Source organism: Pseudoxanthomonas sp. PXM01, assembly GCF_014851815.1.
Classification (GTDB): domain Bacteria; phylum Pseudomonadota; class Gammaproteobacteria; order Xanthomonadales; family Xanthomonadaceae; genus Pseudoxanthomonas_A.
On sequence record NZ_JACVAJ010000001.1, the window covers coordinates 1,367,014 to 1,591,891 of the forward strand.

Sequence of the window (224,878 nt, forward strand, 5' to 3'; positions counted from 1 at the left end):
CCGAGTACGCCCGCAGTGAACCGGTCTACCGCATCGACAACGACATCCTGCAGCGGCTGCCGGCCAGCAAGCGGATCGGCAGCACGCAGATCGAGAACGGCCGCGTGGTCATCCACCTGCAATGAGGACGACGATGATGAAGACACTGCTCGCCCGCGTCGCCCTGCTCGCAACGTTGGCGGTGCCACCCGTTGCGATGGCGGAAAGGGGCAACCTGCTCCGCCCCGTGGAGGACAGCGGCAACGTGCTTCGCCTCAACGCCGCCCAGCTGCAGACTGCGGCACGCAGTGGTTTTCCGGTGGAGCATGCGCTGCTGGAAGGTTTCGCCGCGCTGACCCTGACCGATCCGCAGGTGCGCATTCCCGCACCGGGCGAACGGCTGCAGCTGCAGATGAACTACGACATCGTGCTGACCACCGGCGACAGGCTCGAGAACGGCAACGTGGTGGTCAGCAGCGGCCTGCGCTATGACCCCGGCACGCGCGGGTTGCACCTGGTGGACCCGGTGCTGGAACACATCGGCACGGGCGCCGCCGGACGCGGCTTGCCGGGCGGTTCGCGCGAGGTGCTGCAGGACCTGATCCGCGAGTACGCCAACACCCGTCCGCTCTACCAGCTGACCGACGACGACCTCGCCCAGGTGCCGGGCACGCTGACAGCCGAATCGCTGCGCATCCACGATGGCCAGGTGGAACTCACCCTGGGCGCGGCCGCCACGCCCTGAGTCCGCCGCCTCGGGACTGCGAACGCCTCAAAGTTCGAAGCGGTAGCTCAACTTGACCACCAGCTGCTCGTCATTGCGCAGACTGAAAGTGTCGCGCACCGCGTCGTCGACACCCTCCGTGCCGGCCAGCTGCTCGTAGCCGCCGCGGGCGTAGACCACGTACAGGTAGGACAGCGGCGCCAGCTCGTAGCGATAGCGCACCTGGAAGCCCAGGTTGTGCACGCGGAAGTCGTCGATCGGCTCGGCGGTGGCAATGGCATGGCCGGACGGATCGAAGCGCCACGCATTGCGGGCGCGTGCGCTGATGCCGATGGCCTCCATCTTCACGCGCAGTTCCTGACGGTCGTTGATGTTCCAGTCCAGGCCAGCGCGCAGCTTGGTTTCGCGCCCCTCGAACGCGCCGACCAGATCGCCCTGCGCCGCCCCCTGCCAGATCAGCCAGTCCGGCCGGTGTACGGCCAGCAGGCCGGCATTGAGGCTGAACGCATCGCTGATGAAGTAGGTGGTGCCGTACCACACTGCCGTGCCGATCTTGCGGTTGCCGGCCAGCCCGCCGCCGAACGTTTCCAGCTCGAACGTATGGCCCCAGTTGCCCTTGCGCGGGCGCTCGTACTCGAAATAGGTGTTGAAGTTGGCCGGCATCCGCACGATGCCGTTGCCGCGCAGCAGCGTGTCGTTGATCCCCGCGCTGTTGACGTTGATCTGCGCGTACTCGTAGCTGCCGTTGCGCAGCTGGCCTTCGCGACTCATGCGGAACTGGTCGTTGAGCTTTTCGCCATGGTTGTTGTGGCTGCTGCTGACGCGCCAGCGCCAGTCCTTGGAGGAATAGCGCGAATCCTCTGCCAGCCCAGTGAACCGCTTGCGCGCCTCCCAGTGCAGGTAGTTGCTGCTGTTGCGCGACAGGTAGCCGAAATCGTTGAGCTGCAGGTCGTTGCCGAAATGCATGGCGATCCATTGCTGGCGCCAGCCGTGGTCCATCTCGTAGTCGGCCCACACGGTCGCGCCGACATCGTCGGTCTCGGTGCCGCCCTGGTCGATGCGGCTGCCCAGCAGGCGGGTGCGGATGTTCCAGCGCGCGGTCGGCCGCCAGTTGTGGTCCACGCCCAGTACGGTGGCCTCGCGGTCGCGCCAGGGGTCGTCGACGCGGGTCAGCATCGCACCGAGGTTCTGCGTGTCGAAATCGCGCACCAGACGCAGTGCGTGATAGCTGCGCCCGGTGGCGCCGTCCTCGTCGGCGGAGAACAGGCCGTAGTTCACCTTGCCCAGGCTGCCGTTCAACTTCACCGCGGCGGTGATGTCGCCGGTGCTGCCCACGCGTCGCGTATACAGCTGCTGGCTGTCGTCCGAGGGCGTGGTCAGTTCGAAGATGCCCTGGTTCTCGGTGAAGAAGGGCCGCTTGTCGCTGATGAAGGTCTCGGTGGCGCTGAAGTTGACCACCAGGTCATCGGCCTCGACCTGGCCGAAATCCGGATTGACGGTGGCGGTCAGCTGAAAGCGGCCGTTCGGCTTCCAGAACAGGTCGGCGCCGCCGTTGAAGTCGCTGCGTCCGCCGACGTTGTCGTACAGGCCCGACACGTACGGCGTGATGGCCAGCAAGGACTGGTCGTACTGGGCGACGGTGACCGGCGCGAAGTCGGACAGGAAACGCGGCCGTTCGAAGCTGGCCGACGGCCACGCCATGCGCTCGCCGGTCGCGCCGATCACGCGCGCCAGAAACACCTTCAACGTGCGCTGGCCGTCGGTGCCATCGCGCATCGGCGCGGTATGCCAGGGAATCAGCAGTTCGACCGACCAGCCCTCCTCGTCCTCGGTCACGGCATGGCGCCACTGGCCATCCCAGTCGTCGCTGAACTGGTTTTCGTTGGTGATGATCTCGTCGGCGATGCCGCCGGTGGAGCTGACCGTGAAGGCGTAACCGGTGCGACCGTCGCCATCGAAATCGATGAAGGCGTTGACGCGATCGACCTGTGCGTCGAAATCGCGCTGCACCTTCTGACGCGTACGCGGCACGCTGGCCGGATGGGTGGCGCGGAAGGCGATGGCCAGGCCGTCCGGCGTGGCCAGGATCCAGGCTTCGGTGGGCAGCGAGCCGGGCTCGCCGGTCAGCGGCTGGGTCTTGCGGAAGTCGGTAACGTGGCGCGCGTCCTGCCATTCGGCGGGATCGATGCGGCCATCGATCTCGACGGCCTGGGCCAAGGTGCAGGGCAGCAGCAGCGCGAGCGCGCCGGCAATACGGAGGAGAGTCATGGCAGTCGGGTGGTGGTCCGGTGCGCGCAAGGTAGCGACGGGAAAGACGGACCACACCTGCCTTCGGTCATTTCAACCTTCGGGCTTCCTGCGGCATCCGTGCCTGGAAGGGGCCGTCCGGATCAGCGGCCCTTCTTGGGTTGCAGCATCGTACCCGTGCACTTCTTGCTGCCGCAACGGCAGGCCCAGATCTTCTTCAGGCGGGCGGTGTGCGGCTCGGCAAGGGTGATGCCGTAGTTGTAGGTCAGCTCCTCGCCGGGCTTGATCGCGCGGATCGCCTCGATGAACACCTTGTCCTTCTTGCGGTTCTTGCCGTCGTGTTCCTCGATGACGGCTTCGCAGTTCGGATCGCAGCTGTGGTTGATCCAGCGCGCCTTGTTGCCCTTGTGGTTCGCGTCGATGACGTACTCGTCGTTGAGCGTGAACAGGAAGGTATGGCCCGAATCGACGTCACCGGTGTCGTCTTCGTCCACTTCATCGTGCGTGCGGCGCTTGCCCTTGTACTCCACCACCCGCTCGCCCTTCTCGATGGAGGCGATGGCGAACACGCCGTTACCGTGGATGTCGGATTGGCGGGCTTCGATCTTGCGGGGCATGCGGTATCCAGTGGGGACGATGGGTGCGAAAGGGGGATTCTCGCCCATGCCCGCGGGATTCCCAAGTCGGGGGCGGTGTTCGCAGGCTGAATCGCGCCGTGGATCAATGTGGCCGGTCCTGCAGGGACGGCGCGTTGGAAGCCGCATTCCCCCTGCAGAGCCTTCGCCATGCGCACCCTCCGCTTCCTGCCCCTGCCCGTGTTGCTGATGGCGATGGTCGCCTGCCAGCCCGAGGCGCCACGTGCAATGGCGTCATTGCCGGCGCAGGCGCCATCCGAGGCCGATCTGCTCGCCCGCGGCGAATACCTGGTGCGCATCGCCGGCTGCAACGACTGCCACACGCCGGGCTATGCCCAGGCGGGTGGCGAGGTCGCCAAGGACGCCTGGCTGGTGGGGTCGCCGATGGGGTTCAACGGTCCATGGGGCACCACCTACGCCACCAACCTGCGACTGCGGATGCAGGAGCTCAGCGAGGCGCAGTGGATGGAATACAGCGCCAATCTCCGCACGCGACCGATGATGCCCGACTTCGCCGTCCGCGCCATGACGGAGGACGACCGTCGCGCGATCTACCGGTTCGTGCACGCACTGGGCACGGCCGGCCAGCCCGCGCCTGAAGCCCTGCCGCCGGGGACGCCGCCGCCTGCGCCCTACTTCGGCATGGTGCTGCCGACCGGCCCGGAAGCGCCGGCCACGAAGTAGGCAGCCGGCCCCGCCTCAGCCCCACGGGAGCAGGCGGCCGTTGAACATCCAGACCAGGCCCATCGCCAGGCCGAACACCGTCCAGAACAGCTGGCCCATGCCGCGGAACAGTTTCACCGCCAGGTAGATACCGCCGATGGCCAGCAGCACGCGCCACAGGAAGTGCTGGTCGAAGCCACCCGCGGACGGGGCGGAGTAGGAAGGAGCGTGGGTCGTGTTCATGGCGGGCATCCTGGTGTCGGGGCTGTCCGGAAGTGGACAGGGCCCATGTTCCCCATCCGGTGTGCGCACCATCAGTCGCAGCCGTCAGCCATCGCGGGTGACATTCGTCAGCCGGCCCCCTGACTGAATGGGGAAAATTCAGGGGTTTGAGCCTGGCGGGCTTAAAGCGTACAATTTCGGTACGTTTTCTGGACCTCCCCCCTCCCGATGCTCCGTGTCACCAAGCTCACCGACTACGCCACCGTGGTCCTGACCGTGCTCGCCGCGCGTCCGGGCGAGGTGTTAAGCGCGTCCGACCTGGCCGAACACTCCGGCCTGGAGACGCCCACCGTCAGCAAGGTACTCAAGCCGCTGGCCCAGGCCGGGCTGGTCGAAGGCCTGCGTGGCGCGCATGGCGGCTACCGGCTGAGCCGGGACGCCTCCGACATCAACCTGGTCGAGATCGTCGAGGCGATGGAAGGCCCGCTGGCGATGACCGAGTGCAGCCAGAGCGAGAGCCAGTGCGGCATCGCCCACCAATGCGGCGCCCGCGCCAACTGGCGGCTGATCAACGACGTGGTGGCCGACGCGCTGCGCGGCTTCACCCTCGCCCAGATGATCAGCCCTCCCCCCTCCTCTTCCGACGACGTGCGCAGGCGACCCATCGCCGTGCAGGTCGCGACCCGTTGAACCGTAGGCAGCCCGATGGCCACCGAGAACGCTGAAATCCTGGAACAGCTGGGACGTCGCTACGACGCCGGCTTCATCACCGACATCGAATCCGACTCGCTGCCGCCCGGCCTCGACGAGGACGTGGTGCGCGCCCTGTCCGCCAAGAAGGACGAGCCGGAGTGGATGACCGAATGGCGCCTGGCGGCCTACCGCCACTGGCTGACGATGCCGGTGCCGCACTGGGCCAAGCTGAAGATCGCACCGATCGACTTCCAGGCCGTCAGCTATTACTCCGCGCCGAAGGCCAAGTACGCCTCGCTCGATGAAGTGCCGCAGGAACTGCTGGACACCTACGACAAGCTGGGCGTGCCGCTGCACGAGCGCGCCAAGCTGGCTGGCGTGGCCGTCGATGCGGTGTTCGACTCGGTGTCCGTCGGCACCACATTCCGCAAGGAACTGGCCGAGAAGGGCGTGATCTTCTGCTCGATGAGCGAGGCCATCAAGGAGTATCCGGAACTGGTGAAACAGTATCTGGGCAGCGTGGTGCCGGTCGGCGACAACTACTTCGCCGCCCTGAACTCGGCGGTGTTCTCCGACGGCAGCTTCGTGTTCATCCCCAAGGGCGTGCGCTGCCCGATGGAGCTGAGCACCTACTTCCGCATCAACGCCGGCCACACCGGCCAGTTCGAGCGCACGCTGATCATCTGCGAGGACAAGGCCTACGTCTCGTACCTGGAAGGCTGCACCGCGCCGATGCGCGACGAGAACCAGCTGCACGCGGCCGTCGTCGAACTGGTCGCGCTGGAAGATGCCGAGATCAAGTACAGCACGGTGCAGAACTGGTATCCGGGTGACGAGGAAGGCCGCGGTGGCATCTACAACTTCGTCACCAAGCGTGCCGAATGCCGGGGCGCGCGCAGCAAGGTGACGTGGACGCAGGTGGAAACCGGCTCGGCGATTACCTGGAAGTACCCGTCGTGCGTGCTGCTCGGCGACGACTCGGTGGGCGAGTTCCATTCGGTCGCGCTGACGCACCACCGCCAGCAGGCCGACACCGGCACCAAGATGATCCACGTCGGCAAGCGCACCAAGAGCAAGATCGTCAGCAAGGGCATCAGCGCCGGCCGTGGCCAGAACACCTACCGCGGCCTGGTGAAGGTGGACCGCAATGCGGATGGCGCGCGCAACCACACGCAGTGCGACAGCCTGCTGATCGGCAAGAAATGCGGCGCCCACACCTTCCCCTACATCGAGGTAAAGAATCCGACGGCGACGCTTGAGCACGAGGCCACCACCTCGAAGATCAGCGACGACCAGATGTTCTATTGCCGCGCGCGTGGCATCAGTCAGGAAGATGCGGTCTCGATGATCGTCGACGGCTTCTGCAAGCAGGTCTTCCGCGAGCTTCCGATGGAGTTTGCGGTCGAGGCGAAGAAGCTGCTGGAAGTGTCGCTGGAAGGCAGCGTGGGATGAGGGGGCTCATCCTCCTCCCGCTCCTGATTGCCGGCGTACTCGCGCCCAGGGCCGCAAGTTCGGCTGAGATCGCGTGTTCGAAAGGTGATCTGGAAGGTCTTCAGGCATTTCGCATCCCGCCGGACACTTATCTGCGCGACAAGAGCGCCGAGGTCACGCTGACGATTGATGTCGGCAACGATGGCGCTTACGAGAGAGTCCATGTCTCGGCCTCATCTCGACTCCGTGAGATTGATCGCGCTGCAATCGAGTCGATAAAGAAGACCAGGTTGACCGGCTCCTGTTTGCGAGCGTCCTCCGGACCGCTGCACGTGCACTACAACGTCAGCCTTACCCCGAATGGCGTGGGCCCAGATGGCATTACCCGCCTCTGGCGCACCACATCCGAATAAAAATAGGTAAAAGCATCATGTTGAAGATCGACAACCTCCACGCCAGCGTCGCCGGCAAGGACATCCTCAAGGGCCTTTCGCTGGAAGTGAAGCCCGGCGAGGTGCACGCCATCATGGGGCCCAACGGCGCCGGCAAGTCCACGCTGGGCAATATCCTGGCCGGGCGCGATGGCTACGAAGTCACCGCCGGCAGCATCGAATTCGACGGCAAGCCGTTGCTGGAACTGGAACCGGAAGAGCGCGCTGCCGCCGGCATGTTCCTGGCGTTCCAGTACCCGGTCGAGATCCCGGGCGTGAACAACACCTACTTCCTGCGCGCGGCGCTCAACGCGCAGCGCAAGTCGCGCGGCGAGGCGGAGCTGGACTCGATGCAGTTCCTCAAGCTGGTGCGCGACAAGCTGGCCGTGCTGCACCTGAAGGACGAGCTGCTGCATCGCGGCGTCAACGAAGGCTTCAGCGGCGGCGAGAAGAAGCGCAACGAGATCTTCCAGCTGGCCGTGCTGGAACCGAAGCTGGCGATCCTGGACGAGACCGACAGCGGCCTGGACATCGACGCGCTGAAGAACGTCGCCGACGGTGTCAACGCGCTGCGTTCGCCGGACCGTGCCTTCCTGGTCATCACCCACTACCAGCGCCTGCTCGACTACATCAAGCCGGACGTGGTGCACGTGCTGGCCGACGGCCGCATCGTCGAGACCGGCGGCCCCGAGCTGGCGCTGGAACTGGAACAGCATGGCTATGCGTGGATCAAGGATCGCGTGGCGCCGGAGCAGGCAGCCTGATGAGCGCGTTGCTGGATTCCCTGTCGGCAGGCTTCAGCGGCGACGCCGCACGCCGTGCCGTGCTGGACGAGGCGCTGCGCGACGGCCTGCCGGGCCCGCGTACCGAAGCCTGGAAGTACACCTCGCTGCGTCAGCTGGAGCGCCGCAGCTTCGCGGCAGTCGAGGCGTTGCCGGCGCTGGATCCGATGCTGCTGGCCGACATCCCGGCGCCGCGCGCGGTGTTCGTCAATGGTCGCTACTCGGTGGCGCTGTCGCTGACCACCGACTTGCCGGACGGTGTCAGCCTGCAACTGCTGTCCGAGGCGCTGGCCGAAGGCGGCGATGCCGCGCGCTTCCTGCAGCGCCGGTTCGAGCGCAGCGATGAAATCTTCGCGCGCCTCAACGCCGCGCTGGCGACCGAAGGCGTGCTGCTGCGCGCCGAGCCCGACACCCGCAGCGAGCAACCGCTGCACCTGGTCTTCATCGGCACCGCCGACGGCGCGGATCGCGCCTGGCACCTGCGCAACCTGATCGAGCTGCGTGCCGGCGCCGCGTTGACGGTGGTCGAGCACCATATTGCCGTCGACGCTCATGCGCATTTCATCAATGCGCTGACCCACGTGCACCTGGCCAAGGACGCACGCCTGACGCACGCCCGCATCGAGTCCGACAGCGATCGCGCCACCACCCTGCTCCGCACCGACGCCGTCATCGCCCGCGATGCCGAGTACCGTCGCGTGGACCTGGAACTGGGCGGCGCCTTGTCGCGACACGAACTGAATGTCCGCCTGGAAGGCGACAACGCGCGCCTGGTCGCCAACGGCGTCCTGCTCGCGCACGGTCGCCGCCATGTCGACACGCGGCTGGGCATCGACCACATCGGTCGCGACACGGCCTGCGAGCTGACCTGGCGCGGACTGGGCGCGGATCGTGGCCGTGCCGTCTTCCACGGCGGCATCTTGATCCGCGAAGGCGCCGACGGTACCGACGCCGCGCTGTCGAACAAGAACCTGCTGCTGTCGGCCAATGCCGAAATCGACACCCAGCCGGTGCTCGAGATCCATGCGGACGAGGTGAAGGCCGCGCACGGCGCCACCGTCGGCCAGCTCGACGCAACGGCGATGTTCTACCTGCGCTCGCGTGGCCTGCCGCAGGCGGAAGCACAGCAGCTGCTGACCGCCGCGTTCTGCCGCGAGCCGCTGTCGGCGATCGAAGCACCGCAACTGCGCGACCTGCTGGTATCCCGCGTCGATGCCGCGCTGGCGTCACTGGGCGCGGCATGAACCACGAGGCCGCCCCAGCGCCTGCCGGAAACGCCATCGATTGGGCGCGCGTCCGCGCCGATTTCCCGCTGCTGACGCGCCAAGTCAACGGCAAGCCGCTGGTGTATCTGGACAGCGCCAATACCGGGCAGAAGCCGGCGTCGGTCATCCAGACAGTCGATGACTTCTATCGCCAGCACAACGCCAACGTCAGCCGTGCCGTGCACACGCTGGGCACCGAGGCGACCGAGGCCTACGAAGGCGCGCGCAGGACGCTGGCCCGCTTCCTCAACGTGCGGCCCGACGAACTGGTGCTGTGCAGCGGCACGACCTTCGCGATCAACCTGGTGGCGTACTCGTGGGCGCTGCCGCGCCTGAAGGCCGGCGACACGATCCTCGTCTCGCGGATGGAGCACCACGCCAACATCGTGCCGTGGCAGCTCGTCGCGCAGCGTACGGGCGCCACCATCAAGGTCGCCGAGATCCATCAGGATGGCTCGCTGGACCTTGAGGCGCTGTACGCCGCGATGACCGGCGACGTGAAGCTGTTGGCCGTCACCCATACCTCGAACGTGCTGGGCACGGTGAATCCGGTCCGCGAGATCTGCCGCGAGGCCCGCAAGCGTGGCATCGTCACCGTGGTGGACGGCTCGCAGGCCGTACCGCACCGCGCGGTCGACGTTGCGGCGATCGGTTGCGATTTCTATGCGCTGACCGGCCACAAGATGTGCGGTCCCACGGGGACCGGCGCGCTGTGGGCGCGCAAGGAACACCTGCAGGCGATGCCGCCGTTCATCGGTGGCGGCGAGATGATCAAGGAAGTCAGCTTCGACGGCACCGTGTTCAACGACGCGCCGCACAAGTTCGAGGCCGGCACGCCGAACATCGCCGGCTTCATCGGGCTGGGTGCAGCCGTCGACTACCTGGACGCACTGGGCATGGCGAACGTGGAATCGCGCGAAGCCGAACTACTGGCGCATGCCACCGAGGAACTGGACCGGATTGAGGGCGTGCGCATCTTCGGCCGGGCGCCCGAGAAGGCGGCGGTGATCTCGTTCCTGGTGGAGGGCGCACACGCGCACGACCTGGCCACCCTGCTAGACCTGGATGGCGTCGCCGTCCGTTCCGGCCAGCATTGCGCCCACCCCCTGCTGCAGTTCTACGGCGTGGCCGCCACGCTGCGCGCCTCGTTCGCGTTCTACAACACGCACGAGGAAGTCGAGCACTTCATCGCCGCGCTGAAGAAGGCACGCAGCCTGCTGGCCTGACGCTGCGGTGGAACGGTCCGCCGCCCTACAATGGGCGGCATGGAAACCCTGACCTTTCGCCCCGCTGCCCACACCGATATCCCGGCCCTCGTCGCCCTGGTCACGTCCGCTTATCGCGGCGACGTGAGCAAGCAGGGCTGGACCACCGAGGCCGACATGCTGGACGGCCAGCGCATCGATCCCGAGGTGCTTCGCCGGGATATCGAGCGGCCACACAGCCGGATCATCATCGCCGAGCGGGACGGCCTGTTGCTGGCGTGCGCGCATGTGGCGGAGGAGGATGGCGCGGGTTACTTCGGCATGTTCTCGGTCCGCCCCACTCTGCAGGGCGGCGGCGTGGGCAAAGCGCTGCTGGCGGAAGCCGAGCGCGTCGCCCGTGAGGAATGGAAGCTGCCGGCCATGCGGATGACCGTGATCGATATCCGCGACGAGCTGATCGCGTTCTACGAGCGCCGCGGCTACGTGCGCACCGGCATCAAGAAGCCGTTCCCCTACGGCGATGAGCGCTACGGCATCCCCAAACGCGACGACCTGCGCTTCGAGGTGCTGGAGAAGCCCTTCGTGGGAGTGCCTGCATGAGCGAGACATGGACGTTCGTCTGCGCCACAGGCGAGCTGCTGCCCGGGGAAATGAAGACCGTCTTCGACGAGGTTACCGGTACGCCCATCGTCGTCGTCAACCACGACGGCGAGGTGTATGCGCTGGAAGACAAATGCAGCCACGAAGACTTTGAGCTTTCCTCCGGCAGCTACGACCCGGCGGAAGCCAGCATCGAGTGCGTGCTGCATGGGGCTCGCTTCGATGTCCGTGACGGCCGGGCCCTGTGTGCGCCGGCCTATTCCCCGGTGGTGAAGTTCCCGACAAAGCTGGAACACGGCGGGATCTGGACCCGCGACGACCGGGATTGAGTATCCGGTTACTGGTTGCCCGCGACTTGTAAAAATTCTGTTGTAATCGCGAATAATTCTCATTATTCTGGCGCGCCCCGCCTGCGACCGGCCGTCGCAGCCCTGCGCCCGAACCCACTTGTCTCATCAGCCTGCCGCTGCCGCCCGGATCGTCACCCGCCTACTGCTGGGCTGGGTGCTGCTGGTCATGGCCAGCATGGCGATAGCCGCAGGCAAGGCGCCGCCCACGGCGCGGCACGCGACACTGCCTGCCGCGCCACTGCTGGTGCTCGCCGAGTCCGGCCATGCCGATCGCGATGATGCGTCCTGCCTGAGGGCCCCGCTGGTCCTGCAGGCCCTCGAATCCGACATCGCGAAGAGCGAGTCAGAACCCGACCTCTCCTTCGACAGCGCTCGTGCACAGCGGTCCCGCCTGACGCCCTGCCGTCCCAGGAACCTGCGCGACGCGTCCTGCGTCCTGCGTCGCCACACGCCCTTGGGACGCGGCCCCCCAGCGCTGTCCTGACGCTCTACGCGCGCCGCCGGCGTGCGCTTCCGCTCCCGCGTTTCTCCTGATCCATCTTGCGCTTGCCGAGGTCGCTGTCCGACCGCGGCCGCGATGTCTCTTTTCCCCCGCCAGCCTTCGCCACCGGGTGCTTCCATCACCTTGAGGATGCTCATGAACCTTCGTCACTCCCCCCTTGCCGCCGCCCTGCTGCTGGCGATCACCACCCCGGCCCTGGCCGCCCCCACCGGCGACACCCCAGCCGATGCCTCCGGTCAGGCCAAAGAGCTCGACACGGTAGAGGTCCATGGCGAGCGCGTCCGCAAGGCCAGCTCACCGAAGTACACCGAAGAACTGGTCGATACGCCGCAAACCATCACCGTGGTCACCAGCGAAGTCATGGCGCAGCAGAACCTGCTGGGCCTGCGCGATGTGCTGAGTACCCTGCCGGGCATCACCTTCGGCGCCGGCGAAGGGGGCGGCGGCTACGGCGACAGCATCAACTTGCGTGGCTTCAACGCCACCACCGACATCACGGTCGACGGCGTGCGCGACAGCGCGCAGTACACCCGGACCGACAATTTCAATCTCGAGTCCATCGAACTCATCAATGGTGCCAACTCCGCGATGTCCGGCGCCGGGTCGGTAGGCGGCAACATCAACCTCGTGAGCAAGACGGCTCGCGAAGGCAACTTCAGCACGTTTACCCTGGGCGCGGGCACCGACAGCTTCGGGCGCGCCACCGTAGACAGCAATCACGACTTCGGCACCGGCCAGGCACTGCGCGTCAACGCCATGGTCCATCGCAACGACGTCGCGGACCGTGATGTGGAGGAGTACAAGCGCTGGGGCATTGCGCCTTCGTTCGCGATCGGCCTGGGTTCCGACACCCGCTTCACGCTGAGCTACCTGCACCAGCACGACGAGAACATCCCGGAATACGGCCTCCCCTATTTCGCGGCCTACGGCGGCCTGTTGCCTGGCATCAGCCGCGACGCCTACTTCGGCTACCGCAACATGGACAAGCAGGAGATCGATGTCGACGTACTGACGGGTGTGTTCGAACACGACTTCAACGAGCAGGTCTCCCTGCGCAGCCTCGCTCGTTACCAGAAGGTCGATCAGTATGTGCTCGTGAACCCTACCCAGGGCACGTGGTGCCTCGACAACGGCATCAACCCGGCCACCGGCGCGGGATGTACGGGCAATATGCTGCCGGGCACCTACCAGCCGTCCGGTCCCCGTGGCACGACACGCGATACCACCAACGGCCTGGCGCTCAGCCAGACGGACGTAACGGCGCGCTTCAATACCGGCAGTGTGGAACATGCACTCGTCGCGGGCGTCTCGTTCATGCATGAAACCTACGAGCTGGACAACGGCAACACCCAGCGCAACGCGGACGGCACCGCTCCCGTGTACCCGGTGATGGGCATCCACAACCCGAACAACGTGTATGCGGGGCCGGTCAACTACATTCGGGCCGGCCACACCGACGGCACGCTGGACAACCAGGCCGTTTACGCCTTCGACACACTGAAGTTCAACCCGCAATGGGAACTGGCGCTCGGTGCGCGCTACGAACACAACGAGGGCGACACCCGAGCAATCACCTATGCCACGCCCGCCGCGGGGGGCGCCGTGACCGTCGGCAAGACCTTCCGCAATGAGGACGACCTGTTCTCGTATCGCGCAGGCCTTCTGTTCAAGCCCGCCGAGAATGGCAGCATCTACCTGTCCTACGCCAACTCGAAGACCCCTTCCAAGGGCTCGGTCAATGGCGCCTGTACAGACCAGACCTGCGAAGTCGACCCGGAGACGGCCGTCAACATCGAACTGGGCACAAAGTGGAACTTGCTGGATGAACGACTGGCGGTGACTGCCGCGCTGTTCCGCAACGAACGCCAGAACTACAAGGTCGCTGACCCCAACAATCCCGACAATCCCTCCGGCACGCAGCAGCTGGACGGCAAGGCCCGCGTGGACGGCATCGCCTTGGGCGTGGCCGGCAACATCACGCGTGCGTGGTCCATCTTCGCCAACTACACGTATCTGGACAGCGAAGTCCTGCAGAGCGTGTCGGACCGCGTTCGCGAGACCACAGGTATCGATGCCCAGGCCGGCAACCCGTTGCCCAACACGCCGGAGCATTCGGCCAGCGCCTGGACGACCTACGCATTGCGTGGTTGGACCCTCGGGTATGGCGTCACCTACCAGGGCGACTTCTACACGGCCAGCGCCGCGAATGCTCCTCGGGTGAAGAGCTACACCATGCATCGTGCCATGGCGGGCTATCAGTTCAGTGAGCGCTTCGGCCTGCAGTTGAACATCGATAACTTGTTCGACAAGCAGTACTTCACCCGCGTGCGCAACAACGGCTGGGCGACGCCCGGTGCGGCACGCTCGGCCGTGCTGACCGCAACCTTCAAATTCTGATCCGCATGATGCTGTAGTCCCTATCCGCCCCGCCCATGCACAATGGGCGGGGCGTTTTCTTGAGGTGAACCGACATGTTGTTGGCGATTCCCGATGTCCTGACTCCCACGCAGGTCGCACAGGCACGAGCCAAGCTCGACGCGTCGGATTGGGCCGACGGCCGCATCACGGCCGGCTACCAGTCGGCGAAGGCCAAGGACAACGCGCAGTTGCCGGAAGATGCCCCGGCGGCGCGCGAGATCGGTGCGCTGATCCTCGATGCCCTGTCCCGCAACAGCACCTTCTTCTCGGCCGCGTTGCCGAGGCGCATCTATCCACCCCTGTTCAACCGGTACGGTGGCGGCCAGTCGTTCGGCTACCACGTCGACAATGCCATCCGTTACGACCGCAGCCGCGGGGGAGTCGATCCGGTGCGCACGGATCTCTCGGCCACGCTGTTCCTCAGCGCCCCCGACGAGTACGACGGCGGTGAACTGGTCATCGAGGACACGTTCGGCACCCAGAGCGTGAAGCTGCCGGCCGGCCACATGGTGCTCTACCCCGGCACCAGCCTGCACAGGGTCACGCCGGTCACGCGCGGGGCACGCGTTGCTTCATTCTTCTGGCTGCAGAGCATGGTGCGCGATGACGGCCACCGCCGACTGATGTTCGAGCTGGATGTCTCGATCCGAAGGCTGACCCAGGATGTGCCGGAGCATCCCGCGTTGGTCCAGCTCACGGGCGTGTACCACAACCTCCTGAGGCAATGGACCGAGGTCTAGACTTTGGGCGAATGGGATTCATCCTTGTTTGCATTTGATAAGTATTCTCAATTACTATAGTCCCGTTCAGCTTGCCGCCAAGGCAGGCTCCGGGGACCCGCTTGATCCATCTGCTGTCCAGTTCCAGCCATCCTGAGCGCGCGCCATCGCAGCGCGGGCGCTTTGCGTGGCGTCCGACGGCCAAGTGGGTACTCACCATGTTCGTGCTGGCCGTGGTGGCGTCGTTGGCGTCCGCACCTCGTCGTGACAGCAGCGAGCGCCAATCGACCGCAACGTTTGCCGAGCCCAGCTTCGTCCATCACGAACTGAGTGAAGACGACCCTCCGCGGGAACCGAAGCATCAGGAGTCGCCGGCCAAGAAGCCTCGCCTGAAGGCCTTGCTGGTGCAGACGCCGCCGGCCACGGATCCCAAGCAGGCGCTGGCTTTCTATCTGTGCTCCGGCGACGCGGTTCCGACGCAACGTCCCGCTCTGCTGCACACCGAACCCGAACCGCGTTCGCGCCGCGAAGATCCCGTCCTTCGCCTGCATCCCGGCCAGGCGCCTCCTCACCGCGTCGCCTGACGCGCGTGCCGGCGCCATGCCGGCCACCCTCCTTCAGAACCTCCTCGCAAGCGCTGACACCAGCGCCCTGCCTTTCGTTTCCCTACCTCTGTGAATGCCATGAACCACACCCGTCTCACCGGGCGCGCCCGCTTGCGCCGCCATCGCCTCGCCGTTGCCCTGCTCGCCGTCACCTCGGCACCCGTCCTCGCACAAGTCGCCCCCAACGGCGCCGCCGACGCCACCGATTTCGACACCGTCGTCGTCACGGCGGCCGGCTTCGAACAGAAGATCACCGACGCTCCCGCCAGCATCAGCGTGATCACCCGCGAGGACCTGGCCCAGCGGCCCTATATGACGCTGCTGGACGCCGTGCGCGACATCGAGGGCGTCGACGTGGGCGAAACCCGCGACAAGACGGGCCAGGGCACGATCTCCATGCGCGGCATGGGCTCCGATTACACGCTGATCCTGGTCAACGGCAAGCGCCAGAACAACCACGGCGACATCTATCCGAACAACTTCGGTGGCAACCAGTTCAACCACATCCCGCCGCTGGACGCGATCGAGCGTATCGAGGTCATCCGCGGCCCCGCATCCACGCTCTACGGCGCCGACGCCATGGGCGGCGTGATCAACATCATCACCAAGCGTTCGCTGGACAGCTGGCATGGTTCGGCCAGCGTGGCGCGCACGTTCGAAGCCAGCGAGTTCGGCGACGACACCACGTTCGACTTCTTCGTCACCGGCCCGCTGGTCGCCGGCAAGCTCGACCTCAGCGCGCGCGGCAGCTGGTATGACCGCAAGGCGTCCAACCCGACCTACGAAACACTGACGGATCCGAGCGGCCGGGAGCATCCGCGCCCGCTGGGCTTCGGTGGCGGCGGCAAGACCGTCGACAACACCAACAAGGCCGGCGGCATCAGCCTGACGTGGACGCCGACCGACGCGCAGACGGTGACCCTAGATTACGACACGTCCCGTCAGGAGTACGACAACGCGATCAAGACCAACGATTCCGGCGGTCAGGAGTATCCGGTCGGCACGGTCGACAACATCAATTCGATCTGGCGTACCGCCAACGTCAATGGCGTCACGCGCGTGGCGCCGCAGGTCGGCTACAACCCCACCCAGGAGTTCACCCGCGACGCCTGGTCGCTGACGCATGAAGGCAAGTGGGGGTTCGGCAACAGTTTCGTCTCGCTGTCGCACGTGGCCACCAACAACGACGGCCGCACCCTCCCCTTCACCGTCGCCGAGCGCAACCACCTGCAGCAGATGTGGGATGGCACCGGTCCCTATGCAGGCCTGACCACCGCCCAGCGCCGCGATATCGCTGCGCAGACCTTCCTGCCGCGCCCGAAGCGCACGCTGGAGAGCGCGCAGTACACGCTGGATGCGAAGCTGGACATTCCGTACGAACTGGCCGGAGACCACACCGCCGTGATCGGCGCACAGGTCATCCGGGGTGAACTGACCGATGGCGTGTTCGGCATGGAAAGCGGTACCCCCAGCGCCGTGCAGAAGCACGACATGTACTCGCTGTTCGCCGAGGACACCTGGTATGTCATCAAGCCCCTGGCCATCACGGCCGGCCTGCGCTACGACGACCACAAGGTGTTCGGCAACGAAGTCAGCCCGCGCCTCTACGGCGTGTACACCATCAACGAGCAGTGGACGGTCAAGGGCGGCGTGAGCACGGGCTTCAAAACCCCGAAGACCACCCAGCTGTACGACGGTGTCACCGGCTTCGGCGGCCAAGGCGTGTCGCCGATGTTCGGCAACCCCGACCTGCAGCCGGAAACCAGCACCAGCAACGAGCTGGCGGTGTACTGGCAGCATCCGGCGGGGCATGGCTTCAACGCCACCCTGTTCCACAACACGTTCGACGACAAGATCGCCAGTCAGCCTTGCGGTCCGGGCACGACACTCGAGTGCTCGAGCACCGGTGATTATGCTGACCTCGGCTACGCGACCAGCAGCAAGACGGTCAACATCGATGAGGTGGTGATCAAGGGTGCCGAACTGGCCGGGCGCTGGAAGATCTCATCAGCCTTCGGTTTCCGCGCCAACTACACGTTTACCGACAGCGAGCAGAAGAGCGGCTCCGAGGCAGGGTTGCCGCTGGGCAACAGCGCACGCCACATGGCCAACGCCACGCTGGACTGGCAGGCGGCAGAACGGTTCAACGTGTTCCTGTCGGTCGAAGCACGCTCCAAGCGCTACCGCGGCCTGCATGCCATCACCCGCGAACAGCTCTACTACAAGGACTACGAGGTCCTGCACCTCGGCGCCTCGTTCAAGGCAACCGACTGGCTGACCATCAACGCACGCATCAACAACCTGCTCGATCGCGACTTCACCACCTACGACGCCGAGTTCCGTGATCTCAACGGAGACGGCGACTACATCGATACCAACATCGGGGGCAGTGGTCGCAACGAGGCGTTGTTCTTCGATCACTACAACAACAAGGACAAGGCGCGCAGCCTCTGGGTGAGCTTCAACGTCAACTTCTGAGCCTCACAGGCGTTCCCACCCCGCACTGGGGTGGGAACGCCCCTTAATTGAGAGCCATTCTCATCTGTGATGTAATGGCGAACCGCTCCGAGCCGCGTCGAGACCGCCGTTGTCCCCTTCTGCCTCCCCTGCCCTCCAGCAACAGCGCCGCGGCTTCTGGCTGCGCACGCTGCATCAGTGGCACTGGATCAGTTCGGCCGTCTGCCTGATCGGAATGTTGCTGTTCGCCGTCACGGGAATCACGCTGAACCACGCCTCGAAGATCGAGGCCACACCCGACGTCACCAACCTCACCGCAACGGTCCCGGCCCCCGTACTCGCAGCGTTAGGCGACAGGCAAGAAGGTAACGCCCCGCTGCCCGCCACCGTTGTCGACTGGCTGGAACAGGAGTTGTCGGTGTCGATCGGCACGCGGCAGGCGGAATGGTCTGACGTGGAGCTCTACCTTTCGATGCCAAGCCCGGGCGCGGATGCCTGGTTGAGCATCGACCGGGAAACCGGTGCCGTGGAGTACGAACGGACCAACCGCGGCTGGGTCTCCTACTTCAACGATCTGCACAAGGGCCGCAACGCCGGCCCGGCGTGGGGATGGTTCCTCGACATCTTCGCCGTGGCCTGCCTGGTGTTCTGCATCACCGGTCTGTTCCTGCTCTATCTGCATGGGCGTCAGCGCCGCATGACCTGGCCGATGGTCGGCCTGGGCCTGCTGGTACCGCTGTTGATCGCCCTGCTCTTCATCCACTGATTCCCCCCACGAACCGCGAGTGACCGCATGTCGAAGATCGCCGTCCACACCACGCTGACCATTGCGCTCAGCGGCCTGCTGGCCACCCCGGCCTACGCCGCCACGCTGGACGTCAACGTCGAGATCCCCAAGCTCAACGTCGCCGAGTACCACCGTCCCTACGTTGCGGTCTGGATCGAGGGTGCCGACCAGAAGGTCGCCGCCAACCTCTCCGTCTGGTACCAGCAGACCAGCAACTCGGAAGGCCACGGCACCAAGTGGCTGCCCGACATGCGCCAGTGGTGGCGCAAGTCCGGACGCTCGCTGCAGGTGCCGGTGGATGGCGTGACCGGTCCCACCAAGCCGGTCGGCAAGCACGCGCTGAGCTTCAGCGACAAGCAGCATCTGGCGAAGCTGGCTCCTGGCCAGTACACGCTGGTCGTCGAAGCCGCACGCGAAGTCGGTGGCCGCGAACTGCTGAAGATCCCCTTCACCTGGCCCGCCAAGGGCGCGTCGCAATCGGGGAAGGCGCAAGGCACCTCCGAACTCGGCGCCGTCACGCTGACCCTCAAGCCCTGATCCCTTTCCACGCATCCCGATGGAGATTCCGATGAAGCGTTCCCTTGCCGTGGCCATCGCCCTGGCGTCCGTCATTCCGGCCACCGCCCTCGCACACAAGGCCTGGCTGCAGCCGTCGCAGACCGTCATCGCCGGCACCAATCCGTGGATCACGGTGGATGCTGCGGTATCCAACGACCTGTTCTACTTCAACCACGTGCCGCTGCGCACCGAAGGCCTGGTCATCACCGCGCCGGATGGCAGCACCGCGGAAGCGCAGAACCTGGCAACGGGCAAGTACCGCACGGTGTTCGACGTCGAACTGAAGCAGCAGGGCACGTACCGCATCGCCACGGTCAACAAGAACCTGATGGTTCGCTGGGAAGGTGCCGACGGCAAGCCGGGCGGCCTGCGCGGCGCCAAGCCGGAAGACCTGGCGACCAAGGTGCCGAAGGATGCGAAGAACCTGCAGGTGTCGCAGTCGATCGGCCGTATCGAAACCTTCGTGACCAACGGTTCGCCGAACGACACCGCCCTGAAGGCGACGGGCGAAGGCATCGAACTGCTGCCGGTCACGCACCCGAACGATCTGTTCGCAGGCGAAGCCGCCACGTTCAAGCTGCTGGTCGACGGCAAGCCGGCCGCCGGTCTCGAGTTCGAGATCACTCGCGGCGGCACGCGCTATCGCAACGCGCAGGAAGAGATCAAGGTCACCACCGATGCCAACGGCCAGTTCAGCGTGACGTGGCCGGAAGCCGGCATGTACTGGCTGGAAACCGGTACGCAGGACGACAAGACCACGATTCCGCAGGCCAAGCAGCGTCGCCTGAGCTACGTCGCCACGCTGGAAGTGCTGCCGCAGTAAGGCCACACCGCGCCGCCGGACGCACTTCCGGCGGCGCACGCAGGAATGAACATCTCCCTCCCCCCCGCCTCCGCGCCTGCGGCGCCCGTGCATGCCCTGCGTGGGCAGACCATGGGCACCACCTGGTCCGTGCACTGCGTCAGCGCATCGCGCGTCGACCTGCATGCCCTGCATGACGCCATCCAGGCACGCCTCGACCGGGTGGTCGCACAGATGAGCACATGGGAAGCGGACGCGGACATCATGCGTTTCAACCGCATGTCCGGAGGGGAATGGTTCGCCCTGCAGGATGATTTCCTGCGGGTGCTGGGAACCGCCCTCGACATCGCGGCTACCAGCGACGGTGCCTTCGATCCCACCATCTCCCCGCTGGTCGGCGCCTGGGGTTTCGGCGCCCATGCCGGTGCACTGGGCAGGCCCGCCGAAGCGGATCTTGTGATCGCGCGCGCGCGCGTTGGCTGGCAGCAACTGCGGTTCGATCCCGACCAGCGCCGCGTCAGCCAGCCGGGCGGCGTGATGCTCGATCTGTCGGCCATTGCCAAGGGCTACGGTGTGGATGTCGTCGCCAGCCTGCTGCGCGGACGAGGCTTCGATGCAGCACTGATCGAGGTCGGCGGCGAGCTGTACGGCTACGGCCGCAAAGCGGACGGCACGCCCTGGCGGGTGCTGGTGGAATCCTCGCCCGACGAGGAAGCCGACGCGGAGGGACTTGCGCCGCGCGTGCTGGCACTCGACGGCCTGGCCGTCGCCACCTCCGGTGACCGCTGGCACGCCTATTCGCAGGACGGCAGGTGCTACTCGCATACGATCGATCCCCGTAGCGGTGAACCGGTGACCGATGCCGCGGCGGCCGTCACCGTGGTCGCGACGGATGCGATGCATGCCGATGCCTGGGCCACCGCCCTGACCGTGATGGGTGCCACCGAGGGATACGCGTTCGCCCGTGGCCACGGCCTGGCCGCACGCTTCCTGCAACGCACCGCCGATGGGCTGCGGGAAACGATGACACCCGACTTCGAGCGCCATCTCGCTGCATGAGCATGCCCACCGCCACCGCATCACGTGGATTCGCCGCAATCGTCGGCAACACACTGGTCATGCTGTTGCTGGCCGCGTGCGCCTGGCTGCTCGCAAGCCTGCATGAGGGCGACTGGTGGCAAGCGGTGCCTTCGGCGACACGCAGCTATGCTGCGGCGGGTTCCGTACTGGCTTACGCCGGCCTGGTCGCGTGGTTCCTGTATCGCGCGCATGCACGTGATCGGGCCACCCAGCCAACGGCCGTCGCCACGCAGGACGCCGTATGGGTGGTGCATGCCAGCCAGACCGGCTTTGCCATGGAACTGGCCGACATGACGGCCGCTTCGCTGCGCCACGGAGGCGTGACAGTGCAGCGCGCGGGACTCGAGCATCTGGACGCGGTGCGTCTGCAAGGCATCACGAAGGCTATCTTCGTGGTCAGCACTACCGGCGAAGGCGATCCGCCGGATCCTGCACTGGGCTTCGTTCGCGGGATCATGTCGCAATCGCTCGGGCTGCATGGACTGCAGTACGCCGTACTCGCCTTGGGCGACCGCGAGTACGAGCAGTTCTGCGCCTTCGGCCATCAGCTGGACGACTGGCTGCGGCGCCAGCACGCGCAGCCGCTGTTCGACCTGGTCGAGGTCGACAACGCCGACGACAGCGCGCTGCGTCACTGGCAGCACCACATCGGCCAGCTCGGCAATGGCGACGAGGCGCCGGACTGGGCATCACCCCGTTACGAGTCGTGGCGACTGCGCGAACGCATCGAACTCAATCCCGGCAGCCTGGGTGGGCCCGCCTTCCATCTCGCACTTGCACCGGACGCCGGTGCGCTGCCGGACTGGACGGCCGGCGATATCGCCGAGATCGGACCCCGGCACGCCGCCGAGGAAGTCGAGGCCTTCCTGCAGCGCCTCGACATGGCCGGCGACATCCAGGTGCGCTGGCAGGATGAACCGCAACCGCTTGCGGCCGTGTTGGCACGCAGCCATTGGCCCGACCGGGCGTCGACCCTGGCATCCCGGGATGCGCAAACATTGGCGGATGGCTGCACGCCCCTCCCCCACCGCGAGTACTCGATCGCATCGGTACCCGCCGACGGCGCCATGCACCTGCTCGTACGCCTGATGCAGCGCGCGGATGGAACGCCGGGTTTGGGCAGTGGCTGGCTATGCCGGCACGCGCGTGCCGGCGACGTCATCGCACTGCGGGTCCGGCGCAATCCGAACTTCCACCCTCCCGCGACCCAGGTACCGATGATCCTGATCGGGAACGGCACGGGTCTTGCGGGACTGCGCGCCCATCTGAAAGCGCGCATCCAGTCGGGCGCGACACGCAACTGGCTGCTGTTCGGTGAGCGCCAGCGTACGCATGACTTCTTCCATGCCGATGAACTGCTTGCATGGCAGTCGCAGGGACAGCTCGAACACCTCGATCTGGCGTTCTCCCGCGACGGTGGCGAACACCGCTATGTCCAGCACGCGTTGCGCGCGCATGGCGACCGTTTGCGGCAGTGGATCGACGAGGGCGCCACGGTGTACGTCTGCGGCAGTCTGGCCGGCATGGCCCCCGAAGTGGATGCGGCGCTGCGCAGCATGCTCGGTGACGAGCGGATCGAAGAGCTTCGCGGCGCCGGCCGCTATCGCCGGGACGTCTACTGAGCGGCCTGCTTCGTCAGCCGTCGATGTCTTCGATACGGATGGCCAGAAGCTCGCCTCCTCCCTGTAACGCATGGCGCGTCCGCTCCTTGCCTGGCATCAGGATCGCGGTATCACCACTCCAGAGATGATCGAGGCCGCTATCGGCGTCGAACATCGCCTGTCCCGCGATCAGATGGATGATCCAGTGCACGCCCGGCTCGGTGAAGAACAGCATCGGCCCCACCAGTGGGCGATGCAGCAGCTCGGTGCGCACACGGCCACGGCGCCACATCAGGTTGAAGTCGTGCGTCGTGCCGTCTATCAGCTCGCCCACGACCACGTCTTCGCCAGCGAAGCGCAGGCGCTCATGCGGCGGCATTAGATCGACTGCGCGCCCATCATCGAACCTCAGGCGAAGCCCGTTGCCGCGAAGCAGCACCAGTTCGCGGTCAACGCCCGGAAACGAGGAGAACGCCGCGTCGCGCTCGATCTCGGCAATCGATAGTCGCCAGTCCCACGCATCGCTGTCCGGCATCCGCACGATCTCGCGCGTCCAGCCCAGGCCGTTCTTCCAGCGCTCCCGCCGGTATTCGTTTGCAGGGATGAGGCGTGGCGATGTCGGCATGGTGTCTCCGCGTCGGGGCGCGGCGCGATTCTAGCCCGTCCATTCGTCGGTGATGCGAAGCGCCTGAGACGGAAACGACATCGCCCGGACGCGCATCCTGCGCGCCCGGGCGATGTCCACCTCCGTGTCGGCATCCTGCCAGTATCAGGCTCCTGCCTGCTCCTGACCCTTGCGCGTCCAGCGCGGTATGGATACGTCCTTGTCGGCGTCCTGCCTGTCTCCCCCTGGCATCCTGCCCCTGCGCCCGGCGTTCCACCTCCTGTGGAGACGCCCGGCGCGGGATTCGATCAGCGGCGCGCCACCGGTTTGTTGGTGGGCTTCGCCGCGGCAGCGGCCGGCTTGCTTGCCGGCGCCGTGCCGGTGCGCAGTTCGATGCGGTCGCGGTTCTGTTCGATGGTGCTCAGGCCGATGCCCTTCACCATCGCCAGTTCCTCGGCGCTCTTGAACGGTCCATTGGCCTTCCGGTACTCGATGATGGCGGCGGCCTTGGCCGGCCCCACGCCGATCAGCACGCGATCCAGTGCGGCCGCATCGGCGGTATTGATGTTGACCTTCTCCGCAGCAAACGCCTGCACGGCGAACAGCAACGACAGGGCAGCGGCAAAGACGATGTGGATGAACGACTTCATGACGACTCTCCTTGTGGCGTTGGACTCTCCTTGCATGACGGATGCGTCGCGGCATCCGCCATGTTTCCGCCTATGGGCCATTGGCCTTGGCGGTAGGGAAAGTGTCCAACTCCGACGGGAGCCAAGGTATCGCCCTTGCGCGGTGGAATCTGCCCGTAAACGCCGCGGCCCGATGTAGGAAAAGTCCTACCCCTGGCCAGGGCGTAGAATGGCACCCAGCCTTTCAGTGCCCGGAGTAGCCATGGATACCGCCAAAGTCGACCGTTACGTTGCCGAGAAATGGGATGACGACATCGTCCCGCAGCTGGTCGAGTACATCCGCATCCCCAACAAGTCGCCGATGTTCGACAAGGACTGGGTGGCCAACGGCTACATGGAGCAAGCCGTACAGCTGATGGAACGCTGGGCGAAGGCGCAGTCGGTGCCCGGCATGCAGGTGGAGGTGGTGCGCCTTGAGGGCCGCACCCCGCTGATCCTCATCGAGATTCCCGCCAGCGGTCCGGAAACCGGGGCCGATACCGTGCTGCTGTATGGCCATCTGGACAAACAGCCGGAAATGACCGGCTGGGACGACGATCTCGGCCCCTGGGTTCCGGTCATCAAGGGCGACAAGCTGTATGGTCGCGGCGGCGCTGACGACGGCTATGCGATCTTCGGGTCGCTGGCCGCGATCCAGGCGTTGCAGCAGCAGGGCGTGCCGCATGCGCGCTGCGTGGTGCTGATCGAAGCCTGCGAGGAATCCGGCAGCTACGACCTGCCCGCCTACGTGGACCACCTGGCCGACCGCATCGGCAAGCCGTCGCTGGTCGTCTGCCTGGATTCGGGCTGCGGCAACTACGAGCAACTGTGGTGCACCACCTCGCTGCGTGGCCTGGCCGGCGGCAACTTCACCGTCAAGGTGCTGGAGGAAGGCGTGCACTCCGGTGATGCGTCGGGTGTCGTGCCTTCCAGCTTCCGCCTGCTGCGTCAGTTGCTGTCGCGGCTGGAGGACGAACAGACTGGCCGCATCCTGCCGGAGGGCCTGCAGGTCGAGATTCCGGACGCCCGCCTGGCCCAGGCGCAGGAAGCGGCGCGCGTGCTGGATACGGCGGTGTTCGACAAGTTTCCGTTCCTGCCCGGCATGACGCCGATGGCGGAAGACCTGGCGGAGTTGGTCCTCAACCGCACCTGGCGCCCCGCGCTGTCGGTTACCGGTGTGGACGGCATGCCGCCGCTGTCGTCGGCGGGCAACGTGCTGCGTCCCCACACCTCGGTGAAGCTGTCGCTGCGCCTGCCGCCAACACTGGACGGCAAGCAGGCCGGCCAGTTGTTGAAGGACCTGCTGGAAAAGGATCCGCCGAACGGCGCGCAGGTCAGCCTGGAACTGGAAAAGGCCAGCACCGGCTGGAATGCCCCGGCAATGTCGCCGTGGCTGGAGAAGGCCATCGACGCGTCCAGCCGCGAGTTCTTCGGCAAGCCCGCGATGTACATGGGCGAAGGCGGCACCATTCCTTTCATGGGCATGCTGGGCGAGAAATTCCCCGGTGCGCAGTTCATGATCACCGGCGTGCTGGGGCCGCACTCCAACGCGCATGGCCCGAACGAGTTCCTGCACATCCCGATGGGCAAGAAGGTCACCGCCTGCGTGGCGCGGGTCATCGCCGAGCACCATGCCGCCAGCGTGCGTGGCGAGACCACGGGCGTCGCCGCGGTAGCGGGTGGCGAACAGCACGGCGACCACGGCTGCTGCTGATCCGCAGCCACGGGTCGAAGGGAACGCCGGGGAAACCCGGCGTTTTCTTCTCCGGTGCCGGGGATGGCTGTCCGGGCCTCTGCCCTGCTAGGCTCGCAACGCCCCACACCTTCCCAACCGGAGTGTTTCGATGGAACAGATCTTTGGTGGCGGTATTCTCTGGACCCTGCTGATCGGCTTTCTCGCCGGCCTGCTCGCACGGGCGCTCAAGCCCGGCAACGACAAGCTCGGCTTCTTCATGACCATCGTGCTGGGCATCCTCGGCGCGCTGCTCGCCCGCTTCATCGGGGGTGCGCTCGGCTGGTACGCGCCTGGCGAGCCGACCGGCTTCATCGCCTCCGTGATCGGCGCCATCGTGCTGCTGGTCATCTACGCGATGGTGAAGAAGAAGCGCTGACCATCGCGCGCGCTACGATCGAATGCTCCCGCCCGGGAGCATTCTTTTTTTCCCGGCTGCCCAGGAGCTCCGATGCGCAAGATCCTGCCGATCCTGTTCCACCTGATCGCGGCGACAGCCTGCCTGTCCTCCGGCACCGCGCTCGCCGCCTCACCCCTCGACGGCGCGTGGCAATTGGAGTCCGGCAGCTACCTCGACAACGAAGGCCGGGAGCAGGACTACGGCAGCCTGAAGCTGCGCGGCACCAAGCTGCTGGCCGATGGCCATTTTTCTTTCACCACCGCGCAGGACGGTCGCTTCTGGGCGGGCGGCTCCGGCTCATTCACCGCCGATGCCGAAACCTATGTGGAGACGCCACGCATGGCGTCCTACCCGGTGGTAGACGGCGGCAGCTACCGTTTCAGCTACACGCTTGAAGGCGACACCTGGACACTGGAGCGCTTCGAGGATGGCAAGCGCGTCGAACGCGAGGTCTGGCGACGCGCAACCTCAAGGCCCTGACCGCAACCGGCTTACTGGCTGCGACCGTAAACGTCCTCGAAACGGACAATGTCGTCTTCGCCCAGGTAGCTGCCGGACTGCACTTCGATCAGTTCCAGCGGCACCTTGCCGGGATTCTCCAGGCGATGCTTCACGCCCAGCGGGATGTAGGTGCTCTCGTTCTCCGACAGCAGCAGTGTCTCCTCGCCACGCGTCACCTTCGCGGTGCCGCTGACCACGATCCAGTGCTCGGCGCGGTGATGGTGCATCTGCAGGCTGAGTGAAGCGCCGGGTTTGACCTTGATCCGCTTCACCTGGTGGCGTCCGCCGTTGTCGACGGAGTCGTAGCTGCCCCACGGACGGTGCACTTCGCGATGCAGCACGGCCTGGCTGCGCTGCTCCTTCTTCAGCTGCGCAACGACCTGTTTGACCTCCTGCACGCGGTCCTTGCGGGCGACCAGCACGGCGTCGTCGGTTTCGACCACCACGATGTCGTCGACACCCACCAACGCGACCAGCCGTTGCGCGTAGGCATAGCTGTTACGGCTGTCCACGGCGATCACGTCGCCGTGGTGCGCATTGCCGTCGGCATCACGCTCGGCGACGTCCCACAGCGCCGACCAGCTGCCGACATCGTTCCAGCCGATGTCGACCGGCAGCACCATCGCATGGTCCGTCTTCTCGAACACCGCGTAGTCGATGGAATCGGACGGGCAGGCCGCAAAGGCGTCCTTGTCCAGGCGGACGAAGTCGCCGTCGTGCCGCGCGGCCGCATGCGCCGCGCGCGTAGCCTCGACGATGTCCGCACGGAAGCGCGCAAGTTCTTCCAGGTAGCGGCTGGCGCGAAACAGGAACATGCCGCTGTTCCAGTAGTAACCACCGGCATCGAGATACGACTGGGCGGTGGCGGCATCCGGCTTCTCGACGAAACGCGACACATTGCGTAGTCCGTCGCCAGCTTCTGCGTGGATATAGCCGAATCCGGTTTCCGGCGCGTCGGGCACGATGCCGAACGTCACCAGTGCACCGGCGTCCGCCGCGGCGGACGCGTCGCGCACGGCGCGCTGGAAACCGGGCACGTCGCGGACCACGTGATCCGACGGCAGCACCAGCAGCAGCGGGTCCGCGCCACCTGCCATCGCCTGCAGTGCCGCTGCGGCGATCGCGGGCGCGGTGTTGCGGCCGACGGGCTCCAGCAGGATCGCCGGCACCGGCGCGCCGATCTGGCGCAACTGCTCGGCGACCAGGAACCGGTGCTCCTCATTCGCCACCACGATGGGCGCGAGTTCGGCGATGGCTTCCACGCGCCGCCACGTCGCCTGCACCATGGTGTCATCGCCGGCCAGCGGCAGGAACTGCTTGGGGTAAGTCTCTCGCGAGAGCGGCCACAGACGCGTCCCGGAGCCGCCGGACAGCAGCACAGGTTGGATTTTGGCCATGCAAGCCTCGCAAGTCGGTAGGGCGCCAGTTTACCCTGTGGCCCTGACTGTCTTTGCTCGGCCGCGACCGCATGAACCCAACGATTCAGGACCCTTCCGGGCGGGGAGCCCAACGTCTGGAATGGGCGCGCGGCGCGCTCGGCGACCCGTATGCGCAGCTTGAACGCGCCTCGATGGATGCCGGGTTCCGCAGTTACTGGCGCTCCCTGGGCGATGGTCCGGGACGCATCGTGATGGATTCCCCGCCCGGCCTGGAAGACGTACGTCCGTGGCTGGCGATGCGCGAACTGCTGGCGGGCGGTGACGTGCGCGTTCCGGACGTGCTGGCCATCGATACCGACCTCGGCTTCCTGCTGCTCGAAGACCTCGGCGGCCCCACGCTGGCGCACGTGATCAGCGACGACAACGCCGACACTTGGTTCGATGCCGCCATCGAACAGCTGCTGCGCCTGCAGGCCATCGCGCCACCGGACGGCATGGGCGAGTTCGGCGAAGCGCTGCTGCAGCGCGATGCCGGGCTGTTCGACGAATGGTTCCTGCGCCGCCACCTGGGCCTGACGCTGGACTGCGGCGAATCCGAAGGATTGGAGCTGGCGCAGCGCCGCCTGATGGACAACGCGCTGAACCAGGCGCGCGTACTGACCCACCGCGATTTCATGCCGCGCAACCTGATGCCGATCACGCCCGGTCCCGCGGTGCTGGACTTCCAGGATTGCGTGCGCGGACCGGTGGCCTACGACGCAATGAGCCTGTTCAAGGATGCGTTCCTGAGCTGGCCGATCGAACGCGTCGATGGCTGGCTCGCGCGCTACCACGCCCGTGCGAGCCGTGCCGGCGTGCCGGTGCCCGAACTCAAGGTCTTCCTGCGCGACGCGGACTGGATGGGCATCCAACGGCACCTGAAGATCCTGGGCATCTTCTCGCGCCTGCATTACCGTGATGGAAAGACCCGCTACCTGCCCGACGTGCCGCGCTTCATCCGCTATCTGGACGACGTGCTGCCGCGCTATCCCGAACTGGCCGGACTGCGAACCCTGGTCGATGGACGTATCAAGCCCGTGCTGATCGCCCGCGGGGAAATCGCATGAAGGCGCTGGTTTTCGCGGCAGGCCTCGGCGAGCGCATGCGCCCGCTGACCGACCATACGCCCAAGCCGCTGATCGAAGCCGGTGGCAAGCCGCTGATCGTCTGGCACCTGGAAAAACTCGCGGCGATGGGCGTGGAGGACGTGGTGGTCAACACCAGTTGGCTGGCCGACCGCTTCCCGTCCGTGCTGGGCGACGGTGCGCGCTGGGGCCTGCGGCTGCATTACCTGCACGAAGGCGACACGCCGCTGGAGACCGGCGGCGGCATGCTCAATGCGCGTCCCCTGCTGGGTGAAGCACCGTTCCTGCTGGTGAATGGCGACATCTGGACCGACTTCGACTTCGCCCGCCTCCCACGCGAGCCGGACGGGTTGGCGCATCTCGTGATGATAGATCCGCCCGGTTACGCCACACACGGCGACTTCGCGCTGGATGAAGCAGGTTACGTCCGTGAAGACGGAGAAAGCCGCCTTACCTACGCTGGCATCGGCATCTATCGGGCGGCTTTGCTCGACGATTGGCAACGCCATGTCGACGAGCACGCCAGCACTGCCGCCAACGGCAAGCCGCGGTTCCGCTTGGCTCCGATCCTGCGCGCCCACATGGACAAGGACAACATCTGTGGCGAACGTCACGCGGGCCGATGGACCGATGTAGGCACTCCCGACCGCCTTGCGGAACTGGAACGGGCGCTCGCTGAGCGCTGATCCCTCAGAGCACCTGCCGCAGGAACGGCACGGTGATCCGGCGCTGCGCGGCGAGCGAAGCGCGATCCAGCTTGTCCAGCAAGGCGACCAGCGCGCCAAGATCGCGGTCCGTGCGCGTGAGCAGCCAGTCGAGCGCGGCATCTTCGAGCACCAGTCCGCGTCGCTGCGCACGATCACGCAGCACTTCGCGACGATCTTCATCACTGAGCGGATCCAGCATCACGCGCAGGCATTGCTGCAGGCGTGAGCGCAGGTCCGGCAACACCAGTCCGATGTCACCCGGGATACCGCGCGCGGTGTACAGCACGTTCACGCCTGAGGCGCGCGCGCGATTATGGAAATCGAACAGCGCGACTTCGTCTTCGCGCGTACCCGCAATGGCGTCCAGCCCGTCCAGCGCCATGACGTCGTTGCCCTCGAGCGCATCAAGCGCATCGCGCAGGCGTCCCGCAGCGGCGGCCAGCGGGAGATACACCGCCCGCCGTCCCGATTGTTCGGCCGCCGCACAGACCGCCAACGCCAGATGGGTCTTGCCGGTCCTCGACGCGCCGGCCAGGTACACCCAGTCTGCATCGGCTGCCGTTGCCAGCGCAGCAAGCGCGGGGATGACGCCCTCTGGGGGGGCGATGAAACTATCGAAACGCTGGTCCGGGGGATAACGCAGCGCCAGCGGGAGCTGCGGCCCGAGGTTTTCGCCCTGCACGTCCCGGCTCACGGCTTGTCGGCGTCGCCGCGGCCTGCCGCCTGTTCCACGCTGCCGGTGTCGATATAGGAATCCAGCAGGATGGACGGCCGGTCGCCGGCATACAGGCGGCTCTGCGTGTAGCGCTCGTGCGCAAAGCGCAGCAGCACGTTGGCGATCGCGGCGATCGGCAACGCCAGCAGCATGCCGAGGAAACCGAACAGCTGGCCGCCGGCCATGATCGCGAAGATCACCGCCACCGGATGCAGGCCGATCCGATCGCCGACGATGCGCGGCGTCAGCACGTAGCCTTCCAGCATCTGGCCGGCCACGAACACGCCCATCACCATCGCCACCAGCGACCAGTCGCCACCCGACTGCACGAGTGCCGCGATCACGCCGAGCACGATGCCCGTCGCCGTACCCAAGTACGGCACGAAGCTGATCAGGCCCGCGATGATGCCGACCAGCAGGCCGACCTTCAGCCCGACGACCGACAGGCCGATCGCGTAGATCGCGCCCAGCGCCAGCATCACCAGGAACTGCCCACGCAGGAACGCGCCCAGCACCTCGTTCGACTCCAGCGCCAGTCGCGTCACAGTCGCGATGTGATCACGCGGCACCAGTGCCGCGATGCGTTCGACCAGCGTGTCCCAGTCGCGCAGGAAGTAGAACGTCAGGATCGGCAGCAGCACCAGGTTGGCGACCCACGCCATCACCGCGAAACCGGAACGGGAGAAATAGCCGAACAGCGTGGCCGCGACGCCACCCGCCTGCTGCCAGTGGCCACGGATCCATTCGGTCACGCGATCCGGATCGAGCCAGGCCACCAGTTCCAGCCCGGTGCGGCGTTCGACCCACGGCAACGCCGTCTGCACGAACCAGTCGCGATACGCCGGCAGCGACTCGATCACCGTCACCACCTGGCGCTCGATCATCGGCACGAGCAGCACCAGCGCGAGCGTCAGCAACAGCAGCATCAGCGTGAACACCAGCACCACCGCCGTGGTGCGTGAGCGACCGCTGCGTTCCAGCCGGTCCACCCACGGATCGCCCAGCCAGCCGAGCAACGCGGCGCACACGAACGGCGTGAGCACCGGCGCCAGCAGCCAGATCAGCCAGCCGACGATCAGGGCGATCAGCAGCCATTGCCAGCGACGGGCCAGCGTACCGGCCGGCGTGGTGGAAAGATCCATGCAGCGTCCTTGTGTCAGCGCATCTGGTAGGCGGGCGGTTCACCTTCGCCGCCGGTGAAGGGAGCCTCGTCGCCCATGGTGCGGCGGAAGCCGGCCAGGCCCGAGACCAGTTCCAGGTCGAGCTCCAGCACGTCGCCGCTGGCACGCACCGGGGTGATGCGGCGGACCACGGCCATCTTCTGCAGGTGACCGGTCAGGCGCAGGTAGTCGTCGGTGGTGCGGATGCCGGTGAAGATCACCCGGTAGGTACCGGCGGGTCCCGCACTGCCACGCTTGCCGTAGCGCTTCACCAGCGCATCGGCGGTACCGTCGGCACCGGAGGCCATCGCGCGGCGCGCATCGGCGTCGGTTACCGACCAGTTCGCCAGCACCTTGCCCGCGTCGACGAACACCCAGTCGGCCGTCCAGCCGCCCTTGGCGTTGCGGTAGAGCTTGCCGATCAGCTGCATCGGCGGGCTGTAGCGTGCCGATGCACGGGCGACAGCGGCCGTGTCCTGACGCCAGATCGCGCCGACCAGTGCCTGCTCCGCCGCACCACCGGCCGGCAGGCCGAGGCCGTAACCGCGCTCGATCGCCCGGTTGAGCAGCGGTCGTGCGGCATTGGATTGCGGCAGGCCGACCAGCCGCGGACCGCTGCCGTCGTTGATCGCCAGCCAGACCACCGGCTTCGGCCGCGGCTGCGGCCATACCGGCAGGCCGAGCGCGCCGGCGAGGCCGTTCACCTTGTCTTCGTCGAAACGCACCACCAGCGTAGTGCGGAAGGTCGGCGCACCGGTCGCCGAGGTGCCCTGGTCCTGACGATAGTCGTAGCCGTCCACATAGTCCTTGGCGTTGCGCAGTTCCGCACCGACGCCTGGGCGCGACATCGCCCCGCGGTCACCCGACAGCTTGGACAGCACGCTGCCGAGCGCGCGCGCGAAGCCGCCCTGGCGCTCCGCCTCGCCCTGCCCGCTGACCGGTACTTCCGCCTGGTAGAGCCCGCGCGCGGAGACCGCATCGCCTTCCGTGCGCAGGCCGGACTGGGCCTGCACGGCGGGCGTCGTGGTCAGTGCCGCCACCAGCAATGCCGTGGCGAGTGCGATACCTGGGATCCGGCGCATCGAGCGTCCTTGAGCTCTACAGACCCGGCGAATTGTTGCCCGAATGACCCGATACCGCCAACGGCACCCGTTCAGGACGGCCGCTTGGACCACCGATTCCTTTAAAATCGCGCTTCTTGCCCCACCGACGACCGCCCGTGACCCAGCCGACGCCTTCCGCCCCCACCCCGATGACCTATCGCGACGCGGGTGTCGACATCGACGCCGGCAACGAGCTGGTCGAACGCATCAAACCGCTGGTCAAGCGCAGCTTCCGGCCGGAAGTGATGGGCGGACTGGGCGGCTTCGGCGCGCTGTTCGACCTGTCCGGCAAGTACCGCGAGCCTGTGCTCGTCTCCGGCACCGATGGCGTGGGCACCAAGCTGAAACTGGCCCAGCAGCTGGGCCGCCACGACACCATCGGCATCGACCTGGTCGCCATGTGCGTCAACGACGTGCTGGTACAGGGGGCCGAACCGCTGTTCTTCCTCGACTACTTCGCCACCGGCAAGCTCGACGTCGACACCACCGTCGCCGTGGTCGGCGGCATCGCCAAGGGTTGCGAGCTGTCCGGCTGCGCGCTGATCGGTGGCGAGACCGCCGAGATGCCCGACATGTACGGCCCGGGCGAGTACGACCTGGCCGGCTTCTGCGTGGCGGCGGTCGAGAAGTCGCGCCTGTTGGACGGCAATAAGGTCCGCGCCGGCGACGTGCTGGTCGGTATCGCGTCCAGCGGGCCGCACTCCAACGGCTACTCGCTGGTCCGTCGCATCTATGACCGTGCCGGCCGTCCGGCCGACCTCGACGTGGGGGGCGTGCCGCTGGCCGACGCGCTGATGGCGCCGACCACGCTGTACGTGAAGCCGATCCTGGAACTGCTGCAGGCGCACGACCTGCATGGCATGGCGCATATCACCGGCGGCGGCCTGACCGAGAACATCATCCGCGTGATCCCCGACGGCCTGGGCCTGCAGATCGACGCCAGCGCCTGGGCGCTGCCGCCGGTGTTCGACTGGCTGCAGCGCGAAGGCGCGGTCGAGAACAGCGAGATGTGGCGCACCTTCAACTGCGGCATCGGCTTCGTGCTGGTGGTGGCGCCGGACCAGCTCGCCGCCGTGCAGGCCGACCTCGCCCGCCTGCGCCTGACCCACTGGCAGATCGGTGAAGTCGTCACCGCCAGCGGCGGCGAACGCGTCCGCATCGGCTGAGCGCGGCATGCCGCGCAGCAAGGCGACCGCTCTCGGGCTGACGCTGGCGGTGTTCGCCGCCAGCTGGATCGCGCCGCGCTGGCCGGTCGAACAGGCCATGCACAGCAGCCTGACCGTGCTCGGGCTGGCTTGGCTGTGGCGGCATGACCGCCGCTGGCCGCTGCGGCCGGCGCACTTCGCACTGATCTGCGCCTTCATCGTGGCGCACTGCGTTGGTGCGCGCTGGCTGTATTCCTACGTGCCCTACGACGCCTGGCTGCAGGCCGCGACGGGCTGGTCGCCGGCGGAGGCCTTCGGCTGGCAGCGCAACCACTTCGACCGCTTCATCCACCTGATGTACGGGGTGTGCTTCACGCCCGCCGTCTGGCATTGGCTGCGCCAGCGCTGGCCGGCGCTGTCCATCGTGCAAGCCTTCACGCTGGCGGTGATGCTGATCATGTGCACCAGCCTGGTCTATGAGTGGCTGGAATGGGGCATCGCGCTGACGATGTCGCCCGAAGCCGCCGAGTCCTACAACGGCCAGCAGGGCGACATGTGGGACGCCCATGCCGACATGCTGCTGGCCACCCTCGGCGCCTTGCTTGTCTGGCCGCTGGCGCGCGCCGAACGCACGGGAGCCGCGGCGTGACGACCCGCATCGCCGTGCTCGCCTCCGGTCGTGGCAGCAACCTGCAGGCCATCCTGCAGGCCATTGCCGACGGCTCGCTGGATGCCGAGGTCGTCGGGGTCTTTTCCGACAAGCCCAACGCACCTGCGCTTCAGCAGGTCGCGCCCGAGCGTCGCTGGAGCGCACGTCCCTCCGCATTTCCGGATCGCGCGGCCTACGAAACCGTCCTGTCGGACGCGATCGCCGCCGCCAGTCCGGACTGGATCGTCTGCGCCGGCTACATGCGCATCCTGGGCGACGCCTTCATCGCCCGCTTCCGCGGGCGGCTGCTGAACATCCACCCCTCGCTGCTGCCGAAGTACCGCGGCCTGCATACCCATGCCCGCGCCCTCGAGGCCGGCGACCCCGAACATGGCGCCAGCGTCCACTTCGTCATTCCTGAACTGGATGCCGGCAGCGTGATCGCCCAGGTCCGGGTACCGACCCTTCCCGGCGACACTCCGGAGACGCTGGCCGCGCGGCTGCTGCCGCGGGAGCACGCCCTGCTGCTGGCGGTATTGCGGCTGGCGACAGCGGGCCAGTTAGCTGAACAGGGAGACGTCACGCGCTGTCACGGTCAGCCGTTATTAAATCCCCTCTCCCTAGATTCAGCCGACCGTTTGGTTTCCTGACGCCGCTCTCCGCCCGATGACCCTCCTGTTCCGCTCCCTGCTGCTGGGCCTGATATTGGCCGGATCGGCGGCGCCCGCCCTGGCGCTGGAGCCGTTCGTGGCCAGCTATCAGGCGTACAACGAGGGCAAGCTGGCCGGCAGCGCGAGCATGAAAGTGGCGCCCAAGGCCGGCAGCCAATGGCAGATCGACCTCAACGTGAAGGGAACGCGGGGTTTCGCGCGCCTGGCGGGCTTGAACATCGAACAGAGCACCGTCTTCGACGTCGCCGGCGACCAGTTCCGCCCGCTGAGTCAGGCCACCGTGCGCCACGCCCTGTTCATGGGCAAGAAGATGGTCGGCACCTATGACTGGGAGGCCCGCACTGCCCAGTGGCAAGGCGACATCAAGAAGAACCGGCGTGCACCGCTGCCCCTGCACCCCGGCGACATGAGTGCCCTGCTGATGAACCTGGCGGTGATCCGCGATGCCGCGCCGGGCAAACAGCTCGACTACCGTGTGGTGGACAACGGACGTATCCGCGAGTACCAGTACGTGGTATCGCCCGAGCCGGAAACCGTGACCGTCGAAGACCTGAGCTACAGCGCCCTGCGCGTGAGCCGGGCCAACGGCGGCAACGACGAAACCATCTTCTGGGTCGCCGATGGCGTGCCCACACCCGTGCGCATCCTGCAGCGGGAGAACGGTCAGGACGGCGTGGACCTCCGCCTGGTCGAATACCAAGGAGCCCCTTGAACATGATGAAGACCCCTCTCGCTCCCTCGCGCATCCTGCTCGCCGCTTCGCTGCTGGTCGGCGCCATCGCACCTGCGCTGGCGGTCGAGGCCTTCACGGCGCAGTACAACGCCAGCGCGCTGGGCATGGTCGGCGAAGGCCAGATGTCGGTGGCGCCGCAGGCGGGCAACCGCTGGCAGTATTCGCTGAGCGTGCGCAACCAGGCCGTGGACCTGAGCCAGAAGACCGTCTTCGATGTGCAGGACGGTCGCATGCGCCCGCTCAGCAGCAGCGACAGCTCGCGCCTGCTGATCAAGCGGAAGAACGTCGACACCGTCTACGACTGGTCGAAGGCACAGGCCACGTGGAGCGGCGACGTGAAGCCCGACCGCGCCGGCCCGGTGAAGCTGGTGGCGGGCGACATGGATGCGCTGCTGGTCAACCTGGCCATCGTGCGCGACGTCGCCGCCGGCAAACCGTTGACCTACCGCATGGTGGAGAACGGTCGCGCCAAGGCGATGACCTACCAGGTCGCTGGCAAGGAGCGCATCACCATCGGCGGCAAGCCGCAGGAGGCCACCAAGGTCGTGCGCACCGATGGCGACAAGCAGACCATCGTCTGGATCGTCGCCGACGCGCCGGTGCCGGCGCGCATCCTGCAGCGCGAGAAGGGCCAGGACACCATTGACCTGATCCTCAAGTCGTGGCGCTGACGGCCCCCTTGGAGAAACTGCCATGACAAGGATGTCCGCCCTTCTGGCGATCACCTCTGCCCTGCTGGCGATGACCGCCGCTCCGGCACATGCGTTGAAGCCCTTCACGGCCCAGTACGACGCGTCCTTCAAGGGCATCTCGGCGGGCGGCTCGATGTCTCTGACCCAGCAAGGCACGCGCTGGACCTACTCGATGGGTATCCGAAACGCGATGGCCAACCTGAGTCAGGCTACCGTGTTTGAAGACGCGGCCGGCCGCTACCGGCCTTTGGGCGGCAGCGACCGCTCGACCTATCTGATGAAGACGCGGTCGGTCATCACGCACTACAACTGGAAAGGCATGCAGGCGCGCTGGACCGGCGACGTGAAACCACAGCGGGCAGGTCCGGTGGCGATGCAGATCGGCGACATGGATGCGCTGCTGGTGAACCTGGCGCTCGTCCGTGATGTCGGCTTCGGCCGCACATCGATGAGCTATCGCCTGCTGGAGAACGGCAAGGCCAAACCGATGGCCTACCGCGTCGCCGGCCGCGAAAAAATCACTGTGGGCGGGCGTGCGCTCGACACGACCAAAGTGGTGCAGAGCGCAGGCGGCAAGCAGACCACCGCGTGGATCGCGGCCGGCGTGCCTGCACCGGTGCGGATCGTGCAACGCGAGGATGGCAGCGAGGTATTCCGTCTGCAGCTGACCTCCTGGCGCTAAGCCATGATCGAACGGAAAAGCCCGGCGGATGCCGGGCTTTTTTCATTCCGCGTCGGGTTGGAAGATCGTCTTGCAGTCCATGCGGATGGTGCCGGCTCCGCTTCGCCACGCAAAGGCATTGCAATGCCGGTTGCCTTCCTGCTTCTGCTCGACGACCACCGAGAACACCGCCTGCGCGATCTCCCCCTGCGTCACCGTGCCATCGCCGTTCCAGTCCATGTCTTCGGTGGTGATGCCGTGGGTGGCGGCGGAACCCGTGTAATGCAGCCAGGCCACCAGCGCCAGCAGTGCCACCACGACACCCAGCAGGATCTTCCGGCGCAGCGGGAAGCGCGGGCGGATCCCGGAGAGCTTGGGATCGTGCCGGCTCACGATACGCGCCTGATCTTCGCGCCCAGCCCGCCCAGCTTCTCCTCGATGTTCTCGTAGCCGCGGTCGAGATGGTAGATGCGGTCGATGGTGGTTTCCTCATTCGCCACCAGGCCGGCCAGGATAAGCGAGGCCGACGCGCGCAGGTCGGTCGCCATCACCGGCGCACCGCCCAGGGTCTCCACGCCGCGCACGATGGCGGTGTGTCCTTCGACGCGGATGTCCGCGCCGAGTCGCAGCAGTTCGTTGACGTGCATGAAGCGGTTTTCGAAGATCGTCTCGTTGATCACGCCCACGCCGTCGGCCACACAGTTCAGCGCCATGAACTGCGCCTGCATGTCGGTGGGGAAGGCCGGGTACGGCGCGGTGGTCAGGCTCACGGCCTTCGGGCGCTTGCCCTGCATGTCCAGGGTGATGCTGTCGGTGGTGGTCTCGATCCTCGCGCCGGCTTCGGTGAGCTTGTCGAGCACGGCTTCCAGCGTGTCGGGGCGGGCGTTGCGCGCGGTGACCTTGCCGCCGGTCATCGCCGCCGCGACCAGGAAGGTGCCCGTCTCGATGCGGTCCGGCACCACCGAGTGGCGGCCGCCGCCCAGGCGTTCGACGCCATGGATGACGATGCGCGACGTGCCCGCGCCTTCGATCTTCGCGCCCAGCGCATTGAGGCATTCGGCCAGGTCGGTGACCTCCGGCTCCATCGCGGCGTTCTCCAGCACCGTGGTGCCCTCGGCCAGCGTCGCCGCCGCCATGACGTTCTCGGTGCCGGTCACGGTAACCATGTCGAACACGAAGCGCGCGCCTTTCAGTCGCGCCGCACGCGCCTTGATGTAGCCGTTCTCGACGGTGATTTCCGCACCCAGCGCCTGCAGGCCCTTGATGTGCTGGTCGACCGGGCGAGAACCGATCGCGCAGCCACCGGGCAGCGAGACCACGGCGGCGCCGTGGCGCGCGACCAGTGGGCCGAGCACGAGGATCGAGGCGCGCATGGTCTTCACCAGCTCATACGGCGCCACGAAGCGGCTGACGGTGGTGGGATCGACGGTGATGCCGCGCCCCTTCGCCAGCGTGCCCTCGTCGATGGTGATGCCGGCGCCCAGTTCGCCCAGCAGCTTCACCGTGGTGACCACGTCATGCAGGTGCGGCACGTTGGTGATCTCCACCGGCGCGTCGGCCAGCAGGGTCGCGCACAGGATGGGAAGCACGGCGTTCTTGGCGCCCGAGATGGTGACTTCGCCGTTGAGCGTGTTGCCACCGGTGACGATGATCTTCTGCATGGAAATCCGGGATGGGGATGCGGGTGGAGGGCGGTACCGCGCCGCGGGTCAGCGCGCGGTGCCGGCTTCGTCAGGGGTGATGGTCTTGAGCTGCAACGCATGGATCGCGCCCCCCATCAGCTCGCCCAGCGTGGCGTAGACCATGCGATGGCGGGCCAGCGGAAGTTTGCCGCGGAAGGCGTCCGACACCACGGTCGCCTCGAAATGGACGCCATCGTCGCCCTGCACGTCGGCACGGGCGCCCGGCAGGCCGGATTCGATCAGTTTACGGATGGTTTCAGCGTCCAACGGGCTTTCCTAATAAAATACCCGGCCATTCTACCTGCCGGCGCCCCGTCCGCATGTCCCAGCCGCACCCCCTGACCCCGTCCGTCTCGCCTGCCAGCCTGGCGGCCAGCGGCCGTCGGGTCATCGAGATCGAGGCGCGGGCACTGGATGCACTGGCCGCCCGCATCGACGCCACCTTCGCCGCCGCCTGCCAGGCCATCCTGGCCGGCAACGGCCGCGTGGTGTGCACCGGCATGGGCAAGTCGGGGCATGTGGCCCGCAAGATCGCCGCGACGCTGGCGTCCACCGGCACGCCGGCGTTCTACGTGCACCCGGGCGAAGCCGGCCATGGCGACCTGGGCATGATCACCGATGCCGACGTGGTACTGGCGCTGTCGTACTCGGGCGAGTCCGACGAAGTGCTGATGCTGTTGCCGGTGCTCAAGCGCCAGGGCAATACCGTCATCGGCATGACGGGCCGGCCTCAGTCGACGCTGGCACGCGAGAGCGATATCCACCTCGACGTCAGCGTCCCGGCCGAAGCCTGCCCGCTGGACCTGGCGCCGACCAGCAGCACCACCGCCTCGCTGGCGATGGGCGACGCGCTGGCCGTGGCATTGCTGGACGCGCGCGGCTTCACCGCCGACGATTTCGCCCGCTCCCATCCTGCCGGCAGCCTGGGCCGTCGCCTGCTGCTGCACATCACCGACGTGATGCATGCGGGCGACGACGTGCCGCGCGTAGATGTGGGCGCAACGCTGAGCGAAGCGCTGGTGGAGATGAGCCGCAAGCGCCTGGGCATGACCGCCGTGGTGGCACCCGATGGTCGCCTGGCCGGCCTGTTCACCGACGGCGACCTGCGCAGGACCCTGGACAATCCCGCGCTGGACGTCCGCACCGCCCGCATCGCCGAAGTGATGACGCATGCACCCAAGACCATCGGTGCCGACCAGTTGGCGGTGGAAGCGGCGCGCCTGATGGAAACTCACAAGATCAGCGGCCTGATCGTGGTGGATGCGGAACGGCGCCCGGTCGGCGCGCTCAACATTCACGACCTGTTGCGTGCCCGCGTGGTGTAAACCCCGGAGCGTTTCTCATCCCTTCCCTTTCCCTACCGCCCCTCTTGACCATGCCCCTGCGCCATCTCCATGACCTGACCGAAGACGTGCTGGCCCGCGCCGCGCGCATCCGTCTGGCGTGCTTCGACGTGGACGGCACCCTGACCGATGGCCGCCTGTTCCTCGACGGCGAAGGGCGCGAACAGAAGGCGTTCCATGTGCAGGATGGGCAGGGCCTGGTGCTGCTGAAGCGCGCCGGCATCGAGGTGGCCTTCATCACCGCGCGGGGCGGCACCGTCGCCGTGGCGCGGGGCCGGGAACTGGGCGTGCAGGTCTTCACCGGCGTCAAGGACAAGCTGGCCAAGGTGCAGGAACTCGCAGCCGGCCTGGGCATCGGGCAGGACGAGGTCGCCTTCATGGGCGACGATCTGCCGGACGTGCCTCCGTTCCTTGCCGTGGGCCTGGCGATCGCCCCGGCCGACGCGCACCCGTGGACCGCGCAACATGCGCACTGGCGTACGCGTCGTGCGGGTGGCCAGGGCGCAGCACGCGAAGCCTGTGACCTGTTGCTCGGCACGCAGGGCCACGCCCCCACGTTCGAAGGCGGCACGGCATGAGCTGGCGTACCACGCTGGGACTGGTCCTTCTGCTGGCGGCCATCGTCAGCGGGTGGTCGGCCTGGAAGAACCGCGACATTCCCGCGCCCAATCAGGTGCTCGCCGACCGGTCGGATTACGTGATGCGCGACTTCGAGATGATCGCGTTGAACGGAGAGGGCCACGAAGCCGTGGCGGTACGTGCTCCCGAGATGGCGCGCAATCCGCAGGACGAGACCTACACCATCACCACACCGCTGTTCCTGCTCCCGGAGGAGGAAGGGCGCTCGTGGGAGCTGCGTGCGAAGACCGGCTGGCTCAGCGCAAAGGGCGAGGAGTTGCGCCTGAAAGGCGACGTGCATGGCACGTCTCCGGCCGGCAGCGCCCGCCAGGCGGAGTTCCGTTCCGAGACGCTCAACGTGTTCCCGGACCGCGACCTCGCCCAGACCGACGACGAGGTGACGGTGACCCAGCCCGGCTCTAGACTGAGCGGACGCGGTTTTGAGACCAACCTCAAGACCAAGGAATACACATTCAAATCCCAGGTGAGATCGATCTATGAACCGCGTTCTGCTCGCTAGCGCTGCGCTGGTGCTCCTGCTGCCCGCCGCAGGCGCGGTAGCGAAGACCACCGACCGCAACCAGGCCATGACGATCGATTCCGGCAGCCAGTCCGGCAACATGGAAGGCAACGGCAAGACCACCCTGGGCGGCGGCGTGGTAGTCACCCAGGGCTCGCTGGAGATCAGGTCGTCCGCGGCCGAGATCTACATGGCCGACGGCGAGATCTCGCGCTCCATCTTCACCGGCAAGCAGGTGAAGATGAAGCAGCAGATGGACGACGGCACCTGGATGGACGCACAGGCCGACCGCGTCGAGTACGACATGAAGACCGAGACCATCACCTTCATCGGCAACTACACGGTGAAGTCCGACCGCGGCTCCAACAGCGGCCAGCGCATGGTCTACAACACCAAGAGCGGCAACATGCAGAGCGGCGGCGACGGCACCCGGGTCCGCACGGTGATCCAGCCCAAGTCCGCCACGCCGGCACAGGGCAAGAACTGATGCTGACCGCGAAGGGACTGCGCAAGCGCTACAAGCAGCGCGAAGTCGTCGCCGACTTCGGCCTGACCCTGCAGCCGGGCGAAGTCGTCGGCCTGCTGGGCCCGAACGGCGCCGGCAAGACCACCTGCTTCTACATGATCGTCGGCCTGGTGGCCGCCGATGCCGGCAGCATCGAACTGGACGGCCAGGACATCACCGCCCAGCCGATGTACCAGCGTGCCAAGCTCGGCGTGGGCTACCTGCCGCAGGAACCTTCGGTGTTCCGCAAGCTCAGCGTGGCCGACAACATCCGCCTGGTGCTGGAACTGCGCGACGACCTGGACAGCGCCGGCATCGAGCGTGAACTGAATTCGCTGCTGGACGAATTGCAGGTCACCCACGTGGCCGACCAGTTGGGCGCCAGCCTGTCCGGCGGCGAGCGCCGGCGCGTGGAGATCGCGCGCGCCCTCGCCGCTCGCCCGCGCCTGATGCTGCTGGACGAACCCTTCGCCGGCGTCGATCCGATCTCCGTGGGCGAGATCCAGCGCATCGTGAAACACCTCAAGGATCGCGGCATCGGCGTGCTGATCACCGACCATAACGTGCGCGAAACCTTGGGAATCTGCGACCGGGCGTATATCCTCAATGCCGGTAGCGTTCTGGCGCAGGGGGCCCCGGACGCGTTGCTGGCCAATCCGGACGTACGCCGGGTCTATCTGGGCGAAGCTTTCCGCCTGTGATCCCCGTCGGCGGCCCAGGCCGCCACACGGGTTTCCAAGGTCGGGAATGAAGCCACGCCTGCAGACATCGCTGGGACAACAGTTGGTCATGACGCCGCAGTTGCGTCAGGCCATCCGGCTGCTGCAGATGTCCACCGCCGAGCTCGAGATCGAGCTGACCGAAGCGGTTGAGACGAATCCCCTGCTCGACTGGAGCGAGCCCGAGGAAGAGCAGGCGCAGGTCCGTGGCAGCGAGGACGACCAGCCCCCCGCCGAACCCGTGCAGGAGATCGCGCGCGATACCGATGACGACCGCGACGACTGGTCGCCGGACGAAGGCCCGTGGACGACCTCCGGCAGCGGTGGCTCCTTCGACGATGACGAGAACGGCAGTCCCGCCGAGCGCGTGGCGGAAGCCGACACGCTGCACGGCCATCTGCTGTGGCAGCTCCACCTCTCGCATCTGTCCGCGCGCGACCGGCGCATCGGCGCTACGCTGATCGATGCGCTGGAAGACGATGGCTATCTGCGCGAACCCCTGTCGGGCATCGTGCAGGCGTTGCGCCCGGACATCGAAGCACGCGAGGACGAGGTACTGGTCGTGCTGCGGCAGGTCCAGCGCTTCGATCCGGTCGGGGTCGCCGCGCGTACGCTCGGCGAATGCCTGCACCTGCAACTGGCGGTGCTGAGCGACGACACGCCGGGCAAGACGCTGGCGCTGCAGATTGCCGATACCGCATTGGAGCGCCTCCCGCGCAGTGGCGTGGCAGGACTGGCGCAGGAAATGAAGCGCCCGCTGGCCGAGATGGAGGAAGCCGTGCAGTTGCTGCGCACGCTCGATCCCAAACCCGGCGCGCAGGTCGGCGATCTCTCGCACGACACCTACGTGGTGCCCGACTGCGTGGTCTGGCGCCAGCGTGGCGTCTGGCGCGCCGCGCTGTCGGGCAACACCTTGCCGCGCATCAGCATCCATCGCGGCTACGAACAGATGATCCGGCAGTGCGGCGACAGCGATGCCGGCTACCTGAAGGCGCAACTGCAGGAAGCACGCTGGCTGCTGAAGAGCGTGGAGGCCCGCGGCGACACGCTGTTGAAGGTCATGCGCTGCCTGCTGCACCAGCAGGCCGGGTTTCTCGAGTTCGGCGAACAGGCGCTGCGGCCACTGACCCTGCGTGACGTCGCCGAAGAGGTGGGGCTGCACGAGTCGACCGTGTCGCGCGCGATCGCCCGCAAATACGTGAGGACACCACGCGGCACGCTGCCGATGCGTGCCTTCTTCGCCTCCGGCATCGATACCGAAGGCGGCGGCGAAGCCTCCAGCACGGCGATCCAGGCCATGATCCGCCGGCTGGTCGACGGCGAGAATCCGCGCAAGCCGCTGTCCGACGCCAAGCTGGCCGACCTGCTCAAGTCTTCTGGCATCCCGGTGGCGCGCCGCACCGTCGCCAAGTACCGCGAAGCCCTCAACATCCTGTCGTCCCACGAGCGCGTGCGCATCGGCTGAACGCCCTCCGCGTCGCACCGGTTCCGTGACTCCGTTCCGCACTCGCGAAACGCTTTTCTAACACTGCGCCGCGTCACGAAAATTTCCGCGCCACAACAGTTGATAGTTGTCGCTGACGGGTCCATCTTGTCCTCGAAGGCTTCGTCCTTCCCTTGCCACCACATAGGAGATCACCGGAACCCAGACCCCTGCCGCGTTGTCACATGACACGCTCTCCGCGCCACGCGCGCGGTTCTACCGACCAGAAGGAGGCACACATGCGTATCGAGACTTACGGCCATGAAATCGAAGTCACTCCCGCCTTGCGCGAATACGTTGAAACCAAACTGAAGCGGTTGGAGCGCCACTTCGAGCAACCCTGCGAAGTCCGTACGCAACTGGGAACCCGCAAGCCCGATTATCTCGCCGAGGCCACGGTCAACGTGTCCGGGCGCACCCTGCATGCCGATGCCGGCGCGCAGACGATGTATGCGGCCATCGACATCCTGGCCGACAAGCTCGACCGCCTGCTGGTCAAGCACAAGGAAAAGCGCACCGACGTCCAGCGCCACAGCATGCGCGGCGAACTGATCGGCTGACGCATCGCCTCACGGGCCGCTTCGCGCCGCGGAGCGGCCCTCGCGCTGCACGAGTCTCCACGCGCCCAGCCTCCTCGCTGCGCATTCGTGGTCGCACGCTCCCGGAAGGGACATTACACTGGTCCTCACTGCGCTCCGGGCGGATAGTGCCGACACCGTGTCGTCGATCCGCGCACTGTCCGGAGAAGCACCCCCTTCCCTCCGGCTGCCTTCGCATGATGAATACCAGCATCACCGCCCGTGAACTGTTCGATCAGCAGAAGGACAAGCTGGCCCTGCGCTGGCTGGCCGGGCAGAAGGGCGAGAAGCGCGTGCTGGAATCCGGTGACACCGTGTCCCGGCGCCCGTCGCTGGCCGGGTACCTCAATGCGGTCTACCCCAACAAGGTGCAGATCCTCGGCACCGAGGAGCTGACCTGGCTGGATTCGCTCGACTCGCGCCAGCGCTGGGAGACCATCGAGAAGATCGTGCAGGCCAGGCCGTTGGCGCTGGTGATCAGCAAGAGCCAGTCCTGTCCGGAAGACCTGCGCGAAGCGGCCAACGAAAACGACACACCATTGTGGGTGTCGCCCAAGCGCGGGCATGAACTGCTCAACCACATTTCCTACCACCTCGCACGCACGCTGGCGCCACGGGTCACGCTGCACGGCGTCTTCATGGAGATCTACTCCATCGGCGTGCTGATCACCGGTGAGGCCGGGTCCGGCAAGAGCGAGCTGGCGCTGGAACTGCTGAGCCGCGGCCATCGCCTGGTCGCCGACGACGCGCCGGAGTTCACCCAGATCGCACCCGACGTGCTGGATGGCACCTGCCCGGAGCTGCTGCAGGACCTGCTGGAGGTCCGTGGGCTGGGCGTGCTAAACGTCCGCGAGATGTTCGGCGATACCGCGGTCAAGAAGAACAAGTACCTGCGCCTGATCGTGCACCTCACCCGTCCCATGACCGAGCCCAACCCCCACGGCTACGAACGGCTGACCGGCGATTCGGGTACGCGCCACGTGCTGGATCTGGACGTTCCCCTGATCACCCTGCCCGTGATGCCCGGCCGCAACCTGGCCGTGCTGACCGAAGCCGCCACGCGCCTGCACATCCTGCGCACCAAGGGCATCGACCCCGCGGCGATGTTCATCGCCCGCCACAGCAACCTGCTCGAGCGCAGCACGCCATGATCCAGGCAGGCGACGACTCCGCGTCCATGCACGAAGAAGCCCCACCCGGCGCGACACCCACGGTGGTGATCGTCAGCGGGCTGTCCGGCTCGGGCAAGTCGGTGGCGCTGAAGACCTTCGAAGACCTGGACTACTACTGCGTCGACAATCTGCCGGTGGACCTGCTGCCGTCGTTCGTGCGCAGCCTGATGCGCGAGGACGAACTGCCGCCCAAGATCGCGGTGGGCATCGACGTCCGCAGCCGCCACAGTGACCTGTCGAAACTCGCCCAGTGGCGCGCCGCGCTGGCGCAACTGGGACTGGAAGGCCGCCTGGTGTTCTTCGACGCCGGCGACGACGTGCTGTTGCGCCGTTATTCCGACACGCGCCGCCGCCATCCGCTGGGCCATGGTGGCCTGTCGCTGCAGGAGGCGATCCGCCAGGAGCGCGGGATCGTCCAGCCGCTGCGCGACGAAGCTGACGTGGTCATCGACACCAGCCAGCTCAACGTGCACCAGCTGCGCCGCCGGATCATCGCCGAGTTCGCCCTCAGCCGGGGAACGCAGCTCTCGCTGCTGTTCGAGTCCTTCGCCTACAAGCGCGGCGTGCCGGCCGACGCGGACTTCGTGTTCGATGCCCGGGTGCTGCCCAATCCGCACTGGAATCCGGAACTTCGCCCCTATGCCGGCCGCGACCCCAAGGTCAGGGCGTTCCTCGACTCGCAGCCCGACGTGGCCGAGTACGTCGGCCAGGTCAGCGGATTCCTCGACACCTGGCTGCCCCGCCTGCGCGGCGAGACCCGCAGCTACGTGACCATCGCCTTCGGCTGCACCGGCGGCAAGCACCGCTCCGTGTACCTGGCGGAAACCCTGGCCCGGCATGCCCGCGAGCAGGGCTGGGAGGAAGTCGCCACGTTCCACCGCGAGCTGGACTGATCGGGGTCGCCACCGTCGCAACGTGAGCTGAGGGCCGCCGTCGGATCAATCCATCGAACGACGTCCGCTCCGTTCCACTCGCGCCGCTTCCAGCGCGTCATGCCCGTCTGTTAACGTTCCGGCATGGCCTGTGGCATTCTTCTTGTGACTCATCCTGGCGTGGGCGCGGCGATCCTGACGGTCGCCACCGCGCTGCTGCGACAGCTGCCCCTGAAGGCGGAAGCCTTCGAGGTGCCGCTGGACGCCGACCTCGATGCCCTGCTCCCGCAGGCATCGGCTGCGTTGCGGCGCGTCGACGGCGGCGAAGGCGTGCTGGTGCTGACCGACCTGTACGGGGCCAGCCCCAGCAACCTGGCCGGCAAGCTGGCCCGCCTGGGCACACCGGTGCGCCGCGTGTCGGCGCTCAGTCTGCCCATGCTGCTGAGGGTGATGAATTATCCGGAACAGGGACTGGACGACCTGCCTGCCACGGCCGCGGCAGGCGCACGCAATGGAGTCATTCACGACGATGCTTGAACGCGAACTCATCATTTCCAACCGCCTCGGGCTGCATGCGCGCGCCACCGCCAAGCTGGTGCAGACGCTGTCCGGTTTCCGCTGCAACGCCACGCTGGCGGCCAAGGGCCGCGAGGTGAACGCCAAGAGCATCATGGGTGTCATGCTGCTGGCGGCCGGCCAGGGCACCCCCGTGACTATCCGCATCGAAGGCGAGGACGAAGCCGCCGCCATGCAGGAAGTCGTCTCGCTGTTCGAGCGACGATTCGACGAGGAATCCTGACGTGAGGGCACTGCTGCCGGGCCATGGGGCTTCGCGCGGCAGTGCGCTGGGACGCGCCCGGGTCCGGCTGCCCCATGTGCTGGAGGTCGCCGAGCAGCACATCCGCGCCGACCAGATCGATGACGAGGTCGCCCGGCTGCACGAGGCGGTCGACGCCACCCGTCGCGAGATGCACAGCCTGCGCACCCGGCTGCATGGCGCGCTGGCCAAGGAGGTCGGCGAGTTCCTCGACCTCCATGCCCTGCTGCTGGACGATCCCGAACTGCTGCATGGCCTGGACGAACTGATCCGTACCGGCCGTTACACCGCCGACTACGCCCTGCGCCTGCAGCGCGACCGGCTGGCCGCCGTGTTCGACGGCATGGACGACGCCTACCTCAAGAGCCGCATGGACGATCTCGACCATGTGATCGGCCGCATCCACGCGCACCTGCACCAGCGCGCGCCCGATGCGCCGGCGGTGGCCGGCGAGATCCTGGTCAGCGACAACGTGGCGCCGTCCGAGCTGGCGCAATTGCAGTCGCAGGGCGTCGTCGCCGTGGTGACCGCTGCCGGCAGCACGCTTTCGCACAGCGCCATCCTCGCGCGCAGCCTGCATCTGCCGCTGGTGGTGGGCAATGCGCAGGCGCTGCAGAAGATCAACGATGGCGATGTACTGCTGGTCGACGGCGCCACCGGCGAAGTGGTGGTCGATCCCGACCCGGAAGACCTGCGCCGCTATCGCGAGCGCCTGCGCGAGGCCGCGCGGGAAGCACGCGAACTCGGCCGCCTGCGCTCCAAACCCAGCCGCACCCGCGACGGTATCGACATCGCCCTGTGGGCAAATGCCGAATCGCTGGAGGACGTGGCCAAGGCGCACACGCTCGGCGCGGCAGGCGTTGGCCTGTACCGCACCGAATTCCTGTTCCTGCAGCAGCGCGAACTGCCCAGCGAAGAGCAGCAGTTCCAGGTCTACCGCGACCTCGTGCTCGGCATGGGCGGCCGTCCGGTGACCATCCGCACCCTCGACCTGGGCGCCGACAAGGCGGACCGCGCCGGCCTGGTCGCCGGCGACGAAGAGAACCCCGCCCTCGGGGTGCGCGGCGTGCGCCTGTCGCTGGCGCATCCGGGCGTGTTCGACACCCAGCTGCGCGCCATCCTGCGTGCGTCGAACTACGGACCGGTCCGCGTGCTGGTGCCGATGGTCAGCGGCCGCGAGGAAATGCTGGAAGTCCGCCGTCGCCTGCAGCGCGCGGCGCTGCAACTGCGCAAGCAGGGCCACGAAATCGCGGTCCAGCTCGAGTTGGGCGCCATGATCGAAGTGCCCGCTGCCGCCATCGCGCTGCACGGCTTCGCCGACGTTGTCGACTTCGTTTCGATCGGCACCAACGACCTGGTGCAGTACCTGCTTGCGGCGGATCGCAACAACGACGCCTTGGGCGAACTGTATTCACCCCTGCATCCCGGCGTGCTGCGCCTGCTGCGCCACGTGATCCGCACCGGCGCCGAACACGACATCCCGGTGGCGATGTGCGGCGAGATCGCCGGCGACGCTACGCTGGCGCCGATGCTGCTGGCGCTGGGCCTGCGCGAATTCAGCCTGCACCCGGCCACCCTGCTGGAAGTGCGCCGCGCGATCCGCGACGCCGACCTCGGCGACCTGCAGGCGCGCACCGAGAAGCTGCTGCAGGCGCGCGACCGCGCCGGCATCGAGCGTTGGTTGAAGGCGGCGACCTCTGTCTGAAGTCCCATAGATGTTGTGGGAGCGACGTCAGTCGCGATGGGCCAGCGGGAACGCTTCATCGCGACTGACGTCGCTCCCACCCCCCCCTTTTACCGCGTCCCCAAAGGGTGTCCATAACTCGCAGGCCGGGCGATAATGGCGGAATGAACGCTTGATGCCCCGGTCGCATCCGCCTGACGGATCGGCCCCATTCCGGAGTACCGAATGGTCGAGACCATCCGCCACGACAAGACCGCACGCCAGTTGCGCCTGCTCTCCGACGCGCTCGACAGCGGTCGGCTGGGTCCCGTGCGCCGGCTGGTCAATACCTTGTCGCCTGCGGAAATCGGCAACCTGCTGGAATCGCTGCCGCCCGGCAAGCGCGAAGTCGTGTGGGGCCTGGTCGATCCCGAGGACGACGGCGAAGTGCTGGTGCACGTCGGCGACGAGGTGCGCGAGAGCCTGCTGGCGGACATGGACACCGACGAGATCGTCGCCGCGGTCGAGGACCTCGACATCGACGACCTCGCCGACCTGGTCGAAGACCTGCCCGACACCGTCATCGACGAAGTCCTCAAGTCGATGGATCGCGAGAACCGCGAGCGCCTGGAACAGGTGCTGTCGTACGCCGAGGACACCGCCGGCCGCCTGATGAACCCCGACGTGGTCACCGTGCGCGCCGACGTGAATGTCGACGTGGTGCTGCGCTATCTGCGCCTGCGCGGCGAACTGCCCGACCACACAGACCATCTGTACGTGGTCAGCCGCCGCCACCAGTACCTCGGCCGTGTTCCGCTGGCCGCGCTGGTGACGCACGAAGACACCACGCCGATCAACCGCCTGATCGACGACGAGCAGCCCGCCATCGACGTCGGCGAGAGCGCGCAGGAAGTCGCGCGCCAGTTCTCCGACCATGACTGGGTGTCGGCACCGGTCGTGGACGACAACAACATCCTGCTTGGCCGCATCACCATCGACGACGTGGTCGACATCATCCGCGAGCAGGCCGAGCACCAGGCGCTGGGCGCCGCCGGTCTGGACGAGGACGAAGACCTGTTCTCGCCGGTCAAGCGCGCCGTGCGCGGCCGCGTGGTGTGGCTGGGCATCAACCTGTTCACCGCGTTCATGGCGGCGACGGTGATCAAGGAGTTCGACGCGACGCTGGAGAAGATCGTCGCGCTGGCGGTGCTGATGCCGATCGTCGCCGGTATCGGCGGCAATGCAGCCGTGCAGGTACTGACGCTCATGGTGCGTGGCCTGGCACTGGGCCAGGTGGGCTCCAGCAACGCCGGCATCCTGTGGTGGAAGGAACTGCGCGTCGCCCTTATCAACGGCCTGCTGATCGGCGGCATCGTCGGGTTGATCGCGTTCCTGTGGTTCCGCAGCCCGATGCTGTCGCTGGTCATCGCGCTGGCATTGATCATCAACTTCTGTGCCGCGGCCACCGCCGGCGTGCTGTTACCCCTGCTGCTCAAGCGCATGAACATCGATCCCGCCGTCGCCGGCACGGTCGTCGTCACCGCGGTCACCGACGTGATGGGCTTCTTCTGCTTCCTCGGCCTGGCCACGCTGATCCTGCTGCATTGAGGTATTTCCGTCGATGGAACGACTCGGCAAGGTCAGCGAATGGAACGACGACCGCGGCTTCGGCTTCATCGCCCCGATCGACGGCGAACCCGTCCGTGTGTTTTTCCATATCCGTGACTACCGGCTGGACAGCCGTCGGCCTGAAGTCGGCGAGTTGGTGAAGTTCAAGGCGCAGCGCCAGCCCGATGGCAAGTGGCGGGCGCAGGCCGTGCACCGGACGGCCCCTGCAGTGCGTCGCGCCAGTCCTGCGACGTCTGCACGCGGGCCATCACGGCCGTCATCGGTCATCCCGGGCGCGGTGGCCGTCCTCGCGTACGCGCTGCTGATCGCGTGGGCGATCCGCGGGGGCCGACTGCCGTTCGAGGCGATGTTCCTGCCGATGATCCTGTCGGCGATCACCTACGTGGTCTATGCGCTGGACAAGCATGCCGCGCAAACGGGCCGCTGGCGCACACAGGAAACCACGCTGCACCTGCTGGAACTGCTGGGCGGCTGGCCTGGCGCGTGGATCGCGCAGCACACGCTGCGGCACAAGTCGCGCAAGCCCGGCTACCGCATCGTGTTCTGGACGATGGTGGTGCTTCATGTCGCCACCGTCGGCGCGTGGTTGTGGACGCGGGCGTAAGCAGCGCGTCGTCACGGCCCTTGCAGGATCTTTGAGCGCCGCCCCGGGTCGGGCACTTCCTACGCACGGCGGCGGCATGTGCCGATCCCCACGCTGGATCGGACGCGCGACGCTGACGTCCCCTCGGCCCGGTTCGCCGCCATGCGCCTGCTGCTCTCCGCCCTGCTGTGCCTGCTGACCTGGTCCGCGCTGGCTGCGCCATCTCCCGAACCGATGCTGGCGACGACATACCGCGGCGGGGTGGCGCCCCCCGATTTCCTGGTCAGCGAGAAACTGGATGGCGTACGCGCCCGCTGGGACGGCCACGCCCTGTGGACGCGCGGCGGCGCGCGGATCGCAGCACCGCCCACGTTCACGCGTGGCTGGCCCATCGAGCCCATGGACGGCGAACTGTGGATCGCGCGCGGCCGCTTCGATGAGATCAGCGCCCTGGTCCGCCGCGCCGGATCCGATCCCCAGGCCTGGCGGCACGTGCGTTTCATGGCCTTCGATCTGCCCGCCCATCCCGGTCCGTTCACTGACCGGGTCGTGCGCATGCGCACCCTGATCGCGACGGCGAGCAGCACGCACCTGGCGATGATTCCGCAGCGACGCTTCGATACGCGCACCGCGCTGGATGAGGAGCTGGCGCGCGTGGTCGCTGCCGGTGGCGAGGGTCTGATGCTGCATCGACGCAACGCTTTCTATCGTGCCGGGCGCAGCGAGGACTTGCTCAAGTACAAGCCGCACGAGGACGCCGAGGCCCAGGTGATCGCGCACCTGCCCGGCAAGGGCAAGTACGCCGGCATGATGGGCGCACTGCAGGTGCGCACACCCGAAGGTCGCAACTTCCGTATCGGTACCGGCTTCACCGATGCCCAGCGTTCCGCGCCACCCCCGATCGGCACGTGGCTGACGTATCGTTACAACGGCCTCACCTCCACCGGACTGCCACGCTTCGCCCGCTTCGTGCGTGTACGCGAAGACCGGCCTCCGCCAGACCCGAAGCGCTGACGTGGGCGCTACGCCTCGCACCACGGGGTATGCTGCCGCCCGTTACCCTTGGACCGCGACCGCCATGCGCTCTCTCGCCACTGCCTGCCTGGGCCTGCTGCTGATCCTGATGACCGCCTGCACCACCACTGCCCCCATGAATCCCACCGGCGAGTTCGTCGCGCGCGAGGTCGCCGTCGACGGCAAGACCTACCGCTACCAGGTGTTCGTTCCCGCCGCTCGCTTCCGCAGCGGCAAGCCGCCGGTGGTGCTGTTCCTCAACGGCTCGGGCGAGCGCGGCAGCGATGGGGTGAAGCAGACGATGGCCGGCCTGGGGCCGTACCTGCGCCAGCATGCCGATACGTTCCCTGCCGTGGTGGTGTTTCCGCAGGCACCGGACGAGACGGAATGGACCGAGGTCGCCGGTCCCATCGCCTTCGCCACGCTCGATGCAGCGTTGAAGGAGTTCAATGGCGATCCTGACCGCGTCTCGCTGACCGGCATGTCGATGGGCGGCTACGGCACCTGGGAACTGGCGATGCAGCAGCCCGCCCGCTTTGCCGCGCTGGTCCCGGTCTGCGGCGGCATCACCGTCGACTGGACCGATGCGCGTCCCGGCCTGCGTGCGCACAGCGTGGGCAACGCCGCCGACCCGTTCGCCGCCGCTGCGCAGCGCCTGAAGGACATTCCGGTGTGGATCTTCCACGGCGGCCAGGACAACGTGGTGCCGCCGTCGCAGTCGCGCCGCATGGAGGCTGCGCTGAAGGCCGCGGGTGCGCGCGACGCGCGCTACACCGAATTCCCGGACGCCAACCACAACAGTTGGGATGCCACCTACGCGTATGCCCCGATGTGGGACTGGCTGTTCGCCCAGCGTCGTGGACGCTGAGCGATGGCCGAGCTCGTCCCCGACTACTTCACCGCCGGCTGGCGCGAGCGTGCACTGGCATGCCCTTGCAGCTGGCAGGGCGACAGCCGCGCGATGGCGATGGAGTTGCACGACGCCGTCACCGATTACGCCTGCCCGGCGTGCGGCAACCTGCTGCTGATCGTGTCGCATCCCTCGCTGGACCAGGTGCGCGCCGCCGCCACGGCAGGCAACGGGGAAGCCCTGGCCCAGCTGGCCATCATCGAGGAAGTCCTGGCCCGCTTCCCCCCGGGCGCCGACTGACCCGGCGCCGCCGCGTCCTGCATCACGCTTCCGGTGTCGTCGCCGGACGCCGGGCCACCTGCCCCTCAACCTGTGCCCAACGCTGCCGATAACCCGGCATCCCCTGGTGGCTGACGGGCACCCGCCCATGGCCGTGAGAGCGACCCGAATGGCTGACGTGGCCGACGACAACTCCGGTGTTACTGGCGGCTTCCGCCGGCTGTGGTCGCGTCGCCGCGAGGCCGGCGCGTCCGCCTCGCGCGAGCTCGCCACGACCCGCGCGGCCGGCCCGCATCCGGCGATCAGCAGCGCACAGCTGCAGGCGTTGTTCGCGCACGCCGAAGAGCCCGGCGCCCTGTTGTCCGCGTTCGCCGACGGCGTCGCTGGCCTGCCTGGCGAACTGCACGGCATGGGTGAGCGCCTGCAGTCCGCACACGCCGACAGCGACTGGCCGCGTTACGGACGCGCGCTGCGCCAACTGGTCGACAAGTACATCCGCACGATCCAGGACGAGCCGCTGGCCGGCGAAGCCGAACAGTTGCGCGATCTGCTGCACCACCTGCTCGTCGGTGGCATGGAACAGCTGCTGCGCGACGATGGCGCCTTGCTGCCGCAGGCGCACGCGTTGGCGGACCGCGTGCGGCAGTGGCAGGCCAACCAGCCCATCGGCGAACTCGGCACCGACCTGCGCGACCTCTGCCAGCAGGTCGGGCAACGCACGCACGAGGTGAACGACGCGCAGGAACTGATGCGCAGCCTGTTCGACCTGCTGCTGGAGAACGTCGGCGAACTGATCGAGGACGGCAGCTGGCTGCAGGACCAGATCGGCGCCGTGCGCCAGTTGCTCGCCGGCCCGCTCGACCGCACCGCGCTGGAACAGACCCGCGCCGGCCTGCGCGAGGTCATCTACAAGCAGGGCCTGCTGAAGCAGGGGCTGGCCGAATCCAAGGATTCGATGAAGGACATGATGGTGACCTTCGTCGAACGGCTGGACGGCATGGCCAGCAGTACCGGCGAGTACCACGATCGCATCAGCTTCCACGCGCAGGCCGTGCGCGACAGCCGCAGCATCGCCGAGCTGGGCAAGCGGATGGAAGACATCCTGGAAGATACCGCGCAGGTGCAGGCGCAGGCGCTGCGCGCGCGCGACAGCCTGCTGGAGGCGCGACGCGAGGTGGAAGAAGCCGAGCGCCGCGTGATGAACCTGGAGCAGGAACTGCAGTCCGTCTCAGAACTGGTGCGCGTGGACCAGCTGACCGAAGCGCTGAACCGCCGTGGCTTCGACGAGCTGTTCAAGCGCGAATCCGTCCGCGCCCTGCGCAGCGGCCAGACCCTGACGCTGGCACTCCTGGACCTCGACGATTTCCGCCACATCAACGCGGCGCACGGCCACCTCGGCGGCGACGCTGCACTGTGCCATGTGGTGACCCTGGCGCGCGCCACGCTGCGCGCCAGCGATGCCGTCGCGCGCTTCGGCGGCGAGGAGTTCGTGCTGCTGCTGCCCGAGACCAGCTTCCTGGAAGCGATGGGCACGCTGGAACGCCTGCGCGACAGGCTGGCGCACAAGCCGCTGGTCTACGAAGGACGCGGCGTCCTGGTGACCTTCAGCGCCGGCGTGGCGCGCTGGCAGCCGGGCGAATCGCAGGACGAACTGCTGGCCCGCGCCGACCGCGCCATGTACCAGGCCAAGCAGGCCGGCAAGAACCGCGTGGTCGCCGCGCCGGAGTGAGCGCGGCGCAGGGTTGCTGCATTCGTCGTGTCCGGTGTCGTCGCCCCGGCTTGGGCCGGAAGGGTGGCATCCGGACGCGCTTCCTGTACCGGCAGCCCGCGCTTGCGCGACGCGCGACGGCACCTCACCCCAGCAGCATCTCCAGCACTGCCATGCGGATGGCGACGCCGTTGCTGACCTGGCGCAGCACCAGCGACTGCGGACCGTCCGCGACTTCGTCGGTGATTTCCACGCCGCGATTGATCGGGCCGGGGTGCAGCACCACCGCATCCTTCGCCGCGCGTTTCAGGCGCGTCGTAGTCAGGCCGTAATCGCGGTGGTAGTCCTCGAGCGAGGACACCAGGCCTTCTTCCATGCGTTCGCGCTGCAGGCGCAGCATCATCACCACGTCGACGCCATCGAGCATCGCATCGAAATCCTGCCCGGTTTCGCAGCCGGCCAGCGTGCCGTCGTCCGGCAGCAGCGACTGCGGGCCGCACACGCGGATCTCACCCGCGCCGAGCGTACGCAGCGCATGCAGGTCCGAGCGCGCCACGCGCGAGTGGTTCACGTCGCCGACCATCAGGATCTTCAGTCGCGAGAAGTCGGCGCCCTTGGCCTGGCGGATCGTCAGCACGTCCAGCAGGCCCTGGGTAGGATGCGCACTGCGGCCGTCGCCGGCGTTGATCAGCGCGGTGCCCTCGCCCGCCTCGGCGGCCAGCGCGGCGACCGCGCCGTCTTCGGCATGGCGGACGATGAAGCCACGCACGCCCATCGCTTCTAGGTTGCGCAGCGTGTCGCGGGCGGTCTCGCCCTTGCGGGTCGACGAGGTGGATGCATCGAAGTTCAGCACGTCCGCGCCCAGCCGCTGCGCGGCGATGTGGAACGAACTGCGCGTGCGCGTCGAAGGCTCGAAGAACAGCGTACAGATGGTGGTGCCGTCGAGCGCCTGCCGGCGCGGCGTGCGGCCGAGCGCGGCGTCGCGGATCTGGCCGGCGCGGTCGATCAGGCGGCACAGGGTGTCGCGGGGCAGGCCGTCGAGGGTGAGCAGGTGGCGCAGGCGTCCGTCGGAATCGAGTTGTAGGGTCATGGGGCGTGGTCGTGGAGGGTCAGGTCAGCTGGGTCGCGTCCTGGGGCGCGGCCAGCCAGCGTTCGATGATGACGGCGGCGGCAACGGCGTCGAGCGCGGCGGCATCGCGGCGGCGCTTGCGGCCCTCGGCGCGGTCCAGCGCGAAGCGCTCCGCGGCCTCGACCGAGCTGGTGCGTTCGTCCACCAGCACCACCGGCAACTGGTAGCGCGTACGCAGTTCGCGGGCGAAGGCATGGGCGCGCTTGCGGATCGGCTGGTCGCCGCCTTCCAGCGTCATCGGGTCGCCCACCACCATGCCGTCGGGCTTCCACTCGGCGTGCAGCCTGTCGATCGCCGGCCAGTCGGGCCCGTGGCCATGCACGTCGATGACCGCCAGCGCACGGGCGCCGGTACCGAAGGCGCTGCCCACGGCCACGCCGATGCGGCGCGAGCCCACGTCGAATCCCAGTACGGTGCCATCCAGCTTCATGCCCAGTGCCTCCGTTCGATACGGTCTGCGCCATCCTGCAGCGGCGTGCGTGGACACGACGTCGGCACGCGCGGGTTCATGCGTGGCCGCTGTAGTCCGTCAGGCGGGTCATGTCCACGCCGATCCGCTGGCCCGCCGCCTGCCAGCGCTGCTCCAGCGGCACGGCGAACAGCAGTTCGGCGTCGGCGGGCGCAGTCAGCCAGCTGTTCTCGCCCAATTCGTATTCCAGTTGCCCCGCGCCCCACCCTGCGCAGCCCAGCGCCACCACGGCATGCGCCGGCCCCTCGCCTTCCGCCATCGCTTCGAGGATGTCGCGCGAGGTGGTCAGGTACAGGCCGCTGGCGACTTCCAGCGTCGATTCCCAGGCGCGCGCACCGTCGTGCAGCACGAAGCCACGCTCGGGATGCACAGGACCGCCGGCCAGTACGATCTGCTCGTCCAGGCGGGGATCGTGCGAGGCGAGGTTCATCTGTCGCAGTACTTCGCCCAGCGTGTATTCCGAAGGGCGGTTGACGACCACGCCCATGGCACCGTCGTCGTCGTGCTGGCAGATCAGGGTGACGGCGCGCGCGAAATTCGGATCGGACAGCGCCGGTGAGGCGATCAGCAGCTGGTTGGCCAGGGGCGTGGCGGCGTCTTGCATGGCGACCATTCTAGCCCGCCGCCGCGCCCACCGCGCCTGCGCGGACACGGACTGTCCGCAACACGCCCTAGAATCGTCCGTCCCTTTCCAGGCGCGTGCTCATGTCAGGCTATTGCGACATCGCCCCCGGCCATCCGCTGCATGGCCCCTATCACGACCGTGAATACGGCTTTCCGCAGCGCGAGGAAGCGGTACTGTTCGAGCGCCTGCTGCTGGAGATCAACCAGGCCGGCCTCAGCTGGGAGACCATGCTGAGGAAGCGCGACGGCTTCCGGGCCGCCTACAGCGGCTTCGACGTGGACAAGGTGGCGCGCTACGGCGACAAGGATCGTGCCCGCCTGCTGGCCGACCCCGGCATCATCCGCAACCGCCTGAAGGTCGATGCCGCCATCCACAACGCGCAGGTGATCCAGCGCCTGAGGAAGAGCCATGGCAGCTTCGCCGCCTGGCTGGATACGCACCACCCGCTGCCGAAAGCCGAGTGGATCAAGCTGTTCAAGAAGACCTTCCGCTTCACCGGCGGCGAGATCACCAACGAGTTCCTGATGAGCCTGGGCTATCTGCCCGGCGCGCACCGCGAGGACTGCCCTGCCTTCCGCCGCGCCGCGAAGCAGCGGCCTCCCTGGATGACCGCAGCGGGGCATTGATCCGGCGCAACCCGCCTACGCGCCGATGGTCGTATCCTGCGACTGCACGCCCCCGCGCGATAATCGCAGTTTCGCCCGCCGATGACCCCTCCGATGCACGAAGACCGTATCCGCCACGCCGGCCTGCGCGACCGCGTGATCAGCGCCGAGCACGCCGCCAGCCTCATCCAGCCCGGCGAGACCGTCGCCATGAGCGGCTTCACCGGCTCCGGCTATCCCAAGGCGGTACCGCTGGCGCTGGCCATGCGCATCGAACAGGCCCACGCGGCCGGCATGCCGTTCCAGATCAAGCTGATGACCGGTGCGTCGACCGCGCCGGAACTGGATGGCGCCCTCGCCAAAGCCGACGCCATCGCCCTGCGCATGCCGTTCCAGAGCGATCCGGACGCGCGCAAGCGCATCAACGAGGGCACGCTGGACTACATCGACATCCACCTCAGTCACGTCGCACAGCACGTGTGGTTCGGCTTCTACGGCCCCATCGACACTGCCGTCATCGAGGTGTCAGCGATCCGCGAAGACGGCACGCTGGTGCCCTCCACCTCGGTCGGCAACAACAAGACCTGGCTGGACCTGGCGAAGAAGGTCATCGTCGAGGTCAACGACTGGCAGCCCGCCGACGTCGAGGGCATGCACGACATCTACTACGGCACTGCGCTGCCACCGCATCGTAAGCCGATCCCGCTGGAACACGTGCACGACCGCATCGGCGACACCGCCCTGCACTGCGACCCCGCCAAGATCGTCGCGGTGGTGCGGACGAACGGCCCCGACCGCAACAGCCCGTTTACCCCGATCGACAGCACCAGCGAACGCATCGCCGAACACCTGATCGACTTCCTGAAACACGAAGTCGCGTTGGGCCGCCTGCCTGCCAACCTGCTGCCGCTGCAGTCGGGCGTCGGCAACATTCCCAATGCCGTACTCGCCGGCCTGGCGAAGAGCGGCTTCCGCGGCCTGACCGCGTTCACCGAGGTCATCCAGGACGGCATGCTCGACCTGCTGCGCGAAGGCGTGCTGGACGTCGCCTCGTGCACTGGTTTCGCGCTCAGCCCGGAGGCGAACGAAGCGTTCAAGCGCGACATCGCGTTCTACCGCGAGCGCATCATCATGCGCACGCAGGAAATGTCGAACCATCCGGAGCTGGTGCGCCGCCTGGGCTGCATCGGCATGAACGGGATGATCGAGGCCGACCTCTACGGCAACGTCAATTCCACCCACGTGATGGGCAGCCGCATCCAGAACGGCATCGGCGGCTCGGGCGACTTCGCCCGCAACGGTTTCATGTCGGTATTCCTGAGCCCCAGCACCGCCAAGGGCGGCAGCATCTCGGCGCTGGTGCCGATGGTCAGCCATGTGGACCACACCGAGCACGATGTCTCCGTCATCGTCACCGAACAGGGACTGGCCGACCTGCGCGGCCTCACGCCCAAGCAGCGTGCCCGCCTGCTGATCGACCGCTGCGCGCATCCGGACTACCGCGACGCGCTGCAGGACTACTTCGACCGCGCCCTGCACCACAGCTACGGCAAGCACACCCCGCACCTGCTGCCTGAAGCGCTGTCGTGGCACCAGCGCTGGCTGGATACGGGCAGCATGAAGTCCTGATCGCTTTTGTAGGATGGGTGGAGCCGAAGGCGATACCCATCATCAAGGTGTCTGCGATATGGCGATGATGGGTATCGCCTTCGGCTCCACCCATCCTACGGTTTACACACGAGCGGCCACGGTCTCGCCCTGCTCATCATCGGGGGACGACATCATCGTCCGCAGCACCCGCACGGCGCGCGCCATGAACATGCCGCTGAAGAATCCGTACACGCCGCAGACCGCGGCCATGGCCGTGCCGGACTCCAGCACGGAGGGGACGATGGCGTGCACGACGGCTACCGCGTACTTCGCGAAGAAGATGCCCATCATCAGCGCCAGCGGCACCCAGCTGCCCGTTACCGTGAACCGCTTCGATACCGGCGAGTAGGACGCGCCGCGCGACGGTCCGCGAGCGAGACTGATGCCCACGACCGCCAGCCACGCGCCCGCCCACGCGACAAGTGCGATGGGGTGAGCCCCGAACGCCGACCAGACAGCGAACAGCGACCAGCCCGTCATCGCGACCGGCAGCACGATCAGCCGATGACGCGAGACGAGCCGTGTCCTGCTCTGCAGATAACCCAGATAGACCAGACCGAAGAACAGGCCGAAGACCCAGAGGGGGGTGTGCGTGAGAATCTGCGTGATCACGGAGTGAGGTTCCTGGCTTCCCGGCACCGCGCCGGGTCAGGCACATCATCGGATCCGCACGCGGGCGAATGAGGTGCTGGAAGTCACTTGTTCCGGGTGCCGGAGGTCGTGCGGCCGCTGCCTGCGCGCTCCGCCTCACACGCCCATGTAACGGCCGGGGCGATGGTTGAAGTACAGCACCAGGTTGAGCACCAGCGCACCCAGCGCCGACCACGCGACCTTCGACGGCTCCAGCACGCTCAGGGCGGCCAGCATGATGCACGTATCGAACGCCATCTGGACCTTGCCCGCGCTCCATCCCCTGCGCTGTTGCAGGTAGACCGCCAGGATGCCCAGCCCGCCGAGGCTGGCGCGATGGCGGATGAAGGACAGGATGCCCATGCCGACCAGCGCGCCACCGAACACGGCCGAATAGACCGGGGTAATGAAGGCGAACTCCGCCAGCCGCGGCAGCATGTCCGCGACGAAGCCGGTGATGCCGACGGCAATGAAGGTCTTGAGCGTGAACTCCCATCCCATCCTGCGCATCGACAGCAGGTAGAACGGCAGGTTGACCAGCACGAACAGCACACCGAACGGCCAGCCCGTGGCGTAGTGCAACAGCAACGACACGCCGGCCATGCCACCCAGCATCATCCCGCCCGCGGCGAAGATGCTCATGCCCAACGCACTGACCGCCGCCGCAATCGTCAGGCCCTGGATATCTTCGGCCAGGCTGTGGCGCGGACGCCGGATGACGGCACGGTCACCGTCGCGCGGCGACATCACTTCCGGTTCGGAACGGGAGGGGCTTTGTGGGGGCACGGCAGAGTCCACACCCGGACAGGACCGGGGACGCCAGGATTTTCCCATGAAGGCCGCGCCAGCTGGCATGGACGAAGTGTCCATGCATTTAGCCCGGCGCCGGGGCTGCTACTCACCAGGCGGGCTGCGGCCGCAAAAACGCAGCGGTGCAAACAGAGAAAAGGACGCGGAGCGACCCGCTCAGGCGGCCGTCGCCGCGCTGTAGTGCGCCCATGCCGGACCGATCACGACGATCCACGTGACGACCAGCAGTGCGAGCGTCGTGATCAGCAGGACAAGTGCGAGTGCCCACTCCTTGCGGGAGGCGGGCGCCGGCGCATCCCCATGGCGGTTGGACGCGCGCGTGCCCGGCAGTACCAGCAGGACGAGGCTGACGAGCGGCAATCCAAGCAGCAGTGCGAACCAGCTCGACAGGCCCAGGTCGCGGACCCGGCGGACCGTCGCTACCGCATAGCACCCGAGCCCCCCCAGGAGGGAGGCTATCCACAGCGGCCACACGACGCTCATCACCTGGATGACCAGGTAGATGGCGCAGAGCCAGATCAGGTAACGCAGCCGTCCGATCCTTCCATACGACGGACGGGTGGCCGTCGCGTCATGGCGCGTTGGCGCCGCCTCCTCGGAAATCCGTGTCATGGCTCCCCATCCGGCTCTACCGGCGTCCACGCCGCTGGCAAGGATGGTAGCGCAGCCCCGGCCGGTTCCGTGCTGGATCAGGCCTCCGGAGCGACTTGTGCGCCGGTTGCCGGATCAATCCCGGGTCTGGAAGTGGTACGCCACGACATCGGGCGTCGGCCGCATGCTGACCTCCCCGTCCACTTCAACGACAGGCAGCGCATAGCCGCGAGGACCCGCCAGCCCCGTGCCGTCGAACCGCTCATGGAACGCGCTGCTTGCACGGGGAAGATCGAGATCGACGTAAGTGACCGGGATGTTGCGGCTCTGCAGGGAGGCGAGCATCTGCCGGGTGTAGCCACAGCCGTCGCGACCGTAGACCAGGACCGAGTTGCGGGAGGATTCGACGATCGCGGCATCCATCATCGATGCCTCAAGGTGCGCCTTGATGCGCTTCCAGGCGTGATGCCCGGCACCCAGGGCCACCAGGATGGAAACCAGGATCAGGAAAGTACGCGACATGCTTCCTCCGTGAAGTGTTGCTGCATCCGGCCCACGCCTTGGGCACGCGGTTAACTACTTAAAGAAAAGGGGCGATCGCTCGCCCCTTCGAGTCTTCGAATCCCACGGCCGGATCAGCGGACTTCCGCGATCTCCACGCCGTCCAGACCCTGCGCCAGCGTGCGGGCGTCGCCGCCCTGGGCCAGTTTGATGCGCAGGCGCACTTCGTTCTGCGAGTCGGCGAAGCGCAGCGCGTCCTCGTAGCTGATCTCGCCGGCCTGATACAGCTCGAACAGAGCCTGGTCGAAGGTCTTCATGCCGAGGTTGGTCGACTCCTTCATGATCTCCTTCAGCTTGTGCACCTCGCCATCGCGGATGTAGTCCTGCACCAGCGGCGTACCCAGCAGGATTTCCATCGCCACGCGGCGGCCCTTGCCGTCCGGCGTCGGGATCAGCTGTTGCGCGACGACGCCCTTGAGATTCAGCGACAGGTCCATCAGCAGCTGCTGGCGGCGGTCTTCCGGGAAGAAGTTGATGATGCGGTCCATCGCCTGGTTGGCGTTGTTGGCATGCAGCGTACACAGCACCAGGTGGCCGGTTTCGGCGAAGGCGATGGCGTGGTCCATGCCCTCGCGGGTACGCACCTCGCCGATCATGATCACGTCCGGCGCCTGGCGCAGCGTGTTCTTCAGTGCGGCCTCCCAGCTGTCGGTGTCGATGCCGACCTCGCGCTGGGTGATGATGCAGCCCTCGTGCTTGTGCACGAACTCGATCGGGTCCTCGATCGTGATGATGTGGCCGGTCGAATTCTGGTTGCGGTAACCGATCATCGCCGCCAGCGAAGTGGACTTGCCGGTGCCGGTCGCGCCGACGAACAGGATGATGCCGCGCTTGGTCATCGCCAGCGTCTTGATGACCGGCGGCAGATTCAGCTCTTCGATGGTCGGGATGCGCGTCTCGATGCGACGCAGCACCATGCCGACCTGGTTGCGCTGATAGAAGCAGCTGACGCGGAAGCGTCCCACGCCGGCCACGCCGATGGCGAAGTTGCACTCGTGGGTCTTCTCGAACTCCTCGCGCTGCGCCGGCGTCATCACGTTCAGCACCAGGTCGCGCGACTGCTGCGAGGTCAGCGGCGTCTGCGTGATCGGCGAGATCTTGCCGTGCACCTTGATGGACGGCGGCATGCCGGACGTGATGAACAGGTCCGACGCCTTCTGGTGCGCCATCAGCTTGAGGAAGGAGGTGAAGTCGATGGTGCTCATGGCGATGCTCCGTGAGACGGAAGAAGCCGCGGGACGGCGGCCGCCGGTGGCGGCGCCGCACGGCCGTTACTCGAACAGGCGCTTTTCTTTCGCGTATTCCTTGGCCTGCTGGCGCGTGATCAGGCTGCGCTTCACCAGGTCCTGCAGATGCTGGTCCAGCGTCATCATCCCGTAGTTCTGGCCGGTCTGGATGGCCGAGTACATCTGCGCCACCTTGTCCTCGCGGATCAGGTTGCGGATGGCCGGGGTGCCCACCATGATTTCCCAGGCCGCGGTACGGCCGCCGCCGATCTTCTTCAGCAGCGCCTGCGAGATGACCGCGCGCAGGGACTCGGACAACATCGAACGCACCATCGGCTTCTCGCCGGCGGGGAACACGTCGATGATGCGGTCGATGGTCTTGGCCGCCGAGCTGGTGTGCAGAGTGGCGAACACCAGGTGGCCGGTTTCCGCGGCGGTCAGCGCCAGGCGGATGGTTTCCAGGTCGCGCAACTCGCCGACCAGGATGTAGTCGGGATCCTCACGGAGCGCCGAACGCAGCGCTTCGTTGAAGCCGTGCGTGTCGCGGTGCACTTCGCGCTGGTTGATCAGGCACTTCTGCGAGGTGTGCACGAATTCGATCGGATCCTCGACGCTGAGGATGTGGCCGTACTCGTTCTTGTTGATGTGGTCGATCATCGCCGCCAGCGTGGTCGACTTGCCCGAGCCGGTCGGACCGGTCACCAGGATCAGGCCCTGCGGCTGCTGGATCAGTTCGCGGAACAGCGGCGGGCAGCCGAGGTCTTCCAGCGTCAGCACTTCCGAGGGAATGGTACGGAACACCGCACCGGCGCCACGGTTCTGGTTGAACGCGTTAACGCGGAAGCGCGCCAGCGAGGGAATCTCGAACGAGAAGTCGACCTCGAGGAATTCTTCGAAGTCGCGGCGCTGCTTGTCCGACATGATGTCGTAGACCAGCGCGTGCACCTGCTTGTGGTCGAGCGCCGGGATATTGATGCGGCGTACGTCGCCATCCACGCGGATCATCGGCGGCAGGCCGGCCGAGAGGTGGAGGTCGGATGCTTTGTTCTTTACCGAAAACGCCAAGAGCTCGGCGATATCCATGACGCTGCTTCCCCAAGTTGCTGCGAACTGGAACCTTGATTCCCCGGAGGGCAGTATAGCGCCCTCGCCGTCCCCGCCAATGGTTGGACCAACATGCTCGCCGACACCCTCAGCGAGACCCTGCAACGTCTTGAAAACGTAGCCAAAGACGCGCATCGGCCACGGCCCGCGCTGCTGGCCGTGTCCAAGCTGAAACCGGCCTCCGCCGTCGCCGAACTGGCCCATGCCGGACAGCGTGCCTTCGGCGAGAACTACGTGCAGGAGGCGCAGGGCAAGATCGCCGAACTGGCGGACATGGACCTGGAATGGCACCTCATCGGCCATCTGCAGTCCAACAAGGCGGACGTTGCCGCGCGCGTGTTCGACTGGGTGCAAACGGTAGACCGTCACAAATTGATCGGCGCCCTGTCACGGAATCGCCCCACGGACCGGCCGCCACTGAACGTGCTGATCCAGGTGAACATCGACGACGAGGCCAGCAAGCATGGCTGTCGGCCGGACGAGATCGACGCGCTGGCCGACGCCATCGCCGCGGAGCCGGCGCTGCGCCTGCGCGGGCTGATGGCGATCCCCGCCCCGCATGCCGACCCCGCCCTGCGCGTGGCGGCGTTCGTCCGCATGCAGGCGCTCTACACCGCACTGGCCGCACGCCACACGGACGTGGATACCTTGTCGATGGGAATGAGCGACGACTTCGCCCAGGCCATCGCATATGGCGCCACGATGGTCCGCATCGGTACCGCGCTGTTCGGCGCGCGGCCGGCGAAGTAGCGTATGGACCCCGTCCTGGACCGCATCCATTTTTCCGGCAACCCGTGGCCCGAAGGCCACGCGGTGACGGAGTTCGCCTGGACGGTACGCGTGCTCGACAGCGTGGTGTGGTGCGACCTGCATCTTCGCAGCGCGGACTACTACGCCGAGCGCGACATCGAGGACGAAGAGGACGGCGAGACCATCGACGACGAGCGCACCGACTGGGAATCCCCGATCGTCTGGGGCAACTACCATCGCTGCACGCTGTCGTCGACGTACTGGGACAACGACCGCGGCTTCCCCCTCTGCGCGACCGGCGACTTCACCCCCGACTGGTTGGACGGCCGGACGTTCGAGGTCGATGCGATCGCCGGTGGCACGCTGGCCGGCGTCGAACTGGACGATCTCTCGTTCCATATCTACCTGCTCGGCCACGACAGCGTGGCCAATCACCGCATCGCCTTCCAGCGCGTCGGCGACAGCGACCGCTTCGACATCACCTGGACCGGCGACATCGCCCTGACCTATGCCGGCGACGACGACCTCGCCCACCGGTTCGAGGCACGCATCCACGCCGTGCCGCTCCCCCAGCTTTCAGCCTGAGCCTGACGCCATGACCGCCTCGCATTCCTCGCTCCTGACGCACCCCTTGGCCTTCATCGGCGGCGGCAACATGGCGCGCAGCCTGATTGGTGGCCTGCTCAAGCGCGGCGCCGATCCTTCGCGCATCCGCGTGGCCGAGCCGGCGGAACCGCTGCGTGCCGCGCTGGCCGCGGATTTCGGCGTGCAGGTCTTCTCCGAGGCTGGTGAAGCGGTCTACGGCGCTGACACCTGGCTGTTCGCGGTGAAGCCACAGGTGATGCGCACGGTGTGCGAAAGCCTCGCACCACGCGCACAGGCGCAGCGTCCGCTGACGGTGTCCATCGCCGCGGGCATCACCGGCGCGCAGATGCAGCGCTGGCTGGGCGGCGGCGTGCCGGTGGTGCGCAGCATGCCGAACACGCCGGCCATGCTGGGCGCCGGCGTCACTGGCCTGCACGCCAGCGACGAGGTCGACGACGCCGGCCGCCAGCGCGCGGAACTGCTGCTGTCGGCCGCAGGCCCGACGGTGTGGATCGACAGCGAGGCGAAGATGGATGCCGTGACCGGCGTCTCCGGTAGCGGTCCCGCCTACGTGTTCCTGCTGGCCGAGGCGATGGAAGCGGCCGCCGTCTCGGAAGGCCTGTCCCCGGAAGCGTCGCGCACGCTGGTGTTGCAGACCGTACTCGGCGCCGCGCGCATGCTGACCGAGAGCGGCGAGACCCCAGCGGAACTGCGCCGCCGCGTCACCTCGCCGAACGGCACCACCCAGGCGGCCATCGAGACGTTCCAGAGGGGCGGCTTCGAAGCCCTGGTGGCGAAGGCCGTGCATGCGGCGACCGTGCGTGGCGCCGAGCTGTCGGCGGCGAACGACGGATAAGCCGCGTGCACGGGCCTCCGCGAGCAACGCCCCTGATACTGGCTGGCCTCTTCGTACTGGCGATCTGTGCCTGCAAGCGCGAGCCCGAAGTGAAGGATCTTGCCGAATCGGGCTGGACGCTCGCCGTTGAAACGCCCCCGCCTGCGGCAGCGTCCCTGGACAGACTGCCCGACCTCGCGGCGGCCGGCTGGACCATCACACCAAGCTCGTTGTCGGAAGCCGAGCAGGTTCTAGGGCCCGACGACCAGGAATGGATCCGGTTCAAGTCGACGTTCGAACAAGGCGATCGCGTGGTGAGACTGGTCGCACCCGGTCACCAGTGGGCCAACTCCGCCGGCTGGGACGGTTACGCTATTGTTCGCGACGACAAGGTGATCGCGGAGTTGGCCGTAGTGTTGAGCTAGGCGTCGTTCGACGCCGTCCGAGATCCGACGACCACCGTGCGCGTCTCTCCTTCGCAACTGGAGCTCCCGCCATGCTTCGCTCGCGCCTGCTGATACTGCTCACTCTTCCGACCCTGCTGTCCGCCTGCTCCGGCGGCGAAGCGCCGCGCTCCGCGGAGTTCGTGCAGGCCGCACCGGCCGAAGCCGACTTCGGCGACCTGCGCGTGCGCTACAACGCCTTGCCCACCCTGTCGCTGAGTGAAGCGGTCGCCAAGCAGTACGGCGTTCCCCGCGACGCGGCGACCGCACTGGTGCTGGTCGCCCTGCGCAAGGTAGCCGGCGGCGAAGAGGTCGATGCAGACGGCGATGTCAGTGTCATCGCACATGACCTGTCCGGCGCACGCCAAACCATCACGCTGCGCAAGGTGGATGCCGGGGGCTACCTGGACCACATCGGTACCGCGCGCATCTCACCACGCGATTCCTACCGCTTCGAAGTGGTGGTGACGTCGGGCGGACGCAGCGAGACGGTGAAGTTCCAACGGAACTTCTGAGGCGAAACAGGCACTGTCCGCGGGGATAACCCACCGGAGAGGTCCTTCCTGTGGGAGCGACGTAAGTCGCGATGAAGCACCGCGGTGGCTCATCGCGACTTACGTCGCTCCCACGCCCACCATCCCGTACCCTACAGAAGCGCCGCCGATTCAGGCGTGCCGCTCCGACCACCGCCGGATGATCGCCGCGATCGCCTGCACCCCATCGGTCAGCGCAGCCGGGCCCGGTTGCAGGATCAGCGGCGACTTGATTTCGTGCAGCTCACCGTCACGCACTGCGGGGATGGCGTCCCAGCCCGGCCGCGCGGCGACGCGGTCGGGGCGGAATTTCTTGCCGCACCACGAACCCAGGATGATGTCCGGCGCGCGGCGCACGACCTCGCTGCCGTCAGCGAGAATGCGGTGCCTGGCCAGCGATTCCTTCGCCATCTCCGGAAAGACGTCGTCTCCTCCGGCGATGCCGATCAGTTCCGATACCCAGCGGATGCCGGTGATCTGCGGCTCGTCCCATTCCTCGAAGTAGACCGTCGGCCGGCGCGGCAGGCGCGCCGCCTGCGTACGCACCTCGTCAATCCCGTGCTGTAGCGTATCGGCGTAGGCGTTGGCCCGTTCGGCCGCACCGACCAGCGCGCCCAACCGCCGCACATAGTCGACGATGCCGTCCACGCTCCGATGGTTGCTGATCCACACTTCCACGCCCTGCCGGACCAGCTCCGCCGCGATGTCCGCCTGAATGTCGGAGAAGCCGATGGCCAGATCCGGCTTCAGCGCCAGGATCTCGCCGATCTTGGCACTGGTGAACGCGCTGACCTTCGGCTTCTCCTTGCGTGCCTGCGGCGGTCGCACGGTGAAGCCGCTGATGCCGACGATGCGGTCCTGTTCGCCGAGCGCGTACAGCGTCTCGGTCGGCTCCTCGGTCAGGCAGACGATGCGATGCGGGCCGATGCTCATGCGTCCAGCACCTTGCGGAAGTACACCACACGCTCGGTTTCCTCGAAGCCGCAGGCCGCATGCGCCGCATGACTGGCCGTGTTGTCGAGCAGGGCGTCGGACGCCAGCTCGTTGCAACCTCGCGCGCGTGTCCACGCTTCCACCGCAGCGATCAGTGCGCGACCGACGCCACACCCGCGATGGTCGGCATCGACGTACCAGGCCTCCAGGAAACCGACCGGCGAGTTGTCGGTGCCATTGACGTAATCGTGGCGCAGGCTGGCCTCCGCCATGCCGATGGCCTGGTGGTTGTCGTCGAAGGCGATGAGCGCGATGCCGTTGCCGCTGTCCCAGGCCAGCGCCTCGGTGCGGAGTTCACCGGGATCGGCATCGGGCCAGAGGGCTACGCGCATCGCGGCCCACGCATCGATGTCGGTCGCGGACGCAGCGCGCACACGAATGCTCAAGGGAACAGCATCCGCTTGCTCCAGGCACCCGCGGCATCGCGTTCGTAGCGCCAGCGCTCGTGCAGGCGGAACTGCGCGCCGTACCAGAACTCGATCGCCTCCGGTGCCACACGGTAACCGCTCCAGCCGTCCGGACGCGGCACGTCGGCGCCCGCGAAGCGTGCCTCGACCTCGTCCATGCGCGCATCGAACGCCTCGCGCGAATCCAGCGTCTCCGACTGGATCGACGCCCAGGCACCGAGCTGGCTCTGGCGCGGACGCGAGGCGAAGTACGCATCGGCCTCGGCATCGTCGACCGGGCTCACCGCCCCTTCCACGCGCACCTGGATGCCCGCATCGCGCAGGCTGCGCCACAGGAAGAGCAGCGCGGCATGCGGGTTGTCGTGCAGCTCGCGACCCTTCTGGCTGTGCGTATGCGTGTAGAAGACGAAGCCGCGCGCATCGAAGGCCTTGAGCAGCACCGTGCGTGCGGACGGACGACCGTCCGGCGTGGCGGTGGCGACGGTCATCGCGTTCGGCTCTACTTCGGTGCCCGCGGCCTTCGCTTCGCCGAACAGCGTGGCGAACGTGGACAGGGCTTCGGCGTACAGATCGGTCATGGCGTCGTCAGGCAGCGCCCGCGCATCGGGCATGCGCTATTGTCGCGCGATGACGCAGGCAACGCATCCCGACGGTTTTCCCGATGCCCTCGTGGCCGAGGCATTCGCCTCTGCCCGCGGCCTGGCGCCACGCACACCGGTCTTCGCCATCAGCGGGCTGCAGGGAAGCGGCAAATCGACGCTGGCGGGGCAGATCGCCACGCGCGCCGAGGCCGACGGCCTGCGCGTGGCCGTCCTGTCGCTGGACGACCTGTACCTGACCCGCGACCAGCGCCGGCAGCTGGCCCACGATGTCCATCCGCTGCTGGCCACGCGCGGACCGCCCGGCACGCACGATGTGGCCCTCGGCTGCCGCGTGCTGGACGCGCTGCGCGAAGGCGAGGACATCGCCCTGCCCCGCTTCGACAAGCTGGCCGACGATCGCGTGGCGGATGCTGCCTGGATACGCGTAGAGGGACGCGTCGATCTGGTCCTGTTCGAAGGCTGGTGCCTGGGCGCCGTCGCCGAGGATGAAGCGGCATTGGTCTCGCCCTGCAACGCATTGGAGCGCGACGAGGATGCCGACGGCCGCTGGCGACGCTATTGCAACGAGGCCCTGCGGCGCGACTATCCCGCGCTGTGGTCACGGATCGATGCCCTGTGGTTCCTGCAACCGCCCAGCTTCGACATCGTGCGTACGTGGCGCTGGCAGCAGGAACAGGCGATGGTGGCGCGCGATCCCGCGCGCGGGGGGATGGACCGCGCACGGCTGGACCGTTTCATCCAGCACTACGAACGTACCAGCCGCCATCTGCTGACGACGCTGCCGGTCACGGCGGATCGGGTTGTCCGGCTGGATGAGGATCGCAGGCCTCTGCTTCCCTTGTAGGAGCGACGTGAGTCGCGACCGCACGACACAACGGCCAATGAAACCCGATGGTGATCGGATGCTTCGCCCGTCGCCGACCTTCCGGCCGCACAGGGTCAGCGGTCGCGACTCACGTCGCTCCTACAGGGGAACACGTCCTCGCCTCACGTCACCACGAACGTGATGCGCAGGTTGACGCGCCACTCCTGCACGTTGCCGCCATCGTCGGTGACCACCTTGATCTCGTTGACCCAGGCGCCCTTGATGTTCTTTACCGTCTCGGAGGTCTTCTTCAGGCCGACCTTGACGGCATCTTCCATGCTGGTTTTCGACGAAGCGTTGACTTCGATGATCTTGGCGACGGACATGGCGCACTCCCGTTCGTTCACCCGGCACAGCGCCGGAGGGCCACCGTAGTCCCGCCGGTGTTAACGCCACGCCACGCGCGCGGGTGCGCGGTGCTAGCATCTGCCCATCATGAATCCGGCCCCCAACCTGATCCTGGTCGGCCCCACGGGGGCCGGCAAGACCTCCATCGGCAAGCGCGTGGCAGAGCGCTTCGGGCTGGTGTTCGTGGACGCGGACCAGGCCATCGTCGACCGCACTGGCGCCAGCATCGCCACGCTGTTCGAACACGTGGGCGAGGCCGGCTTCCGTGAGCGCGAGAAGGCCACCCTGCAGGAGCTGCTGGCCGGCCACGGCCAGCTCATCTCGACCGGCGGCGGTGCTGTGCTGGACGCCGACAATCGGATACAGATGAAACAACGCGGCTACGTGGTCTACCTGCAAGTCAGTGTGGACGCCCAGCTGAAGCGCCTCGGCCGCTGCACCAACCGTCCGCTGCTGCAGCGACCGGACCGCGAACAGGTGCTGCATGACATGGCGGTGGCGCGCGAGCCGCTCTACCGCGAGGTCGCCGACCTGACCCTGGATACCGACGGACTGACGCCCCCCGAGGCGACGGCCCGCCTGACCCAGTTGCTGGCGCACCGCTGGCAACCCATCGAAGAGAATGCATGAACCAGCTCCGCACCGTCGACGTCGGCGGCGAGATTCCCTACACCATCGCGATCGGCCCCGGCCTGCTGTCGGACGGCACCGCGCTGGCGCAGCACGTCCGCGGTCGCCACGTGCTGCTGGTCAGCGACTCCATCGTCGCGCCGCTGTATGCCGGCACCGTGCGCGAAGCGCTGCACGCCGCGCGACCGGATCTCGCCATCGGCACCTTCATCCTGCCGGCCGGTGAGGAATCGAAGACGCTGGCCCACTTCGGCCATGCCATCGACGCGCTGGCGACGCTCGGTGCCACCCGCGATGCCTGCGTGGTCGCGCTGGGCGGCGGCGTGGTCGGCGACCTGGCCGGGTTCGCGGCGGCATGCTGGATGCGCGGCGTGGACTGCGTGCAGGTGCCCACGACACTGCTGTCGATGGTGGACTCGTCGGTCGGCGGCAAAACCGCGGTCGACATCCCGCAGGGCAAGAACCTGGTCGGCGCGTTCCATCCGCCGCGCGCGGTGTTCGCCGACACCTCGGTACTGGCGACGCTGCCGCCACGCGAACTGCGTGCGGGGCTGGCCGAGGTGATCAAGTACGGCGCCATCCGCGACGCCCGCTTCTTCCAGTGGCTGGAACAGGAACGCGAAGCACTGCTGGCGATGGATGGCGAGGCGCTGGCGCTGGCCATCGCCGCCAGTTGCGAGCACAAGGCCGAGATCGTCGCCCGCGATCCGCTGGAGAAGGGCGAACGCGCGCTGCTCAACCTGGGCCACACCTTCGGCCATGCCATCGAGACCGAACAGGGTTACGGCGGCCTGGGCAACGACAACCTTAACCATGGCGAGGCCGTGGCGGTCGGCATGGTGCTGGCGGCACGCCTGTCCGCCGACCTGGGCATGGCTCCGGCCGGCGATGCCGACCGCCTGGAGACGCTGCTGACTGCGTACGGCCTGCCGACCCGTATTCCCGCAGGCCTGGCGCCCGAGGCCCTGCTGGCCCGCATGCGGCTGGACAAGAAGAACCTGGCCGGCCGCCTGCGCCTGGTGCTGTGGCGGGGGCTGGGACAGGCCGAGGTGGTGCCGGACGTGGACGAGACCCGCGTACTGGCCGTGCTGTCCGCCTGACAAGCCGTCCGGCTAAAATATCGCCATGCGCGTCTTCCTCCAGCAGCGCCCCGACGCGGGCGAAGCCCCCCGCTACGTCCAGCTGACCCTGCAGCCCGACCTGTTCGGCGGCTGGGAGCTGCTGCGCGAAACCGGACAGATCGGCGGCCGCGCGTCGCTGAAGCGCGAGCAGTACCTGCTGCAGGACGAGGCCAACGCCGCCTTCGAGAAGGCTCGCGACAGCCACCTCAAGCGCGGCTTCCAACTGATGTTCGCCCGCGGCGCCGACGCGCCCAAGTAACTTCCCCCCGGATCCCCCGATGACCGATTTGAAGAACGACCGCTTCCTGCGCGCCCTGCGCCGCGAACCCGTGGACCGCACGCCCGTGTGGCTGATGCGCCAGGCCGGCCGCTACCTGCCGGAGTACCGCGCCACGCGCAAGGAGGCCGGCAGCTTCCTCGGCATGGCCAAGAACCCGGACGTGGCCTGCGAAGTGACCCTGCAGCCGCTGCGCCGTTTCGACCTGGACGCGGCGATCCTGTTCTCCGACATCCTGACCATTCCCGACGCGATGGGCCTGGGCCTGTACTTCGTCGAAGGCGAAGGCCCGAAGTTCGAACGCACCGTGCGCAGCGCCGCCGACGCGGCGAAGCTCGGCGTGCCGGACATGGAGACCGAACTGCGCTACGTGATGGACGCCGTGCGCGTGATCCGCCGCGAACTGGACGGCAAGGTGCCGCTGATCGGCTTCTCCGGCAGCCCGTGGACGTTGGCCTGCTACATGGTGGAAGGCGGTGGCAGCAAGGACTTCGCCCGCATCAAGGCAATGGCGCTGAACGAACCCGCCGCGCTGCACCAGCTACTGTCGGTCAACACCGACGCGGTGATCGCCTACCTTGCTGCGCAGCGCGCGGCTGGCGCGCAGGCATTGCAGGTGTTCGACACCTGGGGCGGCGTGCTGAGCCCGGCGATGTACCGCGAATTCTCGCTACCGTACCTGCAGCGCATCGCGCAGGAACTCGACCGCGGCGAAGGCGCGGAGCGCGCCCCGCTGATCCTGTTCGGCAAGGGCACGGCCGCCTATCTGGAAGACCTGGCCGCGAGCGGCGCCGACGGCGTTGGCGTGGACTGGCTGGTCGAACTGGGCGAGGCCGCGCGCCGCACGCAGGGCAAGGTCGCGCTGCAGGGCAATCTGGATCCGGCCACGCTGTACGGCTCGCCCGACGCGATCCGCCGCGAGGTGCGCCGCGCACTGGACAGCTACCGCGACGGCAACGGTGGTTCGCGCGACGGCCACGTGTTCAACCTGGGCCACGGCATGTCGCCGGACATGAATCCCGACCACGTCGCCGTGCTGGTGGACGAAGTCCACGCCTACAGCGCACGCTGACCCAGCCGTTCCCCGCCGCCGGAGTGACGCAATGGAATGCCGCCACCTGCTTGCCCCCGCCGCTGCCGGCCTGTTGCTGGTGGCCGGCGCGCGCGTCCGTGCCGAGGAGGCCAGCCCCGCGCATGTCCTGCGGGTCGCCGGCGGCGATTTTCCCGCACTGGTGATGGTGGTGCCCGGCGAGCACGCCGCGCCCGGTCTGGATGCGACGCCCGGCTGCGACCGCATCCGTGCCCGCCGCCTGGACGAGCTGCCACCCGGGTGGCGCACGCGCGTGGCGCGCGTCGAACTGGATTGCGAAGACACCCTGGCCGACGACGACCAGCGGACCCTGACCGCGGTGACCGCGCGCGCGGTGCTGCATCCCGATCGCGTCCAGCTCGCCGGCCAGCCGGTGACCGAGGTGCGACTGATGGATTCGCAGCGCTGGGGCGACCACCAGTACGTGCTGGCCGTACCGTTCGCTGCCGCGGGCCCGAAGGTCCGGGACTTCATCGAAGACGCCTGCCTGGCACGGACGCTGGCGGAAGAATCTCCCGCTGCTGCCTGCCACATGCTGGCGACCGGCGACGGCTTCCACCTGCCGACCTCGGAAGCCGGCGGCATCTGGGTCCACCCCGATCCCGACGATGCCGCCCGCACGTTGTACGTCGAAGCCTGGGCGGACTGAGGCGATGCGCCTGCTCTGTCTGATAAGCCTGGTCGGTTTGTCCTCCAGCGCATTTGCCGGCGAACCGATGTCGTTCGCCGGCGAGTACGGCCACGGCGCGACCCATGACGCCGACGAGGTCGTATGGCGCGTGCAGGACGTGGGCACGGAATGGCGCCTCACCTCGACCGGCGACGGCGAGGTCGTCGAGGCGCACCGGTTGGGCGAGCAGGGGCGGGCGGCGTTCTGGGACCGCATGGGCTGGCCCGACGACAGCAGCCGCGACGCCGACTGCCTGACCTGGGGCAGGAAGCCGGCGTCGCTGGACGACCTGTTCGCGGACGCACCGCCTGCGCCTTCCCCGCCCGGTGACGACTACGGTGAAGGCGTGCTCTGCCACGTTCCAGCGACCGCGCGTGCGCGCATCGACTGGCTCGACGACAACGGCAGCGACTGGTTCTACTACGACCCCATCGCGGGCGTGATGGAAGCGCGCCGGCTGCGCTGAGCGCGTCAGCCCAGGCCCGAGCGCGGACTTCTCAGCCGCGGCACCGTACCGTCGCTGCCGCCTGCAGGCAGGCGATACTCGAACCGGATCTCGCGCATGCCATCGGGCACCAGGATCTCCATGGCTTCCGGCGATACGCAACGCCCGCGCAGCGCGTTGCGGATGGACTGGGCCTCGGCCTTCAGCCTGTCGGCCGTGGTGGCGTTCCCGATGATGGCCGGGCGCAGGTAGACCGCGTCGTCGGCGATCCACATCTCGTCGCCCTGCCCTTCGTTGGTGCTGGCCAGCACCGTGTCGGGACGCGCGCTGCCGACGGGCATCGGCCGCACCTGCAGTTCCTGCCGGCAGCTGCCGGTATTGAGCACCCGGATGTCCGCCGCGAAACCGGCGAGGAAGGTTTCCGCCTGGCGCTGCACGTCTTCGTCGGACACGCTGCCGGCCTCCACGCTGTAGCGCACCTTGATGAAGTAGAGATCACGCACGGTCATCGCGAGCACGGACAAGTAGCGCTTGTCGCGCATCGGCACTTCCATCGCGAAGGAACGCGCCTTCACCGCCAGGTCGCCGAGCATGCCTTCGCCCGCGGCCGGCGCCGTGGCGAACGTGCGTGCGTGGGCCAGGCGGACATCGCCCGCGTTACGGTCGCGCGCGATCTGCACGATCTCGTCGATGCTGTACTGGAACACGCGTTCGAAGGCCGGGTCGAACATCACGCCGGCCGGATACAGGTACAGGTCCATCCAGCGGTCCGGCTTGCGCGTGTCCTGGTAGCGCACCGACACGCCCAGTTCCTGCCGCTCGTAACGCTTCTCGCCCATCGCTTCCCAGTCGCCCACGCGCAACGGATACAGCGCGCGCGAGTCGGTGATGTAGTCGCCCAGCAACGGCGGTTCCGGCGTCTCGGCCGACCCCTCTGCCGCCACCGGGCCGACCATCGCCAGTGCGGCCGCGCAGAGCCAACGGGCCATCATCCTCAAGGCGTGTCCTCCTGTGCCGGCGCTGCGCCCCGCTCGATCTGTGTCGCGATCACCGCCGCCAGCATGTCGCCGGTGACCGGCTTGCGGATGAAGTCGTCGAACCCCGCCTGCCGCGCCAGCGGCTCGGCTTCGGCGTCGGTGCGCGCGGTCAGGGCGATCAACGGCGTGGTCACGCCATGCAAGCGCAACTGGCGCGCCAGCGCCATGCCGTCCAGGCCCGGAAGATCGAGATCGAGGAAAGCCATGTCGAACGCCGTCGTCACCACTTCGGTCAACGCCGCCAGTCCGTGAGGCGCGTGGGTCACGCGATGGCCGCGCGCGCGGAGCAGTCCGGCCACGACATCGGCGACCGTCGCATCGTCCTCGACCAGCAGGATGTGCAGCGGTCCGACAGGCGTCGCCTGCTCGGTGTCCGCCGCGGGCACCGGGTACTCGTCGCCTGCGGCCACGACCTGCAGGGACGGCAGGTCGACGGAAAAACGCGTGCCCTTGCCCGGTGCGCTGTCGACGTCGATCCGCCCGCCCATCGCCACCGCCAGTTCCTGGCAGATCGCCAGGCCCAGGCCGCTGCCGCCGTAGCGCGCCGTCGTCTGCGCGCCTTCGGCCTGCTCGAAGCGGCGGAACAGCCGGGCCTGCTGCTCGGCATTGATGCCGGGGCCGGTGTCGCCGACCACCAGCCGCACGCCTTGCGGCGCCAGCGGCAGCGCATGCAGCGACACATGGCCGGACTCGGTGAACTTGATCGCATTGCCCAGCAGGTTGAGCAGGATCTGACGCAACCGCAGCGGATCGCCGCGCACCACGCGCGGCACACCGGCGGCGATGCCATCCTGGAACGCGAGGCCACGTTTGCCCGCGACCGGTCCCATCAGCGCGACGACGTCCGAGACCAGCGCGTGCAGGTCGAACTCGACCTGCTGGAGTTCGAGCTTGCCCGCTTCGATCTTCGCCAGGTCCAGTGCATCGTTGACCAGCCTCAGCAGGTGCGTGCCGGCACGCTGGATGGCGTCGGTGTAGCCCGTCTGCCGCTCGTCCAACGTCGTGGCCTGCAGCAGTTCCGTCATGCCGAGCACGCCGGTCATCGGTGTGCGGATCTCGTGGCCGAGCGTGGCCAGGAAGCGGGTCTTCGCCAGCGATGCCTGTTCGGCCACTTCGCGCTTGTGTTCGGCCAGCTGCCACGCGCTCCTGCGGCGCACGCGCCGTCGGTACGCCGCGGCGGCGGCGAGCAGCAGCAGCACCCCCAGGACCGTGAACAGGGCCAGCCCCCATGCGCTCCGCCACCACGGCGGGAGCACGTGCACCGGCACCTGCAGTTCGCGCGAGGCATTGCCCGCAGCGTCGAAGGACTGCACCCGCAGCCGGTAACGGCCAGGGGTGAGCGCGGAGAACACACGCTCGCCGCTGGCGCCCTGGTCCACCCAACCGCTGTCGAACCCTTCCAGCAGCGAGCGGTAGCGATTGCCCAGCGGATTCTCGTAGCTCAGCAGGCGCGTGCCGACGAGCAGTTCGTGGTCCTCGGGCTGCAGGACGAGGGGCTGGTCGATCCGCAGCGCAAGCACGTCGTCGCCGCGGCTGACCTGGAGGCTGTCGAGCACCAGGTTCGGCGTCACCGGCCTGGGGTCCGGCAACTGCGTGTCCAGCAGCGCGACCGACCCGTCGGCAGCGGTCGACACCAGCAGGCCGTCCCGCGTCAGCAACAGCCCGCGATCGTTGAGCTCCTGGCTGAGCAGTCCCTCGCGCACGCCGAAGTTGCGCAGCAGGGCACGCGAGCCGTGCAGGTTGGGGTCGATGCGGAACAGGCCGCGGCGCGTGCCCAGCCAGACCCGTCGCTGCAGGTCGACCGTCAGGCCGGTCGACTCGACGGCAGGCAGTCCTTCCGCCGCACCGATCCTGCGTTCGCGCACCCAGCGGGTGCCGTCGCGGCGCCAGGCCTCCACGCCCGACATGCGATGCAGCCAGAGGCGGTCGGCATGCTCGAAGGCGAACGCATACACGCGCTCGCCGCCCATCGCGCCCACCGCGACGAAGCGGCCCGCCGCCTCGTCCCACACCATCATGCCGGCAGCGCCACCCAGCCAGGCGCGTCCGTCGGGCGCGACCGCCAGGCCCTCGATGTCGGGCAGGCCGCTGCCGTCCTCCTGCTTGACGATGGTGCGCAATACGCGTCCATCGGTGATGTCGCGCTGCTGCACGCTGCCCATCTGCGTGACCAGCCACAGCGTGTCGTCCTTCGCTTCGACCAGCCAGTCGATCGACGTGCCGTCCGGCACCGCGTCCTGGCCTTGCTGCGACCATTGCCGTAGTGCACCGGTCCGCGGGTCGACGCGGATCAGCCCGTTGCGGTGGCCGATCCACAGGTTGCCATGGCGATCCTGCCGCAACGATGTCAGCCGCAGTTCTCCGAGCAGGGCAGCGTGCTGCGGCAAGGGCGTGACATGACCGCTGCGCGTATCCAGACGTTCCACCTTGCCGGTACTGCTGGCGATCCAGACACCGCCGTCACCGGCCTGCGACAGCCCGCGATAGAGTCCGCCGCCGAGCCCCTGCGCCGGCGAGAACGCGGCGATGCGCCGCCAGTCCGACCGCAGGTAAGCCAGGCCCCGTGTCGGCACCGGCACCCACAGGCCACCGTCCGGCAACACAAGCACGGTCTGCAGCACGCGGCCGATGCCCACACTCTGCGCGTCGTAGTTCACTGGCGCCGGGGCGCGATCGCCCTCCGTGCGCCACAACCCGCCCTGGCTGGCCAGCCAGTACTCGCCCTCGCCATCGCTGGTCATCGCGATGAGTGCGTTGGGGCGCGCGAACATCGGCGACCACGGCGGCGACACCCATCCGCCCTCCTGCGACCAGCGATGCACGCCGTCCGACGCACCCACCCAGATCGCCTCGTTGTCGGCGGTCACCGAGTAGACGATCTGACCGTCTCCCGCAGGCAGTGCGAGACGCTCGACCCGCGTGCCGTCGAATCGCGCCAGGCCACCCATGGTGCCGATCCACAGCGCACCCTTCGTATCGAAGGCCAGCGACAGTACGTTGTCCGACGGCAGGCCTTCGCCACCGTCGGGTGACGCCGCGTAGCGGGTGATGCGGCCGTCCGCTGCCAGCTTGTGCAATCCGCCACCGAAGGTACCGAACCACACGTCGCCGCCACGGCTGGCGATGGCGAACACCTCGTCGCTGCCCATTTGCGGATGATCGGACTTGCGGTAGTGGCGGAAGCCGCGACGGTCCACGTCCATCACGCTGAGACCGCCGTTCTCGGTCGCTACCCACACGCGGTCCGCCGCATCGACGTGCAGCGCCTGCACGACGTTGCCGGGCAACGAGGCGGGATCGGCAGGATCGTGCCGCCAGACCTTGAAGCCGACGCCGTCGTAGCGGGCCAGGCCGTCCCAGGTCGCGATCCACAGGTGGCCGGCACGATCGCGCGCCAGCGCAGGAATCGTCGTGGAGGGCAGGCCGTCGCCGGCGCCCAGCAGGCGGAAGCGCGGAATCTCCGGCACCGTCGCGGGTGCAGGTGCGCACACCAGGCAGAACAGCAGCAACCACCACGCACGCATCACCATTCCTGACCGCCCCTCTTTCCCTGTCGTCCCCCGCCCGGCATCGTCGCAACGGACCGTTGCACGCGCAAGCGGGGTATCTTCATGGACCGGCCCCTAGAATCCGTCCCCATGCCCGGATCGACCGCCCGCCGCCTGCTGATGCGCAGCCTCTGCCTGCTGGCGCTGGTGCCTGCCGCGTCGTTCGCGCGCGACACGCTGGCGGGGTACACGTTGGACCCCGTACACACGCGCGTGATGTTCGCGATCTCGCATGCCGGTTTCTCCAACGCACTCGGCACCGTCTCGGGCAGCACCGGCACGCTGGTGTTCGATCCGGACGACTGGACGCGCGCACGCGTCGACGTCCGCGTGCCGGTCGCACGCATCGACCTGGGCGATGGCGACTGGAACAAGGCCACCCTGGCGAAGTCGCTGCTCGACGCCGAAGGACATCCGGAAGCGCGCTTCGTGTCCACGCGGGTGGAACCGGTCGATGCCACGCATGCCCGCGTGGTCGGCGACCTCAGCCTGCGCGGGGTGACGCGCGAAGTCGTCCTCGACGTGACCCTCAACGCCATCAAACGCCATCCCATGCCGCCGTTCCGGCGCACGGTGGGCTTCTCCGCCACCACCCAGCTCAGCCGCGCCGATTTCGGCATCACTGCGTGGAAATCGGTGATCGGCGACGAAGTGGAACTTCGCATCGAAGCGGAAGCCACCTACGACGGCAAGGCCGACGACGACACGACCATCCCGCCTTCCCCTTCCACTCAGGAGCCGACGCCATGACCCTGAAGAACACCGACGAGCGCTGGGGCGCCGTCAGCCAGCTGTTCCACTGGACCATCGTCGTGCTGATCCTGGTCATGGCCTACCTGGGCCTGACGATGGGCGACCTGCCCAACGGGCCGCGCAAGATCAACATCTACGCGCTGCACAAGTCGATCGGCCTGACCATCCTGGCGCTGGTCGTGCTGCGCGTGCTGTGGCGTGTCTATGCCGGGGCACCTGCACCGGTCGCCGGCACGCCGACCTGGCAACAGCGCATCGCCTCGGTGACGCACTTCTTCCTGTATGCGCTGTTGTTCGCCATTCCGCTGTCGGGCTGGGTGCTGAACTCGTCCGCGGGCTATCCGCTGCAGTGGTTCAAGCTGTTCAACCTGCCCGCCATCACCGGACGCAGCGACAGCGTGCATGAAGCCGCAGAAGGCGCGCACGAGTTGCTGTTCTGGGTGCTGGTGGTACTGGTGATGGCGCATGCCGGCGCCGCGCTGTACCACCATCTGTTCCAGGGCGACGCCACGCTGCGCCGCATGCTGCCGGGCCGGCGCACCGCCGTCGCCGCGCCGGCCGCCGCTTCGCCCCTTCCCTCTTCCCCCACCCCGCAGGATTCCCCCGATGAAAATCCGTGAATGCGCGCGCCTGGCGCTCGCCTCCCTGTTGCTGGCCGCCGTACCGGCCATGGCGGCCGACTACGTGCAGGCGCCCGGCTCCACGCTGGTGTTCGCCAGCAACTACCAGGGTGAAACCTTCACCGGCAAGTTCGGCGGCTTCGCCACCACGCTGAGCTTCGATCCGGCGCAGCTCGCGACCAGCAAGCTCGACGTCACCATCCAGCTGGCGGGCACGCAGACCGGCAACGGCGACCGCGACGGCACGCTGACGTCCAGCGACTTCTTCAACGTCGCCAAGTTCGCGCAGGCCCGTTACACCGCGACGAAGTTCCGTTCGCTGGGCGGCAACCAGTACGCGGCCGACGGCACGCTGTCGCTGCGCGGCGTCAGCAAGCCGGTCACGCTGACCTTCACCTGGACCCCGGGCGCGCAGCCGGTGCTCGCCGGCAAGGCGACGGTGAAGCGCCTGGACTTCGGCGTCGGCGGCGGCGACTGGGCCGACACCTCGACGATTCCGAATGACGTGGCGATCAGCACCAGGGTCTTGTTGAAGCCCGCCAAGTAAAAAAACCGATGCGCGGGCGACGCTTGCTGCTTCGTCTCGGCATCGCCACCGTGCTGCTGTGCGCGGCCGGTGCCGCCGGCCTGTGGTGGCTTGGCGGCACGCTCGTCGCACCGCGGCCCGCGGTGATCGGTCCGCCTCCCGCGGATCTCCACGCACGCGAGGTAGATATCGCCGTCCCGCAGGCGCCCCCTGTTGCGGGCTGGTGGATCGCCGGAGAACCAGGCCGTGCCAGCGTGCTGCTGTTGCATGGCATCCGTTCGGACCGTCGCGCGATGCTGGGGCGCGCCCGGCTGTTGTCGCGACATGGATACGCGGTGTTGCTGATCGACCTTCCAGCGCATGGCGAAAGTCCGGGCGACGCGATCACGCTCGGCTGGCGTGAAGCCGCCGCCGTGACAGCGGCGCGCGACTGGATGCACGAACAACGTCCCGGCGAGAAGCGTGCCGTGATCGGCGTGTCGCTGGGCGGGGCATCGGTGGTGCTGGGGCCACAGCCCAGCGGCTTTGACGCGGTGGTGCTGGAAGCCGTGTATTCCGATGCGCGCCAGGCCATCCGCAACCGCATCGCGATGCGGCTGGGCGACACCGCAGCCACGCTCTCGCCACTGCTGGCGATGCAGGCCGAGTGGCGGCTCGGCATTCCCGTTCGAGAACTTTCCCCCATCGACCGCATCGCAAACCTCGGCGCACCGGTGCTGGTGGTCGCGGGCGGACAGGACCGGCATACGCTGCCGGCCGAGTCGCGTGCGATGTACGGGCGCGCACGCGCGCCGAAATCATTCTGGTTGCTGCCCGACGCCGCCCACGTGGACTTCCTTGCGCACGATCCTGCCGGTTATACCGACCATGTGATCGGCTTCCTGGATCGGCAGCTGGACGATCCTGCGCGCTGCCTCCGTCAGCGCGACGACGCGACGAGCGCGGGCTCGCAGGAACGCCGCTCCGCTGCCTGCGCGGATATCGAGAAGCGTCCCAGTCCGTAAGCGAGGGCGCCCAGGACGTCGCCCTCGCGATGATCTTCGTGGCATGACAGACATGCCGGGCGCGCGCGGATCGCACCCATCGCGCGTTCGCCCCGCGGCGTGTCCTGCACGACCAGCTCCCTGCCCGACGCCAGCGCGGCCAGCGCCTCGCGCTCCCACGCGTGCAGGCCGCGCGTGGAGGCCGGTGGCGCACGCAGGCCGGAATCGCCATCGGGGTGCTGGAACCCCATGAAACTCGCGGCATGGACCACCGGCGGGTCGTGCCGAGCGACACCGACCAGTTCCACTTCGATCACGCAGCGCCCGTGCTCATCCACGGCCTCGAACCGGGCGTCGCGCATGCGCGCCATCATCGGCGTGACGCGCATCCTGCCGAAGCCCCGGCTATCCACGAAGGCATCGACGAACTCGCCGTGCATCCGGCGCAGTGCGGGATCGTCGTCGTGGACACCGCCGACGGTCGCGAGCGGCACGCAGGCACCTGCGACCACGAGCGTCAGCCACACTCCACGTATCGATGCCATGGGTAACCCCGCCTGGAGGGACCCACCTAGCGCGGCCGTCCCGTGCACTGGCGCACCGTCGTGCGTCCGTTCCGTCAACGGACAGCTTTACGGGTGCAGGAACGCCCCCACCGCACCGGCATCGAAGGGCCAGTCCAGTTCCGCACCGGTATCGCTGCGATGCAGCACAGGGACGCGGATGCCGTAACGCGCTTCCAAAGCGTCGTCTTCATCGATGAAAACGCTTTCGAACTCGGGAATGCGTGCGTGCGCGAGTATGTCGAGCGCCAGGTCGCACAGGTGGCAATCGTCGCGCTGGTAGAGGATCAGGGGCATCGCGGCTGAGGAGTGAAGGGCATGTGGCGTCTACGTGCTTAGAATAGCGGCCTTTTTTCGACGGCGGTTTTTGCAGCATGGCAGTCAGCACGTTCGACCTGTTCAAGATCGGCATCGGTCCGAGCTCCTCGCATACGGTGGGGCCGATGCGGGCGGCGGCGCGCTTCGTGGGCCGCTGGCTGGTCGATGCCGGGCGGCTGCAGGACGTGGCGCGCATCCGCGCCGAGGTGTTCGGCTCGCTGGCTCTGACCGGCCGCGGCCACGGCACCGACAAGGCCGTGCTGATGGGCCTGGAAGGCCACTACCCCAACGAGATCGACCCGGACATCATCCCGCCGGCGCTGGAACGCATCCGCACTGGCAAGCGCATCCTGCTCGGCGGCACGCATGAGCTCGCCTTCGACGAGAAGCGCGACCTGCTGATGAACAAGCGGCAGAAGCTGCCCTACCACACCAACGGCATGCGCTTTACCGCGTATGACGCCAGCGATGAGGTCATCGCCACCCGCGACTACTACTCCGTCGGCGGCGGCTTCGTGGTCAATCAGGACGATGCCGCTTCGGACCGCATCGTGGCCGACGAGACCCCGCTGCCGTATCCCTTCAAGAGCGGCGATGAGCTGCTGGCCCAGTGCCAGCGCAGCGGGCTGAGCATCGCGGCGCTGATGTTCGAGAACGAGAAGGCCTGGCGCAGCGAGGACGAGATCCGCGACAGCCTGCGCGCGATCTGGGGTGCCATGCAGTCGTGCATGGCCCGTGGCATCCGCGAGGAAGGCACCCTGCCCGGCGGCCTGCATGTCTCCCGCCGCGCACCGACCCTGCACCGGGAACTGTCCAGCAAGCCCGAAGCGGCGATGCGCGATCCGCTGACGGTGCTGGACTGGGTGAACCTGTACGCGCTGGCAGTGAATGAAGAGAACGCCGCCGGCGGACGCGTGGTCACCGCACCGACCAACGGCGCGGCCGGCATCATCCCGGCGGTGCTGCATTACTTCGACCGCTTCTGCCCGGGCAACAGCGAACAGCGGGTATTCGACTTCCTGCTGACGGCGGCGGCCATCGGCATCCTCTACAAGGAGAACGCCAGCATCAGCGGGGCCGAGGTCGGTTGCCAGGGCGAGGTCGGCGTGGCCTGTTCGATGGCCGCCGGCGGGCTGGTCGCCGCACTCGGCGGCAGTCCCAGCCAGGTGGAGAACGCGGCCGAGATCGGCATGGAGCACAACCTGGGCCTGACCTGCGATCCGATCGGCGGGCTGGTGCAGATCCCGTGCATCGAGCGCAACGCGATGGGCGCGGTGAAGGCGATCAACGCCAGCCGCATGGCCATGCGCGGCGACGGCAAGCACAAGGTCAGCCTGGACAAGGTGATCAAGACCATGCGCGACACCGGCCGCGACATGCAGGACAAGTACAAGGAAACCAGTCGCGGCGGGTTGGCCGTCAACGTCATCGAGTGTTGATGGCCATGGAAGAGCTACTCATCGGCCATGCCTCTGGCGATGAGGCAGAGCTTGTGTGCGCACATCTGAGGGCATTCAACGATGCGGCCATCGGTGAGATCAAGTTCTTACCCATCCAGCTGGTCGTCAGAGATGGTGCCGGCGGCTTGATGGCCGGCGTGGTCGCGGAGGTCGCACTGGGATGGCTGGAGGTTCACGTCCTCTGGGTCGATGAGTACGCGCGCAACAAGGATCTCGGATCCAGGTTGCTCATTGCGTGCGAACAGCAGGCAACCTTGCTTGGCGCGCATTCGGCGCGCCTGGACACTTTCGATTGGCAGGCGCTGGATTTCTACTCAAGGCACGGCTACATCGTGTTCGGCGAGCTGCCAGACTATCCGCACGGAAGGAAGCGGTACTTCATGTCGAAGAGTCTCCCCTTGCCGCCGGGCGACCAGTGAAAGGCAAATTCGTTTCGTGAGCAGGCTTGGTGCGGTGCGCGGCGACGGCAAGCGCATAGGTTGGGGTGAACGAAGTGAACCCCGACATCGGTATCCTCAAGCGTCAATGTGTTGGGGTTCGCAGGCTCATCCCAACCTATGCGCTGTCGTCAGCGAACGCTGATGGCCTCTGGATCCGTCAGCGGCAGCCGACAGCATCCTGTTCGCATGCAGCTTCCGCACGGTTGTCGCGCAGGGCGGCGTCCTTGCCGACCGTGTAGCCGAACCAGACCACGAACAGCACCAACAGCAGCCCCATCATCAGCCACGACGGCAGTTTCGACGTTGCCCCAGCCGTCGCCGGCCCGCCGCCGACCCCATCCGGGGGCGCATCACCGGCCAGTTCCCCTATTGCCACCTCCAACGCCGCCGCCAGCGCGAGGCAGGTCTCCTTGGATGCTGCCGCCCCCGCTTCGATCCGCTGCAGCGTCCGCGTGCTCACCCCGGCGACCGTCGCCAAGTGTTCCTGCGACCAGGCCCGCTGTTCCCTCAGGGTCCGGATCCGTTCGGCGTTCAGTTTCATGTCCATCGTTGTCGGTCTTGTCCCGGCCAGTGTACGTTCGGTCCCAGCCTCCCTCCGTACCGGCCGGATCGCCACGACAGGGACGCGACAGCAGCACGACACCGGCTCCGGCGCCCTTTAGGCACGAGCACCTGCGCCGATACCGTACTTTGGTAAACCGACTTACCGGAGACGCGTCCTGTCCCAGTCCGTGGACAAGATCCGCCGCGGCCGGCCGTCCTGGCGGCGCCGACTGGCGACCTGGTGCCTGCCCCTGCTGGGCGGGATGGCGACGCTTTGCCCGACCGCGCACGCGCTGGATCCCTCCAAGTCGTTCCACCACTACGTGCGCAACCACTGGAGCCTGGAACAGGGCCTGCCCCAGCTGAGCGTGCTCGCCATCGCCCAGGACCGGCCCGGCTACCTCTGGTTCGGCACGCAGGCTGGCCTGAGCCGCTTCGACGGCGTGCGCTTCACCAACTTCGACCTCGACAACACCCCGGAACTGCCCAGCACCTGGATCCAGGCCCTGCACACCGATCGCGAAGGCCGACTGTGGATCGGCACCCCGCAGGGACTGGCCGTCCGTGACGGCAACCGCATCAAGGCCATCCCGCTCGCCCCGGGCGAGGCCACCGGCGTCGTCGACGTGCGGGCGCTGACGCGCGACGTCCGCGGACGCCTGCTGGTGGCCACCCACCGCGGCGTCATGATGGTGGTGGCCGACCGCCTGCAGACGCTGCATCCGATCGACGACGGCGGCGCGCTGGCACTGCATGCCGACGACGACGGCACGCTCTGGGCCGGTGGCCGCGGGCGCGTGCACGCCTTCGACGGCACGGGCGAACGCGTCCTGAAACTGCCCGCCGGTGCATCGCTGGCGACGGTCACCTCGCTGGCGCGCCACGACGGCCGCCTCTGGGCCGGCTGCGATGCCGGCCTGTTCGTCCTCGACGGCCAGCATTGGCAGCGCGACCGCGACGTCGCCACTGTCAGCGGCGGCGTGCAGGCGCTGCATGAGGACCGCGACGGCATCCTGTGGGCAAGCACCCGCGACACCCTCTACCGTCTGCAGAACGGCCGCCTGCTGGAACGGATCTCTGCGGACGGACCGCTCGCGGAGATCCGCGCGTTCTACGAAGACCGCGAGTCGAACCTGTGGCTAGGAAGCAACAACGAAGGTGCCAGCCGCGCCTGGAACGGCTGGACGCGGCGCTACAGCCGCGCCGAAGGTCTGCACCAGCCCTTGCTGTGGTCGATCGCGCAGGCGCCCGACGGCCGCATGTGGGTCGGCAGCGACGACGGCGTCAGCGTGCTGGACGGCGGCCGGTTCCGCACCCTGGTCGCGGGACGCGATCTGCCGCATCCCGCCGCGTACAGCCTGCTGCCCGAGAACGGGCAGACCTGGATCGGCACGCGCGACGGCGCCGCCCTGTACCGCGATGGCCGCGTGCAACGGCCGCGCATGCTGGCGGCGCTGGATGCCGCACAGGTGAACGGCATCGTCCGCGATCGCCAGGGACGACTGTGGTTCGCCACCAGCAATGGCCTCTACCGTTGGCGGGAAGGCGACGCACACGCGCGCCACTACGGCGAACGGGAGGGCCTGCGCGACATCCGCGTGCGCGTGCTGATGGAGACGCGCGACGGACGGATGCTGGTGGGCACGCAGAGCGGCCTTTACGAATTCGTCGATGAGCATCTGGTCGCGCTTCCCCTGACCGGAACGGGCCTGGATGCGCCGCACATCGTCTCCCTGCACGAGCTGGCCGGCGGCCAGTGGCTGGCCGGCGCGCTGTCCGAAGAACTGATGCTGCTGTTCGACGGCCATCGCTGGACGCGGCTGGACAAGTCGCGCGGCGTCCCGGCGAACGCGCCGTTCTTCTTCGCCGAGGACGCCAGCGGTTTCCTCTGGGCGGGTGGCCTGCGCGGGATCTACCGGGTACCGGTGGCCGACCTGCTCGACGCCGCCGACGATCCGTCCCTGCGCGTCAACGCGCGGACCCTGCTCAATGAGCGCGGCGATCGTCATGGCGGCCAGAAGGGCGACTGCTGCAACGGCGCCGGCAACAGCCGTGGCTTCCTGGCCGACAACGCGCTGTGGCTGCCGACCCGCGATGGCGTCGTGGTCATGGCCACCGACCAGTCGCTGGCCAACGACTACCTGCCCGAATCGGTGGTCGAACGCGTCCAGGTGCAGGGCCAATGGCGGCCGGCCGAGCGCGCGACGGAATGGTCGCTGCCCAGCGCGGCGCGCGACCTGCGCTTCGAGTTCACCACGCTCAGCTTCCAGGCGTCCGACCATATCGACATCCGCTATCGCCTGCGCGGCTACGACGACGAGTGGAAACTGCTCGACGATCCCCATCAGCGCAGTGCCACGTACACCAACCTGCCGGCCGGGCGCTACGTGTTCGAGGTGCTCGGCACCAACAACAGCGGCGTCTCCGGACGCGCCGCCGCCACCCAGGCATTCGCCATCGCGCCGTACTTCTACGAGAGCCCGTGGTTCTACCTGCTGCTGGCGTTCGCGTTGGCGATCCTGGTGCTGCTGTCCAACCGGTGGGTGCTGCGCCGCCACCACAACCGTCGCGTCGCGCTGGAGCGGCTGGTGGAACAGCGCACGCGCGACCTGCAGCAGGCCAACCGGCAACTGGAGGCGATCAGCCTGACCGATCCGCTGACCGGCCTGCACAACCGCCGCTACCTGACCCGCCAGCTGCCCGCCGACATCGCCTACTACCAGCGCATGCCCGGCTTCGCCGCCGGCGTGGACGTGCTCGCATTCGCCCTGCTCGACATCGACCACTTCAAGTCGATCAACGACGGCCACGGGCACCAGGCGGGCGACCACGTGCTGCAGACCGTCGCGCATCGCCTGCGCACGCTGTCGCGCGACGGCGACTACGTGATCCGTTGGGGCGGCGAGGAATTCCTGATGGTGTTCCGGCCGATGCCGCGCCACGAGCTGCATGCGCTGGGACGCCGCATCTGCACGGCGATCTCCACGGAACCGGTGGACGTGGCCGGCACACGCCTGCAGGTGACGGCATCGCTGGGACTGATCGGCTATCCGCCCTTCCCCGCCGCGCCCGACCTGCTCGGCTGGGAGCAGCTGGTCTCCCTGGCCGACCGCGCGCTCTACGAGGTGAAGGCGCATGGCCGCAACGGCTGGGCGCTCTACGAAGCCACGCCGTTGCCGTTGCCCGCACTGGATGTGGACCATCTGCGACGCGATCCGGGTGAACTGGTCCGCAGCGGCCATCTGGTGTTGCGCGGGCCGCATCATCCGTCAGCCCCGACGCCCCCCTCCGCATCCGTGTCCGCACGCGCGGATTGACATCCCTGCAACGTGTCCGCGATACGCTCGCCTGCCACGTCGCCGAGATCCCCCATGAAGATTCCCGCTTCCGCGCTGGTCGCCCTGCTCGCCGTCCATGCCGTTGCGCAGGCCGAGCCCATGCCCCGCTACGGGCCGCGCCTCGAAGGCTTCGAGTACCCGCGACCGGTACAGACCTTCGCCTTCGCGTCGCAGTCGCAGTCGCTGGAGATGGCATATCTCGACGTCGCACCCGAGCGACCGAACGGCCGCACCGCCGTGCTCCTGCACGGCAAGAACTTCTGCGCCGCGACCTGGGTATCCACGATCGATGCACTCACTGCCGCCGGCTTCCGCGTGATCGCGCCGGACCAGGTCGGCTTCTGCAAATCGAGCAAGCCTTCCGGTTACCAGTATTCGTTCGGACAGTTGGCCGCCAACACGCATGCCCTGCTCGACACGCTGGGCATCGAGCGCGCGGTGATCGTCGGCCACTCCATGGGCGGCATGCTCGCCGCGCGCTATGCGCTGCAGTATCCGGAGGCGACCGAGCGGTTGGTACTGGTCAATCCGATCGGACTGGAGGACTGGAAGGCCGAGGGCGTGCCGTGGCGGAGCATCGATGCCTGGAACGAGCGCGAAATGAAGACCTCCTTCGACAGCATCCGCGACTACCAGCGCACCGTGTACTACAGCGGCGACTGGAAGCCGGCGTACGAACCCTGGGTGCGGATGCTGGGCGGCATGTACGCTGGCGATGGACGCAAGGCCGTCGCCTGGAGCCAGGCGCTGACGTCGGACATGGTGTTCAACCAGCCCGTCGTGTACGAGTTCCCCCGCATCGCGGCGCCGACCACGCTGTTCGTCGGCCTGAAGGACCGCACGGCCATCGGCAAGGATCTGGCGCCGCCGGAGGTGGCGAAACGGCTCGGCGATTACCCGGCGCTGGGCAGGCGCGCGGCCGCCGCGATTCCAGGCGCGACGCTCGTGGAGTTCGCCGAGTTGGGCCATTCGCCGCAGGTCGAGGACCCGGCGCGCTTCAACGCCGAACTGCTGAAGGCGGTCAGCGCGCCCTGACCGCCGGCGTCACGGGGCAGACGTGGTGGCGTCGAGGCGGGCCAGCACGACATCATCGACGTCTTCCGACACGACCGCATCCACCCTGCCGTCCGCACCACGGCGGAAGCGCAGCGGACCCAGGCCGCCCTCCATGGCGAACAGGGTGTCGTCCAGCGGGACGAGTTCGGCGGGCGGTTCGTCCGCCGACTCCGCGTGCAGGCGACCGTGCGCGAGCGTGATGCGCAGCGTCCAGTCGTAGCGTTCGACACGGTAGGTGCCGACATAGTCGCGCAGCGTCGCCTCCGGCACGGCGACGCCCTTCGGCTTCACCCGCTGGTTGATGTTGCCCAGGCCATGCGCCTGCCCGCAGACGGCACACATCGTCGGTGGTGCCAGGTTGCTGATGGCGTGCGCCACGGGATGCCGGGTCTGCAGGAACGCATGCAGTGCGTGGAGATCCTCGTCGGTCAGATGGCGGAAGGCGGCCCACGGCATCATCGGATGCGTCAGCCCTTGCTTGCCCGTGCGCATCAGCTGGACGAACGCGTCCGCGTCGTAGTCGATCCCGGTGGCATGCGGGGTGAGGTTGGTGCTGTAGATGTCCTTGCCATCGCGCGAGATGGCATTGCCCCCGGCGAACGCACCGGGCAGCCGCTTCGCTTCCCACAGCGTGTGGCACCCGCCGCAATCGCCGATCGCCGCCAGATAGCGCCCGCGCTCGAGCGGACTGTCGTCGGCGGGGCCGGACACCGGCGCGGTGATCGGCATGGGGCGACCGACGATGCGCTGCACCTGCTCCTCGGAGAGCTGCGTGCGTGGCAGCGGATTGCGGATGGCCGGCAGCGAACGCAGGTAGACGATGACCGAGGCGAGGTCTTCGTCCGACAGCTGCGAGAACGAGGGGTACCACATCTGCGGATGCAGCGGCCGCCCGTCATGGCTGATGCCCTCGCGGATCGCACGCGCCAGCATGTCGTCGCTCCAGCCGCCGACGCCGGTTTCGATGTCGGACGTCAGGTTCGGCGCGACCAGCCGTGTCGCGCCCTCGTCCTTCCACACATGGCCGGCCATCGTGCGGCTCTGCACCGGCGGCGCGCCCGGCTGTCCCCAGTCGCGGTCGGAATGGCACAGCGCGCACTGCAGGATGCCTTCAGCGAGATAGCGCCCGCGTTCGCGCCGCGCCTGGGTGCGCTCGAACGTGCGATCGGTCAGCGGACGGATACGCAGGCCGGGCAGCGGCGGTTGCTGGGCGATGGCCGTCAGCGCGGCCTTCGGGGGCACAGGCGCAGCACGCTCACCGCAAGCGGCGACCACGACCACGCAAGCCGCCAGCAACGCGGTCCGTACACGAAGAGCAAAGCGCATCGGACGGCTCCGTCGGTGGCGTGTCCGAACGAAGCCAACGCGGCGGGCGCCCAGACACGGACACCATCGGCGGACATCAGGCGGCGGCGATGGCCAGCACGTCGTCCAGCAACGCGGCGGCGGTCACCTCGGCCCCCGCGCCCGGTCCCTGCACGACCAGCGGCTGTTCCGGATAGCGGTCGCTGTAGATCGCCACGCGGTTGTCGGTGCCGCCTCCACCGCACAGCGGATGGTCCAGCGGCAACGCCTGCAGGCCGACACTGGCCCGCTCGTGGTCGAAGCGGCCGAGGAAGCGCAGCCGCGCGCCGTTGCGGTAGGCCTCCTTGAAGCGGGCCGCAAGTAGCGCGTCCAGGTGCGGCAGCGCGGCGTCGAAGGCGGGCAACGACAGCGCCGCAAGGTCCGCCGGAACCAGCGAGTCGACGCGCACGTCTTCCGCCTGCAGCGGCAAGCCGGCGGCACGCGCGAGGATCAGCAGCTTGCGGCGCACGTCCTCGCCGGACAGGTCCAGGCGCGGATCCGGTTCGGTATAGCCGGCCTGGCGCGCCTGCCGCACGAAGCCCGAGAACGGGCGCATGCCGTCGTAGTGGTTGAACAGCCACGCCAGCGAGCCGGACAGCACGCCTTCGACGCGGTGGATGCGGTCGCCACCGGCCACCAGCGCGCGCAGGCTGCGCAGCAGCGGCAGGCCTGCACCGACGGTGGCTGCATCGCCGTAGCGGGCGCCGGAATCCGCGCGTGCGCGGCCGATCGCCTGCGCACGCGGCAATGCACCGCCGATGCCGAGCTTGTTCGCCGTCACCACGTGCACGCCGCGCGACAGCCATTCCGCATGCCAGTCGGCCACGCTGTCGCTCGCGGTCGCATCGACCACGATATCGCCAGCCCGCAGCGCCTCGCCTTCCGCCCAGGGCGGCAGGTCGCCGTCGCGCGGCGACGCCTGGTTGGCGTCGTCCAGCGCCTGCTGCGCGGCATTCCCGCAGGCGTGCAGCGCGCGCGAGTTCGCGAGCCAGGCGAGCGTGGGCACGGGCAGGTCGCGTTCCTGCAGGCGCTGGTAGCGCGCGACGAAGGCGCTGCCCACCACGCCGGTACCCAGCAGCGCCAGCTTCGGCGCGGTACGCGGCGTGGTCGCCAGGCGGACGACGGTGCTCATGCGTCGGCGAGCTTGCGTTTGGATTCCGCGGCCACGGCCTCGGCGCGCGCCAGCGCGGCGGTGAGGTCGGCCAGCAGGTCGTCGGTGGCCTCGATGCCGACCGACAGGCGCAGCAGGCCGTCGGTGATGCCGGCCTTCGCACGCGCTTCCGGCGTCATCGCCGCATGCGTCATGGTGGCCGGATGCGCGACCAGGCTTTCCACGCCGCCCAGCGACTCGGCCAGGGTGAAGTAGCGCAGACCTTCGACGAAGGCGCGCACCGCTTCTTCACCACCGTCCAGCTCCACGCTCAGCATGGCGCCGAAACCCTTCTGCTGGCGCGCTGCCAGCGCGTGGCCCGGATGCGAGGCCAGGCCCGGGAAATAGACCTTCGACACCACCGGATGCGCATCCAGCAGTGCGGCGATGGCATTCGCGTTCTCCTGGTGCGCGCGCAGGCGCGCATCCAGCGTGCGCAGGCCGCGCAGGGTCAGGAAGCTGTCGAACGGCGAACCGGTCAGGCCCAGCGCGTTCGCCCACCACACCAGCTGCTGGTGGGTGTCGGCATCGCGCGCGATCACCGCACCACCGACCACGTCGCTGTGGCCGTTGATGTACTTGGTGGTCGAATGCAGCACGATGTCGGCGCCGAACGCGATCGGCGTCTGCAGCGCCGGCGACAGGAAGGTGTTGTCCACCACGGTGCGTGCGCCAGCCTTGTGCGCCGCCTCGATGACGAAGCGCAGGTCGGTGATGCGCAGCAGCGGGTTGGACGGCGTTTCGATCAGCACCAGCTTCGGCGACTGCGCCAGCGCATCGGCCAGCGAGCGCGGATCGGTCAGGTCGGCCGTGATCAGTTCGAAGTGACCCTTCTTCGCCAGCGCGTTGAACAGGCGCCAGCTGCCACCGTACGCATCGTGCGGCACCACCAGGCGGTCGCCCGGCTCCAGCAGCGCGTTCAGCACCAGCGTTATCGCGCCCATGCCGGTGGCGGTGATGACGGCGCCGGCGCCGACTTCCAATTCGGCCAATGCTTCAGCCAGCAGGTCGCGCGTGGGATTGCCGCTGCGGGTGTAGTCATATTCGCGCTTCTGCGCGAACCCGGCGAAGCTGAAGTTCGACGACAGCACGATTGGCGGCGTCACCGCGCCGTAGGCGGTGTCGCGATCGATGCCGGCGCGCACGGCGGCGGTGGCGGGACGACAGGGCGCGTCGGCGTCGGTGGGGATATAGCTGCTCATGCGAGGTCTCCGGCGGCGCGCAGGGCCGAGGTGAGGATGGAATCGATGCGGTCGGTTTCTTTCAGGAAGGCGTCGTGGCCGTAGGGCGAGCGCAGCACGCGCAGCTGGCCCAGCGTGGCGAGGCCTTCGACCAGTGAGACGGAATCGGACAGCGGCACCAGGCGATCGCCTTCCACGGCGACCACCAGCGTGGGCACGCGGACATCGGCGGGATCGACACGGTGCAGGTCGATGGATTCGGACAGCCGCACGTAGGCGGTGACCGGCGTGCGCGCGACGTACTGCGCACCGGCGGCGTCCAGGTAGTCCTCGGCAGCCACGCGCACGCGGCCGTTGACGATCTCCGGCGCGCTGTCGAAGCGCTCGCCGAACTCCTCCGGCGTACGGTAGCTGAGCATGGCGAACTGGCGGGCCAGCGACAGGCCCTGCGCATCGGCGCACTGCAGCTGGCCGAGCGTCACCGCACGGCGCTGCAGCGCGCGCCAGGCCGCGGCATAGGGATGCGCACGGTGGGCGCCACTGACCGCGACCAGCTTCTTCAGCCGCTCGGCATGGCGCACGGCGAACTGCAGGCCGACCAGCGCGCCATACGAATAGCCGACGAAGGCCTCCAGCCGCGCGATGCCCAGCGCCGACAGCAGTTTGGCGATGGCATCGGCCTGGTCGGCGGTGTCGATGGGGGCGTCGAGGCGGCCGTCGGCACCGACGAAGTCGAACGCAAGCAACTGGCGCTGCGCCGGGTCCAGTGCGCGACCGGCGCCGACCAGCTCGTTCAACCAGCCGCTTTCGGGAAACACGTCGCTCGCGGTCAGGTGGCGATGCGCGGAGATACCGCCGGCGACGAACACCACCGGCGCACCCGCCGGTCCCTGCAGCTCATAGCGCAGCGTCACCGCACGGGTGCCGGCGTGGCGCATCGCCAGTTCCACCACCACCTCGCCGCGCAGCGCGCGCGGACCGTCGTCCTGCGTGGACGACAACGGGAAACCCTCGGTCAACGACGGCTCGGGCAGGCGGTTCAGGGCGGGACTGGCGTAACTCATGGCGGCATCCGGTGGCGGTGTCCCTGACGGGACGGGGACTGCACCACCGAGCTTCGCGGAGCTCGCGTTCGCCGTGCCGAGGACACGGTACGAACCATCTTCCGGCAGACGCTGAGGTCCCCGCAGGATTTGGCACCACCACGGCGCTTGCGCGTCGCTGGCTGCCCCGGCTTCTTCGGGCCTGTCCCTCTGCCGGTCTCGATGGTGGACGTACTTTGCCCACCCCGGGGAACGTTGTCAATCGCTTTATTCGGATGAAGCGATGAAGTTTGACGCCGGTCGCCCTGCCGGCCAACCGGGTGGATGCCGCATAATTCATGACATGACCCGGAATCTCCTCCTGGGTGGCCTGTGCGCAGCCTTGCTGGCCGCCTGTTCCACCGCCCCGCTGCATACCTCCACGCCTCCCGCCCCGCCGCCGAAGACCGCGGCCGATGCCGTCATCGCCGAAACCTGGGTGTCCGCGCCGGTGGCAGGCGACGAACTGGACTCGCTGGTCGCCTGGCCGACCGAAGGTGGGCAGGTCTGGCTGATCGCTACGGCCAAGGCCACCCATCACCTGGCCGTCTACGACGCCGACAGTGGCGAACGGCTCCGCACGGTCGGTACCCCCGGCAGCGCAGTGGGCCAGTTCAACCGTCCCAACGGCATCGCCGTGTTCGGCGACCTGCTGTTCGTGGCCGAGCGCGACAACCACCGCGTGCAGGCGTTCCGGCTGCCGGAATTCGCCCCGCTGGGCGCGTTCGGCGCCGACGTGCTGCGCTCGCCGTACGGCCTGTGGGCGCACGAGACCGCCCCGGGCGAAGTGGAGCTGTTCGTCACCGACAGCTTCATGGCGGACTTCCGCACCATGACCTTGCCCCCGATGGCTGAACTGGATGGCCGCGTGAAGCGGTTCCAGGTGCGCGTCGAGGACGGCGGCAAGCTGGAGGCGAGGTTGCTGGGCCAGTTCGGCGACACCGGTGCCGCCGGCGCGCTGCGGATGGTCGAGTCCATCGCCGGCGATCCGGCACACGATCGCCTGCTGATCGCGGAGGAAGACCGTCGCGTGGGCTCCACGCTGCGCGATTACCGCCTGGCGACCGGCACCTACAACGGACACAGCCTGCCCACGTTCGACGCCGATGCCGAAGGCATCGCCCTGTGGTCGTGCAGCGCGGACAGCGGCTACTGGATCGCGGTGGACCAGCTGACACCGACCCGCTTCCGCCTGTTCGACCGCGCCACGCTGGCACCGGCCGGCGTGTTCTCGGGCAAAGTGACCTCCAATACCGACGGCGAGACGGTCTACGCGATGCCGACCAAGCGCTTCCCTTCCGGCGCGCTGTTCGCGCTGCACAACGATGAATCGCTGGCGGCATTCGACCTGCGCGACATCGCCCGTGCGCTCGACCTGCAAGGCGATTGTCCGCGGTGAACGCGCGCCTGCTGGCCCTGGCCTGCGGCGTCGCCGTGCTGGTCGGCAGCATCGGCGATGCGGGCGCGGCCCGCCTCTATCGCTGGAAGGACAAGCAGGGCTACACGCAGTACGGCGACCAGCCGCCTCCGCCCGAGCAACTGGCCGGCAGCGGCGTGGACGTCATGCGCTTCCGCAATCCGCCCAGCGCGCTGGTGCGGCTGCGGCTGGAAAAACAGGGCCTGCGCTACCAGGCCTGGGCCGACAACCTGATGCATGGGCCGGTGGAGGTGCAGCTCGGCTTCCGCCGCCAGCGCGACGTCCGCAGTGCCCCCGCCCTGCCTGCCCGCGCCGTGGTCCCCGCGCGCAGCAGCGTGCTGGTCGCCGACATCAACGTGACCGACCCGTTGCGGGGAGGCGATTTCGAACTGACCCTGGACGGCATGCCGGGCGATCCTGCCAGCCGGCCACAGGATTACGAGTACCGCCTGCCGTTCGACTACGGCCGCGTGCGCGTGGACCAGGGGCCAGGCGGGCGCTTCAGCCACAGTGATGCGCAGAACCTTCACGCCGTCGATTTCGCCGTCCCCGAAGGTACGCGGATCGTGGCGGCGCGCGAAGGCCTGGTGATGCAGGTCGAGTCGGACTTCGACAAGGCCGGGCTGAACCGCGAGAAGTACGGCGGCCGCGCCAACTTCATCCGCATCCTGCACAGCGACGGCACCATGGCCCTGTATGCGCACCTGAAGGCCGAGGGCGTGCAGGTGCGCGTCGGCCAGTACGTCAGCAAGGGCCAGTACATCGGCCTGTCGGGCAATACCGGCTTTTCGACCGCGCCGCACCTGCACTTCGTGGTGCAGGCCAATCGCGGCATGCGGCTGGAATCGGTGGCGTTCCGCATGTTCGGCCCGCTGGGCCAGCTGCAGTTCCCGTCGGGCCGCTGAGCCGGCGGGGCCCGGCCCCGTCGCGGCCGGTATAATCGCCGCCTTCCCGCTCCTTCAGCGCCCGCCCGGGCGCCCGCCCCATGTCCAATCCGACCAGCGCCGTGGCCAACGAAGCCACGCGCCGCCGCACCTTCGCCATCATTTCCCACCCCGACGCCGGCAAGACCACGCTGACGGAAAAGCTGCTGCTGTTCGGCGGCGCCATCCAGATGGCCGGCTCGGTGAAGGGCCGCAAGGCCGCGCGCCATGCGACGTCCGACTGGATGGCGCTGGAAAAAGAGCGCGGTATCTCGGTCACCTCGTCGGTGATGCAGTTCCCCTACGAAGGCAAGATCGTCAACCTGCTCGACACGCCGGGCCACGCCGACTTCGGCGAAGACACCTACCGCGTGCTCACCGCGGTGGACAGCGCGCTGATGGTCATCGACGTGGCCAAGGGCGTCGAGGAACGCACGATCAAGCTGATGGAAGTCTGCCGCCTGCGCGACACGCCCATCATGACCTTCATCAACAAGCTGGACCGCGAGGGCAAGGATCCGATCGACCTGCTGGATGAAGTCGAGAGCGTGCTGGGCATCCAGTGCGCGCCGGTGACCTGGCCGATCGGCATGGGCCAGCGCCTGAAGGGCGTGGTGCACCTGCTGACGGGCGAAGTGCACCTGTACGAACCCGGCCGCAACTTCACCCGTCAGGACTCGACGATCTTCCCCTCGCTGGATGCCCCCGGGCTGGCGGAAAAGATCGGCGAGGAAATGCTGGCCCAGCTGCGCGACGAACTGGAACTGGTGCAGGGCGCCAGCCATCCGTTCGACAAGCGGGCCTACCTGGACGGCAAGCAGACGCCGGTGTTCTTCGGCTCGGGCGTCAACAACTTCGGCGTGCAGCCGCTGCTGGACTTCTTCGTCGAGCATGCGCCGTCGCCGCAGGCGCGCGAGACCACCGGCCGCAAGGTGCAGCCGGACGAGAACAAGCTGACCGGCTTCGTCTTCAAGATCCAGGCCAACATGGATCCGCAGCACCGCGACCGCGTGGCGTTCATGCGCGTGTGCTCGGGCCGTTTCGAAGCGGGCATGAAGACCTTCCACGTGCGTAGCGGCAAGGAGATGAAGCTGGCCAACGCGCTGACCTTCATGGCCAGCGACCGCGAGATCGCCGCCGAAGCGTTCCCCGGCGACGTGATCGGCATCCACAACCACGGCACCATCTCGATCGGCGACACCTTCACCGAGGGCGAGGCGCTGTCGTTCACCGGCATCCCGAACTTCGCGCCTGAGCTGTTCCGCCGCGCGCGCCTGCGCGACCCGCTCAAGCTCAAGCAGTTGCAGAAGGGCCTGGCGCAGCTGTCCGAGGAAGGCGCCACCCAGTTCTTCCGGCCGCTGATGAGCAACGACCTGATCCTCGGCGCGGTCGGCGTGCTGCAGTTCGACGTGGTCGCCTACCGCCTGAAGGACGAGTACGGCGTGGACGCGTCGTTCGAGAACGTCAGCGTGGCCACCGCGCGCTGGATCCGCTGCGACAACGCCAAGAAGCTGGAAGAGTTCCGCGACAAGAACGCGATGAACCTGGCGCTGGACGCCGCCGGGCAGCTGGTCTACCTCGCCCCGACGCGGGTGAACCTGCAACTGGCGCAGGAACGCGCGCCGGACGTGCAGTTCCTCGCCACGCGCGAACACGCGCACAGCGTCGACCTGGGCTGAACGCGCGCGCGTCGGCCGACCATCGCCCCGTCGATGGTCGGCCCATGCAAGCCGTGCTGCATTGCGGTAACGTGACGTCATGAGCGAACCGACCTCCTTCCAGACCCTGCGCGCGCGCAAGCGGGCCGATCATCTGGTCGACCTGCGGGACGAGATCGCCAGCGCGCTGACGCACGGTCTGGGCGCCGTCCTCGCGCTGGCCGGCGGGGCGGTGCTGATCACCCTGGCCGCGGTCCACGGCGACGGCTGGCAACTCGGCGCGTCGATCGTGTTCGGCGTCACCCTGCTGCTGCTGTACACAGCGTCCACGCTGTACCACGCCATCCAGCACCCTGTGGCCAAGGGCCGGTTGAAGGTCTTCGACCACTGCGCGATCTACCTGCTGATCGCCGGCACCTATACGCCGTTCACCCTGATCGGCCTGCGTGGGCCCTGGGGCTGGGGACTGTTCATCGCGATCTGGACGATCGCCATCGCCGGCGTGATCTTCAAACTGTTCTACACCGGGCGCTTCAAGCTGCTGTCGACGCTGATCTACATCGCGATGGGGTGGCTGGTGGTCGTGGCGATCAAGCCGCTGCTGACCTCGGTGGATCCGTGGACGCTGGGCTGGCTGCTGGCCGGCGGCCTGTTCTACACGCTGGGCACCTTCTTCTACCACCGCGAATCGATCCGCTATTCGCATGCGATCTGGCACCTGTTCGTCATCGGCGGCAGCGTTTGTCATTTCGTCGCCGTCACCCAGCAGGTGTTGTTGCCCCGTCTGGCGTGAACCACGCATCGACGTTCGTGTCCCGCACATGAACCAGCACGCCGCGTTTCGCGGTACGTGAACACGCGGTCCCCAACCATGGGGCCATGAACGCTGCACGCTCCCCACGTCGTCGCTTCGCTCTGCGCCCGCTCTCGCGCACCGGTGCGATCGTCCTGGGCGTGCTGGCGGCGGTCATCGTGGTGGTGGCGATCCTGTTCGAATGGAACTGGTTGCGCCGGCCGATCGAGTGGGTCGTAGAGCGGCAGACCGGGCGCAGCTTCCATATCGCGGGCGATCTGGACGTCGATCTCGGCCGCGTGACCACCGCGCGCGCGGATGCACTCACGTTCGGCAACGCCACGTGGTCCAAGGTGCCGACGATGGCCGCGGCCGACCGCGCCGAGCTCAGCGTGGAAGTGTTCCCGCTGGTCTTCAAGCGCGAGACCCGTATCCCCCGCATCCATCTGACCAAGCCGCAACTGAGGTTGGAAACCGGACCCGACGGCACCGGCAACTGGGTGTTCGGCGATACCAGCGGCGAAAGCCGGACGACCTTCCGCGACCTGTGGATCGACGACGGCCGCCTGCTGTTCCTCGATCCGAAGACGAAGACCGATGTCGACATCGCGCTGGACAGCGTCAAGGCGTCCACACCGGACGAAGCATCGGCCGTCAACGTGGAGGGCAAGGGCCGCTGGGCCGGCAACCGCTTCACCCTGGCCGGCCAGGTCGCGTCGCCGCTCGCGTTGCGCGACACCGACAAGCCCTACCGCATCGATCTGCGCGCCACGGCTGGACCGACCCGTGCCCACGCACGCGGCACCCTGCTCGATCCGTTCCGCCTGCGCGACTTCGATCTGAAGCTGATGCTGGCCGGGCAGAACCTGGAAGACCTGTTCCCGCTGATCGGTGTCGCCACGCCGCCGACGCCGCCATACAAGCTCGATGGCCGCTTCACCCGCGATGGCAACACCTGGCACTACGACGACTTCGCCGGTGTGGTGGGCGACAGCGACCTCGGCGGATCGGCCGCGGTCACCGTCGGCCGCGAACGGCCGCTGCTGAAGGCGAACCTCGTCTCGAAGCGGCTCGACTTCGACGACCTCGCCGGCTTCGTCGGCGCTCCGCCACAAACGGGAGGCGACGAGGCCAGCAATGCCGAGCAGCGCGCCGAGGCGGCGGCGTTGGCGGCGGACGCGCGCCTGCTGCCGGATACGCCCTACGACCTCACCAAGCTGCGCGCGATGGACGCGGACGTACGCTGGAAGGCGCACCGCATCAATGCGCCGAGTCTCCCGATCGACGACATGGATGCGCACCTGCTGCTGGATGCCGGCCTGTTGCGCCTGGAACCGCTGAACTTCGGCGTCGCGCAGGGCGACATCCGTTCGCAGATCCGCATGGACGCGCGCAGCGACACCATCCGCACGGACGCAAAGATCGCCATCCGCAGGCTGGACCTGGGCGAGTTGTTCCCGCAGGCCGAACTGACGAAGAGCGCGATCGGCCGCATCGGCGGCGACATGGCGATCGCTGGCACCGGCAATTCGATCGCCGGTATCCTGGGCACGGCGGACGGCGACATCGCCGTGGGCATGGGCCGTGGCCAGATCAGCAACCTGCTGATGGAGCTCGCGGGCCTGGATATCGCCGAAGCGCTGAAGTTCCTCATCACCAAGGACAAGACCGTGCCCGTACGCTGCGCGTTCGGCGACTTCGCGGTGAAGGACGGCGTGATGCAGACGCGCACCCTCGCCTTCGACACAGCCGACACGATCATCGTCGGCAAGGGCCAGATCAGCCTGAAGGAGGAAACGCTGGACCTGGAGATGCGGCCGCGCCCGAAGGACCGCAGCATCCTGGCCTTGCGATCGCCGCTGGTGGTTGGCGGCACGTTCAAGGATCCCTCGTTCCGTCCCGACTTCAAACGGCTGGGTCTGCGTGGCGCGGTGGCCGTGGCGCTGGGCACCGTCACGCCGCCGGCCGCCCTGCTGGCCACGATCGAGGTCGGTCCCGGCGAGGACAGCGCCTGCGGCGGGCAGTACGCGAAGTGAGGCTCAGCTGGCGATGTAGCGCTGCAGCTGGTCCAGTTCGACCTTCTGGTCCTCGATGACCGCCTTGACCAGATCGCCGATGGAAATGACGCCGACGATGGCCTCGCCGTCGGCCACCGGCAGGTGACGGATGCGATGCTCGGTGACGACCTGCATGCAATGGTCGACGCTGTCGTCCGGGCGCACGGTCACCACCTTCGACGTCATGATGTCGCGCACCGGCGTGTTGGATGAAGAGCGGCCCTGCAACACGACCTTGCGTGCGTAATCGCGCTCGGACACGATGCCGCACAGTCGCGGCCCCTGCATCGCGAGCACCGCGCCGACGCCTTTCTCCGCCATCAGTCTGATGGCATCGAGCACCGAGGCATCGGGCGACACCGCGAAGACTTCAGGGGTCTTGGCCCCCAGCAACTGACGAACCGTGCGCATGGCGATCTCCTGGGTGGGGAGCGGGTCGATCTGGTCCGGCCAAGGATACTCCTGCCGACGCGGGTTGCCATGCGTCCACCAGGTAGAGCGGCCGCTGCTTGGATTCCTCGTACAGGCGCCCGAGGTATTCGCCGATCAGGCCCAATGCCACCAGTTGCACGCCGCCGAGGAACAGGATCACCGTCATCATCGTCGGCCAGCCCGCCACCGGATCGCCGAACAGCAGCGCCTTGCCGACGATGTAGATGGCGAACGAGAAGGCCAGCAACGCGGTCAACACCCCCAGATAGGTCGCCACACGCAAGGGCGCGGTGGTGAAGCTGGTGATGCCCTCGAGCGCGAAGTTCCAGAGTTTCCAGAACCCGAAACTGCTGCTGCCCGCCACCCGCGCTTCGCGGTGGTAAGGCACCGCCTTCTGGTTGAATCCCACCCAGCCGAACAGGCCCTTCATGAAACGGTGCCGCTCGCGCAACCCGCGCAACGCCGCCAGCGCGCGCGGCGACAGCAGGCGGAAGTCGCCGGTGTCGGCGGGGATCGGCGTCTTCGACAGGCGGCCGATCACGCGGTAGAACGCGTGCGCCGTAGCGCGCTTCAGCCAGCCTTCGCCATCGCGTTCGACGCGCGTGCCGTGGACATTATCGTAGCCCGCCTGCCATTCGCGCACGAATGCACCGATCAGTTCCGGCGGATCCTGGCCGTCGGCATCCAGGATCAACGCCGCGCCGGTATCGACATGGTCCAGGCCTGCGGTCAGCGCCGCTTCCTTGCCGAAGTTGCGCGAGAGCCGCAGCACCGACACGCGCGGATCGTCCGCCGCCAGCGAGCGCATCACCGGCCACGTGGCATCGAGGCTGCCGTCGTCGACGTACAGCACGCGGCCGTGGACGCCTTCGAGCGCATCCAGCGCGGCCATGACGCGCGGATGCAGCAGCGGCAGCGCTTGCGCCTCGTTGTAGGCTGCCACCACGACGGTGACCTGCCAGATGCCTTGGTGGCTCATTGCAGTGCCTCGAGATACGCGGTGCCGCCGATCTGCCGTACCTGCCGCTGGATGCCCGCGGCGCGGCGCTGCACGTAGGGTCCCGGGCGATGGGCGCTATAGCGGCGCGGCGACGGCAGCACCGCGGCCAGGCGTGCGCTCTCGTTCGCGGTCAGGCCGGACGCGTCCTTGCCCCAGTAGCGCCGCGCCGCCGCCTGCCCGCCGTACACGCCGTCACCGAATTCTGCGACGTTGGCGTAGACCTCCAGAATGCGCGTCTTCGGCCACAACGCCTCGATCAGCACGGTGTACCAGGCCTCCAGCCCCTTGCGCGCCCAGCGCGTGACGCGGTTGCTGCCCTGCCAGAGGAACAGGTTCTTCGCGACCTGCTGGCTGATGGTGCTGGCACCGCGAAGACGCGTCACCGGCCGGCCGCGCTTCTCGGCGCGCTCGACCATCTTGCGGTTGTGCACGCGCGCCTTCTCGATCGCGCCCAGGTCGAACCCATGATGGCTCGCGAAGTTCTGGTCCTCCGCGGCGACCATCGACAGCGGCAGGCTCGCCGCCATGCGGTCCAGGTCACGCCACTCATAAGCCACCCGGAAGCCGAACTCGCCCTTCCCCCACGCCTCGACCACGCGCGCCGCCATGAAGGCCGTAAACGGCGGATCCACGAAACGCAGCACGACCACCTGCAAGACACTGGCCGCCGCGAACAGGAAAGGCAGTGCGAGCAACCAGCGGAACCAGCGGCGTCCCCGTGACGCCTTTGCGACCGGCACTGCGCTCATCGGACCTGCCGGAGCTTGCGGATGGTATGGGTCGTCCCCATCGTGATGTTTCCCCCAGGACTGTCGGATCATCGGCATTATGCCGAGACGTCAGCCCACCCCGCATTCCCTGCCCGGATTTCCATGACTGCCGCCCCCACCATCGACGCCCTGACCCGCTTCCTGCTTCCCGCCGCCGGTGTCCGCGGCGTGGCCGTACGGCTGGAGGACGCGTGGCAGACAGTGGCGGGCCGCGCCGAGTATCCGCCGGCAGCACGCGAACTGCTGGGGGAAGCGAGCGTGGCAGCCGTGCTGTTCACCGGCCACACCAAGGTGGACGGCCGCCTGTCGATCCAGTTACGCAGCCAGGGAGGCCTGCGCAGCCTGTTCGCCGAGTGCACGGCGGCGGGCACCGTTCGCGGCATCGCGCAGGTAGCCCCGGACCAGGACGCGCCGCGCGACCTGCGCGACCTGGGCGACGGCGCCCTGCTGGCCATCACCATCGAGAACCCGGGCCTGGACCCGCGCGAGCCGCAGCGGTACCAGAGCCTGGTCGGCCTGGAAGCCAGCCGCCTGGCGGAGGCGTTCGAGGACTACTTCCGCCAGTCCGAGCAACTACCTACTCGCCTGCTGCTGGCAGCGGACGGCGACCGGGCCTGCGGCCTGATGCTCCAGAAGCTCCCGGGGGACGAGGGCGATGACGACGGCTGGAACCGCGCCGGTGCACTGTTCGACACCCTGGGCGAAACGGAACTGCTGGCCACTGGCATCCTCGACCTCCTGCACCGCCTGTTCCACGAAGAGTCGCTGCAAATCCTGACCCAGCGCCCAGTTCGCTTCGGCTGCTCTTGTTCACGTGAGCGGGTCGAGAGCATGCTTCAGTCGCTGGGAGAGGAAGAGGCGACGGCCGCGCTGGCCGACGGGGTGGCTGAAGTCCGTTGCGAGTTCTGTGGGCAGGAGTACCGGTTCTCCCCCGTGCAGATCGCGGAACTTTTCAGCCAGCTCAGGGTCGAGGTAGACGCGCCCAGCCGCCTGCAGTGATCCGGCGGTCGGTTGGCCGCCACGGGGACTTGTTAAAGAAACATAAACGGCATAGCATCGGTTCCCCTTCGGGAGGGGAACTCCGGGTAGACCCAGGAGTCTGAAGCGAGCCATGAATCTGCGTAGCCTTTCACTGTCGCTTGCCCTGTTGCTCGCCTCCGGCGCGGCGATGGACGCGCATGCGCAGAAGGCCACACGCAAGCCTGCCTCGGACCCCCGTCCCACTGCCCTGCCGATATGGAACAACGACGGCAAGGTCGAGGCAGTACTACTGCTCGAACCCACCGGCCAAGCTGAAGCCGGCGCCCGCTGGCGCCTGGGCCGCAACTCCCTCACCACCGCCTTCGGGCTTGAAAGCGGCGACGAACTGGGCCTGGTCTGCAACCGCAAGGCCGGCGTGGTTGGCAACATAGGCAATCTGGCCAGCCACTGCATGCTCGCGACGCTCGGCGACGACGATGACGCTACGACCAGTCAGCGTGTCAGCGCGTCTGCCGTCCTGAGCCGCCCGGGTGGCAAGCTCGGGCTCTCCGCCGGTACGGGCCGCGACACGCTGCCTGCTTGGCTGTCGTCCGGCCGTGGCACCGGTCGCGTTGAGCAGAACGACTTGACCGTGTTCGGCCAGAAGAACATCGGGCGCGAAGGTTTCGTATCGATCGGCGGCGCGGTGGCGAAGGCTACCTTGATACCCGCTTCGGACCTGCCCGCGCTCGCCGACCGCTGGAACAGCCGCAGTCTGTCCGTCGGTGGCGGCTACGGTCCTTTCAGCGCCAACATCATCGGACGCGTCATCGACGTACCCGGCCAGCCCGGCAAGTTCGAAGGCCTGGGCCTGGGTCTTACCTGGCGCACTCCGTGGAGCGGACAGCTCACCGTCGGCGCCGAGAACGTCATCACCCGTGGCAAGAACCCCTTCTCGTTGACCAACGAGAACGCCGACGAAGGCACCGTGCCTTACGTGCGGTACGAGCAGGACCTCTAGGTCTCCACTGCTCCCTGCTTGCAATACGCTCCCGCATTGCCGCGTCGCGACAATCGCGCAGCTTCGTCTCAGTCAAAAAACATCATCGGCATCGCGCTTTCGAATGCGCGCGATCAGGCGTCGCGTGCGCAACATCACAATTACGTAACTCGACTTACATCCAGCTCCCTTCGGTCTTCACGCGGGTTTAATTCTTGTTAAAAGCCGACTAGTATCCGGTCACCCCCTCGTTTCGTGGTCGCCCTTTTTGACCGCCTCGAGGGACACCTTGGTATACCCCCTTACGGGAGAGAGAGAGAATGAACTGCAAAACCACGAAGCTCCGTGACGCGATCTCGTTCGCGCTCGCGGTAGGCGCAGTGTCGGCGGTGGGCACCGGTACGGTGTTCGCGCAAGAGTCCGGCACGACTGAAACCACCACCTTGGACCGTATTGAAGTCACCGGCTCGCGCATCCGCCAGGTCGACGTCGAGAACGCCGCTCCCGTGCTGACCATCAGCCGCGCGGACATCGAAAAGCAGGGCTTCCAGTCGGTCGCCGACATCCTGCAGAACATCTCCGCCGTCGGTGCACCCGCCATCAGCCGCGCTCAGCCGCTGTCGGCCGGTGAGAACGTCGGTGGCCAGTTCATCAGCATGCGTAACCTGGGTGCCACCCGCACCCTGATCCTCGTCAACGGCAAGCGTCTGGGCATCAGCACCAGCGGCCTGCAGGACATCTCGCTGATCCCGACCGCCGCGGTCGAGCGCATCGAAGTACTGAAGGACGGCGCCTCGTCGATCTACGGTTCCGACGCCATCGCCGGCGTGGTGAACATCATCACCCGCTCGAACTTCGAAGGCGCCACCGCTCAGACCTACTACGGTCAGTACAGCGAAGGTGACGGCGAAACCACCCGTGCCGACTTCGTCATGGGCTTCACCGGCGACCGCGGCTCGCTGACGGCTGCTGTCGAGTACCGCAAGGAAGAGGAAGTGATGTCCGCCGATCGCGAGTACTCCGCGTACCCGCACGGCCAGTGGCATCCGACCCGCAACTGGACCACGGTCAGCCAGTGGGGCGTGATCAATCTGCCGGCCGCCGCTGGCGGCAACCGCGTGCTGAACACCGGCGCCGACTGGCGCAACATCAACAACTTCCACGCGCTCAACACCAACACCGGCAGCACCGCCGCCGATCCGAACGGTTCGACGGTCGACAAGAGCAACACCAACCTGCAGACGCACCTGCGGACCCCGCTGGAGAGCCGTTCGCTGTTCGTCGACGGCATCTTCGACATCAACGACTCGGTGCGCTTCCGCGGCAACATGATGTACAGCCAGCGCGATGCCGAGCGCCAGGTTGCCGGCTATCCGTTCCAGAGCGGCGCGTTCGCCGGCACCACCATGGCGATCAACAGCTACTACAACCCGGTCGGCACGCACCACGGCTACGCCACGCCGCAGGCCGTCAACTACTGGCGTCGTACGTGGGAAATCCCGCGCGTCGATCGCCCGACCACGACCAACTGGCGTTTCTCGGGTGGTCTGGAAGGCAGCTTCGACGTCGGCGATCGCATCTTCGACTGGGATGTCGGCTACCTGTACAACAACAACAAGGTCACCCAGGAGAACTACGGCAACCTGAACGTCGCACGCGTCGGTCAGGCCGTGGGTCCGTCCTTCCTCAACGCCCAGGGCGTCGTGCAGTGCGGTACCGCCGCTGCCCCGATCCCGCTGGCCAGCTGCGTGCCGTGGAATCCGTTCATCCCCTACGGTCGCGTGGGTGATGGCGGCCTGACCGGCAACCAGGCACTGATCGACTTCCTGTTCCAGACGCTGAACTCCTCGGGTGAGACCGAGACCGAAGTCTTCACCGCCAACATCGCAGGCTCGCTGTTCGCCCTGCCGGGCGGCGACCTGGGCTTCGCGGTCGGCGTGGAAAGCCGCAAGGAATCGGGCGAGTTCATCCCCGACGCCATGGCGGTCACCGGCAACTCGACCACCCTGTCGGCCGGTCCGACGGACGGCAGCTACAAGGTCGATGAAATCTACGCCGAGTTGGCGATCCCGCTGCTGTCGGACCTCCCGGGCGCGCAGGAGCTGAGCTTCAATATCGCTACGCGTTACTCGGACTACGACACCTTCGGCGACACGCTGAACAGCAAGTTCGGTTTCAAGTGGAAGCCGATCGACTCGCTGCTGTTCCGCGGCACCTACGCCGAGGGCTTCCGCGCCCCGACGATCGCCGACCTGTACGGCGGTGGTTCGCAGACGTTCTCGTTCTTCACCGATCCCTGCGACACCAACTTCGGCAGCTCGCGGACCAACACGACCACGCGTGCGAACTGCGTGGCCGCGATGGGCGCCCTCGCCAACACGTACCGCCAGCTGGGCCAGGGCCTGACGCCCGTGTCGTCGGGCAATGCGCAGACGCCGGTGGCGTTCTTCTCCGGCTCCAACGAGAACCTGATTCCGGAAACCTCGGAATCGAAGACCTTTGGCGTGGTGTGGAGCCCGGGCTTCGCAGAAGGCCTGAACATCAGCCTGGACTGGTGGAACATCCGCATCGACGACACGATCGTGGCCGACAGCCCCACCCAGATGCTCAACGACTGCTACATCCTGGGCGTGGCCGCGCGCTGCACGGACTTCACGCGTGACGCGACGCTGGGCTTCGTCAACAGCCTGACCTTCACCAGCATCAACGCCGGTTTCCGCGAAACCGAAGGCTTCGATCTGGACCTGAGCTATCGTCTGGCGACGGAAGGTTTCGGTACCTTCAACCTGAACTGGCAGACCACCTACACCAGCAAGGATGAAATCAAGACCGACACCAGCCCGACCACGCTGCCGCAGCAGCTGGTGGGTTACGCCACCTCGCCCGGCTTCACGGGCACGCACCGCATCCGCTCCAACGCGAACGTGACCTGGAACATGGGCAGCTTCGGTGCCACCTGGGGTGCGCGTTACTACTCGTCGCAGAAGGAAAGCTGCCTCTCGGCCGCGTTGTTCCCGGACGAGTGCACGGATCCGACGTTCGTCGCCGCCAACCCGGCACAGACGCGTGCGATCAACGAGATGGGTTCGATCACGTTCAACGACCTGGAGCTCCGTTGGAGCGCCCCGTGGAATGCGACCATTGCGATCGGTGCGAACAACGTGTTCGACCGCCAAGGCCCGCAGTTCTACAGCCAGCCCAGCGCCAACGTGTCCTACCACGGTCAGTACGACATCGGCCGTTTCATGTACATGAAGTACCAGCAGAAGTTCTGATCGCGGTTGATGCGATGAAGTACAGACACGGCCCCGAAAGGGGCCGTGTTTTTTTTTAACGGTGACGATCTGCCGAACAGTCAGAGCGCATGCCACCGGGGCCTGTGGCTGTGAGAACGCCGATTACCGGAAGCAAGAGTCGTCCCTCATCACGACCGGGGCGGTGTTCCCTAGGCCACAGGATGGCCTCGCACCACATGAGGGCGCCCGCCTGTTCAGGTTGCTGCCCCTTGCACCTGAAGGGGACTTTGCCTGTCCGGGCCTTGGGTTTTGCCGCATTTTGGCCGCTTAACAACACTTTAATTCTTCCCGGGGGCCGACTATGATCGGGCCACCCTCGCTTTTTGGCCGCCGCTTCTTGCCCGGCCGGCGGGGCTTCCCTAGGGCTTAAACGACCTCACTCGGAGAGAGAATGAACCACAAGACCACCAAGCTGCGCGAAGCCATCGGCTTTGCCCTGGCAGTGGGTGCGACCAGCGCCGCCGGCACCGGCTTCGCGTTCGCGCAGGAGTCCAACGAAGGCGCCAAGACCCTGGATGCAATCCAGGTGACGGGCTCCCGCGTGGCCCGCGTCGAAACCGAAACGGCCAGTCCCGTCGTCGTGATCGATCGCGCCGCCATCGAACAGACCGGCAAGCTGACCCTGGGCGACCTGATCCAGGAAATGCCGGCCATGTCGGGCGCCCCCACCAATCCGCAGGTCAACAACGGCGGCGGTGACGGCTCCTCCACCATCGACCTGCGCGGCCTGGGTTCGGCCCGCACCCTGCTGCTGGTCAACGGCCGCCGCGTCGTCAACAGCGACGTCAATTCCATCCCGGCCTCGGCCGTGGAGCGCATCGAAATCCTGACCAGCGGCGCTTCCGCCGTGTACGGTTCGGACGCCGTCGCCGGCGTGGTCAACTTCATCCTGCGCCGCGACTTCGACGGCATGACCGCCTCGGTCGACTTCGGTATCACCCCGAGCCACCAGGACGGCCAGCGCAGCGGCGGTTCGCTCACGTTCGGCCAGGTGGGCGACAAGGGCAACATCATCGCCGGACTGAACTACAACAAGTTCGAAGGCATCTCGTCCAACGACCGCGACTTCTCGAAGGACGCCACGTACCTGTACAGCGGCTACGTCACCGTCTTCGGTTCCAGCCGCAACCCGAATGGCCGCATCTACTTCGCTCCGGGCAGCCCGCTGCTGGCCCAGTACGGCTGTGCGTCCGACGCCACCGGCGTCACCCTGACGCCGGGTGCCAGCGGTGCCAACCTGACCGACTACCGTTGCTACAGCGGTGCACGCGACTCCTACAACTACCAGGCGACCAACCTGATCATGACGCCGCAGGAGCGCACCAACGCGTTCTTCCTGGCGAACTACCAGATCACGGACAACCTGAACGCCTTCGCCGAGGTCTACCACAACAAGACCTCGTCCAACTTCGCGATCGCGGCCCTGCCGTTCGACGCGATGAGCGATGGCGTGGTCATCTCGGCCGACAACTACTACAACCCCTTCGACCAGAACTTCGGTCCGGCGGCTGACGGCAGCGAGAACCAGTTCCTGACCCGCTGGACCTCGCTGGGCCAGCGTCGTTCCTACTACGACACCACCACCTCGCAGGTCGTCGCCGGCCTGGAAGGCTTCGTGGGCGAAAGCTGGAAGTGGGACGCCGCCTTCAACTACGGCCACTACTTCAGCGAGAACACCAGCTACGGCTACGTCGACTACGCCAGCCTGTCCGACGCGCTGGGACCGTCGTTCCTGGATGGCGATGGCGTGGTGAAGTGCGGTGCGCCGGGCGCCGTCATCGCCGGCTGTACGCCGCTGAACATCTTCAACATCTTCGACCCGACCTCGGTCGCCGTCATGCAGGCGGCTGAAGCGCGTCCGGTCTACTCGACCATGTACCAGACCCGCAGCTTCGAGGCCAATGCCTCGGGCGAACTGTTCAGCCTGCCGGCCGGTGCCGTGCAGCTGGCGTTCGGTGGCGCGTGGCGCGAGGAATACCAGCGCAGCGAAGTCGACTACATCGCCATCGCCGACGAGGCCGGCCGCTGCATGATCTCGCAGGAAGCCTGCTCCTCGGCGGTCAGCGGCAAGTACGACGTGACGGAAGTCTACGGCGAACTGTACGTGCCGATCCTGTCCGACCTGCCCTTCGCGCACCTGCTGTCGCTGACGCTGGGTAGCCGCTACTCCGACTACAGCACGTTCGGCGATACCACCAACAGCAAGCTGCAGGTGGAATGGCGTCCGATCGAGAACCTGCTGTTCCGCGGCACGGTGGCGGAAGTCTTCCGTGCGCCGACCATCGGCAACCTGTACGACGGCCCGCAGGGCAATGCCCCGCAGCTGCAGGACAAGTGCGTGGGTTACGGTGCGACGGGCACGCCGCGCAACCACGAGAACGCGTGCGGCGCCGGTGCCGGTGCCACCAACATCCCGACCGGTGGTATCGCCGCGCCGCCGACCAGCCAGTCCAACGGCGTGTGGTCGGGTGCCGCCGCCGCGGGCTTCGACCTGCAGCCGGAATCGGGCAAGTCGTTCTCCTACGGCGTGGTCTACGACCCGCAGTGGGCGCCCGGCCTGTCGGTCAGCCTGGACTACTGGCGTCTGTACCTGGACGACACGATCACCCGCGCCGACGCGCAGATCGTGGTCGACACCTGCTACGCCGATGACAGCCACCCGTTCTGCGACTTCATCAACCGTCGCGCGAATGGCCAGGTGGACTTCATCCGCGAGCCGATCGTCAACCTGGGTCGCCTGGACACGAACGGCTGGGATCTGGCCGTGCGTTACCGCCTGCCCGACACCGCGTGGGGCAACTGGGTGTTCGGCCTGGATGCGACGTACATCGACCGTTACGACAACGACACCAACCCGCTCAGCGAAGAAGATGCCGTCAGGCACATCGCCGGCACGTACAACCCGTCGTACGGCATGTACGCCCGTACCCGCGGCCGCCTGTTCGTCAACTGGAACAAGGGCGACCTGGGCCTGAGCTGGCGCGCGCGTTATGTCAGCGGCTTCGACATCGGCAGCAACGACCTGCGTCAGGGTACGAGCGCCGACGCCGGCTGCGTCTACGACGACCAGTACTGCTACTCGCGTCGCTTCGACGACTACCTGGTGCACAGCTTCAGCGCCGCGTACTCGCTGCCGTGGTTCAACTCGAAGATCGAGCTGGGCCTGGACAATGCGTTCGACAAGCAGCCGCAGACCCTGTTCCAGAACAACGTGCTGAATGCCAACACCGACGTGCAGACCTTCGATACGGTCGGCCGTTACCTGTGGGCGCGCTACACGATGAACTTCTAAGCAGGATGCGGTAAACGCTGTACCCCCGGGCCGCGCGGCGAAAGCCGCGCGGCCTTTTTGTTGCCACGCTAGAATCGAACGATGAACCCACCCCTGATCCAGCAGGCGGTCATGCTGCTGCAATCCGGCCGCTTCGAAGATGCGGCCACCCTGTGCAGACAGGCGCTCGCGCGCTCGCCCGGCGACGAGAGTTTCGCCACGTTGCTGGCGATGAGCCTGCAGAACCTGGGGCGCGACCAGGAGGCGGTGCCGGTGTACCGGCAACTGGCGCTTGCGAATCCCGGCATCGCGAGCCATTGGGCCAACCTGGGCCAGGTCACCCGTCGCCTGGGTGACTATGCAGAGTCGGAGCGGGCCTATCGCCACGCCTGGGAGCTGGAGCCGCAGAACACCGATTTCCTGATCGATTACGGCCTGTTGCTGATGGACATGGGCCGCATCGCCGATGCACGCCACCGCTTCCTCGATGCCGTCGAACTGAAGCCGGATATTGCCGAAGCGCGCATCTACGCCTCGCTGGCGTGCTTCGAATGTGGCGACGCGCAGCGCGCCGCGGCCCTCATCCCGGCAAGCGGCGCCTGGCCAGGCCTGCCGCCACACCTGCGGGAAGAGCTCGCCACCAGCCTGATGCAGGTGGGCAGAACCGAGGAAGCCGAAGCGCTCCTGCTCGATCCCGCCATGCAGCAGTCGCCGTCCGGCATCATCCGCCTGGCCCAACTCAACGAGCGCACCAACCGCATCCCGCAGGCCGAGTCATTGCTGGCGCGTGCACGCGCCGACCTGTCCCACGCGAACCGCCAGGAGCAGATCGACCTGCTGCATCTGGAATCCTCCCTGGCGATGCGCCGGAAGGACTACGACACCGCCCGCCAGGCGGCGTCGGACATCATCGCCCTGCAGCCCCATGTGCAGGCGGAGGCCAACGCGCACTTCACCCTTGCGGCCATCGCCGACAAGCGGAAGGATCCCGCGACCGCCATGGCGCACCTCGAGAAGGCGCATGCGATCCACTTCCGGCTCGCGGAAGACGTGGTGCCGGAAATCGCCCATTCCGACGCCGAACCGCTGAAGGTGGCCAGCAAGTGGCTCGCGGCGGACGAGTGCGGTTTCCGCCACGACCCTGGTGCGCCCGAAGAAAAGGCATCACCGGTCTTCATCGTCGGTTTTCCCCGTTCCGGCACCACGATGCTGGAACAGATGCTGGACGCGCACCCCGGCTACGCTTCGATGGACGAGCGCGCCACGCTGCAGCGCTGCATCGAGCAGCTGGAGAAGCGCGGCTTCGAGTATCCGCGCGATCTGGACCGGTTGGATGCCGCGGGTGCGGACGACCTTCGCCAGGTCTACTGGGCCGAGGTCGCCAAGGTCATCAGCCTCGCACCCGGCCAGCAACTGGTCGACAAGAACCCGCTCAACATGCTGCGACTGCCGATGATCGTGCGGCTGTTCCCCAACGCCAAGATCATCCTGGCGCTGCGCCATCCCTGCGACGTGCTGTTGAGCTGCTACATGCAGAACTTCCGCTCGCCGGCCTTCATGGTGCTGTGCTCCAGCCTGGAGCGGCTGGCGAAGAGCTACGTCAATGCGATGCGCTTCTGGATCCACCACCAGGCGCTGCTGTCGCCCGACACGCTGGTCCTGCGCTACGAAGACACTGTCGGCGACTTCCCGGCGCAGGTCGACCGCATCGGCGCGTTTCTCGGCATCGAGGACCGCGACTTCCTGGCGCAGTTCAGCCAGCATGCCGCGCGCAAGGGCTACATCAGCACGCCCAGCTACTCGCAGGTGGTGGAGCCGGTGAACACCCGCGCCGTCGGTCGCTGGCAACCGTATGCGCGCTGGCTGGCCCCCGCGCTGCCGATCCTGCAACCCGTGGCCGACCATTGGAACTACGACCTGACGGTACGATGATCCGATGAACCTCGCCGACTGCATCCGCACTTACGACGACGCCTTGCCGCCTGCGTTCTGCCGGCAGCTGATCGACAACTTCGAGGCATCGACGCAGTTCCAGATGCCGAACGGACGCGGCTACCGGCCTGCGCTGGATGACAGCCGCTGGACGGAAATGAATCTCACCCGGCTCGCGGACCCGGCTTTCGTGGGCTTCTTCATGACGCGCATCGAGGAGGCGCTGGCGCGTTACAACGCCGACCTGTCCCTCACGATCCCGGTGCCGCTGCGGCCACGCATCGACCGGCTGGTGATGAAGAAGTACCGCGCCAACACCGGCGACACGTTCCAGCCGCACTTCGATTCGGTCGATGAGGTCGCCGGCCGCTACATGGTGTTCCTGTGGTACCTCAACGACGTGCAGGACGGCGGTGCGACCCGCTTCACCGATCTCGATATCGCCGTGACGCCGCGCGCCGGCCGGCTGCTGATGTTCCCGCCCTACTGGATGTTCCAGCACGTGGGCGCGCCGCCGGTCTCCAACGACAAGTACATCCTGTCGACCTACCTGCTGTTCGACAAGCCGGGCGCGCCCGACCACACGCACGAGTAGGCGCGGTCACGCCACCCCGGCGCGGGTGTTGAACGCGCCGATCGTCTCCACCAGCCGCGTCAGCGCCTGCACTTCCACCGCGCGCAGGCGCGGATGCCAGGTGTCGAGGATCATCACCACGCGCAGGCGATCGCTGCGGTTCCAGGCGGCGTGCAGGAAGGAGTCGTCGAACGTCACGCAGCGGCCTTCTGTCCACGCATGCTCCACGCCGCCGACTTCAAGCGCGCAGTCCGGCGGCACGATCAGCGGCAGGTGTGTGACCACGCGGCTGTTGGTCACGCCGTGGTGCGGCTTGATCACCGTGCCGGGCGACAGCAGCGAGAACAGCACTTCCGGTGCATGCCCGTCGATGCGCGTCAGCGGAACCTGCGCCAGCGCCGCCGACGTCGCAGGACACGCGGCCAGGTGCTCTGCATAGGCCTCGCCGTGCCGGTAGAAGAAGTAGCCGTCCCACGCGGCGGCATCCAGGTCGCGCGCGTTGTCCAGGAAATCGCTCTTGCGCGCGCCACCGCTGAAATCGAGGAACGGCTGCAATCCCTCCCGCGCTGCAAGCACCCGCCGCAGGTCGGCGCGGATCGCGTCGGCGGCCTGCTCGAGCGCGGCGTACCACGGAAACAGCGCGCGATCGAAGTACGGCTCGGGCTGCAGGTCCGGTACGTAGAAGAACGTCGGCTTCTGGCGGGGATCGGGACTGCCTGCAGGCCGCAGGCCCAGGTAACCTTCCAGGGCCTGCACGACACGCCGAAGGTCGTCGGTGCCATGCTGTTCGACCAGCGGCGCGATCGCAGTGAAGAACAGGGCATGCCGGCCGGCATCGATGATCGCCATCGCCTGTCGCACGCGGTCGCGCAGATCCGGGGCGGTGGTCCGGTCGTTGAGCCAGCGGCCCTTCGCCTGCGCCGTGGTGACGGCACGGAAGAAATGGACCAGCGCCTCGTCGCTCCGTCCCAATACCTGCAGGCTTTCGGCGAGCTGCAGGCGGGCGATGAAGGAGTCCGGTGCGTGCTCGAGACCGCGTTCGAGTGCGGCCGCCGCGCCCGCCGTATCACCCAGATGCAGGCGGCAGGCACCCAGTCGCATCCAGGCTTCCCCGATGCCCGGGGACGCGACGGTCAGCGCCTCCAGCCTCCCGGCGGCCTCTGCGAAGCGCTCGAGTGCCATCAATCCTTGCGATGCGACCAGCTGCAGGGCGTCGTCATGCGGATGCGCCGCCAGTCCCTGCTCGGCATCCGCGAGCGCCTGCGCCACGTTGCCGGTCTCCAGATGATGACGTGCCTGCTGGACGTGGAATGCGGCGCTGGTCATACGGCGGAGCCTCGGTCGGAATCATCGCTAACGCGTCGATGATACGGGACATCGCGGCGCGGCCGAGGCGCTTACTCCACCCGCACTTCCGCACTGCCCGAGAACGTCTCCAGGCTCACCCGGCCACTACCGCTGCCGTAGGTGGTGGAGAAGCTGGCACCGGGGCCGCGGCGCTTCTCGATGGTCACGCCGGTGGCCTTGAGACCGCCGCTGAAGCTTTCGCCGGTGACCTGCGCGGAGACATCCTTCGGCAAGCGCAGCAGCAGGCTGCCGCTGACGGATTCCATGCTGATCTCGCCGGCCGGCGCCAGCGCCGTGCTCACTTCGGCACGACCACTGACGGTGGTGGCGCTGAGGTCGCGGATGCGTTCGCCGTTGACGGTCACCTCGATGCGGCCGGAGACGGTTTCGGCATCGATGTCGCCATTCAGGCGACCACGCAGCACGATGGAACCGCTGACCGTGCTGACATCCACGTCCTCGCTGTTGAGCGTGAGCGTGGCGCTGCCGCTCACCGTCTCCACGTCAGCCTTGCGCGGCGCGGCCGCGGCGACGACGCTACCGCTGACGCTGCTGATCGACAGCTCGCTGGGCGCCACGCCGCTGACATCCACGCTGGCGGCGACGGATTCGATATCCAGGTCCGCGCGCACCGGCACCATCACCACCAGGTGGGTGGGGCCGGCCTTGTTTCCGCCCCAGTTGCTCTTGGGATAGCGCACCTCGATGTTGAGCTGCTCGCGCGAGCCGTCGATATCCAGGCGCTCGACACCCTTGCCCAGCGTGCCGGTGATCTGTACTTCATTGCGCTCCCAGCCGCGCACCTCGATGCGACCACTGACGTTGCTGATGTCGACGCGGCCGCGCGCATCCAGCGGACGCGTCTCGTTGATCGCGGTCTGCGCCAGGACGGGCGGAGCCAGCAACGCGGCGGCCAGCAGCAGGGAGAAGGAATAGTAGGTACGCATGGGGATACTCCTCAGGTCATGACCGCGCGCTGGGTCAGAGCCAGGCGTCGGGCGTAGGTGCGGCGCAGCTGTTCCAGCAGGAAACGCGCCTGCGGATCGGTGGCGATGGCGTGGCGGATCTCTGCCGCGCTCTGGTCCAGCGCGTGCAGCGCCGGGGCGTAGTCGGGCGAGGCCTTGGCCTGCGTATCCATCTGCGCCAGGGCACCGGTGTAGTCGCGGGTCATCGCGGCAGCCTCGCGCTGGATCAGCGCATCGCCTTCGGGCGCACGCTGCAGCTGCCAGGTCACCGTGACCGCGAGCAGCACCGAGGCCGCCAGCGCGAACGGGGCCACGCGGCGGCGGCGTTGCTCCGTGGCCGCGACCGGCGCGGGCACTGCCGCCAGCTTCGCGGCGATGTCCGGCCACAGGTCACGCGAAAGCGGCACGTCCTGCTTCAGGGCACGCAGCTGCCAGCGCAGCGCGTCGTCGGACAACGGAGTGGGATCGTGGGGGGTCATGCGTGTGCTCCTAGACGCTCGCGCAGCAGGTGCCGCGCGCGGTGCAACTGGGCTTTCGAACTGCCGACCGCCATGCCCAGTTCGGCGGCGATCTCTTCATGCTTCCAGCCTTCGACGTCGTACAGCACCAGCACGGCGCGCGCACGCGGCGGCAGGGTGGCGACGGCGCGTTCCAGGTCCATCGACAGGGCCGTGCCCTGCCCCGCGCTGTCGGCCAGGCCCAGCCCGTCCAGCGCGTCCTCGTCGTCGTCGAGGCGCGGGCCAGTGCGACGGCTGCGCAGTTCCATCAGCGCGGTGTTCACCGCCAGCCGGTGCAGCCAGGTGCCGAAGGCGCTCTCGAAGCGGAACGCCGGCAACGCCTGCCAGGCCCGCACGAAGGCTTCCTGCGTCAGGTCCTCGGCCCGCACACCCTGCTGGCCGACCAGACGCTGGATGACGCCATGGATGCGGCCGGCGTGGCGCCGGTACAACGCCTCGAAGGCCCGCATGTCCCCGGTGGCGGCCGTGCGCGCCAGGGCGGTGTCCTGGGCAGCGGCGTCCTCGGGCGAGAGGCTGTCGGCAAAAGGTTCGATCACGGCATTCAGCATACTGACTACGATGCGGCCGGGTGGGCAAAGGTTTAGAGCGTCGGCGGTGTTTTTTAAAGCGGGCGCCCTGATCGCGCACCGACAAAGCCTCTCTCCCTGCGGGAGAGGGGCTTTGAAGCGCTCGACGCCCCTCCAAAGAAAAAGCCCCGCGGCCTCCGGGGTGGAGGCGGCGGGGCTTGCGCAGGAAAGGGATGCGCGAGGCGGGGAATCAGGGGGCCAGGCGGGCCGCGATGCGCTGCTGCTCGTCCTTCAGCGCCTGCGGGGTACGCGTGCCGAATTCCTGCAGGTACTCGCCGATGCTGGCGAACTCGGCCTGCCAGCCGGCGCGGTCGAAGCCGAACAGCAGCTCGTGCGCTTCATCGCTCAGCGCCACGCCGTCCAGGTTGAGGTCCTCGGCGCGCGGCAGGTGGCCGATCGGCGTTTCCATTGCATCGGCCTTGCCTTCGACGCGCTGGATCATCCACTCCAGCACGCGCAGGTTCTCGCCGAAGCCCGGCCACAGGAATTTCCCGTCGCCGCCCTTGCGGAACCAGTTCACGTGGAAGACCTTCGGCAGCTTCGCCTCGGCGCCATCGAACGACAGCCAGTGCGCGAAGTAGTCGGCGAAGTTGTAGCCGCAGAACGGCTTCATCGCCATCGGGTCGCGGCGCATCACACCGACCGCACCCGTCGCGGCAGCGGTGGTTTCCGAACCCATCGCCGCGCCGACCAGCACGCCGTGCGTCCAGTCGCGCGCTTCGAACACCAGCGGCACCAGCGAGGCGCGGCGGCCGCCGAAGACGATGGCACTGATCGGCACGCCCTGCGGATCCTCGGCCTTGGCCGAGTAGCTGGGGCACTGGCGCGCGGACACGGTGAAGCGCGAGTTGGGATGCGCGGCGGGGCCGTTGGCGGCGTCGAACGGACGGCCCTGCCAGTCCAGCGACGGCGTGCGCGAATCCAGACCTTCCCACCACGGTTCCTGCTCGTCGGTGACGGCGACGTTGGTGAAGATGGTGTGGTGGCTGATCGTCGCCAGTGCGTTCGGGTTGGAGCTGTCGGAGGTGCCGGGCGCCACGCCGAAGAAACCGGCTTCCGGATTGATCGCGTACAGGCGGCCGTCGGCACCGGGGCGCATCCAGCAGATGTCGTCGCCGACGGTCCACACCTTCCAGCCGGCCTGGCGGTAGCCTTCCGGCGGAATCAGCATGGCCAGGTTGGTCTTGCCGCAGGCGGACGGGAACGCGGCGGCGATGTAATGCGTCTCGCCCTGCGGGTTCTCGATGCCGACGATCAGCATGTGCTCGGCCAGCCAGCCTTCGCTGCGCGCCTGGTGCGAGGCGATGCGCAGGGCGTGGCACTTCTTGCCCAGCAGCGCGTTGCCGCCATAGCCGGAGCCGAAGCTCTTGATGGTCAGCTCGTCGGGGAAATGCATGATGAAGCGGCGGTCCGGATCCAGCTCGCCGGTGGAATGCAGCCCCTTCACGAAGCTGCCTTCACGCTCGATGCGCGCCAGCGCCGGCGCGCCCATGCGGGTCATGATCCGCATGTTCGCCACGACGTACGGCGAGTCGGTGATCTCCACGCCGCAACGGGACAGCGGCGAATCGATCGGCCCCATGCAGTAGGGGATCACGTAGAGCGTGCGCCCGCGCATGCAGCCGGCGAACAGCGCATCCATCTTCACGTGCGCCTCGGCCGGGGCCATCCAGTGGTTGTTGGGGCCGGCGTCTTCCTGCTGCGCGGTGCAGACGAAGGTCAGGTGCTCCACGCGCGCCACGTCGCTGGGGCTGGAACGGTGCAGCCAGCTGTGCGGGTGGGTTTCGGGGTTCAGCGGCAGCAGCGTGCCGTCGGCCAGCATCTGCCGGGTCAGCAGCGTGTTTTCGGCATCGCTGCCGTCGCACCAGTGGATGTGGTCGGGCTGGGTGAGCGCGGCGACCTCCGCAACCCAGGCATTCAACGCGTCCAGCGAACTGCCCGGAAAATCGTTGCGTTTGAAAACATCGACCGCTGCGTTCATGCGCCACCCTCGAAAAGTGAGACCAAAATGATACCAATGTCTTGTCCTTCAGACGAGGAGAACGCGCACGGGGTCGGCTGGCGGTCAGCCGGAAGGCGACGGACGGCGGGCGGGCCTGTTGGCGCGCGATGAGAGGGGCGGCGTCTCAAGACTGGGAGAGAAAGGCCGGGAGATCGCGCCCGGAAGGCCATGGATGGGCCTCTGAGCGCCATCGATCGGGCTCCGAAGGCCATCCATGGGGCTCTGAGCTCCAGGGATCGGGCCCGGAAAGCCATCGACGGGCCTTTGAGCGCCATGGCTAGGGCTCGGAGGGCCATCGATGGGGTCCAGAATGCCAACCGCCGGGGCTTTTCGTGCCATCGGTGGCTTTCCGGGCGCCATCGATCGAGCGCCGAGCCTCGTTGATCGGGCTTGGGAGGCCATCGATGGTGCTCGAAGGCCCATCAATGGGGCTCAAAGAGCCAGGAAGATGGGGCTCGGAGGGCGATCGATGGGGCCCGGAGCCCCATCGCTGGCATTCCCAGCGCCATCGATGGCATTACGGGCTCCGACGATGGCTTTCGGAGCGCCATCGTCGGCACTCCGGACTCGATCTCCGCCGTGGCCGCTACACCTCGCGCGAGCGCCGGTACGGATTGAACAGCTGCAGCAGCCACGGCTTCTGCGCCAGCACCAGGCTGACGCCCACGCGGTCTTCCGCCGGCAGTGTGGCGTCGCGGGCGAGCAGCGCGTCGAACTCGCGCGCGACTTCCTCCAGCCGCTGCCGCAGCTGCTTCACCCCGTCGATGCTCAGGCTGCCGCTGAGCAGCAGCAGCGCGTCCTGTTCGCCATCGAAGGGATCGGCGAAGTAGTCGGTCAGCAGGGTGTGGCGGAAATAGCGCTCCATCGGCCCGTCGGCGCGCCAGCGAAAATTGCGTGCTGTCAGCGCGCGGCCGCGGTTGCCCGGCATCAGCTCGATGATGCCCAGCCGGTCCAGCTTCACCAGCAGCCCGGTCCACTGCGCCGGGGTGAAGCCGAAGTGGCCCAGCACATCGTCCTGCCGCCAGCGGTTGAGGGTGAGGAACAGCGCCAGCAGCAGCGTGGGCTCGTCGACCAGCGCCTGTTCCTGCGCCTCACTGAGCAGCGCCATCGCCTTGCGCCCGCGCGAGGCCTCTGCACTGAGTTCGGCCAGGCCGACGTCGAGCACGTCGCAGATCTGTTCCAGCCGCTGCAGGCTCATGGCCCGGCGGGAGAACATGCGCTTCACCGCCGCCTCGCTCATGCGGATGCGCGCGGCGAGCTCACGGTAGGTCAGGTTCTGCGCGCGCAGGCAGCGCTTCAGGGCATCGACCAGGTCGACCGAGACGGCCATCGGTAGCGGATTCCTATACCGGTTGTTGCGCCGGAGCTTACCTCGTCGATGCGGGTTGAACACCGGTCGCCGCCGCGCCCATGGTCCGGCCCATGCCGGAGACACCTGCCATGACCCGCCTGATCGCCCGCTCGCTGACGCTTGCCCTGACCACCGCGCTGTCCGGCGGCCTCACCCTGCCCGCCCAGGCCGCACCGCAATCCGATGGCGCCAGCCGGATGTCGCAGGCCAGCCTGGAAGCCTCCATCGAGGTACCCGTCGCGGTAATCCACGCGCTGGGCCACGGCGCCTCGGCGGTGGTGACCGGCGTGGCGGTCGTCGCCGGCAGCGTGGCAGTGACGGTATCCGTCGCGGCGGCGGGCGTGGTGGCGGGTGCGTCGTTCGTGGTCTACCTGAGTGCGGAAGCGATCAAGCGCCTCGGCATCGCGGTGGGCACGGCGATCAGCGTGGCCGCGGTGTCGACGGGCTGGATCCTCAGCGCGGCCGGCGAGGCGCTGTGCTTCATCGCCAACGATGCCGCGCGCCCACACATCCACAGCCATCGCTACGGCGGGTGAGCGCGATGCGTACGCTCGCGGCGCTGTGTCTCGTCTTCGCCCTCGCGCTGCCAGGGACGGCACGCGGGGGCGATGCCTGCCGGCAGATGGAGATGCCGCCGTACAAGGTCGCCGAGGCCGCGCGCACCGCCCTGCTCGCCGCGCAGCAGCTCGACGAAGTGGATGCACCGGTCGCGCTGCTCGCCCGCGTCGGCACCGACCTGTCGAAGCAGGGACTGGTCTACAGCCACGCCGGCTTCGCGGTGCGCGACCACGCGCAGGGACGCTGGACGGTGGTGCACCTGCTCAACGAGTGCGGCAGCGATCGTTCGGGCCTGTATGCGCAGGGGCTGGTGAATTTCTTCGCCGACGACCTGGTGAACCAGGACCTGCGCATCGCGTGGTTCCCGCCGGACGTCGCCGACCGGCTGGCCGCGCGCCTGCAGCAGATGCCGCACCACAGCCTGCATCACCCGCGCTACAACCTGATCGCGCGTCCGGGCAGTGAGGACTACCAGAACTCCACCGCATGGCTGGTGGAAGTGATGGCCGCCGCCCTCGCCGACCGCGGCATCTACGACCGCCGCAGCGCGTATGCGTTCGCGCGCGGTGATGGCTTCGTGCCGGACACGGTGCATATCGCGTACTCCAAGCGTGTGCTCGGCGGCCTGTTCTCCGCCAACACCGACTTCACCGACCATTCCGTCGGCACGCGACTGTCCGGCGACTATCCGGTCGTCACCGTGCGCTCGATCTTCCGCTGGCTGGAGCGCAGCGGGTATGTGCGCGAGCAGCGGGAATGGCGGAGTGGTGTAAGGCAGCGGGCGATGGGGCCGGCGTGAGGGACGCCGCGCAAGCCGGTACGTCACAGGTGCCTGCCAGCGTGCGGGCTTTCCGCGTGCTCTCGCGGCTACTGGTCGCCTGCGTGCTGACGTCGATCCCGATGCATCTCGCGCTGCTCATGTCCGACAGCGCCATGTATCGCGGCTGGGTCTACCTGCAGATGGCGCTGCTGACGGCATCCGCCTGGCTGCTCTGGCGCGCACGCAAGCTCGATGGTCGTGCGGTTATCGCCCTCCCGCTGACGACGATCCCCGCGATCCACATCAACGCCACCTATCTGAACTACGGCAATGGCCCGCTTGCCTGGTCGCTGCCACTTGCACTCGGCCTTTGCTACGTCGCGCTCTACGTGACCGCCCGCGCTGGCACGACGCGACAACCCGGCGCGAGCGCCGCGGAATGACGTGCCGCGGCCAACGATGAGATCGGCGCACCCCGCTTCCCCGAGGAGATCGATATGTTCCTGACCCTGCTTGTCGTCACCTTGCTGCTTTCCGCCTCAGTAGCGTGGGGCGTGACCTGGATGTTCTCGAAACCGATCGAACGCATCCTCACCCGCATCATCGCCGACGACATCAGCAAGGCGCGGCTGCGCTACATGCAGTTCGCCGTCCTCGTGGTCGGCGTGTCGTCCGGCGTACGCATCCACGAACTGGAGCGCTACATCACCGCGCCGCAGTGGATGGAGAAAGACAAGGCGCAGATCATCGCGCTGACCACCGAGCGCTGGGTACTGGAGGTCTACCGCACTGTCATCGAGACATTGCAGGGCATCGCCTGGATGTTGCTGGCGTTCTTCGCCGCGGCGCTGCTGGCGTATGTGGTGGTGAGGTTGTCGGAGTTGAAGCGGGCGGCATCCGCGGCTCCGTAGGGCGGGCCTAGGCTCGCCATCGACATGTCAGGCCCGCATGGAGGGTTGTCTGTGACTTGGCGCAATGCAATAGCTTCGTTTTTGCTGATTCCAGTAGTTCTGGTTGCTGGATACATCTTTTTCCTGTGGGCAAGTTACACCAGCGAAACTACTAGCTCCGGTTCTGCCTATGGCTTCAGCATTGATAGTTCAAAGGCCGAGTCGGCCGCTGCTTTGGAAAATTTCCGCCAAACGCACCCCAAAGCCGTCGTGCATGTAAGGTCTGGGCATCGCGCCGGCGACCACTTCTCTGTCTCTGCCTCACAGGACCAGTTGCACCTGCTAAAACCGCATGATCAATGGGACATTCTGCTTAACGGCGCAGGAGAGTTCAGCAACTCGGTACGATTGACGTTCAAAGGCGACAGGCTCGTGGCCATCTACCGGCACAGACAGTACTTTGAGCTGCCGTAGCCGCAGGCTCGACCATTCATTTAAGCCGAACCCGCTTCGCGAATCGGCTTAGTTCAGGCGATGGATCGTGCGGGTGGGCCAAGGCCCACCCCACGACACTCAGGTCGGAATCAACGTCGAGATGACGTGCTCCAGATAGGTCTCGAACTCTTCCGAGGTCATGCGCGGCTGCTGCAACTGCAGCGACAACTGCAGGAAGCCGACATAGGCCGCGTAGGCCAGGCGCGCACGATGCGTGGCGTCGGTGCGCTGCAGGCCCGCCTGGCGGAACATCGCCACCAGATAATCGAGGCGGCGCTGGGAGATGCGGTCGATCACCGGCTGCACAGCGGGGTGGTCCAGCGCCTTCAGCAACTCGCTGTAGATGATGTGCGGTTTGACCTCATGGCCAACCAGCTGGAACAGCGCACGCAGGCGCTCGCGCGGATCGGCGACCTTCTCCAGGCTGCCGAAGATGTTTTCCTGCTCGCCGACTTCCCAGCGCTCCAGCGCCGCCTGCAACAGCGCGTCGCGTGACGGGAAGTGCCAGTAGAAGCTGCCCTTGGTGACACCCAGCCGGCGCGCCAGCGGTTCCACCGCCACCGCCGACACGCCCTGCTCCGCGATCAGGTCGAGGGCCGCCTGTGCCCAGTCGTCCGCACTCAGGCGGGCGTTGCGGGTGGGCGTGCTGGCGGGTGTTTCCGGGCTGGGTGTGCTCATGTTCCGCATTTAACCATACGCCGAGGTGTGTAGCGGTATGTATGTTGCGCCGCACAACAAATAAAGACAAATCAATCGGTTGCATGTGAAACGCGAATGCCCAAACCGATTGACTGCTCTAAATGCGACAACCCATACTAGCCCGTATGGTGACACGTACCTCTCCTGCCTTCACGCCCTCACCCAACGTCATCGGCGCGGGATCGGATCGTGCATTGAAGGGACAGGGAGACGTCGCGCTGGCGATCCGCCGCTTCGCGTCGCCAGGCGCCCTGCAGGGGCACCCCGCACTTATCTATGCGCATGGCTTCGGTCAGACCGGCGGCGCATGGAACCGCACCGGCGAGCTGATGGCCGCGCAGGGCTACACCGGCCTCGCCTACGACGCACGCGGCCATGGCGGGTCCGGTCGCAACGCCGCCGACCAGCCTTACACCGGTGACCAGTTCGCCGACGACCTGATCGTCGTGGCAGGCGAACAACCCGAGCCGCCCGTGCTGGTCGGCGCCTCGATGGGCGGACTGTTCGGCCTGATCGCCGAGTCGCGCTGGCCGGGCCTGTTCCGCGCGATGGTGCTGGTCGACATCACCCCGCGCTGGGAGCATGCCGGCCTGCAGCGCATCCTCGCCTTCATGACCGCGTTCCCGGACGGTTTCGACTCGCTCGAACACGCGGCCGACACCATCGCCGCGTACCAGCCGCAACGCCGCACCCGCAAATCCGCCGACGAGCTGCGCGAACTGCTGCGCGAAGGCGACGACGGGCGCTGGCGCTGGCACTGGGATCCGCGTCTGGTCGACGAATTGGCGCGCGACAGTGCGCAGCATCAGGACGCCATCGCCGACGCGGCGCGCCAGGTGCAGTGCCCGGTGCTGCTGATCAGCGGCGGCCGCAGCGACCTGGTCTCCGAGAAGACTGTGGAAGAGTTCAAGGCGCTGGTGCCGCATGCGCGCCACGTGCACCTGCCGCAGGCCACCCACATGGTGGCCGGCGACGACAACGACGCATTTACCGCCACCGTGCTGGAATACCTGGCGAGCCTGTCGGCCGCGCCGGGTAGTACCGAATCCGATGTAACCGAATCCGTGTCCGGAGCAACCCCATGAGCATTGCCATCCCCTTCCTCGCCTTCCTGCTGGCGGGCGCGTTCGCCGCCTACCACCGGCTGAGGCTCGCCTACTGGGCGGCGATCACCGCTAGCCTGCTGGTGGCGTGCTGGCTGCTGGGCGCCAACCCCACCGCGACCCTCGTCGCGGCGCTGGTTGTGGTGGCCATCGCGGTGCCGCTGCTGATTCCGGCGATCCGCAAGCCGCTGATCACCGCACCGGCGCTGGGCTTCCTGCGCCGCGCACTGCCGCCGCTGTCGCAGACCGAGCGCATCGCGCTGGAAACCGGCTCGGTGGGCTTCGAAGGCGACCTGTTCACCGGCGACCCGGACTGGAACAAGCTGCTGGCCTACCCCAAGCCGCAGCTCAGCGCCGAAGAGCAGGCCTTCCTCGACGGCCCGGTGGAAGAGCTGTGCAGGATGACCAACGACTGGGAGATCACCCACGTCCACGCCGACCTGCCGCCGGAGCTGTGGGACTACATCAAGAAGAACAAGTTCTTCGGCATGATCATCCCGAAGCAGTACGGTGGTCTCGGCTTCTCCGCGCTGGCGCACCACAAGGTGATCCAGAAGATCGCCTCGGTCAGCAGCGTGGTCAGCTCCACCGTCGGCGTGCCCAACTCGCTGGGCCCGGGTGAACTGCTCAACCACTACGGCACGCAGGAGCAGAAGGACTACTACCTGCCGCGCCTGGCGATCGGCCAGGAAGTGCCCTGCTTCGGCCTGACCGGCCCGTTCGCCGGCTCCGACGCCACCTCGATCCCGGACTACGGCATCGTCTGCAAGGGCGAATGGAACGGCGCGAACGTGCTGGGCATCCGCCTGACCTTCGACAAGCGCTACATCACGCTGGCGCCGGTCGCTACGATCATCGGCCTCGCCTTCCGCATGTACGACCCGGACGGCCTGATCGGCGACACGCGCGACATCGGCATCACCCTGGCGCTGCTGCCGCGCGACACCGACGGTGTCGAGGTCGGCCCGCGCCACTTCCCGCTCAACTCGCCGTTCCAGAACGGCCCGGTGCGCGGCAAGGACGTCTTCATCCCGCTCAGCCAGCTGATCGGTGGCGTGGAGATGGCCGGCAAGGGCTGGAACATGCTCAACGAATGCCTGGCCGTGGGCCGCTCGATCACCCTGCCCTCCACCGCCAGCGGCGGCGCCAAGGCCGGCGCGCGTGTCACCGGCGCCTATGCGCGCATCCGCAAGCAGTTCGGCCTGTCGGTCGGCCGCTTCGAAGGCGTGGAAGAAGCGCTGGCCCGCATCGGCGGCAAGGCGTACGCGATCAGCGCGCTGTCGCAGGCGACCGCCGCGGCCGTGGATCGCGGCGACGTGCCGTCGGTGCCGTCGGCGATCGCCAAGTACCACTGCACGAACATGGGCCGCGACGTCGCCAAGGACGTGATGGACATCGTCGGCGGCAAGGGCATCATCCTGGGCCCGCGCAACTTCGCCGGCCGCGCATGGCAGGCCTCGCCGATCGCCATCACGGTGGAAGGCGCGAACATCATGACGCGCAGCCTGCTGATCTTCGGCCAGGGCTCGATCCTGTGCCATCCGTACATCATGAAGGAGATGCGCGCGGCGACCGACCCGGACACCAAGGCCGGCGTCAACGCGCTCGACGCCGCGCTGTACCCGCACATCGGCGGCGCGATCTCCAACGCCGTGCGCTCGTTCTGGTTCGGCATCACCGGCTCGAAGATCGGCTCGGTGCCCGGCGACGCGTACACGAAGAAGTTCTTCCGCAAGCTCGACCGCTATGCGGCCAACCTGGCGCTGCTGACCGACATCTCGCTGGGTGCGCTGGGCGGCAAGCTGAAGTTCAAGGAATCGCTGTCCGGTCGCCTCGGCGACGTGCTGAGCCACCTGTACATGATGGGGGCGGTGCTGAAGCGCCATCACGACGAAGGCACACCGGAAGCCGACAAGCCGTTGCTGGCGTGGGCCTTCCACAACAGCGCCTACGAGATCGAACTGGCGTTGTCGCAGGCGCTGCGCAACTTCCCGATCAAGCCGCTGGGCTGGCTGCTGTGGCCGATCGTGTTCCCGTTCGGCCGTCGTGCCGTGGCCCCGGGCGACCGCCTGAGCCATCGCGTCGCCATGCTGCTGATGGCGCCGAACGAAGCGCGCGACCGTATCGGCCAGGGCGTGTTCCTCACCCCGTGCGAGAACAACCCCGGCGGCCGCATCGACAGCTACCTGGCCGCGGCCGTGGCGGCCGAGCCGGTGGAGCGCAAGTTCCTGAAGGCGCTGAAGACCAAGGACATCGAGGCGCTGGACTACAGCGCGCAGTTGGACGAGGGCGTGCGCGAAGGCTGGATCACCGCCGACGAGCGCAAGCAGCTGGAAGAGCTGCGCGCGATCACGCTGGACACGATCACCGTGGACGAGTTCGAAACCCACGAACTGCGCGCAGCCAGCTACTACGACCTGCCGCAGCACAAGCGCCAGCCACGCGAAGCGGCCTGACGCCCACCCTGGCAACGATCACGACGGCGGGCATGTCCCGCCGTCGTCGCGAGAGGAGTTCCGATGAGCGCCGATGTCCTGAAGATCTACCGCAGCCTGAGCCGCAAGCCGTTGGGGCACTGGCTGTTCTCGCGCCTGATCTGCTTCAAGGCGCCCTACTTCGGCAGCATCGGCCCGCGCATGCTGCGACTGGAACCGGGCCGCGGCGAGGCGACCATCCGGCATCGCCGGTCGGTCACCAATCACCTCGGCACCGTGCACGCGATCGCGCTGTGCAACCTGGCCGAGTTCGTCGGTGGACTGACCACCGACGTCAGCATCCCGCGGTCGATGCGCTGGATCCCCAAGGGCATGACGGTCGAGTACCTGAAGAAGGCGGTCGGCACGATGCACGCCGTCGCCACGCCGGCGTTCGAGCCGCGCGAATCGGCAGAGGGCTATGACCTGCCGATGGAGGTGGTGGTCAGCAACGCGCAGGGCGAACCGGTGTTTCGCGCCCGCATCGGCATGTGGGTGTCGCCGAAACCGGCGAAGGGTGGCTGACATGCTGCTCGCCGCCGCCGCGCTGATCTTCCTGGTGGGGCTGGCGCACTCGGTCCTGGGCGAGCGTTACATCCTTGTCCGCCTGTTCCGGCGACCCGACCTGCCGGCGCTGTTCGGCGGCACCTGGTTCACCGTGCGCACGCTGCGCTTCGCGTGGCACCTGACCACGGTGATCGCATGGGGCCTTGCCGTCGTGCTACTGCAGCTGGATGGTCTACCCGACGCGGCGGGCCGTGGTATCGCCATCACGCTCGCGATCACGCTGTTCCTGTCGGGCCTGCTGCCGTTGCTGTTCACCCGTGGCCGCCATCTGGCGTGGGTGGTGCTGTTTGCGGCAGGCGTGCTGGTGCTCAGTTGGGCGCTGCGCTGACGCAGCACCTCATTCCTGCGGGCATCAGCGCGAAATCGCGCCCATCATCGACACGAACAGCACCGCCGCCAGCGCGGCGATCGCCGGCAATCCCTGCACGAAGAAGATGCGCTTGTTGACGCTCCACGCGCCGTACAGCGCCGCCACGATCACGCACAGCAGGAAGAAGACGACCACGTTCCACTGCCCCGTGCAGAGGCCCCACAGCAGGCCGGCGGCGAGGAAACCGTTGTAGAGCCCCTGGTTGGCGGCCAGCACGCGCGTGGTCTCGGCCTTCTCGGGTGTGTTGCGGAAGGTCTTCAGGCCCAGTGGCCTGGTCCAGAGGAACATCTCAAGTACCAGGAAGTACACGTGCAGCAATGCCACCAGCACGACCAACACCGCTGCGATCACGTCCATTCCCGTCTCTCCCCTTGTCTGTGCGCAGCATAGCGGCGGCACGCGCCAGCGTCTGCCCCGGCCGGATCAGTCTTGCCTGACCGGGACATCCCCTGCGCCCGCGGACGGCAGCTTCTTCTCTTCGCGCAGCAAGCGCCATGCGCTGGCGGTCATCACACCGGCGATCAGCAGGCCGGCACCGAACACCACCTGCGAGCCGAAGGCCGACAGTGCCTTGTAGGTCCACGAGAACGTGATCTCGCCGCCACGGAAGAACGCCGTGTCGATCGCCGCGCCGGCCTTGTAGCGCCACTGCCGGTCGACGCGGGTATAGATGGTTTCGCGTCCCGGCTTCATCAGCGAGAACTCGTTGGAACGCGTGACCACCTGGACGATGCCGACCACGATCGGCAGCGGCGACGCGGTCAGCACCGCGAAGCCGAGCAGCAGCGCCGCCATCGGGATCAGCAGCACCGGCGCCAGCCCGAAACGCGACAGCAGCCAGCGGGTGGCGAACAGCTGCACGATCAGCGTCAGCACGTTCACCGCGATGTCGATGCCGGCGTAGTAGGCGGTGCGGGCCTCGGCGGTGGCGAAGGCCTCGCGCGCGATCGCCGCCTGCTGGTTGTAGAGCAACTGGCCGATGCCGACACCAAGGAACACCAGCGCCGCCAGCCAGCGCAGCAGCGGCTCCTTGGCGATCAGCTTCAGGCCGGCCAGCACATCGCCGCCCATCGCGCTTTCGTTGTCGCGACCCACCTTCGCCTCGCGCTGCAACGCCCAGCGACGCAGGCGCCAGATGCAGACGACGCACGCGGCCAGGAACGCGGCGGACACCAGCATCAGGTTGGCCAGGCCGACCTTCTCGGCCAGCGTACGGGTGATCAGTGGACCGGTGAACGCGCCGATGGTGCCGGCGGCGCCGATGTAGCCGTAATACTTCTTCGCCTCGTCGTGCGAGAACACGTCGGCCATGAAACTCCAGAACACGGCCACCGAGAACACGTTAAACACCGTGACCCACAGGAAGAACGCCAGCCCGCGCCCGGCGACCTGGCTGTCGAACAGCAGGTGGAAGCCGAGCAGGCACAGGATGAAGAAACCGAACAGCACCGGCAGGAACACGCGGCGCGGGAAGCGGCTGACCAGCGTGCCGTAGATTGGCTGCGCGATCAGGATCAGGACGAAGGAACAGGTGGACAGCACCTGCAGGATCAGCTCCTTCAGCGGAATGCCGTGCGCGGCGAAGAAGGCGATCATGTCCGGCGGGAACACGGCTTCGACGTCGCTCGATGCGCCCATCGCATCCCGCACCGGCCGCAGCACGTAGTAGCCGCTGAGCAGGCAGAAAAAATAGACGAAGGACCACAGCAGCGGCGGAGACTCGGACATCGCCGCGCGGAGTCGGCCGAACCGGGTGGTCGCGGGAGAAGACGGGTCCATGGGGCGCGGTCTGCGATCGCTTCATCGGCAGCGGACAAGGCCCGCCTGTGGCGCGCAAGGTATCCGATGCACTGCAACATCGCCAGCCTTTTCCCTGTCGCCAAGCCGCAGGAATCGCATGCATCCCGCGGATGCGGCATTCCGTCGCATCCGCAGAGCATTTGCTCTATCCCCCGCCGCTAGGTTCGGCCGGACTTCGCAACAGGGCAGCATGTGTACGACTACATCATCGTGGGCGCCGGTTCCGCCGGCTGCGTGCTGGCTCACCGCCTGAGCGAAGACCCCGCGTGCCGCGTCCTGCTGCTGGAAGCCGGCCCACGCGACTGGCATCCCTTCATCCACATGCCCGCCGGCCTGGCCAAGCTGGTCGGCCAGAAGGGCGTGAACTGGAACTACGACACCGCGCCCGAACCCCACCTCGACAACCGCCGGCTGTGGTGGCCCCGCGGCAAGGTGCTGGGCGGCTCCAGTTCGATCAATGCGATGTGCTACATCCGCGGCGTGCCGCAGGACTACGACGACTGGGCGAATGCCGGCGCCGATGGCTGGGACTGGGCCAGCGACCTGCCCTACTTCCGCCGCTCGGAGCGCAACGCGCGCGGCGCGGATGCGCTGCACGGCGGCGACGGCCCGTTGTACGTCTCCGACCTGCGCTACACCAATCCGCTGTCGGCCGCCTTCATCGAAGCCGGCGTGCAGGCGGGTTTTACGCGCAATGGCGACTTCAATGGCGCCACGCAGGCCGGCTTCGGCCTGTACCAGGTCACGCAGAAGGACGGCGCACGGTGCTCGTCGGCGGTCGCCTACCTGGACCCCGCGCGCGACCGGCAGAACCTGGACATTGTCACCGGCGCGCTGGTCCGCCGCGTGTTGCTGGAGAAAGGGCGCGCGGTCGGCGTCGCGTATGCGCGTGGTGGTCATGAAGTGATCGCGCGTTGCGGCGGCGAGGTGCTGCTGAGCGGCGGCGCGATCAATTCGCCGCAGTTGCTGATGCTGTCCGGCATCGGTCCGTCGGAGCACCTGGAGCAGACCGGCGTCAGCGTGCGTCATGCGCTGCCGGGCGTGGGCCGCAACCTGCAGGATCACCTGGACATCTGCACCCTGCAGCACAGCACGCAGCGCGTCACCTACGACCGCACCAGCGAGCTGAAGACCGCCTTCGACTACTTCCTGCGCGGGCACAGCGGCCCGGGCAGCAGCAACATCGCCGAGGCCGGGGCGTTCGTGCGCTCGCCGCTGGCACCGGACGATCGGCCCGATATCCAGATGCACTTCGTGCCGGCCATGCTTGACGACCACGGCCGCAACCGCCTGCCGGGCGACGGCTACACCTTGCATGCCTGCTTCCTGCGCCCGCGCAGCCGGGGCCGCATCCAGCTCGCCAGCGCGGATCCGCGCGCCGATGCACGCATCGAGGCGAACTACCTGAGCGATCCGGAAGGCTTCGACCTGAAGATGATGGTCGAATGCGCCAAGCTGTCGCGCGAGCTGTTCGCCCAGGCCGCCTTCGACGCCTATCGCGGTGCGCCCATCCATCCTGTGCGCAGCGACCTGTCGGACGCCGACCTGGTCGCCTTCATCCGCGCCAAGGCGGAAACCGTCTACCACCCGGTCGGCACGTGCCGCATCGGCGACGACGAGGACGCCGTGGTCGATCCGCAGCTGCGTGTGCGCGGCCTCGAGGGCTTGCGGGTGATCGACGCGTCGGTGATGCCCTCGCTGATCGGCGGCAACACCAACGCCCCGACCATCATGATCGCCGAGCGCGCCTCGGACCTGATCCGCGGTGTCCCGCCGCTCTCCGGTGGCCACGCGCGCACCACGGCGACGACCCCAGCCCTAGCCACCGCGGGCTGAGGCGCGGAGCCCTGATCGTCCAAGCATCGCCACCGGGGTGGCGATGACGTCGCACGACCGCGTTCAGGCAATCCACCTGAATACGCCTCAGCGCTGCTTCCGACCCCGACACGCCGCGCCACAAGCTGCGCAGCGCGCCCTTCGGCGCGGAATTTGCATGTTCCTGTGCGAATGCATTCCTGAACGCATTCGACGTGATCACGGACCGATGAACGAGGTGGACATCTCACGAAATGGGACGTGCGCCACACCCGTAATCAGCAGCAGGATGAACAACATGGGCATCGAACTTCTCCCTGTTTGTGCAATGGAAAAAAGCGGCGTTATGATCGACCGACGGCACGAACTCACGCAGGCGTCACGCACGATGAAACACAAGAAGAGCCGCCGATCGCTGCATGTCTTCCGGATCGGCCTGGTCGGCCTGCTGCTGCCGTTGACGCTGTCGTCGCCGGCACAGACGCCCTTGCGATGGACCTCGGCCAATCAGGGCGCAGAAGCGGTCGCAACCGCCAGTGCGGCACCCTACGTGTCGCCGACGCAGCCGCGCCCTTACCGCACTTCGCTGGCGGAACAGAACATCCAGCCGCTCGCGGCCGGGTTCGACGTGCGCTCGTTCGAGACCATGGCCGAGCACCTGACCGTCGGCCAGCGCGTACCCGGCCTGGCGATGGCCATCGTCCACAACGGCCGCGTGCTCAGCGCGCGGGGCTACGGCGTGACCGACGTCGTGAATCCGCAGCAGGTCGATTCGCACACCGTGTTCCGGCTGGCATCGCTGTCGAAGGCCTTCGCCAGCACGCTCACCGGCCTGATGGTGCAGGACGGCTCGCTGCGCTGGGACAGCAAGGTCAACCAGTTCGTGCCGGGCTTCCAGTTGAGCGACGCCAACGCGACCTCGCACGTGACCGTCGCCGACGTACTGAGCCACAGCGTGGGTCTGCAGGCGCACAACGCCTTCGACCGCGACATCGAGGCAAACGCCGAGTACTACGATGTCGCCCGCAAGCTCGCCTACGCGCCGCTCAAGTGCGCGCCCGGCGAGTGCTACGCCTACCAGAACGTCGCTTTCAGCCTGATCGGCGACGTGGTGTTCGCCGCCACCGGGACCTTCTACGACCAGGCCGTGGATCGCCGCATCTTCAAGCCACTGGGCATGAACGACGCGAGCATGGGCCTGGCCGGTATCCAGGGCAGCACGCGCTGGGCACGGCCGCACGTGCGCAGCCGCAACGGCTGGGTGTCGCTGACGCCGAAGCCGACCTACTACCGCCTGCCGCCCGCTGCCGGCGTCAACGCCAGCGCCAGTGATCTGGCGCAATGGCTGATCGCGCAGACCGGCCATCGCCCCGACGTACTGCCCGCCCCCCTGCTGGCGACGCTGCACGCGCCGGTGGTGACCACGCCGGGCGAAATGCGTGGCGGCTGGCGTCGCGAACGCATCCATTCCGCCAGCTACGCGCTGGGTTGGCGCGTGTTCGATTACGCCGGGCAACAGGTCGTCTTCCACGCCGGTGCGGTGCAGGGCTATCGCGGCCTGGTCGCGCTGGTGCCTGGGCAGGATTTCGGCGTGGCGCTGGTCTGGAACAGCGACAGTTCGCTGCCCTCGGGCCTGCTGCCGACGATCCTCGACCGTGCGATGGGCCTGCCGGGCCAGCCGTGGGTCGAGACGCCCGCCGATTACGACCTGCTGCTGGCCGAGTCGCCCGAGGCGACGCCGGCCGACGGCAGGAAGGACAGCGGCACGTCCTCGCAGCGCGGTACCGCCTCGCCGCGCTGAGGCTCGCGGCGGACCATCGATCCGCCGCCTGCCACCGCATCAGCCCTGTGCGTCCTGTTCGAGCATCGCCTTGAGCTTGGCCAGTCCCTTCTCGTAGTCCGCGCCGATCATCCGGTCGAACACCAGTCCGAGCCAGCGCTTGAACGGGTTGAGTCCGTGCGCGCTGTCGAACGCCCAGGTCACGCGGGTACCCTGACCCTCCGGCGCCAGCAGGTACGTCGCCTGCGATGGGCTGCCGTCGAAGTTCAGCGCCACCGCGATGCGACGGTGCGGTTCGCTGGCGGTGATCTCCTGGCTGCCGCTCCCGACCGCGCGATTGCCCACCCAGCGCATGCGTGCGCCCACGCCGCTGCCGGGCCCTTCGAAGGTGTACCGCGCCTGCGGATCGTACTCGGCCCACGGCGACCAGGCATTGAAGCGCTCGAACGAGTCGAGCGTGGCGAACACCTGCGCGGGGCTGCGCTCGATGACGATGCTGCGCTCCACGTGGGTCGTCGACGGCAGCAGCAGCCCGCCCGCCACGAAGATTCCGCCCAGCACGGCGATCGCCGCCAGCACCCACCTGATGAACTTCATGCGCAGCCTCCTCGGCGTTCCGGAAACGGCAGCCTAGCCGTTCGCCCATAAAAAAACTCTCCCCCCGCTGGGCACAGGGAGAGAGTCCATGGTGTTACGTGTAATCGGGGTTGGCTTAGATCAGCGGAGCCGGGGTGGCCGGCAGCGCGACGGGGGCCGCTTTCTTCTTGGACTTCTTGGCAGGCTTCTTGGCGGCCTTCTTCGCGGCCTTCTTGGCCGGCTTCTTGGCTACTTTCTTGGCAGCCTTCTTCGCGGTCTTCTTGGCAGCCTTCTTAGCCGGCTTCTTGGCGACCTTCTTGGCAGCCTTTTTCACGGACTTCTTGGCGGCCTTCTTGACGGACTTCTTGGCAGCCTTCTTCGCCGGCTTCTTGGCTACTTTCTTGGCGGCCTTCTTGGCGACCTTCTTCACCGCCTTCTTGGCCTTGGCGACCTTCTTGGCGACCTTCTTGGCAGCCTTCTTCACTGCCTTCTTCACGGTCTTCTTCGCAGCCGCCTTCTTGGTGGCCTTCTTGGCGGCCTTCTTGGCGGCCGGTTTTTTCTTCGCAGCTTTCTTCGTTGCCATGTGATGGCTCCTCGTCAGTGAACTATGGATTTTTACGTCTGGTTACAGCACATCTGCCCGGAGGCAGGCCCAGCTGCAAGAAACGCCGCGGGAGTCGGACCCGTCGGCAGCCGTCGTCGCGACACGCGCGGCGATGCGGATTCCCCAGGGGTCCGGGCGTGCGAAACCCGGCCCCCTACAAATACGAAAACACCCGCGTCGCGGAGCGACACGGGTGCGATGAAGGAGGCGCGTTGCATTTTTCCGGGGGAAGCGAGGCCTGCGTCCACCGTGATCCCGGTGCGGACGATGGGCTGTGTTGTCTCTCGCGCTGTCGTGTTGATTCGACTCACTCGCTTCCGCAGCAAACGCTGCTTGGGGCGAAACCTAATCACGGTTTTTCTAGGTGTCAACACCTTCGCGCAACTTTTTTTTCGAGGCAGGCGCCGGCGGCCGGCGGCCGGCGGCGACGCCGGCTGCAACGCCATGGCGACCGTTGAAGCATCCGGCGTTAGCGGAAGACATGCGCCTGAAAAAAAACATCGGTAAAACGCGCTTTTTTTTCTTGGCGATCGCGCGATGCATGCGCGCGTACGATCGCGCCGCGATCGCCCGGCACCCGACCAAGCGCACGCGAACGGCTTGAACCGCGCCTAAAAAAAACTTTCCGGAAGGGCGTCGGATTTCGCGTCGCACAAGCCCGAATGCGCCGATTTGCGCAAACTTTTTTTCCTCGCCGGGCGCTGCATCACCCGGCTCGATGCCGCTTCGTCGACGCGGAAGCGGGTGCTCGCCTTCCACTTCGACCGGCACGTCGCACGCGTCGCCGACGTCCGCTGCGTGTCCCGCATTCCACTTTGCCGCTCGTCGGTCGCGCCTCCGCCGCACGAGGATGCGCTTCGGGATACGGCGATGCGCGTCACGTCACGCCCGAAACGAAGCGGGGAACCGGCAGCGGCGGAATCTTCGTTCCGCCGTCGCCGGTTCCCCGCCAGGGGACCGCCTGTGGGAATGCCTCAGTGGTCTTCGTCTTCGATCAGCTCGGCGTAGTCGTCCGGCGACAGCAGCTCGTTGAGCTGGTCCGGCTCCTCGGCTTCGATCACGAAGATCCAGCCTTCGCCGTAGGCGTCCTCATTGATGGTCTCCGGCTTGTCGGCCAGTGCCGCGTTGACCTCGACGATCTTGCCGGTGATCGGGCTGTAGACGTCGGACGCGGCCTTGACGGACTCCACCACCGCGCTGGCGTTGCCGGCCTCGATGCGGTCGCCGACGTTGGGCAGCTCGACATAGACCAGGTCGCCCAGCAGACCCTGCGCATGATCGGAAATGCCGACGGTGACACGACCGCCGGCTTCCACGCGGGCCCATTCGTGGGACTTGAGGAACTTCAGATCGCCAGGAATCTCACTCATGGGGTGCTCCGTATCGCTGTCAGGGGTCGGGTAGGGAAAGATAGTTTAGCGGAGGAACGCAAAGGTGAAGGCATGCCGTCCCAGGTCATTCCAGAACACCGGGCTGCGCTTGGCCGTCGCGCACGAACGGGAACTTCACCACGCGCACCGGGACTTCCTTGCCACGGATATCCACGCGCACGCCACCCTCGGCGCCCAGCGGAATGTCGCCCGCCGGCACGCGCGCGAACGCGATGGCCTTGCCCAGCGTCGGCGAGAACGTGCCGGACAGGATCTCGCCGTCGCCGTGGGCGGTGAGCACCTTCTGGCCGTGGCGCAGCACGCCCTTCTCGTCCATCACCAGTCCGATCATCTGGCGCGGCGCACCGGAGGCCTTCTGCGCTTCCAGCGTGTCGCGGCCGGTGAACGCGCGGCCTTCATCCAGTGCAACCGTCCAGGCGAGCGCCGCTTCGTACGGCGACACGGTGTCGTCCATGTCCTGGCCGTAGAGGTTCATGCCGGCCTCCAGGCGCAGCGTGTCGCGCGCGCCCAGGCCGGCAGGCTTGACGCCCACGCCGAGCAACGCATTCCAGAACGCCACCGCCTGATCCTGCGGCAGCACGATCTCGTAGCCGTCCTCGCCGGTGTAGCCGGTGCGCGCGACGAACAGCGGCACGCCATCGGTACTGGTCGCGTCGGCAGCGGCGAAACGGGTCAGCTTGCCGACCCTCGCGCGGTCCTCCTCGCGCAGCAGGCCGTGGACACGCTCACGCGCGGTCGGACCCTGCACCGCGACCATCGCGAAGTCGGGGCGCTCGGTGACCTGCACCTCGAAGGCGGCCGCCTGCGCGGTGATCCATGCCAGGTCCTTCTCGCGGGTGGCGGCGTTCACCACCAGGCGGAAGAAATCCTCGCCCAGGAAATAGATGATCAGGTCGTCGATGACGCCACCCGTCTCGTTGAGCATCGCGGTGTACAGGGCCTTGCCCGGCTTCTGCAGCTTGTCGACCGAGTTGGCGACCAGCCGGCGCAGGAACTCGCGGGTGCGCGGTCCGCGCAGGTCGACCACGGTCATGTGGCTGACGTCGAACATGCCGGCGTCGCGACGCACCTGGTGGTGCTCCTCGAGCTGCGAGCCATAGTGGATCGGCATGTCCCAGCCGCCGAAGTCGACCATCTTGGCGCCGAGCGCGCGATGGGTGTCGTTGAGGATGGTCTTCTGGGTCATGGCGGCTTCCGGGACGGACAAAGAAGCGCATTATCCCAGAACGCACCAGCGCGGTGCGCCGACGCTACAGCCCGTAGTAGGCCTCGTTGATGCAGTCCACGGTACCCGCCTCCAGCACATCGAAGCGGCCATCGGGCAGCTGCAGGCGGCCGGCCCAGGCGATGTCCTTCAGCCATTCGGTCGAGGTGTCGTGCTGGCGCACGATCGCGGCCACCCGTGGGTCGTCGCGTCCGTTCACGCGGCAGGTGCCGAACTGCAGGTAGTAGCCCGCGCGGTCGGTCGGGTAAGGCAGCGCATCGGTGATGCGCCATTGCGCACGGGCGCCATCACGGCCGGCCAGCTGGCCGGCGACCACGAAACGCGGCACGGGTTCGCCCTCCGTATCGCGTGCCGGCGTGGCCAGCACGCCGATCGAGTAGTCGCAGACATGCGCCGGATCTGCGGAGTCGGACACACAACTGCCGCCCAGCTCATCGAGGCCGGCGGGATACGGCGGCATCACCTTGCCGACCAGATCCGTCGTGGCCACCGACAACGGCGCCAGCATCGACATCGTCCACGCCAGCACCGTCGTGCCCACCTACGCCTCCTGCACCTTCAGGGTCATGCCGTTCACCGCGATCACCCGTACCCGCGTACCCAGCGGCAGGTCGACGCCTTCCACCGTCCAGAACGCATCGTCGATCTTGACCCGGCCGCGCCCCCCTTCGATGGGCTGGTCGAGCACGGCCACCGTGCCGACCAGTTGTTCTGCACGGCGATTGAGCAGCGGCTTGTCGCTCTGGCGGCCCTTGCCGCGGAACCACTTGCGGTAGACCGCCACCGAGATAATCGCGAGCACGGAGAACAGCACGATCTGCGCCAGCCAGCCCAGTCCCGGTGCGGCCAGCACCACCACGGCCATCGCCACGGCGGCAAAGCCGAACCACAGCATGAAAGCGCCCGGCGCCATCGCCTCGGCGGCGAACAGCACCAGCGCCGCGATCGCCCAGAACGCGAACTTGAAACTCATGTCAGCCTCCCGGAACGCGTGGCGGACGCGGTGGCGCGACCGCCTGCTGCTTGTCCAGCGCGCCCTTGGCCAGTTCGGCGATGCCCGCGATCGAGCCGATGATCCCGCTGGCCTCCATGGGCATCAGCACGAACTTCTGGTTCGGCGCCGTGGCCAGTTCCTTGAACGCCTCCACATACTTCTGGGCGATGAAGTAGTTGATCGCCTGCACATCGCCCTGCGCGATGGCGTTCGACACCAGTTCGGTCGCCTTGGCCTCGGCCTCGGCCAGGCGCTCGCGCGCCTCGGCTTCGCGGTAGGCGGCCTCGCGCTTGCCTTCGGCCTCCAGGATCGCGCTCTGCTTGTCGCCCTCGGCGCGCAGGATCTCGGACTGGCGCGCACCCTCGGCCTCCAGGATCGACGCGCGCTTGTCGCGCTCGGCCTTCATCTGGCGGGCCATCGCGTCCACCAGGTCGCGCGGCGGCTGGATGTCCTTGATCTCGATGCGGTTGACCTTCACGCCCCACGGACTGGTGGCGTGGTCCACCACGCCCAGCAGCTTGGCATTGATGGTCTCGCGCTGGCTCAGCGATTCGTCCAGGTCCATCGAACCGATCACGGTACGGATGTTGGTCTGCACCAGGGCGATCATCGCCTGGTCCAAGCTGGACACCTCATAGGCGGCCTTGGCCGCGTCGAGCACCTGGAAGAACACCACGCCGTCGACCTTCACCACCGCGTTGTCCTTGGTGATGACATCCTGCGAGGGCACTTCGAACACCTGCTCCATCATGTTGACCTTGCGGCCGATGCTCTGCATGTACGGGATCAGGAAGTGCAGTCCCGGCGACATGGTGTGGGTGTACTTGCCGAAGTGCTCGACGGTGAATTCGTACCCCTGCGGGACGACGCGGACGCCCTTGAAGAAGGTCACCACGATGAACAGCGCCACCGCCGCGACCACGAGTGTCGAAATACCGAAATCCATGCTGACCCCTCCCCGTGATGAGGGTCCGATTATAGGCACGGGCCGACGGCGGCCGACGGGAACTTCACCGGCACTGCGACGGTATTGCCTTCGGCTGCATCCCTATCTTCAAACGCCCGACGAATCTCTGCGCTTGAGCCGATCGCAATTCGCCATCGATGTCCCCGACAGCCTGGTCGCCCGTGCGCGCGGCGGCTGCCGGGAGGCGTTCGAGCAGATCTACCGGCGCTTCGAACGTCCGGTGTTCACGCTGGCGCTGCGCATCTGCGGCGACCGCGAGGAGGCCGGCGACGTGCTGCAGGACACCATGCTGAAACTCTTCCACCACCTGCCCGACTACCGCGCCGACTGCCCGTTCTGGGGCTGGCTGCGCCAGATCGCGGTCAACGAGGCGCTGCTGCGGCTGCGAAGGCAGAGACGGCTGGTGAGCGAAATCACGGTGGACGAGGACGACCTGCCGGAAGACCGCGGCCTGCCACCCTGGGCCGCCGCCGATGCCGCCCTGCTGCAACGCGCACTCGACGGACTGCCGTCCGCCACCCGCAGCGTCCTGTGGCTGTATCACGCCGAGGGCTACACCCACGACGAGATCGCCGCGCTGATGCACCGCACGCCCAGCTTCTCCAAGTCGCAGCTTTCCCGCGGCACCCGCCGGTTGCGGGCGCTGCTGCAGATCGAGGAACCCGCCCATGCCTGATTCCCTTGTCCGCGATGAGGTGCCGCGCGACTGGCGCGACGCGTTCGGCGCCCTGCCGCTGGAAGCGCCGCCTGAAGGCAGCTGGCAGCGTCTCGCCGCGACTTTGCCGCCCGCTCATGCCTCTGCCCGCCGCGCCCGCTGGCGGCGTCCTGCGCTGGCGCTGGCAGCGACCGCCTTCTTCGCTGCCGTGATCCCGCTGATGCACTGGCGGGCCGTGCAGACCACCCCGCCGCCGCTGCAACGCGCCGTCCCCGTGACGACGATCGCGACGCCCGCACCCGCAGACGCGCCCGTGCAGACGGCGATCGATGCGATGCCTGCCGCTGCCGCCGTGCGTGAGGATGCCGCGCCGCCGACGGTCGCACGGGCACCGGCTGCGGCCCGTTCCACCGCGCGGGCCGTGCGCGACCCGGCACCCGCACGACTCGATGCGCTGTACACCGAATCCGCGCGACTCGAAGCCGTCCTCGCCCACCTGCCCGACAGCGGTACGGGCAACGTCGCCGCGCTCGCCGTGAGCGCCGAGCTGCAGGACCAGGTCGCGCACATCGACCTGGCGCTCTCGCAACCGGCGCTGCCGGATATGGCCCGGACGGCGCTGTGGGAACAGCGCGTCGACACCTTGCGCCAGCTCACCGGTGTGGAAGCCACCCAGCGCTGGCAGGTCGCACTGAACGACGACGCCGATACCGCCATCTACTGATCCCGAACACGCAACGAGGAGATTCCCGATGCTCAAATCCCTTTCCCGTCCGCTGCTGGTCCTCGCGCTGGTTGCGCCCGTGCCGGTCCTGGCGCAGCAGAACGAGGCGGCCGCGAAGAAAGCACTCGACGACGCACGCGCCGACCTGCAACGCGCCGCCAAGCGCGTGGCCGAACTGTCGCGGAACGCCGGCGGGCTTCCGACGCCAGCCGACATCGACCACCTCATCGTGAGCCGCCCGCGGCTGGGTGTCCTGCTGTCCGGCGACGACGCGGCCGGGGTGCGCATCACCGGTGTGACGCCGGAGAGCGGCGCAGCCAAGGCCGGGTTGAAGGCGGGCGACCGCCTGGTGCGCGTGGCCGGCGAGCCGGTCCGCGGCGAGACCGGCGAGGCGCGCGTGGCGCACGCCCGCCAACTGCTGGCCGACCTGCAGGTCGATACAGCCGTGCGGGTTACCTACCAGCGCGACGGCAAGGCGCACGACGCCAACGTCACACCCACACAGGTGTCGCCGCGCATCGCCTTCAGCGCCACCGGCCCCCGCAGCGTCTTCATCCGCAGCAGCGAAGGCGGCATGCCGCAGCTCGACGGCGTACCGGTGCCGCTGGACGAGATCACCCACGTCATCTCTCCCGAGGTGCAACGCGAACTCCGACAGCTCGGCAAGCTGGGCGAATGCAAGGACGGTGATTGCCGACTGCCGGCGCTGGCCGAAGCCTTCCGCTGGAGCAACCTCAACCTGGCGACCGTCGATGCCACGCTGGGCCACTACTTCGGCACCGATGCGGGCGTGCTGGTCCTGTCGGTCGGCGATGAACTCGCGGGACTTCAGGCGGGCGATGTGATCCGCAAGGTGGATGGCACACCGGTCACGACGCCACGCGACGTCACGCAGGCGCTGCGCGGCAAGGCGGAAGACGCCAAGGTCGCGGTCGAGTACTTGCGGGACCGCCAAGTGCGGACCGACAGCGTCACGGTGCCGAAGGCGGCAGCATTCCGGTTTCCCGCGACGTCGCGGGTGACGGTCAGGCCGCGCCCCGCGGTCGCCGCCAGCCAGGCGCCGACCATCGTGGAGCGGCGGCGCGTGATGATCATCGACCAGGACGGCAAGGTGCAGACGTTCGAAGACGACGGCACCGGTGGATCGTTGCCGCCCGTACCGCCTGCCCCGCCCGCGCCACCGGCCGGCAAGGGAAGCGCCCTGCTCTGACGCCTATTACTAGAAGAGAAACCGTGTGAATCCCCTGCCCCCGCCTCCGCGGGGGTCTTTTTTAAAAAAAGTTGGCACATCCCTGTGCCGGAGAGATGGTTCAGCGGGACGTGCGCGTAGCGGCGGGCGCCGCCGGCTCGGACGGTGCGGTCTCCACCCAGTCCGTGAACACCTTCGCGATGTCGGCATCAGCGACCGGCTTGCCTTCCTGCACGTCGCCCGCCTGGGTGAACAGCGGGATGATCATCGCCATGCCGTCGACCTTGGTCTTCAGTCGCACGCCCGGCGCCTTCGACAGGAAGCCGCCCCAGTGCCCACGCACCTTGGCCCAGTAGCCGGCGGTGGCCTGCCAGTAGTCGCGCGCGGGCGTGAAGTCGACCTCGGTGGTCTTGAGGTAGTCGTTGAAGCCGAACTCGCGCGCCAGTTCCACCTGCGTGCCGTCGGGCTTGCGCAGCACCTTGGTGTTGAACTGCTCGTGGGTCCAGCCATTCGGCGTCAGCGTGTGCCGATTGACCACCGACAGCGCGTTGTAGTCGCTGCGCCGGGTGTACTCGCGACGCGGCAGCGGCCGCCAGCTCAGGTCGCTGGTCCAGGTGGCCACGCCATTGGTGTAGTCCCAGCGGCCGGTGCCGCAGTAGCGCGGTGCGTCGCTGACTTCGTAGACGCACTGGGTCCAGGCACCGCGCGTGGTGTCGGCGGGGATCGCCCGTACATGCCAGGTCTGGTCGGCGGTGAATTCGAAGCGCGTCGGCGCTTCGTAGAACCAGTCCTGCCGCCAGTGCTTGGTCACGTGGCCGCTCTTCGCGTCCACCAGGATGTGCTGCAGCACGATGCGCGTGGGGGTGTCCTCGACGACGATGACCGTCTCGTCGCCGCCGCTGCGCATCGCTGCCTGCCGTTCGTAACCCGGCTGCAGCAGGACGGTTTCGTCGAACGCGAAATCGACGGTGTAGTCGCCCTGCATCGCCAGGATAGACTGGCGATCGCGGACAGGATCCGCCGCCAGGGCGGATGCGGACAGGGACAGGAGGAGGGTGGACAGCGCGATGGCGACCGGCTTCTTCATGGTGGCTCTCTCTTTACTTGAGTCTGATCAGCGGCACGACGTTGTCGTCCGCCTCGTTGTTCTGTTCCAGGCGGGCGGCGGCAAGCAGCGACGCATGCTCGCAGCAGCAGTCGTGCAACCCGCTTTCCAGTTCGGCCCCCTCCGCCTGGGCAATGCGCTGGGCGGTGGCGACACCGAGCGGCGACATCAGCGACAGGCTGGCCGCGAGCACCGGCAACGATGCCGGCCGCGGCACCGCGTGCAACTGCAGGGCGCATGCGCGCCACTGGCCGCCGAGCAGACGCCCGGCGAGCCGCTGCCACAGACGATCGGCGAGGCCGGCGACTTCGCCATCGACACCTGTGGGCAGCGAGGCGACCAAGCGATCCCAGGCAACGAAGTCGCTGTCCGGCAACAGGCACAGGCGCCAGCAGCAGCGCCCCTGCGCGTCGAAGAACAGCAAGCGCTCGTCCAGCCCGTCGCTGTCCACCCCGGTGTGGGCTTCCACCCGTACCGCCTGCTGCCAGCCAGCCAGTTCGCTGCCCTGCTGCGTGCGATAGAGGCACAGCACCGGCCCCAGTGCCGCCAACTGGGTGGCGGCGGGGAACGCATCCATGGATGCGCCGGTGATCGTGCCTGGTAGCGCGCGCAGCGTCGCCATGGCGCTACCAGTTCACCGACAGGCTGGCCGAGAGCGTGCGACCGGGCCGGGTGTAACGGTCGAGCACCAAGCTGGTCGCTGCGATGCCGTTGACGTCTGCCCAGTCGGTGTACCGCTTGTCGGTCAGGTTGAGCAGGCCGAGATTGACCTTCGCGCCGGGCGCGAACTCCCAGTGCGCGAACAGGTCCAGGGCACCGTAGCCCGCGGGACGGTACTGGCTGGCCGAGGCGGTGCGCTTCTGGCGCTGCGCGAACGCGCCCGCCAGTTCCACGCCCCAGCCATCGCTGTCGTAGGCGATACCGAGCGATCCACGCAGCGGGTCGACCGAGTTCAACGGTACGTCGTCGGTCTTGTCATCGCCGCGCGACCAGGCTGCCGCACCCCGCAACGACCAGCCTTCCATCGCGTCGGACAGCGCACCGAGGTCGACGCCAGCCTTCAGCTCGACGCCGTAGATGCGCGCATCCGCCACGTTGCGTGACTGGAAGATCATCGGCATCTGGCCGGGCGGGCTCACCAGCACCTGCGACTCGATGAAGTCGCGGTAGTCGTTGTAGTAGCCGGTCAGGCCGGCGTACACCGCCTCTCCGCCGAAGCGCAGCCCCAGCTCGAAACCATTGCTGGTCTCGGACTTCAGGTCCGGGTTGGCGATCACCATGTAGCCGCTCTGCAGGTTGATGAAACCGGCATTGACGTCGCCGTAGGGTGGCGCGCGGAAACCGCGCGCATAGTTGCCGAACAGCGACCACCGGTCGTTGAAGCGCCAGATGGCGCCGAACTTCGGCGAGATGCTGTTCTCGCTCATGTCCTCGAAGGTCACGCCGGGGTTGTCGCCGGCGTAGATGGCGTCCACGGTGGAATCGATCGCGTAGTGATCCACGCGCAGGGCGGGCACCAGGGTCAGGCGACCGTCCGCCAAGGTCATTTCGTCCTGGACGTAGAGACCGGCTTTGGTCGTTTTCGAAATCGGGAAATCGCGCACCGGGAACGCGTCCTGCCCGACGACGTTGCTGACCACGCCGGTCGCGATGTTGGTCGAGGTGCCGTCGCGCTTCTCCTTGGTATCGCTCACCGTGGCGTCGATACCGTAGGTCAGTGCGTGCTCCACCGATCCTGTCGTGAATCCCTTGTGGAATGCCGCCTGGAGACCGTAAACGCGCTGGTCGAAGTTGTGCTCCATCTGCCGGCGGCTGTTGTTGCTGCGCAGCTCATCGGTGCGTTGCGTCGATTCGCTGTCCTGGCGATACAGCTTCCACGACAGTGCATCGGCGAAGCCGGCCTGCAGCGCATCGATCTCGTGCTCGAACGACACCCGTGCGCGCGTCTGGTGGTCGCGACCCTTCATGTCGAGGATGCCGGTGGCGAACATGGAGGGCAGCGTACCGGCCGTGTAGGCCTCGATCCGGCTGTAGTCTTCGTTCGCATCCACCACCAGCCGGAAGCGCTGGTTGTCGTCCGGCGCATACACCAGCTTTCCGAGCAAGCTGCGGCCACTGCGCTCCTGCGGATTGGGTGCGGTCCTCAGATGGGTGCGCAGCACGGGATCGATATCGGTGCTGGCGTTGTCGCCCTGGTTGTCGGTCTCCTGGCCCTGTCGCTGGCCGTAGGCCAGCAGGCCGCTCCAGCGCTGCCCACCCAGGGCGAGCGTCGCGCCACCGAACAGGCCGTTCCAATCGCCTTCGTAACCCACCTTGAACCCGGCATAGGTGGTCTTCCCGTCGACCAGATAGTCGGAAGGATCCTTGGTGACATAAGCCACCACGCCGCCGAGGGCATCGGAGCCGTACATCGAGCTGGCAGGTCCGCGCACCACTTCCACGCGCTTGAGCGTGTCCAGATCGACGAAGTTGCGGTTCGTATTGAGATAGCTGCCGAAACTGAAGCTGTCCGAGACGGCGATGCCGTCGGTCAGGATCAGCACCCGGTTCGCCTCGAGGCCGCGGATGCGGATGCTCCCCAGCCCGCTGAACCGCCCCGCGCCCGACGTCACCGAGATGCCCGGCTCGTAACGGAACAGATCCTTCAGGTCGCGGACGATCAGGTCATCCATGCGCTCGCGCGTGATCACATCGACCGTGTTGGGTACGTCGGAGATCTCGCGCTCGGTACGGGTGGCGGTGACCTGGATGCGCGCGAAATCGTAGGCCGCGGCGTCGGCGGATGAAGGTGTGGAGGGATCGGCGGGGGTTTCGGCGTTGGCATGGCCGGCAAGGGCCAGCCACACGGCCGCGGTGAGCAGCGTGGGGCGGATCATGGCTACAGCTTTCCTGTGGCTTGGAGTTAACCCGGAAGGCTGGCGGCCGGAAGACCCTTGGCTGGCGCCCGGAGGAGGGAATGGTCGACCGCCGGTACCCGACACCGGCGGCGCGCCTCGCCGGAACCGGCGAGGCGGCGTATTACTTGGTAAGGATCAGCTTGTCGTTGCTGGTGTGGCGCAGGCGGTAGATGCGGTCGCCATGGCGGATCAGCACCTCGCGCTGCCCCTTGAGCAGCGTGTCGCTGTCGAGGGCGTCCTCGTCGCGCGCAGCGGGAGTCGGCAGGGAAAGGCGCTCGCGCAGCGTCGGCGTGTCGGCGAGGGGCAATGCAGTGACGTTCGAGATCATCGGAGGGCTCCACGTAAGGAACGCCATTGATGATAATGATTCTTATTTGCGAGTCAACACCCTACGTACTGCTTCCAGACGGCCGGTCAAATGAGAATGGCTCCACCGCCTCCCTGTTCATGTCCGTACAATGCGCGCACTTTCCTCCTCCGGGGAGTAGCCCACCCGTCCTGACGGGGTCCGCGCGTCAACACACTTGGTCGCCGACCATGGTGCGCGGGACGAAGCCATCCGCTTCGCCGGGCAAGACCGAAGGCAGGCGTCGCGCTTACCCGGGCCGGGCAGTGCGTCGTTTGCCTTCGCGCTCGACGCGAATGCCTGGCCCCGGAGTTGTAGATGCAATCGCTGCACGCCCTGCTGGTGTCCACCGGCACCGTCACCCTGGCTGAAATCGGCGACAAGACCCAGCTACTGGCCCTGTTGCTGGCAGCGCGCTATCGCAAGCCATGGCCGATCGCCTGGGGCATCCTGGCCGCCACACTCGTCAACCACGCCATCTCCGCCTGGCTGGGTGCGGAACTGACCGACTGGCTGTCGCCCGAGGTGTTGCGCTGGCTGGTCGCGGCCAGCTTCCTGGCCGTGGCACTGTGGACACTGAAGCCCGACACCCTGGATGAAAACGAAAAGCTGCCGGCCCACGGCGCGTTCATCGCCACTACCATCGCCTTCTTCCTGGCCGAGATCGGCGACAAGACACAGATCGCCACCGTGCTGCTGGCCACCAAGTACGAGCCCCTGTGGCAGGTGATCGCGGGCACCACCGTCGGCATGCTGCTGGCCAACCTGCCGGTGGTCTGGCTGGGCCACCGCTTCGCCAACAAGCTGCCACTGACGCTGGCCCGCAGCCTGGCGGCCGTGGTGTTTCTCGTCCTCGCCCTGTGGGTGGCCTGGCGCGGCGTTGGCTGAACGGCCGGGACGGGGCCCTGCGCTGCTAGACTGCCCGGTCAGAACAACATGCAAGGTCTGGGGGAATACATGCTGGAAGTCTTGGGGCGGATCGGCTTCGGCCTGTTCGGTCTGGCGGTGCTGATCGGCATCGTCTGGCTGTTTTCCAACAACCGGAAGGCCATCGACTGGAAGCTGGTCGCCACGGGCATCACCCTGCAGATCGCCTTCGCTGCGCTGGTCCTGCTGGTACCCGGCGGACGTGAAGTGTTCGACGCGCTCGGCCACGGCTTCGTGAAGATCCTCAGCTTCGTCAACGCCGGCTCGAACTTCATCTTCGGCGGCCTGATGAACATCGAGACCTACGGGTTCATCTTCGCGTTCCAGGTGCTGCCCACCATCATCTTCTTCGCCGCCCTGATGGGCGTGCTGTACCACCTGGGCGTGATGCAGTTCATCGTGCGGATCATGGCGCTGGCGATCACCAAGGTGATGAAGGTGTCCGGCGCCGAGACCACCAGTGTCTGCGCCAGCGTGTTCATCGGCCAGACCGAGGCGCCGCTGACGGTGCGCCCGTACATCCCGAGGATGACCGAGTCCGAGCTGATCACGATGATGATCGGCGGCATGGCGCACATCGCCGGCGGCGTGCTGGCGGCCTACGTGGGCATGCTGGGCGGCGGCGATGCCGAGCAGCAGGCCTTTTACGCCAAGCACCTGCTGGCCGCGTCGATCATGGCCGCACCGGCCACGCTGGTGGTGGCCAAGCTGCTGATCCCCGAGACCGGCACGCCGCTGACCCGTGGCACGGTGAAGATGGAAGTCGAGAAGACCTCCAGCAACATCATCGACGCGGCCGCCGCGGGTGCGGGCGACGGCCTCAGGCTGGCGCTCAACATCGGCGCGATGCTGCTGGCCTTCATCGCCCTGATCGCGCTGCTGAACTGGCCGCTGACGTGGCTCGGCGAAGCGACCGGCCTGGCCGCCGTCCTCGGCAAGCCGACCGACCTGGCCACGATCTTCGGCTACGTGCTGGCACCGATCGCCTGGGTGATCGGTGTGCCGTGGCAGGACGCGACCACGGTCGGTTCGCTGATCGGCCAGAAGGTGGTGATCAACGAGTTCGTCGCCTACCTGCAACTCGCCGACATCGTCAACGGCAAGGTCGCCGGCGTATCGCTGTCCGACGAAGGCAAGCTGATCGCCACGTACGCCCTGTGCGGCTTTGCGAACTTCAGTTCGATCGCGATCCAGATCGGCGGTATCGGCGGCCTGGCGCCCGAGCGGCGCTCGGATCTGGCGCGCTTCGGTCTGCGCGCCGTGCTGGGCGGCACCATCGCCACGCTGATGACAGCCACGATCGCCGGCGTGCTCTCGCACTTCGGCTGACAGGGCGAGGCGGCCGGCGGCCGCCCTGCTCCCCGTGTTTACGTTTCCCTCCCGTGACCGCGGCATCGCTGCGGTCCGGACCTCAGGTATCACCGCATGAATACGCCATCCCCCGCCCTGTCCCGCGTCGTCGTCGTGGGCTCCTTCAATGTCGACCACGTGTGGCGCTGCGACGCCCTGCCCGTCGCCGGCGCGACCATCGCCGGCCGCTACGCGAGCGGACCCGGCGGCAAGGGCTTCAACCAGGCCATCGCGGCCGTGCGCGCGGGTGCCGACACGACCTTCGTCTGCGCACTGGGCGACGACGCCGGTGGCCGGCTGGCACGCGACCTGGCGGACGCCGACGGCCTGAGCCTGCGCGTGCAGGCCAGCGAGGAGCCGACCGGCACCGCCGGCATCTACGTGGATGCGCATGGGCGCAACACCATCGTCATCGGCGCCGGCGCCAACGCGATCCTGTCGGCGGACTTCGCCACCGGCCAGGCGGACGTGCTGGCGGCGGCCGGCGTGGTGCTGGCCCAACTGGAATCGCCTGTCGATACCGTGCTGGCCGCACTGCAGGCCGGGCGCCAGTGCGGTGCCACCACGCTGCTCAACCCGGCACCGGCGAATGCCGCGACGACCACCGAACTGCTGGCGCACGCCGACGTCATCACCCCGAACGAGACCGAATTCGCCGCACTGCTCGCGCGCCATCTGGGCGAACGGATCACCGCGGACGATGTCGCCACGCTCGACGGCGTTACCCTGCACCAGCACTGCCGGCAACTGTTCCCGCACGGCACGGTCGTGGTGACGTTGGGCGCCACCGGCGTCTATGTGTCGCATCCCGAAGACGCCTTGCGCGGCGACGCTCGCCCGCACTACCGCGTTGCGGCGGAAGCCGCGGCGGTCGTCGACACCACGGGCGCAGGCGATGCCTTCAACGGTGCGCTCGCCGCGTCGCTGGCGGGCGCCGCGCTGCCGGCTTTCGCGGACCATGTGCGCTTCGCCAACCGCTACGCCGCGCTGTCGACCGAACGGCCGGGCGCCGCACTGGCGATGCCGTCGCGCGCGGAGCTCGTCGCCCGTTTCAGCGAGTAGCTCCTGCCGGTTTCCCCGCCGGGGCCGGCGGCGGATAATGCCGCCATGCAGATCGGCCCCTACCGCATCGACCCGCCGGTGATGCTGGCCCCCATGGCCGGTGTCACCGACAAACCGTTCCGCCTGCTGTGCAAACGGCTGGGTGCGGGCCTGGCGGTGTCGGAGATGACCATCAGCGATCCGCGCTTCTGGAACACGGCCAAGTCGCTGCACCGGATGGATCACGAGGGCGAACCCAGCCCGGTCAGCGTGCAGATCGCCGGCACCGAGCCCGAACAACTGGCGAACGCGGCGCGCTACAACGCCGACCACGGCGCGCAGATCATCGACATCAACATGGGCTGCCCGGCGAAGAAGGTCTGCAATGCCTGGGCCGGCTCGGCGCTGATGCGCGACGAGGCGCTGGTGGGCCGCATCCTGGAAGCGGTGGTGAAGGCGGTGGATGTGCCCGTCACGCTGAAGATCCGCACCGGCTGGGACTGCGATCATCGCAACGGACCGGTGATCGCACGCATCGCCCAGGAAAGCGGCATCGCCTCGCTTGCCGTGCACGGCCGCACGCGCGACCAGCATTACACCGGCACCGCCGAGTACGAGACCATCGCCGCGATCAAGGCTGCGCTGCGCATTCCCGTGGTCGCCAACGGCGATATCGATTCGCCGGACAAGGCGGCGCGGGTGCTGGCGAGCACCGGCGCGGACGCGGTGATGATCGGCCGCGCCGCGCAGGGTCGGCCGTGGATCTTCCGCGAAATCGCGCACTTCCTCGCCACCGGCGACTACCTGCCGCCGCCCTCCGTGTCCGAAGTGCGCGACATCCTGCTGGCGCACCTGCATGCGCTCCATGCGTTCTATGGCGAACTGCAGGGCGTGCGCATCGCGCGCAAGCACCTGGGCTGGTACGCCAAGGACCGCCCGGAGAATCTCGCCTTCCGCGCCGTGGTCAATCGCGCCGAGAGCGCGGACGAACAGGTGCGGCTGACACGCGACTATTTCGATGCCCTGATCGCCGGCGTGACGCCGGTCTTGCCCGCTGCTGCCTGAGGCGCACCCCATGTCCGACACGAACGAAAGCCCCGCCTACCTCCACGGTTTTTCGCCGGTGGAGCAGGCGCGACTGATGAAGCAGGCCCGCCTGCTGGAAAGCACGATCTTCAATCACATCGATTACACCGGCACGCGCCGGCTTCTGGAAGTCGGCAGCGGCGTCGGCGCGCAGACCGAGATCCTGCTGCGCCGCTTCCCGGACGTGCATGTCAGCTGCGTCGATCTGAGTGAGGTGCAGCTGCAGGCGGCGAAGCAGAACCTGGCGACGATGCCGTGGTGCCGCGACCGCTACAGCCTGCAGCAGGCCGACGCGAGCCGCCTGCCGTTCGGCGCACGCGATTTCGATGCCGCCTTCCTGTGCTGGATCCTGGAGCACGTCCCCAGCCCCGCGCGCGTGCTCAGCGAAGTCCGCCGGGTTCTGGCACCGGGCTCGCCGATCTACATCACCGAGGTGATGAATTCCTCTTTCCTGCTGCACCCGTACTCACCGAACACCTGGCGCTACTGGATGGCGTTCAACGACTTCCAGTACGACAGTGGCGGCGATCCGTTCATCGGCGCCAAGCTCGGCAACCTGCTGCTGGCCGGCGGCTACCGCGACGTGGTGACCGAGATCAAGACCGTGCACTTCGACAACCGCGAGCCGGCGCGTCGCAAGGACATGATCGCGTTCTGGGAAGAGCTGCTGCTGTCGGCAGCCGATTCGCTGGTGGACGCCGGACGCGTCACGCAGGACATCGTCGACGGCATGCGCCGCGAAATGCACGACGTGCAGAACGATCCGGACGCCGTGTTCTTCTACGCCTTCGTGCAGGCCCGCGCCACCGTCTACTGAGCAGCGCCCGCCGGGGCGGGCAGCCGCGCGCCGGCGACATCCTCGGGCGGCGGTTCGGTCCAGATGCGCTGCCACATCAGGCGCAGCCGTTGATCGGGCTGCGACCAGGGCCACTCCTTGCGTTGCGGCGGCACCTCGCGCCAGCCGTCCGGCGTGGCCTGGGCCACCACGAAGTTGAAACTGTAGTCCGGCTCGACGCCCATGCGCAGATCCACCAGCACCAGTTGGCCGTCACGCTGCACGGCCTTCATGAAGCCATGGTTGAACCAGGCAAGCCGTCGCACCGCCGGCAGGTCCTGCACCTCACGGAGCACCGCTGCCTCGGAGCCATACGCCTGAAAGCGCATGGCACCATGGTCGGCGACCACGGACCGCTGCCCTTCCAGGAATCCGTCCGGCGTCATCGCCACCACGCGCCACAGCAGCGTGTTGAACGGCATCGGAACCGAGAAGTAGCGGGCATCGCCCTGCCCCATCGCAGCCAGCGCGCGCTCTGCTTCACGGTCCACCATGGCCTTGGCGACCAGCGACCAGCCCAGGTATGCCGTGCTCAATGCAAGGCCCGCCACCAGCGCGCGCCTCGCCAGCACGCGTTCGCGCGCGAACCATGCGACGCCGCACGCCACCAGCAGCCAGACCGTGTACAGCGGATCGATGATGAACACGCTGGACCACATGGTCGGCGCCGGCATCAACGGCCACCAGAGTTGCGTGCCGTAGACGGTGAACGCGTCCAGCAGCGGATGCGTGATCAGTGCCAACTGGATGGCCCAGAACCAGCGCACCGGCGATGCCGCGACGCGCCCGTCGCCGAACCGCTTGAACAGCCACCAGATCAGCCACCCCACCAGCGGCAGCACGAACAGCGAATGGCTGAAGCTGCGGTGCACGGTCATCAGCGTGACCGGATCATCCGAGACGAGCGCGATGGGCAGGCTGTCGAGGTCGGGCAGCGTGCCGAGCGCAGCGCCGGCGAGCAGCGCGGCACGACGATGCGAGGCGGGCGCGATGGCGGCGGCGATGGCGCCGCCGAGGACGATCTGGCTGAGGGAATCCATGCGGCGATCCTAGCAGCCGGCAGCGGCATTCCTCACGCCGCGCGCGGGAAGTCCTGCGGCACCAGCCGCAACTTCGGTGCCACTTCGGCCAGCACCTTGCCGGTGTGCGACAGCAGGCACAGCGTGCCGTCAGCCTCTTCGCTGAGCGCGGTCAGGCTTTCCACCCAGTCGCCGTCATTGGCATAGACCAGGCCCTCGCGCTGGAGCAGCGAGGCGCGGTGGATATGGCCGCAGACGATGCCGTCCAACCCTCGCCGGCGCGCATCATCCAACCCGGCCTGCACGAACCGCGCGATGTAGCGCTCGGCGGCGTCGCTCTGACGCTTGAGGTACTCGGCCAGCGACCAGTAGCGCAGGCCGAACCGACGGCGTAGCCGGTTGGTCAGGCGGTTGCCGGTGAGGATGCGGTAGTACAGCCAGTCGCCGAACTTTTCCTGCAGCCCGCCGAAATGGGTGACGCCGTCGTAGTCGTCGCCGTGGGTCACCAGCAGGCGTCGGCCGTCCAGCGTGGTGTGGATGGCACGGCGGCGCACCTGCATCGCCGGCAGCATCAGTCCGCAGAAGCGGCGGATCGGGCGGTCGTGGTTGCCCGGGACGTAGACCAGCTCGGTGCCGTTGAGCGCCAGCGCGTGCAGCGCTTCCACCACCCGGTTGTGGGCCGCGTCCCAGGAGGCCCGTCGCTGCGCCATCCACCACAGGTCGACGATGTCGCCGACCAGGTACAGCCGGCGGCACTGCAGTCCGGTCAGGAAGTCGGCGAACTCCGCCGCGTGGCAGTGTTTGGATCCCAGATGGACGTCGGAGACGAAGACCGCGCGCCGCATCGGGGAGGGCGCGGTCCGCGGGCTCACGCCGCGGCCTCCACCGGATGCCGGCGCTCGCCCAGGTAACGCTCGCGCTTCTTCGGGCGGATGCGGTGCAGGTCCACTTCGATCAGGCCATCGATCGAGTCGCTGAAGTCCGGATCCACGCCGAACGCGAGGAAGCGCGCGCCGCCCGGCTCGCACAGATCGGTGTACTGCTTGTAGAGCATCGGCACCGTCGCCCCCAGCGTATCGAGGTTGGCCTTGAGCACGCGGAATCCGGTTTCCGCATCCAGCGCCTCGAACGACAGCGGCGTGGCGGCGTACTGGAACGGATGCCGAGGCCTGGCGTTGTTGCATGTGTCCCCGAAGTAGTGCGTGTAGTAGGCGACGATGCGCTCGCGCGCGTGCGCAGGCAGCGCAGCGCTCATCGACACGGCACCGAACAGATAGCGCACCCCCGGATGCCGGCGCAGGTAGGCGCCGATGCCCTGCCACAGATAGTCGATGCTGCGGCTGCCCCAGTACTCGGGCACCACGAAGCTGCGCCCGAGCTCCATGCCGGCGGCCAGGCGTGGCAGCGCGTCGTCGGCGTAGTCGAACAGCGACGCGGTGTAGAGGCCTTTCAGTCCCTGCGCCGCCAGCACCGGCGCACCGCGTGCGATCCGGTAGGCGCCGGCGATCTTCCGCTGCGACGCGTCCCACAGCACGATGTGCTCGTACCAGGTGTCGAAGGCATCCACGTCCATCCGCTTGCCGGTCCCCTCGCCCACGGCGCGGAACGTCAATTCGCGCAGGCGGCCGATCTCGCGCAGCAGCGGCGAACCGCCGGCGAGCCTGCCCACGCAGATGCGCTTGCCGTCGGTGGTCTGGCCCAGCACATCCAGGGCGTCGATGCAGGCTTCGAGCGCCTCGGGTGCCAACGCCTCCACCAGGGGCTCAGCGGTCTCGGCGGGTTCCGGCGACGCCGTCCTGGCGGGGCGCCCCAGCGCGTACAGCGCGGTGCGCACGCGTGCGATCACGGAGGCCGCGTCTTCCTCGGTGTCCACGCGCAGGACCTGCCCGACATGCAGCTGCAGGCGCCGCTGGCTGCGGCGGAACATCTCGCGCGCGAGCAGCGCGGTGCCCGCGGGCTTGAACAGTGCCGATGCGCCGTAGAACAGCGTCGAGTTGCGCGCCTGTACGCGGATCGGCAGCACCGGCGCGCCGGTCGCACGGGCGAACCTGAGGAAGCCGCGCCGCCAGCGGGTATCGCGCACGCCGCGCGGACCCAGCCGGGAGACCTCCCCCGCCGGGAACACGATCACGCACTGCTCGGCCTCCAGCGCCCGCTCGACCGCGCGCACGCTGTCCGCGTTGGGCATGCCGCCCAGGATCCGCACCGGCAACAGCAGATCGGCCAGGGGCGCGATGCCGGTCAGGACGTCGTTCGCGACGATCTTCACATCCTGCCTCACGCGTCCCACGAGTTGCAGCAGCGCCAGCGCATCCAGCGCGCCGGAGGGGTGGTTGGCGACGATCAGCAACCGGCCTTGCGCGGGGATGCGCCGCTCACCCGCGGGATCGACGTTCGTCCGCATGTTCAGGTGGTCGATGGCCGCGTCGACGAAGGCGAGGCCCTGCAGGTGGCCGTGGTCGGCCAGGAAGGCATACGCCCGGTCCAGCTTCGACCAGCGGCCCAGCGTGCGCAGCAGCGGCTGGGTCAGGCGCGCACGGCGGCCGCGGAACCAGTGGGGGTAGCGTTCGGCGATCTGGCGTTCCAGCAGATGCATGGCGAGGGCCGGCGACGGGGTGTCGCCGCGCAGCCTGCGCCTGGCCAGCGACAGCCCGGTTGCGGTTTTCTGGCAATCCGGTGACAGCCGCGCTTGATCCGCGCTTAACCCCCTCCAACCCTGAACGGCGCAGAATGCACACCCTGCCCCCGGCGTGTATCATGCGCGCCCATCTTTTCATCCGAATCAAAGGATATAAGCCTGATGTCCAGCTACCTGTTCACCTCCGAATCGGTCTCCGAAGGCCATCCGGACAAGATCGCCGACCAGATTTCCGACGCCGTGCTGGACGCCATCCTGGCCCAGGACAAGCGCGCACGCGTGGCCTGCGAGACGCTGGTGAAGACGGGCGCGGCCATCGTGGCCGGCGAGGTCACCACCACCGCGTGGGTCGACATCGAGTCGCTGGCCCGCAAGGTGATCAATGACATCGGCTACGACAATTCGGACGTCGGTTTCGACGGCCACACCTGCGCCATCATCAACATGCTCGGCAAGCAGTCGCCCGACATCAACCAGGGCGTCGACCGCAAGAAGCCGGAAGAACAGGGCGCCGGCGACCAGGGCCTGATGTTCGGATACGCCTGCAACGAGGCGCCGGAATTCATGCCGGCCCCGCTGTACTACAGCCACCGCCTGGTGGAACAGCAGGCCAAGGTGCGCAAGAAGGGCAAGCTGAAGTGGCTGCGCCCCGACGCCAAGTCGCAGGTCACCCTGCGCTACGACGGCAACACCGTCCTGGGCCTCGACGCCGTGGTGCTGTCGACCCAGCACGATCCGGACATCAAGCAGAAGGACCTGATCGAGGCCGTGCGCGCCGAGATCCTGGTGCCCGTGCTGCCGAAGAAGTGGCTGGACGCGCTGCCGAAGAACAAGGTGCACATCAACCCGACCGGCAAGTTCGTCATCGGTGGCCCGGTGGGCGACTGCGGCCTGACCGGCCGCAAGATCATCGTCGACAGCTACGGCGGTATGGCCCGCCACGGCGGCGGCGCGTTCTCGGGCAAGGATCCGTCGAAGGTCGACCGTTCGGCCGCCTATGCCGCGCGCTACGTGGCCAAGAACATCGTGGCCGCCGGCCTGGCCGACAAGTGCGAAGTGCAGGTCTCGTACGCCATCGGCGTGGCCGAGCCGACCTCGATCTCGGTGACCACGTTCGGCACCGGCAAGGTGGGCGACGACGTCATCGAGAAGCTGATCCGCAAGCACTTCGACCTGCGTCCGTACGGCATCACCCGGATGCTCGATCTGGAGCACCCGATCTACCAGCCGACCGCCAGCTACGGCCACTTCGGCCGCAAGCCGAAGGAGATTTCCTACGTCGACGCCGCCGGCAAGAAGCACACCGCGACCGCCTTCTCCTGGGAGAAGACCGACCGCGCCGAGGCGCTGCGCAAGGACGCCAAGCTGAAGTAAGCCGCTTTTCTCCGCCCTCTTCCGCCTGCGGGAGAGGGTTGGGGCGAAGACAACGGGTCGCAGCGATGCGGCCCGTGTTTTTTTTGCGGATCGCACGCATGCTGCACTCCGCCGCACGGACCCAGATCGACGCCATGACCACCGACACCCCGCCCCCGCACGCTGCCGACGACCCCACGCGCATGCGCGCTGCCCTCGAATGGCTCGAGTCCATCGCCGCCGACCGCACCCTGCTCGACGGCTGTCCGGAGGACGAGCGCGCACGCCTGCACCGGGCGATCGCCGCGATCTACCTGCCCGATCCCAAGCTGCGCCGGCAGAAATCCAAGCAGCGCGAACGCGAGCGCAACGTCGAGGCCATCCGCCGCGCCGAGGCCGTCCTCGACCAGACCGGTATCCGTGAGCTGCGCCGGAAGCCGGTGTTCACCACGCCGAACTACTTCCCCCCGGCATTGCCATCGCCCGACATCGCGCCGCGCGAGTCGTCGGAGCTGCTGCACTGCTACGTGTGCAAGCAGAAATACACGCTGATCCACCACTTCTACGATCAGATGTGCCCGACCTGCGCGGACTTCAATTTCGCCAAGCGCACCGAACTGGCCGATCTCACCGGACGGGTTGCCCTGTTGACCGGCGGCCGGGTCAAGATCGGCTACCAGGCCGGCTTGAAGCTGCTCCGCGCAGGCGCACACCTGATCGTCACCACCCGTTTCCCGCGCGATTCCGCCGCGCGCTACGCGCAGGAACCGGACTTCGGCGACTGGGGCCACCGGTTGGAAGTGTTCGGCCTGGACCTGCGCCACACGCCCAGCGTCGAGGCGTTCTGCCATGAGCTGGCCGGCAAGCTGCCGCGGCTGGATTTCATCATCAACAACGCGTGCCAGACCGTGCGCCGTCCGCCGGAGTTCTACGCGCACATGATGGAGGCCGAGACCGCGGCGCTGCACGACACGCCGCAGCACATCCGGAAACTGCTGGGCAGTTACGAAGGCCTGCGCAGCTACAACATGCTGCCCGGCGCCAACCCGGCGGCGGTGCAGGTCGCGATGGGCAGCATCGATGACACCGCCGGGCTGAGCCGCTCCGCCGAACTGTCGCAGGTGCCGTTGCTGCCCGAGGAACTGCTGGGCCAGAAGCACCTGTTCCCCGAGGGCCGCCTGGACCAGGATCTGCAGCAGGTCGACCTGCGCGGCCGCAATTCATGGCGCCTGCTGATGCACGAAGTGCCTTCGGTGGAGCTGCTGGAGACGCAACTGGTCAACGCCATCGCGCCCTTCATCATCAACGCGCGGCTGAAGCCGCTGATGCTGCGCACGCCCGACCGCGACAAGCACATCGTCAACGTGTCCGCGGTCGAGGGCCAGTTCTACCGCAACTTCAAGACCACCAAGCACCCGCACACCAACATGGCCAAGGCCGCGCTCAACATGATGACGCGCACCGCGGCCGCCGATTACCACGGCGATGGCATCCACATGAACAGTGTCGACACCGGCTGGGTCACCGACGAGGATCCCGTCGAGATCGCCGCGCGCAAGGTCATCGAGGAGCGCTTCCACCCGCCGCTGGATATCGTCGACGGCGCCGCGCGCATCGTCGATCCGATCATCCACGGCCTCAACACCGGCGAGCACGTGTGGGGCCAGTTCCTGAAGGACTACAAGCCGACGGACTGGTGACCTCGATACCCCGGGCCGGGAGCACACGCATCCTCCAGAGGTGGCTGACCAACCGGTCCGGTATCGGGTAGCCTGCGTCCCTCACCCTGCGGAGCCGTGCCATGGAGTCGCTGAAGAGCCACCAGCTGACGATGACGGTGCTGATGACGCCGGACATGGCCAACTTCTCCGGCAAGGTCCACGGTGGTGCGATCCTCAAACTGCTCGACCAGGTGGCCTACGCCTGCGGCAGCCGCTACGCGGGCAAGTACGTGGTCACCCTGTCGGTGGACCAGGTGATGTTCCGCCAGGCGATCAACGTGGGCGAACTGGTGACCTTCCTGGCCTCGGTCAACCACACCGGCACGTCGTCGATGGAGATCGGCATCAAGGTCGTCGCCGAAGACATCCGCAAGCAGAGCGTGCGCCACGCCAACAGCTGCTTCTTCACGATGGTGGCAGTCGACGACGATGGACGCCCTTCCCCGGTGCCCGCGCTGGAACCGGGTACGCCGGACGAGATCCGGCGCTTCGCCGCCGCGCGCCTGCGTCGTGAGCTGCGCGAGGAAATGGAGCAGCGCCATGCCGCGCTGCTGGGCAACCGCGAGCCCACTGCACGCTGACGCCCGCGGCCTTGCTGGCGACGCGCCCGGCATGCCGCTAGGATCGCCCTACACGTCAGGAAGACCGCATGTCGAACGACTCCAATCGTCGTCCCATCGCCGCCCGTGCCAGTGGATGGGCCCGTTCGGTCAGCGCCGCACTGGCGCGCTCGTCCGTCACTCCCAACCAGATCTCGGTACTCAGCATCGTCTTCGCGGCACTTGGCGCCTGGCTGTTGTGGCGTGCCACGCCGTGGGCACTGGTCGGTGTCGCCGTCTGCATCCAGCTGCGCCTGGTCTGCAACCTGCTGGACGGCATGGTGGCGATGGAGGGCGGCAAGAAGACACCGACCGGCGCGCTCTACAACGAGTTTCCCGACCGCATTGCCGATTCATTGCTGATTGTCGCGCTCGGCCATGCCTGCGGCGCACCGTGGCTGGGCTGGCTGGGCGCACTGGCGGCCGCGCTCACCGCCTACGTCCGCCTGGCCGGTGGCAGCCTGGGACTGCCGCAGGATTTCCGCGGCCCGATGGCCAAGCAGCACCGCATGGCCGTTCTGACCCTCGCCTGCCTGCTGGGCGCAGCCGAGCTGGTGTTCGCGCAGACGCAGTGGGCATTGCGCATGGCCGCCTGGGTGATCGCGGTGGGCGCGCTGCTGACCTGCATCACCCGCAGCCGCGCGATCGCGACGGCATTGCACACGCGGGACGGCGCATGATCAGCCGCCTGCTGGCCGCCCTCAGCAAGGCCCTGATCGGCGCCTATCCGCGCTGGATCGGCAGCCAGCCCGAACCCCGCCAACGCATCTACTTCGCCAACCACGCCAGTCATCTCGATACCGTCGCGCTGTGGTCGGCGCTACCGCCTTTCCTGCGCCGCCGCACCCGTCCGGTGGCCGCGCGCGACTACTGGGGCGGTGGCGGGCTCAAGGGCCTGATCGCCGGACCCGGCCTCAACGTGGTGCTGATCGACCGGCAGCGCGAACAGGCCGATGCCGACCCGCTGCAACCGCTGTGCGACGCGCTGGCGGCGGGCGAGTCGCTGATCCTGTTCCCGGAGGGCACGCGCAATCCCGAACCCGCGATGCTGCCGTTCAAGTCCGGGCTGTTTCACCTGGCGCAGCGCCATCCGCAGGTGGAAATGATCCCGGTCTATCTCGACAACGCGCGACGCAGCATGCCCAAGGGCAGCCTGCTGCCGGTGCCGCTGATCTGCACCGTGCGTTTCGGGGCGCCGCTGGTGGCGCTGCCGGGCGAAGACAAGGCCGCTTTCCTGCAGCGCGCACGTGATGCGGTGCAGGCCCTGGCCCCCTGACCCAAGGACGCGATCCGACGCATGGACACCCTGCCCTTCAACGGCTTCATCCGCACCGCCATCGCGCAGGCGCCGGGCAAGTTCTGGTGGGTGATCGGCGGCGTGATCGCGCTGCTGGTGCTGGCGTCGACCATCGGCTGGGTGCTCGGCAGGCGCAAGCCGTCGGCGGTGATCGACAACCTCAACGCCCGCATCAACGCGTGGTGGGTGATGGTCGGCGTGCTGCTGGTCTGCTTCCTGATCGGCAAGGTCGCCACACTGGTGCTGTATGCGCTGCTGTCGTTCTTCGCGCTGCGCGAGTTCCTGACGCTCACGCCCACGCGCCGCGGTGACCATCTCGCGCTGTGCCTGTGCTTCTACGTGGCGATCCCGCTGCAGTACTGGCTGATCGGCGTGGACTGGTATGGGCTGTTCGTCATGTGCATTCCGGTTTACGGCTTCCTGCTGCTGCCGGCGGTGACTGCGCTGCAGGGCGACACCGAGAATTTCCTGGAGCGCAACACCAAGGTGCAGTGGGGGCTGATGCTCACCGTCTACTGCCTGAGCCACGCGCCGGCGCTGATGCTGCTGGACATCCCCGGCTACGAGGGGCAGAACCTGATGCTGCTGTTCTACCTGCTGCTGGTGGTGCAGTTGAGCGATGTCCTGCAGTACGTGTTCGGCAAGCTGTTCGGCAAGCATCTGCTGGCCCCCAAGGTCAGTCCGTCCAAGACCGTCGAAGGTCTGGTCGGCGGCGGCCTGTCCGCGGCCGCCATCGGCGCCGCGCTGTGGTGGGTCACCCCGTTCACGCCCATGCAGTCGGCGCTGCTGTCGCTGCTGATCGTGCTGTGCGGCTTCCTGGGCGGGCTGGCGCTGTCGGCGACCAAGCGCAGCCTGGGCGCCAAGGACTGGGGCGAGATGATCGAGGGTCACGGTGGCGCCCTCGACCGGCTGGATTCGGTGGTGTTCGCCGCCCCGGTGTTCTTCCACGTGGTGCGCTACAACTTCCAGTAGCGCGCTACGGCAGCGCGGGAACGCCGCCGCGCCGGCTACAATGGGCGCATGTCCCTGATGCAATTCCAGCGGGTCGACTTCAGCGTCGGCGGGCCGCTCCTCCTCGAACACGTCGACCTGTCCATCGAACCCGGCGAGCGCGTCTGCATCGTCGGCCGCAACGGCATGGGCAAATCCACGCTGATGCGGCTGATGGCCGGCGAACTCAAACCCGACGACGGCGAGATCCGCGTGCAGAACGGCGTGGTGGTCGCACGCATGGCGCAGGAAGTCCCGCAGGACACGCAGGGCACGGTGTTCGACGTGGTCGCCGAAGGGTTGGGCGACCTCGGTCATCTGCTTGCGCTTTACCACCACGCGCTGCACGACGGCGACATGGACGCGATGGGCGAGGCCCAGGCGCAGATCGAAGCGCGCAACGGCTGGGACCTGGACCGCCGCGTGCAGCAGGTACTGGAACGCCTGGAACTGCCCGAAGAGACCGACTTCGCCGCGCTGTCCGGTGGCATGAAGCGCCGCGTGCTGCTGGCGCAGGCGCTGGTCCGCGACCCCGACATCCTGCTGCTGGACGAACCGACCAACCACCTGGATATCGAGGCGATCGCGTGGCTGGAAGGCTTCCTGAAGTCCTTCGGCGGCAGCATCGTGTTCGTCACCCACGACCGCAGCTTCCTGCGCTCGCTGGCCACGCGCATCCTCGAGATCGACCGCGGCCAGCTGACCAGTTGGCCGGGCGACTACGACAACTACCTGCGCCGCCGCGAAGAGCGGCTGCATGCCGAGGCGCAGGAAAACGCACGCTTCGACAAGCTGCTGGCGCAGGAAGAAGTCTGGATCCGCCAGGGCATCAAGGCGCGCCGCACCCGCAACGAAGGTCGCGTCACCGCGTTGAAGGCGATGCGTCGCGAACGCGCACAACGCCGCGAGCTGTCCGGGAACGTCAAGATGGAGGCCGCCGCCGCGCAGGCCTCCGGCAAGAAGGTCATCGAAGCCACCGGCGTCACCCAGGCCTATGACGGCCGCACGCTGCTGGACGATGTGTCGGCGACGATCATGCGCGGCGACCGCGTCGGCATCATCGGCCCGAACGGCGCCGGCAAGTCGACGCTGCTGAAGATCCTGCTGGGCGAACTGGCCCCGCAGCAGGGCGAAGTGAAGCTGGGCACCGGCCTGCAGATCGCCTATTTCGACCAGCACCGCAGCCAGCTGGACGAGTCGCGCACCGCGCTGGAGAACGTCGCAGAGGGCAGCGACTTCATCGAGATCAACGGCAGCCGCAAGCACGTGATCGGCTACCTGCAGGACTTCCTGTTCTCGCCCGAGCGCGCCCGCGCGCCGATCACCCGCCTGTCCGGCGGCGAGCGCAACCGCCTGCTGCTGGCCAAGCTCTTCGCGCAGGCGTCCAACCTGCTGGTGATGGACGAACCGACCAACGACCTGGACGTGGAAACACTGGAGCTGCTGGAAGAGCTGCTGCTCGACTACAAGGGCACGCTACTGCTGGTCAGCCACGACCGCGACTTCCTCGACAACGTGGTCACCAGCACGCTGGTGCTGGAAGGCGAAGGCCGGCTGGGCGATTACGTGGGCGGCTATTCGGACTGGCTGCGCCAGCGTCGCGCGCCCTCCGTTGCCGCCAGCACGGCTGCGCCGGTCAAACCTGCGTTGTCGAAGCAACCCGAACCGGTCGCCGCCAAGCGCAAGCTGGGCTTCAAGGAGCAGCGCGAACTGGAGCAGCTGCCGGGGCGCATTGAGGCACTGGAGAGCGACATCGCCACGCGTACCGAAGCCATGAACGGCGCCGCGTACTACCAGCAGTCACCCGCCGATCTGCAGCGCGCGAACGACGAGTTGGCCGCGAAACAGGCCGAGCTGGACCATGCCTATCAGCGCTGGTCGGAGTTGGACGGGTAAGCAACGGGATCGACTGTAGGAGCGACGTGAGTCGCGACCGCACGCGTTCAAGTCCGGCGAACTTCAATGCATCCGCCGACCCGTCCGTCCTGCCTTTCCGACACTTCAATACATCGCGACCGGACGACGTGCGGTCGCGACTCACGTCGCTCCTACAACGGCGGGTCCACTCACCCGGTATTCTGCACGCCCTGCGACACGCCGTTGATGCTGGCGACCAGCGCATGCAGCAGCGCGTCGTCCTCGCGGTCGCTGTCGCGCCAGCGCTTCAGCAGGTCGGCCTGCATCACACTGATCGGGTCGATGTAGGGATTGCGCAACCGGATCGACAGCGCCAGCCGCTGGTCGTGCTGGAGCAGCCAGTCGTTGCCATTGAGCGCCAGAACCCAGCGCAGCACCGACGCATGCTCGCGCTGCACGCGCGGGAAGAACTCGCCGTGCAGATCGCCGGACATCTTCGAGTACATCTCGGCGATGCTCAGGTCGCCTTTCGCCAGCACCATCGACACGTCGTCGAGGAAGGTCTTGAAGAACGGCCAGTCGCGGGCCATTTCCTTCAGCGCGTCCTCGCCGTACGTGTCCACCGCCGCCTGCAGGCCGGTGCCGACGCCGTACCAGCCCGGAATCACCGCGCGCGCCTGGCTCCACGCGAACACCCAGGGAATCGCGCGCAGGTTGCCCAGCGCCGCGTCCTGTCCCAGCCGACGCGACGGGCGTGAGCCCAGCGTCATCCGCTCGATCACGTCGATCGGCGTGGCCGTGCGGAAGTAGTCCATGAAGCGCGGCGACTGCACGAAGGCGCGGTATGCCTGCGAACTTTCGTCGGCGACGAGCGCCATGATGTCGCGCCAGCGCGCTTCGCGCGGTTCCGGCGAACGCGGGCGCACGCTGGACAGCAGCACGGCGCCGACCGCCTGCTCCAACGAACGCAGCGCGAGCGCACGGATGCCGTACTTGCGGTGGATCACCTCGCCCTGTTCGGTCACCCGCAGGCGTCCGTCGACACTGCCGCGCGGCGCCGCTTCCAGCGCACGCGTGGTCTTGCCGCCACCGCGGATGATCGAACCGCCGCGGCCGTGGAAGAAGGTCAGCCTGATGCCCAGTTCCTGCGCGGCATCGACCAGTTCCACCTGCGCCCGCTGCAGCCCCCAGCGCGAGGCCGCGATGCCGCCGTCCTTGCCGCTGTCGGAATAGCCCAGCATCACCATCTGCACGTTGCCGCGCGCGGCGAGATGGGCGCGGTAGACCGGATCGGCCAGCAGGTCCCGCAGCACCCCGGTGCCATGGCCCAGGTCGTCGATGGTTTCGAACAGCGGCGCGATATCCAGCGGCACCTGCCCTGCGTCGTCGACCAGGCCACCACGCCGCGCGAGCGCCAGCACCGTCAGCACATCGGCGCGACTGTGCGCCATGCTGATGATGTAGGTGCCCAAGGCATCGGTACCATGCCGCGCGCGTGCATCGGCCAGCGCGCGGAAGACCGCATCGAGGCGTTCGTTGCCCTCCTGGTCAGACGCCGGCAGCGCGGTCTCGCCACTGGCGTAGGGGCCGAGCAGCGCCGCACGCTCGACGGCATCGCGTTCCTCCCAGTCGGCATCGCCGAGCGCGGCCGCGACCGCACGCGCGTGCACGCTGGACTCCTGGCGCACGTCCAGCCGCGCCAGATGGAAGCCGAACGTCCGCACCCGCCAGGCCAGCCGCCGGATCGCGAACCAGCCCGCATGGATGCCGCGGTTCGCTTCGAGACTATGAAGGATCAGATCGACGTCGCCCGCGAGTTCCTCTGGCGACGCATAGGCCGCCGGCTTGTCCTCCAGCGTGGCCTGCAGGCGCGCACGCATCAGGTCGTTGAGCAGACGGTATGGCATGTCGCCGTGGCGCGGACGCGACTTCTTCGCGGCCTCCGGCAGCAGCGCACGGTACTCATCCACCCGTGCCAGCACCTCCGGCGACACCCCGATGACGGAGGTGGACTGGCTGAGCAGCGTGGTGAGCTGGCGCAGTTCCTTCAGGTACCGCGTCAGGATCATGCGGCGCTGGGCATCCAGCGTGGCGGTGATCGTGCCGGCATCGACGTTCGGATTGCCGTCCATGTCGCCGCCGACCCAGGTGCCGAACCGCAGCACGCGCGGCAGATGCGCGGTGACCTGCGGCGCCGCACCGTAAACGTCGGTGATCGCGTTCTCGAAGGTCTCGTACAGCACTGGGATGACGCGGTAGAGCACTTCGACCAGGTAGAAACCGACGTGTTCGCGTTCGTCCTCGACGCCGGGGCGGACCGGTGAGGAATCCGAGGTCTGCCACGCCGACGTCAGCGCCATGCGGAAACGCGCGATATCGGTGGCCAGTTCGCCGGGCGTGCGCGTGCCATCCAGCCCGTTGATCAGGCTGGCGACCATCAACTGCTCCTTCTCGAGCAGCGCGCGGCGTACGGCTTCAGTCGGATGCGCAGTGAACACGGGCTCCACGTCGATCCGCGGCAGCCAGTCGGCCAGTTCCTCCAGGGTCACGCCCTGCGCCTTGAGCTTGGCCAGCGTGTCGTGCAGGCCGTCCGGCTGCGGCCGTGCGCTGCCGGCGCGCTGGTAGTCGCGGCGGCGACGGATGCGGTGCACGCGCTCGGCGATGTTCACCACTTGGAAGTAGGTACTGAACGCACGGATCAGCGACTCCGCCTGCTCCGGCGCCTGGCCCTCAAGCAGTCCGGCCAGCGATTGCGGCGGCTCACCCGCCTGGCGGCGCGCGATCGCGGTGGTGCGCACCCGTTCCACCTCGACCAGGAATTCGGGCGATACCTGTTCGGCCAGCATGTCGCCGACCAGCGCGCCCAGCCGGCGCACGTCCTCACGCAGGGGAACATCGGGCGGGGCGAATTCGAGACTGCGGGGGCTGTTCATGCGCGCGGCGTGGTTCCCGTCGTTCGTTTGGTCGTGATTGGTATTGTCCCGATGGACAACTGGTCTGCTGCAAGGCAGCAATCCGAAGCCTAACCGATCACATGGAGCCGTGCGCCATCGTTTCATCCGGAACAAGAGATATAATGGGCGCCCTTCGCCGAGGGGCGCTGCGACCGTGACATGTGCGGATCCTTCCGCGAGCCTGCATATCCCTGTGCAGACTTTCCACATAGTCCGGCCAGGCTCGGTGGAATGAACCTGCAACGGCGCCCGGCTAACCTGCGACACAGATCGCACAGACCGGAGCAATGCCATGAACGCAGTACGCACGTTTTCGACCGAGGGCGACTACAAGGTCGCCGACATTTCGCTGGCCGACTGGGGCCGCAAGGAACTCGACATCGCCGAGCACGAGATGCCCGGCCTGATGTCGATCCGCCGCAAGCATGCCGCCACCACCCCGCTCAAGGGCGTGCGCGTGACCGGCTCGCTGCACATGACCATCCAGACCGCCGTGCTGATCGAGACGCTGAAGGACATCGGCGCCGACGTGCGCTGGGCCTCGTGCAACATCTTCTCGACCCAGGATCACGCCGCCGCCGCGATCGCCGCCACCGGCACGCCGGTGTTCGCGTGGAAGGGCGAAACGCTGGAGGAGTACTGGGACTGCACGCTCGACGCGCTGACCTTCACCCTGGCCGACGGCACCCTGACCGGCCCGGAGCTGGTGGTCGACGACGGCGGTGACGTGACCCTGCTGATCCACAAGGGCTATGAGCTGGAACAGGGCGACGAGAGCTGGGTGAACTCGGCTTCGGGTTCGCATGAAGAACAGGTCATCAAGAACCTGCTCAAGCGCGTTGCCAGCGAGCGTCCGGGCTACTGGACCCGCGTGGTCAAGGACTGGAAGGGCGTGTCGGAAGAAACCACCACCGGCGTGCACCGTCTCTACCAGCTGGCCGAACAGGGCAAGCTGCTGATCCCGGCGATCAACGTCAATGACTCGGTCACCAAGTCGAAGTTCGACAACCTGTACGGCTGCCGCGAGTCGCTGGCCGATGGCCTCAAGCGCGCACTCGACGTGATGCTGGCCGGCAAGGTCGCGGTGGTCTGCGGCTACGGCGACGTCGGCAAGGGCTCGGCGGCGTCGCTGCGCGCCTACGGCGCCCGCGTCATCGTCACCGAGATCGACCCGATCTGCGCGCTGCAGGCGGCGATGGAAGGCTATGAAGTCACCACCGTCGAGGACACCCTCGGCCGCGCCGACATCTATGTCACCACCACCGGCAACAAGGACATCATCACCCTCGCCCACATGAAGGCGATGAAGGATCAGGCGATCGTCTGCAACATCGGCCACTTCGACAACGAGATCCAGGTCGATGCGCTGTACGCGTCGGGTGCCACGCGCACCAACATCAAGCCGCAGGTCGACAAGTTCACCTTCGGCAACGGCAACGCGATCTTCCTGCTCGCCGAAGGCCGCCTCGTGAACCTCGGCTGCGCCACCGGCCACCCGAGCTTCGTGATGTCGAACTCGTTCTCGAACCAGACGCTCGCACAGATCGACCTGTGGGCGAACAAGGATGCGTACGAATCGAAGGTGTACATCCTGCCCAAGCAGCTCGACGAGGAAGTCGCGCGCCTGCACCTGGAGAAGATCGGCGTGAAGCTGACGAAGCTCACCAAGGACCAGGCCGACTACCTCGGCGTTTCACAGGACGGCCCGTACAAGCCGGACCACTACCGCTACTGATCGACGCAGTGCACGGGGGCGGCGCCACGCCGCCCTCTCGATCCACGGCAGGCGCGGGGATGCGCCTGCCCCTCGGGGCCTCTCCATGCCGATCCCGGTTTCGTTCGAGTTCTACCCTCCCAAGACCGATGAGCAGCGCGCGCAGCTCGACCGCACCGCGGACAAGCTGAAGGCGCATGCGCCCGAGTACGTGTCGTGCACGTTCGGCGCGGGCGGCTCCACGCTCAGTTACACCTCCGAGACGGTCCGCCACCTCAACCAGCACCACGGCTTCGATGCCGCGCCGCACCTGTCCTGCGTGGGCGGCAGCCGCGAGGAGATCCGCGAACTGCTGCGGCTGTACCGCGCGCTCGGCTGCAAGCGCATCGTCGCGCTGCGCGGCGACCTGCCGTCCGGTATGGGTCATCCCGGCGACCTGCGCTATGCCTCGGAACTGATCGAGTTCATCCGCGCCGAACACGGCGACACGTTCCATATCGAAGTCGGCGCCTATCCCGAGACGCATCCGCAAGCGGAAGACGCACTCACCGACCTGCGCCATTTCAAGGCCAAGGTCGACGCGGGTGCCGATGGCGCGATCACGCAGTATTTCTACAACCCCGACGCGTATTTCCATTTCGTCGAGGCGGTGCGCAAGCTCGGCGTGGAGATCCCGATCATCCCCGGCATCATGCCGATCTCGAACTTCGCGCAGCTGCGCCGCTTCTCCGAAGCCTGCGGTGCGGAAATCCCGCGCTGGGTCGGCAAGCGCATGCAGGCGCTGGGCGACGACGCCGACGCGATCCGCGATTTCGGTGCCGACGTGGTGGCCAACCTGTGCGAACGGCTTGTGGCCGGCGGCGCGCCGTCGCTGCATTTCTACACGCTCAATCTCGCCAAGCCCACGCAGACCGTACTGTCGCGACTGGGCTGGTCCGCCTGACACCCCGCCGGTCATCCGACCGGCAGGTGAACGACAACGCCAATCCGTGCGCGCCAGCCATGACCGGATCCGCGTAGCGGATTAGTCTGCGCCATGCGTTCCGTTCCCTTCCTTGCCATGGTCTGCCTGCTCGCGCCCGCGTGGCTCGGCGCACCCGGGGCAAAAGCACAGCAGCAAGGCGTGCACCGCTGCACCACGATGTCCGGCGAGACGGTCTACACCGACAAGCGCTGCGAGGATGTCGGCGCCATGGATCGCTTACCTACGACCACCAGCACGGTCGCCACTGGCGCGCTTTATCGCGGCGGCTGCTCGCGGACGCTCAGCGATCTGGTGATGCAGGTGTCGTCCGCCATCCAGGCGCAGGACGTGAACCGCCTTGCCGGGATCTACCACTGGACCGGCACCTCGGACGCCGGTGCGCTGCGCATCCTCGATCGGCTGGACGTGGTCGCGCAACGCCCGCTGGTCGACATCGTCCCCATCCGTCCCGCCCCCGCGCCGGTGCTCGATACCGACGGCGCGGTGGTCGATGCCAACCGGGATGGCTACTACCCGCAGACCACCACCCAACGGCAACGTCCTGTCGGACTGCGCGTGGTGCAGACGCTGAAGAACAGCGCGACGCCTGCCGACACGACCTTCGGGCTGCGACGCGCCTACAACTGTTTCTGGATCACCCTGTAACGACGTCCGCCGTCAGGCGTCGCGCGGCTGTTCGTCGGGCGTCGCACCACGATCCGGCGAGAACCGCAACGTGGCCACCACGCCCTTCGGTTCTCCCGGGCGCACGCCCACCTGCCATCCGTACAACGCGCACAGGCGACTGACGATGGACAGGCCGATGCCACCGCCCTGCGAATGGCCGGCATGGGTACCGCGGTACCCGCGCTCGAACAGGCGCGCCGCATCTTCCTTGCTCAGGCCGGGGCCGGAGTCGATGACTTCCACGGCATCCGGCAACAGGCGCACGACCACCTCGCCTTCCTTGGTGTATTTCACCGCGTTGCCGATCAGGTTGCCCAGTGCGACCGACAGCGCGGCCTCGGGCGAGTCGACGGTCACGCCGCCCTCGCCTTCGACACGCAGCACCAGCGGCTTGCCACCCAATGTCGCGCGATGCGCGTCCAGCAACTGGTCGACGACGCGCGCGACATCGGTGTTGCCATGGCCGCGCTCGTTGCGGGACAGCAGCAGCAGCGCACTGATCAAGTCCGTGCATTGCTGTTCGGCGCGCTGGATGCGCTGGATGCGGATGCGCGTCTTCTCGTCCATGTCCGGCCGCGACAGCATCAGCTCGACCGAGCCACGGATGATGGCCAGCGGCGTACGCAGTTCGTGGCTGACGTCGGCGTTGAACTCGCGGTCGCGCTGCACCACCTCGGTCAGGCGCCCGGAATAGTCGTCCAGCGCCTTCGCCAGCTCGCCTACTTCGTCCTGCGGAAAGTGCGGCGCGAGCGGCCGGGGATTGCTGCTGCCGCGGTAAGCGCGGAGCCGCGCCGCCAGCTCGGAGACCGGACTCATCACGCGGGAGGCCGACCACCACCCCACGACCAGCGAGAACGCCGTGAACAGGAGGATCGAGCCGTACACCGTCCGCTTGAACTGCACCTCGGCACGCGCGGTCTGGCCCATGTCGTAAGCGATGAAGAACCATACCTGCGGCGTCTTCCGGACGCCGAGCTTGTACAGCGACGGCCGTCCGTCGTCGCCCATGGCGGTGATGCTGTGGATGCCATCCGGCAACGCATACCACTCGGGCCGATTGACCCGGACACTCTCGAACTTGTCCGGGAGGTAGTAGTACGCCTTGATCTGCTCGACGGGCGCGCCGACGACCCTGCCATTGGTCTGGATGAATCTTCGCCAGGACTCGTCGAGGTTGCGATTCATCACGTCTTCGACGAGCTGGTCCTCCACGCGCTGCCGCGCGAGGATCGTCGCGTAGGCGAACAGGACCGTCAGGCCGAAGCCCAACAGCACGAACGACAGGATGATGCGGGTGCGCAGCCGCCGCCGGAAGCGGCGGTGGCGGCGGGGTTTCGACGACTCAGTTGTTGGCATCGGGCGCGGCGATGCGGTATCCGATGCCGTGGCGCGTCTGGATGTAGGGCGAGTCGAACGGCTTGTCCACCACGGCGCGCAGGCCGTGGATGTGCACGCGCAGGGAGTCCGAATCCGGCAGCTCTTCGCCCCAGACGCGCGTTTCCAGTTCCTGGCGCGTCACCACGGCGGGCGAGGCTTCCATCAGCGCCTGCAGGATTTTCAGCGCCGTCGGGTTCAGCTGCAGCAGCTTGGCCTGGCGACGCACTTCCAGCGTGTCGAGGTTGTACTCCAGCTCGCCGACTTCCAGCACGCGCGTCTGCACGCCCTTGCCGCGGCGCGACAGCGCATTGAGGCGGACTTCGACTTCCTGCAGCGCGAACGGCTTGATCAGGTAGTCGTCGGCGCCGGAATCGAAGCCTGCCAGCTTGTTGTCCAGCGAATCGCGCGCGGTCAGCATCAGCACGGGCGTCTGCTTGCGCGCTTCGTTGCGGAGCTTGCGGCAGACTTCCAGGCCATCCATGCCCGGCAGGTTGAGGTCGAGGACGATCGCATCGAACTCATGCACCACCGCCAGGTGCAGACCGGTCACGCCGTCGGCCGCGAAGTCGACGGTATGCCCCCGCTCCTCCAGGTAGTCGCCGAGATTGGCGGCGATGTCGCTGTTGTCTTCGATGACGAGGATGCGCACCGGGCTCAGCTCCCCTTGTTGAAAGTGCCCGACGGATTGCGGCGCATGGTTTCCTGCGCTTCCTGGGCGTCGCGGCGGCGCTCGGCCACCGTCTTGCACTGCGTGGTGGTACGCAGCGAACCGATCTGCGCTTCACGACGGCACACGAGCCGGCTGTCGGCGGCAGCCTGCGACAGGATCTGGTTGATGGTGTTCTGCTCGTTCAGCAGCTGCGTCTTCTGCTGCGGGTTGAGCGAACCGCCGTTCTCGTTGACGATCGCCGCGAGCCTGCCGAGCGACTCCTTGACGCTGGCGCGATCCGCGGCCGCGATCTCGGCGTAGGTCTCGCCGTCGTCGAGTTGCTTCTGGATCAGTTCGACCTGCTCGGGCAGCGGCTTGTTGAGATCAAGCGCCTGCGCCTTCTGGGGTTTGTCGCGGGGGGCGGCATGGGCGGCGGCCACGAAAGCCAGTGCCACCAATGCAGCGAGAATCGAGCGGCGCATCATGCGTCCTTTCCGTAGTGAGAGTTACCGAATTTATCCAGCGCGAGACGGGGCGGCAAGTGGCATCGGCGTCACGGCACCCGGATAAAACAAGGCCCAGGCGGGTGGTCGCCCGCCTGGGCCAAACAATTGCCCCGATTACCGTAATCCTGTGCTTTCCAGATGTATCCACCGGGAGGAACGCAGAGCTTCGGTCCGGACAAGGCTACGCGGTTTTCGATTAAACCACCGTTAAAGAGCGCGTTAATTCTGCGTGAAATATCGATTCGAGGTCACGCGAAGCAGTCGCGAGCCCTATTCAGCCCGGGCAGCGAGGTAATCGACAATGCGCCCGGCGACATCCACGCCGCAAACCCCCTCGATGCCTTCCAGGCCGGGGGTCGAATTCACCTCCAGCACCAGCGGCCCTCGCTGGGCGCGGATCAGGTCCACCCCCGCGACGCCGAGCCCCAGCACTCTCGCCGCCCGGATGGCCACCGCACGCTCTTCCTCCGTGGCCTCGGCAAGCAGTGCCGTTCCGCCGCGATGGAGGTTGGAGCGGAAATCGCCCTCCGGCGCCTGCCGGCGCATCGACGCCACCACCTCGTCGCCCACCACCAAACAGCGCAGGTCAGCGCCTTCGGCCTCGCCGATGAACTCCTGCACCACGAAGCTGGCGTACAGGCCCCGCAGGGCTTCCACGACGCTGCGGGAGGCGGAGGGCTTCTCGGTCAGCATCACGCCGGCACCCTGCGCGCCCTCGTTCAACTTGATCACGTGCGGGGGCGGCCCCAGCATCGACAGCAGGTCGGCCGTGTCGTCCGGGTTGTCGCCGAAGACGGTGACCGGCAGATCGATGCCTTGCGCGGCCAGCAACTGGTGGGCGCGCAGCTTGTCGCGCGCCCGCAGGATCGCGTCGGAAGGATTGGGGCTGTAGGTGCCCATCAGTTCGAACTGGCGCAGCACCGCGGTGCCGTAACGCGTGATCGACGCACCGATACGGGGAATGACGGCGTCGTAGCCCGCGAGCGATCGCCCCTTGTAACGCAGCTGGAATCCGCCGGACGAGATGCGCATGTAGCAGCGCAGCGGATCCAGCACGCGCACCGTGTGCCCGCGCTGCCGCGCCGCTTCGACCAGGCGACGCGTCGAGTACAGCTTGCCGTTGCGCGACAGGATGGCGAGCTTCATGGGGAGTCGGTCACGAGAGTCCCGCACAGCATGCCACGCCCGGAAGCGGGGACGATGACAGGAGAAGGGGGCGGGATGGAGCGGGTGATGGGAATCGAACCCACGCTAGCAGCTTGGGAAGCTGCAGTTCTACCATTGAACTACACCCGCACGATGGCGCGAGTCTATGCCGCGGCGCGCGGCAAGGCAATGCGGCGCCCGTGGCGGGCACCGCATTGCCCGGCGTGCATCAGAAGCCGCCGCTCAAGGTCATGAAGGCGGTGGTGTTGGTGCCGCCGCCCTGGTTGACCGTGGTGTTGACGCCCAGATTGGCGTCGAACCCGAACAGCCTGGTGCGCGCACCCAGCAGCAGCGTGCCGTAGCTGTCGTCGGTATCCAGGCCCGGCACCGCGTAGGGTGCCGTGCCCGGCATCGACAGCGACTGGGCGAACACTTCCGCGGCCGGATCCTCGAACTCGCGATCCACCGTCAGGCGGGCGTATGGCTGCAGGTGATCGTTGATCGCATAGCTGACCTGCCAGCCGGCGCTGCCGATCAGCGAATCGAAGTCCTGGTCCGGGTACGCCAGCGCGGTCGAGTTGATGTTGCTCTCGCTGTAGCCGTCCATCTCGATGGTCTGCGACACCACGCTCACCACCGGGCCATGGCGGAACGCGCCATCGCCGAACTCGTAGCCGGCGCTCGCGCCAACGGTCAGGTTGGTGCCATCCGGCGAACCGCTGTGGCGACGCGTCACCCCACCGAGCTGCACTTCGCGGTCGATGTCGTAGGAGATCCAGCTGTAGCTGACCTGCGCGTTCGCCCACAGGTGGTCGCCGTACCAGCCGGCGAAGCCGCCGATCGTGGCATCGGACTCATCGAAGCTGCCACGGCGCAGGCCGAAGTCGTACTTCGCCCGGCCGTAGCCGGCGAAGGCGCCATACACCCAGGACCCGCTCGACCAGTCCACGCCGAACGTACCCATCGGGCCCGCACCGTCGTACAGGTTGCCGTCGTCGTAGCGCAGGAAGTCGCCACGCACGTCGCCCCACCAGCGCATGCCATCGGCTTCCGGCTTGCCGGCGACATGGGATGCCACGCGATCGGCACGAGCGCGGCCATGCACCGACGCGGTGTAAGGCAGCAGTGCGATCTGGCGCGGACCTTCCAGCACCGACACCGCGTACTGCGACAGGATCTCGTGCGCCTTGGACGACGGGTGCACGCCGTCGGCGAAGGCGTAGACATCGGCCGCATTCGGGGTGGCGTAGTTCAGCGGACTGCAGGTGACCGACGAGGCGGTGATCTGCGGGTTGCAGGCGGTACCGGTGACGTTGCCGAAGCCGTATTCCGCCGGGCTCGCCACGATCTCGCGCAGCAGCGTGAAGGTATCCAGCGGAATGATGCGCAGGCCGGCGGTGTTGAGGGCACCAAACAGCGCGGTGTTGTAGGTGGTGGCCAGCTGCGTGCCGGTGGCCTGCGCCGTCGGCCCGCCCGCGCGGAACTGCGGCGTCACGCCGAGGTCGGGGATCGTCGGCACCAGGATGTAGCGGGCACCGGCGTTCTGCAGCGTACCGATGATGCCGACCTGCGCGGTGACGGCACCGCCGATCGTGGTCTGGGCCGGTGCGCCCCCCACGACGGCGAACAGGTCGTTGGCGCCACCCCAGATGGTGTACAGCGCATTGGGATCGGCGCGGCCGCCATTGGCGGACAGGTAGCTGGTCAGCTGCGAGGTCATCGACGGGATCGGACCCAGCGCGCCCGAAGTATTGGTGCCCACGCGCGCGCCACCGACGGCGTAGTTGGTGCCGCCCTGGTTGGCGCTGCCGGCACCGGTACCGTAGTACTCGGCCATGTACTCGGACCAGACCTGGCCGGGGTTGGTGGTGAAGCGGCCGAGGATGGCACCGTTCGGGCCGATCGCTTGGATCAGCGCCGGGCGGAAGTGGCCCGAGTCGGTGAGGCTGTCGCCGAAGAAGATGGTCTGGGAATACGGGCTGTCGCCTGCCAGGACAGGGGCGGCCGCCACCGCCAGCGCGACGGCCAGCAGGGAGCGGACGGGCGAGAAGGAACGCTTCATGGAATCTCCGGGGCAAGGAATGGACGGGCTGCGCGCCGGCTCTGCCGTACGGCTGCGCATGGCGCGCATCGTTCCACCAAGCCCGTCGGGGTACACGCTGCAATGCGGCAAGCCGCCGCACCATCGGCGACAATACCGGCATGGACATCCAGTTGAATGGGCAGCCGCAGGCGCTGCCCGAGCAGAGCACCATCGCCACCCTTCTCCACTCGCAGGGCCTGGCCGAGCGCCGCGTGGCCATCGAGGTCAATGGCGAGATCATCCCGCGCGGCCAGCACGCGCAGCACCTGCTGCAGGCCGGCGACCGCGTCGAGATCGTGCACGCGCTCGGCGGCGGCTGAGCGCCAGGGTCGCCGTCGACGGGACGCATCGGCGTCACATGGGCGATAATCGCCGCATGTCGAACACCGCCCCCCATGACCCGCTGGTGATCGCGGGCAAGACCTACCGTTCCCGCCTGCTGACCGGCACCGGCAAGTTCAAGGATTTCGAGGAAACCCGCCTGGCCACCGAGGCCGCGGGCGCCGAGATCGTCACCGTCGCCATCCGCCGCACCAACCTCGGCCAGTCACCCAACGAGCCCAACCTGCTCGACGTGCTGCCGCCGGACAAGTACACGATCCTGCCCAACACCGCCGGCTGCTACACAGCGGCCGATGCGGTGCGCACCTGCCGGCTGGCGCGCGAACTGCTCGACGGCCACACCCTGGTGAAGCTGGAAGTGCTGGGCGACGAGAAGACCCTCTATCCCGATGTCGTGCAGACGCTGGCTGCCGCCGAGACGCTGGTCGCCGACGGGTTCCAGGTGATGGTCTACACCAGCGACGACCCCATCCTCGCCCGCCGCCTGGAAGAGCTCGGCTGCGTGGCGGTGATGCCGCTGGCCGCGCCGATCGGCTCCGGCCTGGGCGTACAGAACAAGTACAACCTGCTGGAAATCATCGAGAACGCCAAGGTACCCGTGCTGGTCGATGCCGGCGTCGGCACCGCGTCCGATGCTGCCATCGCCATGGAACTGGGCTGTGATGGTGTACTGATGAACACTGCCATCGCCGGCGCGAAGCATCCCGTGCTGATGGCCAGCGCCATGCGCAAGGCCGTCGAAGCCGGCCGCGAAGCCTTCCTGGCCGGCCGCATTCCGCGCAAGCGCAACGCCTCGGCCTCCAGCCCGATCGACGGCCTGATCGGCTGATGACGGATCCGTTTTCCAGCCCTGGCGCGAAGACGCCGCCCAAGCCGTTCACCCCGACCGAGGGCCGGCGTGAAATCCGCAGCTTCGTACTGCGCCAGGGCCGCTTCACCGATGCGCAGCAGCGGGCTTTCGACACGCAATGGCCACGCTTCGGGCTGGAGTACACCGGCGCACCGCGCGATTACGACGCGGCGTTCGGACGTTCCGCGCTGCGCGTGCTGGAGATCGGCTTCGGCAACGGCGAGGCGCTGCGCTTCGCCGCCGCCCACGACAAGGCGCGCGACTACATCGGCCTGGAAGTGCATGCGCCCGGCGTCGGCCGGCTGTTGAACGCGCTGGCCGAGGACGGCAGCGACCACGTGCGCATTTACCACCACGATGCGGTGGAAGTGCTGCAGCACGAAGTCGCCGACGGCTCGCTGGACGAAGTGCGCATCTATTTTCCCGATCCGTGGCACAAGAAGCGCCACAACAAGCGCCGCCTGGTGCAGCCCGCGTTCGCGGCGCTCATCACGCGCAAGCTGCGCTCCGGCGGCCGCTTGCATTGCGCCACCGACTGGGAAGCCTACGCCGAGCACATGTGGGACGTGCTGGACGCGACCCCGGGTCTGAGCAACCGCGCCGGCCTGCGCGGCAGCGTGCCGCGCCCCGACTGGCGACCCCAGACGCATTTCGAGACCCGCGGCCAGAAGCTCGGCCACGGCGTGTGGGATCTTCTGTACGACCGCGAGTAACACCGCAGCACGCACCAGGAAACCGACCGCGACATGGAAAACGCGCTGACGCTGACCAACGACATGAAGCTCGTCCTCGGGCTGGTCGGCTTCACGATGGCGATGTTCCTGTTCGAGCGCATCCGCGCCGACCTGGTGGCGCTGGTGGTGCTGGTGGTGCTGGGCATCACCGGCCTGATCGCGCCGGAGGAGATCTTCGGCGGCTTTTCCGGCAACGCGGTGATGAGCATCATCGCCACCATGATCCTCGGCGCCGGCCTGGACCGCACCGGTGCGCTGAACCGGCTGGCATCCTGGCTGCTGCGCCGCGGGCATGGCATCGAGCAGCGCCTGCTGCTGATGACCACCGCCATCGCCAGCCTCAACTCGTCCTTCATGCAGAACCCGTCGGTGATGGCCCTGTTCATGCCGGTCGCCTCGCGCCTGTCCTCGCGGACCGGCCTGTCGATGCAGCGGCTGCTGCTGCCGATCGCCGCGGCCATCGTCATGGGCGGCGCGTTCACCATGGTCGGCAACTCGCCGCTGATCCTGCTCAACGACTTGCTGGTCTCGGCGAACAACAACCTGCCCTCGGGCATGGCCACGCTGGAGCCGCTGCGCATGTTCGCGCCGTGGCCGATCGGCCTGGCGCTGGTGATCGCCTCGCTGGTGTACTTCCGCTACTACGGCGACCGCAAACTCAAGGAAGAAACGCAGGACAGCGACGGCGCGGTGACGCCGGCGCGCACCGAGAGCTACTTCGCCAACACCTACGGCATCGAAGGCGACGTGTTCGAACTGGTGGTCAGCGCGGAGAGCCCGCTGGTCGGCATGTCGCTGGGCGAGGCCGAAGCCCTGCACGATGCGCCGCTGATGCTCGCGCTGCAGACCGGCAACGACACGCGCCTGTCGCCGCCGGCGGACATGCGCATCTGGGTGGGCAGCGTGCTGGGCGTGATGGGCGCGCGGCAGGACATCAGCGACTTCGCGCAGAACCAGTTCCTGCGCATGTCCTCGCGGCTGCGCCACTTCGGCGACCTGTTCAATCCCAGCCGCGCCGGCATCTCCGAGGCGGTGGTGCCGCCCACCTCGAAGTTCATCGGCAAGACCGCGCGCGAGCTGCGACTGCGCAAGCAGAACGGCATCAGCCTGCTGGCGATCAACCGCGACAAGAAGGTCATCCGCGAGAACGTGCGCGACGAAAAGCTGCGCGCCGGCGACATGCTGGTGTTCCACAGCATCTGGCAGGACCTGGGACTGGCGGCGGAGAGCCGCGACTTCGTGGTGGTGACCGACTATCCGAAGGGCGAACAGCGACCGCACAAGTTCAAGATCGCGATGACGATCTTCGCCATCACCATCATCATCGCGCTGACCTCCAAGCTGCCGGTCGCGCTGACGCTGATGACCGGCGTGGCCGGCATGCTGCTGACCGGCGTGCTGCGCATGGACGAAGCCTACGGCGCGATCAACTGGAAAACGGTGTTCCTGATGGCGGGCCTGATCCCGCTCGGCTGGGCGATGGACAGCAGTGGCGCGGCCGCGTGGGTGGCCGGGCATACGGTCGAGCGGCTGCCGGAGGGCATCCCCGTGTGGGTGCTGGAGATCGCCATCGCGCTGCTGACCACCGCGTTCTCGCTGGTCATCAGCCATGTCGGCGCCACCATCGTGATGGTGCCCATGGCGATCAACCTCGCGCTCGCGGCGGGCGGCAACCCCACGGCCTTCGCGCTGATCGTGGCGTTGTCGGCATCCAACAACCTGATGACCGCGTCCAACCCGGTGATCTCGATGATCGTGGGCCCCGCCAACTACACCTCGCGCCAGCTGTGGCGTGTCGGCGGCCCGTTGTCGCTGGTCTACACCGTCGTCGTCGTGCTGACAGTCAACGCGCTGTTCTGGTGGAACGGAAGCCCAGGATGACGACGCCCTCACTGACCCTGCTGCTGGTGCCCGGTCGCTACGCGGTGGTGCAACTGCCCGCCGACGCGTCGCTCCCCCCCTGGTGGCCCACGACCGGCATGCGCCATGCCGGCTGGACCGACGACGAACTGTCGCTGGTCTGCGAAGAAGCGCAGGTGCCCGGGGACGTGCGCTGCCAGCGCGGCTGGCGCATGTTCAAGCTGCAGGGGCCGTTCGACTTCGCGCTGACCGGCATCCTGAAGGCGGTGCTGGATCCGCTGGCGGCGGCCGGCGTGGGCATCTTCGCGATCTCCACCTTCGACACCGATTACGTGCTGGTGCAGGAACCGCAGCTCGAGATGGCCCTGCAGGCATTGCGCGGACACGGTCACCGGGTATCCGGCGACTAGCGTCCGTCAGCGCCGGCGCAGCAGGATCCGCGCCAGCACCGCACCGAAATGCATCCAGATGGCGGCGAACACGCCCATGCGCGTGACCGGGCTACGCTGCGCCGCCTCGAACTTGCGGAAGTAGCGCCACAGGCCGCGGTGCTTGTGCCATTCCACGAACACCGGGCGTGCGCGGCTGGAGACGCCACGGAGGTGCAGGACGCGGATGTCGTTCGCGACGGCGACCACGGCCCCCGCATCCCGCGCTCGCCGGCACAGGTCCATGTCCTCGGCGTGCAGCCGGTAGCCTTCGTCGAACCCGCCGATCCGGTCGAACAGCGCACGCGGCATCAACATCAGCGCGCCCGAGATGATGTCGACCGGCTGCAGCGCCCGACCTTCATCGACGGGCGCGCCCAGCCTCGACGCCGCGCCGGGCGAATGCAGCATCGCCGCGAAGACGGGGTCCCGGCGACGTGCGGCGGCATCGCGCACGCCATCCTCGTCGACCAGGTCGACGCCGAGCACGATCTCGCCGGCGGCCGCGCATGCATGGGCGCGCAGCCGCGACAACGTGTCCGCCTCGACCATCAGGTCGGGATTCACGAACGCCAGCCAGGGGACATGCGTGTCGCGGGCGCCCTGGTTGCAGCCGACCGCGAAGCCGGGATTGTCCGGATTGGCGATGAAGCGCAGGCGCGCATCCTGCAATGCATGCCGCTGCACGATCTCCATGGTGTCGTCAGTCGACGCATTGTCGACCACGCGAATCTCGTGCACGCCATGCGCAACGCGCAGGCGCATCAAGCAGTCGTCGATGCTGGACGCGCTCTCGTGCGTCACCACTACCGCAGCGATACCGGGCATTTCAGCCGAAGAGATCACGCTGGCGCTCCGGCAAATCCGCTTGGGCATACAGCGCATGCAGGCGCTCGCGCGGCTCTCGCAGGGGATCCTCCATCAGGAAGGTCGCCAGCCGCGGCGTGAACGTGGGCCAGCGCGCGTTCAATGCATCCATGTCGCCATCGGCGGGACCGCCTTCTCCGCCGCGCGCGACGAAGGCGGTCTCGCACAGTACGTTTCGCCAGCCCAGGCCGGAAAGGCGAAGCGACAGGTCGACCAGCGCCGCGTACCACGAAGCGAAACTCGCGGCGTCCAGTCCGCCGACGCGCTTGCGCGCACTGCCGCGCAGCACCACCGCGTGCGCGACGGCGGCCGGCAATTCGGGATGCAGGGGCGGAAGCGCCGCGCAGGCCAGCGCCGTGCGCTCGCGGTCCTCGGGCGGCGGCATCACCTCGCCGAGCCGTGGCCATGCCGCGGTTTCGCCGGCGTTGCACCACGGCGTGGCCGTGGCGATGGCGGCATCGCGCGCCAGGCAGGCGGCCAGTTGCTGCAGCCAGCCCGGCAGCGGCTGGGCATCGGGGGCGAGCAGCACTACATCGGCGTCGCCGCAGGCGGACAGCATCTCGTCGACATGCGCCACCTCGCCGACCATGCGCGGGCGGCGCGTGTAGTCGGCCTGCAACGCGGTGCGGGCCAGCCAGCGTTCGATGATGGCCAAACCCCGCGGTCCCGCCTGCGCGTCGTCCGCCAGCCACACGCGCGTGCCGGCGGGCGTGCCGGCGTCGAGCGCGCCCAGGCAGGCATCCAGGGCATCGTCGTCCGTGCCGACCGGCAACAGGACGACAGGCAGGGGCGATGCGTTACCGGGGGTCACTTCTTGGGCGGTGCGTAGAGCGGGTCCAGGGCACGGAAACGCTGGCCGTACTCGTCGGTCAGGTTGCGCGCTTCCTGCGGGTTGCGGACGATCGTCGGGGTGATCAGCACGATCACCTCGCTACGCTCGCTGCTGGTGGACTTCCTGCCGAACAGCGCACCGATCACCGGCAAGCGACTGAGGCCGGGAATGCCGGCGGATCCTTCCGTGGCGCTGTCGCTGATGAGGCCCGCCAGCATCACCGTCTGTCCGGCTTCCACCGCGGCCTCGGTCTTCATGCGGCGCGTGTTGATGCGTACGTTGCCGTTGGCATCGGGCTCGCTGCCCGGCGAGCTGACTTCCTGCACGATGTCCAGGAACACCATGCCATCGCGGGTGACGCGCGGGCGTACCTTCAGGATCACGCCGGTGTCCAGGTACTGCACCTGGCTGAAGGTGTTGTCCGTGCCGAGCCCCGGATTGACGGTCACCGACGAGATCGGAATGCGGCTGCCGACGTTCAGGGTGGCCTCTGCGTTGTTGCGGACGAACACGGAAGGCGTCTGCAGCAGGCGCACGTCGCTGACTTCGTCCAACGCGGTGATCACCGCGGCGGCGTCGTTCTTGACCAGCGTCCAGACGGCACCGGCGCCGCTCACGCCGCCGATGCTGCCGGCGAGCGTACTCCACTTGCTGGGACCGCTCACGCCCGGCACGCCACCGGGCGCCGCGAAGTTCGGCAGCCCGTTGTCGGTCATTGCCCGCTCGAGGTACCAGTTGACGCCGTAGCTCAGGTCGCCGGTCAGCGAGACCTCTGCGATCTGCGCTTCGATGTGCACCTGCATCGGCATCACGTCGAGTTTCTCGACGACTTCGCGGATCGAGTTCCAGGCGCTGGGGCTGGCGCGCACAAGCAACGTGTTGGTTTCCTCGACGGCCGCCACGCCTACGCGGTTGCCGTCGACTTCCAGCGTTACTGCGCCGCTGCCGCTGTCCCGCTGGTTGAGCGACAGCGAACCGCTGCCCAGGCCACCGGTACCGCCGCTGCTTCCGCTGCTGCCGAAGTCCACGCTGCCGCCGTTGCCGTTGAGGCCGCCGTCGTTGATCTGCACGGGGTCGGTGCCCGGCATCAGCGAGACGTTGCCCGCGCCGCCGGTCGACCGCTCGTCGCCGGATCCGCTGCCACCGGAGGATCCGAACACTTCCGACAGCCGCTGCGCGAGTTCGCGTGCCTTGATGTACTTCAGTTCGTAGGAGAACAGCCGACTGCCCTCGCCCGCGCCGTCGATGCGTTCGAGCCACTGCTGGATCTGGTCCAGGTAGGCGGGCTGCGGCGTGATCACCAGTACCGCATTGGCGCCTTCCAGCGGCATGAAGCGGAACATGCCGGCGCTCGGCGTCTTGCTGTCGTTGCCGAACACCTTCTCCAGGTCGGCGACCACGCGCGTCGCGCGTCCCGACTGCAGCGGGAACACGCCGACCGACATGCCGGACAGCCAGTCCACGTCGAAGATCTCGACGGTGCGCAGGTAGTTCTCCAGTTCGGTCCGCGTGCCCGCGAGGGTAATGACGTTGCGGGTGCCGTCGATGCTGACGATGGCGTTCGGACGCGCGTACGGCTCCAGCACCTTCTTCATCTCGCTGGCGGAAATGAAGCGCAGCGGCACCACACGTACTTCATAACCGCGCGCGCTGGAGGCCGGGCCGGTACGCGGCGCCACGCTGCCTGCAAGCGCCTGGTCGGCCGGGATGATGTTGTACCGCCCGCCGCTGTAGACCAGCCGCGCGTTGTTCCAGCCGAGCACCATCTCCAGCAGGTTCAGCGCCTCGGCCGGCGATACCGGCTTCGGCGTGCCCAGCGTGACCGTGCCCTGCACGCCCGGCGCGATCACGTAGTTCTGCCCCAGCATGTCGCCGAGGATCGCCTTGACCACCGCATGCACGGATTCGCCTTCGAAGTTGAAGGTGGCCGATCCGCTGCTCGCGCCGCCCAGCGAGGGCAGCGGCGCGGCCGCCGCGCTGCGGTTGATCATCTGCCCGTTGCCGCGCCGGACCTGCGCCTGCGGACCCGTCTCCGGTGCGTCGGCCTCGGACAGCGGCGTGGTCTGCGCAGTGCCCGGCATGACACCCGTCGGCGTCGTCGCCCCACGGCGCATCTCCGCGACGGGCGCGCTGGCGCACCCGGCCAGCAGGCCCAGGCAGAGGGAAAACAGGATCACACGTAACGTCATGCCGGCACTCTACTGTGTCTTGCCGGGCGTTGCCGGCGGCGTGGTGGGTTGCGCCTGCTGCTGGCGCAGCTGCGCGCGGCGCTGTTCGATGCGCTGGCGGATGGCTTCCATCTGCTCGTCGGTGGTCGACGTGGGCGCGGTAGCCGTCGCGGATGGCGACGGCGGGGTGGGCGTCATCACCGGGGCGGGTGCCTGTCCCTGCGTCGGGGACGGGGGCGCGGCAGGCATCGTCGCGGGTGCATTGTTGCCGCCGGTGGGCCGGCCACCCCCCGGCGCAGACGGCAGCGCGACACCCGCAGGCGGCACGGCAGGAGGTTGGCTGAGGATCTGCGTCGGCGGCTGGCCGCCGGCGCCGTCGAAGACGCGCAGTTCCAGTTCCCGGCGGCCTTCAGGCCCATCGAACACCGCCCGGCGCGGCCCCAGTTCGCTCAACTGCCAACCCGGGAACCCCGCCGGCGATTCACCGACCTTCACCCGCAGCCCTTCCCCGCCCTGCGAAGGCTGCACGATGGCCAGTTCCAGCGCCGGCGTGATCAGCACGCTGGTCAGTACCAGATCGAACGCAGGGGCGGCAGCCTCCTCGCCCGAGAGGAAGAACGGCTTGGGACGACGATCTTCGGAAAACAGCGGGCGCGCGCCGACATCGGCGTACTGGTCCAGCGCCTGCAGGCGCTCCGGTGGACTGGGGGGCAGGCGCGGCAAGGCCTGCACCAGGGCCGGATCGGCAGGCAGCGGCGTGATGCGGCCGCCCAGGCCGAACAGGGCCAGCACGGCCACCAGCACGGCCCACCCCGCCACGACGGCGAGCAGCCCGGTGCGCAGGTTCCAGGTGTCAGCGCGCACCGGGCGTCTCCTGGGCCACGACAGGGGAAGGCTTGAGATAGCCGTACAGGTCGAAGTTCACGTCCAGCCCGCCGGTACCGCTTTCGCTGGCCTGGAACGCGTAGCGCTGCGCGAGGATGTTGAGGTTCTCGACGAACAGTCGCGGGCTGCCGGACTCGATCTGGTGCAGCACCGAGGCCAGTTCGGGGGCACCGCAACGCAGACGGACCTGCACCACCACGCGCGGGTAGACCTCGCGGCCGGCCACCGCCAGCGGCGACTGGTTGGCGATCGCGCAACTGCGGTTGCCCGGGCTGGCCTGCTTGACCACGGCTTCCAGGCGCTGCACGAGACCGGCCGTGGCCAGCTCCACCGTCGCCTCCGGCAGGAAGCCCGGGCGCTGCGCCTGCTGCGCCAGCGCGGCGTCGAGTTCGCGCCGCACCGCCGGCGCCTGCTGCAGCTGGGTGCGGATGCGCAACTCGCGGTCGCGCAGTTCGTCCACACGGGCGCCCACTTCCTGCATCGGCACGGTCCACCACGGGTGCACCAGCAGGGCATAGCCGAGCAGCAGCGCCACCAGCAGCAGCGCCAGCGCCAGCCAGCGGTCGCGGTCAGTCACGGCCAGCGGCATTCGCGCCTCCTGCCGTGGCGGCCGACGGATCCTGCTTGCCCAGCAGTTCGGCCGTCAGGGTGAAGCGGTCCATCCGCGTGCGCGGATCCGGTTGCAGCGCACCGCTCAGCGCAGGATTGCGCCACAACGGCGAGCCTTGCAGGCGAGCCACCAGGCCCGAGGCTTCCGGACTGAAGCCGATCAACGTCAGCCGGTCACCCTCGATGGCGAACTTTTCCAGATAGGTGTTGTCGGGCAGGCGCCGGGTGACGTCATCCATCACTTCCAAGGCGGTCGGACGCCGTGCGCTGGTCTGGTTCAACACCGTCGTGCCGGCGACCAGATCGACGAGCTGCTGCCGCTGCGCCGCTACCTGGCGTGCCGCGTCGGCGCGGCCGTCGACCTGTGCGGCGAAGGCATCGGCCGCGGCCCGCCGGTTGTCCAGCATCGCCCAGGCGGCGAACACGATCGCGACCACGGCCACCGCCGCCAGCACCCGATGCAGCCCACGCTGCGGGGCTTGCGCCGTCACGCGTGCGGATTCCGGCAGCAGGTTCACGCCCAGCGGCACGCCATCGGCGTCCTCCACGTCCGCGCCCGCCATCCCGTCCGCAAGGGCGCCGAGTTGCGCCAAGCCACCGGCGAATGCCGCCATCGGTACGGCGGCCAGTTCGACATCGAGCTGTCCGTCCGTGCGCACGCCGATGACGCGCGCATCGAAACACGCCTCGTTGGCGGTGAACGGCGTCTGCCGGTCGAGTTCGAATTTCAGCACGTCCTGCAAACGCTCAGCCGCCGCGGCCGGCATCAGCAGGCGGCGACGCAGCGCCATGCCCGAGGGAACCAGCCACCAGCGCGGGAGGTCGGTCAGTCGCGTGCCCAGCACCGCACGCAACTCGTCCGGGGTCACCGTGGCGGGCAAGCGCGCCAGCATGTGCCGCTGCGACCCTTCCAGCCACGTCATCTCGATCTGGTCGTCCTGGCGCTGGAACAGCAGGCGGTCGCCGGTCAGCCCCAGCAGCACGCGCCAGCGCGCCGGCAACCAGGTCGCCAGCGCCTGCCCCCACCACGCGAGGAAACTGCGGGGGCCCGGCCCGAGCCGTGCCCGGAGCCGCTGCAAGGTGTCGCGTACGCCGCTCATTGTGGTGACGCTCCCTCCTCCCAGCGCAACAAGGTGTAGGCCGAACCCGGTACCGGGCTGGCACCCGCGCGCACCACCGTCCGCAACGACGCTTCGCGGCCATCGACCAGCCGCGCGCGGCTCTCGATACTATACGTGCCGCTGCCGGTGCCGACGAGTTGGGGATTCACCGTGGCACCCGCCGCATTGCGTTGCGCCAGCCACGCCACCGAGTCCACGCCCATCGCCTCCAGCACCGGACCCTGCGCGTACATCGCATCGGGCTGCGCGCGCCCCGAGTAGAGGGTCAGGAACGGGGCCAGCCGTGCATAGAGCGCCGGCGTCATGCCGAGGACCTGCTCGACTTCCGCGATGGTTTCGAACGGCGCGTCCTTGGCGCCGTAGTCGCGTCCGGCCGCGGCGTAGTCGCCGTCCTCCGCACCGCCCACCGGCTGGGTCAGGTTGTCGCCGTCGCGCCAGTCGACGATGGCCGCCGCGAGCGCATCGCCCACCTCGGGCGGCTCGCCGAGCGCCTGCATCAGGCGTGACAGCAAGGGCACGTCGGCCTGGTTCAGGTCGACCTTGCCGGTCTCGTCCACGATGCTTACCTGTACCTGCTGGCCATCGAAGGTCCAGGTGTACGCCCGTCCATTGGGTTGCCAGTGCGTTTCAGGATTGCGGTCGGACACGCGCACCAATGCGTACTCGATGCCGGCGCGCGCGATCTCCTGCGCCTGGGCACCGCGGCTGCCCACGCGCGCCTGCAAGGCCTCCATGCGAGCGGTCAGGGCGTAGGCGCCGACCAGCGCGGTGAGCAGCGCCACCAGCCACAGCACGAGCAGCAGCGCCGCACCGCGCGCGCGCTTCATGGCAGCACCGACGGGTTGCCGCCCGGCAGCAGGCCGCCGCCCGCGCCACCCTCGCTGCGCGCGAGCGTCACCACCAGGTCAGGCCAGCGACCGCCGCGTACAGCCTCCATCTCCACCTTCACCTGCAGGGGCAGCATGTCGGACGTTTCCCAGCGGTCCTGCCAGGGACCGAGCCGGTTGTCCGCATCGAGGCCGCGATAGCGGAAACGCACCGCCTTCAGGCCATCGGCGAGCCGTTCGGCGCGCAACCCGCGCGCGGCAAGGTCGATCTCCTCCAACGACGCATCCGGGCGCGCGACGGAGAACGCCACCTGCAGGCGCCCCGCGTCGTCGACCACCAGCTCGTGCAGGTAGGGGCCACCGAAGCCGAGGTAATCCGGCAGGTCGGCCACGAAGCGCATGCGCTGCGGCGTGCCGATGAAGCGTGCCTGCCGCAGGGTGCCCCGGTCGGTGGCGAAGACGATCGGCTGCGCCGACGCCAGCCGCGCGCGCAGGTAACCATGCACCGCGCGCATGCGCTCGCTCGCCTGTGCCATGTCCTCGCCGCGCGTGACCACGGCAGTGGACGAGCGCAGCGTCGCGAACGCCAGCGCCAGGCCCGCGGCCATCAGCACCAGCGCGACCAGTACTTCGATCAGCGTGAAGCCCTGCGTCCGCGCGCGCATCACGGCGACACCGCCTGGTTGATGTCGCGCGGTGCCAGCCGCAGCGTGCGCCACTCCATCGCCTGTCCACGCTCGCTGCCCCAACCCACCGTCAGCCGCACGTCGAGCAGTTGCGGGGCACTGGGATCGAGTTGCGCGCGTGCCGCCAGCGGATCGGCGAACGGCGCGACGTCGAGCTGCCAGCGGTAACGGTCGCCTTCGAAACTGCCCTGCTGCCGTCCGGGCTGCAGCGCCTCTCCCGCGCCCAGTTGCGCCAGCAGCGACTGCGCATGCAGGGTCGCGCGACTGCTGTCCGCCGATTCGCGCACCTGCCGGCTGGCGCCGGACAGCGATCCGAGCAGCAGGCTCAGCGCGAGCGCCAACAGGGCGAACGCCACGATCACCTCGAGCAGGGTAAAGCCTTGCTGGCGACGGCGGGACACGATCATGGCGCCGGCACTTCGTCGCGCAACAACCGGGTCTCTCCGGTCAACCAGGCCACGTCGACGCTCCATGCCGCCGTGCCGGCCGACAGGGTGATGCGGCCTCCGGTGGAGCCGCCATCGGGAAAGAACAGCACGCCCCCTTCCCCGGCCCGGGCCTGCGCCTCGCGCGCGCCGGTGAAACGCACGGACAGGCTGTCGTCGATGTCGCCGCGACGGTCACCCGCCGCTTCCCAGGCATGCGCGCGCGGGTCGATGCGGAAGCGCTGCGGTTGCCCGGTCGCGATGGCGCGCGCCCGTGTGTATCGGAGTTGCGCGGCGATTTCCTTGGATTCGGAGCGCAGCCGCATGCCGTCCATGCCGCCCGTGAAGACCATGGCCGCGAGGATGCCCGCCGCCGCGATCAGCACGAGTACCAGCAACGTCTCGAGCAACGTGAAGCCATCCGCGCGGGCGCGCGGACAGCGTCCGATGACGGCTGGCTGCGCGGGACCGGCAAGGAATGCCACGACGGCGGACGCCGTGCTTACTCGTTCTTGATGTCCGCGTTGACGCTGTCGCCGCCGGCCTTGCCGTCGGCGCCCAGGCTGATCAGGTCGAAGCGCTGCGTCTCGCCCGGGATGCGGTACTCGATCGGTGTCTTCCAGGGATCCTGCAACTCGCTCTCCTTGGCGTACGGCCCCAGCCAGCCTGCGGCGTTGCCCGGGTTGACCACCAGGTCGGACAGCTGCGCCGGATAGCGGCCGGTGTCGAGCTGGTAGTTCTCGATCTTGCCCGCCAGCGTCTGCACCTGCGATTGCGCCAGCTTCACCTTGCCGCTATCCGCACCGCCCATCACCCGGCTGCCGACCAGGACCAGGATGCCGCCGATCAGCACCAGCACGATGATGATCTCGAGCAGGCTGAAACCCTGTTGCGAGCGCGGGGCGCGGAAGGCTTTCGTCGGACGCATGCGGGACATGGCGGTGGACTCTCCGGTGGTTCTCAGTTGATGGCGCCGGTCAGATCGTACAGCGGGACCAGCACGGCGATGATGACGACGCCGACCACCGCGGCCAGGACCAGCGTGATGGCGGGAACGAGGGCGGCCAGCATACGGTCCAGCACCTGAGCGGTTTCCTGCTCGAAGGTTTCGGCGGTCTTCAGCAGCATGCCGTCCAGCGCGCCCGACTCCTCGCCCACCTGGATCATCTGCAGGGCCAGCCGCGGGAACCGCTTGCCCTTGCCGAGCGAAGCGGACAGGCCATGGCCATTCTTCACGTCCTCGGCGGCGGCATCCACGTCGGCCGCCAGTGCCCGGTTGCCCAGCACGTTGCGGGCGATGCCCAGGGCAGTCAGCAGCGGCACGCCGTTCTTCAGCAGCGTGCCCAGCGTGCGCGCCAGCCGCGCCGTTTCCAGCCGCGCCAGCAAGGGACCCGCCAGCGGTCGTCCCAGCAGCCAGGTATCCAGCCGGGCGCGGAACACGGGATCGCGGCGGCGGCGATCGAACCACAGCAGACCCAGTGCGGGCACCGCGATCAGCACGAACCAGTAGTCGCGCACGAACGCACCCACCCACAGCACGCCGCGCGTGAACCAGGGCAGCGCCACGTCCAGGCTCTCGTACATCACCGCGAATTGCGGCACCACGTAGCCCAGCAGGAACAGCAGCGCGAAACCGACGACGACCAGCAGGATGGCCGGATACACCAGCGCGTTGACCACGCGGCCCTTCAGCGCGCGGCTGCGCTCCAGGTAATCGCCGAGCCGCTGCAGCGTGTCGTGCAGGCTGCCGCCGGCTTCGCCGGCGCGCACCATGTTGATGTAGAGCCGTGAGAACAGGCCGTGCTGGCGATCCAGCGCGGTCGACAGTGGCGCACCACCGCGCACGGCATCGCGGATGTCGGTGATGACGCGCCGCGCCTTCTCGTCTTCCGGCAGGTCGAGCAGGATGCCCAGCGCACGATCCAGCGGCTGGCCGGCGCCCAGCAGCGTGGCCAGTTGCTGGGTGAACTGCACCAGCCGGTCGCCGGCGAACGCATTCGGCCGCCACAACTGCGTCCAGCTGCCGCCGCCCCCCGCCGACGCGAGTGCCGCTTCGACCGGCAGATGTCCCTGCTCCTGCAGGCGCGCCACGACCTCGGCATCGCTGGCGGCCTCCATCTGGCCGTCCAGCATTTCACCGTGCGCGTTGAGGGCCTTGTAGCGGTAGAGCGGCATGCGGTCGGGGGACGGGGGAATGCGCCAACTTACCGTATTCCCCCGTGCATCGTCATGCGCGGGCATCACGCTCCGGAACGGAACGGCCCCGGCATGCCGGGGCCGCGGGTCTTCCGAACCGAGACTCAGGGGGCGGTGAAGCTGCCCCGCACACTGACATTGGAGAACGCCGTCTTGCCGACCAGCGACACGTAGTACGTGCCGGCCTGCGGGTTGGCGATGTTGATCACCTCGTTGTTGCCCGGCCGCACCGAACGGACGTCATAGCTCGTCGCGGTCGCGGCGCTGCCGAACTTCACGTAGACATCGGCATTGCCACTGCCGCCGAAGCTGATGAACGACAGGTTCTTCGCACCCGCCGGCACCACCAGCGCGTACTGCACGACCGCGTCCTTGGCGCCGTTGTTGCCACCCACCGCGACGTTGTTCGCCAGCGGCGTCGCCGTCGGCGGTTCGCCACCACCAATCACAGCCTGCACGGCGGCCGCGGCATTGACGATGCCTGCGCCGATCGGACGGTTCGCCGGCGGCGCCACGGGGAACGGACGCGCCGTCGCCTTCAGTGTGGCCAGCACCTGCGCCGGCGTCAGCGGCGTCTCCGCCACGCTCTGCATCAGCGCGACGACTGCGGCCACGTGCGGCGCCGCCATCGATGTGCCGCCCATGCCGAAGTAGGTCTCGGTGGTGGGCACGGTGGTGCCGGCATTACCCGCAGACCAGACGTAGCCGCCCGGGTTGCCGTCGACGCTGCCGCCACCGCCCGGTGCTGAGATGTCGATGCGCGTACCGTAGTTGGAATACGAGGCGATGCCGCCGGTGATGCGCGTGGCACCGACGGTGATCACCCCCGTGCAGTTGCCCGGCGAATAGCCGTTGACGTTGCCGGCGTCGTTGCCGGCGGCGACGACCACGGTGCTGCCGTTGGCGATGGCGATGTTGAACGCGTTCTGTTCGACCGCGCTGCAGGCGCCGGAACCGCCGAGGCTGAGGTTGATGACCTCGGCCGGATTGGCGTTGGCCGGCACGCCCGCCACGGTACCGCCGGACGCCCAGATCACCGCGTCGGAAATGTCGGAGGTGTAACCGCCGCAGCGGCCCAGCACGCGCGCCGGCACGACCTTGGCGTTGAACGCACCGCCCGCCATGCCCTTCGCATTGTTGCTGACTTCGGCGACGGTACCCGCCACATGCGTGCCATGCCAGCTGCTGTCCTGCACCGGCGAGCCGGCATAGCATTCGCCCGCGACCGGATTCCAGTCGCCCTCGTCGCGCGGGTTCGCATCCCGCCCATCACCATCGCGCGACACGAACGTGTCGCTGATGAAGTCATAGCCCGGCAGGATATTGGCATCCATGTCGCTGTGTGCAGTGATGCCGGTATCCAGCACGGCGACGACCACACCCGCGCCGGTCGCATCGTCCCACGCCGCCGGCAGGTTGATGCCGCCGACCGGATCCTTGAAGTGCCACTGATACTGGTTGTAATAGGTGTCGTTGGGCACCAGGCGCGCATAGCGCTTCGCATCCACTTCGACGAACTCGACCTCCGGATCGCTGGCCAGCTGCCGCAGCAGACTCTCCGCCTCCACGCGATCCAGCTTGCGCGAGGTCTGCACCAGTTCGGCACCGATGCCGAGGCGACGCAGCTTCGATGCGCTCACCACCCTGCCGTTGGACGGCCCGAGCGCGGCGCGCGATACCGCGCCCACCAGCGAGCGCTGCAACGTGGCGCTGTTGGCGCGCGCGGTGCTGCCGTCGCGGTACTTCACGATGAACCGGTCGTAGGTCTCGCCGTCGCGCAGCCCGGCAGTGCTGACATCGCCCGCCGACGCGGTCGCCGTGAAGGCTCCGAATGTGACTATTGCGGCGAGTGCAGCGACGAGGGGATGACGACGCGAAAGGCGGAAAGAGGATTTCTGATTCACTTGACCTGCTCCATGTCTACAAGGATGAACGAACTGGGTAACCCGTTTACAACGTGACTACTCAACGACTTGCGACTTCCCTTTCAAGCGTGTCGTGCACGTACCCCTGTTTACCTGCCACGACACTCTTCACGCAGCGAATACATCCTCTACACACGGCCTACACGTGGCATTAACGCCTTGTTTTCAGCTGTTTCGTCGCGTTGATCCGAACGTAGCAAATCTCTCGCAAATTGCACAACGCGGTTGTAGTGTTCGATCACACGGAGTTGTTGAGCGTCATCTCGGGATGAGGGGAAGGGGAATGCGGAGATCTTTCGCCAACGCGATTTCTTGTTTCGCTGTTTCACTTGCACGCGCTTCCATTGGCATCACGCCTGCGTCACTTTCATCGCGCACACCGCGTCACATTCGCGGCCGGCCGCAGCACACCGCCCCTCGCTTCCTCGTCACGACCACCGCTTCGTGCAACGTGGCCATGCGTCTCCCCTGTCGCATGCCCGGTTGTCATTTCCCCTGACGTAGTCCGCCTCGAATTCCCGTGCCGACCGGCCCGGGCGCTGTCGTATTCCCCCGAAAACACAGAATGAAGGACGTGATCCATGAACAGGATTTACAGCAAGGTGTGGAACCCTTCCCTTGGCATGCTGGTGGTGGCCTCGGAGTTCGCGCGTCGCGCGCACGGCGTGATGTCGTCCGGTGCGCGCGTGCGCGCGCGGCTCGGCGTGACGCTGCTGGTCTCGGCCCTGCTCGCCGGCGCGCCGTTCGGCGCAGCCCTGGCGCATGACAAGCAGAAGGGCCAGCCGCAGAACGACAAGCCGCAGATCGGAACGGGCCCCGCCTACTGCGTGGATGCGCGCGGCAACCCCATCATTGACGGACGCCCCGGCGAGAACGCCGTGTCGTGCGGCGACAACGTCGACGCGTCCGGCCGCCACGCCGTCGCGGTCGGCTACAAGAGCATCGCCAACAAGGCGGGCGCCACCGCGGTGGGTGGTTACGCGGAAGCCAAGGGCGTGAATGCGACCGCCGTAGGCTACGACAGCAACGCGACCGCGCAGGGCGCGACGGCGCTGGGCAGCCAGAGCAACGCCACCGGCGCGAATGCGACCGCGGTCGGTACGCAGGCGAATGCGACCGGCGCCGGCGCCAGTGCCGTGGGAACGGGCAGCAGCGCGACGGGGGCCTATGCCGGCGCCTTCGGCAGTTCGTCCTCGGCGTCCGGTACGCAGTCGCTGGCCGCAGGTCACACCAGCACGGCCACCGGCATCGCAACCGTGGCGGTCGGCGGATTCGCCAATGCCTCGGGCAGTTTCGATACGGCGGTGGGCTATGGCTCCGATGCCAGCGGTGGCGACAGCACCGCACTCGGCTCGGGCTCCATCGCCTCCGGCTACAACAGCGTTGCCGTGGGTGGTTCGCTGCTCGGCTTCCTGCCGACCGAGGCGTCGGGTGACTTCTCGACCGCTGTTGGTGGCGGCGCATGGGCACCGGGCACGAATGCCACCGCCATCGGCAACCTGGCATCGGCGACCGCCGACAACAGCGTGGCACTCGGTGGCGATTCGGTCGCTGATCGCGAGGACACCGTTTCCGTCGGCAGCGCCGGCAGCGAACGACAGATCACCAATGTCGCCGCAGGCACGGAAGGCACCGATGCGGTGAATCTCGATCAGTTGAACGCTGTTGCCGAAGCGTCGGAGAACGCAACGCGCTACTTCAAGGCCAACGGCGCGAACGACGGCTCGGATGACGCGGTCGCCAATGGCGACTATGCCACGGCATCCGGCTCCGCCGCGCTGGCCGACGGCGTCGGTGCGACGGCAACGGGCTCCGGCGCGTTCGCCATCGCCAACGGCGCGACGGCGACTGGCTTCAACGCGACGGCGACCGGCGAAAACAGCGTCGCCAATGGCGCAGGCGCGCAGGCCTCCGGTGCCGGTTCGATCGCCTTGGGTGGCCAGCGCCAAGTGCTCGACGAGAACGGCGATCCAGTGCTGGATGAAGACGGCAACCCGGTCTATGCCAGCACCGAAGCCACGGCGGATGACGCCACAGCTGTCGGCGCAGGTGCAGTCGCCAGCGATGTGGGCGCAAGCGCAGTAGGCGCGGGTGCAACGGCATCCGGCGCCTACTCCTCGGCGGTGGGTACCGAAGCCTCTGCTTCCGGCATCCAGTCAACGGCGGTCGGTTTCCGCAGCGATGCCGCGGACGATGCCGCAACCGCGATTGGCGGCTACAGCAGCGCGTCCAACTTCGGCGCATCGGCGTTCGGTTATGGCGCCGAGGCCAGCGGAAACAGCGCGACGGCCCTGGGCTTCGGTGCGGTCGCCAGCAACTACGACAGCACCGCGCTCGGATCGAACTCCATCGCCAGCGGCGACAACAGTGTCGCCGTCGGTGGTGCGTTCTTCGGCTTCCTGCCGACCGAGGCTTCCGGTGACTACTCTGTCGCCGTCGGTGGCGGTGCGTACACGCCCGGCTTCAACTCGGTCGCACTGGGCAACCTCGCCACCGCAGAAGCCGACAACAGCGTCGCCATCGGTGGCGACTCGGTTGCCGATCGCGAAGACACCGTCTCGGTGGGTAGCGCCGGCAGCGAACGCCAGATCACCAATGTGGCGGCGGGAACCGAAGGCACCGATGCGGTAAACCTCGATCAGCTCAACGCGGTGGCCGAGGCCTCGGAAAACGCCACGCGCTACTTCAAGGCCAACGGCGAAGAGGATGGCACTGACGACGCAACGGCGAACGGCGACTACGCAACCGCGTCCGGCTCTGCCGCCGTGGCTGATGGCGTAGGCGCAACCGCCACGGGTTCGGGCGCGTTCGCACTGGCCGACGGCGCGACCGCCACCGGCTTCAACGCCACGGCCACCGGCGCGAACAGTGTCGCCAACGGCAGCAGCGCTGAGGCCACCGGCGACTCCAGCATCGCCATTGGCGGCCAGGTGGATGCCTTCGATGCCGATGGAAATCCGATCACCGTCAGCACCGTGGCCTCCGGCCTGGGCGCCACGGCGGTCGGCTCCGGCAGCCTGGCGTCGGGACTCGGCAGCTCCTCGTTCGGCGTCCTCAGCGAAGCGAGCGGCGAAGCGAGTTCCGCATTCGGTTACGGCAGCACGGCGACCGGTTCGTACGCATCCAGCTTCGGCCACGCCAGCGGCGCCACCGGCGACTACAGCGTCGCGGTCGGCGGACCGGCGGACCTGATTCCCGGCTTTGGCCTGCTCGTCTACACGCAGGCCAGCGGATTCAGTGCCGCCGCCTTCGGTTCCGGCGCGATCGCCGCGGGCGACTACAGCCTGGCGGCCGGCAGCCTGTCGGAAGCCTCGGGACTGGAAAGCACCGCGGCAGGCTTCTTCTCCTATGCGCCCGGCGACTACGCGACGGCGCTGGGTGCGGAATCGTGGGCCAGCGGCGACAACAGCACGGCGGTCGGTTTCTACAGCACCGCGCTGGGCGACAACAGCGTGGCGCTGGGTGCGAACTCCACCGCCGACCGCGACAACACGGTGTCGGTGGGCGACGTGGGCAGCGAACGCCAGATCACGAATGTCGCCGCCGGCACCGAAGGCACCGACGCGGTGAACCTGGACCAGCTCAACGCGGTGGCGGAGGCCTCGGAAAACGCGACGCGCTACTTCAAGGCCAATGGCGCCAATGACGGTACGGACGACGCCACGGCGAACGGTGACTACGCGACCGCGTCCGGCTCGGCGGCGGTAGCCGATGGTGTCGGTGCAACGGCGACCGGCTCCGGCGCGTTCGCGATCGCCAACGGTGCGACCGCGACCGGCTTCAACGCCACTGCCACCGGCGAGAACAGCGTCGCCAACGGTTCGGGTGCACAGGCATCGGGATCCGGTTCGGTTGCCATCGGCGGACAGCGCCAGCTGCTCGATGAGAACGGTGACCCGATCCTGGATGCCGACGGCAATCCGGTCTATGCCAGCACGGAAGCCACGGCGGATGATGCGACGGCACTGGGCGCAGGGGCGGTCGCCGGCGAAGTCGGCGCCAGTGCGGTGGGCGCGGGTGCGAATGCCTCCGGCGCCTACTCCTCCGCCATCGGCACCGAAGCATCGGCATCGGGCACGCAGGCCACGGCCGTCGGCTTCCGCAGCGATGCCTCCGACGATGCCGCCACCGCCATCGGTGGCTACAGCAGCGCATCGAACTTCGGCGCATCGGCGTTCGGCTATGGTGCCGAGGCCAGCGGCAACAGCGCCACGGCCCTGGGCTTCGGCGCCGTCGCCAGCAACTTCGACAGCACCGCGCTGGGCTCCAACGCCATCGCCAGTGGCGACAACAGTGTGGCGGTCGGTGGTGCGTTCTTCGGCTTCCTGCCCACCGAGGCCTCCGGCGACTATTCGGTTGCCGTGGGTGGCGGTGCTTATACGCCGGGCTTCAATTCGGTCGCACTCGGCAACCTCGCCACGGCCGAAGCCGACAACAGCGTGGCCATCGGTGGCGACTCGGTCGCGGATCGCGAGGACACGGTGTCCGTCGGCAGCGCCGGCGGCGAGCGCCAGATCACCAACGTCGCCGCGGGCACCGAGGGCACGGATGCGGTGAACCTGGATCAGCTCAACGCCGTTGCCGAAGCATCGGAGAACGCCACACGCTACTTCAAGGCCAACGGCGAAGGCGACGGCAGCGACGATGCCGCCGCCAATGGCGACTACGCCACGGCCTCCGGCTCTGCCGCACTCGCCGATGGCGTCGGTGCGACGGCGACCGGTTCCGGCGCGTTCGCTCTCGCGGATGGCGCGACCGCCACCGGCTTCAATGCCACGGCTACCGGCAGCAACAGTGTGGCCAACGGCGCAGGGGCGCAGGCGGTCGGCGCGGGCTCGGTCGCGGTAGGCGGGCAGCGCCAGCTCTTCGACGAGAACGGCGATCCGTTGCTCGATGCCGACGGCAACCCGATCTACGCGAGCACCGAGGCGACGGCGGACGACGCCACTGCGCTCGGCGCTGGCGCCATCGCCGGCGAGGTCGGTGCGAGTGCTGTCGGTGCGGGCGCGAATGCGTCCGGCGCCTACGCCACCGCGTTGGGTACCGAAGCCTCCGCATCGGAGACGCAATCCACCGCGGTCGGCTTCCGCAGCAGTGCGGGTGGGCTGGCGTCCACCACGGTCGGCGGCTACAGCAGCGCCGGCGGCGACTTCGCTTCGGCGTTCGGCTATGGCGCCGATGCGGCGGGCGGCGGCGCGACCGCGGTAGGCGAAGGCGCGAGTGCCGGCGGCGACGAAAGCACGGCCGTCGGCGGCACCACGTTCTTCGGCCTGATCAACACGCGCGCCAGCGGCACGGGCGGCTCGGCGTTCGGCAACGGCGCGTGGGCCACCGGCGAGTACAGCACCGCGCTCGGCCACAACAGCTACGCCGATGGCGACGACAGCGTGGCGGTGGGCGTGAATTCGGTGGCGGGGGCGACGAACAGCGTCGCGATCGGTGCGAACTCGTGGAACGACCGCGATGACACCGTGTCGGTCGGCGACGTGGGGGCGGAACGGCAGATCACCAACGTCGCGGCCGGCACCGAAGGCACGGATGCGGTGAACCTCGACCAGTTGAATGCGATCGCCAACGCCTCGGAAAACGCCACGCGCTACTTCAGGGCGAACGGTGAAGGCGACGGCAGCGACGATGCCACCGCCAACGGCGACTATGCGACGGCCTCCGGTTCGGCCGCCCTCGCCGACGGCGTCGGCGCCACCGCCACCGGCTCCGGAGCGTTCGCGCTGGCGGATGGCGCGACGGCGAGCGGCTTCAACGCCACCGCGAGCGGCACCAACAGCGTCGCCAGCGGCAGCGGCGCGCAGGCGGGCGGCGCAGGATCGGTCGCGGTCGGCGGGCAGCGGCAGCTGTTCGACGAGGACGGCAATCCGCTGCTGGATGCCGACGGCAACCCGGTCTACGCCAGTACCGAAGCGACGGCGGACGATGCCACCGCGCTCGGTGCCGGTGCGGTCGCCAGCGATACCGGTGCGACGGCGACGGGTGCGGGTGCCACGGCATCCGGTGCCTACGCCACCGCCGCCGGCACCGAGAGTTCGGCGTCCGGATTGCAGGCCACGGCCACCGGCTTCCGCAGCGACGCCTCCGGCGACGGCTCGGCGGCGATCGGCAGCTACAGCAACGCATCCGCCTTCGCGGCGTCGGCGTTCGGCTACGGCGCGGAAGCGTCGCAGGAGAGCGCGACGGCACTGGGCTTCGGTGCCGTGGCGAGCAACTACGACAGCACGGCGCTGGGCTCGAATGCCATCGCCAGCGGCGACAACAGCGTGGCGGTCGGTGGTGCGTTCTTCGGTTTCCTCCCGACCGAAGCCTCCGGCGACTACTCGGTTGCGGTCGGTGGTGGCGCGTATACGCCGGGCGTCAACTCGGTCGCGGTCGGCAACCTCGCCACCGCCGAAGCCGACAACAGCGTCGCCATCGGCGGCGACTCGGTCGCCGACCGCGAGGACACCGTCTCGGTGGGCAGCGCCGGCAGCGAACGCCAGGTCACCAATGTCGCGGCCGGCACGCAGGCCACCGACGCGGTGAACCTGTCGCAGCTGAGCTCCGTCGCCAGTGCACTGGGCGGCGGCGCCGGCTTCTCTGGCGGCGTGTTCATCGCGCCGAGCTACACGATCCAGGGCACGTCGTACAACAACGTGGGCGCGGCGTTCACCGCCGTCGATGCCAAGCTCAACGAACTGTACGGCATGTACAGCGGATCGGGCAGCAGCACGACGACATCGACCGCGTCCGCCGACACCGCGCCACCTGCACAGGCCAGCCAGGGCCAGGTCGCCGGCGAGACGGCATCGGGCACGAGCAGCGGCGGCAACGCATCGTCGCCGACACGTGGCACGGCCACGACCACCACGGAGGCCGCCGGCAGCGGTGCCGTGGCCAGTGGCCAGCCCGCGGTCGCGGCACCGACCGATGCCACCGCAGCCACCGACGTTCCCGCCGCGGCCGCGTCCTACGCCGATGCGGGCGACGCCAACACGCTCAGCAGCGCACAGTCCTACACCGACCAGTCCTCGGCGAGCACGCTGGCCAGCGCGAAGGCCTACGCGGACTTCCAGGTCAAGGCGCTGGAGGACGACTTCAACGCCTTCCGCGGTGACGTCGACCGTCGCTTCTCCGAGCAGGACCGTCGGCTCGACCGGATGGGCGCGATGAGTTCGGCGATGCTGAACATGGCGATCAACGCCGCCGGCAGCCGCAGTCCGCGTGGACGGGTCGCCGTGGGTGCGGGGTGGCAAAACGGCGAGAACGCGCTGTCGGTCGGCTACTCGAAGCCGATCGGCGAGCGCGCCTCGTTCAGCATCGGCGGTGCGTTCAGCGGTGACGAGAAGTCGGCCGGCGTCGGCTTCGGTATCGATCTGTAAGTCATCTGTCGCAATGAAGAAGGGCCCGGCAATGCCGGGCCCTTTCTTTTTTGGGAACGCCGGTCGTCAGTCGCAGGCCATGCGGCCCGCGGGCAGCACGCGCGGATTGCCCATCGCGAAATGCGTCACCGGCCGCTCCCACATCTCGAACGACGAGATGCCCGGCGTGACGCCGCAACTGCTGGTGTAGGTGAAGGTCTCGCCGTCCGTCGACACGTACAGTTCGAACTTGATCGACACCGGCAGCGTGCTGCTGACCATCAGCGTGGTCTGGATGGCGTCGCCACTGCGCGCCGCCCGCAGGTTGCCCGGTCCGTCACCCGCGGGCGCGGATGCGGAGACCTTGCCGTCCACGACCTCGACCTGCAGCGCGAGCGACGGCGAGGCCGTGCCGATCGCGAACCCCGCTGGCAGTTCGCCACGCGCCAGCGTCTTCGGCGCGGGCTTGGCCGCCGACGCGATGGCCGGCATCGCACACATCGCCGCCATCAGGCACCCCGCCAGCATCCTGTTCATCGCCTCAACCCTCCTCGGTGACCCGCAGCACTTCCTCGATGGTGGTCTCGCCGGACAGCGCCTTGACGATGCCGTCCTCGTACATCGTGCGCATGCCGTTCTCGCGCGCTAGCTGCTCGATCTCGCCCATGCCGGCGTGGCGCATGATCGCGCGGCGGATCGCGTCGTTCATCACCAGGAACTCGACGATGGTGGTGCGGCCCAGGTAGCCGGTCGGCGCGATCGCCGAACCGCGCGGACGGTACAGGAAGATCTCGCCCTGCGGCTGGAAGCGGCGCAGGCCGAACTTCTCGATTTCTTCGGGCGAAGCGGCGTACTTCTCCGCATGCGTCGGCTCCAGCCGGCGCACCAGGCGCTGGGCGAGGATGCCGTTGATGGTGGAGGTCATCAGGTAGTCCTCCACCCCCATGTCGAGCATGCGGGTGATGCCGCCGGCCGCGTTGTTGGTGTGCAGCGTGGACAGCACCAGGTGGCCGGTCAGCGCGGACTGGATGGCGATGCGCGCGGTCTCGAGGTCGCGCATTTCGCCGATCATGATGATGTCCGGATCCTGGCGGACGATGCTGCGCAGCGCGTGGGCGAAGTCCAGCCCGATCTGCGGCTTGGCCTGGATCTGGTTGATGCCCTCGATCTGGTACTCGACCGGATCCTCGACCGTGATGATCTTGACGTCCGGCGTGTTGAGCTTGCTCAGCGCGGTGTACAGCGTGGTGGTCTTGCCCGAGCCGGTCGGGCCGGTCACCAGCAGGATGCCGTGCGGCTGTTCCAGCACTTTCTGGAACTGCGGCAGGAACGCATCGGTGAAGCCGAGCTTCTTGAAATCGAACACCACCGTCTCGCGGTCGAGCAGGCGCATCACCACGCTTTCGCCGTGCGCGGTCGGCACGGTGCTGACGCGCAGGTCCAGCTCCTTGCCCTGCACGCGCAGCATGATGCGGCCATCCTGCGGCAGGCGACGCTCGGCGATGTTGAGCTTGGCCATGATCTTGACGCGGCTGATCACCGCCGCGGTGAGATTGGCCGGCGGGCTTTCGCCTTCTTCCAGCACGCCGTCGATGCGGTAACGCACCTTCAGCCGGTTCTCGAACGGCTCGATGTGGATATCAGAGGCGCGCAATTCGACCGCACGCTGGATGACCAGGTTGACCAGGCGGATGACCGGCGCTTCGGACGCCAGGTCACGCAGGTGTTCGACATCGTCCAGGTCGGCGGTGGTTTCGCCATCCGCGTTCTCGACGATGGCGCCCATCGCACTGCGGCCCTGGCCGTAGTAACGCTCGATCAGGTCGCTGATTTCCGAACGCAACGCGACCTGCGGCCGGATGGCGCGGCCGGTGGCCAGCCGCACGGCGTCCAGCGCATAGCGGTCCTGCGGATCGGCCATCAGCAGGTCGATGTGGGTCTCGTCCTCGCCTACCGGGCAGACATGGAACTGCTTGAGGAAACGCTGCGACAGCGCCACCGATTCTGGCGGCACGTCCGGTGCATCCTTCGCGTTGACCAGCGGCAACCCGAGTACGTCGGCCACGGTCTCGGCGTGATCGCGCTCGGACACCAGGCCCAGGCGCGACAGCAGCGCCAGCAGGCCGCCGCCCGCTTCCTCCTGCAGCCGCCGCGCGCGCGCCAGATCGGCTTCCTTCAGCCGCCCGCGCGCCAGCAGGGCCGCGACGATGCGCTCGTCGTCGGAAAGCGGGTTGTCGAGCGCAGCTGCGTCCACGGAAGGCCTCCTTGAAGGCCCGGACTTTATCAGGTGCGGCGTTGGCCCGCCGTCGCCGGCGGGCCCGCGGGTTCATCCCACCCACACGCGTGCGTTGCGGAACATCCGCAGCCACGGCGAGTCGTCCGGCCAGCCTGCCGGATACCAGCTGTGGTTGGCACTGCGCGGGGTGCGCTCCGGATGCGGCATCAGGATCGTCGCGCGGCCATCGTCGCTGGTCAGGCCGGTGATGCCATCGGGCGAACCGTTCGGGTTGAGCGGATAGGTGCTGGCGATCGCACCATCGCCGTCCACGTAGCGCAGCGACACCTGCACGGCGGCCTGGTCGACGGCACTGGCGAACGACGCGCGGCCTTCGCCGTGCGCCACCGCCACCGGAATGCGCGAGCCGGCCATGCCGCGGAAGAACACCGACGGCGATTCCTGCACTTCCAGCAACGCCACGCGCGCCTCGAACTGCTCGCTCTGGTTGCGCAGGAACTGCGGCCAATGCTGCGCGCCGGGGATGATGTCCTTCAGCTGGCTCATCATCTGGCAGCCGTTGCACACGCCCAGCGAGAACGTGTCCTGGCGTGCGAAGAACGCGGCGAAGGCGTCGCGCAGCGCGCTGCGCTCGAGGATCGAGGTCGCCCAGCCACGGCCCGCACCGAGCACGTCACCGTAGCTGAAGCCGCCGCAGGCGGCGAAGCCGCTGAAACCGTCCAGCGCCACGCGACCGCTGATCAGGTCGCTCATGTGCACGTCGAACGCGTCGAAGCCGGCGCGGGCGAATGCCGACGCCATCTCGATCTGTCCGTTGACGCCCTGCTCGCGCAGGATCGCCACCTTCGGCCGCTTGCCGGTCGCGATGAACGGCGCGGCGATGTCGTCGCCGGCATCGAAGGAGAGCTTCGGCTTCAGTCCGGTGCGGCCGAACTGGCGCGAGGTCTCACGCTCCTGGTCGGCGGCCTCCGGGTTGTCGCGCAGCTTCTGCATGGCATGCGTGACCGACCACCAGGCATCGAACAGCTCTTCCCAGCGCCACTCGGCTAACACGTCGCCATCCTGCTGCACGCGGATGGTGGACGCGGTAGTCGGGCGTGCGATGCGCTGCGCGCATTCGGTCAGCGCATGGCGCTCGACCAGGTCGGCGAACGCGGCGCGGTCCTCGTCGGCGACCTGCACGACCGCACCGAGTTCCTCGGCGAACAGTGTGCGGAACGCGTCGTCGCCCCAGCCGTCGAGGTTGATGTCCAGACCCCGGTGCGACGCGAACGCCATCTCGCACAGCGCCGCGAACGCGCCGCCGTCGCTGCGGTCGTGGTAAGCCAGCAGCAGGCCGGCCTCGCGCGCATCGGCGATCAGGTGGAAGAAATCGCGCAGGCGCTGCGGATCATCGAGATCCGGCACGCTTTCGTCGCGGCCGTCGCCGGCGAACGCGGGCCAGGCGCCGTCGCCGCCGGACCGCGGGTAGACCTGCGCCAGGACCGAACCGCCGAGGCGCTTCTTGCCGGCGCCCAGGCCGATCAGCCACAGCTCGCTGTCGTCGTCGCGCGACAACAGCGGCGTCAGCTGCTGGCGGACGTCGGTGACCGGCGCGAACGCGCTGATGATCAGCGAGACGGGCGATACCGACTTCTGCGCCTGGCCATCGCTGTGCCACTGCGCCTGCATCGACAGCGAGTCCTTGCCGACCGGGATGCTGATGTCCAGGTCCGGGCAAAGCTCCATGCCCACGGCCTTCACCGCATCGAACAGCAGCGCGTCCTCGCCCGGATGACCGGCGGCGGCCATCCAGTTGGCCGACAGCTTCACGCGGTGCAGCGATTCGACCGGTGCCGCGCACAGGTTGGTGATCGCTTCACCGACCGCCATGCGGGCGGCGGCGGCGGCGTCGAGCAAGGCCAGCGGCGTGCGTTCGCCGATGGCCATCGCTTCGCCGACGAAGCCTTCGTAACCGCTCAGCGTGATCGCGCAGTCGGCGACCGGCATCTGCCACGGGCCGACCAGCTGGTCGCGTGCGGTCAGACCGCCGACGCTGCGGTCGCCGATGGTGATCAGGAACTGCTTGGACGCCACCGTCGGATGCGCCAGCACGCGCAAGCCGGCTTCGCGCAGATCGATCGACGCCGTCTGCAACGCGGGCCACTTCGGTGCGTCGGGGTAGCGGGTGTCGCGATGCATCTTCGGCGCCTTGCCGAACAGCACGTCCATCGGCAGGTCGATCGGTGCATCGGCCGGGATGTTGCCCGGCGTGGCGCCGTAGGCAACCACCAGATGCTCTTCTTTGGTCGCCACGCCGACGGCGGCGAACGGGCAGCGCTCGCGTTCGCACAGGGCGGCGAACTCGGCCAGCCGCGCCTGCGGCACGCCGAGCACATAGCGTTCCTGCGATTCGTTGCACCACAGCTGCATCGGCGACAGCGAGGGATCGTCGCTGGGCACCTTGCCCAGGTCGATCACGCCACCGACGCCGGAGTCGTGCAGCAGTTCGGGAATCGCGTTGGACAGCCCGCCCGCACCAACGTCGTGGAACCACAGGATGGGGTTGTTGTCGCCCATCGCCACGCACCGGTCGATGACCTCCTGGCAGCGGCGCTCCATCTCGGGGTTGTCGCGCTGCACGCTGGCGAAATCGAGTTCCTCGGCGCTTTCGCCGGAGGCGACCGAACTGGCCGCGCCGCCGCCCAGGCCGATCAACATCGCCGGGCCGCCGAGCACGATCACGGCGTCGCCGGCCGACAACGTCCTCTTCTCCACCTGGATGCGGTCGATCGCGCCCAGGCCGCCGGCCAGCATGATCGGCTTGTCGTAGGCGCGGGTCAGGCCCGCACCTTCCGGCAGCTCGAAGCTGCGGAAGTAGCCCAGCAGGTTCGGACGGCCGAATTCGTTGTTGAACGCGGCGCCGCCGAGCGGACCGTCGAGCATGATCTCCAGCGCGGGCGCCATGCGCGGGTTCAGCGCGCGCGGCGCCTCCCATGGCTGCGGCAGCGTCGGGATGCGCAGGTGCGAGACCGAGAAACCGGTCAGGCCGGCCTTCGGCTTGCCGCCACGGCCGGTCGCGCCCTCGTCGCGGATCTCGCCGCCGGCACCGGTGCTGGCGCCGGGGAACGGCGCGATCGCGGTGGGATGGTTGTGCGTTTCCACCTTGATGCAGAACGCCGAATCCAGCGTCGCTTCGATGCGGTACTGGCCGTTGCCGTCGGGACGGAAGCGCGCCGCCGGATAGCCTTCCACCACGGCAGCGTTGTCGCTGTACGCGCTGAGCGTGTGCTCCGGCGTCTGCGCATGCGTGTGCTTGATCATCCGGAACAGGGAACGGTCCTGGTCCTTGCCGTCGATGGTCCAGCTGGCGTTGAAGATCTTGTGGCGGCAATGCTCGGAGTTCGCCTGCGCGAACATCATCAGTTCGACGTCCGACGGATCGCGGCCGAGTTCGGTGTAGCGCGTGCGCAGGTAGTCGATCTCGTCATCGGCCAGCGCCAGGCCGAGGCGTCCGTTGGCGGCTTCGAGCTGCGCCAGCGGGATGCGTTCCAGTTCGCCGCGCGCCGGTGCGGTGAACAGGGCCGAGGCCTGATCGCGCGTCGTCAGCAGCGATTGCGTCATCGGATCGTGCAGCGCCTTCGCCAGCGCCGGCTGCGCGTCATTCCAGCCCTGCAGGTCGATGCGCAGGCCGCGCTCGACGCGCTTCACCGGCTGGCCGGCGCCGCGCAGCAGTTCGGTGGCCTTGCTCGCCCACGGCGACAGCGTGCCCAGGCGCGGGGTGACGAAGCGCGACACCGCGCCGTCGGCCACCGCCTCCTCCTGGTCGCCGGCCTGCAGGATGCGGCGCAGCGTGGCCAGGTCCGGCGTGGCGCCGGCCTCGGGTTCGATGAAGTAGACATGCCAGGCGCCGCGGATGCGGACATCGGGAGCGATGGACTGGAGCCTGGATTCGAGCCGCGCGCGGCGGAAGTGCGACAAGGCCGGTTGGCCTTCGAGGACGATCATGTCCGGAACCGTGGGGGGCGTGCCGTCAGGACGGGGCCCGCTATTGTAGCGAAGCCGGCGCGGGGCCGGCTTCGTTCGGGTCAGGGAGCGGCGCCTGCGGCGGCGGCCGGGGCCGTTTTGGCCGCCAGTTCGTCCAGTTTGGCGCGCAGGGCGGCCGGCGGCAGGTAACCGCCCAGCTGGATGCCCTCGGCCGAGAAGATGGCCGGGGTGCCGCTCACGCCGACGCGCTGGCCGACGTCGAACTCCATGGTCACCGGGTTCTTGCAGTCGCGCGACGGGATCGACTTGCCGGCCTTGGCGTCGGTCAGCGCACGCTTGCGGTCCGGCGCGCACCAGACCGAGATCATGTCCTTGTGGTCCTTGCTGCCCAGGCCCATGCGCGGGAACGCGAGGTACTCCACCGCGATGCCCTGGCGGTTGATCTCGGCGATCTCCTCGTGGAGCTTGCGGCAGTAGCCGCACTCGATGTCGGTGAACACGGTGACCGTGTACTTGGCGTTCGGCGGCGCAAACACGATCTTCTCGCCATGCGGGATGGTGCCGATGAGCTTGGTGCGGTACTGCGCCAGCGCGGCGCTGTTCTGCATCACGTCTTCCTGCTGCTGCAGGTCGATCACCGCGCCCTGCATCAGGTAGCGGCCGTCGTCGCTGACGTACAGCAGCTGCCCGCCGGCGATCACCTCGCGGAAGCCAGGCAGCGGGGCCGCACCGACGTAGTCGACCTGGGCACGCGGGTTCAGCTGCGCCACCGCGGAGCGCGCGCGCTCGTCGGGCGTGGCACCCTGACCCGGCTTGAACGTGGGGGGCTGGGCCGGCGCGGCGGCCTCTTGCTTGGCGGGCGGCTGCGGGGCCTGGGCGCAGGCGGTCAGGCTCAGGGCGCCCAGCAGGGCGGCGACGATCAGGCGGGGCATCAAGGGCATCCGGGAGGGGCCGTAGGGCGGCTGGCTGGCAGGAACAGGCCAAGATTCTGGCACAGGGCGGCGGCGGGGCGGCTTAACCATCCGCCAGCGTGACATGGTTCACGCACGCGGATGATGGCGCCCGTGCAGCTGTTTCAGGTGCTCGCGCGCCACCAGCGTGTAGATCTGGGTGGTCGACAGCGAGCTATGCCCCAGCAGCAGTTGCAGCGCGCGCAGGTCAGCCCCGCGGTTGAGCAGGTGGGTGGCGAAACTGTGCCGCAGCCCGTGCGGGCTGATGCGGACCGGGTCGATCCCGGCCACCGCGGCATAGCGCTTCACCAGGGCCCAGAACTGCTGCCGGGTCGGCGGCTCGGCGGTGGCGCCGACGAACAGGAACGGCACGCTGCGCTTGCCCGCCAGGACCACCCGCGACTGCGCCAGGTAGGTCTCCAGCCAGTGCTGGGACTCCTCCCCCAGCGGCACCAGCCGGTCCTTGCTGCCCTTGCCGGTGACCCGCAATACGCCCTGCCGCAGGTTGACCGCCGTCGCCGGCAGCGTGACCAGTTCGCTGACGCGCAGGCCGGCCGCGTACATCAGCTCCAGCATGGCGCGGTCGCGCAGGCCCAGCGGCGTGCCGATATCCGGCGCGGCCAGCAACGCGTCGATCTCGGTCTCCGCCAGCGCCTTGGGCAGCGAGCGCGGCAGGCGCGGCGGTTCGAGCAGCGCGGTCGGGTCGTCGCGACGCAGGCCGCGGCGCAGCCGATGGGCGAAGAAGGCACGCAGGGCGGACAGCAGACGCGCATTGCTGCGTGGCGAATAGCCTCCGCGCGTGCGCCAGGCCAGGTAGTCGAACAGGCCGGCGCGATCCGCCGCCGCCAGGCCGCCCTCGCGGCCGTTGCGCCAGCGTGCGAGGCCTTCCAGGTCGCGCCGGTAGCTGTCGAGCGTCGGCCGGGCGAGACCGTTTTCGGCCCAGATCGCATCGAGGAAGGACGCGATGTCGGCCGCATCGGCGTCGGGAACGGGTGGCAGGGCGTTCGCCTGCTGGCGGCGATCGGCGGGCGTGCGGGAAGACATGCCGCCAGCTTAGGCGATGCACCCGCTGCCTGGATGCATCGGCTTCCTGTGGGAGCGACGTCAGTCGCGAAAGGAACCCCCGCCGCGACGTCCATCGCGACTGACGTCGCTCCCAAAGCACCAGGGGGAGGTTGCCCGGGGTTAGCCGGTATCCTGTCGCGATGACGGATCCCGCCCCTACCCCCGACAAACCCCGCGCCCTGATCGGCTGGCGCCTGCTCGCCCTGCTCTACGATTTCTGGCCGGTGCTGGCGATGTGGATCGCCGCGGCCATCCCGTTCGTGCTCGTCGACGTGGTGATCAGCGACAACGTCCGCCACAACATCGAACCGTACAGCCCGATGTGGTGGCTGCTGTGGACCTGCTGCTGGGGCGTCGCGGGGCTGTACGCCACCTTCAGCTGGCTGCGCGGCGGACAGACCCTGGGCATGCGGCCGTGGCGGCTGAAAGTGATCGCGACCGACGGCAGCGCGCCGACGCTGGCCACGCTGTGGCGTCGCTACGCGCTGGCGACGGTGTCATTGCTCGCGGCAGGCCTGGGCTTCTGGTGGGCATGGCTGGACCGCGACCGCTTGGCTTTCCACGATCGTTTCAGCGGCACGCGCATCGTGCGTCTGCCGAAACGCCGCTGACGCCGCGTCAGCGGCTTCTGCGCCGGAACATCAACCAGGAAATGCCCAGCAGGGCGAACGGCGGAATCGCGTAGGCGACGCGGTAATCCAGCCGGAACGCGCCGGCCAGCCGCACGAACATGGTCTGCAGCACGTAGAAGCCCACGGCGAACACGATGCCGAGGAACAGCCGCTTGCCCATGCCGCCACTGCGCAGGCTGCCGAACGCGAACGGGATGGCCGCCAGGCACAGCGCCAGCACGTTGAGCGGATAGAACCAGCGGGCCCAGTACTGGTCTTCGTAGTCGCGCGCATCCAGTCCGTTGCGCTTGCGGTAGTCGATGTTCTGGCTCAACTCGCTGCTCGGCATGTTGCGCGCGCGCACCAGGCTCGACGACAGCACCGCCGCGTCCAGCTCCGACTCCCAGCGCTCGCCCAGCACCGTCGTCTGCACGGCGGAGCGCTCCTTGAAGGTGGTGCGGCGCACGTTCTTCAGCAACCAGAAGCCGTCCTGGTGCTCGGCGGTGGCGGCATGGGCGATCGACGCCAGCCGGCCGTCGTCGGCCAGTTCGTACATGCGCACGTCGCGCAGTTGCAGCGCGACCTTGCCGCCGGCCTGCTGCTTCTCCTCACCGCTCTGCGCGTACAGGAAGGTGTTGCCTTCGCGCGCCCACAGGCCCGAGTAGCGGTCCATCGCGACATTGCCGGTGCGCGCGCTCATCTTCAGCACGTCGGCCTGGCGCTGGCCCCACGGACCCAGCGTCTCGCCGCTGAACACCATCAGCACGGTCAGGATCGCCAGGGCCGCCGCGACCGACACGCTCAGGCGCAGGCGCGACAGGCCGAGCGCACGCAGCGCGGTCAGTTCGGAACTGGCCGCCAGCTGGCCCAGGCCCATCAGCGAGCCGATCACGGCCGCGGTGGGGAACATCGTGTAGGCGCGGCGCGGCACGGTATACAGCACCCACGCGACGGCATGGCCAAAGGTGTAGTTGCCGGTGCCGAGATCGCCGATCTCGCCGGACAACGCCATCACCACGTCCAGCCCCACCAGTACCGCCCAGGTCAGCAGCACGGTGACCAGGACCACCTGGCCCACATAGGTGTCGTGCAGGCGCGGCAACAGCCTCATGCGCGCCTCCGCGGCCGCGACAGCTGGCCGTCACGCAGATAGAACCACAGGCCTGCGGCCAGCAGCGGCAGGGTCAGCCACCACAGGCCCGCCATGCCCGGCAGCTTGCCGTCGGCCAGCAACTGGGTGCCGTTGAACATCAGGCTGATGCCGACCAAGTAGGCTAGGAAGCCCAGCATCACCCGCCCGTAGCGCGTCTGCCGCGGCGAACTGCGCGACAGGGGCAGGGTCAGCAGCGCGAACGCCAGCGCCAGCAGCGGCGGCGTCAGTCGCGCGTGCACCTGGGCGTTCGCGTCCGGGCGCGGGTCGGACAGCAACTGCGGGGTCGGCAGCAGTTCGGGATCGTCCTTGTCCAGCGTGTCGGCGCGGTCGGGCAGCGCGACTTCGTTGGACTTGTAGCGGATCAGGCGGTAGTCCAGACCCGCGCCATCCGGACCTTCGACCCGGAAGCCATCGTCCAGGCGCAGGTAGCGGTTGCGCTCGCCCTCGAAGAACATCTGCCCGGACTTCGCCGTCACCACGTCGATGCGGCCCTCGTTCGCACGATGCATGAACACCTTGCTGAGGCCGGTGCCGTCGGGCGACAGCGCACTGACATAGACCACCGCACCGCTGGACAGCACGGTGAACTTGCCGGCATCCAGCCCGGACACCACCAGGCTGCGGTTGGCGTGCTCCAGCATGTGCTGCGCGGTGCGCAGAGCCCACGGGCCCAGCCACAGCGAGCACAGGCCGACCACGATCACGACCGGCACCACCAGCATCATCAGCGGCCGCAGCAGCCGGCGCGGGCCGATGCCGGCCGCGGTGAGGACCGCCATTTCGGAGTCCCGGTACAGGCGGGAGAACGCCAGCAGCAGACCCAGCATCAGCGCCAGCGGGATGATGTAGGGCATGTAATTGATGAACTGCAGGCCCAGCTGCGACAGCAGCAGCCGCGCCGGCACCTTGCCGTCGGCCACGTCGCCCAGCAGGTCCGCCATCACGCCGCCCACGCTGACCATCAGCAGGATGATCAGGGTGGCCAGGAAGCTCTGGGTGAATTCCCGGAAGAGGTAGCGGTCCAGCTTCGGCATCAGGGGGGCTTGATTTACAATCTCGGGCTTGTGCGCCGCGCCTGCGGCGGCGGTCTCTGCGGTCCGGGATGGCGTCAGCCACCTTTCATCCGGCCCGCGATTGTACGTAACTGAACCGGGAATCTGATCAATGACGCTGGAATTCACCCTGAACCACGAAGCCCCCGCCCAGGCCGGCGTCGATTGCGTCGTGGTAGGCGCCTACGCCGACAAGAGCCTGACACCGGCGGCCCAGGCCGTGGACGCGGCCAGCGGCGGCAAGCTGTCGGCGCTGGTCCAGCGTGGCGACATCGGCGGCAAGACCGGCAAGACCACCCTGCTGCACGACCTGCCCGGCGTGACCGCGCCGCGCGTGCTGGTGGTGGGTCTTGGCGAGGCCGCCAAGTTCGGTGTGGCCCAGTACCTGAAGGCCGTCGGCGATGCCGCCCGTGCACTCAAGCTCGGCCCGGTGCGCAGCACGCTGTTCACCCTGTCCGAAGTGGCGGTCAAGGAGCGCGACGCCGCGTGGAAGATCCGCCAGGCCGTGATCGCCGCCGACCACGCCTGCTACCGCTACACCGCCACGCTGGGCAAGAAGAAGAACGACGACCCCGGCCTGACCCAGTTCGCCATCAGCGGCGACGACGCGCAGGCGCTGGCGCAGGGCGTGGCCATCGCCGCCGGCGTGCAGGTCACCCGCGAGCTGGGCAACCTGCCGCCGAACATCTGCAACCCGGCCTACCTGGCCGAGCAGGCGCAGCAGTTCGCCTCGGAGAACGGCGCCGAAGCCGAGATCCTCGACGAGACGCAGATGGAAGCGCTCGGCATGGGCTCGCTGCTCGCCGTCGCCCGCGGCTCGGCCAACCGTCCGCGCCTGATCGTCCTGAAGTGGAACGGTGCCGCCGAGGCTGACGCCAAGCCTTACGTGCTGGTCGGCAAGGGCATCACCTTCGACACCGGTGGCGTCAACCTGAAGACGCAGGGCGGCATCGAGGAAATGAAGTACGACATGCTCGGCGCCGGCAGCGTCATCGGCACCTTCGTGGCGGCCGTGAAGATGAAGCTGCCGCTGAACCTGGTGGTCGTGGTGCCGGCGGTGGAGAACGCCATCGACGGCAACGCCTACCGCCCGTCCGACGTCATCACCAGCATGTCCGGCAAGACGATCGAAGTGGGCAACACCGATGCCGAGGGTCGTCTGATCCTGTGCGACGCGCTGACCTACGCCGAGCGCTTCAAGCCGGCCGCACTGGTCGACGTCGCCACGCTGACCGGCGCCTGCATCGTGGCGCTGGGCCGCTACGCCAGCGGCCTGATGAGCAAGCACGACGACCTCAGCAACGAACTGCTGGGTGCGGGCGAAACCGTGTTCGACCGCGCCTGGCGCCTGCCGCTGTGGGACGAGTACCAGACGCAGCTGGAATCCAGCTTCGCCGACGTCTACAACATCGGCGGCCGCTGGGCCGGCGCGATCACCGCCGGCTGCTTCCTGGCCCGCTTCACCGAAGGCCAGCGCTGGGCGCACCTGGACATCGCCGGCGTATCGAACGACGAAGGCAAGCGCGGCATGGCCACCGGTCGCCCGGTCGGCCTGCTGAGCCAGTGGCTGCTGGATCGCGTCGCCTGACCGGCGACGCGTGCCCGACGCCATGGCCCGAGCCGATTTCTACCTGATCGCCAAGCCGCGCTTCCTCGAAGAACCGCTCAAGCTGGTCTGCGAGCTGGCGCGCAAGGCGTACGACAGCAACCAGTGGACACTGGTGCTGGCGCGCGATGCCGCGCAGGCGGAGGAACTGGACGAGCTGCTGTGGGAGTTCGATCCGGACGCCTACATCCCGCACCAGATCGCCGGCGACGAAGAGGACGAGCTGACGCCCGTGCTGATCGCCACGCCCGATGTCGACGTGCCGGCGCGTGCACTGGTGATCAACCTGCGCGACGACGCCTTCACCGGCGCCTGCGAACGCGTGCTGGAAGTCGTGCCGGCGGATCCGTCCGCACGCGAGCCGCTGCGCGAGCGCTGGAAGCAGTACAAGGCGCGCGGCTTTGAAGTGAACAAGCACGACATGTAGTGAATCGTCATTCCCGCGAAGGCGGGAACACAGCGACGTCCAGCACTGCAGTACCTCAATCAATGACACTCCAAGACACTGGATTCCCGCCTTCGCGGGAACGACGAACAAGATGACCGACCTCGCCTCCAGCTACGACCCGAAATCCTTCGAATCCCGCCTGTACGCGCAGTGGGAAGCCGCCGGCTACTTCAAGCCCAGCGGCACGGGCCAGCCCTACACCGTGCTGCTGCCGCCGCCGAACGTCACCGGCACGCTGCACATGGGCCATGCGTTCCAGCACACGCTGATGGACGCGCTGGTGCGCTACCACCGCATGCGCGGCTACGACACGCTGTGGCAGATGGGCACCGACCACGCCGGCATCGCCACCGAGATGGTGGTCAGCCGCAACCTGGCGCAGGAAGGCAAGGGCGAGACCCGCGATTCGCTGGGCCGTGACGGCTTCATCGCCAAGGTCTGGGAATGGAAGGCGCAGTCCGGCGACACCATCGAGCGCCAGATGCGCCGCATGGGCACGTCCGGCGACTGGTCGCGCAGCACCTTCACGATGGACGAAGACGCATCGAGGGCCGTCATCGAGGCTTTCGTGCGCTGGCACCAGCAGGGCCTGATCTACCGCGGCCAGCGCCTGGTCAACTGGGACCCGGTGCTGAAGACCGCGATCTCCGACCTGGAAGTGGAGAACGTGGAGGAAGACGGCTTCCTGTGGTCGATCGAATACCCGCTCGCCGACGGCAGCGGAACGCTGGTCGTCGCCACGACGCGTCCGGAAACCATGCTCGGCGACACCGCGGTGATGGTGCACCCGGAAGACGAGCGCTACGCGCACCTGATCGGCAAGGCGGTGAAGCTGCCGCTGACCGACCGCGAGATTCCGGTGATCGCCGACGACTACGTCGATCGCGAGTTCGGCACCGGCGTGGTCAAGGTCACGCCCGCGCACGACTTCAACGACTACCAGGTGGGCCTGCGCCACGACTTGCCGCTGATCAACCTGCTGACGCCGACCGCGGCGATCAACGAGAACGCACCGGCGAAGTACCAGGGCCTGGATCGCTACGAAGCGCGCAAGGTCGTGCTGGCGGATCTCGAAGACCTCGGCCTGCTGGTCGAGACCAAGCCGCACAAGCTGCAGGTGCCGCGCGGTGACCGCACCAACCAGGTGATCGAGCCGTACCTGACCGACCAGTGGTTCGTGAAGATGGACGCGCTGGCCAAGCGCGGCCTCGAACTCGTCGAGTCCGGCGAAGTGAAGTTCGTCCCGCCGAACTGGATCAACACCTACCGCCACTGGATGGAGAACATCCAGGACTGGTGCATCAGCCGCCAGCTCTGGTGGGGCCACCGCATTCCCGCGTGGTTCGACGCCGACGGCACCTGCTACGTCGGCCGCGACGAAGCAGAAGCGCGCGCGAACGCCGGCCTGTCCGCCGACGTCGCACTGACGCAGGACAGCGACGTGCTGGAGACCTGGTTCTCCTCGCAGCTGTGGCCGTTCAGCACGATGGGCTGGCCCAACGAGCAGGCGATGGCCGAACGTGGCTTCGACCGCTACCTGCCGTCGTCGGTGCTGGTCACCGGCTTCGACATCATCTTCTTCTGGGTGGCGCGCATGGTCATGGCCACCGACAGCTTCGTCGGCAAGGTGCCGTTCCGCGACGTCTACATGACCGGCCTGATCCGCGACAAGGACGGCCAGAAGATGTCCAAGTCGAAGGGCAACGTGCTGGACCCGCTCGACATCATCGACGGCATCTCGCTGGAGGACCTGGTGGCCAAGCGCACCGGTGGCCTGATGCAGCCGAAGATGGCCGAGAAGATCGAGAAGGCCACGCGCAAGGAGTTCCCGGACGGCATCGTGCCGCACGGCGCCGATGCGCTGCGCTTCACCATCGCCGCACTGGCGACACACGGCCGCGACATCAAGTTCGACATGGGTCGCGCCGAGGGTTACAAGAACTTCTGCAACAAGCTGTGGAACGCCACCCGCTTCGTGCTGATGAACACCGATGGCTTCACCGCCGCCGGTGCGCCGCAGCCGAAGACCGATGCCGAGAAGTGGATCCTGTCGCGCCTGGCCAAGGTCACCGCCGAGGCCGGCACGCAGTTCGCCGGCTACCGCTTCGACCTGCTGTCGCAGGCGCTGTACGAGTTCGCGTGGAACGAGTTCTGCGACTGGTTCGTCGAACTGGCCAAGCCGGCGCTCAACGGCGACGACAAGGACGCGGCCGACAGCACGCGCCACACGCTGCTGTACGTGCTGGAATCGCTGCTGCGCCTGCTGCATCCGCTGACCCCGTTCGTCACCGAGGAACTGTGGCAGCAGGTCGCGCCGAAGCTCGGCATCGACGGCGGTACCGTTTCGCTGCGTCCCTACCCGACGGCGGACGACTTCGCCGGCCAGGACTACGCGCAGGCCGACGCCGATGTGGAATGGCTGAAGACGATGGTCTCCACGCTGCGCCGCGTGCGCAGCGAGCTCAACGTCTCGCCGGGCAAGACCGTGCGCCTGCTGCTGCAGGACGGCACCGGCAACGATCGCGCCCGCATCGCGCGCTTCGCGTCGTCGCTGTCGTTCCTGCTGAAGCTCGACGACATCGCGTGGCTCGATGCCGGCGCCGATGCGCCCGCCTCCGCGGCCGCCGTGGTCGGCGAGCTGAAGCTGCTGGTGCCGCTGGAAGGCCTGGTCGACCTGGACGCCGAGCGCGCGCGCCTGGACAAGGAAATCGCCCGCGTCGCCGGCGAGAAGGACAAGAGCGAAGCCAAGCTGGCCAAGTTCACCGACAAGGTGCCGGCGGCGGTGGTCGAACAGGAGCGCCAGCGCCTGGTCGACTGGAGCAACCAGCTCGCCGCCCTGCACGGCCAGCGCGCGAAGCTCTGAGCCTCGTCATCCCGGCGAAGGCCGGGATGACGCTGAGATCGTCACAGCATGCGATGGCGGGCCCGGGCCCGCCCTACAGCGGCGGCATCGTGGTGATGTCGTCCGCGACCAGTTCGATCGCCATCACCAGCGCGTCCTCGCGACCGTCCTTCGCCGGGTAATAGCGCGGGCGGCGGCCGATCTCGTTGAAGCCTTCGCTGTGGTACAGGACGATCGCACCCGGGTTGGACGGGCGCACTTCCAGGAACACGCGCTGCACGCGGTGATCGCGGGCGATCTTCACCAGCGCCCGTAGCAGGTGACGACCGAGGCCACGGCCCTGCCGCTCGGGTGCGATGCAGATGTTCAGTACGTGCGCCTCGTCGGCGGCGATGCTCAGCAGCCCGTAGCCGATCACCAGGCCGTGCTCGGTCAGCACCCACGACGGGTAGCCGGCCTTGAGGCAGTCCTTGAAGATGCCGCGCGTCCACGGGAACGGATAGGCGCGCTGTTCGATCGCCATCACCGCGTCGAGGTCTCCCTCGCGCATCGGCCGCAGGCTGGACGTGGACACCGGTGAGGCCTCGACGCCCAGCGCGCTCATGCCGGCGAATCCCGCCGCAACCTGCGCAAGGTCGGCCACAGCGCGCGCTTGGCTGCCGGGTTGCCACGCAGGTCCGCCGAACTGGGCCATTGCGAGAACAGCGCCGCTGCGCCCGGCGCATTGGGATTGCAGCCGGACGCGCGGATCAGCGCGAAATGCAGCCGGTCGGGAAGCTTCGCGCCACCGGCCCGTGGCGCGGGCGGCGGGCGCACGGGCGCCGGCGTATCCATGGCCTCACGGGCCGGCGGGCGGGCGCGAGGCGCGAGTGCGGCAGGTGCGGTAGGTGCCGGATCGACGGCTTCGGTACGCGCGACAGGCGCCTCCGCGACCACCGGTGCACCCGCCTCGGTCGGCCAGTCGGCCGGCAGGTAGACGGCATGGCCGAGCGCGCGCAGCCAGCCCTGCTGCTCGGCCGACCACAGGCGGTCCGCCGCCAGGGTCACGCCGCCGCGTCCTTCTGCCGGCGCAGGCGCTGCCACAGCCAGAAACCGGGACCCGACAGCGCGTACACCACGCCCACCGCGAACAGCGTGCGCGGCAGGTCGATGAAGAGGATCGCCAGCACCAGCGGCACCAGTGCCAGCACCACAAACGGGATGCGATCGGCCTTGGCCCCGCCCTCGCCCGTGCCCTTGAAGCTCCAGAAGCGGATGCGGCTGACCATCAGCAGGGCCGCCACCAGCGTGACCCCCAGCGCCACGTAGCGCAACTCCTCGCCGGTCCAGCCCAGTTCGCCATCCGCGAAGGCCCAGACGAAGGACATCATCAGGCCCGCCGCCGCCGGGCTGGCGAGGCCGACGAACCAGCGCTTGTCCACGGTGCCGACCTGGGTGTTGAAGCGGGCCAGCCGCAGCGCCGCGCAGGCCGCGTAAAGGAAAGCCACCACCCAGCCGACCCGGCCCATCACCGTGCCGTCGAACTTCAGCGCCGACAGCGACCAGTGGTACATCACCAGCGACGGGGCCAGGCCGAAACTGACCAGGTCCGCCAGCGAGTCGTACTGCACGCCGAATTCGCTGCTGGTGCCGGTCAGCCGCGCCACGCGGCCGTCGATGCCGTCCATCAGGCCCGCCACGAACACCGCGATGGCGGCATTGACGAACTGGCCGTTGGCCGCGGCGATGATCGCGAAGAACCCCGCGAACAGGCCGGCGGTGGTGAACAGGTTGGGCAACAGGTAGATCCCTCGCGAGCGCGGGGGCGGCTTGATTTCGTTCATGGGTCGCAGTTTAGCCCAGCGGTCCGCCGGTCGGCTTGCCTGCGCGCCCCGGGGGTGCTGCAATCAGGCCTCCCGCGATCCGGAGCTTCCCATGCGCCTCCTGCCCTGCCTCACCGTGCTGGCGCTTTGCCTGGCGACCGCCACCACCGTGCAGGCCCAGCAGGTCTACCAGTGGAAGGACAAGAACGGCGTGACCCACTACTCGGACAGCCCGCCGCCCAACCAGACCGTGCAGAACCGGCGCATCAACCAGTACGGGGCCGCGGCCGCGGAAACGTCCCAGCCGGCCGGCAAGGCCGTCGAGAACGCGCAGTGCACGGCGGCACGCGGCAACCTGCAGATCCTGGCGGCCAACAAGGGCACGATCCAGCAGGACACCGACGGCGACGGCAAGCCGGATACGACCCTCGACGACGCCGGTCGCGAAAACCAGCGCAACCTCGCCGAGGCCGCGGTGAAGGCCTACTGCACGTCCGCCGGCACCTGATCGCAGCGGATGCGCGCCTGGCTGGCGATCGCGGCAGGCGTCGCACTGGGTGTCGGTACCGCCTGGTGGCTGTCCCGCGAATCGCCCGACACCACCGCACGCAAGCAGGCCCGCGCCGAACAGGCCGCCGCCGCGCAGGTTCGTGATGCGCGCCCGTCGCTGTACCGATGGCGCGACGACGCCGGCGTCCTGCAGATCACCGAGCAGCCTCCTGCGGACCGACGCTATGAGCGCATCGACCGGGACACCCCGGCCGGCATCCGCGTCAACGGCGACGCCGCGGCGAACGACGCGGATTGATCGTCCACCGCCCCGCCCGCGGCCAAGGCTGGCAAAATAGCCGATTCGTCCCTCCCGGATCCCCATGCCGATGCGTCTGTCGCAGTTCCACCTCCGCACCACCAAGGAAACCCCGGCCGACGCCGAACTCGTCAGCCACCAGCTGATGCTGCGCGCCGGCATGATCCGCAAGCTGGCCGCCGGCCTGTACACCTGGTCGCCGCTGGGCCTGCGCGTGCTGCGCAAGGTGGAAACGGTGGTGCGCGAGGAGATGGACAACGCGGGCGCGATCGAAATGATCATGCCCACCATCCAGCCGCGCGAGCTGTGGGACGAAACCGGGCGCTGGGAGAAGTTCGGCGGCCAGTTGCTCAAGATCACCGACCGCAAGGAGCAGCAGTTCTGCTACAGCCCGACCGCGGAGGAAGCCGTCACCGACTTCGCGCGCCAGGAGCTGGCCAGCTACAAGCAGCTGCCGGTCAATTTCTACCAGATCCAGACCAAGTTCCGCGACGAGATCCGTCCGCGCTTCGGCGTGATGCGCGCGCGCGAATTCGTGATGAAGGATGCCTACTCCTTCCACATCACCGACGAGGACCTGGCACGCGAGTACCGCAACATGCATGCGGCGTACACGCGCATCTTCACCCGCCTGGGCCTGGACTTCCGTGCCGTGCAGGCCGACAGCGGCGCCATCGGCGGCGATGCTTCGCAGGAATTCCACGTGCTGGCCGAGTCCGGCGAGGACTCCATCGCGTTCTCCACCGGCTCGGACTACGCCGCCAACGTCGAGAAGGCGCAGGCCGGCGAGCCCGGTCCGCGTCCGGCGGCGTCGGAGACGATGAACAAGGTCGCCACGCCCACGCAGAAGACGTGCGAAGACGTCGCCGCCCTGCTCGGCATCCCGCTGCAACGTACGGTGAAGTCGATCGCGGTGATGACCGACGGCGGCTTCGTGCTGGCGCTGGTGCGCGGCGACCATGCCGTCAATGAAATCAAGCTGGGCAAGATCGCCGGCATGGCCGAGTACCGCCTGGCGACGGAAGCGGAAATCCTCGCCCATCTCGGCAGCGAACCGGGCTTCCTCGGCCCGATCGGCGCGAAGCAGGCGATCCGCGTGATCGCCGACCGCGACGTCGCGGCGATGGCGGACTTCGTCGTCGGCGCCAACGAGGCCGGTTTCCACCTTGCCGGCGTCAATTGGGGCCGCGACCTGCCCGAGCCCGAGACCATTGCCGACATCCGCAACGTGGTGGAGGGCGACAGGGCGGCCGATGGCGGCGAGATCCGCCTGGTCCGCGGCATCGAAGTGGGTCACGTGTTCCAGCTCGGCCGCAAGTACAGCGAGGCGATGAAGTTCACCGTGCTGGACGACACCGGCAAGGCCACCACGCCGGCGATGGGCTGCTACGGCATCGGCGTGTCGCGCATCGTCGCCGCCGCCATCGAACAGAACCACGATGCCAACGGCATCATCTGGCCCGTCCCGATGGCGCCGTGGACCGTGGCCATCTGCGTGATCAACCCCAAGAACGACGGCGCCGTAACCGCGGCCGCCGAGCAACTGCTGCAGGAACTGCAGTCCGCGGGCATCGAAGCGGTGCTCGATGACCGCGGCCTGCGTCCGGGCGCGATGTTCGCCGACATCGAACTCATCGGCATTCCGCATCGCGTCGTGGTATCCGAGCGCGGCCTGGCGGCCGGCACGTTCGAGTATCGCGCGCGACGTGCGGACGAGGCCGAGAACATCGGTCGCGACGAACTGCTGGCACGCCTGCACGGCTGACGCGATCGTCGATCCGTGCGCAAATGCGTGGGCGCGGTCACGTGTCCACGCCTCCTGCTGGTTTGTGCCGCGATTAAGTCGTCATTATCATCGTGTCTCTGCCATGGACGGGCGTTTCCCTTCCTGACTGGAGATACTGATGTCGATCGACCTGCGTAACCTGTCCGCCAAACAGCTTGGCACCCTGATCGCCAAGGCCAAGGAACAGCAGACCAAGCTGGCCAAGCGCACCCCCATCGCCACGGTCCGCGGCAAGATCACCAAGTTCGCGAAGGCCGAGGGTTATACGCTGGAGGAACTGTTCGGCACGCCGGGGACGCGCACGACCGCCAAGGCCGCCGCAAAGCCCGGCCCGCGCGCCGGCAAGAAACTCGGCAAGGTCGCGCCGAAGTACCGCAATCCGGCCAATCCGAAGGAAACCTGGACCGGCCGCGGCAAGCATCCGCGCTGGATGGCCGCCCTGGTCGCCAAGGGCAAGAAGGCGGAAGACTTCCTGATCAAGAAGAAATAATCGCCGTCGGCATGAGCAAAGGAACGGGAGGCCTCGGCCTCCCGTTTCGTTTTGCGCGGCTCAGAGATTCTTGCGCGAGGAGATCAGCAGGTTGCCGAACAGCAGGCCGGCGACCAGCGCCATCACCACGTTGGTGACCGCGAGCAACGCGGATTGGCCTACACCCACGTCCTGCTGCTGCACCAGGGTCAGCAGCCCGCGCAGGCTGGTACTGCCGGGCACCAGCATCAGGATGCCGGGAACGCGGATCAGTGCACCCGGTCGGTTGGCCCAGCGCGCGAACGCGTTGCCCGCTGCGGTCAGTGTCAGCGCCGACAGGAAGATGCCCACGGGGCTGCCCCAGGCCTGCCCCGCGTAACGCGAAATGCTGTAGCCGGCGATCGCCGCGGCCATCACCCAGAAATAGTCGCGGCGATGCGCCTTGAACAGCACGGCGAACGCATAGGCCGCCACGATCATCGCGCTCCACTCCACCCATTCCGGCTGCGGCCGCGACGCACGCACGTCCGGGTACAGCCCCATCAGCTGCGCCAGCGTCACCGCGATCATGCTGCCCACCGTCAGCTTCAGCACCGTCGCCAGCGCGCCGGCGAAGCGCGCAACGCCGGATACCAGATGCTGGCTGGTCAGTTCGTTCACCGCGTTGGTCAGCGCCATGCCGGGCAGCAGCACGATCAGCGAGGCGATGATCACCGTGTTGAGGTTCAGCGGTGCGATGAAGTTCGCCACCAGGATCGCCACGAAACCGGCGACCAGCGCGGAGATCGCGTCGCTGGCCTCCTTCATCTTCGGCCGACGCGCGATCAGCTCGCCCAGCACGCCGATGATCACGCCGATCAGGCCCGCCGTCGCCATGTCCAGCCACGGCAGCCGCCACAGGCCGGCTACCGCAGCGGCGGCCAGGCCCGACGCGAAGATCTGCATCGCGCGCCAGCGCACGCTCGGTGTGCGGTCCAGCGCGCGCAAGGCCGTGTGGCCCTGGGCGATGCTCATCTGGCCCGCCGAGACGGCATCGGCGATGCGGTCGGCTTCGCTGAGCTTGTGCAGGTCGGTCTCGCCTGGCGCCAGCCGGATCACGCGCGTGCTGTCGCTCGCACCCAGCGGTCGCGCCGGATCGCTGAAACTGAGGATCAGCCCCGTCGGGTTCGACCACGGCTCGCAGTCCAGCCCCAGGCGCTGGGACAGGCCCACCACCGTGCCTTCCAGCCGCTGCGCGGTGGTGCCGTAGCTGTGCAGGCGGCCGGCGATCTCGCAGACGAAGGCGATGCGCTGGGCATAGGTGGCAGTGGTCAGCATGTCGTCGGCCATCGGCACAGTATCGCCCAAGGTGGCGCACGGTGGCTTCATGCCGGCCCGCTTACACTGTGCGCGGACGATGCGGGCAGGGGGCACGGTGGGGATCGGCGAAGCCATGGCACTGGGCAGCGCGGCCGCGTGGGCGGTCGGCGTGATCCTGGCGCGCCAGCTCGGCGCGTACCTGCCGCCACTGGCGCTCAACCTGTTGAAGAACGGGCTGGTGCTGGCCGTGCTCGCTCCGGCGGCACTGCTCGTTTACGCCGGGGAATGGCCGGTGCTGCCCGCGCGCGATGTCGCGATCGTGCTGGCCAGCGGCGTCATCGGTATCGCGCTGGCGGACACGCTGTACTTCCGCGCGCTCAACGAGCTCGGCGCCGGTCGCATGGGCATCATCGGCAATCTGTACAGCCCGCTGGTGCTGCTGCTGGGCTTCGTTTTCCTCGACGAGCGCCTGGGCGGCGCGCAGTGGGTGGGGTTCGCGCTGGTGGCAATGGGTGTGCTGCTGGTCAGTCGCCCGCCCGGCGAATGGCGCACGCATCCGCAGCACACCGCACGCGGCGTGCTGCTCGGGCTGCTCGCGATCGCATTGATGGCCGTGGCCATCGTCATGGTGAAGCGCACGCTGGAAACGCAGCCACTGCTGTGGGTGACGCTGCTGCGCCTGGTCGGCGCGGTCGCCGGCCTGTTGCTGCTGGCCACCCTGCCGGCCATGCGCAAACGCATGCATTTCATCGCCCGCGATGTGCCCTGGCACCGGCTGGTGTTCGCCGCACTGGTCGGACAGGGACTGTCCATGGTGCTGTGGCTGGGTGGCTACAAGTACACCAGCGCGTCGGTGGCGGCGATCCTCAACGAGTGCGCTTCGGTGTTCCTGGTGGTGCTGGCCGCGCTCTGGCTGCGCGAGCCGCTGGGCCGCCGTGCCTTTGTCGGCGTGCTGCTAACGTTCAGCGGGATAGCCTGTATGCTCCTTGGCCGAGCGACGCCATGACCCCCACCCCTGCCCGCCCGCAGTACGAAGCCGATCCTTCCGACCCTCAGCGGGTGCGGCTGGCGGGCGACTGGACGCTCGCCAGCGCGCTGACCGTGGCCGACCAGTTGAAGTCCTTGCCCGACGCCGTGAACCGGCTCGACGCGACCGCGATCAACCGTATCGATTCTGCCGGCGTGCTGCAGTTGCTGCGCTTCGCCAAGCGTCGCGGCATGGACCCGTCCGATATCGAATTCCGCCAGGACCACCAGGCCCTGGTCAGCACCATCGAAGACGTCGCCGACGACCGTCCGCCGCGCAAGCGCGACTATGGCGTGCTCGCCGCGCTGTCGCGCCTCGGCTATCGCGTGCACGAGAACGGGCAGGAGATCGTCGCGCTGCTGAGTTTCACCGGCGAGAACCTGGTGAAACTGGTGCGCATGGTGAAGGAACCGCGCCGCTTCCGCGCCACGGCCACCGTGGCGCACATGGAGGCCGTGGGCCTGGATGCCGTGCCGCTGGTGATCCTGCTGTCGTACATGGTGGGTGCGGTGATCGCCTTCCTCGGTTCCACCGTGCTGCGCGACTTCGGCGCGGAAATCTACGTGGTGGAACTGGTCAGCATCGCCTTTCTGCGCGAGTTCGCGGTGCTGATGACCGCCATCGTGCTGGCCGGCCGCACCGCGTCCGCGTTCACCGCGCAGATCGGCGCGATG

At 67.9% G+C, this 224,878-nt stretch carries 217 protein-coding genes, 1 tRNA gene, 2 pseudogenes and 2 riboswitches (2 of these 222 running past the window's edge); of the genes and pseudogenes, 128 read left to right on the forward strand and 92 right to left on the reverse strand.

What is annotated here, in order from left to right; translation table 11 throughout:
• On the forward strand, positions 1-125 hold the end of the coding sequence (locus tag IB230_RS06220; protein WP_192270085.1) for a DUF1439 domain-containing protein. Its footprint begins 445 nt before the window's first position; only the last 125 of its 570 coding nucleotides appear in the window; its start codon lies beyond the left edge, outside the window; it ends in the stop codon at positions 123-125.
• Between the two features lie 11 nt (positions 126-136).
• Positions 137-724, forward strand: coding sequence for a DUF1439 domain-containing protein (locus IB230_RS06225; RefSeq protein ID WP_192270087.1), 588 nt, complete (start codon positions 137-139; stop codon positions 722-724).
• Between the two features lie 27 nt (positions 725-751).
• On the opposite strand, the gene IB230_RS06230 is transcribed toward IB230_RS06225, so the two are convergent.
• Both IB230_RS06230 and IB230_RS06235 read right to left on the reverse strand, forming a co-directional pair.
• On the reverse strand, positions 752-2,971 hold the full coding sequence (locus IB230_RS06230; protein WP_192270089.1) for a DUF5916 domain-containing protein: 2,220 nt from the start codon (positions 2,969-2,971) through the stop codon (positions 752-754).
• A gap of 122 nt (positions 2,972-3,093) precedes the next feature.
• On the reverse strand, positions 3,094-3,567 hold the full coding sequence (locus IB230_RS06235) for an SET domain-containing protein-lysine N-methyltransferase (RefSeq protein WP_192270096.1): 474 nt from the start codon (positions 3,565-3,567) through the stop codon (positions 3,094-3,096).
• A 168-nt stretch (positions 3,568-3,735) separates the two neighbouring features.
• Here IB230_RS06235 and IB230_RS06240 point away from each other — a divergent pair, with 168 nt between their 5' ends.
• A complete protein-coding gene (locus IB230_RS06240; RefSeq protein WP_225589223.1) occupies positions 3,736-4,269 on the forward strand; it encodes a cytochrome c family protein in 534 nt (177 codons plus the stop codon).
• Between the two features lie 15 nt (positions 4,270-4,284).
• Here IB230_RS06240 and IB230_RS06245 read toward each other — a convergent pair whose 3' ends face one another.
• Complete coding sequence (locus IB230_RS06245; RefSeq protein WP_192270098.1) at positions 4,285-4,491, reverse strand: hypothetical protein; 207 nt, start codon at positions 4,489-4,491, stop codon at positions 4,285-4,287.
• 207 nt (positions 4,492-4,698) lie between these two features.
• On the opposite strand from IB230_RS06245, the gene IB230_RS06250 reads away from it, so the two are divergent.
• From IB230_RS06250 to IB230_RS06335, 18 genes are all read left to right on the forward strand, one after another.
• Positions 4,699-5,160, forward strand: coding sequence for an SUF system Fe-S cluster assembly regulator (locus tag IB230_RS06250; RefSeq protein ID WP_192270100.1), 462 nt, complete (start codon positions 4,699-4,701; stop codon positions 5,158-5,160).
• A gap of 15 nt (positions 5,161-5,175) precedes the next feature.
• On the forward strand, positions 5,176-6,615 hold the full coding sequence (gene sufB, locus IB230_RS06255; RefSeq protein ID WP_192270101.1) for a Fe-S cluster assembly protein SufB: 1,440 nt from the start codon (positions 5,176-5,178) through the stop codon (positions 6,613-6,615).
• Positions 6,612-7,007, forward strand: coding sequence for a TonB family protein (locus IB230_RS06260; RefSeq protein ID WP_192270102.1), 396 nt, complete (start codon positions 6,612-6,614; stop codon positions 7,005-7,007). Before sufB ends, IB230_RS06260 begins: the two co-directional genes overlap by 4 nt.
• A gap of 17 nt (positions 7,008-7,024) precedes the next feature.
• A complete protein-coding gene (gene sufC / locus IB230_RS06265) occupies positions 7,025-7,789 on the forward strand; it encodes a Fe-S cluster assembly ATPase SufC (protein ID WP_192270103.1) in 765 nt (254 codons plus the stop codon).
• A complete protein-coding gene (gene sufD, locus IB230_RS06270; protein WP_192270104.1) occupies positions 7,789-9,051 on the forward strand; it encodes a Fe-S cluster assembly protein SufD in 1,263 nt (420 codons plus the stop codon). Before sufC ends, sufD begins: the two co-directional genes overlap by 1 nt.
• Positions 9,048-10,298: a cysteine desulfurase gene (locus IB230_RS06275; protein WP_192270105.1), complete on the forward strand. Its 1,251-nt coding sequence runs from the start codon at positions 9,048-9,050 to the stop codon at positions 10,296-10,298. Before sufD ends, IB230_RS06275 begins: the two co-directional genes overlap by 4 nt.
• A 39-nt stretch (positions 10,299-10,337) precedes the next feature.
• Positions 10,338-10,877, forward strand: coding sequence for a GNAT family N-acetyltransferase (locus IB230_RS06280; protein WP_192270106.1), 540 nt, complete (start codon positions 10,338-10,340; stop codon positions 10,875-10,877).
• A complete protein-coding gene (locus IB230_RS06285) occupies positions 10,874-11,206 on the forward strand; it encodes a non-heme iron oxygenase ferredoxin subunit (protein WP_192270107.1) in 333 nt (110 codons plus the stop codon). The genes IB230_RS06280 and IB230_RS06285 overlap by 4 nt, the downstream gene beginning before the upstream one ends.
• A 118-nt stretch (positions 11,207-11,324) precedes the next feature.
• Entirely contained in the window at positions 11,325-11,711 is a 387-nt protein-coding gene (locus tag IB230_RS06290; RefSeq protein ID WP_192270108.1) for a hypothetical protein, read from the forward strand.
• Between the two features lie 153 nt (positions 11,712-11,864).
• On the forward strand, positions 11,865-14,126 hold the full coding sequence (locus IB230_RS06295) for a TonB-dependent siderophore receptor (RefSeq protein ID WP_192270109.1): 2,262 nt from the start codon (positions 11,865-11,867) through the stop codon (positions 14,124-14,126).
• 74 nt (positions 14,127-14,200) lie between these two features.
• A complete protein-coding gene (locus IB230_RS06300; RefSeq protein ID WP_192270110.1) occupies positions 14,201-14,887 on the forward strand; it encodes a Fe2+-dependent dioxygenase in 687 nt (228 codons plus the stop codon).
• A gap of 101 nt (positions 14,888-14,988) precedes the next feature.
• Positions 14,989-15,450: a hypothetical protein gene (locus IB230_RS06305; RefSeq protein WP_192270111.1), complete on the forward strand. Its 462-nt coding sequence runs from the start codon at positions 14,989-14,991 to the stop codon at positions 15,448-15,450.
• Positions 15,451-15,549: 99 nt separating this feature from the next.
• Positions 15,550-17,949, forward strand: a complete 2,400-nt coding sequence (locus IB230_RS06310; protein ID WP_192270112.1) for a TonB-dependent receptor — start codon at positions 15,550-15,552, stop codon at positions 17,947-17,949.
• A gap of 109 nt (positions 17,950-18,058) precedes the next feature.
• Positions 18,059-18,694, forward strand: a complete 636-nt coding sequence (locus IB230_RS06315) for a PepSY-associated TM helix domain-containing protein (RefSeq protein WP_192270113.1) — start codon at positions 18,059-18,061, stop codon at positions 18,692-18,694.
• A gap of 27 nt (positions 18,695-18,721) precedes the next feature.
• Positions 18,722-19,252, forward strand: coding sequence for a DUF2271 domain-containing protein (locus IB230_RS06320; RefSeq protein WP_192270114.1), 531 nt, complete (start codon positions 18,722-18,724; stop codon positions 19,250-19,252).
• A 31-nt stretch (positions 19,253-19,283) separates the two neighbouring features.
• A complete protein-coding gene (locus IB230_RS06325) occupies positions 19,284-20,096 on the forward strand; it encodes a DUF4198 domain-containing protein (protein WP_192270115.1) in 813 nt (270 codons plus the stop codon).
• A 45-nt stretch (positions 20,097-20,141) separates the two neighbouring features.
• Positions 20,142-21,134 (forward strand): FAD:protein FMN transferase, encoded by a 993-nt coding sequence (locus tag IB230_RS06330; RefSeq protein ID WP_192270116.1) that lies wholly within the window; start codon positions 20,142-20,144, stop codon positions 21,132-21,134.
• A 2-nt stretch (positions 21,135-21,136) separates the two neighbouring features.
• Positions 21,137-22,777 carry a flavodoxin domain-containing protein gene (locus tag IB230_RS06335; RefSeq protein ID WP_192271319.1) on the forward strand — a complete coding sequence of 547 codons (1,641 nt, stop codon included), beginning with the start codon at positions 21,137-21,139 and terminating at the stop codon, positions 22,775-22,777.
• A gap of 13 nt (positions 22,778-22,790) precedes the next feature.
• Here IB230_RS06335 and IB230_RS06340 read toward each other — a convergent pair whose 3' ends face one another.
• The gene (locus tag IB230_RS06340) at positions 22,791-23,381 is read right to left on the reverse strand and encodes a HutD family protein (protein ID WP_192270117.1); all 591 of its coding nucleotides are present in this window, start codon (positions 23,379-23,381) and stop codon (positions 22,791-22,793) included.
• Between the two features lie 287 nt (positions 23,382-23,668).
• Positions 23,669-24,010 (reverse strand): ComEA family DNA-binding protein, encoded by a 342-nt coding sequence (locus IB230_RS06345; protein WP_192270118.1) that lies wholly within the window; start codon positions 24,008-24,010, stop codon positions 23,669-23,671.
• Positions 24,011-24,251: 241 nt separating this feature from the next.
• On the opposite strand from IB230_RS06345, the gene IB230_RS06350 reads away from it, so the two are divergent.
• The 3 genes from IB230_RS06350 to IB230_RS06360 all read left to right on the forward strand — a co-directional run bounded on the left by IB230_RS06350 (position 24,252) and on the right by IB230_RS06360 (position 26,640).
• The gene (locus tag IB230_RS06350) at positions 24,252-25,742 is read left to right on the forward strand and encodes a M20 family metallopeptidase (RefSeq protein ID WP_192270120.1); all 1,491 of its coding nucleotides are present in this window, start codon (positions 24,252-24,254) and stop codon (positions 25,740-25,742) included.
• 130 nt (positions 25,743-25,872) lie between these two features.
• On the forward strand, positions 25,873-26,139 hold the full coding sequence (locus IB230_RS06355) for a GlsB/YeaQ/YmgE family stress response membrane protein (protein ID WP_192270122.1): 267 nt from the start codon (positions 25,873-25,875) through the stop codon (positions 26,137-26,139).
• Positions 26,140-26,211: 72 nt separating this feature from the next.
• Positions 26,212-26,640, forward strand: a complete 429-nt coding sequence (locus IB230_RS06360; protein WP_192270124.1) for a hypothetical protein — start codon at positions 26,212-26,214, stop codon at positions 26,638-26,640.
• An 11-nt stretch (positions 26,641-26,651) separates the two neighbouring features.
• On the opposite strand, the gene IB230_RS06365 is transcribed toward IB230_RS06360, so the two are convergent.
• Positions 26,652-28,058, reverse strand: coding sequence for a mannose-1-phosphate guanylyltransferase/mannose-6-phosphate isomerase (locus tag IB230_RS06365; protein ID WP_192270126.1), 1,407 nt, complete (start codon positions 28,056-28,058; stop codon positions 26,652-26,654).
• Between the two features lie 71 nt (positions 28,059-28,129).
• Here IB230_RS06365 and IB230_RS06370 point away from each other — a divergent pair, with 71 nt between their 5' ends.
• Entirely contained in the window at positions 28,130-29,146 is a 1,017-nt protein-coding gene (locus IB230_RS06370) for a phosphotransferase (RefSeq protein WP_192270128.1), read from the forward strand.
• Positions 29,143-29,850, forward strand: coding sequence for an N-acetylmuramate alpha-1-phosphate uridylyltransferase MurU (murU, locus tag IB230_RS06375; protein ID WP_192270130.1), 708 nt, complete (start codon positions 29,143-29,145; stop codon positions 29,848-29,850). The genes IB230_RS06370 and murU overlap by 4 nt, the downstream gene beginning before the upstream one ends.
• A gap of 4 nt (positions 29,851-29,854) precedes the next feature.
• On the opposite strand, the gene hda is transcribed toward murU, so the two are convergent.
• The 3 genes from hda to IB230_RS06390 are packed head-to-tail and all read right to left on the reverse strand — an operon-like array spanning position 29,855 to position 32,828.
• Positions 29,855-30,565, reverse strand: a complete 711-nt coding sequence (gene hda / locus IB230_RS06380) for a DnaA regulatory inactivator Hda (RefSeq protein ID WP_343227259.1) — start codon at positions 30,563-30,565, stop codon at positions 29,855-29,857.
• Positions 30,562-31,728, reverse strand: a complete 1,167-nt coding sequence (locus IB230_RS06385) for an AI-2E family transporter (protein ID WP_192270132.1) — start codon at positions 31,726-31,728, stop codon at positions 30,562-30,564. The genes hda and IB230_RS06385 overlap by 4 nt, the downstream gene beginning before the upstream one ends.
• 14 nt (positions 31,729-31,742) lie before the next feature.
• Positions 31,743-32,828 carry a DUF2066 domain-containing protein gene (locus IB230_RS06390; protein ID WP_192270134.1) on the reverse strand — a complete coding sequence of 362 codons (1,086 nt, stop codon included), beginning with the start codon at positions 32,826-32,828 and terminating at the stop codon, positions 31,743-31,745.
• A gap of 170 nt (positions 32,829-32,998) precedes the next feature.
• Here IB230_RS06390 and purM point away from each other — a divergent pair, with 170 nt between their 5' ends.
• Genes purM through IB230_RS06420 form a run of 6 tightly spaced genes read left to right on the forward strand, consistent with a single transcriptional unit; the run spans position 32,999 to position 37,421 of the window.
• Complete coding sequence (purM, locus tag IB230_RS06395) at positions 32,999-34,015, forward strand: phosphoribosylformylglycinamidine cyclo-ligase (protein WP_192271323.1); 1,017 nt, start codon at positions 32,999-33,001, stop codon at positions 34,013-34,015.
• A gap of 7 nt (positions 34,016-34,022) precedes the next feature.
• Positions 34,023-34,643 carry a DUF2238 domain-containing protein gene (locus IB230_RS06400; RefSeq protein ID WP_225589224.1) on the forward strand — a complete coding sequence of 207 codons (621 nt, stop codon included), beginning with the start codon at positions 34,023-34,025 and terminating at the stop codon, positions 34,641-34,643.
• Positions 34,640-35,293 (forward strand): phosphoribosylglycinamide formyltransferase, encoded by a 654-nt coding sequence (purN, locus tag IB230_RS06405; RefSeq protein WP_343227260.1) that lies wholly within the window; start codon positions 34,640-34,642, stop codon positions 35,291-35,293. Before IB230_RS06400 ends, purN begins: the two co-directional genes overlap by 4 nt.
• Positions 35,294-35,309: 16 nt before the next feature.
• Complete coding sequence (locus IB230_RS06410; RefSeq protein ID WP_192270138.1) at positions 35,310-36,026, forward strand: DUF3108 domain-containing protein; 717 nt, start codon at positions 35,310-35,312, stop codon at positions 36,024-36,026.
• 5 nt (positions 36,027-36,031) lie between these two features.
• Complete coding sequence (locus IB230_RS06415; RefSeq protein ID WP_192271326.1) at positions 36,032-36,718, forward strand: DUF3108 domain-containing protein; 687 nt, start codon at positions 36,032-36,034, stop codon at positions 36,716-36,718.
• A gap of 22 nt (positions 36,719-36,740) precedes the next feature.
• Positions 36,741-37,421, forward strand: a complete 681-nt coding sequence (locus IB230_RS06420) for a DUF3108 domain-containing protein (protein WP_192270140.1) — start codon at positions 36,741-36,743, stop codon at positions 37,419-37,421.
• Between the two features lie 42 nt (positions 37,422-37,463).
• Here IB230_RS06420 and IB230_RS06425 read toward each other — a convergent pair whose 3' ends face one another.
• Genes IB230_RS06425 through IB230_RS06435 form a run of 3 tightly spaced genes read right to left on the reverse strand, consistent with a single transcriptional unit; the run spans position 37,464 to position 39,349 of the window.
• Positions 37,464-37,793: an EF-hand domain-containing protein gene (locus IB230_RS06425; protein WP_343227261.1), complete on the reverse strand. Its 330-nt coding sequence runs from the start codon at positions 37,791-37,793 to the stop codon at positions 37,464-37,466.
• Positions 37,790-39,061, reverse strand: a complete 1,272-nt coding sequence (gene murA, locus IB230_RS06430) for a UDP-N-acetylglucosamine 1-carboxyvinyltransferase (protein ID WP_192270142.1) — start codon at positions 39,059-39,061, stop codon at positions 37,790-37,792. Before murA ends, IB230_RS06425 begins: the two co-directional genes overlap by 4 nt.
• Before the next feature lie 48 nt (positions 39,062-39,109).
• Complete coding sequence (locus IB230_RS06435; protein ID WP_192270144.1) at positions 39,110-39,349, reverse strand: BolA family protein; 240 nt, start codon at positions 39,347-39,349, stop codon at positions 39,110-39,112.
• A 53-nt stretch (positions 39,350-39,402) separates the two neighbouring features.
• On the opposite strand from IB230_RS06435, the gene IB230_RS06440 reads away from it, so the two are divergent.
• The 18 genes from IB230_RS06440 (at position 39,403) to IB230_RS06525 (ending at position 55,456) form a co-directional block, all read left to right on the forward strand.
• On the forward strand, positions 39,403-40,407 hold the full coding sequence (locus IB230_RS06440) for a KpsF/GutQ family sugar-phosphate isomerase (RefSeq protein ID WP_192270146.1): 1,005 nt from the start codon (positions 39,403-39,405) through the stop codon (positions 40,405-40,407).
• A gap of 50 nt (positions 40,408-40,457) precedes the next feature.
• A complete protein-coding gene (locus tag IB230_RS06445; RefSeq protein WP_192270148.1) occupies positions 40,458-41,003 on the forward strand; it encodes an HAD hydrolase family protein in 546 nt (181 codons plus the stop codon).
• Complete coding sequence (gene lptC, locus IB230_RS06450) at positions 41,000-41,563, forward strand: LPS export ABC transporter periplasmic protein LptC (protein ID WP_192270150.1); 564 nt, start codon at positions 41,000-41,002, stop codon at positions 41,561-41,563. Before IB230_RS06445 ends, lptC begins: the two co-directional genes overlap by 4 nt.
• The gene (gene lptA, locus IB230_RS06455; RefSeq protein ID WP_192270152.1) at positions 41,541-42,050 is read left to right on the forward strand and encodes a lipopolysaccharide transport periplasmic protein LptA; all 510 of its coding nucleotides are present in this window, start codon (positions 41,541-41,543) and stop codon (positions 42,048-42,050) included. Before lptC ends, lptA begins: the two co-directional genes overlap by 23 nt.
• Positions 42,050-42,769, forward strand: a complete 720-nt coding sequence (gene lptB / locus IB230_RS06460; RefSeq protein WP_192270154.1) for an LPS export ABC transporter ATP-binding protein — start codon at positions 42,050-42,052, stop codon at positions 42,767-42,769. Before lptA ends, lptB begins: the two co-directional genes overlap by 1 nt.
• 46 nt (positions 42,770-42,815) lie before the next feature.
• A complete protein-coding gene (locus tag IB230_RS06465; RefSeq protein ID WP_192270156.1) occupies positions 42,816-44,252 on the forward strand; it encodes an RNA polymerase factor sigma-54 in 1,437 nt (478 codons plus the stop codon).
• Between the two features lie 257 nt (positions 44,253-44,509).
• Positions 44,510-44,830: a ribosome-associated translation inhibitor RaiA gene (raiA, locus tag IB230_RS06470; RefSeq protein WP_162339176.1), complete on the forward strand. Its 321-nt coding sequence runs from the start codon at positions 44,510-44,512 to the stop codon at positions 44,828-44,830.
• 218 nt (positions 44,831-45,048) lie between these two features.
• Entirely contained in the window at positions 45,049-45,999 is a 951-nt protein-coding gene (gene hprK / locus IB230_RS06475) for an HPr(Ser) kinase/phosphatase (protein ID WP_192271330.1), read from the forward strand.
• Positions 46,000-46,025: 26 nt separating this feature from the next.
• Complete coding sequence (rapZ, locus tag IB230_RS06480; protein ID WP_192271332.1) at positions 46,026-46,913, forward strand: RNase adapter RapZ; 888 nt, start codon at positions 46,026-46,028, stop codon at positions 46,911-46,913.
• 123 nt (positions 46,914-47,036) lie between these two features.
• Complete coding sequence (locus tag IB230_RS06485; RefSeq protein ID WP_192270158.1) at positions 47,037-47,429, forward strand: PTS fructose IIA subunit family protein; 393 nt, start codon at positions 47,037-47,039, stop codon at positions 47,427-47,429.
• Positions 47,422-47,691, forward strand: a complete 270-nt coding sequence (locus tag IB230_RS06490; protein WP_192270160.1) for an HPr family phosphocarrier protein — start codon at positions 47,422-47,424, stop codon at positions 47,689-47,691. Before IB230_RS06485 ends, IB230_RS06490 begins: the two co-directional genes overlap by 8 nt.
• 1 nt (position 47,692) lies before the next feature.
• On the forward strand, positions 47,693-49,414 hold the full coding sequence (gene ptsP, locus IB230_RS06495; RefSeq protein ID WP_192270161.1) for a phosphoenolpyruvate--protein phosphotransferase: 1,722 nt from the start codon (positions 47,693-47,695) through the stop codon (positions 49,412-49,414).
• A 204-nt stretch (positions 49,415-49,618) separates the two neighbouring features.
• On the forward strand, positions 49,619-50,980 hold the full coding sequence (gene mgtE, locus IB230_RS06500; RefSeq protein WP_192270163.1) for a magnesium transporter: 1,362 nt from the start codon (positions 49,619-49,621) through the stop codon (positions 50,978-50,980).
• A 13-nt stretch (positions 50,981-50,993) separates the two neighbouring features.
• Positions 50,994-51,605: a DUF1294 domain-containing protein gene (locus tag IB230_RS06505; protein WP_192270165.1), complete on the forward strand. Its 612-nt coding sequence runs from the start codon at positions 50,994-50,996 to the stop codon at positions 51,603-51,605.
• Positions 51,606-51,746: 141 nt separating this feature from the next.
• The gene (locus IB230_RS06510) at positions 51,747-52,598 is read left to right on the forward strand and encodes a DNA ligase (protein WP_192270167.1); all 852 of its coding nucleotides are present in this window, start codon (positions 51,747-51,749) and stop codon (positions 52,596-52,598) included.
• A 64-nt stretch (positions 52,599-52,662) separates the two neighbouring features.
• Complete coding sequence (locus IB230_RS06515) at positions 52,663-53,466, forward strand: prolyl oligopeptidase family serine peptidase (protein ID WP_225589225.1); 804 nt, start codon at positions 52,663-52,665, stop codon at positions 53,464-53,466.
• 3 nt (positions 53,467-53,469) lie between these two features.
• Positions 53,470-53,748 carry a hypothetical protein gene (locus tag IB230_RS06520; RefSeq protein WP_192270169.1) on the forward strand — a complete coding sequence of 93 codons (279 nt, stop codon included), beginning with the start codon at positions 53,470-53,472 and terminating at the stop codon, positions 53,746-53,748.
• Between the two features lie 148 nt (positions 53,749-53,896).
• The gene (locus IB230_RS06525; RefSeq protein WP_192270171.1) at positions 53,897-55,456 is read left to right on the forward strand and encodes a GGDEF domain-containing protein; all 1,560 of its coding nucleotides are present in this window, start codon (positions 53,897-53,899) and stop codon (positions 55,454-55,456) included.
• Between the two features lie 124 nt (positions 55,457-55,580).
• On the opposite strand, the gene IB230_RS06530 is transcribed toward IB230_RS06525, so the two are convergent.
• The 3 genes from IB230_RS06530 to IB230_RS06540 form a co-directional block, all read right to left on the reverse strand.
• A complete protein-coding gene (locus IB230_RS06530; protein ID WP_192270173.1) occupies positions 55,581-56,525 on the reverse strand; it encodes an aspartate carbamoyltransferase catalytic subunit in 945 nt (314 codons plus the stop codon).
• A gap of 19 nt (positions 56,526-56,544) precedes the next feature.
• A complete protein-coding gene (ruvX, locus tag IB230_RS06535; RefSeq protein WP_192270175.1) occupies positions 56,545-56,994 on the reverse strand; it encodes a Holliday junction resolvase RuvX in 450 nt (149 codons plus the stop codon).
• A 76-nt stretch (positions 56,995-57,070) separates the two neighbouring features.
• Positions 57,071-57,637: a YqgE/AlgH family protein gene (locus IB230_RS06540; protein ID WP_192270177.1), complete on the reverse strand. Its 567-nt coding sequence runs from the start codon at positions 57,635-57,637 to the stop codon at positions 57,071-57,073.
• Positions 57,638-57,738: 101 nt separating this feature from the next.
• Here IB230_RS06540 and IB230_RS06545 point away from each other — a divergent pair, with 101 nt between their 5' ends.
• Entirely contained in the window at positions 57,739-58,284 is a 546-nt protein-coding gene (locus IB230_RS06545; RefSeq protein ID WP_192270179.1) for a DNA-3-methyladenine glycosylase I, read from the forward strand.
• Between the two features lie 93 nt (positions 58,285-58,377).
• Positions 58,378-59,892 carry an acetyl-CoA hydrolase/transferase family protein gene (locus IB230_RS06550; RefSeq protein WP_192270181.1) on the forward strand — a complete coding sequence of 505 codons (1,515 nt, stop codon included), beginning with the start codon at positions 58,378-58,380 and terminating at the stop codon, positions 59,890-59,892.
• A gap of 102 nt (positions 59,893-59,994) precedes the next feature.
• Here the strand turns inward: IB230_RS06550 and IB230_RS06555 are convergent, their stop codons facing one another.
• The 6 genes from IB230_RS06555 to IB230_RS06580 form a co-directional block, all read right to left on the reverse strand.
• Positions 59,995-60,552 (reverse strand): DUF6622 family protein, encoded by a 558-nt coding sequence (locus IB230_RS06555; protein WP_343227262.1) that lies wholly within the window; start codon positions 60,550-60,552, stop codon positions 59,995-59,997.
• A 108-nt stretch (positions 60,553-60,660) separates the two neighbouring features.
• Entirely contained in the window at positions 60,661-61,290 is a 630-nt protein-coding gene (locus IB230_RS06560; protein ID WP_225589435.1) for a YitT family protein, read from the reverse strand.
• Between the two features lie 219 nt (positions 61,291-61,509).
• Entirely contained in the window at positions 61,510-61,965 is a 456-nt protein-coding gene (locus IB230_RS06565) for a DUF805 domain-containing protein (protein WP_192270185.1), read from the reverse strand.
• A 114-nt stretch (positions 61,966-62,079) separates the two neighbouring features.
• On the reverse strand, positions 62,080-62,466 hold the full coding sequence (locus IB230_RS06570) for a hypothetical protein (protein WP_192270187.1): 387 nt from the start codon (positions 62,464-62,466) through the stop codon (positions 62,080-62,082).
• A 113-nt stretch (positions 62,467-62,579) separates the two neighbouring features.
• Positions 62,580-63,710, reverse strand: a complete 1,131-nt coding sequence (locus IB230_RS06575; RefSeq protein ID WP_192270189.1) for a PilT/PilU family type 4a pilus ATPase — start codon at positions 63,708-63,710, stop codon at positions 62,580-62,582.
• 66 nt (positions 63,711-63,776) lie between these two features.
• Positions 63,777-64,814 carry a type IV pilus twitching motility protein PilT gene (locus IB230_RS06580; protein ID WP_062352229.1) on the reverse strand — a complete coding sequence of 346 codons (1,038 nt, stop codon included), beginning with the start codon at positions 64,812-64,814 and terminating at the stop codon, positions 63,777-63,779.
• A 93-nt stretch (positions 64,815-64,907) separates the two neighbouring features.
• Between IB230_RS06580 and IB230_RS06585 the strand changes: the two genes are divergently transcribed.
• The 5 genes from IB230_RS06585 (at position 64,908) to IB230_RS06605 (ending at position 67,963) form a co-directional block, all read left to right on the forward strand.
• Positions 64,908-65,585 carry a YggS family pyridoxal phosphate-dependent enzyme gene (locus IB230_RS06585; protein WP_192270191.1) on the forward strand — a complete coding sequence of 226 codons (678 nt, stop codon included), beginning with the start codon at positions 64,908-64,910 and terminating at the stop codon, positions 65,583-65,585.
• 3 nt (positions 65,586-65,588) lie between these two features.
• Positions 65,589-66,170, forward strand: coding sequence for a hypothetical protein (locus tag IB230_RS06590; RefSeq protein ID WP_192270193.1), 582 nt, complete (start codon positions 65,589-65,591; stop codon positions 66,168-66,170).
• Positions 66,171-66,180: 10 nt separating this feature from the next.
• Positions 66,181-67,026: a pyrroline-5-carboxylate reductase gene (gene proC, locus IB230_RS06595; RefSeq protein WP_192270195.1), complete on the forward strand. Its 846-nt coding sequence runs from the start codon at positions 66,181-66,183 to the stop codon at positions 67,024-67,026.
• A gap of 89 nt (positions 67,027-67,115) precedes the next feature.
• Entirely contained in the window at positions 67,116-67,430 is a 315-nt protein-coding gene (locus IB230_RS06600) for a hypothetical protein (RefSeq protein WP_192270197.1), read from the forward strand.
• Between the two features lie 71 nt (positions 67,431-67,501).
• Positions 67,502-67,963, forward strand: a complete 462-nt coding sequence (locus tag IB230_RS06605; protein WP_192270199.1) for a DUF4426 domain-containing protein — start codon at positions 67,502-67,504, stop codon at positions 67,961-67,963.
• Between the two features lie 150 nt (positions 67,964-68,113).
• Here the strand turns inward: IB230_RS06605 and IB230_RS06610 are convergent, their stop codons facing one another.
• Genes IB230_RS06610 through pdxH form a run of 3 tightly spaced genes read right to left on the reverse strand, consistent with a single transcriptional unit; the run spans position 68,114 to position 69,959 of the window.
• Entirely contained in the window at positions 68,114-68,914 is an 801-nt protein-coding gene (locus tag IB230_RS06610; protein WP_192270201.1) for a cobalamin-binding protein, read from the reverse strand.
• The gene (gene aac(6') / locus IB230_RS06615) at positions 68,911-69,360 is read right to left on the reverse strand and encodes an aminoglycoside 6'-N-acetyltransferase (RefSeq protein WP_343227263.1); all 450 of its coding nucleotides are present in this window, start codon (positions 69,358-69,360) and stop codon (positions 68,911-68,913) included. The genes IB230_RS06610 and aac(6') overlap by 4 nt, the downstream gene beginning before the upstream one ends.
• On the reverse strand, positions 69,357-69,959 hold the full coding sequence (gene pdxH / locus IB230_RS06620; RefSeq protein ID WP_192270203.1) for a pyridoxamine 5'-phosphate oxidase: 603 nt from the start codon (positions 69,957-69,959) through the stop codon (positions 69,357-69,359). Before pdxH ends, aac(6') begins: the two co-directional genes overlap by 4 nt.
• A gap of 31 nt (positions 69,960-69,990) precedes the next feature.
• Here pdxH and IB230_RS06625 point away from each other — a divergent pair, with 31 nt between their 5' ends.
• Positions 69,991-70,827: a kinase gene (locus IB230_RS06625; protein ID WP_225589226.1), complete on the forward strand. Its 837-nt coding sequence runs from the start codon at positions 69,991-69,993 to the stop codon at positions 70,825-70,827.
• 143 nt (positions 70,828-70,970) lie between these two features.
• On the opposite strand, the gene IB230_RS06630 is transcribed toward IB230_RS06625, so the two are convergent.
• The gene (locus tag IB230_RS06630) at positions 70,971-71,174 is read right to left on the reverse strand and encodes a dodecin family protein (protein ID WP_192270205.1); all 204 of its coding nucleotides are present in this window, start codon (positions 71,172-71,174) and stop codon (positions 70,971-70,973) included.
• Between the two features lie 109 nt (positions 71,175-71,283).
• Here IB230_RS06630 and IB230_RS06635 point away from each other — a divergent pair, with 109 nt between their 5' ends.
• From IB230_RS06635 to IB230_RS06660, 6 genes are read left to right on the forward strand one after another with little or no spacing between them, the layout of a single operon-like run.
• The gene (locus IB230_RS06635; RefSeq protein ID WP_192270207.1) at positions 71,284-71,826 is read left to right on the forward strand and encodes a shikimate kinase; all 543 of its coding nucleotides are present in this window, start codon (positions 71,284-71,286) and stop codon (positions 71,824-71,826) included.
• A complete protein-coding gene (aroB, locus tag IB230_RS06640) occupies positions 71,823-72,926 on the forward strand; it encodes a 3-dehydroquinate synthase (protein WP_192270209.1) in 1,104 nt (367 codons plus the stop codon). The genes IB230_RS06635 and aroB overlap by 4 nt, the downstream gene beginning before the upstream one ends.
• 25 nt (positions 72,927-72,951) lie before the next feature.
• The gene (locus IB230_RS06645) at positions 72,952-73,206 is read left to right on the forward strand and encodes a WGR domain-containing protein (RefSeq protein ID WP_192270211.1); all 255 of its coding nucleotides are present in this window, start codon (positions 72,952-72,954) and stop codon (positions 73,204-73,206) included.
• Positions 73,207-73,225: 19 nt separating this feature from the next.
• Entirely contained in the window at positions 73,226-74,296 is a 1,071-nt protein-coding gene (gene hemE / locus IB230_RS06650) for a uroporphyrinogen decarboxylase (protein WP_192270213.1), read from the forward strand.
• A 31-nt stretch (positions 74,297-74,327) separates the two neighbouring features.
• The gene (locus IB230_RS06655) at positions 74,328-74,963 is read left to right on the forward strand and encodes a hypothetical protein (protein WP_192270215.1); all 636 of its coding nucleotides are present in this window, start codon (positions 74,328-74,330) and stop codon (positions 74,961-74,963) included.
• Positions 74,964-74,967: 4 nt separating this feature from the next.
• The gene (locus IB230_RS06660) at positions 74,968-75,450 is read left to right on the forward strand and encodes a hypothetical protein (protein WP_192270217.1); all 483 of its coding nucleotides are present in this window, start codon (positions 74,968-74,970) and stop codon (positions 75,448-75,450) included.
• 5 nt (positions 75,451-75,455) lie between these two features.
• On the opposite strand, the gene IB230_RS06665 is transcribed toward IB230_RS06660, so the two are convergent.
• Both IB230_RS06665 and IB230_RS06670 read right to left on the reverse strand, forming a co-directional pair.
• Positions 75,456-76,421, reverse strand: a complete 966-nt coding sequence (locus IB230_RS06665; RefSeq protein WP_225589227.1) for a hypothetical protein — start codon at positions 76,419-76,421, stop codon at positions 75,456-75,458.
• Positions 76,422-76,423: 2 nt separating this feature from the next.
• Positions 76,424-79,990, reverse strand: coding sequence for a hybrid sensor histidine kinase/response regulator (locus IB230_RS06670; protein WP_192270221.1), 3,567 nt, complete (start codon positions 79,988-79,990; stop codon positions 76,424-76,426).
• A gap of 144 nt (positions 79,991-80,134) precedes the next feature.
• On the opposite strand from IB230_RS06670, the gene IB230_RS06675 reads away from it, so the two are divergent.
• From IB230_RS06675 to IB230_RS06690, 4 genes are read left to right on the forward strand one after another with little or no spacing between them, the layout of a single operon-like run.
• Complete coding sequence (locus tag IB230_RS06675; protein ID WP_192271342.1) at positions 80,135-80,764, forward strand: YceI family protein; 630 nt, start codon at positions 80,135-80,137, stop codon at positions 80,762-80,764.
• Complete coding sequence (locus IB230_RS06680; protein WP_192270223.1) at positions 80,761-81,387, forward strand: cytochrome b; 627 nt, start codon at positions 80,761-80,763, stop codon at positions 81,385-81,387. The genes IB230_RS06675 and IB230_RS06680 overlap by 4 nt, the downstream gene beginning before the upstream one ends.
• Positions 81,374-81,934 carry a YceI family protein gene (locus tag IB230_RS06685; protein WP_192270225.1) on the forward strand — a complete coding sequence of 187 codons (561 nt, stop codon included), beginning with the start codon at positions 81,374-81,376 and terminating at the stop codon, positions 81,932-81,934. Before IB230_RS06680 ends, IB230_RS06685 begins: the two co-directional genes overlap by 14 nt.
• A 23-nt stretch (positions 81,935-81,957) precedes the next feature.
• Positions 81,958-82,917: an alpha/beta fold hydrolase gene (locus IB230_RS06690; RefSeq protein ID WP_192270227.1), complete on the forward strand. Its 960-nt coding sequence runs from the start codon at positions 81,958-81,960 to the stop codon at positions 82,915-82,917.
• Here the strand turns inward: IB230_RS06690 and IB230_RS06695 are convergent.
• Complete coding sequence (locus IB230_RS06695; protein ID WP_192270229.1) at positions 82,833-83,441, reverse strand: hypothetical protein; 609 nt, start codon at positions 83,439-83,441, stop codon at positions 82,833-82,835. The two genes, IB230_RS06690 and IB230_RS06695, sit on opposite strands and share 85 nt — an antisense overlap.
• Before the next feature lie 87 nt (positions 83,442-83,528).
• Complete coding sequence (locus tag IB230_RS06700; RefSeq protein ID WP_192270231.1) at positions 83,529-83,756, reverse strand: glutaredoxin family protein; 228 nt, start codon at positions 83,754-83,756, stop codon at positions 83,529-83,531.
• Between the two features lie 77 nt (positions 83,757-83,833).
• Here IB230_RS06700 and IB230_RS06705 point away from each other — a divergent pair, with 77 nt between their 5' ends.
• Positions 83,834-85,216, forward strand: coding sequence for an L-serine ammonia-lyase (locus IB230_RS06705; protein WP_192270233.1), 1,383 nt, complete (start codon positions 83,834-83,836; stop codon positions 85,214-85,216).
• Positions 85,216-85,656 carry a GNAT family N-acetyltransferase gene (locus IB230_RS06710; protein ID WP_192270235.1) on the forward strand — a complete coding sequence of 147 codons (441 nt, stop codon included), beginning with the start codon at positions 85,216-85,218 and terminating at the stop codon, positions 85,654-85,656. The genes IB230_RS06705 and IB230_RS06710 overlap by 1 nt, the downstream gene beginning before the upstream one ends.
• A 178-nt stretch (positions 85,657-85,834) precedes the next feature.
• Here IB230_RS06710 and IB230_RS06715 read toward each other — a convergent pair whose 3' ends face one another.
• Entirely contained in the window at positions 85,835-86,218 is a 384-nt protein-coding gene (locus tag IB230_RS06715; protein ID WP_225589228.1) for a helix-turn-helix transcriptional regulator, read from the reverse strand.
• Positions 86,219-86,408: 190 nt separating this feature from the next.
• Here IB230_RS06715 and IB230_RS06720 point away from each other — a divergent pair, with 190 nt between their 5' ends.
• Both IB230_RS06720 and IB230_RS06725 read left to right on the forward strand, forming a co-directional pair.
• Entirely contained in the window at positions 86,409-89,537 is a 3,129-nt protein-coding gene (locus IB230_RS06720) for a ligand-binding sensor domain-containing diguanylate cyclase (protein WP_192270246.1), read from the forward strand.
• A gap of 120 nt (positions 89,538-89,657) precedes the next feature.
• Entirely contained in the window at positions 89,658-90,593 is a 936-nt protein-coding gene (locus IB230_RS06725) for an alpha/beta hydrolase (RefSeq protein ID WP_225589437.1), read from the forward strand.
• Positions 90,594-90,602: 9 nt separating this feature from the next.
• Here the strand turns inward: IB230_RS06725 and IB230_RS06730 are convergent, their stop codons facing one another.
• The 4 genes from IB230_RS06730 to IB230_RS06745 all read right to left on the reverse strand — a co-directional run bounded on the left by IB230_RS06730 (position 90,603) and on the right by IB230_RS06745 (position 95,353).
• The gene (locus IB230_RS06730; protein ID WP_192270250.1) at positions 90,603-91,940 is read right to left on the reverse strand and encodes a DUF3471 domain-containing protein; all 1,338 of its coding nucleotides are present in this window, start codon (positions 91,938-91,940) and stop codon (positions 90,603-90,605) included.
• Positions 91,941-92,016: 76 nt separating this feature from the next.
• The gene (locus IB230_RS06735) at positions 92,017-93,090 is read right to left on the reverse strand and encodes a homoserine dehydrogenase (protein WP_192270252.1); all 1,074 of its coding nucleotides are present in this window, start codon (positions 93,088-93,090) and stop codon (positions 92,017-92,019) included.
• Positions 93,087-94,310, reverse strand: coding sequence for an O-succinylhomoserine (thiol)-lyase (locus IB230_RS06740; protein ID WP_192270254.1), 1,224 nt, complete (start codon positions 94,308-94,310; stop codon positions 93,087-93,089). Before IB230_RS06740 ends, IB230_RS06735 begins: the two co-directional genes overlap by 4 nt.
• Positions 94,307-95,353: a homoserine O-succinyltransferase gene (locus IB230_RS06745; protein ID WP_192270256.1), complete on the reverse strand. Its 1,047-nt coding sequence runs from the start codon at positions 95,351-95,353 to the stop codon at positions 94,307-94,309. Before IB230_RS06745 ends, IB230_RS06740 begins: the two co-directional genes overlap by 4 nt.
• 91 nt (positions 95,354-95,444) lie before the next feature.
• A riboswitch (SAM riboswitch) is annotated at positions 95,445-95,561 on the reverse strand.
• Between the two features lie 114 nt (positions 95,562-95,675).
• Here IB230_RS06745 and IB230_RS06750 point away from each other — a divergent pair.
• The 5 genes from IB230_RS06750 (at position 95,676) to IB230_RS06770 (ending at position 102,198) form a co-directional block, all read left to right on the forward strand.
• Positions 95,676-96,770: a phytase gene (locus IB230_RS06750; protein WP_192270258.1), complete on the forward strand. Its 1,095-nt coding sequence runs from the start codon at positions 95,676-95,678 to the stop codon at positions 96,768-96,770.
• Positions 96,767-97,693, forward strand: coding sequence for a M23 family metallopeptidase (locus IB230_RS06755; RefSeq protein ID WP_192270260.1), 927 nt, complete (start codon positions 96,767-96,769; stop codon positions 97,691-97,693). Before IB230_RS06750 ends, IB230_RS06755 begins: the two co-directional genes overlap by 4 nt.
• Before the next feature lie 80 nt (positions 97,694-97,773).
• Complete coding sequence (locus IB230_RS06760) at positions 97,774-99,390, forward strand: peptide chain release factor 3 (RefSeq protein WP_192270262.1); 1,617 nt, start codon at positions 97,774-97,776, stop codon at positions 99,388-99,390.
• 79 nt (positions 99,391-99,469) lie between these two features.
• Positions 99,470-100,162, forward strand: coding sequence for a hemolysin III family protein (locus tag IB230_RS06765; protein ID WP_192270264.1), 693 nt, complete (start codon positions 99,470-99,472; stop codon positions 100,160-100,162).
• A gap of 86 nt (positions 100,163-100,248) precedes the next feature.
• Complete coding sequence (locus tag IB230_RS06770; RefSeq protein WP_192270266.1) at positions 100,249-102,198, forward strand: AsmA family protein; 1,950 nt, start codon at positions 100,249-100,251, stop codon at positions 102,196-102,198.
• Between the two features lie 3 nt (positions 102,199-102,201).
• Here the strand turns inward: IB230_RS06770 and IB230_RS06775 are convergent, their stop codons facing one another.
• The 3 genes from IB230_RS06775 to mtgA are packed head-to-tail and all read right to left on the reverse strand — an operon-like array spanning position 102,202 to position 104,400.
• Complete coding sequence (locus IB230_RS06775; protein WP_192270268.1) at positions 102,202-102,630, reverse strand: CBS domain-containing protein; 429 nt, start codon at positions 102,628-102,630, stop codon at positions 102,202-102,204.
• Positions 102,590-103,630 (reverse strand): glycosyltransferase family 2 protein, encoded by a 1,041-nt coding sequence (locus tag IB230_RS06780; RefSeq protein WP_192270270.1) that lies wholly within the window; start codon positions 103,628-103,630, stop codon positions 102,590-102,592. Before IB230_RS06780 ends, IB230_RS06775 begins: the two co-directional genes overlap by 41 nt.
• Entirely contained in the window at positions 103,627-104,400 is a 774-nt protein-coding gene (gene mtgA, locus IB230_RS06785) for a monofunctional biosynthetic peptidoglycan transglycosylase (protein WP_192270272.1), read from the reverse strand. The genes IB230_RS06780 and mtgA overlap by 4 nt, the downstream gene beginning before the upstream one ends.
• Positions 104,401-104,523: 123 nt before the next feature.
• On the opposite strand from mtgA, the gene IB230_RS06790 reads away from it, so the two are divergent.
• From IB230_RS06790 to IB230_RS06815, 6 genes are all read left to right on the forward strand, one after another.
• Entirely contained in the window at positions 104,524-105,420 is an 897-nt protein-coding gene (locus IB230_RS06790) for an Hsp33 family molecular chaperone HslO (RefSeq protein WP_192270274.1), read from the forward strand.
• Between the two features lie 148 nt (positions 105,421-105,568).
• A complete protein-coding gene (locus IB230_RS06795; protein WP_192271344.1) occupies positions 105,569-106,402 on the forward strand; it encodes a hypothetical protein in 834 nt (277 codons plus the stop codon).
• A gap of 299 nt (positions 106,403-106,701) precedes the next feature.
• Complete coding sequence (locus IB230_RS06800; protein WP_192270276.1) at positions 106,702-109,656, forward strand: TonB-dependent receptor; 2,955 nt, start codon at positions 106,702-106,704, stop codon at positions 109,654-109,656.
• 412 nt (positions 109,657-110,068) lie between these two features.
• A complete protein-coding gene (locus tag IB230_RS06805; RefSeq protein WP_192270278.1) occupies positions 110,069-112,969 on the forward strand; it encodes a TonB-dependent receptor in 2,901 nt (966 codons plus the stop codon).
• Positions 112,970-113,050: 81 nt separating this feature from the next.
• A complete protein-coding gene (locus IB230_RS06810; protein WP_192270280.1) occupies positions 113,051-114,880 on the forward strand; it encodes a tetratricopeptide repeat-containing sulfotransferase family protein in 1,830 nt (609 codons plus the stop codon).
• A gap of 4 nt (positions 114,881-114,884) precedes the next feature.
• Entirely contained in the window at positions 114,885-115,475 is a 591-nt protein-coding gene (locus tag IB230_RS06815) for a 2OG-Fe(II) oxygenase (RefSeq protein ID WP_192270282.1), read from the forward strand.
• A 6-nt stretch (positions 115,476-115,481) separates the two neighbouring features.
• Here IB230_RS06815 and IB230_RS06820 read toward each other — a convergent pair whose 3' ends face one another.
• The 6 genes from IB230_RS06820 to IB230_RS06845 all read right to left on the reverse strand — a co-directional run bounded on the left by IB230_RS06820 (position 115,482) and on the right by IB230_RS06845 (position 122,182).
• Entirely contained in the window at positions 115,482-116,780 is a 1,299-nt protein-coding gene (locus IB230_RS06820; RefSeq protein ID WP_192270284.1) for an aspartyl/asparaginyl beta-hydroxylase domain-containing protein, read from the reverse strand.
• A gap of 71 nt (positions 116,781-116,851) precedes the next feature.
• Complete coding sequence (locus IB230_RS06825; RefSeq protein ID WP_192270286.1) at positions 116,852-117,748, reverse strand: DUF4097 family beta strand repeat-containing protein; 897 nt, start codon at positions 117,746-117,748, stop codon at positions 116,852-116,854.
• A gap of 11 nt (positions 117,749-117,759) precedes the next feature.
• A complete protein-coding gene (locus IB230_RS06830) occupies positions 117,760-118,245 on the reverse strand; it encodes a hypothetical protein (RefSeq protein ID WP_192270287.1) in 486 nt (161 codons plus the stop codon).
• Positions 118,242-118,832 (reverse strand): sigma-70 family RNA polymerase sigma factor, encoded by a 591-nt coding sequence (locus tag IB230_RS06835; protein WP_192270288.1) that lies wholly within the window; start codon positions 118,830-118,832, stop codon positions 118,242-118,244. The genes IB230_RS06830 and IB230_RS06835 overlap by 4 nt, the downstream gene beginning before the upstream one ends.
• Positions 118,833-119,040: 208 nt before the next feature.
• On the reverse strand, positions 119,041-120,831 hold the full coding sequence (locus IB230_RS06840) for a phosphoenolpyruvate carboxykinase (GTP) (protein ID WP_192270289.1): 1,791 nt from the start codon (positions 120,829-120,831) through the stop codon (positions 119,041-119,043).
• Between the two features lie 607 nt (positions 120,832-121,438).
• Entirely contained in the window at positions 121,439-122,182 is a 744-nt protein-coding gene (locus IB230_RS06845) for a helix-turn-helix transcriptional regulator (RefSeq protein WP_192270290.1), read from the reverse strand.
• A 110-nt stretch (positions 122,183-122,292) separates the two neighbouring features.
• Here IB230_RS06845 and IB230_RS06850 point away from each other — a divergent pair, with 110 nt between their 5' ends.
• From IB230_RS06850 to IB230_RS06870, 5 genes are read left to right on the forward strand one after another with little or no spacing between them, the layout of a single operon-like run.
• The gene (locus IB230_RS06850) at positions 122,293-122,739 is read left to right on the forward strand and encodes a hypothetical protein (protein ID WP_192270291.1); all 447 of its coding nucleotides are present in this window, start codon (positions 122,293-122,295) and stop codon (positions 122,737-122,739) included.
• 5 nt (positions 122,740-122,744) lie between these two features.
• Positions 122,745-123,560, forward strand: coding sequence for a DUF2145 domain-containing protein (locus IB230_RS06855; protein WP_192270293.1), 816 nt, complete (start codon positions 122,745-122,747; stop codon positions 123,558-123,560).
• Between the two features lie 41 nt (positions 123,561-123,601).
• Positions 123,602-123,964, forward strand: coding sequence for a hypothetical protein (locus IB230_RS06860; RefSeq protein WP_225589230.1), 363 nt, complete (start codon positions 123,602-123,604; stop codon positions 123,962-123,964).
• A 54-nt stretch (positions 123,965-124,018) separates the two neighbouring features.
• Positions 124,019-124,432 carry a hypothetical protein gene (locus IB230_RS06865; protein WP_192270297.1) on the forward strand — a complete coding sequence of 138 codons (414 nt, stop codon included), beginning with the start codon at positions 124,019-124,021 and terminating at the stop codon, positions 124,430-124,432.
• A 51-nt stretch (positions 124,433-124,483) separates the two neighbouring features.
• Positions 124,484-124,885 (forward strand): hypothetical protein, encoded by a 402-nt coding sequence (locus IB230_RS06870; RefSeq protein ID WP_192270299.1) that lies wholly within the window; start codon positions 124,484-124,486, stop codon positions 124,883-124,885.
• Between the two features lie 99 nt (positions 124,886-124,984).
• Here IB230_RS06870 and IB230_RS06875 read toward each other — a convergent pair whose 3' ends face one another.
• Positions 124,985-125,584, reverse strand: coding sequence for a TetR/AcrR family transcriptional regulator (locus IB230_RS06875; RefSeq protein ID WP_225589231.1), 600 nt, complete (start codon positions 125,582-125,584; stop codon positions 124,985-124,987).
• 239 nt (positions 125,585-125,823) lie between these two features.
• Between IB230_RS06875 and IB230_RS06880 the strand changes: the two genes are divergently transcribed.
• The 4 genes from IB230_RS06880 to IB230_RS06895 all read left to right on the forward strand — a co-directional run bounded on the left by IB230_RS06880 (position 125,824) and on the right by IB230_RS06895 (position 130,077).
• On the forward strand, positions 125,824-126,690 hold the full coding sequence (locus IB230_RS06880) for an alpha/beta hydrolase (RefSeq protein ID WP_343227288.1): 867 nt from the start codon (positions 125,824-125,826) through the stop codon (positions 126,688-126,690).
• Positions 126,687-129,164, forward strand: a complete 2,478-nt coding sequence (locus IB230_RS06885; RefSeq protein ID WP_192270305.1) for an acyl-CoA dehydrogenase — start codon at positions 126,687-126,689, stop codon at positions 129,162-129,164. Before IB230_RS06880 ends, IB230_RS06885 begins: the two co-directional genes overlap by 4 nt.
• Before the next feature lie 63 nt (positions 129,165-129,227).
• A complete protein-coding gene (locus tag IB230_RS06890; protein ID WP_192270307.1) occupies positions 129,228-129,707 on the forward strand; it encodes a hotdog fold domain-containing protein in 480 nt (159 codons plus the stop codon).
• Position 129,708: 1 nt separating this feature from the next.
• Positions 129,709-130,077: a hypothetical protein gene (locus IB230_RS06895; RefSeq protein WP_192270309.1), complete on the forward strand. Its 369-nt coding sequence runs from the start codon at positions 129,709-129,711 to the stop codon at positions 130,075-130,077.
• Between the two features lie 24 nt (positions 130,078-130,101).
• Here IB230_RS06895 and IB230_RS06900 read toward each other — a convergent pair whose 3' ends face one another.
• Positions 130,102-130,476, reverse strand: a complete 375-nt coding sequence (locus IB230_RS06900) for a DUF1304 domain-containing protein (protein ID WP_192270311.1) — start codon at positions 130,474-130,476, stop codon at positions 130,102-130,104.
• Between the two features lie 66 nt (positions 130,477-130,542).
• Positions 130,543-131,898: an MFS transporter gene (locus IB230_RS06905; protein WP_192270313.1), complete on the reverse strand. Its 1,356-nt coding sequence runs from the start codon at positions 131,896-131,898 to the stop codon at positions 130,543-130,545.
• A gap of 213 nt (positions 131,899-132,111) precedes the next feature.
• On the opposite strand from IB230_RS06905, the gene IB230_RS06910 reads away from it, so the two are divergent.
• Positions 132,112-133,755: a choline dehydrogenase gene (locus IB230_RS06910; protein WP_192270315.1), complete on the forward strand. Its 1,644-nt coding sequence runs from the start codon at positions 132,112-132,114 to the stop codon at positions 133,753-133,755.
• Positions 133,756-134,122: 367 nt separating this feature from the next.
• Positions 134,123-135,535 carry a serine hydrolase domain-containing protein gene (locus tag IB230_RS06915; RefSeq protein ID WP_225589232.1) on the forward strand — a complete coding sequence of 471 codons (1,413 nt, stop codon included), beginning with the start codon at positions 134,123-134,125 and terminating at the stop codon, positions 135,533-135,535.
• Positions 135,536-135,574: 39 nt separating this feature from the next.
• On the opposite strand, the gene IB230_RS06920 is transcribed toward IB230_RS06915, so the two are convergent.
• From IB230_RS06920 to IB230_RS06955, 8 genes are all read right to left on the reverse strand, one after another.
• Positions 135,575-136,111 (reverse strand): SRPBCC family protein, encoded by a 537-nt coding sequence (locus tag IB230_RS06920; RefSeq protein WP_192270319.1) that lies wholly within the window; start codon positions 136,109-136,111, stop codon positions 135,575-135,577.
• Positions 136,112-136,226: 115 nt separating this feature from the next.
• Complete coding sequence (locus IB230_RS06925) at positions 136,227-136,673, reverse strand: hypothetical protein (protein ID WP_192270321.1); 447 nt, start codon at positions 136,671-136,673, stop codon at positions 136,227-136,229.
• A gap of 381 nt (positions 136,674-137,054) precedes the next feature.
• Positions 137,055-137,465: a hypothetical protein gene (locus IB230_RS06930; RefSeq protein WP_192270323.1), complete on the reverse strand. Its 411-nt coding sequence runs from the start codon at positions 137,463-137,465 to the stop codon at positions 137,055-137,057.
• Between the two features lie 203 nt (positions 137,466-137,668).
• A complete protein-coding gene (gene gcvH / locus IB230_RS06935; RefSeq protein WP_162339279.1) occupies positions 137,669-138,064 on the reverse strand; it encodes a glycine cleavage system protein GcvH in 396 nt (131 codons plus the stop codon).
• Positions 138,065-138,149: 85 nt separating this feature from the next.
• Positions 138,150-139,271 (reverse strand): glycine cleavage system aminomethyltransferase GcvT, encoded by a 1,122-nt coding sequence (gene gcvT / locus IB230_RS06940; RefSeq protein ID WP_192270325.1) that lies wholly within the window; start codon positions 139,269-139,271, stop codon positions 138,150-138,152.
• A 64-nt stretch (positions 139,272-139,335) separates the two neighbouring features.
• Complete coding sequence (locus IB230_RS06945; RefSeq protein WP_192270327.1) at positions 139,336-139,851, reverse strand: hypothetical protein; 516 nt, start codon at positions 139,849-139,851, stop codon at positions 139,336-139,338.
• Entirely contained in the window at positions 139,852-140,283 is a 432-nt protein-coding gene (locus tag IB230_RS06950) for an NfeD family protein (protein ID WP_192270329.1), read from the reverse strand.
• A gap of 1 nt (position 140,284) precedes the next feature.
• Positions 140,285-141,250: an SPFH domain-containing protein gene (locus tag IB230_RS06955; RefSeq protein WP_192270331.1), complete on the reverse strand. Its 966-nt coding sequence runs from the start codon at positions 141,248-141,250 to the stop codon at positions 140,285-140,287.
• A gap of 133 nt (positions 141,251-141,383) precedes the next feature.
• On the opposite strand from IB230_RS06955, the gene IB230_RS06960 reads away from it, so the two are divergent.
• From IB230_RS06960 to IB230_RS06970, 3 genes are read left to right on the forward strand one after another with little or no spacing between them, the layout of a single operon-like run.
• Positions 141,384-141,947, forward strand: coding sequence for a sigma-70 family RNA polymerase sigma factor (locus tag IB230_RS06960; protein WP_225589233.1), 564 nt, complete (start codon positions 141,384-141,386; stop codon positions 141,945-141,947).
• Positions 141,940-142,650, forward strand: a complete 711-nt coding sequence (locus IB230_RS06965) for a hypothetical protein (protein ID WP_192270333.1) — start codon at positions 141,940-141,942, stop codon at positions 142,648-142,650. Before IB230_RS06960 ends, IB230_RS06965 begins: the two co-directional genes overlap by 8 nt.
• Before the next feature lie 28 nt (positions 142,651-142,678).
• Complete coding sequence (locus tag IB230_RS06970) at positions 142,679-143,860, forward strand: PDZ domain-containing protein (protein ID WP_192270335.1); 1,182 nt, start codon at positions 142,679-142,681, stop codon at positions 143,858-143,860.
• A gap of 100 nt (positions 143,861-143,960) precedes the next feature.
• Here IB230_RS06970 and IB230_RS06975 read toward each other — a convergent pair whose 3' ends face one another.
• From IB230_RS06975 to IB230_RS06990, 4 genes are all read right to left on the reverse strand, one after another.
• Entirely contained in the window at positions 143,961-144,926 is a 966-nt protein-coding gene (locus IB230_RS06975; protein ID WP_192270337.1) for a DUF6607 family protein, read from the reverse strand.
• A 13-nt stretch (positions 144,927-144,939) separates the two neighbouring features.
• Complete coding sequence (locus tag IB230_RS06980) at positions 144,940-145,566, reverse strand: Hemin transport protein (protein WP_192270339.1); 627 nt, start codon at positions 145,564-145,566, stop codon at positions 144,940-144,942.
• Positions 145,567-145,570: 4 nt separating this feature from the next.
• Positions 145,571-147,820, reverse strand: a complete 2,250-nt coding sequence (locus tag IB230_RS06985; RefSeq protein ID WP_192270341.1) for a TonB-dependent hemoglobin/transferrin/lactoferrin family receptor — start codon at positions 147,818-147,820, stop codon at positions 145,571-145,573.
• Positions 147,821-147,962: 142 nt separating this feature from the next.
• Positions 147,963-148,169 carry a hemin uptake protein HemP gene (locus tag IB230_RS06990; RefSeq protein ID WP_192270343.1) on the reverse strand — a complete coding sequence of 69 codons (207 nt, stop codon included), beginning with the start codon at positions 148,167-148,169 and terminating at the stop codon, positions 147,963-147,965.
• Between the two features lie 336 nt (positions 148,170-148,505).
• On the opposite strand from IB230_RS06990, the gene IB230_RS06995 reads away from it, so the two are divergent.
• From IB230_RS06995 to IB230_RS07015, 5 genes are all read left to right on the forward strand, one after another.
• Positions 148,506-149,075 (forward strand): TMEM165/GDT1 family protein, encoded by a 570-nt coding sequence (locus IB230_RS06995; RefSeq protein WP_192270345.1) that lies wholly within the window; start codon positions 148,506-148,508, stop codon positions 149,073-149,075.
• 69 nt (positions 149,076-149,144) lie between these two features.
• Positions 149,145-150,443, forward strand: coding sequence for a nucleoside transporter C-terminal domain-containing protein (locus IB230_RS07000; protein ID WP_192270347.1), 1,299 nt, complete (start codon positions 149,145-149,147; stop codon positions 150,441-150,443).
• 117 nt (positions 150,444-150,560) lie between these two features.
• On the forward strand, positions 150,561-151,526 hold the full coding sequence (locus tag IB230_RS07005) for a ribokinase (protein WP_192271348.1): 966 nt from the start codon (positions 150,561-150,563) through the stop codon (positions 151,524-151,526).
• A gap of 45 nt (positions 151,527-151,571) precedes the next feature.
• Positions 151,572-152,570, forward strand: a complete 999-nt coding sequence (dusB, locus tag IB230_RS07010) for a tRNA dihydrouridine synthase DusB (protein WP_192270349.1) — start codon at positions 151,572-151,574, stop codon at positions 152,568-152,570.
• Positions 152,571-152,580: 10 nt separating this feature from the next.
• Complete coding sequence (locus IB230_RS07015; protein ID WP_192270350.1) at positions 152,581-153,408, forward strand: class I SAM-dependent methyltransferase; 828 nt, start codon at positions 152,581-152,583, stop codon at positions 153,406-153,408.
• 161 nt (positions 153,409-153,569) lie between these two features.
• On the opposite strand, the pseudogene IB230_RS07020 reads toward IB230_RS07015, so the two are convergent.
• From IB230_RS07020 to IB230_RS07030, 3 genes and pseudogenes are all read right to left on the reverse strand, one after another.
• Positions 153,570-154,466, reverse strand: a pseudogene (locus IB230_RS07020) (metal-dependent hydrolase); the annotation flags it as partial.
• Between the two features lie 32 nt (positions 154,467-154,498).
• On the reverse strand, positions 154,499-155,290 hold the full coding sequence (locus IB230_RS07025; RefSeq protein WP_192271350.1) for a UDP-2,3-diacylglucosamine diphosphatase: 792 nt from the start codon (positions 155,288-155,290) through the stop codon (positions 154,499-154,501).
• A 23-nt stretch (positions 155,291-155,313) separates the two neighbouring features.
• The gene (locus IB230_RS07030; RefSeq protein ID WP_192270354.1) at positions 155,314-157,041 is read right to left on the reverse strand and encodes a GNAT family N-acyltransferase; all 1,728 of its coding nucleotides are present in this window, start codon (positions 157,039-157,041) and stop codon (positions 155,314-155,316) included.
• Positions 157,042-157,245: 204 nt separating this feature from the next.
• Here IB230_RS07030 and metK point away from each other — a divergent pair, with 204 nt between their 5' ends.
• The 7 genes from metK (at position 157,246) to IB230_RS07065 (ending at position 164,939) form a co-directional block, all read left to right on the forward strand.
• A complete protein-coding gene (gene metK / locus IB230_RS07035; protein WP_192270356.1) occupies positions 157,246-158,457 on the forward strand; it encodes a methionine adenosyltransferase in 1,212 nt (403 codons plus the stop codon).
• A 134-nt stretch (positions 158,458-158,591) separates the two neighbouring features.
• On the forward strand, positions 158,592-160,136 hold the full coding sequence (locus IB230_RS07040) for an SDR family oxidoreductase (protein WP_192271352.1): 1,545 nt from the start codon (positions 158,592-158,594) through the stop codon (positions 160,134-160,136).
• A 101-nt stretch (positions 160,137-160,237) separates the two neighbouring features.
• The gene (locus tag IB230_RS07045; RefSeq protein ID WP_192270358.1) at positions 160,238-160,738 is read left to right on the forward strand and encodes an acyl-CoA thioesterase; all 501 of its coding nucleotides are present in this window, start codon (positions 160,238-160,240) and stop codon (positions 160,736-160,738) included.
• A gap of 68 nt (positions 160,739-160,806) precedes the next feature.
• Positions 160,807-161,436, forward strand: coding sequence for a CDP-alcohol phosphatidyltransferase family protein (locus IB230_RS07050; RefSeq protein WP_192270360.1), 630 nt, complete (start codon positions 160,807-160,809; stop codon positions 161,434-161,436).
• Positions 161,433-162,032: a lysophospholipid acyltransferase family protein gene (locus IB230_RS07055; RefSeq protein WP_192270362.1), complete on the forward strand. Its 600-nt coding sequence runs from the start codon at positions 161,433-161,435 to the stop codon at positions 162,030-162,032. Before IB230_RS07050 ends, IB230_RS07055 begins: the two co-directional genes overlap by 4 nt.
• 21 nt (positions 162,033-162,053) lie before the next feature.
• A complete protein-coding gene (locus tag IB230_RS07060) occupies positions 162,054-163,025 on the forward strand; it encodes a phosphatidate cytidylyltransferase (protein WP_192270364.1) in 972 nt (323 codons plus the stop codon).
• Between the two features lie 48 nt (positions 163,026-163,073).
• Positions 163,074-164,939 carry an ATP-binding cassette domain-containing protein gene (locus IB230_RS07065; RefSeq protein ID WP_192270372.1) on the forward strand — a complete coding sequence of 622 codons (1,866 nt, stop codon included), beginning with the start codon at positions 163,074-163,076 and terminating at the stop codon, positions 164,937-164,939.
• Positions 164,940-165,109: 170 nt separating this feature from the next.
• Here the strand turns inward: IB230_RS07065 and ppc are convergent, their stop codons facing one another.
• Positions 165,110-167,833 (reverse strand): phosphoenolpyruvate carboxylase, encoded by a 2,724-nt coding sequence (gene ppc / locus IB230_RS07070; RefSeq protein WP_192270374.1) that lies wholly within the window; start codon positions 167,831-167,833, stop codon positions 165,110-165,112.
• Positions 167,834-167,986: 153 nt separating this feature from the next.
• A riboswitch (S-adenosyl-L-homocysteine riboswitch) is annotated at positions 167,987-168,112 on the forward strand.
• A 34-nt stretch (positions 168,113-168,146) separates the two neighbouring features.
• Between ppc and ahcY the strand changes: the two genes are divergently transcribed.
• The 3 genes from ahcY to IB230_RS07085 all read left to right on the forward strand — a co-directional run bounded on the left by ahcY (position 168,147) and on the right by IB230_RS07085 (position 171,198).
• Complete coding sequence (gene ahcY / locus IB230_RS07075; protein ID WP_192270376.1) at positions 168,147-169,589, forward strand: adenosylhomocysteinase; 1,443 nt, start codon at positions 168,147-168,149, stop codon at positions 169,587-169,589.
• A gap of 85 nt (positions 169,590-169,674) precedes the next feature.
• The gene (metF, locus tag IB230_RS07080; protein WP_192270378.1) at positions 169,675-170,511 is read left to right on the forward strand and encodes a methylenetetrahydrofolate reductase [NAD(P)H]; all 837 of its coding nucleotides are present in this window, start codon (positions 169,675-169,677) and stop codon (positions 170,509-170,511) included.
• 93 nt (positions 170,512-170,604) lie between these two features.
• Complete coding sequence (locus IB230_RS07085) at positions 170,605-171,198, forward strand: hypothetical protein (protein WP_192270380.1); 594 nt, start codon at positions 170,605-170,607, stop codon at positions 171,196-171,198.
• Positions 171,199-171,210: 12 nt separating this feature from the next.
• Here IB230_RS07085 and IB230_RS07090 read toward each other — a convergent pair whose 3' ends face one another.
• The 6 genes from IB230_RS07090 to IB230_RS07115 all read right to left on the reverse strand — a co-directional run bounded on the left by IB230_RS07090 (position 171,211) and on the right by IB230_RS07115 (position 176,926).
• Positions 171,211-172,575, reverse strand: coding sequence for a HAMP domain-containing sensor histidine kinase (locus IB230_RS07090; RefSeq protein ID WP_192270382.1), 1,365 nt, complete (start codon positions 172,573-172,575; stop codon positions 171,211-171,213).
• Complete coding sequence (locus IB230_RS07095) at positions 172,562-173,245, reverse strand: response regulator transcription factor (RefSeq protein ID WP_192270384.1); 684 nt, start codon at positions 173,243-173,245, stop codon at positions 172,562-172,564. The genes IB230_RS07090 and IB230_RS07095 overlap by 14 nt, the downstream gene beginning before the upstream one ends.
• 5 nt (positions 173,246-173,250) lie before the next feature.
• Positions 173,251-173,727: a hypothetical protein gene (locus IB230_RS07100; protein ID WP_225589234.1), complete on the reverse strand. Its 477-nt coding sequence runs from the start codon at positions 173,725-173,727 to the stop codon at positions 173,251-173,253.
• A gap of 294 nt (positions 173,728-174,021) precedes the next feature.
• A complete protein-coding gene (gene rimK, locus IB230_RS07105) occupies positions 174,022-174,897 on the reverse strand; it encodes a 30S ribosomal protein S6--L-glutamate ligase (RefSeq protein WP_192270386.1) in 876 nt (291 codons plus the stop codon).
• Positions 174,898-174,973: 76 nt separating this feature from the next.
• Positions 174,974-175,047: transfer RNA gene (locus IB230_RS07110), tRNA-Gly, on the reverse strand.
• 79 nt (positions 175,048-175,126) lie between these two features.
• Positions 175,127-176,926, reverse strand: coding sequence for an autotransporter domain-containing protein (locus IB230_RS07115; RefSeq protein ID WP_192271357.1), 1,800 nt, complete (start codon positions 176,924-176,926; stop codon positions 175,127-175,129).
• A gap of 173 nt (positions 176,927-177,099) precedes the next feature.
• Here IB230_RS07115 and thiS point away from each other — a divergent pair, with 173 nt between their 5' ends.
• The 5 genes from thiS to IB230_RS07140 are packed head-to-tail and all read left to right on the forward strand — an operon-like array spanning position 177,100 to position 181,176.
• Positions 177,100-177,300 (forward strand): sulfur carrier protein ThiS, encoded by a 201-nt coding sequence (gene thiS / locus IB230_RS07120; RefSeq protein ID WP_192270388.1) that lies wholly within the window; start codon positions 177,100-177,102, stop codon positions 177,298-177,300.
• 56 nt (positions 177,301-177,356) lie between these two features.
• Complete coding sequence (locus IB230_RS07125) at positions 177,357-178,151, forward strand: thiazole synthase (protein WP_192270389.1); 795 nt, start codon at positions 177,357-177,359, stop codon at positions 178,149-178,151.
• A complete protein-coding gene (trmB, locus tag IB230_RS07130; protein WP_192270391.1) occupies positions 178,151-178,885 on the forward strand; it encodes a tRNA (guanosine(46)-N7)-methyltransferase TrmB in 735 nt (244 codons plus the stop codon). Before IB230_RS07125 ends, trmB begins: the two co-directional genes overlap by 1 nt.
• Before the next feature lie 33 nt (positions 178,886-178,918).
• Positions 178,919-180,787, forward strand: a complete 1,869-nt coding sequence (locus tag IB230_RS07135) for an SLC13 family permease (protein WP_192270393.1) — start codon at positions 178,919-178,921, stop codon at positions 180,785-180,787.
• Entirely contained in the window at positions 180,784-181,176 is a 393-nt protein-coding gene (locus IB230_RS07140; protein ID WP_192270395.1) for an ACT domain-containing protein, read from the forward strand. The genes IB230_RS07135 and IB230_RS07140 overlap by 4 nt, the downstream gene beginning before the upstream one ends.
• A 6-nt stretch (positions 181,177-181,182) precedes the next feature.
• Here the strand turns inward: IB230_RS07140 and IB230_RS07145 are convergent, their stop codons facing one another.
• From IB230_RS07145 to IB230_RS07205, 13 genes are all read right to left on the reverse strand, one after another.
• Positions 181,183-182,022, reverse strand: a complete 840-nt coding sequence (locus tag IB230_RS07145) for a glycosyltransferase family 2 protein (protein WP_192271359.1) — start codon at positions 182,020-182,022, stop codon at positions 181,183-181,185.
• 1 nt (position 182,023) lies between these two features.
• The gene (locus tag IB230_RS07150; protein ID WP_192270397.1) at positions 182,024-182,872 is read right to left on the reverse strand and encodes a glycosyltransferase; all 849 of its coding nucleotides are present in this window, start codon (positions 182,870-182,872) and stop codon (positions 182,024-182,026) included.
• Positions 182,869-185,082 (reverse strand): type II secretion system secretin GspD, encoded by a 2,214-nt coding sequence (gspD, locus tag IB230_RS07155; protein WP_192270399.1) that lies wholly within the window; start codon positions 185,080-185,082, stop codon positions 182,869-182,871. Before gspD ends, IB230_RS07150 begins: the two co-directional genes overlap by 4 nt.
• Before the next feature lie 9 nt (positions 185,083-185,091).
• On the reverse strand, positions 185,092-185,925 hold the full coding sequence (locus tag IB230_RS07160) for a general secretion pathway protein GspN (protein WP_192270401.1): 834 nt from the start codon (positions 185,923-185,925) through the stop codon (positions 185,092-185,094).
• Positions 185,915-186,535 (reverse strand): type II secretion system protein GspM, encoded by a 621-nt coding sequence (gene gspM, locus IB230_RS07165; RefSeq protein ID WP_192270403.1) that lies wholly within the window; start codon positions 186,533-186,535, stop codon positions 185,915-185,917. Before gspM ends, IB230_RS07160 begins: the two co-directional genes overlap by 11 nt.
• Positions 186,516-187,655, reverse strand: coding sequence for a PilN domain-containing protein (locus IB230_RS07170; protein ID WP_192270405.1), 1,140 nt, complete (start codon positions 187,653-187,655; stop codon positions 186,516-186,518). The genes gspM and IB230_RS07170 overlap by 20 nt, the downstream gene beginning before the upstream one ends.
• Positions 187,652-188,503 (reverse strand): type II secretion system protein GspK, encoded by an 852-nt coding sequence (locus tag IB230_RS07175; protein WP_192270407.1) that lies wholly within the window; start codon positions 188,501-188,503, stop codon positions 187,652-187,654. Before IB230_RS07175 ends, IB230_RS07170 begins: the two co-directional genes overlap by 4 nt.
• The gene (locus tag IB230_RS07180) at positions 188,500-189,171 is read right to left on the reverse strand and encodes a prepilin-type N-terminal cleavage/methylation domain-containing protein (RefSeq protein WP_192270409.1); all 672 of its coding nucleotides are present in this window, start codon (positions 189,169-189,171) and stop codon (positions 188,500-188,502) included. Before IB230_RS07180 ends, IB230_RS07175 begins: the two co-directional genes overlap by 4 nt.
• Positions 189,168-189,596 carry a prepilin-type N-terminal cleavage/methylation domain-containing protein gene (locus IB230_RS07185; protein WP_192270411.1) on the reverse strand — a complete coding sequence of 143 codons (429 nt, stop codon included), beginning with the start codon at positions 189,594-189,596 and terminating at the stop codon, positions 189,168-189,170. Before IB230_RS07185 ends, IB230_RS07180 begins: the two co-directional genes overlap by 4 nt.
• Positions 189,593-189,967 carry a GspH/FimT family pseudopilin gene (locus IB230_RS07190; protein ID WP_225589442.1) on the reverse strand — a complete coding sequence of 125 codons (375 nt, stop codon included), beginning with the start codon at positions 189,965-189,967 and terminating at the stop codon, positions 189,593-189,595. The genes IB230_RS07185 and IB230_RS07190 overlap by 4 nt, the downstream gene beginning before the upstream one ends.
• A 149-nt stretch (positions 189,968-190,116) precedes the next feature.
• The gene (gene gspG, locus IB230_RS07195) at positions 190,117-190,542 is read right to left on the reverse strand and encodes a type II secretion system major pseudopilin GspG (protein ID WP_225589443.1); all 426 of its coding nucleotides are present in this window, start codon (positions 190,540-190,542) and stop codon (positions 190,117-190,119) included.
• Positions 190,543-190,574: 32 nt separating this feature from the next.
• Entirely contained in the window at positions 190,575-191,789 is a 1,215-nt protein-coding gene (locus tag IB230_RS07200; RefSeq protein WP_192270417.1) for a type II secretion system F family protein, read from the reverse strand.
• 125 nt (positions 191,790-191,914) lie between these two features.
• Entirely contained in the window at positions 191,915-193,714 is a 1,800-nt protein-coding gene (locus tag IB230_RS07205) for a S8 family peptidase (RefSeq protein WP_192270419.1), read from the reverse strand.
• A gap of 602 nt (positions 193,715-194,316) precedes the next feature.
• Here IB230_RS07205 and IB230_RS07210 point away from each other — a divergent pair.
• Positions 194,317-201,105: an ESPR-type extended signal peptide-containing protein gene (locus tag IB230_RS07210; protein ID WP_192270421.1), complete on the forward strand. Its 6,789-nt coding sequence runs from the start codon at positions 194,317-194,319 to the stop codon at positions 201,103-201,105.
• Between the two features lie 66 nt (positions 201,106-201,171).
• On the opposite strand, the gene IB230_RS07215 is transcribed toward IB230_RS07210, so the two are convergent.
• From IB230_RS07215 to xerD, 5 genes are all read right to left on the reverse strand, one after another.
• Positions 201,172-201,621, reverse strand: coding sequence for a hypothetical protein (locus IB230_RS07215; protein WP_192270423.1), 450 nt, complete (start codon positions 201,619-201,621; stop codon positions 201,172-201,174).
• A 4-nt stretch (positions 201,622-201,625) separates the two neighbouring features.
• Positions 201,626-203,338, reverse strand: coding sequence for a type II secretion system ATPase GspE (gspE, locus tag IB230_RS07220; protein WP_192270425.1), 1,713 nt, complete (start codon positions 203,336-203,338; stop codon positions 201,626-201,628).
• A gap of 72 nt (positions 203,339-203,410) precedes the next feature.
• Entirely contained in the window at positions 203,411-207,307 is a 3,897-nt protein-coding gene (gene purL, locus IB230_RS07225) for a phosphoribosylformylglycinamidine synthase (RefSeq protein ID WP_192270428.1), read from the reverse strand.
• A gap of 80 nt (positions 207,308-207,387) precedes the next feature.
• Complete coding sequence (locus tag IB230_RS07230) at positions 207,388-208,218, reverse strand: DsbC family protein (protein ID WP_192270430.1); 831 nt, start codon at positions 208,216-208,218, stop codon at positions 207,388-207,390.
• A gap of 108 nt (positions 208,219-208,326) precedes the next feature.
• Entirely contained in the window at positions 208,327-209,280 is a 954-nt protein-coding gene (gene xerD / locus IB230_RS07235; protein ID WP_192270432.1) for a site-specific tyrosine recombinase XerD, read from the reverse strand.
• Between the two features lie 161 nt (positions 209,281-209,441).
• Between xerD and IB230_RS07240 the strand changes: the two genes are divergently transcribed.
• A complete protein-coding gene (locus IB230_RS07240; RefSeq protein WP_192270434.1) occupies positions 209,442-209,912 on the forward strand; it encodes an RDD family protein in 471 nt (156 codons plus the stop codon).
• Positions 209,913-209,919: 7 nt separating this feature from the next.
• Here IB230_RS07240 and lptG read toward each other — a convergent pair whose 3' ends face one another.
• Both lptG and lptF read right to left on the reverse strand, forming a co-directional pair.
• Entirely contained in the window at positions 209,920-211,023 is a 1,104-nt protein-coding gene (lptG, locus tag IB230_RS07245; RefSeq protein ID WP_192270436.1) for an LPS export ABC transporter permease LptG, read from the reverse strand.
• Positions 211,020-212,099 (reverse strand): LPS export ABC transporter permease LptF, encoded by a 1,080-nt coding sequence (lptF, locus tag IB230_RS07250; RefSeq protein ID WP_192270438.1) that lies wholly within the window; start codon positions 212,097-212,099, stop codon positions 211,020-211,022. Before lptF ends, lptG begins: the two co-directional genes overlap by 4 nt.
• A 130-nt stretch (positions 212,100-212,229) precedes the next feature.
• Between lptF and IB230_RS07255 the strand changes: the two genes are divergently transcribed.
• The 3 genes from IB230_RS07255 to IB230_RS07265 all read left to right on the forward strand — a co-directional run bounded on the left by IB230_RS07255 (position 212,230) and on the right by IB230_RS07265 (position 217,034).
• Positions 212,230-213,705 carry a leucyl aminopeptidase gene (locus IB230_RS07255; RefSeq protein ID WP_192270440.1) on the forward strand — a complete coding sequence of 492 codons (1,476 nt, stop codon included), beginning with the start codon at positions 212,230-212,232 and terminating at the stop codon, positions 213,703-213,705.
• A 22-nt stretch (positions 213,706-213,727) separates the two neighbouring features.
• A complete protein-coding gene (locus tag IB230_RS07260) occupies positions 213,728-214,150 on the forward strand; it encodes a DNA polymerase III subunit chi (RefSeq protein WP_192270442.1) in 423 nt (140 codons plus the stop codon).
• A 112-nt stretch (positions 214,151-214,262) separates the two neighbouring features.
• Complete coding sequence (locus IB230_RS07265) at positions 214,263-217,034, forward strand: valine--tRNA ligase (RefSeq protein ID WP_192270449.1); 2,772 nt, start codon at positions 214,263-214,265, stop codon at positions 217,032-217,034.
• 73 nt (positions 217,035-217,107) lie between these two features.
• On the opposite strand, the gene rimI is transcribed toward IB230_RS07265, so the two are convergent.
• Genes rimI through pssA form a run of 3 tightly spaced genes read right to left on the reverse strand, consistent with a single transcriptional unit; the run spans position 217,108 to position 218,836 of the window.
• Positions 217,108-217,617, reverse strand: a complete 510-nt coding sequence (rimI, locus tag IB230_RS07270; protein ID WP_192270451.1) for a ribosomal protein S18-alanine N-acetyltransferase — start codon at positions 217,615-217,617, stop codon at positions 217,108-217,110.
• Positions 217,614-218,054, reverse strand: coding sequence for an alanine acetyltransferase (locus IB230_RS07275; protein WP_192271361.1), 441 nt, complete (start codon positions 218,052-218,054; stop codon positions 217,614-217,616). The genes rimI and IB230_RS07275 overlap by 4 nt, the downstream gene beginning before the upstream one ends.
• A 2-nt stretch (positions 218,055-218,056) precedes the next feature.
• Complete coding sequence (gene pssA, locus IB230_RS07280; protein ID WP_192270453.1) at positions 218,057-218,836, reverse strand: CDP-diacylglycerol--serine O-phosphatidyltransferase; 780 nt, start codon at positions 218,834-218,836, stop codon at positions 218,057-218,059.
• A 91-nt stretch (positions 218,837-218,927) separates the two neighbouring features.
• On the opposite strand from pssA, the gene IB230_RS07285 reads away from it, so the two are divergent.
• From IB230_RS07285 to IB230_RS07300, 4 genes and pseudogenes are all read left to right on the forward strand, one after another.
• A complete protein-coding gene (locus tag IB230_RS07285) occupies positions 218,928-219,323 on the forward strand; it encodes a DUF4124 domain-containing protein (protein WP_192270455.1) in 396 nt (131 codons plus the stop codon).
• Between the two features lie 9 nt (positions 219,324-219,332).
• Complete coding sequence (locus tag IB230_RS07290) at positions 219,333-219,623, forward strand: DUF4124 domain-containing protein (RefSeq protein ID WP_192270457.1); 291 nt, start codon at positions 219,333-219,335, stop codon at positions 219,621-219,623.
• Between the two features lie 70 nt (positions 219,624-219,693).
• Positions 219,694-221,388, forward strand: coding sequence for a proline--tRNA ligase (locus tag IB230_RS07295; RefSeq protein ID WP_192271363.1), 1,695 nt, complete (start codon positions 219,694-219,696; stop codon positions 221,386-221,388).
• Positions 221,389-221,527: 139 nt separating this feature from the next.
• Positions 221,528-221,893, forward strand: a pseudogene (locus tag IB230_RS07300) (H-NS histone family protein); the annotation flags it as partial.
• 66 nt (positions 221,894-221,959) lie between these two features.
• Here IB230_RS07300 and IB230_RS07305 read toward each other — a convergent pair.
• The gene (locus IB230_RS07305) at positions 221,960-223,207 is read right to left on the reverse strand and encodes a threonine/serine exporter family protein (protein ID WP_192271365.1); all 1,248 of its coding nucleotides are present in this window, start codon (positions 223,205-223,207) and stop codon (positions 221,960-221,962) included.
• A 103-nt stretch (positions 223,208-223,310) separates the two neighbouring features.
• On the opposite strand from IB230_RS07305, the gene IB230_RS07310 reads away from it, so the two are divergent.
• Together IB230_RS07310 and IB230_RS07315 are read left to right on the forward strand one after the other, a co-directional pair.
• Positions 223,311-224,183, forward strand: coding sequence for a DMT family transporter (locus IB230_RS07310; RefSeq protein WP_192270461.1), 873 nt, complete (start codon positions 223,311-223,313; stop codon positions 224,181-224,183).
• On the forward strand, positions 224,180-224,878 hold the 5' portion of the coding sequence (locus IB230_RS07315; RefSeq protein ID WP_192270464.1) for an MlaE family lipid ABC transporter permease subunit. 417 nt of this gene lie beyond the right edge of the window; the window shows 699 of its 1,116 coding nt (coding positions 1-699); the start codon lies at positions 224,180-224,182; its stop codon lies beyond the right edge, outside the window. The genes IB230_RS07310 and IB230_RS07315 overlap by 4 nt, the downstream gene beginning before the upstream one ends.

Bases quoted from the DNA above. Each gene is read 5' to 3' on its own strand.
- IB230_RS07200 (WP_192270417.1), bottom strand. From the start codon at position 191,789: ATGCCGCTCTACCGCTACAAGGCCCTCAACGCGCACGGTGAAATGCTG.
- IB230_RS07215 (WP_192270423.1), bottom strand. From the start codon at position 201,621: ATGAACAGGATGCTGGCGGGGTGCCTGATGGCGGCGATGTGTGCGATG.
- murU (WP_192270130.1), top strand. From the start codon at position 29,143: ATGAAGGCGCTGGTTTTCGCGGCAGGCCTCGGCGAGCGCATGCGCCCG.
- IB230_RS06985 (WP_192270341.1), bottom strand. From the start codon at position 147,820: ATGATCCGCCCCACGCTGCTCACCGCGGCCGTGTGGCTGGCCCTTGCC.
- IB230_RS07290 (WP_192270457.1), top strand. From the start codon at position 219,333: ATGCGCGCCTGGCTGGCGATCGCGGCAGGCGTCGCACTGGGTGTCGGT.
- IB230_RS06295 (WP_192270109.1), top strand. From the start codon at position 11,865: ATGAACCTTCGTCACTCCCCCCTTGCCGCCGCCCTGCTGCTGGCGATC.
- IB230_RS06510 (WP_192270167.1), top strand. From the start codon at position 51,747: ATGCGCCTGCTGCTCTCCGCCCTGCTGTGCCTGCTGACCTGGTCCGCG.
- IB230_RS06590 (WP_192270193.1), top strand. From the start codon at position 65,589: ATGGACCCCGTCCTGGACCGCATCCATTTTTCCGGCAACCCGTGGCCC.
- IB230_RS06850 (WP_192270291.1), top strand. From the start codon at position 122,293: ATGACCCGCCTGATCGCCCGCTCGCTGACGCTTGCCCTGACCACCGCG.
- IB230_RS06225 (WP_192270087.1), top strand. From the start codon at position 137: ATGAAGACACTGCTCGCCCGCGTCGCCCTGCTCGCAACGTTGGCGGTG.
- metK (WP_192270356.1), top strand. From the start codon at position 157,246: ATGTCCAGCTACCTGTTCACCTCCGAATCGGTCTCCGAAGGCCATCCG.
- IB230_RS07230 (WP_192270430.1), bottom strand. From the start codon at position 208,218: ATGCCCCGCCTGATCGTCGCCGCCCTGCTGGGCGCCCTGAGCCTGACC.
- IB230_RS06635 (WP_192270207.1), top strand. From the start codon at position 71,284: ATGAATCCGGCCCCCAACCTGATCCTGGTCGGCCCCACGGGGGCCGGC.
- lptA (WP_192270152.1), top strand. From the start codon at position 41,541: ATGAACCGCGTTCTGCTCGCTAGCGCTGCGCTGGTGCTCCTGCTGCCC.
- IB230_RS06685 (WP_192270225.1), top strand. From the start codon at position 81,374: ATGAAAATCCGTGAATGCGCGCGCCTGGCGCTCGCCTCCCTGTTGCTG.
- IB230_RS06390 (WP_192270134.1), bottom strand. From the start codon at position 32,828: ATGCGCCGGATCCCAGGTATCGCACTCGCCACGGCATTGCTGGTGGCG.
- IB230_RS07145 (WP_192271359.1), bottom strand. From the start codon at position 182,022: ATGCCCGGTATCGCTGCGGTAGTGGTGACGCACGAGAGCGCGTCCAGC.
- IB230_RS06625 (WP_225589226.1), top strand. From the start codon at position 69,991: ATGCGCTATTGTCGCGCGATGACGCAGGCAACGCATCCCGACGGTTTT.
- IB230_RS06605 (WP_192270199.1), top strand. From the start codon at position 67,502: ATGCTTCGCTCGCGCCTGCTGATACTGCTCACTCTTCCGACCCTGCTG.
- gspM (WP_192270403.1), bottom strand. From the start codon at position 186,535: ATGCCGCTGGCCGTGACTGACCGCGACCGCTGGCTGGCGCTGGCGCTG.
- IB230_RS06815 (WP_192270282.1), top strand. From the start codon at position 114,885: ATGAACCTCGCCGACTGCATCCGCACTTACGACGACGCCTTGCCGCCT.
- IB230_RS06540 (WP_192270177.1), bottom strand. From the start codon at position 57,637: ATGCAAGACGCCGCCACGCCCCTGGCCAACCAGCTGCTGATCGCCTCA.
- IB230_RS06715 (WP_225589228.1), bottom strand. From the start codon at position 86,218: ATGAAACTGAACGCCGAACGGATCCGGACCCTGAGGGAACAGCGGGCC.
- IB230_RS06905 (WP_192270313.1), bottom strand. From the start codon at position 131,898: ATGGACCCGTCTTCTCCCGCGACCACCCGGTTCGGCCGACTCCGCGCG.
- IB230_RS06675 (WP_192271342.1), top strand. From the start codon at position 80,135: ATGCGCAGCCTCTGCCTGCTGGCGCTGGTGCCTGCCGCGTCGTTCGCG.
- IB230_RS06710 (WP_192270235.1), top strand. From the start codon at position 85,216: ATGGCCATGGAAGAGCTACTCATCGGCCATGCCTCTGGCGATGAGGCA.
- IB230_RS07210 (WP_192270421.1), top strand. From the start codon at position 194,317: ATGAACAGGATTTACAGCAAGGTGTGGAACCCTTCCCTTGGCATGCTG.
- IB230_RS06465 (WP_192270156.1), top strand. From the start codon at position 42,816: ATGAAGCCACGCCTGCAGACATCGCTGGGACAACAGTTGGTCATGACG.
- IB230_RS06695 (WP_192270229.1), bottom strand. From the start codon at position 83,441: ATGGCATCGATACGTGGAGTGTGGCTGACGCTCGTGGTCGCAGGTGCC.
- IB230_RS06825 (WP_192270286.1), bottom strand. From the start codon at position 117,748: ATGCGTACCTACTATTCCTTCTCCCTGCTGCTGGCCGCCGCGTTGCTG.
- pssA (WP_192270453.1), bottom strand. From the start codon at position 218,836: ATGAACGAAATCAAGCCGCCCCCGCGCTCGCGAGGGATCTACCTGTTG.
- IB230_RS06570 (WP_192270187.1), bottom strand. From the start codon at position 62,466: ATGTCGCGTACTTTCCTGATCCTGGTTTCCATCCTGGTGGCCCTGGGT.
- IB230_RS06240 (WP_225589223.1), top strand. From the start codon at position 3,736: ATGCGCACCCTCCGCTTCCTGCCCCTGCCCGTGTTGCTGATGGCGATG.
- IB230_RS06805 (WP_192270278.1), top strand. From the start codon at position 110,069: ATGAACCACAAGACCACCAAGCTGCGCGAAGCCATCGGCTTTGCCCTG.
- IB230_RS06300 (WP_192270110.1), top strand. From the start codon at position 14,201: ATGTTGTTGGCGATTCCCGATGTCCTGACTCCCACGCAGGTCGCACAG.
- IB230_RS06445 (WP_192270148.1), top strand. From the start codon at position 40,458: ATGCCCCTGCGCCATCTCCATGACCTGACCGAAGACGTGCTGGCCCGC.
- IB230_RS06865 (WP_192270297.1), top strand. From the start codon at position 124,019: ATGTTCCTGACCCTGCTTGTCGTCACCTTGCTGCTTTCCGCCTCAGTA.
- IB230_RS06740 (WP_192270254.1), bottom strand. From the start codon at position 94,310: ATGAGCAGCTATATCCCCACCGACGCCGACGCGCCCTGTCGTCCCGCC.
- IB230_RS07185 (WP_192270411.1), bottom strand. From the start codon at position 189,596: ATGATCGTGTCCCGCCGTCGCCAGCAAGGCTTTACCCTGCTCGAGGTG.
- IB230_RS06410 (WP_192270138.1), top strand. From the start codon at position 35,310: ATGACCCTCCTGTTCCGCTCCCTGCTGCTGGGCCTGATATTGGCCGGA.
- metF (WP_192270378.1), top strand. From the start codon at position 169,675: ATGCCGATCCCGGTTTCGTTCGAGTTCTACCCTCCCAAGACCGATGAG.
- IB230_RS06385 (WP_192270132.1), bottom strand. From the start codon at position 31,728: ATGGATCTTTCCACCACGCCGGCCGGTACGCTGGCCCGTCGCTGGCAA.
- IB230_RS06855 (WP_192270293.1), top strand. From the start codon at position 122,745: ATGCGTACGCTCGCGGCGCTGTGTCTCGTCTTCGCCCTCGCGCTGCCA.
- ppc (WP_192270374.1), bottom strand. From the start codon at position 167,833: ATGAACAGCCCCCGCAGTCTCGAATTCGCCCCGCCCGATGTTCCCCTG.
- rimK (WP_192270386.1), bottom strand. From the start codon at position 174,897: ATGAAGCTCGCCATCCTGTCGCGCAACGGCAAGCTGTACTCGACGCGT.
- gspG (WP_225589443.1), bottom strand. From the start codon at position 190,542: ATGCGTCCGACGAAAGCCTTCCGCGCCCCGCGCTCGCAACAGGGTTTC.
- IB230_RS06575 (WP_192270189.1), bottom strand. From the start codon at position 63,710: ATGAGCACCATCGACTTCACCTCCTTCCTCAAGCTGATGGCGCACCAG.
- IB230_RS07065 (WP_192270372.1), top strand. From the start codon at position 163,074: ATGTCCCTGATGCAATTCCAGCGGGTCGACTTCAGCGTCGGCGGGCCG.
- IB230_RS06550 (WP_192270181.1), top strand. From the start codon at position 58,378: ATGCACGAAGACCGTATCCGCCACGCCGGCCTGCGCGACCGCGTGATC.
- IB230_RS06780 (WP_192270270.1), bottom strand. From the start codon at position 103,630: ATGAGCCACCAAGGCATCTGGCAGGTCACCGTCGTGGTGGCAGCCTAC.
- IB230_RS06280 (WP_192270106.1), top strand. From the start codon at position 10,338: ATGGAAACCCTGACCTTTCGCCCCGCTGCCCACACCGATATCCCGGCC.
- IB230_RS06515 (WP_225589225.1), top strand. From the start codon at position 52,663: ATGCGCTCTCTCGCCACTGCCTGCCTGGGCCTGCTGCTGATCCTGATG.
- IB230_RS06670 (WP_192270221.1), bottom strand. From the start codon at position 79,990: ATGCGTGCGTGGTGGTTGCTGCTGTTCTGCCTGGTGTGCGCACCTGCA.
- IB230_RS06285 (WP_192270107.1), top strand. From the start codon at position 10,874: ATGAGCGAGACATGGACGTTCGTCTGCGCCACAGGCGAGCTGCTGCCC.
- IB230_RS06790 (WP_192270274.1), top strand. From the start codon at position 104,524: ATGACTGCCGCCCCCACCATCGACGCCCTGACCCGCTTCCTGCTTCCC.
- IB230_RS06680 (WP_192270223.1), top strand. From the start codon at position 80,761: ATGACCCTGAAGAACACCGACGAGCGCTGGGGCGCCGTCAGCCAGCTG.
- IB230_RS06900 (WP_192270311.1), bottom strand. From the start codon at position 130,476: ATGGACGTGATCGCAGCGGTGTTGGTCGTGCTGGTGGCATTGCTGCAC.
- IB230_RS06230 (WP_192270089.1), bottom strand. From the start codon at position 2,971: ATGACTCTCCTCCGTATTGCCGGCGCGCTCGCGCTGCTGCTGCCCTGC.
- rapZ (WP_192271332.1), top strand. From the start codon at position 46,026: ATGCACGAAGAAGCCCCACCCGGCGCGACACCCACGGTGGTGATCGTC.
- murA (WP_192270142.1), bottom strand. From the start codon at position 39,061: ATGCAGAAGATCATCGTCACCGGTGGCAACACGCTCAACGGCGAAGTC.
- IB230_RS06885 (WP_192270305.1), top strand. From the start codon at position 126,687: ATGAGCATTGCCATCCCCTTCCTCGCCTTCCTGCTGGCGGGCGCGTTC.
- hprK (WP_192271330.1), top strand. From the start codon at position 45,049: ATGAATACCAGCATCACCGCCCGTGAACTGTTCGATCAGCAGAAGGAC.
- IB230_RS06725 (WP_225589437.1), top strand. From the start codon at position 89,658: ATGCCCCGCTACGGGCCGCGCCTCGAAGGCTTCGAGTACCCGCGACCG.
- lptC (WP_192270150.1), top strand. From the start codon at position 41,000: ATGAGCTGGCGTACCACGCTGGGACTGGTCCTTCTGCTGGCGGCCATC.
- IB230_RS06275 (WP_192270105.1), top strand. From the start codon at position 9,048: ATGAACCACGAGGCCGCCCCAGCGCCTGCCGGAAACGCCATCGATTGG.
- IB230_RS06730 (WP_192270250.1), bottom strand. From the start codon at position 91,940: ATGCGCTTTGCTCTTCGTGTACGGACCGCGTTGCTGGCGGCTTGCGTG.
- IB230_RS06345 (WP_192270118.1), bottom strand. From the start codon at position 24,010: ATGAAGTCGTTCATCCACATCGTCTTTGCCGCTGCCCTGTCGTTGCTG.
- IB230_RS06895 (WP_192270309.1), top strand. From the start codon at position 129,709: ATGCTGCTCGCCGCCGCCGCGCTGATCTTCCTGGTGGGGCTGGCGCAC.
- IB230_RS06260 (WP_192270102.1), top strand. From the start codon at position 6,612: ATGAGGGGGCTCATCCTCCTCCCGCTCCTGATTGCCGGCGTACTCGCG.
- IB230_RS06420 (WP_192270140.1), top strand. From the start codon at position 36,741: ATGACAAGGATGTCCGCCCTTCTGGCGATCACCTCTGCCCTGCTGGCG.
- IB230_RS06350 (WP_192270120.1), top strand. From the start codon at position 24,252: ATGGATACCGCCAAAGTCGACCGTTACGTTGCCGAGAAATGGGATGAC.
- purL (WP_192270428.1), bottom strand. From the start codon at position 207,307: ATGATCGTCCTCGAAGGCCAACCGGCCTTGTCGCACTTCCGCCGCGCG.
- IB230_RS07125 (WP_192270389.1), top strand. From the start codon at position 177,357: ATGTCGAACACCGCCCCCCATGACCCGCTGGTGATCGCGGGCAAGACC.
- IB230_RS06990 (WP_192270343.1), bottom strand. From the start codon at position 148,169: ATGATCTCGAACGTCACTGCATTGCCCCTCGCCGACACGCCGACGCTG.
- thiS (WP_192270388.1), top strand. From the start codon at position 177,100: ATGGACATCCAGTTGAATGGGCAGCCGCAGGCGCTGCCCGAGCAGAGC.
- IB230_RS06580 (WP_062352229.1), bottom strand. From the start codon at position 64,814: ATGGATATCGCCGAGCTCTTGGCGTTTTCGGTAAAGAACAAAGCATCC.
- gspD (WP_192270399.1), bottom strand. From the start codon at position 185,082: ATGACGTTACGTGTGATCCTGTTTTCCCTCTGCCTGGGCCTGCTGGCC.
- IB230_RS06655 (WP_192270215.1), top strand. From the start codon at position 74,328: ATGGAATGCCGCCACCTGCTTGCCCCCGCCGCTGCCGGCCTGTTGCTG.
- IB230_RS06875 (WP_225589231.1), bottom strand. From the start codon at position 125,584: ATGAGCACACCCAGCCCGGAAACACCCGCCAGCACGCCCACCCGCAAC.
- IB230_RS06765 (WP_192270264.1), top strand. From the start codon at position 99,470: ATGAGCGAACCGACCTCCTTCCAGACCCTGCGCGCGCGCAAGCGGGCC.
- IB230_RS06235 (WP_192270096.1), bottom strand. From the start codon at position 3,567: ATGCCCCGCAAGATCGAAGCCCGCCAATCCGACATCCACGGTAACGGC.
- IB230_RS06485 (WP_192270158.1), top strand. From the start codon at position 47,037: ATGGCCTGTGGCATTCTTCTTGTGACTCATCCTGGCGTGGGCGCGGCG.
- IB230_RS07030 (WP_192270354.1), bottom strand. From the start codon at position 157,041: ATGCATCTGCTGGAACGCCAGATCGCCGAACGCTACCCCCACTGGTTC.
- IB230_RS07050 (WP_192270360.1), top strand. From the start codon at position 160,807: ATGTCGAACGACTCCAATCGTCGTCCCATCGCCGCCCGTGCCAGTGGA.
- IB230_RS06440 (WP_192270146.1), top strand. From the start codon at position 39,403: ATGTCCCAGCCGCACCCCCTGACCCCGTCCGTCTCGCCTGCCAGCCTG.
- IB230_RS07260 (WP_192270442.1), top strand. From the start codon at position 213,728: ATGGCCCGAGCCGATTTCTACCTGATCGCCAAGCCGCGCTTCCTCGAA.
- aroB (WP_192270209.1), top strand. From the start codon at position 71,823: ATGAACCAGCTCCGCACCGTCGACGTCGGCGGCGAGATTCCCTACACC.
- IB230_RS07045 (WP_192270358.1), top strand. From the start codon at position 160,238: ATGGAGTCGCTGAAGAGCCACCAGCTGACGATGACGGTGCTGATGACG.
- IB230_RS06800 (WP_192270276.1), top strand. From the start codon at position 106,702: ATGAACTGCAAAACCACGAAGCTCCGTGACGCGATCTCGTTCGCGCTC.
- IB230_RS06505 (WP_192270165.1), top strand. From the start codon at position 50,994: ATGGAACGACTCGGCAAGGTCAGCGAATGGAACGACGACCGCGGCTTC.
- sufC (WP_192270103.1), top strand. From the start codon at position 7,025: ATGTTGAAGATCGACAACCTCCACGCCAGCGTCGCCGGCAAGGACATC.
- IB230_RS06660 (WP_192270217.1), top strand. From the start codon at position 74,968: ATGCGCCTGCTCTGTCTGATAAGCCTGGTCGGTTTGTCCTCCAGCGCA.
- IB230_RS07135 (WP_192270393.1), top strand. From the start codon at position 178,919: ATGGAAAACGCGCTGACGCTGACCAACGACATGAAGCTCGTCCTCGGG.
- IB230_RS06750 (WP_192270258.1), top strand. From the start codon at position 95,676: ATGACCCGGAATCTCCTCCTGGGTGGCCTGTGCGCAGCCTTGCTGGCC.
- IB230_RS07310 (WP_192270461.1), top strand. From the start codon at position 223,311: ATGGCACTGGGCAGCGCGGCCGCGTGGGCGGTCGGCGTGATCCTGGCG.
- IB230_RS06565 (WP_192270185.1), bottom strand. From the start codon at position 61,965: ATGACACGGATTTCCGAGGAGGCGGCGCCAACGCGCCATGACGCGACG.
- IB230_RS06980 (WP_192270339.1), bottom strand. From the start codon at position 145,566: ATGGCGACGCTGCGCGCGCTACCAGGCACGATCACCGGCGCATCCATG.
- IB230_RS07190 (WP_225589442.1), bottom strand. From the start codon at position 189,967: ATGGTCTTCACGGGCGGCATGGACGGCATGCGGCTGCGCTCCGAATCC.
- gcvH (WP_162339279.1), bottom strand. From the start codon at position 138,064: ATGAGTGAGATTCCTGGCGATCTGAAGTTCCTCAAGTCCCACGAATGG.
- IB230_RS06735 (WP_192270252.1), bottom strand. From the start codon at position 93,090: ATGAGCACCGTCGTCCGCCTGGCGACCACGCCGCGTACCGCGCCGAAG.
- IB230_RS07090 (WP_192270382.1), bottom strand. From the start codon at position 172,575: ATGCCAACAACTGAGTCGTCGAAACCCCGCCGCCACCGCCGCTTCCGG.
- IB230_RS06610 (WP_192270201.1), bottom strand. From the start codon at position 68,914: ATGAGCATCGGCCCGCATCGCATCGTCTGCCTGACCGAGGAGCCGACC.
- IB230_RS06525 (WP_192270171.1), top strand. From the start codon at position 53,897: ATGGCTGACGTGGCCGACGACAACTCCGGTGTTACTGGCGGCTTCCGC.
- IB230_RS06335 (WP_192271319.1), top strand. From the start codon at position 21,137: ATGCCCACCGCCACCGCATCACGTGGATTCGCCGCAATCGTCGGCAAC.
- IB230_RS07140 (WP_192270395.1), top strand. From the start codon at position 180,784: ATGACGACGCCCTCACTGACCCTGCTGCTGGTGCCCGGTCGCTACGCG.
- IB230_RS06745 (WP_192270256.1), bottom strand. From the start codon at position 95,353: ATGAGTTACGCCAGTCCCGCCCTGAACCGCCTGCCCGAGCCGTCGTTG.
- IB230_RS06955 (WP_192270331.1), bottom strand. From the start codon at position 141,250: ATGGATTTCGGTATTTCGACACTCGTGGTCGCGGCGGTGGCGCTGTTC.
- mtgA (WP_192270272.1), bottom strand. From the start codon at position 104,400: ATGAGCGCAGTGCCGGTCGCAAAGGCGTCACGGGGACGCCGCTGGTTC.
- IB230_RS06340 (WP_192270117.1), bottom strand. From the start codon at position 23,381: ATGCCGACATCGCCACGCCTCATCCCTGCAAACGAATACCGGCGGGAG.
- IB230_RS06585 (WP_192270191.1), top strand. From the start codon at position 64,908: ATGCTCGCCGACACCCTCAGCGAGACCCTGCAACGTCTTGAAAACGTA.
- mgtE (WP_192270163.1), top strand. From the start codon at position 49,619: ATGGTCGAGACCATCCGCCACGACAAGACCGCACGCCAGTTGCGCCTG.
- rimI (WP_192270451.1), bottom strand. From the start codon at position 217,617: ATGAGCGCGCTGGGCGTCGAGGCCTCACCGGTGTCCACGTCCAGCCTG.
- IB230_RS06630 (WP_192270205.1), bottom strand. From the start codon at position 71,174: ATGTCCGTCGCCAAGATCATCGAAGTCAACGCTTCGTCGAAAACCAGC.
- IB230_RS06770 (WP_192270266.1), top strand. From the start codon at position 100,249: ATGAACGCTGCACGCTCCCCACGTCGTCGCTTCGCTCTGCGCCCGCTC.
- IB230_RS06975 (WP_192270337.1), bottom strand. From the start codon at position 144,926: ATGAAGAAGCCGGTCGCCATCGCGCTGTCCACCCTCCTCCTGTCCCTG.
- IB230_RS06970 (WP_192270335.1), top strand. From the start codon at position 142,679: ATGCTCAAATCCCTTTCCCGTCCGCTGCTGGTCCTCGCGCTGGTTGCG.
- IB230_RS07295 (WP_192271363.1), top strand. From the start codon at position 219,694: ATGCGTCTGTCGCAGTTCCACCTCCGCACCACCAAGGAAACCCCGGCC.
- IB230_RS06330 (WP_192270116.1), top strand. From the start codon at position 20,142: ATGAACATCTCCCTCCCCCCCGCCTCCGCGCCTGCGGCGCCCGTGCAT.
- IB230_RS06365 (WP_192270126.1), bottom strand. From the start codon at position 28,058: ATGGCCAAAATCCAACCTGTGCTGCTGTCCGGCGGCTCCGGGACGCGT.
- raiA (WP_162339176.1), top strand. From the start codon at position 44,510: ATGCGTATCGAGACTTACGGCCATGAAATCGAAGTCACTCCCGCCTTG.
- lptB (WP_192270154.1), top strand. From the start codon at position 42,050: ATGCTGACCGCGAAGGGACTGCGCAAGCGCTACAAGCAGCGCGAAGTC.
- ahcY (WP_192270376.1), top strand. From the start codon at position 168,147: ATGAACGCAGTACGCACGTTTTCGACCGAGGGCGACTACAAGGTCGCC.
- IB230_RS06250 (WP_192270100.1), top strand. From the start codon at position 4,699: ATGCTCCGTGTCACCAAGCTCACCGACTACGCCACCGTGGTCCTGACC.
- IB230_RS06705 (WP_192270233.1), top strand. From the start codon at position 83,834: ATGGCAGTCAGCACGTTCGACCTGTTCAAGATCGGCATCGGTCCGAGC.
- IB230_RS06925 (WP_192270321.1), bottom strand. From the start codon at position 136,673: ATGGCAACGAAGAAAGCTGCGAAGAAAAAACCGGCCGCCAAGAAGGCC.
- IB230_RS06325 (WP_192270115.1), top strand. From the start codon at position 19,284: ATGAAGCGTTCCCTTGCCGTGGCCATCGCCCTGGCGTCCGTCATTCCG.
- IB230_RS06545 (WP_192270179.1), top strand. From the start codon at position 57,739: ATGTCAGGCTATTGCGACATCGCCCCCGGCCATCCGCTGCATGGCCCC.
- IB230_RS07000 (WP_192270347.1), top strand. From the start codon at position 149,145: ATGCTGGAAGTCTTGGGGCGGATCGGCTTCGGCCTGTTCGGTCTGGCG.
- IB230_RS07265 (WP_192270449.1), top strand. From the start codon at position 214,263: ATGACCGACCTCGCCTCCAGCTACGACCCGAAATCCTTCGAATCCCGC.
- IB230_RS06840 (WP_192270289.1), bottom strand. From the start codon at position 120,831: ATGAACGCAGCGGTCGATGTTTTCAAACGCAACGATTTTCCGGGCAGT.
- IB230_RS06775 (WP_192270268.1), bottom strand. From the start codon at position 102,630: ATGCGCACGGTTCGTCAGTTGCTGGGGGCCAAGACCCCTGAAGTCTTC.
- IB230_RS06400 (WP_225589224.1), top strand. From the start codon at position 34,023: ATGCCGCGCAGCAAGGCGACCGCTCTCGGGCTGACGCTGGCGGTGTTC.
- pdxH (WP_192270203.1), bottom strand. From the start codon at position 69,959: ATGACCGATCTGTACGCCGAAGCCCTGTCCACGTTCGCCACGCTGTTC.
- IB230_RS06920 (WP_192270319.1), bottom strand. From the start codon at position 136,111: ATGAAGTTCATCAGGTGGGTGCTGGCGGCGATCGCCGTGCTGGGCGGA.
- IB230_RS07025 (WP_192271350.1), bottom strand. From the start codon at position 155,290: ATGCGGCGCGCGGTCTTCGTCTCCGACGTCCATCTGGGATCCAAACAC.
- IB230_RS06845 (WP_192270290.1), bottom strand. From the start codon at position 122,182: ATGGCCGTCTCGGTCGACCTGGTCGATGCCCTGAAGCGCTGCCTGCGC.
- IB230_RS06310 (WP_192270112.1), top strand. From the start codon at position 15,550: ATGAACCACACCCGTCTCACCGGGCGCGCCCGCTTGCGCCGCCATCGC.
- IB230_RS06490 (WP_192270160.1), top strand. From the start codon at position 47,422: ATGCTTGAACGCGAACTCATCATTTCCAACCGCCTCGGGCTGCATGCG.
- gcvT (WP_192270325.1), bottom strand. From the start codon at position 139,271: ATGACCCAGAAGACCATCCTCAACGACACCCATCGCGCGCTCGGCGCC.
- lptG (WP_192270436.1), bottom strand. From the start codon at position 211,023: ATGAGGCTGTTGCCGCGCCTGCACGACACCTATGTGGGCCAGGTGGTC.
- IB230_RS06355 (WP_192270122.1), top strand. From the start codon at position 25,873: ATGGAACAGATCTTTGGTGGCGGTATTCTCTGGACCCTGCTGATCGGC.
- IB230_RS06360 (WP_192270124.1), top strand. From the start codon at position 26,212: ATGCGCAAGATCCTGCCGATCCTGTTCCACCTGATCGCGGCGACAGCC.
- IB230_RS06760 (WP_192270262.1), top strand. From the start codon at position 97,774: ATGTCCAATCCGACCAGCGCCGTGGCCAACGAAGCCACGCGCCGCCGC.
- proC (WP_192270195.1), top strand. From the start codon at position 66,181: ATGACCGCCTCGCATTCCTCGCTCCTGACGCACCCCTTGGCCTTCATC.
- IB230_RS06915 (WP_225589232.1), top strand. From the start codon at position 134,123: ATGAAACACAAGAAGAGCCGCCGATCGCTGCATGTCTTCCGGATCGGC.
- IB230_RS06965 (WP_192270333.1), top strand. From the start codon at position 141,940: ATGCCTGATTCCCTTGTCCGCGATGAGGTGCCGCGCGACTGGCGCGAC.
- sufD (WP_192270104.1), top strand. From the start codon at position 7,789: ATGAGCGCGTTGCTGGATTCCCTGTCGGCAGGCTTCAGCGGCGACGCC.
- IB230_RS06530 (WP_192270173.1), bottom strand. From the start codon at position 56,525: ATGACCCTACAACTCGATTCCGACGGACGCCTGCGCCACCTGCTCACC.
- IB230_RS07015 (WP_192270350.1), top strand. From the start codon at position 152,581: ATGTCCGACACGAACGAAAGCCCCGCCTACCTCCACGGTTTTTCGCCG.
- IB230_RS07240 (WP_192270434.1), top strand. From the start codon at position 209,442: ATGACGGATCCCGCCCCTACCCCCGACAAACCCCGCGCCCTGATCGGC.
- IB230_RS06995 (WP_192270345.1), top strand. From the start codon at position 148,506: ATGCAATCGCTGCACGCCCTGCTGGTGTCCACCGGCACCGTCACCCTG.
- IB230_RS06370 (WP_192270128.1), top strand. From the start codon at position 28,130: ATGAACCCAACGATTCAGGACCCTTCCGGGCGGGGAGCCCAACGTCTG.
- IB230_RS07055 (WP_192270362.1), top strand. From the start codon at position 161,433: ATGATCAGCCGCCTGCTGGCCGCCCTCAGCAAGGCCCTGATCGGCGCC.
- IB230_RS06700 (WP_192270231.1), bottom strand. From the start codon at position 83,756: ATGCCCCTGATCCTCTACCAGCGCGACGATTGCCACCTGTGCGACCTG.
- IB230_RS06645 (WP_192270211.1), top strand. From the start codon at position 72,952: ATGCGCGTCTTCCTCCAGCAGCGCCCCGACGCGGGCGAAGCCCCCCGC.
- xerD (WP_192270432.1), bottom strand. From the start codon at position 209,280: ATGTCTTCCCGCACGCCCGCCGATCGCCGCCAGCAGGCGAACGCCCTG.
- trmB (WP_192270391.1), top strand. From the start codon at position 178,151: ATGACGGATCCGTTTTCCAGCCCTGGCGCGAAGACGCCGCCCAAGCCG.
- IB230_RS07060 (WP_192270364.1), top strand. From the start codon at position 162,054: ATGGACACCCTGCCCTTCAACGGCTTCATCCGCACCGCCATCGCGCAG.
- IB230_RS06950 (WP_192270329.1), bottom strand. From the start codon at position 140,283: ATGAGTTTCAAGTTCGCGTTCTGGGCGATCGCGGCGCTGGTGCTGTTC.
- dusB (WP_192270349.1), top strand. From the start codon at position 151,572: ATGCAGATCGGCCCCTACCGCATCGACCCGCCGGTGATGCTGGCCCCC.
- IB230_RS07170 (WP_192270405.1), bottom strand. From the start codon at position 187,655: ATGAGCGGCGTACGCGACACCTTGCAGCGGCTCCGGGCACGGCTCGGG.
- IB230_RS06665 (WP_225589227.1), bottom strand. From the start codon at position 76,421: ATGATGGCCCGTTGGCTCTGCGCGGCCGCACTGGCGATGGTCGGCCCG.
- IB230_RS07255 (WP_192270440.1), top strand. From the start codon at position 212,230: ATGACGCTGGAATTCACCCTGAACCACGAAGCCCCCGCCCAGGCCGGC.
- purM (WP_192271323.1), top strand. From the start codon at position 32,999: ATGACCTATCGCGACGCGGGTGTCGACATCGACGCCGGCAACGAGCTG.
- IB230_RS06560 (WP_225589435.1), bottom strand. From the start codon at position 61,290: ATGTCGCCGCGCGACGGTGACCGTGCCGTCATCCGGCGTCCGCGCCAC.
- lptF (WP_192270438.1), bottom strand. From the start codon at position 212,099: ATGCCGAAGCTGGACCGCTACCTCTTCCGGGAATTCACCCAGAGCTTC.
- IB230_RS06320 (WP_192270114.1), top strand. From the start codon at position 18,722: ATGTCGAAGATCGCCGTCCACACCACGCTGACCATTGCGCTCAGCGGC.
- IB230_RS06890 (WP_192270307.1), top strand. From the start codon at position 129,228: ATGAGCGCCGATGTCCTGAAGATCTACCGCAGCCTGAGCCGCAAGCCG.
- ruvX (WP_192270175.1), bottom strand. From the start codon at position 56,994: ATGAAGCTGGATGGCACCGTACTGGGATTCGACGTGGGCTCGCGCCGC.
- IB230_RS07175 (WP_192270407.1), bottom strand. From the start codon at position 188,503: ATGAAGCGCGCGCGCGGTGCGGCGCTGCTGCTCGTGCTGTGGCTGGTG.
- IB230_RS06830 (WP_192270287.1), bottom strand. From the start codon at position 118,245: ATGACCCCCCACGATCCCACTCCGTTGTCCGACGACGCGCTGCGCTGG.
- sufB (WP_192270101.1), top strand. From the start codon at position 5,176: ATGGCCACCGAGAACGCTGAAATCCTGGAACAGCTGGGACGTCGCTAC.
- IB230_RS07100 (WP_225589234.1), bottom strand. From the start codon at position 173,727: ATGCGCCGCTCGATTCTCGCTGCATTGGTGGCACTGGCTTTCGTGGCC.
- IB230_RS06520 (WP_192270169.1), top strand. From the start codon at position 53,470: ATGGCCGAGCTCGTCCCCGACTACTTCACCGCCGGCTGGCGCGAGCGT.
- IB230_RS07285 (WP_192270455.1), top strand. From the start codon at position 218,928: ATGCGCCTCCTGCCCTGCCTCACCGTGCTGGCGCTTTGCCTGGCGACC.
- IB230_RS06820 (WP_192270284.1), bottom strand. From the start codon at position 116,780: ATGACCAGCGCCGCATTCCACGTCCAGCAGGCACGTCATCATCTGGAG.
- IB230_RS07085 (WP_192270380.1), top strand. From the start codon at position 170,605: ATGCGTTCCGTTCCCTTCCTTGCCATGGTCTGCCTGCTCGCGCCCGCG.
- IB230_RS07040 (WP_192271352.1), top strand. From the start codon at position 158,592: ATGACCACCGACACCCCGCCCCCGCACGCTGCCGACGACCCCACGCGC.
- IB230_RS07305 (WP_192271365.1), bottom strand. From the start codon at position 223,207: ATGGCCGACGACATGCTGACCACTGCCACCTATGCCCAGCGCATCGCC.
- IB230_RS06835 (WP_192270288.1), bottom strand. From the start codon at position 118,832: ATGCTGAATGCCGTGATCGAACCTTTTGCCGACAGCCTCTCGCCCGAG.
- hemE (WP_192270213.1), top strand. From the start codon at position 73,226: ATGACCGATTTGAAGAACGACCGCTTCCTGCGCGCCCTGCGCCGCGAA.
- IB230_RS06810 (WP_192270280.1), top strand. From the start codon at position 113,051: ATGAACCCACCCCTGATCCAGCAGGCGGTCATGCTGCTGCAATCCGGC.
- IB230_RS06415 (WP_192271326.1), top strand. From the start codon at position 36,032: ATGAAGACCCCTCTCGCTCCCTCGCGCATCCTGCTCGCCGCTTCGCTG.
- IB230_RS06245 (WP_192270098.1), bottom strand. From the start codon at position 4,491: ATGAACACGACCCACGCTCCTTCCTACTCCGCCCCGTCCGCGGGTGGC.